Annotated in this window: 210 protein-coding genes, 3 tRNA genes and 1 pseudogene (1 of these 214 cut by a window edge); 112 read left to right on the top strand and 102 right to left on the bottom strand. The window is 59.8% G+C overall.

The window, feature by feature from the left end:
* Nucleotides 1-1,114 (bottom strand): acyl-CoA dehydrogenase family protein (locus tag HGHM_RS20795; protein WP_019140529.1); only part of this gene is annotated, 1,114 nt, incomplete at its 3' end.
* Nucleotides 1,115-1,219: 105 nt separating this feature from the next.
* Here HGHM_RS20795 and dnaX point away from each other — a divergent pair.
* The 7 genes from dnaX (at nt 1,220) to HGHM_RS05640 (ending at nt 7,902) form a co-directional block, all read left to right on the top strand.
* A complete protein-coding gene (gene dnaX / locus HGHM_RS05610; protein ID WP_026075727.1) occupies nt 1,220-3,118 on the top strand; it encodes a DNA polymerase III subunit gamma/tau in 1,899 nt (632 codons plus the stop codon).
* An 18-nt stretch (nt 3,119-3,136) separates the two neighbouring features.
* Complete coding sequence (locus tag HGHM_RS05615) at nt 3,137-3,463, top strand: YbaB/EbfC family nucleoid-associated protein (protein WP_019140532.1); 327 nt, start codon at nt 3,137-3,139, stop codon at nt 3,461-3,463.
* An 89-nt stretch (nt 3,464-3,552) separates the two neighbouring features.
* Nucleotides 3,553-4,149, top strand: coding sequence for a recombination mediator RecR (recR, locus tag HGHM_RS05620; protein WP_019140533.1), 597 nt, complete (start codon nt 3,553-3,555; stop codon nt 4,147-4,149).
* Between the two features lie 190 nt (nt 4,150-4,339).
* A complete protein-coding gene (locus HGHM_RS05625) occupies nt 4,340-5,380 on the top strand; it encodes an ABC transporter substrate-binding protein (protein WP_019140534.1) in 1,041 nt (346 codons plus the stop codon).
* 92 nt (nt 5,381-5,472) lie between these two features.
* Entirely contained in the window at nt 5,473-6,282 is an 810-nt protein-coding gene (locus tag HGHM_RS05630; protein ID WP_019140535.1) for an ABC transporter ATP-binding protein, read from the top strand.
* A gap of 78 nt (nt 6,283-6,360) precedes the next feature.
* Nucleotides 6,361-7,212 (top strand): ABC transporter permease, encoded by an 852-nt coding sequence (locus HGHM_RS05635; RefSeq protein ID WP_019140536.1) that lies wholly within the window; start codon nt 6,361-6,363, stop codon nt 7,210-7,212.
* Between the two features lie 51 nt (nt 7,213-7,263).
* Nucleotides 7,264-7,902 (top strand): FMN-binding negative transcriptional regulator, encoded by a 639-nt coding sequence (locus tag HGHM_RS05640; protein ID WP_019140537.1) that lies wholly within the window; start codon nt 7,264-7,266, stop codon nt 7,900-7,902.
* 142 nt (nt 7,903-8,044) lie between these two features.
* Here HGHM_RS05640 and tal read toward each other — a convergent pair whose 3' ends face one another.
* From tal to pgi, 4 genes are all read right to left on the bottom strand, one after another.
* Nucleotides 8,045-8,980, bottom strand: coding sequence for a transaldolase (gene tal, locus HGHM_RS05645; RefSeq protein ID WP_019140538.1), 936 nt, complete (start codon nt 8,978-8,980; stop codon nt 8,045-8,047).
* A gap of 137 nt (nt 8,981-9,117) precedes the next feature.
* Complete coding sequence (locus tag HGHM_RS05650) at nt 9,118-9,972, bottom strand: SIS domain-containing protein (RefSeq protein WP_019140539.1); 855 nt, start codon at nt 9,970-9,972, stop codon at nt 9,118-9,120.
* Between the two features lie 11 nt (nt 9,973-9,983).
* Nucleotides 9,984-11,456: a glucose-6-phosphate dehydrogenase gene (zwf, locus tag HGHM_RS05655; RefSeq protein ID WP_019140540.1), complete on the bottom strand. Its 1,473-nt coding sequence runs from the start codon at nt 11,454-11,456 to the stop codon at nt 9,984-9,986.
* Between the two features lie 135 nt (nt 11,457-11,591).
* A complete protein-coding gene (gene pgi, locus HGHM_RS05660) occupies nt 11,592-13,241 on the bottom strand; it encodes a glucose-6-phosphate isomerase (protein ID WP_019140541.1) in 1,650 nt (549 codons plus the stop codon).
* Nucleotides 13,242-13,514: 273 nt separating this feature from the next.
* Between pgi and edd the strand changes: the two genes are divergently transcribed.
* From edd to HGHM_RS05680, 4 genes are all read left to right on the top strand, one after another.
* Nucleotides 13,515-15,425, top strand: a complete 1,911-nt coding sequence (gene edd / locus HGHM_RS05665; RefSeq protein WP_019140542.1) for a phosphogluconate dehydratase — start codon at nt 13,515-13,517, stop codon at nt 15,423-15,425.
* A gap of 10 nt (nt 15,426-15,435) precedes the next feature.
* Complete coding sequence (locus tag HGHM_RS05670; RefSeq protein ID WP_019140543.1) at nt 15,436-16,059, top strand: bifunctional 4-hydroxy-2-oxoglutarate aldolase/2-dehydro-3-deoxy-phosphogluconate aldolase; 624 nt, start codon at nt 15,436-15,438, stop codon at nt 16,057-16,059.
* A 102-nt stretch (nt 16,060-16,161) separates the two neighbouring features.
* Nucleotides 16,162-16,833, top strand: a complete 672-nt coding sequence (gene rpiA, locus HGHM_RS05675; RefSeq protein ID WP_019140544.1) for a ribose-5-phosphate isomerase RpiA — start codon at nt 16,162-16,164, stop codon at nt 16,831-16,833.
* A 126-nt stretch (nt 16,834-16,959) separates the two neighbouring features.
* Nucleotides 16,960-17,517 (top strand): hypothetical protein, encoded by a 558-nt coding sequence (locus tag HGHM_RS05680; RefSeq protein WP_148415394.1) that lies wholly within the window; start codon nt 16,960-16,962, stop codon nt 17,515-17,517.
* A 168-nt stretch (nt 17,518-17,685) separates the two neighbouring features.
* Here HGHM_RS05680 and HGHM_RS05685 read toward each other — a convergent pair whose 3' ends face one another.
* Together HGHM_RS05685 and argA are read right to left on the bottom strand one after the other, a co-directional pair.
* Entirely contained in the window at nt 17,686-17,958 is a 273-nt protein-coding gene (locus tag HGHM_RS05685) for an oxidative damage protection protein (protein ID WP_019140546.1), read from the bottom strand.
* A 48-nt stretch (nt 17,959-18,006) separates the two neighbouring features.
* Nucleotides 18,007-19,317, bottom strand: coding sequence for an amino-acid N-acetyltransferase (gene argA, locus HGHM_RS05690; protein ID WP_026075729.1), 1,311 nt, complete (start codon nt 19,315-19,317; stop codon nt 18,007-18,009).
* Nucleotides 19,318-19,345: 28 nt separating this feature from the next.
* Here argA and hrpA point away from each other — a divergent pair, with 28 nt between their 5' ends.
* From hrpA to dcd, 3 genes are all read left to right on the top strand, one after another.
* Entirely contained in the window at nt 19,346-23,239 is a 3,894-nt protein-coding gene (gene hrpA / locus HGHM_RS05695) for an ATP-dependent RNA helicase HrpA (protein ID WP_026075730.1), read from the top strand.
* Nucleotides 23,240-23,463: 224 nt separating this feature from the next.
* Nucleotides 23,464-24,720, top strand: coding sequence for an NAD(P)/FAD-dependent oxidoreductase (locus tag HGHM_RS05700; protein WP_019140549.1), 1,257 nt, complete (start codon nt 23,464-23,466; stop codon nt 24,718-24,720).
* A gap of 297 nt (nt 24,721-25,017) precedes the next feature.
* Nucleotides 25,018-25,584, top strand: coding sequence for a dCTP deaminase (dcd, locus tag HGHM_RS05710; RefSeq protein ID WP_019140551.1), 567 nt, complete (start codon nt 25,018-25,020; stop codon nt 25,582-25,584).
* A 116-nt stretch (nt 25,585-25,700) separates the two neighbouring features.
* Here the strand turns inward: dcd and HGHM_RS05715 are convergent, their stop codons facing one another.
* Entirely contained in the window at nt 25,701-26,087 is a 387-nt protein-coding gene (locus HGHM_RS05715) for a DUF488 domain-containing protein (RefSeq protein ID WP_019140552.1), read from the bottom strand.
* Between the two features lie 220 nt (nt 26,088-26,307).
* Between HGHM_RS05715 and HGHM_RS05720 the strand changes: the two genes are divergently transcribed.
* On the top strand, nt 26,308-27,069 hold the full coding sequence (locus HGHM_RS05720) for a sulfite exporter TauE/SafE family protein (RefSeq protein ID WP_026075731.1): 762 nt from the start codon (nt 26,308-26,310) through the stop codon (nt 27,067-27,069).
* 43 nt (nt 27,070-27,112) lie between these two features.
* Here HGHM_RS05720 and HGHM_RS05725 read toward each other — a convergent pair whose 3' ends face one another.
* Together HGHM_RS05725 and HGHM_RS22600 are read right to left on the bottom strand one after the other, a co-directional pair.
* A complete protein-coding gene (locus tag HGHM_RS05725) occupies nt 27,113-27,460 on the bottom strand; it encodes a GFA family protein (RefSeq protein WP_019140554.1) in 348 nt (115 codons plus the stop codon).
* 98 nt (nt 27,461-27,558) lie between these two features.
* Entirely contained in the window at nt 27,559-27,939 is a 381-nt protein-coding gene (locus tag HGHM_RS22600; RefSeq protein ID WP_075111691.1) for a DMP19 family protein, read from the bottom strand.
* Between the two features lie 505 nt (nt 27,940-28,444).
* Here HGHM_RS22600 and HGHM_RS23085 point away from each other — a divergent pair.
* From HGHM_RS23085 to HGHM_RS05745, 3 genes are all read left to right on the top strand, one after another.
* The gene (locus HGHM_RS23085; protein WP_019140556.1) at nt 28,445-28,615 is read left to right on the top strand and encodes a hypothetical protein; all 171 of its coding nucleotides are present in this window, start codon (nt 28,445-28,447) and stop codon (nt 28,613-28,615) included.
* Nucleotides 28,616-28,744: 129 nt separating this feature from the next.
* Nucleotides 28,745-28,936, top strand: coding sequence for a hypothetical protein (locus HGHM_RS23090; RefSeq protein ID WP_148415396.1), 192 nt, complete (start codon nt 28,745-28,747; stop codon nt 28,934-28,936).
* A gap of 180 nt (nt 28,937-29,116) precedes the next feature.
* The gene (locus tag HGHM_RS05745) at nt 29,117-29,329 is read left to right on the top strand and encodes a hypothetical protein (RefSeq protein WP_019140558.1); all 213 of its coding nucleotides are present in this window, start codon (nt 29,117-29,119) and stop codon (nt 29,327-29,329) included.
* A 269-nt stretch (nt 29,330-29,598) separates the two neighbouring features.
* On the opposite strand, the gene HGHM_RS05750 is transcribed toward HGHM_RS05745, so the two are convergent.
* From HGHM_RS05750 to HGHM_RS05765, 4 genes are all read right to left on the bottom strand, one after another.
* Nucleotides 29,599-31,848, bottom strand: coding sequence for an arginine/lysine/ornithine decarboxylase (locus HGHM_RS05750; RefSeq protein ID WP_019140559.1), 2,250 nt, complete (start codon nt 31,846-31,848; stop codon nt 29,599-29,601).
* Nucleotides 31,849-32,167: 319 nt separating this feature from the next.
* The gene (locus HGHM_RS20800; RefSeq protein WP_019140560.1) at nt 32,168-33,346 is read right to left on the bottom strand and encodes an SRPBCC family protein; all 1,179 of its coding nucleotides are present in this window, start codon (nt 33,344-33,346) and stop codon (nt 32,168-32,170) included.
* A gap of 261 nt (nt 33,347-33,607) precedes the next feature.
* Nucleotides 33,608-34,177 (bottom strand): DUF4337 domain-containing protein, encoded by a 570-nt coding sequence (locus HGHM_RS05760; RefSeq protein ID WP_019140561.1) that lies wholly within the window; start codon nt 34,175-34,177, stop codon nt 33,608-33,610.
* A gap of 8 nt (nt 34,178-34,185) precedes the next feature.
* Nucleotides 34,186-34,671: a dihydrofolate reductase gene (locus HGHM_RS05765; RefSeq protein WP_019140562.1), complete on the bottom strand. Its 486-nt coding sequence runs from the start codon at nt 34,669-34,671 to the stop codon at nt 34,186-34,188.
* Between the two features lie 340 nt (nt 34,672-35,011).
* Here HGHM_RS05765 and HGHM_RS05770 point away from each other — a divergent pair, with 340 nt between their 5' ends.
* Nucleotides 35,012-35,527, top strand: a complete 516-nt coding sequence (locus tag HGHM_RS05770; RefSeq protein ID WP_148415398.1) for a hypothetical protein — start codon at nt 35,012-35,014, stop codon at nt 35,525-35,527.
* Between the two features lie 393 nt (nt 35,528-35,920).
* On the opposite strand, the gene HGHM_RS05775 is transcribed toward HGHM_RS05770, so the two are convergent.
* Together HGHM_RS05775 and soxR are read right to left on the bottom strand one after the other, a co-directional pair.
* Nucleotides 35,921-36,979 carry an IS1595 family transposase gene (locus tag HGHM_RS05775; protein ID WP_019140564.1) on the bottom strand — a complete coding sequence of 353 codons (1,059 nt, stop codon included), beginning with the start codon at nt 36,977-36,979 and terminating at the stop codon, nt 35,921-35,923.
* A 664-nt stretch (nt 36,980-37,643) separates the two neighbouring features.
* Entirely contained in the window at nt 37,644-38,102 is a 459-nt protein-coding gene (soxR, locus tag HGHM_RS05780; RefSeq protein WP_019140565.1) for a redox-sensitive transcriptional activator SoxR, read from the bottom strand.
* A gap of 288 nt (nt 38,103-38,390) precedes the next feature.
* Between soxR and HGHM_RS05785 the strand changes: the two genes are divergently transcribed.
* The 6 genes from HGHM_RS05785 to HGHM_RS23675 all read left to right on the top strand — a co-directional run bounded on the left by HGHM_RS05785 (nt 38,391) and on the right by HGHM_RS23675 (nt 46,463).
* Nucleotides 38,391-39,536: an efflux RND transporter periplasmic adaptor subunit gene (locus tag HGHM_RS05785; protein WP_019140566.1), complete on the top strand. Its 1,146-nt coding sequence runs from the start codon at nt 38,391-38,393 to the stop codon at nt 39,534-39,536.
* Complete coding sequence (locus tag HGHM_RS05790; protein ID WP_019140567.1) at nt 39,533-42,610, top strand: efflux RND transporter permease subunit; 3,078 nt, start codon at nt 39,533-39,535, stop codon at nt 42,608-42,610. Before HGHM_RS05785 ends, HGHM_RS05790 begins: the two co-directional genes overlap by 4 nt.
* Nucleotides 42,603-44,066, top strand: a complete 1,464-nt coding sequence (locus HGHM_RS05795) for an efflux transporter outer membrane subunit (RefSeq protein ID WP_019140568.1) — start codon at nt 42,603-42,605, stop codon at nt 44,064-44,066. The genes HGHM_RS05790 and HGHM_RS05795 overlap by 8 nt, the downstream gene beginning before the upstream one ends.
* Before the next feature lie 63 nt (nt 44,067-44,129).
* A complete protein-coding gene (locus tag HGHM_RS05800; RefSeq protein ID WP_026075732.1) occupies nt 44,130-45,212 on the top strand; it encodes an alkene reductase in 1,083 nt (360 codons plus the stop codon).
* Between the two features lie 95 nt (nt 45,213-45,307).
* Complete coding sequence (locus HGHM_RS20805) at nt 45,308-45,937, top strand: MBL fold metallo-hydrolase (RefSeq protein WP_019140570.1); 630 nt, start codon at nt 45,308-45,310, stop codon at nt 45,935-45,937.
* 4 nt (nt 45,938-45,941) lie between these two features.
* Nucleotides 45,942-46,463, top strand: a complete 522-nt coding sequence (locus HGHM_RS23675) for an NAD(P)/FAD-dependent oxidoreductase (RefSeq protein WP_019140571.1) — start codon at nt 45,942-45,944, stop codon at nt 46,461-46,463.
* Nucleotides 46,464-46,561: 98 nt separating this feature from the next.
* Here the strand turns inward: HGHM_RS23675 and HGHM_RS23680 are convergent, their stop codons facing one another.
* Nucleotides 46,562-46,783: a hypothetical protein gene (locus HGHM_RS23680; protein ID WP_245549162.1), complete on the bottom strand. Its 222-nt coding sequence runs from the start codon at nt 46,781-46,783 to the stop codon at nt 46,562-46,564.
* Between the two features lie 745 nt (nt 46,784-47,528).
* Here HGHM_RS23680 and HGHM_RS05815 point away from each other — a divergent pair.
* On the top strand, nt 47,529-48,530 hold the full coding sequence (locus HGHM_RS05815) for an SDR family oxidoreductase (protein WP_019140573.1): 1,002 nt from the start codon (nt 47,529-47,531) through the stop codon (nt 48,528-48,530).
* A gap of 47 nt (nt 48,531-48,577) precedes the next feature.
* Here HGHM_RS05815 and HGHM_RS05820 read toward each other — a convergent pair whose 3' ends face one another.
* The 4 genes from HGHM_RS05820 to HGHM_RS05835 are packed head-to-tail and all read right to left on the bottom strand — an operon-like array spanning nt 48,578 to nt 53,089.
* The gene (locus HGHM_RS05820; protein WP_019140574.1) at nt 48,578-49,177 is read right to left on the bottom strand and encodes a nucleotidyltransferase family protein; all 600 of its coding nucleotides are present in this window, start codon (nt 49,175-49,177) and stop codon (nt 48,578-48,580) included.
* Nucleotides 49,177-51,381 (bottom strand): xanthine dehydrogenase family protein molybdopterin-binding subunit, encoded by a 2,205-nt coding sequence (locus HGHM_RS05825; protein WP_019140575.1) that lies wholly within the window; start codon nt 51,379-51,381, stop codon nt 49,177-49,179. Before HGHM_RS05825 ends, HGHM_RS05820 begins: the two co-directional genes overlap by 1 nt.
* Nucleotides 51,378-52,364: an FAD binding domain-containing protein gene (locus tag HGHM_RS05830; RefSeq protein ID WP_019140576.1), complete on the bottom strand. Its 987-nt coding sequence runs from the start codon at nt 52,362-52,364 to the stop codon at nt 51,378-51,380. The genes HGHM_RS05825 and HGHM_RS05830 overlap by 4 nt, the downstream gene beginning before the upstream one ends.
* Nucleotides 52,361-53,089, bottom strand: a complete 729-nt coding sequence (locus HGHM_RS05835; protein WP_148415400.1) for a 2Fe-2S iron-sulfur cluster-binding protein — start codon at nt 53,087-53,089, stop codon at nt 52,361-52,363. Before HGHM_RS05835 ends, HGHM_RS05830 begins: the two co-directional genes overlap by 4 nt.
* Before the next feature lie 487 nt (nt 53,090-53,576).
* Here HGHM_RS05835 and HGHM_RS20815 point away from each other — a divergent pair, with 487 nt between their 5' ends.
* On the top strand, nt 53,577-54,185 hold the full coding sequence (locus tag HGHM_RS20815; RefSeq protein ID WP_019140578.1) for a type 1 glutamine amidotransferase domain-containing protein: 609 nt from the start codon (nt 53,577-53,579) through the stop codon (nt 54,183-54,185).
* A 108-nt stretch (nt 54,186-54,293) separates the two neighbouring features.
* Here HGHM_RS20815 and HGHM_RS05845 read toward each other — a convergent pair whose 3' ends face one another.
* The 7 genes from HGHM_RS05845 to HGHM_RS05875 form a co-directional block, all read right to left on the bottom strand.
* Entirely contained in the window at nt 54,294-55,088 is a 795-nt protein-coding gene (locus HGHM_RS05845; protein ID WP_019140579.1) for a thymidylate synthase, read from the bottom strand.
* A gap of 53 nt (nt 55,089-55,141) precedes the next feature.
* A complete protein-coding gene (locus HGHM_RS05850; RefSeq protein ID WP_019140580.1) occupies nt 55,142-55,666 on the bottom strand; it encodes a cytochrome b/b6 domain-containing protein in 525 nt (174 codons plus the stop codon).
* Between the two features lie 30 nt (nt 55,667-55,696).
* Nucleotides 55,697-55,963, bottom strand: coding sequence for a PepSY domain-containing protein (locus tag HGHM_RS05855; RefSeq protein WP_019140581.1), 267 nt, complete (start codon nt 55,961-55,963; stop codon nt 55,697-55,699).
* A 107-nt stretch (nt 55,964-56,070) separates the two neighbouring features.
* A complete protein-coding gene (locus HGHM_RS05860) occupies nt 56,071-57,855 on the bottom strand; it encodes an ABC transporter transmembrane domain-containing protein (RefSeq protein WP_019140582.1) in 1,785 nt (594 codons plus the stop codon).
* A 2-nt stretch (nt 57,856-57,857) separates the two neighbouring features.
* Nucleotides 57,858-58,910, bottom strand: coding sequence for a lipocalin-like domain-containing protein (locus HGHM_RS05865; RefSeq protein ID WP_034348804.1), 1,053 nt, complete (start codon nt 58,908-58,910; stop codon nt 57,858-57,860).
* Nucleotides 58,911-59,215: 305 nt separating this feature from the next.
* The gene (locus HGHM_RS05870) at nt 59,216-61,762 is read right to left on the bottom strand and encodes an FtsX-like permease family protein (protein ID WP_019140584.1); all 2,547 of its coding nucleotides are present in this window, start codon (nt 61,760-61,762) and stop codon (nt 59,216-59,218) included.
* Nucleotides 61,759-62,415: an ABC transporter ATP-binding protein gene (locus HGHM_RS05875; RefSeq protein WP_026075735.1), complete on the bottom strand. Its 657-nt coding sequence runs from the start codon at nt 62,413-62,415 to the stop codon at nt 61,759-61,761. The genes HGHM_RS05870 and HGHM_RS05875 overlap by 4 nt, the downstream gene beginning before the upstream one ends.
* A gap of 267 nt (nt 62,416-62,682) precedes the next feature.
* On the opposite strand from HGHM_RS05875, the gene egtD reads away from it, so the two are divergent.
* A complete protein-coding gene (gene egtD, locus HGHM_RS05880; protein ID WP_245549246.1) occupies nt 62,683-63,636 on the top strand; it encodes an L-histidine N(alpha)-methyltransferase in 954 nt (317 codons plus the stop codon).
* Nucleotides 63,637-63,657: 21 nt separating this feature from the next.
* Nucleotides 63,658-64,902, top strand: coding sequence for an ergothioneine biosynthesis protein EgtB (egtB, locus tag HGHM_RS05885; RefSeq protein WP_019140587.1), 1,245 nt, complete (start codon nt 63,658-63,660; stop codon nt 64,900-64,902).
* On the opposite strand, the gene HGHM_RS05890 is transcribed toward egtB, so the two are convergent.
* The 3 genes from HGHM_RS05890 to fabI all read right to left on the bottom strand — a co-directional run bounded on the left by HGHM_RS05890 (nt 64,897) and on the right by fabI (nt 68,022).
* Nucleotides 64,897-65,343 (bottom strand): GNAT family N-acetyltransferase, encoded by a 447-nt coding sequence (locus HGHM_RS05890; RefSeq protein WP_019140588.1) that lies wholly within the window; start codon nt 65,341-65,343, stop codon nt 64,897-64,899. The two genes, egtB and HGHM_RS05890, sit on opposite strands and share 6 nt — an antisense overlap.
* Before the next feature lie 136 nt (nt 65,344-65,479).
* Nucleotides 65,480-66,865: a DEAD/DEAH box helicase gene (locus HGHM_RS05895; protein WP_019140589.1), complete on the bottom strand. Its 1,386-nt coding sequence runs from the start codon at nt 66,863-66,865 to the stop codon at nt 65,480-65,482.
* A 368-nt stretch (nt 66,866-67,233) separates the two neighbouring features.
* On the bottom strand, nt 67,234-68,022 hold the full coding sequence (gene fabI / locus HGHM_RS05900) for an enoyl-ACP reductase FabI (RefSeq protein ID WP_019140590.1): 789 nt from the start codon (nt 68,020-68,022) through the stop codon (nt 67,234-67,236).
* A 400-nt stretch (nt 68,023-68,422) separates the two neighbouring features.
* On the opposite strand from fabI, the gene HGHM_RS05905 reads away from it, so the two are divergent.
* From HGHM_RS05905 to HGHM_RS05920, 4 genes are read left to right on the top strand one after another with little or no spacing between them, the layout of a single operon-like run.
* Entirely contained in the window at nt 68,423-70,234 is a 1,812-nt protein-coding gene (locus HGHM_RS05905; RefSeq protein ID WP_019140591.1) for an extracellular solute-binding protein, read from the top strand.
* Nucleotides 70,235-70,236: 2 nt separating this feature from the next.
* Entirely contained in the window at nt 70,237-71,295 is a 1,059-nt protein-coding gene (locus tag HGHM_RS05910; protein WP_019140592.1) for a microcin C ABC transporter permease YejB, read from the top strand.
* Nucleotides 71,292-72,335 (top strand): ABC transporter permease, encoded by a 1,044-nt coding sequence (locus HGHM_RS05915; RefSeq protein ID WP_019140593.1) that lies wholly within the window; start codon nt 71,292-71,294, stop codon nt 72,333-72,335. The genes HGHM_RS05910 and HGHM_RS05915 overlap by 4 nt, the downstream gene beginning before the upstream one ends.
* On the top strand, nt 72,332-73,918 hold the full coding sequence (locus tag HGHM_RS05920) for an ABC transporter ATP-binding protein (RefSeq protein WP_019140594.1): 1,587 nt from the start codon (nt 72,332-72,334) through the stop codon (nt 73,916-73,918). Before HGHM_RS05915 ends, HGHM_RS05920 begins: the two co-directional genes overlap by 4 nt.
* A gap of 75 nt (nt 73,919-73,993) precedes the next feature.
* On the opposite strand, the gene HGHM_RS05925 is transcribed toward HGHM_RS05920, so the two are convergent.
* Together HGHM_RS05925 and gloB are read right to left on the bottom strand one after the other, a co-directional pair.
* Entirely contained in the window at nt 73,994-75,505 is a 1,512-nt protein-coding gene (locus HGHM_RS05925) for a transglycosylase SLT domain-containing protein (RefSeq protein ID WP_051155284.1), read from the bottom strand.
* 143 nt (nt 75,506-75,648) lie between these two features.
* Nucleotides 75,649-76,422, bottom strand: a complete 774-nt coding sequence (gene gloB / locus HGHM_RS05930; RefSeq protein ID WP_019140597.1) for a hydroxyacylglutathione hydrolase — start codon at nt 76,420-76,422, stop codon at nt 75,649-75,651.
* 3 nt (nt 76,423-76,425) lie between these two features.
* Between gloB and HGHM_RS05935 the strand changes: the two genes are divergently transcribed.
* The 4 genes from HGHM_RS05935 (at nt 76,426) to HGHM_RS05950 (ending at nt 78,649) form a co-directional block, all read left to right on the top strand.
* Nucleotides 76,426-77,205, top strand: coding sequence for a class I SAM-dependent methyltransferase (locus HGHM_RS05935; protein WP_019140598.1), 780 nt, complete (start codon nt 76,426-76,428; stop codon nt 77,203-77,205).
* A gap of 5 nt (nt 77,206-77,210) precedes the next feature.
* Nucleotides 77,211-77,651, top strand: coding sequence for a ribonuclease HI (gene rnhA, locus HGHM_RS05940; protein WP_019140599.1), 441 nt, complete (start codon nt 77,211-77,213; stop codon nt 77,649-77,651).
* A 91-nt stretch (nt 77,652-77,742) separates the two neighbouring features.
* Complete coding sequence (gene dnaQ / locus HGHM_RS05945) at nt 77,743-78,450, top strand: DNA polymerase III subunit epsilon (protein WP_019140600.1); 708 nt, start codon at nt 77,743-77,745, stop codon at nt 78,448-78,450.
* 124 nt (nt 78,451-78,574) lie between these two features.
* A tRNA-Val gene (locus HGHM_RS05950) sits at nt 78,575-78,649 on the top strand.
* Between the two features lie 58 nt (nt 78,650-78,707).
* On the opposite strand, the gene HGHM_RS05955 is transcribed toward HGHM_RS05950, so the two are convergent.
* From HGHM_RS05955 to HGHM_RS05965, 3 genes are all read right to left on the bottom strand, one after another.
* The gene (locus tag HGHM_RS05955; protein ID WP_019140601.1) at nt 78,708-79,163 is read right to left on the bottom strand and encodes a DUF2244 domain-containing protein; all 456 of its coding nucleotides are present in this window, start codon (nt 79,161-79,163) and stop codon (nt 78,708-78,710) included.
* Nucleotides 79,164-79,221: 58 nt separating this feature from the next.
* Nucleotides 79,222-80,808: a cytochrome c oxidase subunit I gene (gene ctaD, locus HGHM_RS05960; RefSeq protein WP_019140602.1), complete on the bottom strand. Its 1,587-nt coding sequence runs from the start codon at nt 80,806-80,808 to the stop codon at nt 79,222-79,224.
* Nucleotides 80,809-80,895: 87 nt separating this feature from the next.
* Nucleotides 80,896-83,157, bottom strand: coding sequence for a family 1 glycosylhydrolase (locus HGHM_RS05965; protein WP_019140603.1), 2,262 nt, complete (start codon nt 83,155-83,157; stop codon nt 80,896-80,898).
* Between the two features lie 99 nt (nt 83,158-83,256).
* Here HGHM_RS05965 and HGHM_RS23095 point away from each other — a divergent pair, with 99 nt between their 5' ends.
* The gene (locus HGHM_RS23095) at nt 83,257-83,430 is read left to right on the top strand and encodes a hypothetical protein (protein ID WP_154652077.1); all 174 of its coding nucleotides are present in this window, start codon (nt 83,257-83,259) and stop codon (nt 83,428-83,430) included.
* Nucleotides 83,431-83,671: 241 nt separating this feature from the next.
* On the opposite strand, the gene HGHM_RS23475 is transcribed toward HGHM_RS23095, so the two are convergent.
* The gene (locus HGHM_RS23475) at nt 83,672-84,787 is read right to left on the bottom strand and encodes a GFA family protein (protein WP_148415402.1); all 1,116 of its coding nucleotides are present in this window, start codon (nt 84,785-84,787) and stop codon (nt 83,672-83,674) included.
* A gap of 105 nt (nt 84,788-84,892) precedes the next feature.
* Here HGHM_RS23475 and HGHM_RS05985 point away from each other — a divergent pair, with 105 nt between their 5' ends.
* Nucleotides 84,893-86,881: a S9 family peptidase gene (locus HGHM_RS05985; protein ID WP_019140607.1), complete on the top strand. Its 1,989-nt coding sequence runs from the start codon at nt 84,893-84,895 to the stop codon at nt 86,879-86,881.
* A 73-nt stretch (nt 86,882-86,954) separates the two neighbouring features.
* Complete coding sequence (locus tag HGHM_RS05990; RefSeq protein ID WP_019140608.1) at nt 86,955-87,515, top strand: ATP-dependent Clp protease proteolytic subunit; 561 nt, start codon at nt 86,955-86,957, stop codon at nt 87,513-87,515.
* Nucleotides 87,516-87,665: 150 nt separating this feature from the next.
* On the opposite strand, the gene HGHM_RS05995 is transcribed toward HGHM_RS05990, so the two are convergent.
* Entirely contained in the window at nt 87,666-87,917 is a 252-nt protein-coding gene (locus HGHM_RS05995) for a hypothetical protein (protein ID WP_019140609.1), read from the bottom strand.
* A 319-nt stretch (nt 87,918-88,236) separates the two neighbouring features.
* Between HGHM_RS05995 and HGHM_RS06000 the strand changes: the two genes are divergently transcribed.
* The gene (locus HGHM_RS06000) at nt 88,237-89,985 is read left to right on the top strand and encodes a cation:proton antiporter domain-containing protein (RefSeq protein WP_019140610.1); all 1,749 of its coding nucleotides are present in this window, start codon (nt 88,237-88,239) and stop codon (nt 89,983-89,985) included.
* A 240-nt stretch (nt 89,986-90,225) separates the two neighbouring features.
* Complete coding sequence (locus HGHM_RS06005; protein WP_026075739.1) at nt 90,226-92,541, top strand: NADP-dependent malic enzyme; 2,316 nt, start codon at nt 90,226-90,228, stop codon at nt 92,539-92,541.
* A gap of 72 nt (nt 92,542-92,613) precedes the next feature.
* Here HGHM_RS06005 and HGHM_RS20820 read toward each other — a convergent pair whose 3' ends face one another.
* Nucleotides 92,614-95,376 (bottom strand): bifunctional diguanylate cyclase/phosphodiesterase, encoded by a 2,763-nt coding sequence (locus tag HGHM_RS20820; RefSeq protein WP_051155285.1) that lies wholly within the window; start codon nt 95,374-95,376, stop codon nt 92,614-92,616.
* A 286-nt stretch (nt 95,377-95,662) separates the two neighbouring features.
* Here HGHM_RS20820 and HGHM_RS06015 point away from each other — a divergent pair, with 286 nt between their 5' ends.
* From HGHM_RS06015 to HGHM_RS06025, 3 genes are read left to right on the top strand one after another with little or no spacing between them, the layout of a single operon-like run.
* Nucleotides 95,663-95,956 (top strand): FeoA family protein, encoded by a 294-nt coding sequence (locus HGHM_RS06015; RefSeq protein WP_019140612.1) that lies wholly within the window; start codon nt 95,663-95,665, stop codon nt 95,954-95,956.
* Nucleotides 95,957-95,963: 7 nt separating this feature from the next.
* On the top strand, nt 95,964-97,844 hold the full coding sequence (gene feoB, locus HGHM_RS06020; RefSeq protein ID WP_026075740.1) for a ferrous iron transport protein B: 1,881 nt from the start codon (nt 95,964-95,966) through the stop codon (nt 97,842-97,844).
* Nucleotides 97,845-97,851: 7 nt separating this feature from the next.
* Entirely contained in the window at nt 97,852-98,142 is a 291-nt protein-coding gene (locus HGHM_RS06025) for a DUF6587 family protein (RefSeq protein ID WP_019140614.1), read from the top strand.
* A 517-nt stretch (nt 98,143-98,659) separates the two neighbouring features.
* On the opposite strand, the gene HGHM_RS06030 is transcribed toward HGHM_RS06025, so the two are convergent.
* From HGHM_RS06030 to HGHM_RS06095, 14 genes are all read right to left on the bottom strand, one after another.
* Nucleotides 98,660-99,355, bottom strand: a complete 696-nt coding sequence (locus HGHM_RS06030) for a PepSY-associated TM helix domain-containing protein (RefSeq protein ID WP_019140615.1) — start codon at nt 99,353-99,355, stop codon at nt 98,660-98,662.
* Nucleotides 99,356-99,380: 25 nt separating this feature from the next.
* Nucleotides 99,381-100,067: a Fe2+-dependent dioxygenase gene (locus tag HGHM_RS06035; RefSeq protein ID WP_019140616.1), complete on the bottom strand. Its 687-nt coding sequence runs from the start codon at nt 100,065-100,067 to the stop codon at nt 99,381-99,383.
* Between the two features lie 19 nt (nt 100,068-100,086).
* Complete coding sequence (locus tag HGHM_RS06040; protein WP_019140617.1) at nt 100,087-102,291, bottom strand: TonB-dependent receptor; 2,205 nt, start codon at nt 102,289-102,291, stop codon at nt 100,087-100,089.
* A 183-nt stretch (nt 102,292-102,474) separates the two neighbouring features.
* On the bottom strand, nt 102,475-102,891 hold the full coding sequence (locus tag HGHM_RS06045; protein ID WP_019140618.1) for an ExbD/TolR family protein: 417 nt from the start codon (nt 102,889-102,891) through the stop codon (nt 102,475-102,477).
* Nucleotides 102,891-103,613 carry a MotA/TolQ/ExbB proton channel family protein gene (locus tag HGHM_RS06050; protein ID WP_019140619.1) on the bottom strand — a complete coding sequence of 241 codons (723 nt, stop codon included), beginning with the start codon at nt 103,611-103,613 and terminating at the stop codon, nt 102,891-102,893. Before HGHM_RS06050 ends, HGHM_RS06045 begins: the two co-directional genes overlap by 1 nt.
* A 16-nt stretch (nt 103,614-103,629) precedes the next feature.
* On the bottom strand, nt 103,630-104,379 hold the full coding sequence (locus HGHM_RS06055; RefSeq protein ID WP_019140620.1) for an energy transducer TonB: 750 nt from the start codon (nt 104,377-104,379) through the stop codon (nt 103,630-103,632).
* 8 nt (nt 104,380-104,387) lie between these two features.
* The gene (locus tag HGHM_RS06060; protein WP_019140621.1) at nt 104,388-104,600 is read right to left on the bottom strand and encodes a (2Fe-2S)-binding protein; all 213 of its coding nucleotides are present in this window, start codon (nt 104,598-104,600) and stop codon (nt 104,388-104,390) included.
* A 43-nt stretch (nt 104,601-104,643) separates the two neighbouring features.
* A complete protein-coding gene (hemP, locus tag HGHM_RS20825; RefSeq protein WP_019140622.1) occupies nt 104,644-104,859 on the bottom strand; it encodes a hemin uptake protein HemP in 216 nt (71 codons plus the stop codon).
* 219 nt (nt 104,860-105,078) lie between these two features.
* A complete protein-coding gene (locus HGHM_RS06070) occupies nt 105,079-105,510 on the bottom strand; it encodes an EamA family transporter (protein ID WP_019140623.1) in 432 nt (143 codons plus the stop codon).
* 43 nt (nt 105,511-105,553) lie between these two features.
* On the bottom strand, nt 105,554-106,738 hold the full coding sequence (locus HGHM_RS06075; RefSeq protein WP_019140624.1) for a cation diffusion facilitator family transporter: 1,185 nt from the start codon (nt 106,736-106,738) through the stop codon (nt 105,554-105,556).
* A 255-nt stretch (nt 106,739-106,993) separates the two neighbouring features.
* Nucleotides 106,994-107,515: an Mpo1 family 2-hydroxy fatty acid dioxygenase gene (locus HGHM_RS06080; protein ID WP_026075741.1), complete on the bottom strand. Its 522-nt coding sequence runs from the start codon at nt 107,513-107,515 to the stop codon at nt 106,994-106,996.
* Nucleotides 107,516-107,642: 127 nt separating this feature from the next.
* On the bottom strand, nt 107,643-109,871 hold the full coding sequence (locus HGHM_RS06085) for a YgiQ family radical SAM protein (RefSeq protein ID WP_019140626.1): 2,229 nt from the start codon (nt 109,869-109,871) through the stop codon (nt 107,643-107,645).
* Nucleotides 109,872-110,082: 211 nt separating this feature from the next.
* Entirely contained in the window at nt 110,083-110,604 is a 522-nt protein-coding gene (locus HGHM_RS06090) for a glycine zipper family protein (protein ID WP_019140627.1), read from the bottom strand.
* 6 nt (nt 110,605-110,610) lie between these two features.
* A complete protein-coding gene (locus tag HGHM_RS06095; RefSeq protein ID WP_026075742.1) occupies nt 110,611-110,955 on the bottom strand; it encodes a hypothetical protein in 345 nt (114 codons plus the stop codon).
* A 310-nt stretch (nt 110,956-111,265) separates the two neighbouring features.
* Here HGHM_RS06095 and HGHM_RS06100 point away from each other — a divergent pair, with 310 nt between their 5' ends.
* On the top strand, nt 111,266-111,592 hold the full coding sequence (locus tag HGHM_RS06100; RefSeq protein ID WP_019140629.1) for a hypothetical protein: 327 nt from the start codon (nt 111,266-111,268) through the stop codon (nt 111,590-111,592).
* Between the two features lie 168 nt (nt 111,593-111,760).
* Here the strand turns inward: HGHM_RS06100 and minE are convergent, their stop codons facing one another.
* From minE to HGHM_RS06155, 11 genes are all read right to left on the bottom strand, one after another.
* Entirely contained in the window at nt 111,761-112,024 is a 264-nt protein-coding gene (minE, locus tag HGHM_RS06105; protein ID WP_019140630.1) for a cell division topological specificity factor MinE, read from the bottom strand.
* 2 nt (nt 112,025-112,026) lie between these two features.
* Complete coding sequence (gene minD / locus HGHM_RS06110) at nt 112,027-112,842, bottom strand: septum site-determining protein MinD (RefSeq protein ID WP_026075743.1); 816 nt, start codon at nt 112,840-112,842, stop codon at nt 112,027-112,029.
* Nucleotides 112,843-112,879: 37 nt separating this feature from the next.
* Nucleotides 112,880-113,617 (bottom strand): septum site-determining protein MinC, encoded by a 738-nt coding sequence (minC, locus tag HGHM_RS06115; RefSeq protein WP_019140632.1) that lies wholly within the window; start codon nt 113,615-113,617, stop codon nt 112,880-112,882.
* A 461-nt stretch (nt 113,618-114,078) separates the two neighbouring features.
* A complete protein-coding gene (locus HGHM_RS20830; protein WP_019140633.1) occupies nt 114,079-114,609 on the bottom strand; it encodes a hypothetical protein in 531 nt (176 codons plus the stop codon).
* A gap of 549 nt (nt 114,610-115,158) precedes the next feature.
* Complete coding sequence (locus HGHM_RS06125; protein WP_019140634.1) at nt 115,159-115,971, bottom strand: Crp/Fnr family transcriptional regulator; 813 nt, start codon at nt 115,969-115,971, stop codon at nt 115,159-115,161.
* Nucleotides 115,972-116,503: 532 nt separating this feature from the next.
* Nucleotides 116,504-117,148 (bottom strand): response regulator, encoded by a 645-nt coding sequence (locus HGHM_RS06130; RefSeq protein ID WP_019140635.1) that lies wholly within the window; start codon nt 117,146-117,148, stop codon nt 116,504-116,506.
* Complete coding sequence (locus tag HGHM_RS06135) at nt 117,145-118,290, bottom strand: PAS domain-containing sensor histidine kinase (RefSeq protein ID WP_019140636.1); 1,146 nt, start codon at nt 118,288-118,290, stop codon at nt 117,145-117,147. The genes HGHM_RS06130 and HGHM_RS06135 overlap by 4 nt, the downstream gene beginning before the upstream one ends.
* Before the next feature lie 625 nt (nt 118,291-118,915).
* Nucleotides 118,916-119,869 (bottom strand): peptidase U32 family protein, encoded by a 954-nt coding sequence (locus HGHM_RS06140; protein ID WP_019140637.1) that lies wholly within the window; start codon nt 119,867-119,869, stop codon nt 118,916-118,918.
* Nucleotides 119,870-120,823: 954 nt separating this feature from the next.
* On the bottom strand, nt 120,824-121,030 hold the full coding sequence (locus HGHM_RS23105) for a hypothetical protein (RefSeq protein ID WP_148415404.1): 207 nt from the start codon (nt 121,028-121,030) through the stop codon (nt 120,824-120,826).
* 309 nt (nt 121,031-121,339) lie between these two features.
* Nucleotides 121,340-121,415: transfer RNA gene (locus HGHM_RS06150), tRNA-Asn, on the bottom strand.
* Between the two features lie 81 nt (nt 121,416-121,496).
* Entirely contained in the window at nt 121,497-122,711 is a 1,215-nt protein-coding gene (locus HGHM_RS06155; protein WP_019140639.1) for an amino acid aminotransferase, read from the bottom strand.
* A 117-nt stretch (nt 122,712-122,828) separates the two neighbouring features.
* Here HGHM_RS06155 and uvrB point away from each other — a divergent pair, with 117 nt between their 5' ends.
* The 12 genes from uvrB (at nt 122,829) to iscX (ending at nt 133,934) form a co-directional block, all read left to right on the top strand.
* Nucleotides 122,829-124,922, top strand: coding sequence for an excinuclease ABC subunit UvrB (gene uvrB / locus HGHM_RS06160; protein ID WP_019140640.1), 2,094 nt, complete (start codon nt 122,829-122,831; stop codon nt 124,920-124,922).
* A gap of 109 nt (nt 124,923-125,031) precedes the next feature.
* Nucleotides 125,032-125,814 (top strand): uracil-DNA glycosylase family protein, encoded by a 783-nt coding sequence (locus HGHM_RS06165; protein WP_019140641.1) that lies wholly within the window; start codon nt 125,032-125,034, stop codon nt 125,812-125,814.
* A gap of 184 nt (nt 125,815-125,998) precedes the next feature.
* Nucleotides 125,999-126,487 carry a low molecular weight protein-tyrosine-phosphatase gene (locus tag HGHM_RS06170; protein WP_026075745.1) on the top strand — a complete coding sequence of 163 codons (489 nt, stop codon included), beginning with the start codon at nt 125,999-126,001 and terminating at the stop codon, nt 126,485-126,487.
* A gap of 215 nt (nt 126,488-126,702) precedes the next feature.
* Complete coding sequence (locus HGHM_RS06175; protein WP_148415406.1) at nt 126,703-127,722, top strand: hypothetical protein; 1,020 nt, start codon at nt 126,703-126,705, stop codon at nt 127,720-127,722.
* Between the two features lie 289 nt (nt 127,723-128,011).
* A complete protein-coding gene (gene iscR, locus HGHM_RS06180; protein ID WP_026075746.1) occupies nt 128,012-128,491 on the top strand; it encodes a Fe-S cluster assembly transcriptional regulator IscR in 480 nt (159 codons plus the stop codon).
* Between the two features lie 16 nt (nt 128,492-128,507).
* Entirely contained in the window at nt 128,508-129,761 is a 1,254-nt protein-coding gene (locus HGHM_RS06185) for an IscS subfamily cysteine desulfurase (RefSeq protein ID WP_019140645.1), read from the top strand.
* Between the two features lie 24 nt (nt 129,762-129,785).
* A complete protein-coding gene (iscU, locus tag HGHM_RS06190) occupies nt 129,786-130,187 on the top strand; it encodes a Fe-S cluster assembly scaffold IscU (RefSeq protein ID WP_026075748.1) in 402 nt (133 codons plus the stop codon).
* A 105-nt stretch (nt 130,188-130,292) separates the two neighbouring features.
* A complete protein-coding gene (iscA, locus tag HGHM_RS06195) occupies nt 130,293-130,616 on the top strand; it encodes an iron-sulfur cluster assembly protein IscA (protein WP_019140647.1) in 324 nt (107 codons plus the stop codon).
* A gap of 92 nt (nt 130,617-130,708) precedes the next feature.
* Nucleotides 130,709-131,224, top strand: coding sequence for a Fe-S protein assembly co-chaperone HscB (hscB, locus tag HGHM_RS06200; protein ID WP_026075749.1), 516 nt, complete (start codon nt 130,709-130,711; stop codon nt 131,222-131,224).
* A gap of 103 nt (nt 131,225-131,327) precedes the next feature.
* Complete coding sequence (gene hscA, locus HGHM_RS06205; protein WP_019140649.1) at nt 131,328-133,193, top strand: Fe-S protein assembly chaperone HscA; 1,866 nt, start codon at nt 131,328-131,330, stop codon at nt 133,191-133,193.
* Between the two features lie 106 nt (nt 133,194-133,299).
* On the top strand, nt 133,300-133,638 hold the full coding sequence (gene fdx / locus HGHM_RS06210; protein WP_019140650.1) for an ISC system 2Fe-2S type ferredoxin: 339 nt from the start codon (nt 133,300-133,302) through the stop codon (nt 133,636-133,638).
* A 101-nt stretch (nt 133,639-133,739) separates the two neighbouring features.
* On the top strand, nt 133,740-133,934 hold the full coding sequence (gene iscX / locus HGHM_RS06215) for a Fe-S cluster assembly protein IscX (RefSeq protein WP_019140651.1): 195 nt from the start codon (nt 133,740-133,742) through the stop codon (nt 133,932-133,934).
* A gap of 197 nt (nt 133,935-134,131) precedes the next feature.
* Here the strand turns inward: iscX and HGHM_RS22220 are convergent, their stop codons facing one another.
* From HGHM_RS22220 to HGHM_RS06245, 6 genes are all read right to left on the bottom strand, one after another.
* The gene (locus HGHM_RS22220; protein WP_019140652.1) at nt 134,132-135,739 is read right to left on the bottom strand and encodes a PAS domain-containing sensor histidine kinase; all 1,608 of its coding nucleotides are present in this window, start codon (nt 135,737-135,739) and stop codon (nt 134,132-134,134) included.
* Between the two features lie 329 nt (nt 135,740-136,068).
* Nucleotides 136,069-136,755 carry an outer membrane lipoprotein gene (locus tag HGHM_RS23810; RefSeq protein WP_019140653.1) on the bottom strand — a complete coding sequence of 229 codons (687 nt, stop codon included), beginning with the start codon at nt 136,753-136,755 and terminating at the stop codon, nt 136,069-136,071.
* A gap of 217 nt (nt 136,756-136,972) precedes the next feature.
* Nucleotides 136,973-138,499, bottom strand: coding sequence for a lysine--tRNA ligase (gene lysS / locus HGHM_RS06230; protein ID WP_019140654.1), 1,527 nt, complete (start codon nt 138,497-138,499; stop codon nt 136,973-136,975).
* A gap of 38 nt (nt 138,500-138,537) precedes the next feature.
* Nucleotides 138,538-139,642, bottom strand: a protein-coding gene (prfB, locus tag HGHM_RS06235) for a peptide chain release factor 2 (RefSeq protein WP_148415408.1) whose coding sequence is annotated in 2 segments (ribosomal slippage) — nt 138,538-139,560 and nt 139,562-139,642 — 1,104 coding nt in all. Because the reading frame shifts where the segments join, the coding sequence is not laid out codon by codon here.
* 109 nt (nt 139,643-139,751) lie between these two features.
* Nucleotides 139,752-141,452, bottom strand: a complete 1,701-nt coding sequence (gene recJ, locus HGHM_RS06240; RefSeq protein ID WP_019140656.1) for a single-stranded-DNA-specific exonuclease RecJ — start codon at nt 141,450-141,452, stop codon at nt 139,752-139,754.
* On the bottom strand, nt 141,443-142,507 hold the full coding sequence (locus HGHM_RS06245) for a hypothetical protein (RefSeq protein WP_019140657.1): 1,065 nt from the start codon (nt 142,505-142,507) through the stop codon (nt 141,443-141,445). The genes recJ and HGHM_RS06245 overlap by 10 nt, the downstream gene beginning before the upstream one ends.
* A 177-nt stretch (nt 142,508-142,684) precedes the next feature.
* Between HGHM_RS06245 and HGHM_RS06250 the strand changes: the two genes are divergently transcribed.
* The 11 genes from HGHM_RS06250 to ftsB all read left to right on the top strand — a co-directional run bounded on the left by HGHM_RS06250 (nt 142,685) and on the right by ftsB (nt 154,800).
* Nucleotides 142,685-143,950 (top strand): lipoprotein-releasing ABC transporter permease subunit, encoded by a 1,266-nt coding sequence (locus tag HGHM_RS06250; protein ID WP_026075751.1) that lies wholly within the window; start codon nt 142,685-142,687, stop codon nt 143,948-143,950.
* An 18-nt stretch (nt 143,951-143,968) separates the two neighbouring features.
* Nucleotides 143,969-144,577: a glutathione S-transferase family protein gene (locus HGHM_RS06255; protein WP_019140659.1), complete on the top strand. Its 609-nt coding sequence runs from the start codon at nt 143,969-143,971 to the stop codon at nt 144,575-144,577.
* Nucleotides 144,578-144,580: 3 nt separating this feature from the next.
* A complete protein-coding gene (lolD, locus tag HGHM_RS06260; protein WP_407635406.1) occupies nt 144,581-145,267 on the top strand; it encodes a lipoprotein-releasing ABC transporter ATP-binding protein LolD in 687 nt (228 codons plus the stop codon).
* Nucleotides 145,257-146,054 carry a TatD family hydrolase gene (locus HGHM_RS06265; protein WP_019140661.1) on the top strand — a complete coding sequence of 266 codons (798 nt, stop codon included), beginning with the start codon at nt 145,257-145,259 and terminating at the stop codon, nt 146,052-146,054. The genes lolD and HGHM_RS06265 overlap by 11 nt, the downstream gene beginning before the upstream one ends.
* A 4-nt stretch (nt 146,055-146,058) precedes the next feature.
* Nucleotides 146,059-148,479 carry a DNA internalization-related competence protein ComEC/Rec2 gene (locus HGHM_RS06270; RefSeq protein ID WP_019140662.1) on the top strand — a complete coding sequence of 807 codons (2,421 nt, stop codon included), beginning with the start codon at nt 146,059-146,061 and terminating at the stop codon, nt 148,477-148,479.
* Nucleotides 148,480-148,631: 152 nt separating this feature from the next.
* Complete coding sequence (locus tag HGHM_RS06275; protein WP_019140663.1) at nt 148,632-149,447, top strand: alpha/beta fold hydrolase; 816 nt, start codon at nt 148,632-148,634, stop codon at nt 149,445-149,447.
* A gap of 35 nt (nt 149,448-149,482) precedes the next feature.
* Nucleotides 149,483-150,397 carry a lipid A deacylase LpxR family protein gene (locus tag HGHM_RS06280; RefSeq protein WP_019140664.1) on the top strand — a complete coding sequence of 305 codons (915 nt, stop codon included), beginning with the start codon at nt 149,483-149,485 and terminating at the stop codon, nt 150,395-150,397.
* Nucleotides 150,398-150,516: 119 nt separating this feature from the next.
* Nucleotides 150,517-152,175, top strand: a complete 1,659-nt coding sequence (locus HGHM_RS06285) for a CTP synthase (RefSeq protein WP_019140665.1) — start codon at nt 150,517-150,519, stop codon at nt 152,173-152,175.
* Nucleotides 152,172-153,026 carry a 3-deoxy-8-phosphooctulonate synthase gene (gene kdsA, locus HGHM_RS06290; RefSeq protein ID WP_019140666.1) on the top strand — a complete coding sequence of 285 codons (855 nt, stop codon included), beginning with the start codon at nt 152,172-152,174 and terminating at the stop codon, nt 153,024-153,026. The genes HGHM_RS06285 and kdsA overlap by 4 nt, the downstream gene beginning before the upstream one ends.
* Nucleotides 153,027-153,132: 106 nt before the next feature.
* Nucleotides 153,133-154,416, top strand: coding sequence for a phosphopyruvate hydratase (gene eno, locus HGHM_RS06295; protein ID WP_019140667.1), 1,284 nt, complete (start codon nt 153,133-153,135; stop codon nt 154,414-154,416).
* Between the two features lie 63 nt (nt 154,417-154,479).
* Complete coding sequence (gene ftsB / locus HGHM_RS20840) at nt 154,480-154,800, top strand: cell division protein FtsB (protein WP_019140668.1); 321 nt, start codon at nt 154,480-154,482, stop codon at nt 154,798-154,800.
* 110 nt (nt 154,801-154,910) lie between these two features.
* Here the strand turns inward: ftsB and hslO are convergent, their stop codons facing one another.
* Together hslO and HGHM_RS06310 are read right to left on the bottom strand one after the other, a co-directional pair.
* Complete coding sequence (gene hslO / locus HGHM_RS06305) at nt 154,911-155,837, bottom strand: Hsp33 family molecular chaperone HslO (protein WP_019140669.1); 927 nt, start codon at nt 155,835-155,837, stop codon at nt 154,911-154,913.
* A complete protein-coding gene (locus HGHM_RS06310) occupies nt 155,837-156,361 on the bottom strand; it encodes a gamma carbonic anhydrase family protein (RefSeq protein WP_019140670.1) in 525 nt (174 codons plus the stop codon). Before HGHM_RS06310 ends, hslO begins: the two co-directional genes overlap by 1 nt.
* A 50-nt stretch (nt 156,362-156,411) precedes the next feature.
* Here HGHM_RS06310 and HGHM_RS06315 point away from each other — a divergent pair, with 50 nt between their 5' ends.
* A complete protein-coding gene (locus HGHM_RS06315; protein ID WP_026075753.1) occupies nt 156,412-157,242 on the top strand; it encodes a ferritin-like domain-containing protein in 831 nt (276 codons plus the stop codon).
* A gap of 31 nt (nt 157,243-157,273) precedes the next feature.
* Here HGHM_RS06315 and HGHM_RS06320 read toward each other — a convergent pair whose 3' ends face one another.
* Nucleotides 157,274-158,968 carry an acyl-CoA synthetase gene (locus HGHM_RS06320; protein WP_019140672.1) on the bottom strand — a complete coding sequence of 565 codons (1,695 nt, stop codon included), beginning with the start codon at nt 158,966-158,968 and terminating at the stop codon, nt 157,274-157,276.
* Nucleotides 158,969-159,094: 126 nt separating this feature from the next.
* On the opposite strand from HGHM_RS06320, the gene HGHM_RS06325 reads away from it, so the two are divergent.
* The 10 genes from HGHM_RS06325 to HGHM_RS06370 all read left to right on the top strand — a co-directional run bounded on the left by HGHM_RS06325 (nt 159,095) and on the right by HGHM_RS06370 (nt 168,157).
* A complete protein-coding gene (locus HGHM_RS06325) occupies nt 159,095-159,970 on the top strand; it encodes an alpha/beta fold hydrolase (RefSeq protein ID WP_026075754.1) in 876 nt (291 codons plus the stop codon).
* An 86-nt stretch (nt 159,971-160,056) separates the two neighbouring features.
* On the top strand, nt 160,057-160,893 hold the full coding sequence (locus HGHM_RS06330) for a 3',5'-nucleoside bisphosphate phosphatase (RefSeq protein WP_019140674.1): 837 nt from the start codon (nt 160,057-160,059) through the stop codon (nt 160,891-160,893).
* Nucleotides 160,894-161,029: 136 nt separating this feature from the next.
* Complete coding sequence (htpX, locus tag HGHM_RS06335; RefSeq protein ID WP_026075755.1) at nt 161,030-161,908, top strand: protease HtpX; 879 nt, start codon at nt 161,030-161,032, stop codon at nt 161,906-161,908.
* 51 nt (nt 161,909-161,959) lie between these two features.
* Nucleotides 161,960-162,583, top strand: a complete 624-nt coding sequence (locus HGHM_RS06340; RefSeq protein ID WP_019140676.1) for an L-threonylcarbamoyladenylate synthase — start codon at nt 161,960-161,962, stop codon at nt 162,581-162,583.
* Between the two features lie 147 nt (nt 162,584-162,730).
* A complete protein-coding gene (locus HGHM_RS06345) occupies nt 162,731-163,387 on the top strand; it encodes a site-2 protease family protein (protein ID WP_019140677.1) in 657 nt (218 codons plus the stop codon).
* 6 nt (nt 163,388-163,393) lie between these two features.
* Nucleotides 163,394-164,596, top strand: a complete 1,203-nt coding sequence (locus tag HGHM_RS06350) for a tryptophan--tRNA ligase (RefSeq protein ID WP_026075756.1) — start codon at nt 163,394-163,396, stop codon at nt 164,594-164,596.
* 20 nt (nt 164,597-164,616) lie between these two features.
* A complete protein-coding gene (locus HGHM_RS06355; RefSeq protein WP_019140679.1) occupies nt 164,617-165,210 on the top strand; it encodes a class I SAM-dependent methyltransferase in 594 nt (197 codons plus the stop codon).
* Between the two features lie 69 nt (nt 165,211-165,279).
* A complete protein-coding gene (gene dapA, locus HGHM_RS06360; RefSeq protein ID WP_019140680.1) occupies nt 165,280-166,158 on the top strand; it encodes a 4-hydroxy-tetrahydrodipicolinate synthase in 879 nt (292 codons plus the stop codon).
* A 55-nt stretch (nt 166,159-166,213) separates the two neighbouring features.
* On the top strand, nt 166,214-167,365 hold the full coding sequence (bamC, locus tag HGHM_RS06365) for an outer membrane protein assembly factor BamC (protein WP_019140681.1): 1,152 nt from the start codon (nt 166,214-166,216) through the stop codon (nt 167,363-167,365).
* 6 nt (nt 167,366-167,371) lie between these two features.
* The gene (locus HGHM_RS06370) at nt 167,372-168,157 is read left to right on the top strand and encodes an MBL fold metallo-hydrolase (protein ID WP_026075757.1); all 786 of its coding nucleotides are present in this window, start codon (nt 167,372-167,374) and stop codon (nt 168,155-168,157) included.
* Nucleotides 168,158-168,269: 112 nt separating this feature from the next.
* Here HGHM_RS06370 and HGHM_RS23875 read toward each other — a convergent pair whose 3' ends face one another.
* A complete protein-coding gene (locus tag HGHM_RS23875; protein WP_075111694.1) occupies nt 168,270-168,575 on the bottom strand; it encodes a hypothetical protein in 306 nt (101 codons plus the stop codon).
* A 243-nt stretch (nt 168,576-168,818) separates the two neighbouring features.
* Nucleotides 168,819-169,940, bottom strand: a complete 1,122-nt coding sequence (locus tag HGHM_RS06380) for a cupin domain-containing protein (RefSeq protein WP_019140685.1) — start codon at nt 169,938-169,940, stop codon at nt 168,819-168,821.
* A gap of 116 nt (nt 169,941-170,056) precedes the next feature.
* Between HGHM_RS06380 and HGHM_RS06385 the strand changes: the two genes are divergently transcribed.
* The gene (locus tag HGHM_RS06385; RefSeq protein ID WP_019140686.1) at nt 170,057-170,599 is read left to right on the top strand and encodes an FKBP-type peptidyl-prolyl cis-trans isomerase; all 543 of its coding nucleotides are present in this window, start codon (nt 170,057-170,059) and stop codon (nt 170,597-170,599) included.
* A gap of 39 nt (nt 170,600-170,638) precedes the next feature.
* On the opposite strand, the gene HGHM_RS06390 is transcribed toward HGHM_RS06385, so the two are convergent.
* The 4 genes from HGHM_RS06390 to HGHM_RS06405 form a co-directional block, all read right to left on the bottom strand.
* Nucleotides 170,639-171,292 (bottom strand): hypothetical protein, encoded by a 654-nt coding sequence (locus HGHM_RS06390; protein WP_175577158.1) that lies wholly within the window; start codon nt 171,290-171,292, stop codon nt 170,639-170,641.
* A 272-nt stretch (nt 171,293-171,564) separates the two neighbouring features.
* Entirely contained in the window at nt 171,565-174,171 is a 2,607-nt protein-coding gene (mutS, locus tag HGHM_RS06395; protein WP_026075758.1) for a DNA mismatch repair protein MutS, read from the bottom strand.
* A 276-nt stretch (nt 174,172-174,447) separates the two neighbouring features.
* Nucleotides 174,448-175,785 carry a DEAD/DEAH box helicase gene (locus tag HGHM_RS06400; RefSeq protein WP_019140689.1) on the bottom strand — a complete coding sequence of 446 codons (1,338 nt, stop codon included), beginning with the start codon at nt 175,783-175,785 and terminating at the stop codon, nt 174,448-174,450.
* 142 nt (nt 175,786-175,927) lie between these two features.
* Nucleotides 175,928-176,722, bottom strand: coding sequence for an inositol monophosphatase family protein (locus HGHM_RS06405; protein WP_034348428.1), 795 nt, complete (start codon nt 176,720-176,722; stop codon nt 175,928-175,930).
* A 117-nt stretch (nt 176,723-176,839) separates the two neighbouring features.
* On the opposite strand from HGHM_RS06405, the gene HGHM_RS06410 reads away from it, so the two are divergent.
* Nucleotides 176,840-177,601: an RNA methyltransferase gene (locus HGHM_RS06410; RefSeq protein ID WP_019140691.1), complete on the top strand. Its 762-nt coding sequence runs from the start codon at nt 176,840-176,842 to the stop codon at nt 177,599-177,601.
* 101 nt (nt 177,602-177,702) lie between these two features.
* On the opposite strand, the pseudogene lexA reads toward HGHM_RS06410, so the two are convergent.
* Nucleotides 177,703-178,367, bottom strand: a pseudogene (gene lexA / locus HGHM_RS20850) (transcriptional repressor LexA).
* A 239-nt stretch (nt 178,368-178,606) separates the two neighbouring features.
* On the opposite strand from lexA, the gene rpsF reads away from it, so the two are divergent.
* Genes rpsF through rplI form a run of 4 tightly spaced genes read left to right on the top strand, consistent with a single transcriptional unit; the run spans nt 178,607 to nt 180,075 of the window.
* A complete protein-coding gene (gene rpsF / locus HGHM_RS06420) occupies nt 178,607-178,975 on the top strand; it encodes a 30S ribosomal protein S6 (RefSeq protein ID WP_019140692.1) in 369 nt (122 codons plus the stop codon).
* An 18-nt stretch (nt 178,976-178,993) separates the two neighbouring features.
* A complete protein-coding gene (gene priB / locus HGHM_RS06425; protein WP_026075759.1) occupies nt 178,994-179,296 on the top strand; it encodes a primosomal replication protein N in 303 nt (100 codons plus the stop codon).
* A 15-nt stretch (nt 179,297-179,311) separates the two neighbouring features.
* Nucleotides 179,312-179,596 (top strand): 30S ribosomal protein S18, encoded by a 285-nt coding sequence (rpsR, locus tag HGHM_RS06430; protein ID WP_019140694.1) that lies wholly within the window; start codon nt 179,312-179,314, stop codon nt 179,594-179,596.
* 26 nt (nt 179,597-179,622) lie between these two features.
* Complete coding sequence (rplI, locus tag HGHM_RS06435) at nt 179,623-180,075, top strand: 50S ribosomal protein L9 (RefSeq protein ID WP_019140695.1); 453 nt, start codon at nt 179,623-179,625, stop codon at nt 180,073-180,075.
* A gap of 132 nt (nt 180,076-180,207) precedes the next feature.
* On the opposite strand, the gene HGHM_RS06440 is transcribed toward rplI, so the two are convergent.
* Genes HGHM_RS06440 through HGHM_RS06455 form a run of 4 tightly spaced genes read right to left on the bottom strand, consistent with a single transcriptional unit; the run spans nt 180,208 to nt 184,929 of the window.
* The gene (locus HGHM_RS06440) at nt 180,208-181,788 is read right to left on the bottom strand and encodes a DHA2 family efflux MFS transporter permease subunit (RefSeq protein WP_019140696.1); all 1,581 of its coding nucleotides are present in this window, start codon (nt 181,786-181,788) and stop codon (nt 180,208-180,210) included.
* A gap of 9 nt (nt 181,789-181,797) precedes the next feature.
* The gene (locus HGHM_RS06445; RefSeq protein ID WP_019140697.1) at nt 181,798-183,003 is read right to left on the bottom strand and encodes an HlyD family secretion protein; all 1,206 of its coding nucleotides are present in this window, start codon (nt 183,001-183,003) and stop codon (nt 181,798-181,800) included.
* Nucleotides 183,000-184,517 (bottom strand): efflux transporter outer membrane subunit, encoded by a 1,518-nt coding sequence (locus HGHM_RS06450; protein ID WP_019140698.1) that lies wholly within the window; start codon nt 184,515-184,517, stop codon nt 183,000-183,002. Before HGHM_RS06450 ends, HGHM_RS06445 begins: the two co-directional genes overlap by 4 nt.
* 58 nt (nt 184,518-184,575) lie before the next feature.
* Nucleotides 184,576-184,929, bottom strand: a complete 354-nt coding sequence (locus HGHM_RS06455) for a MarR family winged helix-turn-helix transcriptional regulator (protein WP_245549164.1) — start codon at nt 184,927-184,929, stop codon at nt 184,576-184,578.
* A gap of 270 nt (nt 184,930-185,199) precedes the next feature.
* On the opposite strand from HGHM_RS06455, the gene HGHM_RS06460 reads away from it, so the two are divergent.
* The 3 genes from HGHM_RS06460 (at nt 185,200) to HGHM_RS06475 (ending at nt 188,439) form a co-directional block, all read left to right on the top strand.
* The gene (locus tag HGHM_RS06460) at nt 185,200-186,585 is read left to right on the top strand and encodes a replicative DNA helicase (RefSeq protein ID WP_019140700.1); all 1,386 of its coding nucleotides are present in this window, start codon (nt 185,200-185,202) and stop codon (nt 186,583-186,585) included.
* An 88-nt stretch (nt 186,586-186,673) separates the two neighbouring features.
* Nucleotides 186,674-187,300 carry a DUF47 domain-containing protein gene (locus tag HGHM_RS06465; protein ID WP_019140701.1) on the top strand — a complete coding sequence of 209 codons (627 nt, stop codon included), beginning with the start codon at nt 186,674-186,676 and terminating at the stop codon, nt 187,298-187,300.
* Between the two features lie 131 nt (nt 187,301-187,431).
* Nucleotides 187,432-188,439 (top strand): inorganic phosphate transporter, encoded by a 1,008-nt coding sequence (locus HGHM_RS06475; RefSeq protein WP_026075761.1) that lies wholly within the window; start codon nt 187,432-187,434, stop codon nt 188,437-188,439.
* 50 nt (nt 188,440-188,489) lie between these two features.
* Here HGHM_RS06475 and HGHM_RS06480 read toward each other — a convergent pair whose 3' ends face one another.
* The 10 genes from HGHM_RS06480 to HGHM_RS06525 form a co-directional block, all read right to left on the bottom strand.
* Entirely contained in the window at nt 188,490-190,145 is a 1,656-nt protein-coding gene (locus tag HGHM_RS06480) for a PhoH family protein (protein ID WP_026075762.1), read from the bottom strand.
* 217 nt (nt 190,146-190,362) lie between these two features.
* A complete protein-coding gene (locus tag HGHM_RS06485) occupies nt 190,363-190,839 on the bottom strand; it encodes a peroxiredoxin (protein WP_026075763.1) in 477 nt (158 codons plus the stop codon).
* A gap of 95 nt (nt 190,840-190,934) precedes the next feature.
* On the bottom strand, nt 190,935-191,894 hold the full coding sequence (locus HGHM_RS06490) for a polysaccharide deacetylase family protein (protein ID WP_019140706.1): 960 nt from the start codon (nt 191,892-191,894) through the stop codon (nt 190,935-190,937).
* Nucleotides 191,894-192,949, bottom strand: a complete 1,056-nt coding sequence (locus tag HGHM_RS06495) for a bifunctional UDP-4-keto-pentose/UDP-xylose synthase (protein WP_019140707.1) — start codon at nt 192,947-192,949, stop codon at nt 191,894-191,896. The genes HGHM_RS06490 and HGHM_RS06495 overlap by 1 nt, the downstream gene beginning before the upstream one ends.
* Nucleotides 192,950-193,023: 74 nt before the next feature.
* On the bottom strand, nt 193,024-193,935 hold the full coding sequence (locus HGHM_RS06500) for a formyltransferase (RefSeq protein WP_019140708.1): 912 nt from the start codon (nt 193,933-193,935) through the stop codon (nt 193,024-193,026).
* A 4-nt stretch (nt 193,936-193,939) separates the two neighbouring features.
* Nucleotides 193,940-194,914 (bottom strand): glycosyltransferase, encoded by a 975-nt coding sequence (locus HGHM_RS06505; protein WP_019140709.1) that lies wholly within the window; start codon nt 194,912-194,914, stop codon nt 193,940-193,942.
* Nucleotides 194,915-194,929: 15 nt separating this feature from the next.
* Nucleotides 194,930-196,051, bottom strand: a complete 1,122-nt coding sequence (locus HGHM_RS06510) for a DegT/DnrJ/EryC1/StrS family aminotransferase (RefSeq protein WP_019140710.1) — start codon at nt 196,049-196,051, stop codon at nt 194,930-194,932.
* A 51-nt stretch (nt 196,052-196,102) separates the two neighbouring features.
* Nucleotides 196,103-196,474: an EamA family transporter gene (locus HGHM_RS06515; RefSeq protein ID WP_019140711.1), complete on the bottom strand. Its 372-nt coding sequence runs from the start codon at nt 196,472-196,474 to the stop codon at nt 196,103-196,105.
* Nucleotides 196,471-198,144: a glycosyltransferase family 39 protein gene (locus tag HGHM_RS06520; protein ID WP_019140712.1), complete on the bottom strand. Its 1,674-nt coding sequence runs from the start codon at nt 198,142-198,144 to the stop codon at nt 196,471-196,473. Before HGHM_RS06520 ends, HGHM_RS06515 begins: the two co-directional genes overlap by 4 nt.
* A 14-nt stretch (nt 198,145-198,158) precedes the next feature.
* Complete coding sequence (locus tag HGHM_RS06525; protein WP_026075764.1) at nt 198,159-198,539, bottom strand: Mth938-like domain-containing protein; 381 nt, start codon at nt 198,537-198,539, stop codon at nt 198,159-198,161.
* A gap of 359 nt (nt 198,540-198,898) precedes the next feature.
* On the opposite strand from HGHM_RS06525, the gene HGHM_RS06530 reads away from it, so the two are divergent.
* From HGHM_RS06530 to clpB, 8 genes are all read left to right on the top strand, one after another.
* Nucleotides 198,899-200,131 (top strand): pyridoxal phosphate-dependent aminotransferase, encoded by a 1,233-nt coding sequence (locus HGHM_RS06530; protein WP_019140714.1) that lies wholly within the window; start codon nt 198,899-198,901, stop codon nt 200,129-200,131.
* A gap of 66 nt (nt 200,132-200,197) precedes the next feature.
* The gene (locus HGHM_RS06535; protein ID WP_019140715.1) at nt 200,198-201,508 is read left to right on the top strand and encodes a homoserine dehydrogenase; all 1,311 of its coding nucleotides are present in this window, start codon (nt 200,198-200,200) and stop codon (nt 201,506-201,508) included.
* Between the two features lie 160 nt (nt 201,509-201,668).
* A complete protein-coding gene (thrC, locus tag HGHM_RS06540) occupies nt 201,669-203,129 on the top strand; it encodes a threonine synthase (RefSeq protein ID WP_019140716.1) in 1,461 nt (486 codons plus the stop codon).
* A gap of 34 nt (nt 203,130-203,163) precedes the next feature.
* Nucleotides 203,164-204,375, top strand: coding sequence for a molybdopterin molybdotransferase MoeA (locus tag HGHM_RS06545; protein ID WP_019140717.1), 1,212 nt, complete (start codon nt 203,164-203,166; stop codon nt 204,373-204,375).
* A gap of 49 nt (nt 204,376-204,424) precedes the next feature.
* Entirely contained in the window at nt 204,425-204,682 is a 258-nt protein-coding gene (gene moaD / locus HGHM_RS06550; RefSeq protein ID WP_019140718.1) for a molybdopterin converting factor subunit 1, read from the top strand.
* A gap of 31 nt (nt 204,683-204,713) precedes the next feature.
* On the top strand, nt 204,714-205,205 hold the full coding sequence (moaE, locus tag HGHM_RS06555; RefSeq protein WP_019140719.1) for a molybdopterin synthase catalytic subunit MoaE: 492 nt from the start codon (nt 204,714-204,716) through the stop codon (nt 205,203-205,205).
* Nucleotides 205,202-205,582, top strand: a complete 381-nt coding sequence (gene crcB / locus HGHM_RS06560; RefSeq protein WP_019140720.1) for a fluoride efflux transporter CrcB — start codon at nt 205,202-205,204, stop codon at nt 205,580-205,582. Before moaE ends, crcB begins: the two co-directional genes overlap by 4 nt.
* Nucleotides 205,583-205,822: 240 nt before the next feature.
* A complete protein-coding gene (gene clpB / locus HGHM_RS06565) occupies nt 205,823-208,411 on the top strand; it encodes an ATP-dependent chaperone ClpB (RefSeq protein ID WP_026075766.1) in 2,589 nt (862 codons plus the stop codon).
* A gap of 111 nt (nt 208,412-208,522) precedes the next feature.
* Here the strand turns inward: clpB and HGHM_RS06570 are convergent, their stop codons facing one another.
* On the bottom strand, nt 208,523-209,317 hold the full coding sequence (locus tag HGHM_RS06570) for an AraC family transcriptional regulator (RefSeq protein ID WP_019140722.1): 795 nt from the start codon (nt 209,315-209,317) through the stop codon (nt 208,523-208,525).
* 105 nt (nt 209,318-209,422) lie between these two features.
* Between HGHM_RS06570 and HGHM_RS06575 the strand changes: the two genes are divergently transcribed.
* From HGHM_RS06575 to aceA, 3 genes are all read left to right on the top strand, one after another.
* Nucleotides 209,423-210,661, top strand: coding sequence for an MFS transporter (locus HGHM_RS06575; protein WP_019140723.1), 1,239 nt, complete (start codon nt 209,423-209,425; stop codon nt 210,659-210,661).
* A gap of 104 nt (nt 210,662-210,765) precedes the next feature.
* The gene (rraA, locus tag HGHM_RS06580) at nt 210,766-211,260 is read left to right on the top strand and encodes a ribonuclease E activity regulator RraA (protein WP_019140724.1); all 495 of its coding nucleotides are present in this window, start codon (nt 210,766-210,768) and stop codon (nt 211,258-211,260) included.
* A gap of 667 nt (nt 211,261-211,927) precedes the next feature.
* Nucleotides 211,928-213,238: an isocitrate lyase gene (gene aceA, locus HGHM_RS06585; protein ID WP_019140725.1), complete on the top strand. Its 1,311-nt coding sequence runs from the start codon at nt 211,928-211,930 to the stop codon at nt 213,236-213,238.
* A 130-nt stretch (nt 213,239-213,368) separates the two neighbouring features.
* On the opposite strand, the gene HGHM_RS06590 is transcribed toward aceA, so the two are convergent.
* Complete coding sequence (locus tag HGHM_RS06590) at nt 213,369-214,292, bottom strand: LysR family transcriptional regulator (RefSeq protein ID WP_019140726.1); 924 nt, start codon at nt 214,290-214,292, stop codon at nt 213,369-213,371.
* A gap of 96 nt (nt 214,293-214,388) precedes the next feature.
* Here HGHM_RS06590 and HGHM_RS06595 point away from each other — a divergent pair, with 96 nt between their 5' ends.
* The 5 genes from HGHM_RS06595 (at nt 214,389) to greB (ending at nt 219,586) form a co-directional block, all read left to right on the top strand.
* Complete coding sequence (locus tag HGHM_RS06595) at nt 214,389-215,447, top strand: tartrate dehydrogenase (protein WP_019140727.1); 1,059 nt, start codon at nt 214,389-214,391, stop codon at nt 215,445-215,447.
* 61 nt (nt 215,448-215,508) lie between these two features.
* A complete protein-coding gene (locus tag HGHM_RS06600) occupies nt 215,509-216,462 on the top strand; it encodes a tripartite tricarboxylate transporter substrate binding protein (protein WP_019140728.1) in 954 nt (317 codons plus the stop codon).
* A 166-nt stretch (nt 216,463-216,628) separates the two neighbouring features.
* Nucleotides 216,629-217,549 carry a 23S rRNA (adenine(2030)-N(6))-methyltransferase RlmJ gene (locus HGHM_RS06605; RefSeq protein ID WP_019140729.1) on the top strand — a complete coding sequence of 307 codons (921 nt, stop codon included), beginning with the start codon at nt 216,629-216,631 and terminating at the stop codon, nt 217,547-217,549.
* A 121-nt stretch (nt 217,550-217,670) separates the two neighbouring features.
* On the top strand, nt 217,671-218,948 hold the full coding sequence (locus HGHM_RS06610; protein ID WP_019140730.1) for an EAL and HDOD domain-containing protein: 1,278 nt from the start codon (nt 217,671-217,673) through the stop codon (nt 218,946-218,948).
* A gap of 80 nt (nt 218,949-219,028) precedes the next feature.
* Nucleotides 219,029-219,586 carry a transcription elongation factor GreB gene (gene greB / locus HGHM_RS06615; protein WP_019140731.1) on the top strand — a complete coding sequence of 186 codons (558 nt, stop codon included), beginning with the start codon at nt 219,029-219,031 and terminating at the stop codon, nt 219,584-219,586.
* Between the two features lie 66 nt (nt 219,587-219,652).
* On the opposite strand, the gene HGHM_RS06620 is transcribed toward greB, so the two are convergent.
* From HGHM_RS06620 to HGHM_RS06635, 4 genes are read right to left on the bottom strand one after another with little or no spacing between them, the layout of a single operon-like run.
* Entirely contained in the window at nt 219,653-221,926 is a 2,274-nt protein-coding gene (locus tag HGHM_RS06620; protein WP_019140732.1) for a RelA/SpoT family protein, read from the bottom strand.
* A 36-nt stretch (nt 221,927-221,962) separates the two neighbouring features.
* Entirely contained in the window at nt 221,963-222,166 is a 204-nt protein-coding gene (gene rpoZ, locus HGHM_RS06625) for a DNA-directed RNA polymerase subunit omega (RefSeq protein ID WP_019140733.1), read from the bottom strand.
* Between the two features lie 22 nt (nt 222,167-222,188).
* Complete coding sequence (gene gmk, locus HGHM_RS06630; protein WP_019140734.1) at nt 222,189-222,833, bottom strand: guanylate kinase; 645 nt, start codon at nt 222,831-222,833, stop codon at nt 222,189-222,191.
* Nucleotides 222,834-222,884: 51 nt separating this feature from the next.
* Nucleotides 222,885-223,787 (bottom strand): YicC/YloC family endoribonuclease, encoded by a 903-nt coding sequence (locus tag HGHM_RS06635; RefSeq protein WP_019140735.1) that lies wholly within the window; start codon nt 223,785-223,787, stop codon nt 222,885-222,887.
* 90 nt (nt 223,788-223,877) lie between these two features.
* On the opposite strand from HGHM_RS06635, the gene HGHM_RS06640 reads away from it, so the two are divergent.
* The 6 genes from HGHM_RS06640 (at nt 223,878) to HGHM_RS06665 (ending at nt 228,744) form a co-directional block, all read left to right on the top strand.
* Nucleotides 223,878-224,882: a serine/threonine protein kinase gene (locus tag HGHM_RS06640; protein WP_019140736.1), complete on the top strand. Its 1,005-nt coding sequence runs from the start codon at nt 223,878-223,880 to the stop codon at nt 224,880-224,882.
* Between the two features lie 12 nt (nt 224,883-224,894).
* Nucleotides 224,895-225,827 (top strand): PP2C family protein-serine/threonine phosphatase, encoded by a 933-nt coding sequence (locus HGHM_RS06645; RefSeq protein WP_019140737.1) that lies wholly within the window; start codon nt 224,895-224,897, stop codon nt 225,825-225,827.
* 8 nt (nt 225,828-225,835) lie between these two features.
* Nucleotides 225,836-226,570 carry a ribonuclease PH gene (gene rph, locus HGHM_RS06650; protein WP_019140738.1) on the top strand — a complete coding sequence of 245 codons (735 nt, stop codon included), beginning with the start codon at nt 225,836-225,838 and terminating at the stop codon, nt 226,568-226,570.
* A gap of 93 nt (nt 226,571-226,663) precedes the next feature.
* Nucleotides 226,664-227,248, top strand: a complete 585-nt coding sequence (rdgB, locus tag HGHM_RS06655) for an RdgB/HAM1 family non-canonical purine NTP pyrophosphatase (protein ID WP_019140739.1) — start codon at nt 226,664-226,666, stop codon at nt 227,246-227,248.
* Complete coding sequence (gene hemW / locus HGHM_RS06660; RefSeq protein ID WP_019140740.1) at nt 227,245-228,492, top strand: radical SAM family heme chaperone HemW; 1,248 nt, start codon at nt 227,245-227,247, stop codon at nt 228,490-228,492. The genes rdgB and hemW overlap by 4 nt, the downstream gene beginning before the upstream one ends.
* A gap of 162 nt (nt 228,493-228,654) precedes the next feature.
* Nucleotides 228,655-228,744, top strand: a tRNA-Ser gene (locus HGHM_RS06665).
* 128 nt (nt 228,745-228,872) lie between these two features.
* Here the strand turns inward: HGHM_RS06665 and HGHM_RS06670 are convergent.
* Nucleotides 228,873-229,286: a nuclear transport factor 2 family protein gene (locus HGHM_RS06670; RefSeq protein ID WP_019140741.1), complete on the bottom strand. Its 414-nt coding sequence runs from the start codon at nt 229,284-229,286 to the stop codon at nt 228,873-228,875.
* Between the two features lie 247 nt (nt 229,287-229,533).
* Nucleotides 229,534-230,079, bottom strand: a complete 546-nt coding sequence (locus HGHM_RS06675) for an SRPBCC family protein (protein ID WP_148415412.1) — start codon at nt 230,077-230,079, stop codon at nt 229,534-229,536.
* 454 nt (nt 230,080-230,533) lie between these two features.
* On the opposite strand from HGHM_RS06675, the gene HGHM_RS20855 reads away from it, so the two are divergent.
* Nucleotides 230,534-230,686, top strand: partial view of a cytochrome ubiquinol oxidase subunit I gene (locus HGHM_RS20855; RefSeq protein ID WP_019140743.1) — the start only. The gene runs 1,278 nt beyond the window's last position; 153 of the gene's 1,431 nt are visible here — the first part of the coding sequence; its start codon is at nt 230,534-230,536; its stop codon lies off the right edge, out of view.

Genomic DNA, 230,686 nt, shown 5'->3' on the forward strand with positions numbered 1-230,686 from the left:
CCAGCGGGTCCTGCAGGCTTTCGAAAGCGCGCGCAAGGCGCAGCATCAACAGGGTCGCCGCTTCGCTTTCCAATGCCAGATCGGACAGCACATTGCGCATCAGCGGCTGTTCCGCAAGCAGCCGCCCGAAAGCGCTGCGGTGCCGCGCATGATGGGCGGCCTGCACGAAAGCCTGGCGCATCAGGCCGGCGCTGCCGATCACGCAGTCAAGCCGCGTGTGGTTCGCCATTTCGATAATCGTCGGAATCCCGCGGCCTTCCGGGCCGACCATGATGCCGTATGCATCCTGGAATTCGACTTCGCTGCTCGAATTCGAGCGGTTCCCCAGCTTGTCCTTGAGCCGCTGGACCAATACCGCATTCTTGCTGCCGTCAGGCCGCCAGCGCGGCACGAAAAAGCAGGACAGGCCGCCTTCGGTGCGCGCGAGGACCAGATGCGCATCGCACATCGGGGCGGAAAAGAACCATTTGTGTCCGGTCAACAGATACTCCGCACCACGCCCTTCGCCGCGCAGGGGACGCGCAACCGTTGTGTTGGTCCGCACGTCGGAGCCGCCTTGCTTCTCGGTCATGCCCATGCCGATCATCATGGATGTCTTCTGTTCCAGTGGCAGGTCGCGGGCATCGTGTTCACGCGAAAGCAGCTTGGACTGCAGCCTGGCAAACAATTCCGGTTCGTTCTGCAAGACCGGGATGGAAGCGAAAGTCATCGTAGTCGGGCACAGGGAACCGGATTCCACCTGCGACTGCATGAAATAGCCGGCGGCGCGCGCCACATGGGCACCCGGTTGCGGCTGCATCCAGGGCAGGGCATGCAATCCCTCGCGTCGCAGCAGGGCCAGCAGCTGATGCCAGCTCGGGTGGAATTCGACCGAATCGATGCGATTGCCAAAACGGTCATGCGTGTTCAGCTCCGGCAAATGGCGATTGGCCAGCTCCCCCAGTTGCAATACTTCCCTGCTGCCGAGTTCGGCGCCGAAACGGGTCAGGCTTTCCTCATGCCAGCCGGCGCCGCCCTGGCGCAAGCCATTCGCCAGCGCGACATCAGTCGAAAAGACGTTGTAGCCGACGAGTTCCGGTACCTGATTGGTGACTTCATGAGTAGGCCATTGCATGATGGATATCCTGTTTGGGTTTCTTCGAGGCTTGCGCTGCTGCCAGGTCAATAACTTACACCAGGTCGGGTAAAATGCGGTCTATACCAAAAACCCGGCTTTCCCATGTCTTACCAAGTCCTTGCCCGCAAATATCGCCCCAGAAGCTTTGATACGCTCGTCGGACAAGAACATGTCGTGCGCGCCCTGACCCATGCCCTGGAGCAGAAGCGCTTGCATCACGCCTATCTCTTCACCGGCACGCGCGGTGTTGGCAAAACGACATTATCGAGGATTTTAGCCAAATCTCTCAACTGTGAAACCGGGATTACCTCAAATCCCTGCGGCCGCTGCGAAGCCTGCTTGGCGATCGACACTGGCCGCTTCGTCGATTACATCGAAATGGATGCCGCCTCCAATCGCGGTGTCGATGAAATGGCGCAATTGCTGGAGCAGGCGATTTATGCGCCGTCCAATGCGCGCTTCAAGGTTTACATGATTGACGAAGTCCACATGCTGACCAACCATGCGTTCAACGCCATGCTGAAGACGCTGGAGGAACCGCCCGAGCATGTGAAATTCATCCTGGCGACCACCGATCCGCAAAAAATCCCGGTAACCGTGCTGTCACGCTGCCTGCAGTTCAACCTGAAGCAGATGCCGCCCGGACACATCATCGGCCATCTTGAAAATATCCTTGGCCAGGAAGGCATCGAATTCGATCCGCCCGCGTTACGCCTGCTGGCCCAGGGCGCCCACGGCTCGATGCGCGATGCCCTGTCCCTGACCGATCAGGCGATCGCTTATGCCGCCGGCAAGGTTACGCTGGAGGCGGTGCAGGGCATGCTGGGCGCGCTCGATCAATCCTATCTGGTGCGGGTGCTGGATGCCCTGGCTGCCGGGGATGGCGCGGGTCTGCTTGCGATCGCCGATGAAATGGCAGCGCGCAGCCTGTCCTACAACGCAGCCCTGCAAGACCTCGGGTCATTGCTGCACAGGATCGCGCTTGCCCAGAGCGTTCCGACGGCAGTGGCGGATGATGTACCGGAGCGCGAGGACATCATGCGCCTGGCAACGGTGTTCGATGCGGAAGAGGTGCAGCTGTATTACCAGATTGTCGTGCACGGGCGTAATGAACTCGGCCTAGCACCGGACGAGTACGCTGGATTTTCCATGACCCTGTTACGCATGCTGGCTTTCAGGCCGCAAGCAGGAAGCGAAGAAGCAAAGTCGGCCGGCCAGATTACCAGAGCTGCGGCGGCACCTGCGCCCGCAGTAAGCGCTGCGGCCCCGGCACGGCTTAGCGCTGCGCCGCAGACTGCCAGTGCCAGCGTACCGGTTGGCCGACCGGCAGGCGGCATGAGCCCGGCACGGGCGGCACTGGAGGCGGCACGCAATGGCGGCAAGGCTGCTTCGGCGGCTGCGCCCCAGCGCAAGGCGGCGGCCACGCCGCCTTGGGAGCAGGCGCCGCAGCTATCGGCCGACACCATAGATCAGGCGCAAAAAAAAACTGAGCCGGCCAGGCAAGCCGGTGATGCCGTAGCGCCGTCAGCGGCCGTATCCCGCGATTCCAGCGGCGCGTCCGCCGCGGCCGCCTCTGAAAAACCAAAACCGAATGTCATCCAGCCGGTACCGGCGCTGAACTGGGATGGCAATTGGCCGGCTCTGGCCGCCGCACTGCCAGTGCGCGGCGTGGCGCAGCAACTGGCACTCCAGAGTGAATTGATGCAGTGCGAACACAATGGCGAGGGCGCGCATTTCCTGCTGCGCATTCCGCTCGATACCTTGCGCTCGGCCGGCAGCGTCGACAAGCTTGCGGCGGCGCTGTCCGAGCATTTCGGCCAGGCAGTGCGGGTGACGACCGAGCTCGGGGAAGTCGAGCATACTGCGAGCGCTCAGGCCACTGCGGAGCGTGAAGAGAAGCAGCGCCAGGCGGAGGAGGCTATGCGCAGCGACCCCTTTGTACAAACCTTGATGCGGGAATTCGGCGCGACCATCGTGCCGGGTTCGATCAGACCAATTTGATAGAACAGGAGATTGACCATGATGAAGGGCCAATTGGCAGGGCTGATGAAGCAAGCCCAGGCGATGCAGGACAACATGAAGAAGATGCAGGAGCAGCTTGCCCAGATCGAAGTGGAAGGGCAGTCCGGCGCCGGCCTGGTAAAGGTCGTGATGACCTGCAAGAACGACGTCAAGCGCGTGTCGATCGACCCGTCGCTGCTGGGTGACGACAAGGACATGCTGGAAGACCTGGTTGCCGCAGCCTTCAATGATGCGGTACGCAAGGCCGAAGCCACATCCCAGGAAAAGATGGCCGGCATGACGGCAGGCCTGCCGCTGCCTCCGGGCTTCAAGCTGCCGTTCTAATTTTTTGATTCGCAAACAGGCAGGGCGGGCTGCATCCGGTGCGGCCAGTCCCTAATCCTGCCTTGTCCAAGCGGTAACAGATATATCCAGTGAAATCCCCTTCCAGCCTCGAATTTCTCGCTGAAGCTCTGCGCCGCCTCCCCGGCGTCGGGCCGAAATCGGCGCAGCGCATCGCCTATCACCTGATGCAGCATGACCGCGACGGCGCCGCCATGCTCGGACGGGCACTGACGCAAGCGGTCGAGCGCATCCGCCACTGTGCCCGGTGCAATACCTTCACTGAACATGAAGTGTGCGAAACCTGCATGGACACCGATCGCGACGAGAGCCTGCTGTGCGTGGTCGAGACCCCGGCCGATCAGCTGATGATCGAGCAGACAATGACCTACAAGGGCTTGTACTTCGTCCTGATGGGGCATTTGTCACCATTGGACGGCATAGGCCCCAAGGATATTCATCTCGAGAAGCTAATCGCGCGGGCTACTGATGGCATCGTGTCGGAAGTGGTGCTGGCCACGAATTTCACCAACGAAGGCGAGGCGACGGCGCACTACATCAGCGAGACACTGAAAGCCCGGGGCCTGAAAGTCAGCCGGCTGGCGCGCGGCGTGCCGGTCGGCGGCGAACTCGAATATGTGGACGCAGGCACCATCGCGCGGGCGATGCTGGATCGCCGTTCCACTTAGCCGCGTCCCCACCCAGCGCCGCGGTCCATGCTGATCTCAGTGCGGCGGCCGGAATCCGGACTGATCTCGTGAACCATTGCGGCGAGGCCAACTGCTTCTGTCGCAGGCTGTAGCATCTCGCTGTCTTGCTTGACCTGGAGTATGATGATGCGCGTATTGCATCTTCATAGAAAGCACCCCAGGAGACATCATGAACAAGAGCTTTTTCAAACAGCTTGCCATTGCACTGACCCTGTTCCTGCTTGGCTACTTCAGCTTCAACAGCAGCCTCTTTGCCCAGAACCTGGAAAAACCGAAGGTCTCGATCGCGGTGGGCGGGAAGAACCTGTTCTACTACTTGCCGCTGACCATCGCCGAACAGCTCGGCTATTTCAAGGATGAAGGCTTGCAGGTGGAAATCAGCGATTTCGCCGGCGGCGCCAAGGCCCTGCAGGCACTGGTCGGCGGCAGCGCCGACGTGGTCTCCGGCGCCTACGAGCACACGATCAACATGCAGGCGAAGGGGCAGATGATCCGTGCCTTCGTGTTGCAGGGCAGGGCCCCGCAGATCGTGCTTGGCGCTTCGACCAAGACCATGCCTAACTACAAGACGATCGCCGACCTGAAAGGGAAAAAGATCGGCGTTACCGCGCCGGGTTCGTCGACCAACATGATGGCTAATTTCGTGCTCGCCAAGGCCGGTCTGAAGCCGACGGATGTTTCCTTCATCGGCGTCGGCACGGCAGCAGGTGCGCTGTCCGCCATGCGTACCGGCCAGATCGATGCGATCGCCAACCTCGACCCGGTGATCACCATGCTGGAGCAGAGCAACGATATCAAGGTGATCGCCGACACCCGCACCATGAAGGATACGATCGACGTGTTCGGCGGCCCGATGCCTGCGGCAACGCTTTATACCTCCGAAGCCTTCATCAAGAAGAATCCGAATACCGTGCAAGCCCTGACCAATGCCATGGTGCGGGCACTGAAATGGCTGCAAAAGGCCGGACCGGCGGAAATCACCAAGGTGGTGCCGGAGAGCTATCAGCTGGGAGACCGCGCGCTGTACATCCAGGCTTTCCTGAAGGTGCGGGAAGCGTTGTCGCCGGATGGCATTTTCCCGGACAATGGTCCGCAGACTGCCCTGAAAGCCCTGAAGGCATTCGAGCCTGACCTAGCCAGCAAGGATATCGACCTGTCCAAGACCTTCACCAATGACTTTGCGAAGAAGGCCAACGCGAAATACAAATAAAGCAACCAGCCAAGGCGCGGGCTGGAATGCCGCGCCTTGCGTCCTTGCCATCCCACACGCCCGGCCCTGGTTGCCGGCGGAATGATTGACCAATGATTCCAGCACTCGCACTCGACAGCATTACCTGCACTTTCGTATCCAAGGACGACCGCTCTCAGCGCTACACGGCAGTCGCCAATACCAATCTTCATATCGCACCCGGTGAATTCGTCTCCGTCGTCGGTCCCACGGGCTGCGGTAAATCCACCCTGCTGAACGTCGGCGCCGGCCTGTTGCAGCCTTCGTCCGGCAGCGTGAAGGTGTTCGGCGAGGAACTGAAGGGCATCAACCGGCGCGCCGGCTACATGTTCCAGGCGGAGGCCCTGATGCCCTGGCGCAGCGCCCTGGAGAACGTGATCGCCGGCCTGCAATTCCGCGGCGTTGATGCGGAGCGGGCGAGAACGCAGGGCGAGGAATGGCTGGCGCGTGTCGGCCTGCGCGGATTCGGCGACCGCTATCCGCACCAGCTATCTGGCGGCATGCGAAAGCGGGTGGCGCTGGCACAGACGCTGGTACTCGACCCGGACATCATCCTCATGGATGAACCGTTTTCCGCGCTCGACATCCAGACGCGCCAGCTGATGGAAAACGAAGTGCTGGACTTGTGGAGCGCGAAGAAAAAGGCGGTGCTGTTCATCACCCATGACCTCGATGAAGCGATCGCCATGTCCGACCGGGTGGTGGTCCTGTCGGCCGGGCCGGCGACCCATCCGATCGGGGAATTCAGCATCGACCTGCCGCGTCCGCGCGATGTGGCGGAAGTGCGCACCCATCCGCGCTTCGTCGAACTGCACGCGCAGATCTGGGGCGTGCTGCGGGAGGAAGTATTGAAGGGCTACCAGCAGCAGAAGACGCGCGCATAGCGAAGCCCCGCTGCGCACACAATGTAATCGCCTTGAAGGCAGAAACAGCATAGAAATACCGGTATCGAACGACCCGCCATGTGGAATCTCATCAAACCCAATCATAAAAACCTGCGTATCTGGCAAGCTCTCGTGCTGGTCATCTTTTTCCTTATCTGGCATGTGGCTACGCTGGACCCGAAGACAGCCTTCTTTTTCGGTGAACCGCTCAAGGTGCTGGTCCGCATCTGGCAATGGTTCACCGTCGGCACCGGCACGCTGGAAGTCGGTTTCGGCGATTCGACCTGGTTCACGCTGAATTTTCCGGCCGAAATCTATCCGCACCTGCTGATCACCTTGACAGAAACTCTGCTTGCGTTCGGCATCGGTACCTTGCTCGGCTTGGGCTTCGGCTTGTGGCTGGCGCTGTCGCCGCTGACTTCCGCCATCCTTGATCCTTACATCAAGGCCGCGAATTCGATGCCGCGCGTGATCCTCGCGCCGATCTTTGCCATGTGGTTCGGCCTCGGCATCTGGTCGAAAGTTGCACTGGCCGTCACCCTGGTGTTCTTCATCGTGTTCTTCAACGTCTATCAGGGCGTGCGCGAAGTGAGTCCCGTGGTGCTGGCGAATGCGCGCATGCTCGGCGCAAACCAGCGCCAGCTGCTGCGCCAGGTGTATCTGCCCTCGGCAACGTCCTGGGTGTTTTCGAGCCTGCATACTTCGGTCGGTCTGGCTTTCGTCGGCGCCATCGTCGGTGAGTATCTCGGTTCGGCGCGCGGCGTGGGCTACCTGATCCTGCAGGCGGAAGGCACGTTCGACATCAATACCGTATTCGCGGGAATCGTGGTGCTGACCATATTTGCGCTGGTGCTCGATATCCTGGTCGGCGTGATCGAGCAGCGCCTGATGAAATGGCAACCGAAGTCGGGCGAGACGGAAAAGCTGTAAACGGCTGCGCTTGCGGGCGTTGACGGCGATCTTTATGGTGAGGAGCGCAGCATGTATTTGCCGGCACATTTCGAAGAGCAGCGCGCCGAAGTTCTTCATGAGCTGATGCGCCGTCACCCGCTAGGCATGCTGGTCACGGTCGGGCAGGAAGGGCTCAACGCAAATCACCTTCCTTTCGAGTTCGATCCTCAGCCGGCGCCGTTCGGCACGCTGCGCGCGCACGTAGCCCGCAGCAATCCGGTGTGGCGCGACTTTTCGGCAGACCTGGAGACGCTGGTGGTGTTCCAGGGCGCGCAGGCCTACATCTCGCCATCTTGGTATGCGACCAAGCGGGAACACGGGAAGGCGGTGCCGACCTATAACTACATGGTGGTCCATGCCTACGGGCGAATGCGGGCGGTCGACGACCCGGCGTGGCTTCGATCCTTGCTGGAACGGCTTACCGATCGCCATGAAGCGGGCCGGCCAGAGCCGTGGAAGCTGGCGGATGCGCCGCCGGATTTCATCGACAGGCAACTGGCTGCAATCGTGGGGATCGAGATCAGCCTGACAAGACTGATCGGCAAATGGAAGGTGAGCCAGAATCAGCCGCAGGCCAACCGCGAAGGTGTCGTGGAAGGCTTGCGCCATGCTGGCGACGAGAATGCACTGGCAATGGCGCGTGCGGTTTCACAATTGAAAAACCCTTAGAGCGAATTTCAATTTTCGCCACGGGAAACCAGGGTGCGCCGCGCGTAACATGCAATTCCGGTGCGCACCGCGCACCCTGCTTCCTTTCCCCTGCAGGCTTGTAGAAGCCGCTTTAGCAAGGGAGCAGGAGCCAAGCTGTCGGTCAGCGCAGTTCAGCCACCATCTTTTCCAGCTTCACCGCGTCGGCACAGAACAGGCGGATGCCTTCCGCCAGCTTTTCCGTACCCATCGCGTCGTCGTTCAGCATGAGCCGGAAGGCTTTCTCGTCCAGTGTGAGTTTCTGAAGGTCCGTCATCTGCGCCTGTTCCGGGCTGAGCTTGCGGCTGACCGGCGCATTGCTCTCGGCCAGCTTCTGCAGCAGTTCCGGGCTGATGGTCAGCAGGTCGCATCCCGCCAGTTCGACGATCTGGGAGGTATTGCGGAAGCTCGCGCCCATCACTTCAGTGCGATAGCCGAACTTGCGGTAATAGTTGTAGATCCGCTTGACCGACTGCACTCCCGGATCGTCGGCCCCGGCGTATTCCTGGCCGGTCGACTTCTTGTGCCAGTCGTAGATGCGGCCGACGAAGGGCGAGATCAGCTGCACGTTTGCATCGCCGCACGCAATGGCCTGCGGCAGCGAGAACAGCAGGGTCATGTTGCAACGGATGCCTTCCTTTTCCAACACTTCGGCTGCCCGTATGCCTTCCCAGGTCGATGCGATCTTGATCAGCACGCGCTCGCGCGCAATTCCTGCGGATTCATACAGCGCGATCAGCGCGCGTCCCTTCGCGATCGTGCCCTCGGTGTCGAAGGACAGGCGGGCGTCGGTTTCGGTCGATACCCGCCCCGGGATCAGGTTCAGGATTTCCACCCCGAAGGCCACCAGCAGGCGGTCGATGATGTCACCCGTGGATTTGCCGGCATGGTCGCGCACCGCCCGTTCGAGCAAGGGTTTGTATTCCGCCTTTTGCACCGCTTTCAGGATCAGCGACGGGTTGGTGGTCGCGTCATGCGGGGCAAAGGCTTTCATGGCCTGAAAGTCGCCGGTGTCGGCAACGATGGTAGTGTATTGCTTGAGCTGTTCGAGTTGGTTCATGGCATTATCCGGGCGGCATCTGCAGCGAAAAAAGTCCCATTGTACGCAATCGCAAAAACGAAGCAGAAGTAAGCCATGCCCTGCCGACCGGCATGTTGGCGCGGATCAAGAATCGCATGGACGGCTTTGCAAGGTGCTCAGCGGAAAAACGTATCGAATTGCATGTCGAATTTTTGCAATGCCTTTTGCGCATTGAGCATCTGGTTGCGGAATTTCGGACCGCGCTTCAGGGCGAGCCCGACGGCGAGGATGTCGATCACCACCAGATGCGCAAGGCGCGCCGAGATCGGCGTATAGGGATCGGTATTGAAGCTCAGGTCGATCGGCACCAGCACGGTGGCAAGCTCTGCAAGCGGAGTGCCGCTCGGGGTCAGGGCAATGACGTCTGCTTCCATCTTGCGCGCCAGCTGGACGCTGCGCAGCAGGGCACTGCTGTTGCCGCGCTGGGATATCGCCACTACCGTATCGCCCTTCCTGAGCAGGGACGCGGAAATGCTGTGGATGTGCGGATCGCTGTAGGCGACGGTGGGCATGCCCGAGCGGAAGAACTTGTGCTGCGCATCGATTGCGACGATGCCCGACGTGCCTTGTCCGTAAAACTCGATCTTGTTCGAGTGCACCAGCACATCCAGCGCGCGCTGGATCGCCTCTGGATCGAGACTGTTGCGCAGGTCGAGCAGGGTATTGATCGAGCGGCTGCAGATTTTACTCACGAGGTCGGAGGCGAGATCATCCTGCTTCGGCGACTCATCGGACCCCGGCGGCGCGACCGCCAGACTTTGCGCAAGCTTGAGCTTGAATTCCTGCCAGCCTTCAAAGCCGAGCGCACGACAGAAGCGCACCACGGTCGGCTCGGATACCTGTGCGCTTTTAGCGAGCGCGGCGATGTTTTCCGATACGGCGAGCTGCGGATGCTTCAATACCGTCAGCCCGACCTTGCGCTCGGACTTGGACAGGGAATCGAGTTGCGTGCGGATGGCGTCGAGCAGCATATGAGCTTGCCTCAGAGTTCCGGCAGCGCTTCTTCGCGCCATTGCAGGCCATCACGGCCGATGAGTGCGCTCGCTGCAGCCGGGCCCCAGCTGCCCGCAGCGTAAGGAATGGGATCGTCCTCTTCCTGTTCCCAGAATTTCAGGATCGGCTCCACCCATTCCCAGGCTGCTTCCAGTTCGTCGCTGCGCATGAACAGAGTCAGGTGGCCGCGCAGGACGTCGAGCAGCAGGCGCTCATACGCGTCCATGCGCGGCGTCTTGAAGGTCTCGCGGAAGTCGAGTTCCAGCTCCACCGGCTTCAGGCGCATGCCGTCGCCCGGCGTCTTCGCCATCAGGCTCAGCTGCAAGCCTTCATCCGGCTGCAGCCGGATGATCAGGCTGTTGTTGTGGTAGCCGCCGTGTGGCTGGGCAAAGATCGGATGCGGCACCGACTTGAAGCGCACCACCACTTCCGCCAGCTGATCGGCCATGCGCTTGCCGGTACGCAGGAAGAAAGGCACGCCAGCCCAGCGCCAGGTATCGATCTCGGCCTTGAGTGCAACGAAAGTCTCGGTGCGGGAAGCGGGATTGGCGCCGGGTTCCTTGCGGTAGCCGGGTACCGGCATGCCGTCGACGTGTCCCGAGCGGTACTGGCCGCGGATCACGTTCTGCGCCAATTCCTGCGGCGAGAGGCGCTTGAGCGAGCGCAGCACCTTCAGCTTTTCATCGCGCACCGCGTCGGCCGAAGCCGATACCGGAGGTTCCATGGCGACGATGCACAGCAATTGCAGCAGGTGATTCTGCAGCATGTCGCGCAAGGCGCCGGCGGTATCGTAGTAATTCATACGGTTGCCGACGCCGAGTTCCTCGGCGATCGTGATCTGCACGTCAGATATCCATTCCCGGCGCCACAGCGGTTCGAACAGCACATTCCCGAAGCGCAGGGCCAGCAGGTTCTGTACGGTTTCCTTGCCGAGGTAGTGATCGATGCGGAAGATCTGCGATTCCGAAAACACGCGGCCGACTTCTGCATTGATCTGCCGGGCGCTGGCAAGGTCGCGGCCGAGCGGCTTTTCCAGTACGACGCGCGAGTTGGAGGTGGCCAGTCCGCATGCAGCCAGGTTGTTGCAGATGGTCGCAAACAGGCTGGGCGGCGTGGCGAGATAGAACACTCGGGTGATCGCCGGATCGGGACGCATTTTCTGCACCAGCGCCTGGTAGCTGGACGGATCGCCGGCATCGAGCGCGACATAATCGATGCGCCCGCAAAAGCTGGTCCACAGCACCGACTCGAACATCGCGGAGGCGATGTTCGGCTTGGCATTTTCGTTGACCGCATCTACGAATTGCTCGCGGCTCCATTCATGGCGCCCGACGCAGATGATGCGCCCGCCCGGAGGCAGGTTTTGTGCGCGGTCGCGCAGGTAGAGGGCGGGCAGCAGTTTGCGCATCGCCAAATCGCCGCTGCCACCGAATAGAACCAGATCAAAATCAGAAAGAGCCATGATGTAACAATGAATGGGTGAAAAAGTATCCTGTGCTGCGCAGTTCGGGAGGGCGTTGAATCCTGTGCATCCCAAGGCTGGATCGGTGCGCGGGGTGGATCCCGCTGCCACGCCGCTTCACCTTCCTGGTATGCCTTATGAGATCAATCCTGTCCTTGCAAGGGCAATCAGGCCGTTGGTGGAGCTGTCATGGGCGTCCGGGCGCGGCGTTCCCGTCAGCTCCGGTTCGATGTTCTTGGCGAGCGCCTTGCCGAGTTCGACTCCCCACTGGTCGAAGCTGTTCACATCCCACAGGACGCCCTGGGTAAAGGTCTTGTGTTCATACAGGGCGATCAGGGCACCGAGCGCCGATGGCGTTAGCGCATCCATCAGAATGGTGTTGCTGGGACGGTTGCCCGGGAAAGTCCGGTGCGGTGCAAGGGTGTCGATGTCGTCTTCCGCCAGGCCCTGTGCCCGCATTTCGGCCCGCGCCTCGTCGGAAGTCTTGCCGCGCATCAGGGCTTCCGACTGGGCGAAGCAGTTCGCGAGCAAGACGGTGTGATGCCCCGGCAATGCGTGGCTGGGTTTGAGCGCCGCGATGAAATCCACCGGAATCACATCCGTGCCCTGGTGCAGCAGCTGAAAGTAGGCATGCTGGCCGTTGGTCCCCACATCGCCCCAGACCGCCGGGCAGCTTGCAATATTCAGCGCGTTGCCTTCCTTGCTCACGCGTTTGCCATTGCTTTCCATTTCCAGCTGCTGCAGATAGGCAGGGAAGCGTTCCAGGTCCTGGTGATAGGGCGCGATGGTCAGCGAGCTGAAGCCGAAGAAGTTGCGGTACCAGACGCCGATCAGCCCGAGGATCACCGGCATGTTGCTTTCCAGCGGAGCAGTGCGGAAATGCTGGTCCATCGCATGGGCGCCCGCAAGGAATTCCGCGAAGCGATCGTAGCCAATGGCCAGCGCAAGCGGCAACCCGATTGCCGACCAGATCGAATAGCGGCCGCCGACCCAGTCCCAGAACGGGAACATGTTGTTGGTATCGATGCCGAAGGCGGCCACCGCCTTGGTGTTGGTGGACACGGCCACGAAATGCTTCGGCAAGTCGGCCGCGCCGCGCTGGCGCAGGAACCAGGTTCGCGCCGATTGCGCATTCATCATGGTTTCCACCGTGGTGAATGTTTTCGAGGCAATGATGAACAGCGTGGTTTCGGGATTGACGTGCGACAAGACCGAATCGATATCATGCGCGTCGACATTCGAGACGAAATGCATGGAAAGGCGCGGATGAACGAAGGCGCGCAGGGCGCGGCAGGCCATTTCCGGTCCCAGGTCCGAGCCGCCGATGCCAATGTTGACCACGTCGGTAATGGACTTGCCGGTGCAGCCTGTCCACTGGCCGGAGCGCACGCGTTCGGCAAAGTCGCGGATGTGGTCCAGGACACGATGAACCTCCGGCATCACGTCCTGTCCATCTACCTGGATTGCGGCATTGCGAGGCGCACGGAGAGCCACATGCAGCACGGCGCGTTGTTCAGTCGTGTTGATCTTTTTTCCGCTGAACATTGCATCACGCTGCTGTTCCAGTCCGCGCTCGCGTGCCAGGGCCGCCAGCAGCCGCATGGTGGTGTCGTTCAGCCGGTTCTTCGAATAGTCGAGAAACAGCCCGGCCGCCTTGACCGAGAACCGGGAAAACCGGTCTGGCTCCTGGGAAAACAGCATACGCATATGCCAGTTCTTCGCCTCGGCAAAATGGGACTGGAGCGGATCATGGGCGGCGGCGGCGGTGAAGGCGGATTGGCTCATGGCGATGTCGGGCGCTGGTCGGTCGATAGACGATAGTTTAACTATACACACATTATGGTAATTTCACTACAAAATAAGTCATTTCGCTATGGCTCGTGTTGAGCTGCCTCATTGCGCGAGAACCATTTTCCCTCGAAAAATGCAGCAGGAAATTATGAAAACCGAGTGCGGGGCTGACGCTAGCACAACGATGCTTGAGCGGTGAACCGACCTTTTGTGTAGTAAAATTACATAAACGCCTTCCGCTCCGCAATCTTTCCGGACAATCCGACCATGCCCATCCATCCAGTCCTCCAGTCCGTCACGGCACGAATCATTGAACGCAGCCGCCCCTGGCGCTCGGCTTACCTCGCGCGTCTCGAGGTGGCCCGCGGCGAGGGGCCGCATCGCGGTGCCCTGAGCTGCACCAATCTCGCGCACGGCTTTGCCGCCTTTCCGGTCAACGACAAGCTGGTACTGAAGCAATTGCGGAATCCTTCGGTCGCCATCGTGTCGGCCTACAACGACATGCTGTCTGCGCACCAGCCGCTTGAACACTTCCCGCATATCATCAAGGAAGCGGCGCGTTCTGCCGGCGGCGTCGCACAGTTCGCCGGCGGCGTGCCGGCCATGTGCGACGGTGTCACCCAGGGCCAGCCCGGGATGGAGCTGTCGCTGTTTTCGCGCGATACCATCGCCATGGCGACCGCGGTCGCGCTTTCCCACAACATGTTCGATGCGGCAGTCTATCTCGGCGTATGCGACAAGATCGTGCCCGGCCTCCTGATCGGCGCGCTGCATTTTGGGCACCTGCCCGCAGTCTTCATACCGGCCGGCCCGATGACCACCGGCATATCCAACTCAGACAAGGCCAGGACACGCCAGCTCTACGCCCAGGGCAAGATCGGCCGCGACGAATTGCTGGAGGCGGAGGCGAAGTCCTATCATGGTCCCGGTACCTGCACCTTTTACGGCACCGCCAACAGCAACCAGTTCCTGATGGAAGTGATGGGCCTGCACCTGCCGGGCACCGCCTTCGTCACGCCCAACACCCCGTTGCGCGATGCGCTGACGGCGGCGGCCGCGCGCCAGGCGGTGCAGATCAGCGCGCTCGGCAACGCATACCGCCCGGTCGGGCATGTGGTCGACGAAAAGTCCATCGTCAATGCGATCGTCGCCCTGCTGGCGACCGGGGGATCGACCAATCACACGCTGCATCTGGTGGCGATTGCCAGGGCCGCGGGCATCGTGATCGACTGGAACGACTTCAATGCCTTGTCGGACGTGGTGCCGCTGCTGACCCGGATCTATCCGAATGGCGATGCCGACGTCAATCACTTCCATGCGGCGGGCGGAACCGGTTTCGTGATCCGCGAACTGCTCGACGCCGGGTTGCTGCACGAAGATGTGACGACGATCCTGGGGCAGGGGCTGCGTGCGCACTGCAGCGAACCCTTCCTGGAGGATGGCAAGCTGGTCTGGAAGCCGGCGCCGCCGCAGAGCGCGGATGAGAGCGTGCTGCGTGGCGTTGCCAACCCGTTTGCTCCCAACGGCGGATTGAAGCTGTTGAACGGCAACCTCGGCCGCTCGGTGATCAAGATTTCCGCAGTCAAGCCGCAGCACCGCAAGGTGGAAGCGCCGGCCATCGTTTTCGAGTCGCAGGAAGCCTTCATGCACGCTTACCAGGCGGGCGAACTGGACCGTGATTTCGTGGCCGTGGTGCGCTACCAGGGGCCGCGCGCGAATGGCATGCCGGAACTGCATGCGCTGACGCCGGCGCTCGCCAACCTGCAGGATGCCGGACGGCATGTGGCACTGGTCACCGATGGCCGCATGTCCGGTGCTTCCGGCAAGGTGCCGGCCGCCATTCATGTTTCACCCGAAGTGCTGGCCGGCGGCCCGCTCGGCAAGGTGCGCAACGGCGACCTGATCCGTCTCGACGCGGAAAACGGCGTGCTGCAGGCGCTGGTGCCGGAAGCGGAATGGAATGCGCGCGGCATTGAAGCGGCGGATCTGTCCGCCAATCATGTCGGCATGGGGCGCGAGCTGTTCGCCGTATTCCGCGCATCGGTGAGCGAAGCGGAGCAGGGCGCGGCCACCTTCGGTTTGCCGCCGCCTTTGCACCTGCCGGAAGAAGCCGACAATCCGCTCGCGGTTCCCGAACAACAATCGTTTTCCGACGAAGACCACCTGATCCGCCGATAGGACACTCACCATGACTCTGCTCGACATCATGCGCACCTCGCCGGTGATCCCGGTTATCGCGATCGACGAACCCGAACATGCCGTGCCCCTTGCCAGGGCTTTGGTGGCTGGCGGCATCCGGGTGCTGGAGGTCACCCTGCGCACCGAGCACGGCCTGCCTGCCATCCGCGCCATTGCGCAACAGGTGCCGGATGCGATTGTCGGCGTCGGTACCCTGACCCGGCCCGAGGAACTGGCCGCCGCGCGCAATGCCGGCGCCGTGTTCGGCGTGTCGCCAGGGCTGACACCGGCGCTGGTCGTGGCGGCCGAGACGAGCGGACTGTCCCTGCTGCCGGGCGTGATGACGCCGTCGGAAGTGATGACGGCGCGCGAAGCCGGTTTCCGCCAGCTGAAGCTGTTCCCGGCCGTGCCGGCCGGCGGCGTCGGCATGCTCAATGCCATTGCCGGACCCTTGCCGGATGTAACGTTCTGCCCGACCGGCGGGATCACGCAAGACAATGCGCCGCAGTTTCTCGCCTGTAAGAATGTGGCCTGCGTGGGCGGCTCCTGGCTCACGCCGAAAGAAGCAATGCGGGCCGGAGACTGGGCGAAGATCACGGCTCTGGCGAAGGCAGCCAGCGGATTGCGCGCATAGCAGCGCTGGTCGATGCCGGTTTTCTGATCGGCGGTCCCGCAAATTCCGCCCGTCGGTCCTTGGTCCGTTTACAATACGGGGATTCTTTTCCCAGTACGCATCATGACCCAGGACGAACTCAAGCAAGCCGTTGCCCGCGCCGCGATCGATTATGTGGTGGAGGGTGAAATCATTGGTGTCGGCACCGGTTCCACCGCAAATTTCTTCATCGACGAACTCGCCAAGATCAAGGACCGGATCAAGGGCGCCGTCGCCTCTTCGGAAGCCACTGCCAACCGGCTCAAGCTGCACGGCATCGACGTACTCGACCTGAACCAGGTGGATTACATGCCGGTGTATATCGACGGCGCGGATGAAATCACGCCGCACGGCGCCATGATCAAGGGCGGCGGCGGTGCGCTGACGCGCGAAAAGATCGTGGCGTCCGTTGCCATGCAGTTCGTGTGCATTGCAGACGGGTCGAAGCTCGTCAATGTGCTCGGCAACTTTCCGCTGCCGGTGGAAGTGATTCCGATGGCGCAGGCGGCAGTGGCGCGCAAATTGTCCGCGCTCGGCGGCGAGCCGCGCCTGCGCATGAAGGACGGCAAACCTGTGATCACCGACAATGGCTGCATCATTCTCGACGTGGTCGGGATGCGAATCCTGCACCCGACCGAACTGGAATCTCAGATCAACAATATCCCGGGCGTGGTGACGGTTGGCCTGTTCGCGCAGCGCGGCGCCGATATTGCGCTCCTGGGAACGGCGAACGGGATCCAGAAATACACCTTCTAGCAGGGCAGGGCGCCGCAAGGCATGCGATGCACCTCGTCCGCGGGTGTTCCGGGACGCAGCAACAAAGTGGCGGTAGATTGACTTGTCACAAAAATTTCTGGCGCGGCAGGACAAACAATTGAAACTATGAAAACACCTATCCTTTTCCGGTTTCTCTTCATGACGGCTGCTGCCGTTTCGGCGTCGACCGTGGTCGCGCAGGACAAGCCGTCCGATTCATCCGGCGCGGAGTCAACCAAGATCTACCGCGAGATCACTCCCGACGGACGTGTCGTCTATACGGACAAGGCACGCAAGGGCGCACGGATCGACCACACGATCACCGTAGAGCCGGCGATCAAGGGCAACCTCTGGACGACAGAAGCCGGTGCGCGGCCGGTCGTTCCCCCGCGGGCCGAACGTACGCCGGTGCAGCGGGTGGCGTCGATTCCTGTCCCGGGCAAGCGCAAGACCTATGATGAAGCGACATCGGATGTGATCCGTGCCGAAATGCTGCTGGAAGATGCGAGAAAGCGCCAGCAGGCAGGCGTCGAGCCCCTGCCGGGCGAGCGTACCGGAAACGTGAATGGCACTTCCCGGCTGAACGAGGCTTACTTCAGGCGGCAGCAGGCGCTGGCGGAAGATGTGGCGGCTGCGGAGGAGGCGCTGAAGAAAGCGGCTGCAGAGCGGAACGCGCTGCGCTGAATGGGTGCCTGACGCTAATCGAGCGTTCGCTTCGCGTTCCCGTCCTTGCCGTCTTGTAGGCCGACCGGCCTGCAGAATCAGATCAATTCAGGCCAATTTAAGCTAGTCAGCGTCCTTTGAGTACATCGGGACGATTGTCGTAGCGCGATCGTCCCATGCAGTTGCCGCTTATTCGCTCGGTGGCACGTAACCGGACGCGGTATCCGCACCTTCCCCGAAGAAGTGACGCTCCATCTGGGCTGCCAGGTACTTGCGGGCACGCTGGTCCGCCAGGTTCAGCCGGTTTTCATTGACCAGCATGGTCTGGTGCTTGAGCCAGGCGGCCCAGGCTTCCTTCGATACATTTTCGTAGATCCTCTTGCCGAGTTCGCCGGGATAGGGCGGGAAATCCAGTCCTTCGGCTTCCCTGTTGAGCTTGATGCAGTGGACCATACGGGCCATGTTGAACTCCTTGTCGTGAACTTCCCCATGAAAAGCGGGAAGGAATAATCATAGGTGCTTGATCAATACCTGCGACTTGCGTTGCCAGTTGTACATGCGCTGCCGGTCCTTCGGCAGGTCATCCACGGTGGCATGCACGAAGCCGCGCTTGAGGAACCAATGGGCGGTGCGTGTTGTCAGTACGAACAATTTGGTAAAGCCTGCCGCCCGGGCACGGTTTTCTATATGCTTCAGGATCCGTTCACCGTCTCCCTGGCTCTGCGCGTCCGGGCTGACCGTCAGGCAGGCCATCTCGGCCATCTTTTCCGAAGGAAACGGATATAGCGCCGCGCAGCCGAAAATCACGCCGTCATGCTCGATCACCGAGAAATAGTCGATTTCGCGTTCGATCAGTTCCCGGCCGCGCTTGACCAGCGTGCCATCGGCTTCCAGGGGTTCGATCAATTTGAGGATGCCGCCAACATCTTCAATGGTGGCTTCGCGCAGGCTTTCCAGGTTCTCGTAGGTGACCATGGTGCCGATTCCGTCATGGGTGAACAGCTCGAGCAGGGCCGAGCCGTCGGTCGCGAACGGCACGATATGCGCGCGTCCCACGCCATTGTCGCAAGCCTTGACGGCATGTTGCAGGTAGAACGCGGCATCGGCCGGCAGGAACCCGGCCTTTAGGACGGCGGCGGCCTGATGCGCGGACAATTCGCGGATGTCGGCGCCCCCAGCATCGACCATCATCGGGGTTTCCGTGATGAAGATCAGCTTGTCGGCGCGCAGTGCGATTGCAGCCGATGCCGCCACATCTTCCATGCTCAGGTTGAATGCCTCGCCGGTGGGAGAGAAGCCCAGGGGGGAAAGCAGCACCAGCCCGCCTGCATTCAGAATCGGATGAATGGTTTCAAAGGCAATCTTGCGCACCAGGCCGGTCATCTCCAGGTCCACGCCTTCGATGACGCCGATCGGCCGGGCGGTCACGAAGTTGCCGGAGATGATGCGGATCGCCGCATGCGCCATCGGCGTGTTCGGCAAGCCCTGGCTGAATGCAGCCTCGATGTCCAGGCGCAGTTCGCCGGCCGCTTCCTTCGCGCATTCCATCGCGGCGGCGTCGGTGATGCGCAAGCCCTTGTGGTAGCGCGGCTGGACATTGCGCAGCGCAAGCTGTTCCTCGACCTGTGGCCGCGAGCCGTGCACGATCACTACCTTGATGCCGAGCGCATGCAACAAGGACAAGTCCTGCGCCAGCTCCGGCAGCGCACCGGCCCTGACCAATTCGCCCGGAAAGGCGACGACAAAGGTTTTGCCGCGGAAAGCGTGGATGTACGGCGCGACCGAGCGCAGCCACTGGACGAATTGGTTCGGGTTTTCCATGATGATGCGCATTATAATTCGCCCCGCTATGTCTGCACCTCACTCCCCTGAAAAATTGCCGCCGAAGCAGCGCCATCCCCAGCCGAGAACCGCCGCGCCCGCCGAACGCAATCCGCTGCCGCCGATCAGCTTTCCGGCAGAGTTGCCGGTCTCCGCAAGGCGTGAGGAAATCGCCGCCGCGCTGAATGCTAATCAGGTGATCATCGTCTCGGGCGAGACCGGTTCGGGCAAGACGACCCAGCTGCCCAAGATCTGCCTCGCGGTCGGACGCGGACAGGCCGGCCTGATCGGCCATACCCAGCCGCGCCGCATCGCCGCATCGTCCACCGCCAAGCGCATCGCACAGGAAATCGGCTCGCCGCTCGGGGAACACGTCGGCTTCAAGGTGCGCTTTACCGATACCCTGTCGAAAGGCGCCTCGGTCAAGCTCATGACCGATGGCATCCTGCTGGCGGAGACGCAGACCGACCCGCTGCTCAAGCAGTACGACACCATCATCATTGACGAGGCACACGAGCGCAGCCTGAACATCGATTTCCTGCTCGGCTATCTGAAGCAGTTGCTGCCGAAGCGGCCCGACCTGAAAATCATCATCACTTCGGCCACCATCGATGCCGACCGCTTTGCGCGGCATTTCGGCACGCCGGAAAAACCTGCGCCGGTGATCGAGGTCTCCGGCCGACTGTATCCGGTCGAGGTGCGCTACCGGCCGGTGGAAACGGAAGAAAGAAACGAGGGAAAGCCGTCCGCTGCCCAGGCACAGAAGGAACAGCGCGACCTGATGGATGCCGTCGTCGATGCAGTCGATGAACTGGCGCGCATCGGCCCCGGAGATGTCCTCGTCTTCCTGCCGGGCGAGCGCGAAATCCGTGATGCCGCCGAAGCGCTGCGCAAGCACCATCCGCCGCATGTCGAAATCCTGCCCCTGTTCGCCCGCCTGTCGGCGCAGGAGCAGGAGCGGGTGTTCAAGACTTCGAATGCGCGCCGCATCGTGCTCGCCACCAACGTGGCCGAGACTTCGCTGACCGTGCCGGGCATCCGCTACGTGGTCGACACCGGGCTGGCGCGCGTCAAGCGCTACAGCTACCGCAACAAGGTGGAACAGCTGCAGATAGAGCCGATCGCGCAATCCGCGGCCAACCAGCGTGCCGGCCGTTGCGGCCGCGTCGCGGCGGGCGTCTGCATCCGGCTGTATGACGAGCAGGATTACCTGCAGCGGCCGAAATTCACGGATCCGGAAATCCTGCGTTCCTCGCTTGCCTCCGTCATCCTGCGCATGAAGTCCCTGCGCCTGGCCGATGTCGAAACCTTTCCCTTCATCGAGCCGCCGAGCGGCCGCGCGATTGCCGATGGCTACCAGCTGCTGCAGGAACTCGGTGCCGTTGACGACGATAACCGTTTGACGGCAATCGGCAGGCAGCTCGGCAAGCTGCCTCTCGACCCGCGCGTGGGCCGCATGATTCTGGCGGCGCGCGACAATGCCTGCCTGACCGAGGTCCTGATCATCGCTTCCGCCTTGTCGGTGCAGGACCCGCGCGACCGGCCGCTGGATGCGCAGAACGCTGCCGACAATGCGCACCGGAAGTTCGCGGACGAGAAATCGGAATTCCTCTCTTACCTGAAGATCTGGAAATGGTTCGAGGAAGCGATCGAGCACAAGAAATCGAACCGGCAGCTGGCGGACAACTGCCGCGCCAATTTCCTGTCGCAGCTGCGCCTGCGCGAATGGCGTGACGTGCATTCGCAGCTCCTGACCCTGGTGCGCGAACAGGGCTGGCGCCTGAATGAAGCGCCGGCCACCTATGAGCAATTGCATTGCGCGCTGCTCACCGGGCTGCTCGGCAATGTCGGCTTCAAGTCGGAGGACGACGGCATCTACCTCGGCGCGCGCGGGATCAAGTTCCATATCTGGCCCGGCTCCAGCCTGGCAAAGAAGGCGGGACGCTGGATCATGGCGGCGGAACTGGTCGAAACCACGCGCCTGTTTGCCCGCTGTGTCGCGCAGATCCAGCCGGAATGGCTGGAGCGCGTCGGCGGGCATCTGCTGAAGAAATCCTGGGGCGAGCCGCGCTGGGAAAAGCGGGCGGGACAGGTGGTCGCCTCCGAGCGCGCGACGCTGTACGGCCTGGTGGTGTACAGCCAGCGCCGGATCAACTATGCGCCGATCAATCCCGAGGAAGCACGCGATATTTTCATTCGCGAAGCGCTGGTGGAGGGAGAATTCGATACCCGGGCGCCTTTCCTTGCGCACAACCAGAAGCTGATCCGCGAAATCGAAAACCTGGAGCACAAGTCGCGCCGGCTCGACGTGCTGGTGGATGAAGAACTGATCGCCGCCTTTTACGACAAGCTGATCCCGGCGCAGGTGCATGACGCCGCCAGCTTCGACAAATGGCACAGGGAAGCGACTGCGAAGAATCCGAAGCTCCTGTACCTGAACCGCGACGACCTGATGCGGCACGAGGCGGCAGGTATCACTACCGACCTGTTCCCGAAGACGATGACGGTGGCCGGCGTGCCGATGGCCTTGACCTATCATTTCGAGCCCGGCAGTCCGCGCGACGGCGTGACGCTGACGGTGCCGCTGTATGCGCTGAACCAGGTGTCGGCCGAGCGCAGCGAATGGCTGGTGCCCGGCATGCTGAAGGAAAAGGTGCACCTGCTGCTGAAATCGCTGCCGCAGAAGCTGCGCCGTCATTGCGTGCCGCTGCCCGAGTATGCCGCCGGCTTTGCCGAGCGGGCGGAGTTCGGCCGGGGCAATCTGATCGATGCGCTGATCGCCGATGTCCGCGAGCAGAAGACCATCGCGGTCAAGACCACCGACTTCAAGCTCGAGACCCTGCCCGCGCATCACTTCATGAATTTCAAGATCATAGACGAGCATGGCCGTCAGCTTGAGATGGGGCGCAACCTGGCTGCATTGCAGTCGGAATTCGGGGGCAAGGCGCGCGAAAGCTTCCAGCGTCTTGCCGAGACGGCGGTCGTCGCGCCAGCCGAAGCTGCTGCCGCTGAAACCAGGCAGCCGCAGGCGGGCGGAACGGTGGCGCCGCAGCAGGCTACGCTTGCCGAACACCAGAACCTCACCACCTGGTCCTTCGGCGAGCTGCCGGAACTGCTCGAAATCCAGAAGGGCAAGCAGACGCTGATCGGCTTTCCGGCACTGGTGGACAAGGGCGCGCACTGCGACATCGAAGTGTTCGACGATCCGGCCGAAGCGGCACGTGTCCATCATGCAGGATTGCGCCGCCTGTTCGCGCTGCAGCTGAAGGAACAGCTGAAATTCCTGGAGAAGAACATTCCCGGCCTGCAGCAGATGGGCATGCAATTCATGACGCTCGGCACGCAGGAAGAGCTGCGCGACCAGATCATCCAGGCCGGCCTGGAGCGCGCCGCCTTGCAGGAGCCTTTGCCGAAGAACGCGGAAGAATTCAACAAGCGCAAGGATGAAGCCAAGTCGCGCCTCGGCCTGCTGGTCAATGAAATCGCCCGGCTCGCGGCACAGGTCCTGGCCGAATACTATTCGCTGCCGAAGAAGCTGCAGGGCCTGAAGGCGCATGCGCAAAGCGTGGGCGACATCCAGTCCCAGCTGCAGGCGCTGGTCACGAAACGCTTCATTGCCGACAACGACTATGCGCAGCTGGCGCATTTCCCGCGCTATCTCAAGGCGATCCATGTACGCCTCGACAAGCTGCGTGCCGACCCTGCCCGGGATGCGCGCCTGATGGCGGAATGGACGCAGGCAGGCATGCCCTGGCAGCGCGCCCAGCGCGAGCGGCAGGGCAGGGGCAACGACCCGAAAATGACCGAATTCCGCTGGCTGCTGGAAGAGCTGCGTGTGTCCCTGTTCGCGCAGGAGTTGCGCACGCCGATGCCGGTGTCGACTAAGCGCCTGCAAAAGGTCTGGGAATCGATGCAGCGCTAAAGAGTGTTATGGACCAGGCAGGCGCGCGCGACTCCCCGTCTGGTTCACAACACTCTCCAGGTCCGAACTACTTCAAAAGCTCGGTTGACTTTCTTCAATCGGAATGCAGGCCTTCCCCGATATAGTGGTTCCAGTTCAAGGAATCCAGAGAGGGCAGGCGTGCAGGACTATCCGGCTGTTCAGATCACCAGGCAGGCAATCGGCCTTCATCCAGGGGCATCCGGATGAAGCACGTCATCATCGGCTGCGGCCACGCCGGCGTGATCGCGGCGGAAACCATCCGCAAGCATGCAAGCCTGGACGACATCCTGATGATCGGGGAGGATGACGGGCCGCCGTATTCGCGCATGGCGCTGCCCCATTTCCTGAGCGGCGCCATCCGCGAAGCGGATACCTGGCTGCGCAAGGAAGAAAAGCACTTTTCCGCGCAGCGCATCGAGCGCAGGCAAGGGCGCGTCATGCGCATCGACAGTGAATTCCGCATGCTGACTCTGGCCGATGGCTCGACCGTCGGCTTCGACCAGCTGCTGATTGCCACCGGCGCACGGCCCATGCTGCCGGTGATCCCGGGCATCCACAGCCCCGGCGTCCATCCCTGCTGGACGATCGAGGATGCGCGTCAGATCATGCAACTTGCCCGGCCCGGCGCGCGCGCAATCCTGATCGGCGCCGGCTTTGTCGGCAGCATCCTGATGGAATCCCTGGTCGCGCGTGGCGTGGCGCTGACCGTGGTCGAGAAAAAGGACCGCATGCTGCCCGGCATGATGGGCAAGGCTGCCGGGAAAATGGTCCAGCAATGGTGCGAAAGAAAGAACATTCGTGTCTGCACTTCCGCTACGGTGAGCCGGATCATTCCGGCTGCGGAGCAGAAGGGCGATGCCGGCCAGGCGCCACTGCTTGCCAGGTTGTCGAACGGCATACAGCTGCCGGCCGACCTGATCGTCGTCGCCACCGGGTCCCGTCCCCATGTGCGATTCCTGCGCGAGAGCGGCATCAAGTGCCGTTATGGCGTGCTGGTGGATGCCTCGATGCAGACCAATGTTCCGGGCATCTATGCGGCGGGCGACTGCGCGGAGGCCTATGATGTGGCCAGCGGCCAGCATGTGATTTCGGCAGTGGCCCCGAACGCTGCCGACCAGGCATACTGCGCGGCGCTGAACATGATCGGCAAGCGAGCCTTCCAGCGCAGCGTGCGCCGCATCGATGTGCTCGATACCCTGGGCCTGGTGTCGGCCTCGTTTGGCCAGTGGCGCGGTGTGCATGGCGGGCAGTGGGTGGAGGTGGCCGACGAACGCAATTTTCGCTACCTGCGACTGGAATTCAGCCGGGATGTCCTGGTCGGCTCCAGTTTCATCGGGTTGTCCGAGCATGCGGGCATCCTGCGCGAGCTGATCCGGCGCCATGTCGGCCTCGGCGAATGGAAGGACCGGCTGCTGGCCAATCCGGCGCTGCTCAGGGAAGCCTACAGCGCCTGCGTCTAGGTTTCGTTTTGTCACGGGGAAGTAGGGTGCGCCGCGCGCACCGCGCAATTTCGGTGCGCACGGCGCACCCTACGTCCTTTCCCTTTCCGCTTATGGACTCTTCTCCAAGGTTCCGCTGCACGCCTGTACATCCTGACATTCCACGGCTGTCACAAAAACCGCTCCGCCCCCCAAATCTGCTGGCCGGCCCCGGGTTTTCGCGTAAAATTGCTGCCCATCAAATGCAGGACTAGACGACCGGCCCCGCAAGACCCGTCAACCTCCTTCAGCCCGATCGACTCCAACCCCGCGAAAACGATGAGCATCAAATCCGACAAGTGGATCCGCCGCATGGCCGAGGAACACGGCATGATCGAACCCTTCGAGCCCGGCCAGGTCCGCCATGCCAACGGCCACAAGATCGTCAGCTACGGCACCTCGTCCTACGGCTACGATATCCGCTGCGCCGACGAATTCAAGATCTTCACCAACATCAACAGCACCATCGTCGACCCGAAGAATTTCGATGAAAAATCCTTTGTCGACTTCAAGGGCGATGTCTGCATCATCCCGCCGAATTCCTTCGCACTGGCGCGCACCATGGAATATTTCCGGATCCCGCGCACTGTGCTGACCATCTGCCTCGGCAAGTCGACGTACGCCCGCTGCGGCATCATCGTCAACGTCACACCCTTCGAGCCGGAATGGGAAGGTTACGTGACGCTGGAATTCTCCAATACCACGCCGCTGCCCGCGAAGATCTATGCCGGCGAAGGCTGCGCCCAGGTGCTGTTCTTCGAGAGCGATGAGGTCTGCGAGACGTCATACAAGGACCGCGGCGGCAAGTACCAGGGCCAGCGCGGCGTCACCCTGCCGAAGACCTGACAGTCTGAAAGCAATTGCGCTACATTGAGAGAGCCGATTTCCGCTAAGCGGGAATCGGCTCTGTCTTTATAAGGACAAGCAATGCAGCAGATCATTGCCGGCCGACACCAGCCTTCCTACCTGACTTCTGCACCTCTCTTCATCAACAGCTCGCGCAGTATCGAACGGTGGCAGCGCGCTTCGTCCACGCAATAACAACCGATCGAAAGACTGGTGTGATGTGACAGCGCAGCAAGCAGGTCGAGCTCATGGCTGGCTTCCGGCGACTTCATCTCCGCAAGGAAATGCCTTTTGAAGGTGCGCCACGATTTTTCATCTTCCGCAACCTGGGCTTCCTTCAACAGCGCGTCCGAAGGCGACAGGTTGGGAAACCAGACATCATAGAAATTCCGCGTTGCGTATTCATCCTTGCGCACGCCGCGCGGCGGACGCCGCACAGTCCCGACGCGCAATCCTTCGCCTTCTTCCCTCGGGCTTCCCAGCCTGACGATTCTGATAGCCATCGCTTTCCTCCGCTAAAAAATCCTGGCACCTGTCCATGAAAAGATCATGCAAGCATTTTATGCGTGAAGGCAGATTTCGCGTCTGTGCCAGGCGACAGCCGGTCACCGGAAAGTTGAGCGGCTGCAGCCAACCCGGTCAATCCGCCTTCGGCCATGGGCCCATGTTTAAAGTATCCTTGCTGCTCAGCCTTCATTCTCATCGATTCGCGATCTCACCATGATGTCCACCTTGCCGCTGGCGCCGCACCTGATCCTCTTCATCGCCGGCGCCGGATTCTTCGCCGGCGCCCAGAATGCCCTCGCCGGGGGAGGATCCTTCATCACCTTTCCGGCACTGATGCTGGCCGGCCTGAACCCGCTGGCTGCCAACATGACATCGACGATCGCCCTGTTTCCCAGCCAGATCACTTCCTCGCTCACGACCCGCAGGCTGGTGGAAGATGTGGGACGTCTCAGTTTCGGCAAGATGTTTGCCATCAGCATAGGCGGCGGCATCCTCGGAGCAATCCTTCTGCTGATTACCCCGGCCAGCTTCTTTGCCAAGCTGGTGCCTTGGCTCGTGCTGTTCGCCACCACCATGTTTGCCTGGGGCAGTTTCAGGAAGAAGCCGCTGCATGCAGGCAAAGGCTTGCCGGCTCCGGCCATCGCGGCAATGCAGTTCGCCATCTCGATCTACGGCGGTTATTTCGGTGGCGGCATCGGTTTTTTGATGCTGGCGGCGCTGACCCTGGCCGGGCAGCAGGTGCGCGCTGCCGCCGCGACCAAGAATGCGATGGCGATGGCCATGAATGCTTCCGCCGTTGCGATTTTCGCGTTCTCAAGTCAGGTGAGCTGGTTTGCCGCCCTGACGCTCGCCGTCGGCGGCATCGCGGGCGGCTATACCGGCGCCATGCTGATTCGCCGGCTGCCGGAAAAGCTGTTGCGCGGCTTCGTGGTGCTGGTCGGTGCAGTCCTGACCGTCTGGATGTTCATGCGCGCATGATTACCGGGTTCAGCATCAGGTGCGAAAGCAGCCTTCGCCGCATTTACATTGAGCGCCCGTCGAAATGCTGGACCGGAACCGAGCCGAGGTCGATGCCTTCGAGGCAGCGGATATTGACGGCCGCCATGCGATTCCCTTTCGGATCAGTGCCTTCGCCAAAGGGATGGATGCCGCAGGTCTTGCAGAAGCGGTGCTTGATGAGGTGCTTGTTGAAAGTATAGGTGCCGAGGTCTTCTTCCGGCGTCAGGAGTTGCATTGCATCGCGCGGGACGAACCACATGAGGGCACCCTTGCGGGAACAGATCGAGCAATTGCATTCCATCGCTCCATTCAGTTCTCCCTCGACCTGGAATGCGACCTTGCCGCAATGGCAGCTGCCTTTGTACATCATGGGTGGTCTCCTTGGAATAAAATTATTTGCGGCCTTGGTCTAGCACTGAGCTAACTGGCATGCATTCGGCTTGCCTGACGTCCATGTTGAGCGAAAAGTTAAGTTCCAATGACAGCCTCAATCACACGACGCTTTTCTACAAGCCATGTCAAACGAGGCCCATCACTAAAAAAGATCTCTTCTCCATACAACGGTTTGGAGCCATATCCCCGATAAGTGAACTCAGCAAAGTTCTTGTTGAAGCTTTCTTCATCAATGCATTTCTGCATGTACTTCGCACAATCATTTTCGTGCTCGCCAAAAACCTTACTCAGCTTGGCTATGGTAGACGCTCTGTGGTCGTCACCAAAATAAGCATATCCTTCTCGGGCAATCTCTAATAATTCACGCCAATTGGGGTAGGTGTTCCAAAGTAATTGTGCCCATCCGCCATTTGTGATTTCTTCTTCAACGCTATCAAAAGCGACTATATATCGCACAGTACTGGCACATCACGAAAACAATGAAAGCCTTCTTCATCCCACTGTGGACCTTCCGGGTGCTTGACTCCATACCATTGGTATATTCGTTCCAGTATGTCTTCACCAGCCATTTTTATTTATCCTCTCTCGGAGCTTAATTTCTAATTAGCTGGAAAAATTTTTAAATAACTTGCCTGATCCGCCGTATAACCAAGCTATCCGTTTCCCCTTGGCTTCTCTCCAACCAGAGCCAAGTCATTGATTTCAGAGGATGCCAGCTGCCGATTGTATAAAAATAATCACAATAACAGGCCGTGAAAATACATCCGCATTCAGGTCACCTTGGTTTGGCACTACACGAGGAGGATTAGAGCAACTGCGTTGACACTGCCGCTCCCCCGTAGCTCACAAACAAACAGGACTCCCCCAGTCCCCGTCCATCACAAACCGCTTCTCGCGTATCGCTTGCTTCAGGCAATCCACAAAATACTCGCGCCTGCTTCGCATCCTTTGTCGTGAAATCATGCACACCGGCATCGAATCCCTTTCCTTGCGCATCTATAAGCGCAGCGGTGAATATGCGATGAAGGCGTTTCACTTTACTCCCAAAGGCGCTGGCCACAGGCACCTGTGGCTGGGACAAGCCACGACAGCAGCAAAACCAGAAAATCCGCAGCCACATTCGCTCATGTGACCAAGCAACTCCGGCTATTCCCATCGTCAAGGACGATCCGGAACTAACACACAGCGGCCGCACCAAACCCAATCCGGTGTACAGATGCATCGGGAGCCAGTCGGCCAGTATTTACGCAAGGAGTCCATCATGAGTGGGAAACGAAAGGCACAGGCTCAGGCAGACAGCATGCAGCATCCGGGCATGCAAGCTGCGCCGGACAGCCGGGAAACCTGGGAAGGCGGAGGGCGCGAGCCGGTCCATCCGGACGACATCGGCGACGACGGTGAGTATCTCGGCCAGCACAAGGCACATCAGCGGCTGCGTTCCGATGACAATTGAGTCCTGGAAGATATTGCAGCTTGTCAATATGGGTCGCTATGCTGCCTCCGCCTGATCTGTATCATTTAAGAGCGGAAAGCTTGATACTGCGCAAGCTATTGAGCTAAATCAATTCTGGTCGGCCTTGCCGTTGCAGAATTGCAGAAGTTTCTTCTTCCAAACAGAACCAGGTGGGAAACGATGACGCGACCGGAAAATCTTTTTGAGGCTGCAAGCTACGATCTGATCAAGTTCCGGGAGCGGCGGATGGCAGAACGCCGCGCCCAAGCCCGCGATACCCCTGACCGCCGGGTCAGGCAGGACCCGAACTGGTTCATGCATCTTCCCGAAGAAGGCAATGGGGCGGAACAGGCCAAGGATGCCGGCTCCGCTCCTGCCGACGCCGAAAGCTGAGTGCGCCGCGCTGCGGGAGGCAAGCAGTCCCGCGCAGCGCCCCGGTCAAGTCAACGCTTATTTCGTTTAGCCCGCGCGGGAACTGTGCCTGCTGTTCGCAGCCGTCGTCACGGTTCGAGGCCTTCCTGCGGGCCGGCCGCCGGGCTGCGGGCTCACCCGCGCACGGCAATGCAGAATTCGGGCGGCATCCCCGATCCTCGCAGTCCATAAAAAAACAGGGACCCGTCTCCGGGTCCCTGTCCATTCGCAAACCGCTTCTCGTGTATCGCTTACTTCACGCAATCCACGAAATACCCGCGCCTGCCGTTCGCGTCCTGCGTTACAAGACCATGCACGTCGGTCTCGAAGCCCGGGAACTTTTCGTTGAAATCCCGTGCGAATTTCAGGTAGTCGACAATGGTCTTGTTGAAGCGTTCGCCCGGAATCAGGAGCGGGATGCCCGGCGGGTAGGGCGTCAGCAGGATGGCGGTGACGCGGCCTTCGAGTTCGTCGATGGAGACACGCTCGATCTCGCGGTGCGCCATCTTGGCGAAGGCGTCGGAAGGCTTCATCGCCGGCTGCATGTCGGACAAATACATCTCCGTCGTCAGGCGCGCCACGTCGTAGGCCTTGTACATGTCGTGGATCTGGAGGCACAGGTCGCGCAGGCCGATACGCTCGTAGCGCGGGTTGGCGGCGGCGAACTCGGGCAGGATGCGCCAGATCGGCTGGTTCTTGTCGTAGTCGTCCTTGAACTGCTGCAGTGCGGTCAGCAGGGTGTTCCAGCGGCCCTTGGTGATGCCGATGGTGAACATGATGAAGAACGAGTACAGGCCGGCCTTTTCCACGATCACGCCGTGCTCGGCGAGGTAGCGGGTGACGATCGAGGCCGGGATGCCGGTGTCGCCGAACTTGCCGTCTAGTGACAGGCCCGGAGTGACGATGGTGGCCTTGATCGGGTCGAGCATGTTGAAGCCGGGCGCCAGCTTGCCGAAGCCGTGCCAGTCGTCCTCGGCGCGGATCATCCAGTCTTCGCGCGAGCCGATACCGTTCTCGGCAAACTTGTCCGGTCCCCAGACCTGGAACCACCAGTCCTGGCCGTATTCCTCATCCACCTTCTTCATCGCGCGCCGGAAATCGAGCGCTTCGAGGATGCTTTCCTCGACCAGCGCGGTGCCGCCCGGCGGCTCCATCATGGCCGCGGCGACGTCGCAGGAAGCGATGATCGCGTACTGCGGCGAGGTGGAGGTGTGCATCAGGTAGGCTTCGTTGAACATGTCCTGGTCGAGCTTCACCTTCTCCGAATCGCGCACCAGGATCTGCGAAGCCTGCGACAGGCCGGCCAGCAGCTTGTGGGTCGACTGGGTCGAGAAGATCAGCGATTCCTTGGCGCGCGGACGGTCCTTGCCGATCGCGTGCATGTTCTTGTAGAAGTCATGGAAGGTCGCATGCGGCAGCCAGGCTTCGTCGAAGTGCAGGGTGTCGATCTGGCCGTCCAGCATCTGCTTGATGGTTTCGACGTTGTACACCACGCCGTCATAAGTGGACTGCGTGATGGTCAGGATGCGCGGCTTCTTGTTCTTCGCTTCCCGGGCGAAAGGGTTGGCCTCAATCTTCTTCATGATGTTTTCGATCTTGAACTCTTCCAGCGGGATCGGGCCGATGATGCCGAGGTGGTTACGGGTCGGCATCAGGAACACCGGGATCGCGCCGGTCATGATGATCGAGTGCAGGATCGACTTGTGGCAGTTGCGGTCGACGACGACGATGTCGCCGGGACCGACGGTCGAGTGCCACACCATCTTGTTGGAGGTGGAGGTGCCGTTGGTGACGAAGTAGCAGTGGTCGGCGTTGAAGATGCGCGCCGCATTGCGTTCGGATGCGGCTACCGGGCCGGTATGGTCGAGCAGCTGCCCGAGTTCTTCCACCGCGTTGCAGACGTCTGCGCGCAGCATGTTCTCGCCGAAGAACTGGTGGAACATCTGGCCCACCGGTGACTTCAGAAAGGCGACGCCGCCAGAGTGGCCGGGGCAGTGCCAGGAGTAGGAACCGTCCTTCGCGTAATGCACCAGCGCGCGGAAGAAGGGCGGGGCCAGGCCGTCGAGATAGGCCTTCGCCTCGCGGATGATGTGGCGCGCGACGAACTCCGGCGTGTCCTCGAACATGTGGATGAATCCGTGCAGCTCGCGCAGGATGTCGTTCGGGATGTGGCGCGAGGTGCGGGTTTCGCCGTACAGATAGATCGGGATGTCGGCGTTCTTGTGACGGATCTCGTTGACGAAGGCGCGCAGCGACTTGAGCGCGACATCGGTTTCCTCGGATGAGCCGCCGCCGAACTCCTCGTCGTCGATCGACAGGATGAAGGCGGAAGCGCGCGACTGCTGCTGCGCGAACTGGGAGAGGTCGCCGTAGCTGGTCACACCGAGGACTTCCATGCCTTCGCTTTCCAGCGCTTCGGCCAGCGCGCGAATGCCCAGGCCCGAGGTGTTTTCGGAGCGGAAGTCTTCGTCAATGATGACGATCGGGAAGCGGAATTTCATCGAGGTCTCCAATGAAAGCAGAGTAGGGAGACGCTTGGGCAAGTCGTTGCGACAACCGCTTGCGCGCCGAAAAAAATAAAAGACGAATTTTCGCAGATATGACGAAAGCGTGCGCAAAAACTGCAGGCAGATTCCGGGCGGGCAGGCCGGCCAGCCCGAGTCCGGCAGGGGGAACCTTCCCCCGAGGCCGGGCTACGGAACTGTGGCAAAGGATTGTCGTTTTGCCATGCCAGGGGCAGCTTGTGCCACCCCGGCATGGCCTGGCGGCACAAGCTGCCGGAAAAGGGCCGCTTTCGCCAAGCAGCCCGGAGTGCAAGACTCAGTGGATGGCGGTCGGTTGCGTCGGCTGCGCAGCACCGCGCGGCTGGGCGCCGCTTTCGATGAAGCTCTTCATGCGCATCAGATCTTCATCCATCTGGCGCTTCGGATTGCCGTTGAACAGCGATGCGATCGCATGCCCGACCACGCCGGCCGGCGGGCTGTAGATCATCTGCACATGGACGCGAGTGCCGCCGTTTTCCTGCTCGAAGCGGATCGTGCCCTCATTCTCGACCGTCGCGTTCGGTTCGCTCTTCCAGGCCAGCATCTCGGGGCGGCGCGATTCGGTCATCATCGCATCCCACTCGACCTGCGACCCGGCCGGGCCGCTGACGATCCAGTGCGAGCGTCCGCCGCCGAGGTCGCGCACCTCCTGCACATTCGACATGAAGTGCGGGAAATTCTCGTAATTACTCCAGAGGTCGAACACGGATGCCGGCGGTGCGGCGATATAAATCGATTTCTGCAGGTGCACCGGTTGCATGCCCGCTTGCATGCCGGTCATGCGCCGCATTCCGGCGTTGCCCATGCCGCGCGCCATCAATCCGATCCCGAGGGCGGCCAGCATGATGCTGCCGGGCGAACGGCGTATCAGGCCGTAGGCGCCGAGCGCACCGCCTCCTATCGTCGCAACCGCGCGCAGTGCCGGCGGCCAGTTCTCGCGCATGATGGTGGAGCGCTGCTGCCTCGGCCTGCCCTGGCCCTGAAGGCTGGGGGTGTCGGCCCGCTCATGCACTTCCATGTGGTCTTCGATCGTCATGACGCCCGGGACCGCGCGCACCATGGCCAGTGTCTGTTCCAGTTCGCTTGCAAGAATCGCCCCGCTCAGCGTCACGCATCCCTGTTCGGCTCTGACCTTGATGGAATGGGGATGGGAGACGGTACGGCCGATTTTCGAGCGTACCCGCTCGACCAGCACCGCATCGCTCACTAGCTTGTTACGCTGCGACATGCGCTTGCTGGCTTCGGCGCGCAGCCCGCGCATGCGGTTGCTCATGTCGCGCGATGCAACATCGAGGCTATCGCTGGCCTGGATCATCATGCTGCGCATCTTGTCTTTCGCGAGCGCACGCCGGCGCTTCCCCCGATCCGGGTCCGACAGGTACATTGCAAGAGCGCCAAGCGCGGCGCCGCTGATCCAGCCCGTGAAGGCCCGGCTTCCTCTTTCTTCCCGATTCATGGTTATCTCCTTTTCAAGGATTGCTTACGGCATGACCGCATGAATGTGCAATGCGCGAAGGCAAAAGCGACTTCAAGCGAATGGCATTGCATCCATGTGCACAGGTGCATCGAACCTGCTTATCAAAAAGGCAAAGCTGTTTGACAGGAGCGCGGCGCAAATGTTGCGGCTGGCGGAGGATTGGCGCGGAGAAGCCGGGAAGTGGAGGGTGAGGCCGTGCACGCAACCGGAGCGGTCCGGTTGCGTACCGGATTCAGAAAGTCAGAAGTGCAGCCAGGCCAGAACGCCGAGGGCGATGCCGACGCCGGCAACGCCATACGATGCATATTCGAGCCACTTCTTGCGGGTCAGCAAGGTGATTGCCGCGAGCGAAATGGCAATCTGTTCCGCCGTCATCGCCTGCGCCCAGCGATGATGCTGGTGCATCTGCTCTTCCGATTTCTGGTCCCATTCATGGGAAGCAGCTTCCAGCATTTCCGCATCGCCCTTGATATCGTTTTTCTCTTTCTTGTAGCGCTCGACTTCGGTTTTGTAACGTTCGCGGTCGACGCCGGGCAGGGTCATGGCCAGTTCCGCAAGATTCTGCTTGTTGGACTTGGCCTGGTAATAGTTCCACTGGTTGGACGCTTCGGTTTTCTTGATCGCGGCATTGTTCTTGTACAGCGCCGCATTGTTTTGCGTGTCGCCCGCCATGTAACCGAACAATGCGCCGACGGTGGCGAGGACGGCGGTCATGACCGCGATCTTGCTGGAAAAATCGTCACCGCCATGGGCGGCATGTTCGACTTCATGGTCGTGCGGGCCGTGCACATGGAAACCGTGACCGGACATAGGTGCTCCTAAATTCTTTCGTAAGTGACGAATGCGTAATCGAACCGGTTGGGTTCGGAGTAATGGCTTTCCCGCTTCACTTCCTTCCACTGCCGCGCATCGATTGCGGGGAAAAACGCATCGCATTCGAAGGTCTTGCCGATTTCGGTAACGACCAGTCGCTTGGTCAGTGGCAGCGCCTCCGCATAGATCTGGGCGCCGCCGACGATGAAAGCTTCTGCAGCGCCCACCAGTTCCAGCGCAGCCCTGAGGGACGTGACGGCTTCGACGCCTTCATGCCGCCATGCCGGATTGCGAGTCACGACGATATTGCGCCGGTTCGGCAGCGGACGCCCGATCGAGTCGAAGGTCTTGCGGCCCATGATGACCGGATGGCCGGAAGTGGTGCGCTTGAAATGCGTCAGGTCTTCCGGCAGGCGCCAGGGCAGGGTGTTGTTGATGCCGATGCCGCCTTTGGCATCCGTCGCGACGACGATGGTGAGCTGTGCTTGCATGCGTTGGCATTCCTGCATGTGGTTGTCTTCCCGGCAGGGGAAGCGAGGACAGGCGTGATTTGGCGGGGAATGGTGTCTTGCCCGCCAGATAAAGTCAAGCCTTGCGCTGCTGACCGTGCTCCTGAATCGACCGGAAGATTCATTCCTGTCAATGCAGGCATGAAGATTTGCACGCATCTCGGCATGGATCAAGCACAGGCTGAATTGTCCGGCATTATGTAGCAGTTGTACATACCTCCTGGAAATTTTCGCCTTTTTTAGCGATCTTGTCTGCATGGCAATCTTTTAGACTAGATGAGGGCGGATGGGTCGCCTGCCGATCGCGTCTGGAGGATTTGCCATGGCACACAGCATGGGAGTACAAGGGCTTCGGTACAAATGGGCTCGGTTAGCGGGCGAAGCTAAACAGATCACAAAGGCGAATCAACGCCTCGCAGCAAAGGTGGCCAGCTTGAACGAGCATATCCAGGCCAACGAATCGAGGATCGCCGAAATTACTGCTCAAATCACCTTGCTTGCCGAAGCAGCACGGGACGGCTTTGGTGTTGCGATGCAAGCGCCCGACCCAAGACAGACAATCCCAAAACATCACTTCACGGCATGGGGCGGGTTACAACGTGCGATCCTTGATGAGCTCAGACGTGCGAACGGGATTCCCCGAACAACGCGTCAGCTCGCTGATGCGATCGATGCATCTCACGGTATGCGACTTACGTGCGACCAGATGACACAGCTCAGTACTTCGATTCGTTATCGTATGCGCCACCTGCGTGCGAAAGACCTCGTTGCACGCGTCGAATCTCAACATGGGATAGGGAACGCTTCGTCATGGGTTCTAAAGGTTTTTGTCGAGTAAGGCCTGTTCATATCGCTTCGCTGCAGAAACGATACATGAAGATTTTGGGAGAGGTGCAGTATCATGAACGTCGCCGAGTCGGCGATGCCCCGCCTTTGGCATCGCTACATCGCTCGCTCGCGAGCCTCGCTCAAGCCTTGCGTATTCTCGCGCCGGATGTCGAACTTGATCACCTGCGGGCCATCCCATTTCTTCCCCCGCAACCCTTACCGGGCACTGAGTTAAAGCGCGCCGTTCTTGCTACATTGCGGACAGCCGAGCACGCATTGTCGCTCGCGGCGCTCTCGCAAATGGTCGCTGCGCGACAAGGCATTAAGTTTGAAACGAATAGCGAGTGGCATAGGTTTGTGATTCGGGTACGGCGTACGACCGCTACCTTATCGCGACGCGGCATCATCCAGCAGCTGGGCTCGCTAATGTCCGTGCCGGGATGTTCATAACCGAGTCATGCCTTCGCTTATTGCCTTGCCAGTATTTCGCCCAATCGCGCGATCGCGCGCATTGAAGGCATTTCTGCAGCGCGTCCATGACGAACGTCCGGTTGGATTTACGTCGCCAGTCCTCCCTGAACGCAATTTCGTTAGCGTACACATCCAGGTGCTTTCGAACGTACTGATGAATCTGCCCCATGAGCATACGACGTAACCGTGCAAAATACGACTCAGCCTGGTTCTGATTCGCACCGCTATCCGATTGATATTCGGCTTCGTGACAGACGACCTCGTGCGGGTAGAGCGCGCCGAGGCTGGCATATCCTGATGCCTCATCGGTGAAGATTCGAGAACCCCGCTTAACGTTCGCCTCTACCACCGCGCGAATGTCGTTCTCGTTCTCCGACTTCAGCACAAAGATCCGCGTTCGCATGGCCCCCTCTTCGCCATCATCCTGCGCGGGACATCGCTGGCGAATCACCAAGACAATACATTTCATCTTGTTCTGATTTTCTTCCAGGCGACGGTCAACCCGATCAGCCTTCTTGTTCTTGGGCCGCATATAGCGGTGTACATGGGCCGCGTCAATTTCGACGTCACCTTCAAAAGGAGTCGTATTCTGGGTCTTCCATAACGACTCGCGAATCTTGTGGAGCAGGACGAACGCGGTCTTGTACTGGACGTCGAGTTCGCGGCTGAGTTGGAGGGCAGATAAGCCCTTCACAGCATTCGCGTATATCAGGATGCCGGCAATGATGGTCTGTAGCGGTAGCTTATGGCCGTGGAAAACTGAGCCCGACGTGACAGAGAATGGCTGGTAGCACTCCTTGCATCGCCACCGTTTCTGCAATTTGACATAGCGGTGGGCCCTGATGACGCCGCAATGAGGGCAGGTTTGAACGAGCTTATCCCCCCAGCGCAACTCCGCGAACGTCTCGCGAGCGACGTCATCGGACATGGCGAACACCTGTTTCAGTGACAGGCCACGCGCGCCACTGGATAGAAGAAAATGTTGCGGCATCGTTCAGACGCGCAGTGTACCTTGATCGCTCAACGACCTCATATCCGCCCCATCAGTCCGTACACGCATATAGACCTCACATTCGTTAGTTGTTAACGCGCATTCTATTGGATCAGCATTGCGGGCCATCACTATTTCCGGCAAGCGATGTAACTGCCAAGCGTGGCGATCCGAATACTGTATGCTTATACAGTATTCGCGTTAGCGAATTGCGCCTCGTCAAAGAGTCATAGTGCCCACCCGGATCGACTCGATGCGCATGGCGACCCGACTCAATGTCTACAACAAAGATGTCCGGTTCGCCGATAGCGATGTAGTCAAAGTCGTGTCGGCTGCCGAGATCGAGGCTATGTTGGCTTGCGGAGAAGCTGTGGTCCGCACGCCGGACAGGGCCGGACGTGAAATGCCGCGAGCGCGAATCTCATCTTGTCCGATCTCATAAATGAAGTGGCTTCGCACGGGCTGTGTGTCTGACGGCTTCTCAATGAGGAGCATTCCTCAATGTCAGATGCCACATGGCTCGGGCGGCTCAATGAAGCGAAACCGTGACTATCCGACGGCTGGGCCTGCGACCGCAGCCGGTGTGGACTGTCTTCAACCCCTTCCCTGTGTCATGACTGCTGGTCCACGACTGCCAACCTTGACCTTTTGAAGTCAAGTTCCTTCACGGCCGTTCCAGTATCCTCGCGCCGGGGCCTTCCTGTCCTAATACATCCTCCGGGTTGCGTAACGGGCAGTCTTTCAACGACAGACAACCGCATCCTATACAACTCGTCATCTCGTCGCGCAGCCGCTGTAACCTCGTGATGCGTGCGTCAAGATTGGCGCGCCATTTCGATGCCACGACTTTCCATTGCGCAGCCGTCAGTCTTTGCCCAGGTTCGTAAGGGCCGAGCGCTTCCTGAATCTCGTCGAGCGGAATACCGGCGCGTTGCGCCACTTTGATGACGGCGATATAGCGTAGGACGTCGGGCGTGTAGCGGCGCTGGTTACCACTATTGCGCTCGCTGCTGATCAATCCCTTGGTCTCGTAGAAATGCACGGTGGAGACCGCAACGCCACTGCGCTGCGCCACTTCGCCGACACTCAGGCGGCGGATGGATTCCGGAATAGGTTTAGACATAGCGCTTGACCTCAACATAACTTGAGGAATTATACTGCAAAACCGTTCGCAAGCGGGCGCTTTATCCTTTCGACTAACGAGGACATCTATGTCATTGCCTCCCCGACTTTGTAATCTTCCCTCAACACCATGTGCTGGTAACGCGCTCAAGCTTCATCAACGCACGCGTGCGATTAGCCGAAGCTCGCGTACTTCCCATCCCGCCGACCGCTAGGCTCGCCAATGACAAGCTTGCGTGACGATCAGCTGAATGCAGCTTTGGCGCATCTATTAACAGAGACCTGAATAATGAATACTCTCCCCGTCGGCGGCCAGTCCGCCGCAAGACATAAGCCATTCAAGACCGTCGCCATCACGTCGGTGGCTATGGCATTGCTCATTGCCGCCCTGGTGGGCTGGCGTGCCAGCAGGCCTGCCCCCCCAGGATGGGCTAGCGGCCCCATCGACGTCGTTGCGACAACCCTCAAGGTGGATTCAGCTTCCGTTCGCCTGGAAGCTTTGGGCGAACTGCGCGCGGCGCGCCAAGTGACCCTCCCTGCCGAAGTCCCGGGGCGGGTTGCCTCGATTGCTTTCGAGTCGGGTCGCCGTGTCGAGGCGGGCACTGTATTGGTCCAACTCGACGACGCCATCGAACAGGCAGACCTGTCCGCGGCCAAGGCCAACGCCGCATTCGCGCGCCAGCAACTGGCCAGGGCAACAGAATTGGTCAAGACCGGTGCCATGTCGCAGGAAATTCTTCAACAGCGCCAGGCCGAACACGACCAGGCCAAGGCGCAGGTGGAGCAACTCGAAGTCCGCATCCGACAGAAGCGCATCGGCGCGCCTTTTAGTGGCGAACTTGGTCTACGGCACGTCGACCCCGGCCAATACTTGAATGCGGGCGAGAGTATCGTGACGCTGACCGACCTGGACAAGCTGTATGTCAATTTTGATGTCCCCCAGAAACAGTTGGGCCGGGTCCGTGTCGGGCAGCGAGTGGACGTCAATGTGGGCGAGGACATCGGCACGGTGCGCGCGACTGTCAATGCAATCGAGCCGCAGGTCGGCCGCGATACGCGCAATGCCACCATCCAGGCAGAGCTACCGAACGGCGACCGCAGGCTGAGGCCCGGCATGTACGCGACGGTGGCGGTAGAAATGCCCGATGAATCGAATGCACTCCTGCTGCCGGCGACGGCGATCATGACCTCGCCGTCGGGCGATGCCGTCGTGCTGGTGCGTGGCTTGTCCGCTGAGAAAAACGGCAAGGCGGAATTCGCCCCGGTCACCGTGGGCCGTCGCATCGGCGACCGCGTCATCATCACCAAAGGTCTGAAGGCCGGCGACGTCGTCGTGACCGAAGGCCAAGTACGGGTCCAGCCGGGCAGCGTGCTGCATGTGGTGGAAAAGCCGGCTGTGGCCAAACCTGCCTCGATAGACGGAGGCAAAACGTGAAGTTCACCGACCTTTTCATTCAGCGTCCAATCCTGTCGATGACGCTGAATATTATGATTCTGTTGGCCGGCCTGGCTGCCTTGTTCTCGCTGCCGATTCGCCAGTATCCGAAGATGGAAAGCGCGACGATCGTCGTGACGACCAACTTCCCCGGGGCCTCACAGGAAGTGATGCAGGGTTTCGTCACCACCCCGATCGCGCAGGCAATCGCCAGCGCCAGCGGCATCGAATACCTGAACTCGACGTCGACGATGGGCCGCAGCGAAATTAAGGCCAAGCTCGTCCTGAACGCCGACGCCGACCGCGCGATGACCGAGGTGCTGGCCAAGGTGCAGCAAGTGAAATACCGGCTGCCGCAGGGCGTGTATGATCCGGAGATTAAAAAGATCACCGATGGTGTCTCCGCCGTCCAGTACCTGACGTTCCAGAGCGACCGTCAGAGCATTCCCGAAATTACCGACTACGTGTCGCGCGTGGCCCAGCCGCTCATCACGTCCGTGCCTGGCGTTGCTTCCGTCGACATCAACGGTGGCCAGACGCTGGCGATGCGGTTATGGATCGATCCGGAAAAGCTGGCCGCGCGCGGCCTCACGGCGAGCGATCTCTCTGCCGCGCTTCGTGCCAACAACGTACAGGCCGCACCCGGTGCACTGCGTGGCGCCAACACCTTGATTCCGATTACCGCTGAGACCGACGTGCGTAGTGTGCAGGGCTTCCGCGACATGGTAATAAAGCGCGCGGACAACAGCGTCGTTCGACTGCAAGACGTCGCAACGGTCGAACTTGGCGGCCAGAACTACAACAGTAGCTTCCTCGCCGGCGGGCGCCGTGCCGTCTCGCTGGCGATTTCGCCCACCCCGGACGGCAATCCTCTGGAGATCGTCAAGGGTGTTAATGCATTGCTGCCCGACCTGCAGCGCACCGCACCGCCGGGCATGAAGGTGGCGAACGTGTTCGACATGGCTCGTTTTGTGAACGCGTCCATTGATGAAGTGATGCACACGCTGCTGGAAGCCGTCGTTATCGTAGTAGTGGTGATCTTCCTGTTCCTCGGCTCGTTCCGGTCAGTGATCATTCCAATCGTGACCATTCCGCTGTCGTTGGTCGGCACCGCGGCACTGATGATGGCCTGCGGTTTCTCGATTAACCTGCTGACACTGCTTGCCATGGTGTTGGCGATCGGCCTGGTGGTCGACGATGCGATCGTCGTGGTCGAAAACATCCATCGTCACATCGAGGACGGATTGTCACCACTTGATGCGGCCATTCTCGGCGCACGAGAAATCGTCTGGCCGGTGATCGGGATGACTATCACGCTTGCGGCTGTGTACGCACCAATCGGCATGATGGGCGGCCTCACCGGCGCGCTGTTCAAGGAATTCGCCTTCACGCTTGCCTGTTCCGTCATCGTGTCCGGCGTGGTAGCACTGACTCTGTCGCCGATGATGAGCCGCTTGCTGTTGAATAAGCATCTGTCCGAAGGCCGGCTCGCGCAGCGTGTCGAGTTTGCGATGCATACCATGTCCTCGTGGTACGGGCGAGTCTTGGGTCACGTGTTGCACGCACGCACGGCGGTCATGGTGGTCTGCGCCGTGGTCCTGGTAGGTATCGGCTTCCTGTTCATGGGCGTGCAACACGAACTGGCCCCAGGCGAGGACCAGGGCTACGTTTTTGTCGCATCCAAGGCGCCGCAATACGCAAGCGTCGACTATACCGAGCGCAGCGTGCACGACGTGCAGAAAATCTTCCGCCAACTTCCGGATTACCAGGATAGCTTCCTCAGTAGCGGTACCAACGGCCAGAATAATGGCTTTGGTGGCGTGGTGTTGAAACCATGGGAATCACGCAAGATGAGCTCGAATCAGGTCGAAGGCGTGATCAATGGCCAGAGCGCCAAGGTCACAGGTTCCTTCATCACCGCATTCCAGGCGGCGCCCTTGCCGGCCGGCAGCGATGGCCTGCCCGTGCAGATGGTATTGCGCGCATCCAGCGGCTTCCCCGAACTTTACCAGACGCTCGAGACGATCAAGGCGGCGGCCTGGCGAAGTGGCCTGTTCGCCTACGTCGACAGCGATTTGGCCTTCGACAGCCCACAGGCAAACATGACCATCAACGCCGCTAAAGCTGGAGAGATGGGCGTAACCATGAGCGTTGTCGCTGACACGTTGGCGACGATGGTGGGCGAGAACTACGTCAACCGCTTCAACTGGTTCGACCGGTCCTACGACGTTATTGCTCAGGTACCGCAAGAAAAGCGCCGCGCGCCGGACGACCTGTCGAGCTACTACGTACGTGCCCAGTCAGGCAAGCTCGTTCCCTTGTCGACGCTCGTCGACGTCCAGGTAAAGCCGCAGGCCAACCGTCTGCCGCAGTTCAACCAGATGAATGCGGTGACGCTGTCCGCCGTCCTCATGCCCGGCGTGACGATGGGGCGCGCCGTCGATTTCCTGAAAGCCCAGCCGCTGCCGGCAGGGACGAAGATCGACTGGCTGTCCGACAGCCGCCAGTTCGTCAAGGAGGGAAACCGCCTGGTGATCTCATTCGGATTCGCGCTGATCGTGATCTTTCTGGTGCTGGCCGCGCAATACGAAAGCCTGCGCGACCCTCTGGTCATCCTGGTGACCGTCCCGCTGGCGATCTGTGGCGCGCTGCTGCCGCTGTGGCTCGGTTACGCGACCATGAACATCTATACGCAGATTGGTCTCGTTACGCTGATAGGCCTCATCTCCAAGCACGGCATCCTGATGGTCTCGTTCGCCAACGACATCCAGCGACAGGAGGGGGTAGGACCGATGCAAGCGATGCACAAGGCGGCAGTTATCCGCATGCGTCCTGTCTTAATGACGACTGCTGCGATGGTCGCGGGCCTAGTGCCGCTGTTGTTCGCTGGCGGTGCCGGCGCCGCCAGCCGTTTTTCGATTGGCATCGTGGTCGTGACCGGCATGCTTGTCGGCACCATGTTTACGCTGTTCGTGCTGCCGACCATTTATTCGCTGGTGGCGCGCGATCATCGTAAGCGTGCCTTGTCGCCAGCTGCCATGGAGTTCGGCCAGGAGGAGGTGCGCCATGTTTAATCACAGCTACCTCAATCGCGCCGCCGCATGCTTGGCAGTTCTGTTCGTGACGGGCTGTTCGCTGGCGCCTACTTATAAGCAACCTGCAGCGCCGATCCCCGCGGCCTGGCCGCAGGCGCCCGAGACGCCACAACCGTCCAGCGCACCTTCACTCGACCTTGATACTTTTGTCGTCGATGCGAGGCTGCGTAGCCTGATCGGCACGGCGCTTGCGAACAACCGCGACCTTCGTCAGGCGTTGCTGAATGTCCAGGCGGCCCGTGCAATGTACGGCGTGCAGCGTGCTGACCGCCTGCCAACCGTACAGGCGGAGGCGGGAGGCACACGCCAACGCCTGCCAGACGGGGTTCGTGCGCCTGGTACACCGCCCCTGCAGAGCGATTACCGAGCCGGCGTCGGATTGGCATCGTTTGAATTGGACCTGTTCGGCCGGGTGCGTAGCTTGTCGGACGCGGCCATGGAAATTTATCTTGCCACAGAGGAGACATCGCGTAGTGCAACGATCAGCCTGATTGGTGAAGTAATCCGCGCCTACCTCGAGCGCAACGGCGCTCAGGAGCGGTACTTGATCGCCAGCCGGACGCTTAACGCCCGCTTGGCGTCGTTGAAGCTCATCGAGCAGCGCCGCAGCTTGGGGGCGGCGGCGGAGCTCGACGTACAGGAGGCGCTAGGTCTGGTCCAGCAGGTGACAGTGGAACGCGAACGGATCGAGCGCGAATTGCGCCAGAGCGGCAACGCGCTGGCACTGCTGGTGGGTGTTGGTGATATCCGGACGCTGTTGCCGGACGCGCCGAGCACCGCATCGGTGCTTGTTCAGGACCTGTCCCCAGGCATGCCGTCGGATCTCCTTTTCTACCGCCCGGATATCCGCGCCGCCGAGCACCAGCTCAAGGCGCGCAACGCAAATATCGGTGCTGCACGGGCTGCCTTCTTTCCGCGTATCTCACTGACCGGCATGTTCGGCAGTTCGAGCGTGGAACTGTCGGACCTGTTCGCATCGGGCCAGCGCGCCTGGTCGTTCACGCCGCAACTCACGCTGCCGATCTTCGATGTCGGGCGCAACCGCGCCAATCTCGATCTTGCACAAGTCCGTAAGAACATCGCGGTCGCAGTCTACGAGCGGGCCATTCAGTCGGCCTTCCGCGATGTGTCGGACGCGCTGGCAGCAACCGATACGCTCAAGCGCGAGGAAGCGGCGCAGGCAGTTTTGTCGCGCTCCAGCTCTGAGACGCTGCGGCTGTCCGAGCTGCGCTACAAGTCCGGAACGGACGATTACCTGCGCTACCTGGACGCGCAGCGCAATGATCTCGCAAACCAGATGGCGATGATCCAGGTTCGAACGGAGCGGCAAGTTGCCCTTGCGGGCCTGTACCGTGCCCTCGGCGGCGGATGGTCGACGCGCGTGCAGGACGGACGTGGCGCACCGGAAGGCGAACCCGCATTGGGTATGCGGTAAACGTTCCCCCGGTGGTGGTCGTACCGCCGGGGCTTTTTTACTCAATTATTCATCACTTTCATCATGAACAAATTGTTCGACCCAATCAGTATGGGTTCCTTGTTGCTTCAAAATCGTCTGGTCATGGCACCGATGACGCGCGGACGTGCCCAGTACGATGGTACCCCCGGGGCGTTGGCGGTTGACTATTATGCTCAGCGCGCCAGTGTCGGCCTGATCGTGTCGGAAGGCACGCAACCGTCGGACGAAGGCCAGGGCTACCCCGGAACCCCAGGAATTTATACACCTGCCCACGTCGCCGGCTGGGCCAGGATCGCCGACGCGGTGAAAGCCGGGGGCAGCCATTTCTTCATACAACTCATGCACGCTGGACGCATTGCGCATCCACTGAATACCTTGCATCGTGGTCCGGGCGTAGCTCCTTCAGCGATAGCGCCTGGAACGGCGATCTTCACACCGAATGGCATGCAAGACGTTCCGGTGCCGCGTGTCCTGTCCAGCTCTGAAGTGCGCCAGACCGTAAAGGACTTCCGTTTCGCTGCCCGGCGCGCCGTGGACGCGGGTGCCGCCGGCGTCGAAATCCATGGCGCGTATGGCTTTCTCGTGCAGCAGTTCTTCGCGCCAAGCGCCAACGTACGTACCGATAGGTATGGCGGGTCAGTTGAGAATCGTGCGCGCTTCGCGATTGAAGTCGCCGTTGCCATTGCCGATGAGATCGGCGCGTCCCGAACTGCGATCCGGCTATCGCCCAGCTCCACGATGCTTGGCATCGATGAAGGGCAAGAGGGACCGGACCTGTATCGCTACCTGGTCGGGGAGCTCGACAGGCTGGAACTGGTCTATCTGCACGTCATGCATCCAGGTGACGATGGCCTGATGGCTGACCTGCGTAGATTGTGGCGGGGAACGTTGATCCTGAATCGTCCAGGCAGGCCATTTGCTGAAATCGGTGCGGATGTTTCTTCGCGCCTGGCCGATCTTGAATCGTACGGCCAGGCCATACTTGCGAACCCGGACTTTGTCGCACGATTGAAAGCGAATTCATCCATGAACGAATCGCGTCGCCAATCATTCTTTGGTGGCGACCACCACGGCTATATCGATTATCCGACTCTGCAACAAGACGAATGTCCAACTACCATTTGAACTATATATTGCGCACATAAATCGGAAACCCATACATGCAACAAATCCCCAATCGCATTAAATGAGAGCGAAGACGAACACGCAGAGGTGCAATCATGAAACAGATTTTTCCAGATTTGTGGCAAACGAAAAACGAGCATCCATTTCCGGGGGTACAGTCAAATGCGTACCTGCTCACCAGGGATGGAGGGAATATTTTATTTTACGGTACTGGCGCAAAAGATGAGATTCCTCATATCCAGCAGTTAGGAGGAGTAAGTTGGCATTATTTGAGCCATCGTCATGAGGCTGGACCGTCTTTGGCGACGATTAAGGAAGCTTTTGGGTCCAAGCTTTGTTGTGACAAAGCTGAGCTACAGGCAATCAGTAAATTTTGCCCAGTAGATTTGGTTTTCAATATCGACACTCCTCGATTGGACGGCCTTCAAATTATTCCAACTCCTGGCCATACCAGTGGCAGTACCTGTTTCGTGTATCAATCACCCCATGGGGAAAAATATCTCTTCACCGGCGACACGCTCTATCCCAAGGAGGACTCATGGGGAACGCTGGTATTTCCCTCGGATGGGGGGAGTAAAGCCGCACTGAAGAGCACTTTGGAAATGTTGGGCGAATTGGAGCCAGACGTTGTGATTGCAAGTGCTCATCAGAGCAGTTCGGCTTTTACTCTAATCACTGGAACAGAATGGCGCGCTATAGCTCAACAAGCGGCAGCTAAACTTTAACGTGATGTGCAAGCTAATCAAGCTCGCTTCTGGAAAGATCAGGCAGTTCAGTGAAGATACCGGGCAACCACTGGACTGGGTGCATTCGGGCAGTCTCAAGGTCGCACGCCGTCTACAGGACGCCGAAGTGATCGAGAACGATATTGCACGAGGCCATCAGCTCGGACTCCACGTGCAGCGCATATCGCCGCAAGAGGCGCACCGTTTGAACCCGTTCCTTGAGCCCGAGGGCATAACGGTAGTGATGTGGGTTGGCGATGATATGTATTTTGACCCCGCACAGGTTGCTATCGGTTTCACGCGCGGGGCGGAAGCGCACGGCGCCACGCTGCTGCCTCATACTGCAGTTACACGGGTTCTGATCAACAATGGCCAAGTCAACGGCGTCAATACCGATCGCGGCAGAATTCGGGCGCCGGTCGTCGTCGATGCAGCAGGCGCGTGGACACGGCAAGTCGCCGAGGCGAGCGGGATTCACATTCCACTTGTTCCGACCATGCAGCAATTGTTTGTCACTGAGCACTGAGCACTGAGCACTGAGCCAGTGTCGGGGATGCGTGCCTACTTACCGATGGTGCGCATCATGGATCAGCAGTGCATATGCGCGCTTGCAACGGCGGTTTTTTATGGGGCGTCTATGAAGAACATCCGCGCTTCTTCGACATGGACGCGCTCGGCGCGCAATTCCAGATCAAGGATATGCCACTCGATGCGGGCGTCCTCTGGCGCTATGCCGAAGACGTAAAGCCGCAGTTGCCGATCCTGCTGAAGGCAAATTGTCGGCCCGGTGCCCGCGGTCCACGGGTTCTTCTTCGCGAGCGGCTGCAATGTAGCAGGGCTTTCCATTTCGCCTGCGCTAGGGGAAATGCTCGCTGCGTGGATTGTGGAGGGATCTCCACCGATCGATCTAACCCCGTTGACGCTTGATCGATTCGGTACCAGCCCGTGGTCGGAGGAACAGTTGAGGCAGCAGGCCGCATTGCAATACCGGCATTTCTACGGCGCGGTCTGAGGACGTGGGATGACGTTGATACCAAACTGCCCAGTGCGGCGGATTCACTGCATGCGGAACGTGGATACGCAGAAGCATTGAATGTCCGCTTCCTGGAAAATGCGGCCGGCAAATTTGGGTCGGCTGTCGTCCGTTACCAGAATCGATGAAATGACCGCTCTCAAGCCTGAAGCGGTCCTTGCTCTCTGGTGTACGACGGGCAGCTTCTGACCAAAACCACTCACACGCTTTTACCGGGCAGGAGGCGCTACCGACGGATCGACTCGCAGTTGGCATGCAGTGTTGACAGGAACACCGAAGACCGCAGGAAGCGCGCCAAGAGGTCTTGAAGGGGCGAAAGAGCGTTAGAGTACTAGCGGGGCGAGGCTCGACATCGCTTAGGCAAAACGTTTTAAAGTCTCATTTTTCAACCAATAAAGCAAGCCTCTCCCCGGTGGGAAGCGACGCTAGTGCGTTGATTTTTAAGGCTTTGATCAACAGCTACATAATGCCGGAATTGTCGACCAGGTCCGGCGTCAAGGCTGCTGGTTCCTTGTCTAAGGCATGCGTTCCCCTGTCCTTTTCCCGAGAGGTAATGATATGGATCGAGACAATCCCGACAAGTCCCGGCGCAGGTTGATCGGCGGTATGGCCGGCGGCCTTCTGGCATCCGCCGTCACCCCGGCCTCGGCGCAATCCGGCGCCAACCCGCAGCAGGCCTCGCCGTCGCCCAATCCGGCCAGCGACTATCCGCACCCGCCGTTTCCGCCGCAAAAGCAGCCTTGGCCCGGGCTGGCAAGCCGCATGAGCCCGCGGCCGGACCATGGCGAGACCAGTTACCGGGGATCCGGCAAGCTGCAGGGGCGCAAGGCGCTGATTACCGGGGGAGATTCCGGCATCGGCCGGGCAGCCGCGATCGCCTATGCGCGCGAAGGCGCCGACGTGGCGATCAATTACCTGCCGGCGGAAGAGCAGGATGCGCGCGAGGTGGCGCAGCTCATCCGTGCGGCCGGACGAAAGGCGGTGACGATCCCCGGCGACATCAAGGACGAGGCATTCTGCGGGCAGTTGGTAGAGCGGGCGGCGCGTGAACTGGGCGGGCTGGACATACTGGTCAACAATGCGGCCCGCCAGCTTGCGCAGGACTCGATCCTCGACATTTCGACCGCGCAGTTCGACGAGACCTTCAAGACGAATGTCTATGCGATGTTCTGGATTACGAAGGCGGCCATTCCCCTTCTCAAGTCGGGCTCCGCCATCATCAACACCGCTTCCGTCAACGCCTACGACCCGGGCGAGAACATCATCGATTACGCGGCCACCAAGGGCGCGATCATGATCTTCACCAAGGGCCTGGCGAAACAGCTCGCGAAGAAGGGCATACGCGTCAATGCGGTCGCGCCCGGGCCGTTCTGGACGCCGCTGCAGGTGACCGGCGGACAGGAGCCGGACAAGATTCCCTCCTTCGGCAAGGACACGCCGATGGGGCGCCCCGGCCAGCCGGTGGAGCTGGCCGCAGTGTACGTGCTGCTGGCGTCACCGGAATCGAGTTTTGCAACCGGGCAGGTATATGGTGCCTCGGGAGGGCGCGGAGATCCCTGATGGCGCGCGCTCCGTCCCGGCTGCGGATACATCGGCTCAGGTATCCGTCAGCCGAATCGACGCAAATCCTCGAGGGTGTCGATATCCTGGTGAATGCCGGGATCATTCACCATGACCTCGGAAACCGGGCACTCCCTCAGCAAGGCGCGCGCGCCCTGGTCTTCATTGAGCTGCAGCAGTCGCGGCAGATGGATGGCGCCGAAGGCCACCGGATTGCCGCGGCGGCCTTCGTGCACCGGTACGGCAATGCCGGCCCCATGCGCGACGGTTTCCGCCAGCGCCTCTACCGTATCGGCGCGGACAACCGGCATGTCGCCCAGGGCGATGACCCAGCCGGCCGCATCCCGCGCATGGGACACCGCATACGCAAGTGACACACCCATGCCTGCACCCGCCTGCTCGCATTGCACGACCTTGCATCCGGCTTGCCGAAGTGCGTCGGCCAGGCTGTCTGTCCCGGGGCGCACGACGACCACGACTTCGCGCAGGGTCGACAGCAGTGTCTTGGCTGCCCTGACGGCCACCATGTCGCCGCCGGGCAGTACCTGGGCAAGCTTGTTACTGACGCCGGCCGGGTCGAAGCGGCTGCCCTTGCCGGCCGCAAGCAAGATCCCTGTGATCCCGTCGGAATATCGGATGGCCGGCATTACAACAGCTTGTCCAGGGTAATGGGCAATTCGCGGATGCGTCGCCCCGTGGCGTGGTACACGGCATTGGCGATGGCACCGGCAACCCCGGTCATGCCGACTTCGCCGAGTCCCTTGGCCCCCAGCCCATTGACCTGGGAATCCTGCTCCGGAACGAACAGGATGTCGATGTCGCCGATGTCGGCATTGGTCGGCACGTGGTATTCGGACAGGTTGGCGTTGACAAAGCGCCCGTAGCGCTGATCGAGCACGGATTCCTCCAGCAAGGCTTGGCTGATTCCCCACACGATACCACCCATGAGCTGGCTGTGCGCCGTCTTTTCATTCATCACCTTGCCGACGCCATAGGCCCCGACGGTGCGCGGCACGCGGATGATGCCGAGTTCAGGGTCGATGTGCACTTCCACGAAGACGGCGCCGAAGGAGTGCATGGAATAGCGCTTGGTTTCGTCGCCGGCTTCGCTGTCTCCCTGCATCTCGATCATCCGCTCCGGCGCACGGGCGATGACCGCTGCGACCTGCTCCCGCCGTGTTCCATCGCGATGACGCAGCCATCCATCCTCGACGATTACATCCTCCAGGCTTGCGCCGGAGAGCGGCGACAGCGGGTCATCGCATGCCAGCTGGATGACGCGCCGGCGCGCCTTGTCGCAGGCTGCATGAACCGCCGAGCCTACGCTTTCCACGGTCATGGAACCCGCCGCGATCGGCGCTTCGGGAAACCGCGTATCGCCGAGTTCGAAGCGCACGCGAGAGGGCGCATAGCCCAGCGCATCGGCCGCAATCTGGGTCATTACCGTATAGGTGCCGGTCCCGAGATCCTCGGTGCTGGACTGGACGATGGCCTGCCCATCCGGCATGAGCCGCACGCGAGCCGCTGCGGGGCTGCGCTTGGCGGGGCGCGTCGCCGTTCCCATGCCCATGCCGACCAGCCACCGGCCCTGCTGCATGGAGCGCGGACGTGGATTGCGGCGCGACCATCCGAAGCGTTCGGCCCCGACGCGGTAGCATTCGCGCAAGGCCTTGCTCGAATAGGGCAGGCCGTTCTGCAGATCCTTCTCCGCATAATTGACAAGTCTCATTTGCAGCGGATCGATGCCGGCTTCATAGGAGAGCTCGTCAATTGCCGACTCCAGCGCGAAGCTGCCCGTGGCTTCGCCGGGAGCGCGCTGGAAGGTCGGCGTGCCGACATTGAGCTGGACCAGGCGATGGGTAGTCGTGACATTCGCGCAATCGTAGAGCATGCGCGTCACAACTGCCGAGGACTCGGTCCAGTCCTCGACGGTCGAGGTATTGCTGGTGGCATGGTGTTCGACGGCGAGCAGCTTCCCGCCGCGATCGCACCCGAGTGCGAGCGTCTGCTCGGTTTGCGGCCGCCCGCCCACCGGCCCGAACAGCTGCGGGCGGTCCAGGACCAGTCGCACAGGACGCCCTGTCTGGCGTGAGGCCATGGCGGCAAGCAGCACATGCGACCAGGCGGACCCTTTGCCGCCGAATCCGCCGCCAACGAACTGGTTGATCACGCGCACGTCGTCGGTGGGGATGCCAAAAGTCTTGGCGACGGTCTTCTGCACGCCGGCCACATACTGGGTCGAGTCGTACAAGGTCAGCTTCTTACCATCCCATGCCGCGAGCGTGGCATGCGGCTCCATGGGATTGTGATGCTCCATCGGCGTCGTGTATGTCAGGTTCATGCGGCAAGGCGCATTCGACAAGGCCTTCAGGGAATCGCCGCGGCGCGTGTCGGCCTCGGCATCCACGACTTTTTCCGGCGAATAGGCGCGCGGCTTGGCCTCTTCGAACGACAGCGCAGCCGGCGCCGGATCATAGTCAATGCGCAGCGCCGCGGCGGCGGCCCTGGCCTGCTCCATCGATTCGGCAACGACGACTGCGACCGGCTGGCCGTTGTAATGCACCCGGTCATCCTGCAGCAGCGACAGCACGCGGCCATGTGGCGGCTCCACCGCCGCCTTGCCGCCCTTGGGCAGCTTCATCGCATTCCTGTGGGTCAACACCGCGATAACGCCCGGCATACGTTCCGACTTGTTGGCATCGATCCTCAGGATGCGGCCGCTGGCCACGGTGCTTTGCACCATCAACGCATGCGCCATCTTGGGCAGCGTGAATTCGGCTGTATAGCGGGCCGTCCCGCAGACTTTCTGCGGCCCGTCCACGCGGTCCATGGGCGCTCCGACATGCTTCATGTCACGCCTCCTGCCACGCTGAGCGCGCGCACGATGGAACGCTGCGCGAGCGGAATCTTGAACTGGTTGTACTTGTACGCCTGCGCGCCCTGCAAGACGGCGTCGGCCGCCGCCCGCATGGACTGGTTGTCGAGTGGGCGGCCGACGAGCATGGCTTCTGCCTGGGGAACCCGCCACGGCTTGTGGGCAACGCCTCCCAGCGCGAGGCCGGCGTCTCGCACGATGCCGCCCCGGATATCCAGCGCGGCTGCCACCGACACCAGCGCGAATGCATAACTCGCGCGGTCCCGCACCTTCAGGTAGCAGGCATGCTGCGCGAAGGCGGTGCGGGGCAAGTCGATGGCGGTGATCAGTTCGCCCGGGTTCAGAATGGCGTCGTGCTCCGGCGTGCTGCCAGGCAGGCGATGGAAGTCCTGCATTGCAATGGTCCGCTCGCCGGCCGGTCCCTTCACGCGCACGGTCGCGCGCAAGGCGGCCAGGGCCACGGCCATGTCCGACGGGTGCGTGGCGATGCACGCATTGCTCGCGCCGAGGATCGCATGGATGCGGTTGAACCCGTCCATGGCGGCGCAGCCGGATCCCGGCATCCGCTTGTTGCAGCGGTCGAAGCCGGTATCGTAGAAGTAGTAGCAGCGCGTGCGCTGCAGCAGGTTGCCGCCGGCCGTGGCCTTGTTGCGCAGCTGCGGTGAAGCGCCTGCGAGCAGCGCCTGAGTCAGCAGGGGATAGCGCTGGCGGATCAGGGGATGGTTGGCGGTGTCGGAATTGAGCGCCATGGCGCCGATGCGCACGCCGCCGTCGGGCAGCTCGGTGATGTCGGCAAGCGGCAGGCGGCTGACGTCGATCAGGGTTGCCGGCGTCATGACGCCGCCCTTCATCAGGTCGAGCAGGTTGGTGCCGCCGCCGATGAAGGCGGCATTCGGCTCGCGCGCCATGCCGATGGCTTCGTCGACCGTGCTTGCACGCCGGTAGCGGAATTCATTCATCCTCGCTCTCCCGTGCCATTCTTCGCGACGGATTCGATCGCCTTCACGATGTTCGGATACGCGCCGCAGCGGCAGAGGTTGCCGCTCATGCGCTCGCGGATTTCATCCGCGTTCAGGATGACGCGGGTGCTGCGGACGTCCGGGGTCGCGGCGCTGACGTCGCCGCGCTGCGCTTCCTGCAGCATCGCGATCGCCGAACATACCTGCCCCGGCGTGCAATAACCGCACTGGAAGCCGTCATGCCGGACGAATGCCGCCTGCATCGGGTGCAGGTGTTCCGGCTGGCCGATTCCCTCGATGGTGACGATGTCGTCGCGCTCGTGCATGACGGCGAGCGACAGGCAGGAATTGATGCGCCGGCCATTCACGAGCACCGTGCAGGCGCCGCACTGGCCGCGGTCGCATCCCTTCTTCGTGCCCATCAGGCCGAGATGTTCCCGCAGTGCATCGAGAAGGGTGACGCGCGGCTCGAGCGTCAGCGTGTGCTCCGTGCCATTGATGCGCAGACGCACCGGAACGGCAGCGGCCTCGCTGGTGGGATGCGGTGTAAGGGCACTTGCTGCCTTTGCGCCGGCAGGCGAGCCGGGAAGAAGCGATGCGCCGGCCATGGCCCCGGCCGACTGCAGGAATTTCCTTCTGTTAAGCCGCGGGCCAACTCCGCCGGTATCCGGTCCAGGCACTGCGCGCTCATGGCCTTGTTCCTCACCGGGTTTCTCGGTCGTCATCACAACTCCTTTCGGCATGGTGCGCCGGCGCATCGTATTTCCTTGCATCGCGGCGCATGGGCTGCATTCGATAGCGCCAAGCGAAGCAACGGATATGCCGGGGGCGTCCAGGCTGGAAGCCTTCACCATGACGCCGCATGCCGATGTTGAACGCCTCGCCCGCATATCCTGTCTCTTACGATAATGCCTGGCGCAGGATCTGCTTCGGGATTTCGCTTTCGCGCATCGGCCGGCGATGGAGATGCGGAGCGAAGGGTGCGATGCAGTGCTTGCCTGCAGGAAGAGCTTTATTCGGATGGGAGTAATGTCGTGCGGAGAGGGGATTTGAAAAACCCGCTTTGCCCCGGTCAAAATTACTTCACCAACCCCTCGCGTTCGAAGCCATTCCTGCATGACAAGCCCGTGCCCGGCGCAGTTGCCCGGTACGGGAATACGTAAAGCCAGACAGCCCTTCAATGTTGATTTTCAGGTTTTCAAGGAGTGTGCAATGGATGCAAATCAAAATGATTTGAGCAAGATGCGGGTCGCGATTCTGGTGACGGAGGGTTTCGAGCAGGTGGAACTTACCGGACCAAAGGATGCGCTCGATCAACAAGGCGTCACCACGACAATCATTTCCACGCAGGCGGGCAAGGTCCAGGGATTCAACCATCACGACAAGGCTGACCAGTTCGATGTCGATATGACTTTCGCGCAAGCCAAGCCCGAGGATTTCGATGCCGTCCTGCTGCCGGGCGGAGTGATCAATGGCGACCAGATGCGGATGATTTCCGAAGCGCAGCGCTTCGTGCAGCAGATGGATGAAGCCGGCAAGCCGGTTTTCGTCATCTGCCACGGCGGCTGGGTGCTGGTCTCGGCAGGATTGGTGGATGGCCGGACCATGACCAGCTGGCCGACCTTGCAGGACGACATCCGCAATGCCGGCGGCAACTGGGTGGACAAGGAAGTGGTCGTCGACGGCAACTGGGTCAGCAGCCGCAAGCCCAGCGACATCCCGGCTTTCAACCAGAAGATGATCGACATCCTGCACCAGCAGAGTGCCGGGCAGCTGCAGCCAGGCAGCCGCGATCAGCGAGGGATCGGTTTGCCGGGCTGATTAAAAGCAGTGAAAGGAAGTAGGGTGCGCCGTGCGCACCGAAATTGCATGGCGCGCGCGTCGCACCCTACTTCTTCCGGCAAATGAGATCCGCTCCAGGTGCGGCAGTCAGACTGCCACCGGCGCCTTGATGTGCGGATGCGACTGGTAGCCGGTGATCTCGAAATCCTCGAATTGGTAATCGAAGATCGAATCGGGCTTGCGCTTGATGATTAGTTGCGGCAGGGGATAGGGCGTGCGCGACAACTGTTCCCGCACCTGCTCCATGTGGTTCGAATACAGGTGGCAGTCGCCGCCGGTCCAGATGAATTCGCCTACCTGCAATCCGGTCTGCTGCGCCATCATGTGCGTCAGCAGGGCATAGGACGCGATATTGAAAGGCACACCCAGGAAGATGTCGGCGCTGCGCTGGTAGAGCTGGCAGGACAGCTTGCCGTCGGCGACATAGAACTGGAAGAAGGCGTGGCAGGGCGGCAGCTTCATCTGCGGGATATCGGCCACGTTCCATGCGGAGACGATCAGGCGGCGCGAATCCGGATTGTTTTTGATCTGGTCCATGACCTGCGCGATCTGGTCGATGTGGCGGCCGTCCGGCGCCGGCCAGGAACGCCACTGGTAGCCGTAGATCGGCCCCAGGTTGCCGTCGGCGTCGGCCCACTCGTCCCAGATCGAGACGCCGTTGTCTTTCAGGTATTTGGTATTGGTCGAGCCGGCCAGGAACCAGATCAGTTCATGGATGATCGACTTCAGGTGCAGCTTCTTGGTCGTCACCAGCGGAAAGCCTTCCTGCAGGTCGAAGCGCATCTGGTAGCCGAATACCGAGCGGGTGCCGGTGCCGGTGCGGTCGGTTTTTTCGGTTCCATGTTCATAGACATGGCGCATGAAGTCGAGGTATTGGCGCATAGGTCGTTCTCAATGGGACGCGCTATTTTACCGGGTAATAAGGAGAACGCGCCTTAATCCGCATGCGCCTGTGACGCGCGCTTTTTCCCGGTCAGCATCGCCTTCGGCAGGTTTTCCCGGTGCCGGATGCTCATGGCGACCACTGCCGCGACATGGATGCCGGCGCAACCCAGCACGACATAGGCCAGCGTCTCGTGCAGGTTTTCCAGCCATTCCTCGCCCCAGAAGGGATCGAGTCCCATCATCCAGCCGGTGAGGCCGAGCGCGGCAATCAGCAGCCACAGCAGGACAGCCATTGCCGCACCGGCCGGGTTGATGCCGAGATGGCGCGGCACTTTACCCGTACTCGTCGCACGCAGGTAGGCCAAGATGCCCCTGATCCCGGGCCACCATCTGGAAAAACGGGCATGGCCGGTGGAGAGGAATCCCCAGCACAGGCGCAGCGCCACCAGGGCCACCGCCAGATAGCCGGCGTAGCGGTGCCAGGTCTCGCCCGATTCGTTGAAAAAATTGCCAAGGACCAGCGCGGCCACGCTCCAGTGGACGAAGCGGACGAGCCGGTCCCAGACTTCGATCATGGCACGTGGTCCCCGGATGGTTTTCTGCTGTTACTTCTCGACCTTGGACTTCACGGCATCCAGCGTCTTGGTGTCGAAGTAGATCTCGACCTTCTTGCCTTCCTTGTTGTGGCCGTAGATTTCGTAGCAGTTACCGTCGACCTTGAATTTCCGGATCTTGTAGCCTTCCGCTTCCAGCTTTGCCTTGGCATCGGATTCCTTCATCCATTCTTCCTTCGGATGCTTGGCGCAGTTTGCAGCGGCAAATGCGCTGCCGGAGAACGCGAGCAGGAGGGCGGGAACGACGAGATTGCGCATGGAGTTTTCCTTGTTGAAATGAAACGCGAAGGGTGCCGACCGAAGATATCGTGAGCAGTTTCACAACATCTGCAGCGGATTGTAGCACGCGCAAACGAGAATCATTATCAACTTTGATGGGAAAACTGCAATGCCGCCAGGCTGGCGTAGAGACCGCCCTGGGCACTGAGCGAGGCATGGGTGCCGCTTTCGATGATGCGGCCATGTTCCATCACGATGATGCGGTCGGCATGCTGGACAGTCGCCAGCCTGTGTGCGATCACCAGTGTCGTGCGCCCGGCCATCGCGGCTTCCAGCGCGCCCTGCACCAGCCGTTCGGACTCGGCATCGAGCGCGCTGGTGGCTTCATCGAGCAGGAGCAGCGGAGGATTTTTGAGCAGGGCGCGGGCAATTGCGATGCGCTGCCTTTGCCCGCCCGACAGGCGCACGCCGCGCTCGCCGAGGAAGGATTGGTAGCCCTGCGGCAGGCGCTCGATGAATTCATGCGCCGCCGCCATTTTTGCCGCGGCGACCACTTCCTCGTCGCTCGCGTCGAGCCGCCCGTAGCGGATGTTGTCCATCGCGTTCGCGGAAAAGATCACGGTGTCCTGCGGCACGATGCCGATGGCGCCGCGCAGCGCATGCAGATCCAGTTCGCGGATGTCGATGCCGTCGAGCCGGATGCTTCCCTGCTGCGGGTCGTAGAAACGCAGCAGCAGCTGGAACAGGGTGGTCTTGCCGGCGCCGGACGGGCCGACCACCGCCACCGTTTCGCCCGGCGCAATATTTAGCGACAGGTCGGCGAGCGACGGCGCCTGCGGGCGGGACGGGTAGTGGAAGGTGACATGTTCAAGCCTCAATGCCGCACCGTTCGCGGTCCGTGGCGGCAGGGGACGTACTTGGGCGGGAGGCTGGATAGGCGAGCGCAGCGCCAGCAGGTCCAGCAGACGTTCGGCTGCGCCGGCGGCGCGTTGCGCTTCGCCCAGCACTTCCGACAGCGCACCGATGGCGCCGGCCACGACAGCCGCGTAGAGAACGAACTGGCCCAGGTCACCCGCGCTCATGTCGCCGCGCACCACCGCATGTGCGCCGAGCCAGAGCACGAAGACGATGGCGCCGAACACCAGCAGGATGGCGATCACCGTCAGCAGCGAGCGGGCGCGGATGCGTGCCAGCGCGGTGCGGAAGGCCTGCTCGACCGCGGAACGAAAGCGGCCGGCCTCCTGCTGCTCCCGGGTATAGGCCTGGACGATGGGCATGGCATTCAGGATTTCCCCGGCCAGGGCGGAGGCATCGGCGACCCGGTCCTGCGACTCGCGCGACAGCTTGCGCACGCGCCGCCCGAAGATCACGATGGGCAGGACGACAGCAGCCAGCAGCACCAGGATGATCGAGGACAGCTTTGCGCTGGTCACGAACAGCATCGCCAGTCCGCCGACGAACAGCAGCGCATTACGCAGCGCCATCGAAATGCTGGTGCCGACCAGGGACTGGATCAGGGTGGTATCGGTGGTCAGGCGCGACAGTACTTCGCCGGTCTGGGTGGTCTCGAAGAACTGCGGGCTCTGCATCACGACATGCTGGTACACGGCACTGCGCAGATCGGCAGTCACCCGCTCGCCCAGCCAGGACACCATGTAAAAGCGCGCCGCGGTCGCCAGCGCCAGCACGCAGGCGACGGCGAACAGGGCGAGGAAATACAGGTCGATGTGGCTTGTATCCCCGGCACGCACCGCGCCGAATCCGGCATCGATCATCTGCTTGAAGGCATAGGGAATGGCGAGCGTGGCGCCGGCGGCTACCACCAGGGCTATGCCGGCAAGGATGAATTGCTTCCTGTAAGGCACGAGAAAGGGACGCAAGCCGCGCAGCATGGCAAGCCTGCCCTTGGTCGGTTCGAGGGATTTGTTCATTGTTATAGCTTCAGGGGTTTCACGTAGCCGGTCATCTCGAGGTAGCCGCGCCCGGCCGGTTGGCCGTCACCCTCGACCGTCACCGCGCCCTCCCAGTACACCGCGCCGGTGGACTGGCGCGAGTCGAGTTCCTGGTCGTCCTGCAAGGGCGTCAGTTTCCATGTCGTGCCGCCGGTTTCGATCACGGTCTCGACCGGGTAGGTCGCATTGGTGCGCGGCGAGTGCCAGTTGCGCTGCGGCCGGAAATTCACCTGTTCCGGCGCGAAGCTGGTGACGCGGCCAGATGCATCGCGCACCGCCGCATGCGCCCATAGCTTGCCGCCATCCTTGCCGCGTATCCGGAATGCCATCAGCGCCGACCCGTCATCGAGGTTGATGCCGACCCAGTCCCAGCCGGCGGCATTTGCATCGAGCACGCTGGTCGACCATTCATGGTCCAGCCAGGCAGTTCCAGTGACCGCAATCGGCTTGCCTTCGCGGGTGACGGTGCCCGCCACTTTCAGCTGCGGCTCGCTGTAGTAATAGCTGGCCTGTTCCGGCTTCGTGCCCTTGCGGGAAAAGCCATTCTCGCCCTGCAGCATGGTCGGCTGCGTCGGCGAGAGCGACAGCTCGAAACTGAAGTCACGCGCCGCGATGCGTGCACGGTAACGGCCATCCGCGCCGCGCACGAACTGCCAGTCCTGCAGCTTCACATCGGTATCGCCTTCCTTCGCATAAGCCAACCCGAAACCTTCGCGCGCCGCCCTCTGGTCATGCAGGAGCTTCCCCGCGGCAGGATCGGACAAGGCCGCGTGCGCAATGATCAACTGCTTCGGCGCAAAACGGCTTGGATTGGCTACATCATGCTCGGTCGCGGAGCGAAAGAACGTCACCTGAAACCCGAGCGGCTTTCCCTCCGGCGTATTCAGCCAGCCGGTCGCATACCACCACTCGGTGCGAAAGTCCGGGTGTGCGCCGAAGTCGCGGGGGAAGGCAAGTGCTTTGCCGGGAGTGACAGGGGAGAACTGCGGGGGAGCGGCCAATGAAGGTGACAACAAACAGGACAACAGCAGCATAAAGAGCAGGCTTGTTTTTGACTTTTCCCCGCTTCTGACGCTGCCGAAAATGCAGGCGGCAAATCGGATAAAGAAGCGAACGTTGTCTGAGCGAAGCGAGTTTCGTTCGCTTCCCGATTTGTTGCCTGCATTTTCGGGCACCCCGAAGGGGCAGCGGCTGCGCGGTCGCCTTTCTTTGCTTACTTTCTTTGGCGAAGCAAAGAAAGTGAGTGGCCGCCGGGCCATACCCGGCAGGCTTCCACGAACAGCCTGAAATAGATACAGGCGAAGGCATTCCAGCAAAAGCAACAAACGACCGAACCCCATCACCAATCCTCCCTAACCGCTCTCACCGCCTCCCCCGACACCGCAACTCTCCCCGCCCCCAGCGCCGTCACCACCGCCGACACGAGCAGAACGCCTCCAACCGCAAACAGCAAAGCCCAAGGCACATGCAGCTGCATGGTCCAGTGGAACGACTGCGGATTCACGATGAATACCAGGATCAGGCTGATTGCCGCGCCCAGAGCGAAGCCGATCACAATGCCGAGCAGGGTCAGCAAGCCGCCTTCCAGGCCCAGCATCGCCAGGATCTGGCGCCGGGTCACGCCGATATGCCGCAGCATGCCGAACTCCCGCACACGCGCAAGGGTCTGGGCTGAGAAAGTGGCTGCCACGCCGAACAGGCCGATCAGGATGGCGACGCCTTCCAGCAGATAGGTCACGGCGAAGCTGCGATCGAAAATCCGCAGGCTGGCCGCGCGTATCTGTCCCGGTTCCTCGAATTGAAGCGTCGCGCCGAAGGGCAGGCGGCGCAGCGCTGCAATGACCTGATCGGCCGTGCTGCCCGGTTCAAGCCACAGGCCGACATCGTTGGCTGCCATGTCGCCGCTCAGGGCCCGGTAATCTGCCAGCCGCATCTGGATGGCGCCGGACTGCCGCGCATAATCGCGCCAGATGCCGGCGACGATGCAGCGGCGCGCCGCGCCGCCGACCGGCAATTCGATTTCCTGGCCGAGCCGGTATCCATACAAATCGACCATCGCTTCCGATACCCAGACCGGCAGCACGCCCTCGGGAATCCGGTCCGGCCTGAGTGTGGGCCCGGCGATTGGCACTCTCTTGCCCGGATCGGCTGCATCGATCGGACGCGCGATCAGGGCGACTGCAGGACGCGTCGGATCGAGCGCCAGGGGGATGAAGCGCAGGAATTCCGCGCGGGCGATGCCGGGCGCGGCGGCAATCGCCTGCTGTTCTTGCGGACCGAGGCTACCGGTATCGCCACTCCGCGCGGAGCGCACGTAGAGGTCGGCCGCCAGCACCTGCGACAGCCAGTCGTCGACCGAGACCCGGAAGCTCGCGACCATGATTGCCATCGCCACCATCAGGCTGAAGCTGGACAGCACGCCGCCCAGCGCGATCGACGCCTGGTTGGGCGCATTCGTCAGCCGCGCCAGCGCAACGGTCGTGATCGCATTCGACTCGCGCTTGCCGGTCGCTCCGTACAAGGCGGAAAACACCAGCGCCGCAACCCGCGGCATCAGGGCGATGCCGCCGACCAGCAGCAGGGCGACTGCGATATAGCCGAACAGGGGCAGGCCGGAAACCGGCGGCAGCCGGGTGAAGAGGATGCCGAGGCCGAGGCAGGCCAGCGCCGGCCAGGGAGAGGACAGGCGCGCCAGCGCCACGTCTTCGCTGCCAGCCTTGAGCGCCTGCGCCGGTTTCGAGCGCGCCGCCTCCCAGGCCGGCGCGGCGCAACCCAGCAGGGCAACACCGGTGCCGGTGAGGAAGAAAACAATTGCTGCGAGCGGCGCAAATTGCACGCTGGGCTTCACGCCGGGAAAGTAACCGCCGCCGAGATCGCCACCGAAAAAATGCAGGGCAGCGGCGGCCATCGCATAACCAAGCGCCAATCCCGCAAGCGAACCGAGAATGCCGAGAACTGCGCCTTCGAGCAGGATGTGCATGAGCAGCTGGCGCCGGGTGATGCCGACCACGCGCAGCAGCGCAAGCTGGCTGCGGCGGCGGATCACCGACAGCGCCTGTGTCGAGAACACCAGGAATGCGCCGGTGAACAGCGCCACCAGCGCCAGCACGTTCAGGTTGACGCGGTAGGCGCGCGACATGTTGGCGGTGCGCGCTTCCTGGTCGCCGGTTTCGGTGACGAGGTACTGCCCGCCGAGTTCCTTGCCCAGCGCCGCCTTGAACGCTTCGCGGTTCACCCCTTGCGTCAGCTTCAGTTCGATGCGCGACAACTGCCCGAGGTGATGAAAGCGCCATTGCGCCGCACCCAGGTCCATTACTGCGATGCGCTGTCCCGCCCGCGCACGCGTCAATCCTCCCGCCACCCGCAGGCTGATGGTCTGCATGCCGGCGCGCAATCGCAGCAGATCGCCTTGCTGCACCTTCAGCCATTCCCTCGCCGCCGGCGAGAGAAAGATGGCATCGTCGGCCAGCATGTCGAAGGGCTTGTCCTCAGCCGGTGTGCCGATCAGGTCGGGTGCGATCGCGGCTGCGCGGAACACATCGATGCCGAGGATTTTCAGTGAGCTGTCCTGGCCGGACACGACAGCGTCGACTTCGAGGACCGGGCTGGCAAGCGCCACGCCGGCATGCTGGGACAGTCGGGGATAAAGGCTTTCATCGAAAAACGGTTGCGCCGCGCGCACCTGCAGGTCGGACTGGCCGGAGAGGCTCTTGATCGCCGCGGAGAATTCATTGAAGGCGGCGGCGTTGATCAGGTGGATTGCAAAGCCGAGTGCCACGCCCAGTGCGATTGCCGCGACCGCGACCAGGGCGCGCAGCGGATGGGCCCGCCATTCGCCGCCCATCAGCCAGCGGCTGGCCTGCCAGCGCGGAAGGGCGGATGTCATTGTGCTGCGGCCGGCTGCAGGCCTTGCTTGGTCAATACCAGCACCCGGTCGGCAGTGGCAGCGGCGGCATGCGAATGGGTAACGATCAGGGCTGTCGCGTGATTGGCCTTGATCTCATTGCGCAACAGCATCAGTACTTCATGCGCCGTATCGGGATCGAGGTTGCCGGTCGGCTCATCCGCGAGGATCAGGGCAGGACGATGCACCAGCGCGCGCGCAATCGCCACCCGCTGCAGTTCGCCGCCCGAGAGCTGGCGCGGGAAATCGTCGCCGCGGCCCCGCAGGCCGACAGCGTTCAGCATTTGTTCCGCTCTCTGCGGAGCTTCGCCGTTCAGGATCAGGGGCAGCGCCACATTCTGTCTCAAGGTGAGGTGCGGCAGCACATGGAAGGCCTGGAAGATGAAGCCGAATCGCTTGCGTCGCAGCAGCGTCGCTTCCTCATCGCTCAGCACGGAAACCGGCTTGCCGTCGATGACGATCTCGCCGCTGTCCGGCGTGTCGAGGCCGGCGATCAGGTTCAGCAGCGTGGACTTGCCGACGCCGGATTCACCCATGATGGCCACGTACTCGCCCGGCTGCAGGGAATAGGACAGTTCGTCGAACACCTTTCGGCCATTGGCATAGGACTTGCTGACGTGGCGCAATTCCAGCATGGCTACAGCGGGAACCAGATGTTGCTCACGGTTTGGGGAAGTGGCGACAGACAGGGGAGCGGATGGCATCGGTGAAAAAAATTTGCTCTCGGGAATGTGCTGCATGAGCGCTTCTGCAGGCTTTGATGCAGCCATGCTTGTGTCGGCTCAAGGAGGCGGAAAATTGTTTGCCTATGATAGCCAAAAAACTGCGCATCATAGGGCGGCGCCGTTTTTGACCGAGGGCAATCTCCCTTGCACCTGCCGTCCCAGACCACCTTGGATACTTTGCACAACGGATTCATCCAGCTCCATCGGCCAGACGCCGACGCCATCCGTGCCGAGCTAAGCGCAGGCCTGCTGTCGCCGCAAGCCTGTACCTCTCCGAAGTTCCTGTATGACGCGCTCGGCTCGAAGCTGTTTGAAGCCATCTGCGAATTGCCGGAGTACTATCCGACACGCACCGAGGCGGCGATCATCGAAGAATACTTGCCGGCCATCGGCCGTTCCGTGGGGCGCGGCTGCACTTTGATCGATCTTGGGGCAGGAAACTGCGCCAAGGCGGCGCGCCTGTTTTCCACCTTGCAGCCGGTGCAATATGTCCCCGTCGATATCTCGGTCGACTTCCTGCGTGATGCCGTCGGCTGCCTGCAGCAGCGTTTTCCGCATGTAAAGATGACTGGCATCGGCATGGACTTTTCCGGCTCGCTGGAACTTCCGGCGGCAGTGCGGCGGGAAAAGCGCCTGTTCTTCTATCCCGGTTCCTCCATCGGCAACTTCATGCCACAGCAGGCGATTGAATTCCTGGCGAGCATGCGCGATGCCTGCGGAACGGATGGCGGCCTCCTGATCGGGATCGACCTGATCAAGGACAAGGCGATCCTCGATGCCGCCTATGACGATGCGCTCGGCGTGACGGCGTCCTTCAATCTGAACCTTCTGCAGCACCTGAACCGTCTGATCGGCACCGACTTCAACCTGCGTGACTGGCGTCACCGCGGGCATTTCAATCCGGACCTCGGGCGCGTGGAAATGCATCTCGAAGCACGGCGCGACCTGACAGTGCGCTGGGACGATGTCGAGCGCCGCTTCAGCGAAGGCGAACGCATTCATACCGAAAGCAGCTACAAGTACACCCGCGAAGCGTTCCTGAGCATGCTGGAGCGCGCCGGTTTCATGCCGGCCGGCACATGGACCGATCCGCACTCCTGGTTCATGGTGTGCCATGCGCGAGCCGCATGAGGCCGGGCGAAAGGGAGTGTCATGATGAGTGAAGCGCTTGTCGAGCATTACAGGTCGGTGCGCAGGCACACGCTGGCCCTGGCCGAGCCGTTGTCCGACGAGGATTGCTGCGCGCAGTCCATGCCGGATGCCAGCCCGGTCAAATGGCATATGGCGCATACCACCTGGTTTTTCGAGACCTTCCTCCTCGAACGCTACGAGCCGGCATTCCAGCCCTTCGATGCCGCATTCCGGGTGCTGTTTAATTCCTACTACAACGGCGTGGGCGACAAATATCCGCGGCCCTGGCGCGGCCTGCTGACGCGGCCATCGCTGGGCGACGTGCGCGCCTACCGGCGCAATGTGGATGAGCGTCTCGTGCAGCTGATGGCACGACACGATGTTCCTGCAGAACTCACCGGCCTGGTCGAACTCGGCTTGCAGCATGAACAGCAGCATCAGGAATTGATGCTCACCGACGTCAAGCATTTGCTGTCGATGAATCCGACTCATCCCGCTTATTCGCAGGCGCCGCTTGCGCCAGCGTCATGGCTGGCGCCGGCGACATGGCATGCGTTCGAGGCTGGCATCGTCAGAGTCGGCCATGAAGGCGACGGCTTCTGCTTTGACAATGAAACGCCGCGCCACCGGCAGTTCGTCGAAGCCTTTGAGCTCGCCTCGCGGCTGGTGAGCAATGGCGAATATCTTGCCTTCATCGAGGCGGGCGGCTATCGCGATCCGGCGCTGTGGCTGTCGGAAGGCTGGGACTGGATCAATGCGAACCGGATTTCGCACCCGCTGTACTGGCGGCAGATGCAGGATGGCTGGCGCGAGTTCACGCTGCATGGTCTGCAGACGCTCGACCTGCACCGGCCCGTGACGCATGTCTCGTATTTCGAAGCCGATGCCTATGCCCGCTGGGCCGGTGCCCGCCTGCCCAGCGAAGCCGAGTGGGAAAGAGCAGCGAGGGATGCGAAGGACTTCGGCCATGCAAGCCTGCATCCGCCGGCAGCCAGCGGCGGCGCGCGGCCGGATGGATTGATGCAGCTGTTCGGCGCCTGCTGGCAGTGGACGTCGAGCAGCTACGCACCGTACCCCGGCTACCGGGCAGCGGAAGGCGCGATCGGCGAATACAACGGGAAATTCATGGTCAACCAGTATGTGCTGCGCGGGTCGTCCTGCGCGACGCCGCCCGGCCATGCGCGCATCAGCTATCGCAACTTCTTTCCTGCCGGCACATGCTGGCAGTTCAGCGGAATACGCCTCGCGAGATCAAGCCTGTCATAACGCCAGGCTGTAGTGGCAGAAGGCGGTGTCCCGTTCATACCCGAGCGATTCGTAGAGCGACCGCGCCGGATTGTCATGCGCGGTGGACAATTCTAGTCTTATCGCTCCCGTGGCAATTGCATGCCTCCGTGCCGCTTCCAGCAAGGCGCGGCCCACGCCCTTGGCGCGTGCATGCGGTGCCACGAACAAGTCGTTCAGGATCCAGATGCATCGCGCTCTGACCGAAGAGAATGAAGGATAGAGCTGGGTGAACCCGAGCGCATTGTGCCTGTCGTCTTCGGCGAGCAGGATCACCGATTCCATCAATGCCAGGCGCTCGTGGAGGAAGGCGCGTGCCAGTTCCAGATCCGGCGCCTGTCCGTAGAACTGGCGATAGCCGTCGAACAGCGGCGCGAGTGCATCGAGGTCGTTCAGAACTGCCTGGCGGGTGTGGATGGTCATGGATATCTCTTGATGAATGTGCGCGATATGTTTCTTCCCCTTTGCAAGGGCGAGAGGACTTTTATATCCCCCCAAAAAAAACGGCCGCCCGGATTTTACCGGACGGCCGTTTCAGGGGTGATGCAGCTACTGTCGATCAGCGATCGCCATAGGAACGACGTGCACCGTCGCCCTGGCGTGCGCCCTTGCCGAAGCCGCCTTCCTTGCGGGGCGCGCCTGGCTTGCTGAAGCTGCGCTGGCCGGGCTTGCCGCCACGGTTGTCGCCCGGCTTCCAGCCACCTGGCTTGCGGTTCGAGCGTGGTGCTGCTGCGGTTTTCTTCGGCTCGAAACCTTCGATCACGTCAATCGGAATCATTTGCTTGGTGAAGCGCTCAATCCGCTTGATGTTCATGTTTTCCGCATGATTGACCAGCGAAATCGCCTGACCATTGCGACCGGCACGGCCGGTGCGGCCAATGCGGTGCACGTAATCTTCCGGAAATTTCGGCAAGTCGTAGTTGACCACGTGGGTGATGCCCGGCACGTCGATGCCACGGGCAGCGACGTCGGTTGCCACCAGCACGCGTACCTGGCCGTTGCGCAATGCATTGAGCGTGCGGTTGCGCGCGCCCTGGTGCATGTCGCCATGCAGGGCAGCAGCGGCGAAGCCGGCAATGTTCAGGCGATCCGCGATGGTGTCGGCATCACGCTTGGTCGCGGTAAATACCACGGCCTGGTCCATCGATGCATCACGCAGCAGGTGATCGAGCAGACGGTTCTTGTGCGACAGGTCATCGACGAAATGCACGCGCTGCTGGATGTTTTCATGCTTGGTGGCCGATCCGGCAATCTGGATCACCATAGGATCCCTGGTGATCTTGCGTGCCATGTTGCCGACCACGCCATCGAGGGTTGCCGAGAACAACATCGTCTGGCGCGTATCCGGCGTCGCTGCCACGATCTTTTCGATGTCATCGATGAAACCCATGTCGAGCATGCGGTCGGCTTCATCCAGCACCAGCACCTGCAATTGCGAGAAGTTGATCTTGCCCGACTCCATATGATCGATCAGGCGTCCCGGTGTCGCGACCAGGATCTCGGGATTGCGCGACAGGAGTTGCATCTGCTTCGGATACGGCATGCCGCCGAGGATGGACACGGCTTTCACTCGGCGCATGTACATGCCGTACTTGTCGGTGGCGGTCGTGACCTGCAAGGCGAGTTCGCGGGTCGGGGTCAGCACCAGCATCTTCGGTTGCGCCGGCTGGAAGCGCGGACGTTCGCCGCGCGAGCGCGCAGCCTGACGTTCCTGGTTCGGGGTTTTGCCGGCAACAGCTTGTTGCGGGGCGCTTGCAAACTTGTGCAGTGCGGGCAGCATGAACGCTGCAGTCTTGCCGGAGCCGGTCTGTGAAGACACCAGCAGGTCGCGGCCAGCGATGGCAGCGGGGATGGCCTGTTCCTGCACCGGCGTCGGCTTGGCATAGCCGGCATCGGTCAGGGCCTTGAGGATGGACGCGTGAAGACCTAATACTTCAAATGACATTGTTTTCTTTCGTAAAAGCGGCGCCACGCCAGGCCCAGGAGAAGGGCAGGCGAAAACGCGGAAAATGCAACGCCAACCGTCGAAACGACTGAGAAAGATTCTGAGAGATTTCGGCACAAAGCTTTGCGCCGGGACGGTGTTCAAACGTCAACACCAAAGGGCGGGAGGCTTTATTGTTACTGCTAGGGGGTTCGCGATGCAGCGGATATAAGCTGCGTTCTGCAACTCACAGGCGCTCATTATACAGGGAAGCGGCAGTCCTGTCTCGGCGGATGTGAGATGGGATGTGAAAGGCACTGCAAAGGCGTGGGTCATCATGCCGGCAAAGGCAGGGCCAGCCTGCCTTTGCTTATACGGCATTGATGCAATTACTCCTGTTCGCCCATGCCGGCGACCACGTGCGAAAAGCCCGCATCGACATAGGTGATTTCGCCGGTGATGCCGCCAGCCAGGTTCGACAGCAGGAAGGCTGCGGTATTGCCGACGTCTTCGATCGTGACGTTGCGGCGCAGCGGCGCATTGGCCTTGACGAAATTCAGGATCTTGCCGAAGTCCTTGATGCCGCTTGCGGCCAGGGTCTTGATGGGGCCGGCCGAAATGCCGTTGACGCGAATGCCCTTTGGTCCCAGCGACTCGGCGAGATAGCGCACGCTGGCCTCGAGCGAAGCTTTCGCCAGACCCATCGTGTTGTAGTTGGGCAGGGCGCGCACCGCTCCGAGATAGGAGAGCGTCAGCAGCGCCGCATCCGGGCTGAGCAGGGGCAGAGCGGCTTTCGCCATCGCCGGAAAACTGTAGGCGGAAATGTCATGCGCGATCCGGAAATTCTCGCGCGTCATGCCGTCGAGGAAATCGCCTGCAATCGCTTCGCGCGGCGCAAAGCCAATGGCGTGCACGAAGCCGTCGAGCTGCTGCCAGGATTTGCCGAGGTCGGCAAACAGGGCATTGATCTGTTCATCGCTGCCGACGTCACAATCGAACACCAGGTCGCTTCCGAACTCTTTCGCGAATTCGGTGATGCGGTCCTTGAAGCGCTCGCCGACATAGGTGAATGCCAGTTCGGCGCCTTCGCGCTTGCATGCCTGGGCAATGCCATAGGCGATCGAGCGGTTGGACAACAGGCCGGTGATCAGGATTTTCTTGCCTTGCAGGAATGCCATAAGTAACTCCAGGTTGATCCGCTATCTGATGGAGCTGACTGGCTGGAAATCATCCGGGGCTTGCATCAGGCGGAGGGGAAAATAGTTGAATTATTCTGCGCTGCCGCGTTTTGTTTTTTGAACAGCGCACGATTGTAGGGGCTGGCCGGTCGAACGGCAACTTCTGGCAGGGGAGCCTGTTGCCCTTTCGATGCCAGGCGGGATGAAAGCTTTCATAAATAACATCAGTCATCGCGCGGAATGTGGAAAGAGTTCTAGTAGAATAGGCCGAATTTCGCTGCGGTACGCATGTTTTCCTCATATGCCGGCAGCAACGCCAGTTCCGATTCCATACAGCAATAACAAGAGGCCGGCGAATCCATCATCTGTCGTCAGGGTCCCGATAAGGCAACGCAGACGAATGCTTAGACTATTCCTTTCCTTCCTGCTTTTCGGCTTCCTCCAGTACGGCGGCAATGCCTGTGCCGCGCACGCATTTTCCCTGTACGACAAACCGAAATATCCGCCCGGATTCACGCATTTCGATTACGTCAACCCGGATGCGCCCAGGGGAGGCGAACTGTTTCTTGCCAACCCGGACCGCCGCACCAGTTTCGACAAGTTCAATCCGTTTTCCCTGAAAGGCGTTTCCGCGGCGGGCGTGTCCCTGCTGATGTTCGAAACCCTGGCGGCCAGTTCTTCCGACGAAGTGGCCACCATGTATGGTCTGCTGGCGGAAGACATGGAACTTGCGCCGGACCGCATGTCGATGACATTCCGCCTGAATCCCAAGGCGCACTTCAACAATGGCGATCCGGTCACCGCTGACGATGTCAAATATTCCTTCGACACGCTGATTGCCAAGGGCGCGCCCCAGTACAAGATCGTCTTTGCCGATGTCAAGCAGTGCGTGGCTGTCGACAAGCGCACGGTGCGCTTCGACTTCAAGACGCTCAACCATGAATTGCCCCTGATCGTCGGCAGCGTGCCGGTCTTCTCGAAGAAATGGGGCGCGAATACTTCCTTCGACAAGATCCAGCTGGAGCCGCCGATTGCGAGCGGCCCCTACCTGATCGACCAGTACAACGTCGGGCGCTCGATCAGCTTCAAGCGCGATCCGAATTACTGGGGTGACGGCATTCCCGCTCGGCGCGGCATGTTCAACTTCGGGAAGATCCACTACCGCTTCTACAAGGATGACGTCGCGCGGCTGGAGGCATTCAAGGCGGGCGAGTTCGACCTGATCGTGGAGTACAGCTCGAAGAACTGGGCGCGCAGCTATACCGGACCGAAATTCAACAACGGCGAAATCATCAAGTGCGAACTCAAGCATTCCAACGGCGCCGGCATGCAGGGCTTCGTCATGAACCTGCGTCGCTCGCAGTTCGCCGATGTCCGCGTGCGCAGGGCGCTGGGGCTGGCCCTCGATTTCGAATGGATGAACCGGCAGCTGTTCTACGGCCAGTACAAGCGCATCTATTCCTACTTCAACAACAGCGATTTTGCCGCGACCGGCATGCCTGGCGCGGACGAGCTGAAACTGCTGGAGCCGTTGCGCAGCAAGCTCGATCCCGCGGTGTTCGGGCCGGCACCGGTACCGCCTTCCACCGAGCCGCCGGGCTCGCTGCGCGCCAACCTGCTGAAGGCGCGCGCCCTGCTCAAGGAGGCCGGCTGGGAATACCGCGACGGAGCGCTACGCAATGCCAAGGGCGAGCCGCTCGAGATCGAAGTCATCGATGACCAGGGGGCGATGTCGCGGGTGATCAGCGTCTATGTGCGCAACCTGCAAAAGCTCGGCATCCAGGTGAACCAGCGCACCGCGGACTTTGCCCTGATCCAGAAGAGGATGGAAGAATTCGATTTCGACATGACGAGCCTGAATTTCGGCGCATTCACCAGCCCGGGCAACGAACTGTTCGACCGCTTCGCTTCCAAGGCCGCCGACGAAAAAGGATCGAGCAATGTGTGGGGATTGAAAGATCCGGCCGTGGACAAGCTGATCGACGCAGTGGTCGCAGCCAACACATGGAAGGATCTGGTGTCGGCAACGCGCGCGCTGGATCGCGTGCTGCTGCACAAGTATCTCGTCGTCCCGCACTGGTATTCGGAAACGCATCGCGTTGCCTACCGTAACCGGCTCGGCGTCCCGGGCACGCTGCCGCTGTACTATCAGGCCGATCCTTACGCGATCTCGACCTGGTGGCAAAAACAGCCGCGTTCGAAAGGGGACTGACCATGAACATCTGGACATACATCGGAAAGCGGCTGCTCCTGATGCTGCCGACACTGATAGGCGTCATTGCGATCACTTTTGCAGTGATCCAGTTCGTGCCCGGCGGCCCGGTGGAACAGATGCTGGCGGAGCTGAAGGGCCAGGTCGGGGCGGGCGAGGTATCCAGCCGGGGACCTGCCGATTACCGCGGGCGGCAGGGCATCGATGCCGATCGGGTTAAGGAAATCCAGGCTCTGTACGGCTTCGACAAACCGCCGGCCGAGCGATTCTGGCAGATGCTGAAAGGCTTTGCCACCTTCGACCTCGGCCAGAGCTTTTACCATCACAAGGATGTATGGGAGCTGGTGAAGTCGAAGCTCCCGGTATCGATCAGCATCGGCCTGTGGACCTTCTTCCTGACTTACCTGATATCGCTGCCGCTGGGCATCGCCAAGGCGGTGCGCGAAGGCAGCCGCTTCGATGTGGTCAGCAGCATCGTGGTACTGGTCGGCTATTCGATTCCCGGCTTCGTGCTGGGCGTGTTCCTGCTGGTGATGTTCGCCGGCGGCAGCTTCTTCCACTGGTTCCCGCTGCGCGGCCTGACTTCCGACGACTGGGACACCTTGTCCTGGTTCGGCAAGATCAAGGATTACCTGTGGCACATCACGCTGCCGATCGCCGCCTCGGTCGCCGGTTCCTTCGCGGTGATGACGATGCTCACCAAGAACACCTTTCTCGAAGAGATCCGCAAGCAGTATGTGCTGACGGCCCGTGCCAAAGGGCTGAGCGAAAGGACGGTGCTGTACAAGCATGTGTTCCGCAATGCCCTGATTCCGCTTGTGACCGGATTCCCGGCCGCCTTCATCGGCGCCTTCTTCGCCGGCAGCCTCCTGATCGAAACCCTGTTTTCCCTCGACGGGCTGGGCCTGCTGTCGTATGAATCGGTGATCCGGCGCGATTATCCGGTGGTGATGGGAACGCTGTATCTGTTCACCTTGATCGGACTGGTGGTCAAACTGATAGGGGACTTGTGCTACGTATGGACCGACCCGCGCGTGCAATTCGAGAGCTTGAGCCGATGATGCCGATCCAGGCAGAGCCTTCCCTGTCCCCCGGCAGGCGGATCTGGCTGCGCTTCAGGAGCAACCGGCGCGGCTACTGGAGCCTGATCATTTTCGTCGTGCTGTTTGCGCTCAGCCTGATGGGCGAAGTGATCTCCAATGACAAGCCGCTGGTGGTGCGCTACAACGGCCAGATCATGTTCCCGATCGCGCACACCTATTCCGAGCAGGCCTTCGGCGGCGATTTCGCCTCGCCGGCGGATTATCTCGATCCCTTCATCCAGGACCAGTTCAAAAAGCCCGGCAACTGGGCGATCTATCCGGTCAATCATTACTACTACGACACGCTGAACTATTTCGCGAAATCGCCCAATCCGGCGCCGCCTTCGGCCGACAACTGGCTGGGTACGGATGACCGCGGCCGCGACGTGTTCGCACGCCTGCTCTACGGCTTCCGGGTGTCGGTGCTGTTCGGCTTCGCGCTGACCCTGACCGGCGTGATCCTGGGCATCATCACCGGCGCGGTCCAGGGCTATTTCGCCGGCAAGACCGACTTGCTGTTCCAGCGCTTCATGGAAATCTGGGGTTCAATGCCGGAGTTGTACCTGCTGATCATCTTCGCTTCCATCTTCGAGCCCAGCATCGGATTGCTGCTGGTCCTGCTGTCGCTGTACGGCTGGATGGGTCTGTCCGACTATGTGCGGGCCGACTTCCTGCGCAACCGCAACCTGGAATACGTGCAGGCGGCGCGTGCGCTGGGCCTGTCGAACTGGCAGATCATCTGGCGCCATGTGCTCCCCAACAGCCTCACGCCGGTCGTGACTTTCCTGCCGTTCCGCATGAGTGCCGCTATCCTCGCGCTGACCAGCCTCGATTTCCTCGGGCTCGGCGTGCCGCCCCCGATGCCCAGCCTCGGCGAATTGCTGGCGCAGGGAAAGAACAATCTCGATGCATGGTGGATTGCCGTATCGACCTTCGTGGTGCTGACGGTGACGCTGCTGCTGCTGACCAATATCGGCGATGCCCTGCGCAATGCCCTGGATGTGCGGAGGAAGGCATGAAAAACCTGCTCGACATCCGTAACCTGCGGGTGCGCTTTGGTGCGACTGACGTCGTCGACGACGTCAGCTTTTCGATCGAGCCGGGCGAGAAGTTCGCTCTGGTCGGCGAATCCGGATCGGGAAAGACCGTCACCTCGCTTTCCATCCTGCGGCTCAATCCCGATGCGCAGTACCACGGAAGCATCCTGTTCGAAGGGCAGGACCTGCTGCAGAAGCCGGAAGCGGCCATGCGCGCGGTGCGCGGCAAGGATGTAGCAATGATCTTCCAGGAGCCGATGACCGCGCTCAACCCGCTGTTCACCATCGGCAACCAGATCGCCGAAGTCCTGATGCTGCATGAAGGCATCAGCGCCAAGGCTGCGGCGCAGCGTGCGGTCGAGCTGCTAGCCAAGACCGGCATCCCGGAACCGGCGCGGCGCGCGCTCGCCTTCCCGCACCAGTTGTCCGGCGGCCAGCGCCAGCGAGCAATGATCGCCATGGCGCTCGCGTGCAGGCCGAAGCTGCTGATCGCCGACGAGCCGACCACCGCGCTGGACGTGACGATACAGGTGCAGATCATCGAGCTGCTGAACCATTTGCAGCGCGAGGAAAACATGGCGGTGCTGCTGATCACCCACGACCTGAACCTGGTGCGCCATTTCGCGGACCGGGTGGCCGTCATGGAAAGAGGGCGCCTGGTCGAGACGGCGCCGACGGCGGCACTGTTCGCCCATCCGCGCGAGGAATATACCCGCAAGCTGCTTGCCAGCCGCCCGCAGCGCGTGGTGGAAACGATCGACGAGGGCACTCGGCCGCTGCTGACAGGCGAGCGCGTGCGCTGCACTTTCCCCATCAAGCAGGGCTGGTTCAAGAGCACGCCCTTCGTCGCGGTGGACGATGTCGACGTGCAGCTGCGGCCACGCGAGACGCTGGGCATCGTCGGCGAATCCGGATCGGGCAAGTCGACGCTGGGCATGGCGCTGCTGCGGCTGTCGTCCGCGACCGTGGATGGCAGGATCAGCTTCAAGGGGCAGGCGGTGAGCGAGATGTCGAGGAATGCCTTGCGGCCCTTGCGGGCGAAGATGCAGGTGGTATTCCAGGATCCGTTCGCCTCGCTCTCGCCGCGCCGCACCATCGAGCAGATCGTCGGCGAAGGACTGGCATTGCACCAGCCGCAGCTTGGGCGCGATGCCTTGCGCGACGCGGTGGCAAACGGCTTGCGCGAAGTGGGGCTCAAGCCGGAAATGATGTCACGCTACCCGCACGAGTTTTCGGGCGGGCAGCGCCAGCGCATCGCGATTGCACGTGCGCTGGTGCTGAAGCCGGAACTGATCCTGCTCGACGAGCCGACGTCCTCGCTCGATGTCTCGGTGCAGAAGCAGGTGCTGGGCCTGCTGGCGGAACTCCAGCGCAAGCACGGCATTGCCTACATCTTCATCAGCCACGACCTTGCGGTCATTCGCGCCATGGCACACCGGGTCATGGTCATGAAGGATGGCAAGGTGGTCGAGAGCGGCAGCGCGGAGCAGGTGCTGTCCCATCCGACCCAGGCCTATACCCGGCGCCTGCTGGAAGCATCCACGTACTCCATCGGCGCGGCATAGCCGGCTTACAGCGTCCTGCCAGAGTGATAAAAAACGCCGGCATGTGCCGGCGTTTTTTGTTGGAAAGGCGGTCGCTCAGCTGCGCTTTTTTTTCTGTTTCTTGTCCGCGACTGCGGCCGGCTTGGTCCGGCCAGTCTTGGCTGCACTGGCCTTGCGTCGGGTTCCCGTGTTCTTCTTCGCGATCTGCCTGCCGCCTTTTTTGGCCGCGCTCTTGACCGGCACGTTCAGGTACAGCGTCTGGCCGCCGGCTACCTTGTCCTGGCGCAGCTTGTTCCAGTCCTTGATCTGCGCCTCGCTGACCTTGTAGCGCTTCGCAATGGAGGCAAGCGTGTCATGCTTGCCGACCTTGACGGCGATGCGTCTGGTCGGGATTTCCGGTTCAACGACCAGCCTGGCATTGTCGACGACTTCGGGCGCGATATCCTTTTCGCTCGACTGATCGATCTTCGGTACCAGGATGGTGGAGCCGGCCTTCAGGACCGTGCGCGGCGGGATGTGATTGACCTCGCGGATGACTTCCGGCGTGGTATGGAACTTGGCGGCGATGGTTTCGATGCGCTCGCGGGCGCTGGTCACCTTATGCGCCGTCCAGGAAGACAGGGCATGGCCCCATTTCGCAAGATTGGCCTTGAATTTTTCGGCATTGCTTTGCGGCAGAAGGATCTGGGTTTCAGCGCTGCCGGCAATGACGGGACGGTTGAATTGCGGATTCAGGGCCTTGAATTCTTCGACCGACAATTCGGCCAGCTGCGCCGCCACCTTGATGTCGATGTCGCGCGTCTTGCCGATCGTGACGAAATACGGCTGATTTTCCACCCTCGGAAGGATGATGCCGTACTGGGCGGGTGAGGCGATGAGGTTCTTGACCGCCTGCAGCTTCGGCACGTAATTCCGGGTCTCCGCCGGCATCAGCGGCGCCAGGCTGTTGAAATCGGTGGGCCGGCCGAGTGCACGGTTCTTGTTGATTGCGCGCTGCACCGAGCCTTCGCCCCAGTTGTAGGCGGCCAGCGCAAGCTGCCAGTCGCCGAACATGCCGTACAGCTTTTGCAAATACGTCAGCGCCGCATCGGTGGAAGCGAGAACATCGCGCCGCTCATCCTTGAATGCGCTCTGCGTCAGCTTGAAGTCGCGGCCGGTGGAAGGAATGAACTGCCACATGCCGGCAGCCTTGGCGCTCGAGTAGGCTTGCGGGTTGAATGCCGATTCGATGAAGGGCAGCAGCGCCAGCTCGGTCGGCATGTTGCGCTTTTCGAGTTCCTGCACCACGTGGTAGAGATAGCGCGAGGCGCGGGTGGTGGTGCGTTCGATGTAATCGGGGCGCGAGGTGTACCACTTGATGTGATTTTCCACCAGGGGATTGTCGAGGTCCGGAATGGCGAAACCCTTGCGGATGCGCCCCCAGACATCGACTTCTTCCATGCCCAGCACTTGCGCGACCGGATCGTTCGCCGAGAACGTCGTTTCACTCGAGGAAATCTGGGACCAGTTGTAGTAGGGGAGGGAAAGGTCGCTGGCCTGGGCTGTTGCCGCCGTGCCGAAAGCCAATACGACTGCACATGACAGTTTTTCTATTTTTGACGGATGCATGGAACCTCGGGACTACAGACTGGGGCGCCGACACATCGTCAGGCGGTCATGTTTTCGAGAAAGTGTACGTAATGGGCTTTTCCTACGTCAAGATTTATTACGGGACATAACGCATGCCAAAGGGCAACAATGAACCATCCTGCTTAACGGTAGGAATTTTTCCATTGCCGTAAGGCAGCGAAACTCGAAATTGGTTCCCTCTGAGAAAGTTTTCCCAGCGATGTCAGTCGATCCATAATTCCCGGCTCGCGGTAGCGCAGGAAAGGATTGGTCATTTTTTCCAGTCCGATGGATGAGGGCACCGTCGGCTCGCCGCGCGCGCGCTTGGCTTTTTCCGTCTCGATGCGCTGGCTGAGCGCGGTGTTGCCGGGCTCGACTTCATGCGCGAAACGCAGATTCGACAGGGTATATTCATGCGCGCAATAGACTTGCGTCGCATCTGGCAGATTCGCCAACTTTTCAAGCGAGCCCACCATCTGCTCGGGCGTGCCTTCGAACAGGCGCCCGCAACCGCCCGCAAACAGAGTGTCGCCGCAAAACAGCCAGCCCTGCTCGCGCGCAAAGTAGGCAATATGTCCGCGCGTATGGCCGGGTACATTGATCACCGACAAACTCAGTCCGGGTTCGGATAGGCTGAGCGTGTCGCCTTCAGTTAGTTTTTCGGTAACTGCAGGAATCGGCTCGTCGCGCGGGCCATACACCGGGACATTAAACCGCTTCAGCAAAGCGGGAACGCCGCCGACATGGTCAGCATGATGATGTGTCAGTAGAATAGCGGTCAGGGAGAGCTTGTGCGCATCGAGCGCGGCCAGGATCGGGTCCGCGTCTCCTGGGTCGACTGCGGCGGCATGGCGCCCGTCGTGAATGAGCCAGAGATAATTGTCCTCGAATGCGGGAACAGCCAGTACGTTCAACATAAGATGGAAGCGTCGCTTGCAGAAAAATCCATTATAGCGCTCGGCTCCTGGCTGGAAACGCCGACCGGCAGCTATGTACGCGCCTGGCAGCAGGCACGCCTCGACATGCTGACCGCGGACATTTTCGGATTCAATGCCTTGCAGATTGGCCTGCCGCAGATCAATGCGCTGCAGGCCAACCGCATGCCGCACAAATGGCTGACGGATACCCATCTGCCGAGCGTCGCCACCGATGGCACGCGCATGCCGGTCGTCGTGGTGCATGATTTCGCGGAACTGCCGTTCGCTTCGCAAAGCCTAGACCTGGTCGTACTGCCGCATGTGCTGGAGTTCACCGATGAGCCGCACCAGGTATTGCGCGAAGTCGAGCGGGTGCTGATCCCGGAAGGGCAGCTCATCATCTGCGGCTTCAACCCGGCGAGCCTGTGGGGCTTGCGCCAGGTGACGGCGCGCTTGTCTGGAGCGCACTTCCTGCCGCAGAACGGCGAATTCATCAGCCTGCCGCGCCTGAAGGACTGGCTCAAGCTGCTCAACATGGAAGTCAACCGAGGGCATTTCGGATGCTACGCACCACCCTGCATGACCGAGAAGTGGCTGCGCCGCTTCATGTTCATGGAAACGGCGGGCGACCGCTGGTGGCCTTACCTCGGCGCGGTTTACATCGTGCAGGCGATCAAGCGCATCAGGGGCATGCGCCTGATCGGCCCGGCCTGGACCACGCGCAGGGCGAAGGCGCGCCAGGGCGTACCTGCCACCAACAAGATCCATAAACACAAAGATTAATTCGCATGGAAACAGTAGAGATATTTACCGACGGGGCCTGCAAGGGCAATCCTGGTCCCGGCGGCTGGGGCGCATTGCTGATCGCGGGAGAGCACAAGAAGGAATTGTTTGGCGGCGAGCCGAACACCACCAACAACCGGATGGAACTGAAGGCCGTGATCGAAGCGCTGGGCGTGCTGAAACGCCCCTGCGAGGTGATCGTGCATACCGACAGCCAGTATGTGCACAAGGGGATCAGCGAATGGATCCATTCCTGGAAGGCGCGCGGCTGGAAGACGGCGGCCAAGGAACCGGTCAAGAATGTCGACCTGTGGCAGGCGCTCGATGCCGCCCAGGCCCAACACCGCATCCAGTGGCGCTGGGTGAAGGGTCATGCGGGGCATGAAGGCAACGAGCGCGCCGATGCGCTGGCCAATCTCGGCGTGGCCTCGGTGTCTGCTTCATGAGCAGGCATGGCTGTGCTAGAGTCGGGCCTTCCCTGTCCCGGCAAGCCATGAAGCGCACGCGGACATTCCAACCAATTTCATTTTCAGGCTCATGCGACAAATCGTTCTCGATACCGAAACCACGGGATTGAATCCCCGCTCTGGCGACCGCATCATCGAAATCGGCTGCGTGGAACTGGTGAACCGCAGGCTCACCGGCAACAACCTGCATTACTACGTGAATCCGGAACGGGATTCGGAAGAGGGCGCGCTGGCGGTGCACGGCCTGACCACTGAATTTCTGAGCGACAAGCCGAAGTTCGCCGAGATCGCTGACGAGTTGCGCGACTACGTGAAGGGCGCGGAAATCATCATCCATAACGCCCCCTTCGACCTGGCCTTTCTGGATGCGGAATTCGACCGCCTCGGGCTGCCATGCTTTGCCGACCATGTCCTGAAAATCACCGATACCCTGGTGCAGGCCAAGGAAATGCATCCGGGCAAGCGCAATTCGCTGGATGCGCTGTGCGACCGCTATGGCATCTCGAATGCGCATCGCGCCCTGCACGGGGCATTGCTGGATGCCGAGCTGCTGGCCGAGGTCTACCTTGCGATGACCCGCGGCCAGAACAGCCTGACGATAGACCTCGCGGTTCCCGAGTCCGGCCAGGATGGTGGATCGGCCAACGCCATGCCGCTGGCCGACATCATCCTCCTGCAGGCCACGGCGGAGGAACTGGCCGAACACGAAGCCTTGCTCGACCGGCTGGACAAGGAAGTCAAGGGCAGCTGCGTCTGGCGCGCCGCCGCGGAAAATTGATACGGCCCGCAGTTTGTGAGATAATGCGGGCCTTTCCGGGACGGTTGCCGCAAGGGCAGCCAGCCTCCCCCGAGAAGCCTTGGCTTCAGGGCAAGATCCCTGGAGTCTGTTGCAGTCACAATCCGGTCGGTTAACTCAGCGGTAGAGTGCCACCTTCACACGGTGGAAGCCACTGGTTCGATCCCAGTACCGACCACCACCTCCCCATACGTTCCCCCACCGTTGCCCGACTTGCAGCGTGGTTCCTGCCGGCTCGGTCATGAAGATGCCAGGCCGCCCTGCAGCATTTGCCGCAGTTCCAGGCCAACCTGCCACCGTTTTGCAGCCGGCACAAACCGTCCCACCTCGACTTTTACGCCACGCGATTCCAGGCAGATCAGATCCTGGGAACGCGAAGGCAGGGTAATCCGCAGCCAGCAGGGCTCGAGCCGGGTCTGCTTCGTGTGCCCGGCTTCCACCCGCTCGATCAGCAGGCAGCCATCCAGCAAGGCAATGTGCTCGTGATCGGTTGCATGCCGCGCATATTGCAGGAACGCCAGCGCAACCCCCGCCATCTCCAGGATGGCGAAGGCGAGGACCTGCCAAACGCCGCTGGTCAGCAGACAGGCTGCCGCAACGATGAAGGACATGAGGCAAAGGATGGCGTAGGCGCCGGCCAGCTGTCTTGGCGACAGAGAGCAATTGCGCTTCAGCGTCCATTCATTCTTGTCCATTACAGTGCTCACAGCAAGCATGTCATTGCCGACCTGCCGGTTCCATCAGACGCAGCCGCTACTTGACCAATGGCGGCGTTTCGAACGTATGGAAGGGCGCCGGACTCGGCACCGTCCACTCCAGCCCATCCGCGCCTTCCCAGGGTTTGGCCGCCGCCTTCTGGCCGCCCCGGATCTGCGGCAAGACCACGGCAAACAGGAAATAGACCTGGGACAGCCCGAACAGGAATGCGCCGATCGTCGTCAGTTCATTGAAGTCGGTGAACTGCGCCGGATAGTCGGCATAGCGGCGCGGCATGCCGGCCAGCCCGAGGAAGTGCATGGGGAAGAACGTGACGTTCACCCATATGATGGAATTCCAGAAATGGATCTTGCCGCGGGTTTCGTTGTACATGAACCCGGTCCATTTCGGCGACCAGTAGTAATAACCGGAAAACAGTGCGAACAGCGAACCGGCCACCAGCACATAGTGGAAGTGGCCCACGACGTAGTAGGTATCCTGCACCTGCACGTCGATTGGCGCGACGGCCAGGATCAGGCCGGTAAAGCCGCCGATGGTGAACACGAAGATGAAGCCGATCGCAAACAGCATCGGGGTTTCAAAGGTCAGCGAGCCTTTCCACATCGTTGCCGTCCAGTTGAAGATCTTCACGCCGGTCGGCACCGCAATCAGCATGGTGGCATACATGAAGAACAGCTGGGCCGTGATGGGCATGCCGGTCGTGAACATGTGGTGTGCCCAGACGATGAAGGACAGGATCGCGATCGAGGCGGTCGCATACACCATCGAGGCATAGCCGAACAGGGGCTTGCGGGAAAACGCCGGCACGACCTGCGAAATGATGCCGAACGCCGGCAGGATCATGATGTAGACCTCGGGGTGGCCGAAGAACCAGAAGATATGCTGGTACATCACCGGGTCGCCGCCGCCGGCCGCATTGAAGAAGGTGGTGCCGAAATGGCGGTCGGTGAGCATCATCGTTACCGCACCGGCGAGCACGGGCATGACGGCGATCAGCAGGTAGGCGGTGATCAGCCAGGTCCAGCAGAACATCGGCATCTTCATCAGGGTCATGCCTGGCGCGCGCATGTTCAGGACCGTGGTGATGATGTTGATCGCTCCCATGATCGACGAGATGCCCATGACGTGCACCGCAAAGATGGTCATGTCCATGCCGACTCCCATCTGCAGCGACAGCGGCGGGTACATGGTCCAGCCGGAAGCGGTAGCCCCGCCGGCAGAGAAGAAGGAGCCGGTCAGCAGCAATCCTCCGACCGGCAGCAGCCAGAACGAGAAATTGTTCATCCGGGCAAAAGCCATGTCGGATGCGCCGACCTGCAAGGGAATCATCCAGTTGGCGAAGCCGACGAAGGCGGGCATGATCGCGCCGAATATCATGACCAGGCCATGCATGGTGGTCAGCTGGTTGAAAAATTCCGGACGAAACAGCTGCAGGCCCGGCTGGAACAGCTCGGCGCGGATCAGCAAGGCCAGTACGCCGCCGGACAGGAACATGACGAAGGAGAACCACAGGTACAGAGTGCCGATGTCCTTGTGGTTGGTCGCGAACAACCATCGTTCCCAGCCGTGCGGATGGTCGTGTGCATGGTCAATGGGATGGTCGGCAGTGGTCGTCGTGCTCATTGCACTCTCCTTGAAATGTCCGGTACAGGCTCTGATCGAATTCCGTGTTTCCTCCGGACTGCAAGACGCCAGATGCCTGCTGCTGAATCAGGCCTGGCTGCGCGCAGTGCCGGTCTTGCGTGTCAATTGCTCCTTGGCTGCCTCTTCCTTGCGCATCAGCAAATAGCGTTGCAGCGCATCGTCCAGAGCGGGCAGGAGGGTGCCCCGTCCGCTGTTCAATGCGCTGTATGCCGGGCGTGCCGCGACATAGCCGAGGCGATCGCCCGGGCATGGCTCCAGCCTGCTGGCGTCGGCGCCGGCCAGTTCGGCAGCCTGCAGGGCGAGGCCCGACCAGGTCACCGGGTTGCCGTTGGTCAGATGCCAGATGCCGGTTTCCCCATCGATCAGCAGGTCCAGGCATGCATGGACGAGATCGGGCACGAAGGTTGGCGAAACCGTGATGTCGCTTGCTGCCGCACATGGCATGCCGCGTTCCAGATTGTTCAGGACGTGCTCAAGGAAATTGTGCTTGTCCCACGGGCCGAAGAAGGCGCTCGTGCGCACCACCAGCGAGCGGGAGTGGGTGTCCAGCATCCTGAGCTCGGCGTCCGCCTTGCTCCTGCCATAGACATTGATCGGCGCAACCGGATCGGTTTCGACATAGGGCGATTGCTGCCTGCCGTCGAAGACCAGGTCGCTCGAAAAGCTCAAGAGATGGATGTCATGCCTTGCGCAGGCGGCTGCAAGCACTGCGGGTCCCTGCGTGTTTTCGCGGAAGCAGCGCTCGGCATCGGTCTCGGCATCATCCACCCGCACATAGCCGCATGCATTCACGATGGCCCAGGGCCGGTAGCGCGCAATTGCCTGTGCAACCGATTCCGGATCGGCGATATCCATCTCGCGGCGGTCCACCAGGCGATAGACGAGGTTGCGCTGGTCGCAGATCCGGGCGAATGCCCTGCCCAGGGTGCCGGTAGCGCCGGTGATCAGGATCGGGGAAACCATGCTATCCACCATGCTGTGGCCATCGGCCGAAATCGAAGCAAGTACGGAATGGGTGGCGACCGGCGGGCAAAGGAATCTTCCCGGCCTGCGCCACCACCCATGCCCCGTCAGGACAGGATGCAACAGCGGCTGGCCGCTGGCGAGCGCCCGCATCATGCCGGCGACTGCGGTCGGACGCGGCAAGGGCGATCGCACGTCGAACGGGCCGGGTTCGTAATAACCTTTGCATTCGGTAACCAGACAGTTCCAGTCGTACGAACCAAGCAAGGCCCATACCGTGACCGCACGGATATCGACGTCGTTGGCTTGCGCCTCTCTGGCGGCTTCCCAGATTTCCAGCAGCCAGCGCATCTGGTCTTCGCGCGTGGCGTCGAGATGCGCCTCGGTCACGGCGAGAGGCAGGCGGTACCGGTCCCAGGCTTCCTGCAGCAAGGGCCCGATGCCGGGCGTAGGCGTTGCAAGCGCGCGCGCGGTTTCGATATCGGCAAAGGCATGGCCGGCATACTGGCCGATGTACTGGGGCGGATAGTTTTCCGCGCGATGATCCAGCCAGCGCTCGCTGGTGATGTAATAGTTGATCCCGATAATGTCGGGCGGGCAAGGATTGTCCCGGAACCAGAGAAACTCTGCGGGATCGATGCCGGTCCCGACCAGATAATCCCAGAGTGCGTGCTCCGGGCCGACCTTCCCGCACAACAAGTCCCACGATAGCCACCGTCGCTCATTGTAAAAGTTCGCCAGACCGGACATTTCGGGCGTGCCGTACGTTTTCCCGAGATCATCCGTCTGCACCAGCCGGGCATGCGGATTGATCTTGCGGATCGCCCGCATCGAGAGCACCACGCCGCGGCACTGGTTCACGAGCGCCCGGATGAAGGTTTTTTCATCGCGCCCGTGCGGATACCAGACGCCATACAGTCCGCTGAAGCGCGCAGTCGTCAGCGGCTCGTTGACCGGCGTGTAGTATTCCAGCCAGGGATAGCGCTGCGCTACCGCGCCTGCAAACTCCGCCAGCTGCGGCGCAAATTCGGGGTCGATCAGGCTGGTGTGGCGTGGACCGCTGCCGTGATGCACCAGCCCGGCGATCGGCGTGATCCCGGCTTGCCGCAGCGCAGACAGGCGCTCGTCGGGCCATGACCAGTCTGCCTGTTCGATGCCATCGGGCGCCGTCCGTTCCCATAGTATCGGGTAGCGGATGGCACGTATGCCGAGCGATGCAAAACGATGGATGTCGTCTGCGCGATCGGCGTGGCCGTTTCGTTCCATCTGGCTGAAATAATTGTCGGACACCCGGTTGACGGTGCATTCGAGGCCGCCCCAGAGTTCCAGTTGCTTGTCCGGCTGGGGAAGATATCGTTCATTCATGAAAGATCACTTTCTTGGTTGTTGTTTGCAAGGCAGGGCAAAGCGTCCCGGGTTGGCGGAACGCGGTTTGATAGAGAAGAAGGCCGTCCAGGGACGAGAATGGATGCTCACCAGCATATTTCCCTGTTGAGCCCGGCCGATACGGAGCGCATGCTGATGCTTTTGAAAAACGCATGCCATGGCGGCGGTGCGATGAAACCCATGCCGCCATCTGTGGTGCTCCATACAGGAACCACGACACCATCGAGTCCTGCATTCGATGCCACGGTCTGAAGCTGTGTAATGACTTTCTGTTTTTCTGTCGGAGACAACTGACCGAACGAACTGCCGATCGGAACGATGATCAGTTCAACGCCATTGCGGCAAAGATGCGCAACTCTGAAACACTGCATATTTCCTCTTGAGGTGTCGACTCGACGGAAAGCCCGGCTCCAGCAAAGTTCGGGCCGGGTTGGTTCCAACTGCAAACTTTGTACCCACTCGTTGCATGTGGGATCTGCACAGATGCCCCGCGCTACATGCTGACCACGTCGGTCTGCAGCAGCAATGGAGGCGCCTTGTAGACTTTGGGTATGTGGGTATCGCATGTGGTCCATGGCAGTGCACTTGCAGTCCAGATATCGGCGATTGCATGGAACCAACTTGGATCGTCCAGAGAAAGGGCCTTGATGATGAGAACGTCGGCATTGGCGTCGCTTGTCGCAAACAGCGGCGTTCCGCATGATTGGCAGAACGCGGAGTGCGGATGGTCGGTGCCGCCTGCAGTGGACGCTGTATAGCGCGCCGGGGAACCGGAGATACTCACTGCGCTGGCAGGCAGAATCAATAACGACGAGTACGGTGCACCGCTCGCCCGCTGGCAGGCGCGGCAATGGCAGTGATACATGCCCAAGGGAGCAGTGCTGCATTCATAGCGGACAGCGCCACATGCGCAGCGACCGGAAAACGTGGTTGGCATAACGCCTCCTTTCGGCTGAACAGCCAGTATTCCCGCTTTTCCCGCCGCCTTATCGACTGGCAACAGGAAGAAGCCGGCATTTCGTTCAGGCAGGCTTGCAATCAGGCGCGGTAGGACAATGTTCCTCATGCAAGACGCGGAGACCAGTGCTAATGCAAAACTTGTGCCGCCAGAAGCGAGAGGCGGGCCTCGATGTTGTCCCGCAGATGTAAATCTGACTTGCACCGTGTAGGCCATACATTTTTTACACTGCGTAAGATGGTCGCGTTGAAAGGTGTTCGCGCAGGCTTGAGCCGGTTCAGGGTGAGGAAACACTGGCAGACGCGCATATTCAGGAGCGTTCGGAGAATCTGAAAGACGCGCCACGTCCCAACTTGCCGGCGCTGAGCCGCCCAAATAGGCAAATGCATGGTATCGATACCTGGCACGGCTGATGCGTAAGTCACCGTTCCGGCGCTTGCCGGCTTTCTTAACGCAATGGAGTTCATCATGACGAATCAGCAAAACCAGAATCAGCAGAACCAGAACAACCAGAACAACCAGAACAATCAGAACCAGAACAATCAGAACCAGAACAATCAGAACCAGAACAACCAGAACGAGCAGAACAGAAACAATCAGAACGAACAGAACCGGAACCAGGAGAACCGGGACAATCGCTAGTTCATACAACGCCGGGCCAAGCAATTGGCCCGGCCTCTGCAACGGGCCCGGCCTTCATTCGTCGTCCATAAACTGAATGCCGCTTTACCCGAACATCGCTGCGTAAGAGCGCACATGCCAACCCCATTTCAACCGGATGATCTTTTTCTCTACAAAACGATCACCGAACTTGACTGTGTTCCCGCAATCGAGCTTGCTGCATGCGAAGTGCAGACGATCAGCCGGGAGCAGGATTCAACGAGCACGACGATCTGGCTGGTGCCGCTCGACGGCAGCCCGCCACGGCAATTCACCAGCGGTTCCGCCGACGACATGCCGCGCTGGTCGCCGGACGGATCGCAGCTCGCGTTCCTTTCTTCCCGCGGCAGCGGCCGGCAGATCCATCTGATTCCGCGCGATGGCGGCGAGGCGAAACAGCTCAGCCATCTTGCTTCCGGCGCCATGTCGATCGAGTGGGCGCCTGACGGGCAGCGCCTTTTGGCGTGCTGCACTCTGTCCATCGATCCTGAAACCCATGGAGACCGCGGCAAAAAGGGAAACACGAACCGGCCGGCCGATGCGCCGAAGCCTGTCTGGCGCCTGCCATACAAGCTGGATGGCATCGGCTACATTCTCGACAGCGAGATACATTTGTTCACGGTGGATGCGCATACCGGCGATCATGTACAGATGACGGATGGACCGTATGAAGTCAGGAGCGCGCACTGGTCGCCGGACAGCCGGCGGATTGCCTATACCCGCACGCGCGAAGGGCGGTTCGCACACCGCAGCGATGTCTGGCTGATGGATGCGGATGGCAGGAACCAGCGCCAGGTCTCGCACGAGGTCGCATCGGTGCAGTATCCGAAATGGTCGCCCGACGGCCGCTTCATCGTATTCACGGGCAGCGCCGAAGAAGGCGATTCGCAGATGCGCCTGTGGCTGTATGAAGTGGCAGCCGACAGGGTACGACCGCTCGGCGACGAATCCATCGAAGTGGTATCGGGGAAGACCGTGTACTGGTCGCAGGATTCATCGAAGGTGGTGCTGGTCCTGGCGCGCAAGGGCAGGCACGAAGTCGTGTCGGTATCGGTGCCGGAGGGCCAGCTTTCGCGCCTGGTCACGGGCGATCGTCAGATAGCCCGCGTGGCCTGCAGTGGGCAGCGACTGGTCTTCGTCACCGAGGACGTTCGCACGCCGAACGAGGTCTGCTGCACCGACTGGCAAGGCAGGAACGAAATTCGCCTCACTGATTTCAACCCCTGGTGGCGGGAGCGCATCCTGCCGGAAGTGGAGGTGAGGCGTTTCGACGTGCCGGATGGAGAAGGCGGGCGCGAACAGGTCGACGGCTGGCTGTTGCGGCCGCCCGGTGCCAAGGGACCAATGCCGCTGCTGGTCGATGCGCATGGCGGACCTGCCAGCTACACGCTGCTGCAGTACAACTCGCATGTCTACTGGCCGGTCCTGGTGTCGCGCGGGTGGGCAGTGCTGGCGCTCAACCCGGTCGGTTCGAGCAGCTATGGCCGGGACTTCAGCGCACGGCTGCGCGGCCATTGGGGCAAGCGTGACTTGCCCCAGCACCTGGCGGCGGTCGACGCGCTGCAGCGCGAAGGCCTTGCCGACACACGCCTGGCCATCACTGGCAAATCATATGGCGGGTATCTGACTGCATGGGCGATCGGGAACAGTCGATTGTTCCGTGCGGCAGTCGTGTCGGCGCCGGTCGCCGACCTGGAAAGCCATGCCGCCATTTCCGACAGCGGCTTTTATTCGGATGCCTATTCCATGTATGGCGAACTGAAGATCCAGCGCGACAAGATGCGCGAGCTTTCCCCGATGGGCTATATCGAAAGGGCGCGTGCGGCCACGCTGATCCTGCAGGGCGAACAGGACCAGCGCTGCCCGGTCAGCCAGTCGGAGGAATTGTTCACTGCGCTTCTGAGCGGCACGGATACCCTGGTCGAAATGGTCATCTACCCCGGCGGCAGCCACCACTTCTTCGAGAGCGGAAAGCCGTCGCATCGCCTGGACATGGTGGCGCGCCTGGTCGGCTGGATGGAGCGGTGGATCAACGTCGAAGTGGCAGGTGCACAGAAAGAGGGACCGGACTCCTCGAAGAAATAAGGCCGCTGGCAATTCTTCAGCGAAGGGGAGGGCATTCCGGAGTGACGCAAGTCGCGGATCATGCGAAGGGTGGATGATGGAGGGCGAACCCAGCAACAAGACGGAGATCTATGCCACGCTTGCCGGCAGGGTGGATGACGCCATGGTGCAGCGGCTGTTCAATCAGATCGCCGGCGCCGTGTCGAACGGCGTGCAAACCTTGCACCTGATGATCCAGTCAACCGGCGGCATCATTGGCGACGGAATCGCATTGCACAACTACCTGAAGAATCTGCCGATCGACATCATTGCCTACAATACCGGGATGGTGCAGTCGATCGCAGTGGTCATGTTCCTTGCGGCCAGGAAGAGGAAGGCGAGCAGGACCGCAACCTTCATGATTCACAAGGCGACCTTCTATGGCGGCAGTGCCGCCACGTCGGCCCAGCTCAGCGCAGTTACCCAATCCCTGGTGGTGGATGATGCCAGGATTGAAAGTATCCTCAAGGAGCACATCAGGATGCCGGAGGAAAAATGGAGCGTGCATCGGTTTGCCGATCTGTTCATTACGGCGCACGAGGCACTTGAATTCGGCCTGGTCAATGAAATTGCCGACTTTGCACCACCGCCCGGTGCCACGCTGATCAATATCTGAAGCCGTCCACGCGAAGCCGAAGGCCTCCCGGAGTGCATGTTGCCTGTCTAACAGCAAAGCAAAAGGCCTGCACCGTTGCCGGTTGCAGGCCTTTGCGTGAAGGGAATTGCGGAAGCTCCTGTGCAGGAGCGTTCCGGGATCTCCCGGAAGTCAGCCTTCGACCAGGGCTGCCCGCAGCCTGGCTGCCACTTTCGGGCTGACGGAATCGTACCCGACGGTCAGGCGGTACAGTTCCCAGATGCTCATGTCCTTGACGCGTTTGCTGGTAACGGCCTTTGCGGGCTCGGTTGCCGGAACCGCGAACAGTGCGGCAAGAAGATTCAACGTAGCGCGGCCGACATTCGGCAGATAGCTGCCATTCGCCGCTTGCTGAGGATAAGTAACGAGGCTCGTTGTCGACATTTCTTGTTCCTTTCATTCGATAGTCGTGGCGCATTGCGCCTTGCTTCTCATTATGGGAACGTACCGGTATAAATCCACTTTCGATTTCACATATCCGACATTCGACGGGTGAATGTCTGTGCGGGCAATTCCCATGCTTGCCGTTTCAATAGCAGAGAGTGTGATTCACCCGATTCCGATGAAGTGCGATGCAGTCAGGAAAACCGGTTATTCCGGAAGCCTTGGCCGCCGGGCCTTGGGATAAAATGGCTTGCAACTTTCGCATTGCAATTTCGAAACGCATTTCTCCTCCATTCCCCCAGCACACCGGCCTCTGACGATGCAAGAGCAACATGCCTTCCCTTTTCTGCGAGAGCTCCTGCTGTTCCTCTCGCTGGCCGGCATCCTGATTCCGCTTCTGCAGCGCCTGCGCATCAACCAGGTCCTCGGCTTTCTTGCCGCCGGCGTGCTGGTCGGGCCATTCGGGCTCGGCCTGTGGGCAGGAGAAATCCCGTTGCTGACCTATTTCACCTTCATGCACGTCGACGACATCGCGCCGCTTGCCGAGATGGGCGTGCTGTTCCTCATGTTCATGATCGGCCTGGAACTGTCCACCGAGCGCTTGTGGGCTTTGAGGCGCTGGGTGTTCGGCGCCGGCACTGCGCAGATCGTCTTGAGTACCCTCGTCATCGGCGGGCTGGCCTACTGGTTTGGGAACCGGGTGGAAGCCGCCATCGTGCTGGGCCTGGTCCTGTCGCTGTCATCGACTGCGGTCGTGATGCAGCTGCTGAACGAGCAGCGCGCGCTGGCAGTGCCGCTCGGCCAGGCGGCGTTCTCCATCCTGATGCTGCAGGACCTGGCGGTGGTACCGATCTTCATCCTGTTTGACGTGCTGGCGGAGGGGAAGGGCGGCAGCGCGCTGCCGCTGGCGGGATGGGCGATCCTGAAGGCGGCCGGTGCGATCGCGCTGATCTACCTGCTGGGGCGTCGCGTGATCCGCCCGGCATTCCATTCCTTTGCACAGCAGCGGCAGCCGGACGTGTTCATGGCACTCACCTTGCTGAGCAGCCTTGGCATTGCCGGCCTGACGGCGGCTGCCGGGCTGTCGATGGCCCTGGGCGCCTTCCTCGCCGGTCTGCTGCTGGCGGAGACCGAATTCCGGCATGAAGTCGAAATCACCATCGAGCCATTCAAGGGCTTGCTGATGGGCCTGTTTTTCATGTCGGTCGGCATGCAGATCGATGTGCGCGAAGTGATCCGCTCTCCGGTCTGGCTTCCGCTTTCGGTGCTTGGCCTGTTCCTGATCAAGGGAGTCGTGCTGACCGTCTTGTTCCGCATCGGCGGTTTTCACTGGGGGCGCGCAGTGGAAGGCGGCTTGCTGCTGGGGCAGGGAGGCGAGTTCGCCTTCATCGTCGTGGCCTATGCAGTTGCGAGCCGGTTGCTTGAGCCTGCAGTGGGCCAGTTCATGATGCTGGTGGTCGGGCTCAGCCTGTTTGTGACGCCACTGGCGGCTCGCGCGGGGCGCCTGTTCGGCGACTGGTGGCAGGAACGGCAGCGCGAGCCGGCGGGGACGATGGACGAGGCGACCGCGATGCCGGCGCAGGGACATGTGCTGATCGCCGGTTTCGGTCGCGTCGGCCAGGTCCTGGCGCAGGTCCTCGAGGCGCAGGGCATACCCTACGTCGCACTCGAGAATGATGCACGCCTGCTGGCGGAACTGCATCCGCCGGCCGGCACCGTTTTTTTCGGGAATGCGGTGCGGGCGGAGCTCTTGCGCAAGGCGCATGCGGATACGGCTTCCGCCATCGTGCTCACCATGGATCATCCGGCCTCGGTGCTGCAGGCTGTCCGGGCGATCCGGCACGATTACCCGTACACACCGGTGCTGGCACGCTCGCGCGATGAAAGGCATGCGCTGGCATTGCGGCAGGCAGGCGCGACCCTGGTCATTCCGGAAACGCTGGAGTCGAGCCTGCAGTTGTCGTCGCAGGTGCTGCAGATGCTGGGCATCGATGAAGCCGCCGCGGCACACCTGGTGCAGCGCGAGCGCGAACGACGCATCGCCATGCTGGAAGCGGGCAAGGAGTGATTTGGACTCCGGGTCGCGCGAGCCCGGTGCATGTTGAAAGGTCATACATCTCTTGTCTGGCTGCAAGCAATGCAGGCAAGCCCCTGCTGTTCCTCCGGGCTTCCACTCCGGAAAAGACCTCCATCAAAGAGTAGTCGCGGCGGGCCGCGATGCTGATAAATGTCATACGACCTGCTCGCCGGTAATGGTATTTGTTAAAGCTTTCCCGCAAATTTTCTGCGCATTGCTTGAGGACATGCCATGAGTATCGAGATGACGAACACGGACAAGACCAGGGACGAACAGTTGCGCAGTGCGGCGCTTGAATACCATCGCAGTCCGACCCGCGGCAAGATCGAAGTCGTTGCCACCAAGGCGCTGTCGAACCAGCGCGACCTGTCGCTTGCCTATTCGCCCGGCGTTGCCTACGCCTGTGAGGAAATCGCCAGGGATCCGACCACTGCCGCCGAATACACCTCGCGCGCCAACCTGGTCGGCGTGGTTACCAACGGCACCGCGGTGCTCGGCCTCGGCAATATCGGGCCACTTGCGGGCAAGCCGGTCATGGAAGGCAAGGGTTGCCTGTTCAAGAAATTCGCCGGCATCGATGTGTTCGACATCGAGCTGGCGGAACACGACCCGGACAAGCTGGTGGATGCGATCGCCATGCTGGAGCCGACGGTGGGCGGCATCAACCTGGAAGACATCAAGGCTCCCGAATGCTTTTACATCGAAAAGCAGTTGCGCGAGCGCATGAACATCCCGGTGTTCCATGACGACCAGCATGGCACGGCAATCATTTCCGCCGCGGCGCTGCTCAACGGCCTGAAAGTGGTCGGCAAGGAGATCGGCAATGTGAAGGTAGCGGTATCCGGCGCCGGCGCCGCCGCCATTGCCTGCCTCGATACGTTCGTCAGCCTCGGCATCCGCCGCGAAAACATCTTCGTCACCGACTCGCGGGGCGTGATCTATGCGGGCCGCGAGGCGAACATGGAGGCCAACAAGGCGCGTTATGCGCAGCAGACGGCGGCACGAACGCTCGCCGACATCGTCAAGGAAGCCGACGTCTTTCTCGGCTGTTCCACCTCCGGCGTGCTGACGGCCGAGATGGTGAAGACGATGGCCGACAAGCCGATCATCCTGGCGCTGGCCAATCCCGAGCCGGAAATCCGGCCGGAGGTGGCAAAGGCGGCGCGCCCGGACTGCATCATCGCGACCGGCCGATCGGATTACCCGAACCAGGTCAACAATGTGCTGTGCTTTCCCTACATCTTTCGCGGCGCTCTCGATTGCGGCGCGACCAAGATCACGGAAGAGATGAAGCTCGCCTGCGTGAAGGCGATCGCGGAACTGGCGGAAGTGGAAACCAGCGATGCGGTCGCTGTGGCCTATGCGGGACAGACGCTGAGCTTCGGGCCGGATTACATCATTCCCAAACCCTTCGATCAGCGCCTGATCGAAAAGATTGCGCCGGCGGTGGCGAAGGCAGCGCAGGAATCCGGCGTCGCCACGCGGCCGATCGAGAATCTCGAAGCCTACCGCCAGCAATTGAGCCAGCTGGTCTACCACACCGGCCTGATGATGCGGCCGGTGTTTTCAGCCGCCAAGGCGACACGCCAGCGCGTCGCTTATGCGGAAGGGGAAGAAGAGCGGGTCCTTCGCGCGGTGCAGACGGTGGTGGACGAAGGCCTTGCCAAGCCCATCCTGATCGGCCGCCCGCACGTGATCGACATGCGCATCCGGAGAGCCGGCCTGCGGCTGAAGGCCGGCACGGATTTCGAAGTGGTGAACCCCGAGGAAGATCCGCGCTACCGCGCCTATCACGAGGCCTACCATGAATTGCGCGGCCGCCATGGCGTCACGCCCGATGTTGCCAAGGCGATGCTGCGCCGTTCGAACACCCTGATCGGCACGATGCTGGTCCACATGGGTGATGCCGATGCCCTGCTGTGCGGCACGGTGGGCCGCTTCGAGGGCCATCTCGAGCATGTGCGCGACGTGATCGGCCTGGCGCCCGGCGCCCAGGTGTTCGCGGCGATGAATGCGCTGATGCTGGAAAAGTACACGCTCTTCATTACCGACACCTATGTCAATGATGATCCGACCGCAGAGGAACTGGCGGCCATCACCCGGCTAGCCGCGGAGGAAATCATGCGCTTCGGGCTGCAGCCGAAAGTGGCTCTGCTGTCTCATTCGATGTTCGGTTCGTCCGACCGCCCGTCGGCGCGCAAGATGCGCGCGGTGCGCGACATCCTGATGAAGACGGTGCCGCAACTCGAAGTGGAAGGGGAGATGCAGGGCGACGCCGCCCTCGTGGAAGACGTGCGCCGCCATTTCCTGCCGGGCACCACGCTGGCCGGCAGTGCCAATCTGCTGGTGATGCCTTCGCTCGATGCCGCCAACATCGCCTTCAACCTGCTCAAGATCACAGGCGGACAGGGCGTGACGGTCGGGCCGATGCTGCTTGGCGCGGCCAGGCCAGTGCACATCCTGAATCCGGCTGCCACCTCGCGCCGCATCGTCAACATGACGGCGGTGGCGGTGGCCGATGCCGCGGCCATGCAGGAACGGCAATGAGGGGATGGAAGCGAGTGCGATCAAGCCGCGACCGGCGCGCGGAACCTCTTCCTTAATTGAGCGACAGGCTAACTAAGAGGCGGCGCTGCGCAGCAAGTCGGCAAGCTCGTCCGCCGGCATCGGGCGGCCGAAGTGATAACCCTGCGCCTCGCAGCAATGATGTTCGCGCAGGAAGCTGGCCTGCTCCGGGTGTTCCACGCCTTCCGCAACCACGTTCAGCTTCAGCGCCCGGCCCATTGCGATGATGGCGCCTGCGATTGCCGCGTCTTCGCTGCTCGTGCTCAAGTCCTGGATGAAGGAGCGGTCGACCTTGAGCGTGTTGATCGGGAAGCGCTTGAGCTGGCTGAGCGAGGAATAGCCGGTGCCGAAGTCGTCGATCGCGATCGACACGCCCATCGCCTGCACGCCGGACAGGATCCGGGCCGCATCGTCCGGATCGGCCATCACCATGCTTTCGGTGATTTCGAGTTGCAGCAACTCGGGAGGCAGTCCGCTGCTTTCAAGGGCCCGGGCGAGATCCTCCGTCAGACTGCCATCATTGAACTGGCGGGCCGACAGGTTGACTGCGACGCACAGCTTCGGCAAGCCCTGGTCCTGCCACGCCTTGTTCTGCGCGCAGGCGGTATCGATCACCCAGCGGCCGATGGGAACGATCAGGCCGGTTTCCTCCGCAATCGGAATGAATTGTGTCGGCGGCACCATGCCGAGATCCGGATGCATCCAGCGCAGCAGGGCTTCGGCCCCGGTGATGCGGCCGCTGGCGAGGTCGACCTTCGGCTGGTAATGCAGCAGAAGCTCGCCGCGCGCCAGAGCATGGCGCAGGCTTGACTCGAGTGCCAGCCGCTGGGAGGAATGCAGGTTGATCCGCGCGGAGTAGAACTGGTAATTGTTCTTGCCCTGGGCCTTGGCTAGGTACATCGCGATGTCGGCATGTTTCATCAGTGTTTGCGCATCCTTGCCGTCGTCCGGAAACAGACTGATGCCGACGCTTGCGCTTACGTGGTACTCGCGGTGCATGAGCCGCAAGGGTGCCAGCGCTGATTCGATGATCTTGCGCGCCACGGCGGCGGCATCCCGGGGATCGTCGATGTCTTCCAGCAGGACGACGAATTCGTCTCCACCAAGGCGGGCGACGGTATCGCTGGCCCGCACGCAGGACGTGAAACGCCTGGCCGTCTCCTGCAGCAGATGGTCGCCGGCGTCATGCCCGAGGGTGTCATTGATGTTCTTGAAGCGGTCCATGTCGATGAACAGCACTGCGAGACGGGCGCCGGTGCGCTGCGCGGAGCTCAGGCCGTGCTGCAGGCGCTGGTTGAACAGGATGCGGTTGGGCAGGCCGGTGAGGCTGTCGTAATAGGCGAGATAGTGGACTCTTTCCTCGGCCTCCTTGCGTCGGCAGAACTCGCCGATCTGGATGCCGATCGAGGATGCCGTGTCGATCAGGATGTCGTCGGGCTGACGGATATTGCGGCTGAAGAATTCGATCGCACCGATGACTTCCTGCCCGGCCAGGATGGGAAAGGCGAACACCGAGTGCAAGCCGTGGCGCCGCGCCTGCTGGACGCGGGTACAGGCGGAAACGTCGGGCTTGCCGATGTCGTCCACCCACACCGGTTTGCGGCTGGTCCAGAGCCGGGTGAGATGCCCATCCCGCTGCGGGTGCATGTGCTGTACGAAGATCACCTTCTCCCGGGTGCGCTGCAGGAATTCCTCGGCATCCAGATGCGCAGCCTTCCAGATGGCACGGCAGCGCACCGATTGCGTCCGACTGTCGAGGCTCCAGTAGCCGCCGTAGTCCCAGCCGAGCGTCTTGCAGATGGTCCGAATGAGTTCCGGCATGGTCTGTTCGGGCGCGGCGGAATCGGCCAGCAGGCGTGTCACGCTGTGCTGCATGGCCTGCCGCGTTTCCAGTTGCTTGCGTTCGCAGAACAGGCCGATCTGGCTGCCGATGGCGCGCAGGCTCTGGAGCAGGGCGGGGTCCGGGTGGCAGAATTCGCGGCTGTAGAACTCCATCACCCCGAGCACATTCTCATCCAGCAGGATGGGAAAGGCGAATGCGGTGCGTAGTCCGGCGCGCGCAGCCGCCGAGGCCCGGATGTAACTCACGTCACGCGTGACATCCGCCATCCACAGCGGCTCGCGCGCCAGCCACGCACGCCGGATCACGCCCCCGCCTTCGACTGACATCATGTTTTCATGCGCGGGCTCGCAACGCAGCGAGGCTTCGATGAAATCCTTCACATCGATACCTGGCACATGCCAGGTATGCGTTTGCTGCAGGCGCACGCTCTGCTTGTCCACCCCCCAGTGCGCGCCATAATCCCAGTCGAGCGCGCGGCAGATGGTTTCGAGGATTTTCGGCATCGCTTCCTCGACGGTGCGCGATTCGGCCAGGAGGCGCGTGACAGCATGTTCCATCGCTTCCCGCTGCTGGGCCAGGCGGCGCTCGGTGATGTCAGTGCCGATGCCGCGATAGCCCTTGAACTCGCCGCGCGCATCGTACATTGGTGCGCCGCTGATGCTGGTGACGCAGAGGCGGCCTTCGCTGTCCCGGCGCTTGAGCACCAGATTCCGGAACGGCTGGCGGGCGCGCAGCTGGGCCCGATGCTTTTCCCACTGTTCCTCGGTCACGCCGACATAGGGCAATTCCCAGCGCGTCTTGCCCAGGCTCTCCTCGGGCGGAAAACGCGACTTCTGGGGGGCGTTGCATGCGACCAGGGTGAAACGGAAATCGACGTCCTGCTCCCAATACCAGTCGGAAGAGAATTCGAACAGGAAATTGAGCCGCTCCTCGGCCTGGCTGAGTTTCTCTTCCAGCTGTCTGTCGACGGTCATGCAACGTCTCCCCATCTCTTTGTGCAAGGCCTCGTTTTTCTTGGTTCTGAAACATGGGCGCTCTTTTGCTTATATATAAACATTTCCGTACGGCAATTCAAAGCCTATTAACACATTGTTGCTTCTTCACGTAACTCTCGGTCGGAAAAGCACAAGCGGAATGGACAGGACGCTTTTTTTGTTGTAGCAAAGTGAACAATATTAAGAATCATTATCATTTAAGTGCTATACTTTTCTTTGGGATAAAACCGAAACGCATGTGCTTAACCCGACTGAAAGGCGAACGATGGGAGTGAAATCGACTGGAGCAAACATCCCGGACTCGATTCGGCATCTCGCTCTGCTGAAGAAAGGCGAATGCGCCACCGTGATCGGCCTTGCTGCGACGGAGGGCCAGGAGCAGGCAGCGATGAAGACCCGTCTGCTGGAGCTCGGTTTCGCGCCGGGGGAAAAAATTCGGGTGGTGGCAGAAGCCTTCCCGCGCCGCGACCCGATCGCGGTACGCCTGGGGAACACCACTTTCGCCTTGCGCCGCCATGAAGCGGCCTTGGTCCAGGTCGCCGACGACCTTGCCGCTTGAACCGTCCATGAACACATCCAGACCCTTGCGTCTCGCGCTGGTTGGCAATCCCAACTGCGGCAAGACTGCCTTGTTCAACCGCCTCACCGGCGCCCGTCAAAAAGTTGCCAACTATGCCGGCGTGACCGTCGAGCGCAAGGAAGGCCAGTTCGTATCGACGTCCGGCCGCGCTTACCAGATTCTCGATCTGCCGGGTGCCTACAGCCTGAATGCGATGACGCCGGACGAGGCGATCACCCGCGATGTGCTGATCGGCAGCCGGCGCGATGAAATGCCGCCGGACGTGATCGTGCTGGTTGCCGATGCGACCAACCTGCGCCTGAATCTTCGTCTGGTGCTGGAAATCCTGCGCCTCAATCGTCCTACGGTGCTGGCTCTCAACATGATGGATGTCGCCCGCAAGCGTGGCCTCATCATCGATACCGCCCGCCTGCAGGCCGAGCTCGGTATCCCGGTCATCGAAACCGTCGCCATCAAGTCCGGTGGCGGAGCCGCGCTGGTCGCGCAGCTCGACGCGATGGAGATGGCTGGTCAGGGGAACGCAACGGCACGGGGTGCGGCAGATTTCAATGAAACCAACGCCACGTCGCTGGAAGCAACCCAGCGCGAGGTGCGCCGCATTCTGGACGCGGTCATCACGCAGGAAGGCAAGGGGCAGGAGCTCGAAGACAAGGTCGATGCCGTCGTGCTGCACCCGGTATTCGGCTACGTGATCCTCGCCGCGCTGCTGTTCCTGATCTTCCAGGCGGTTTTCAGCTGGTCGGAAGTCCCGATGGGACTGATCGAGAACGCCGTGAAATGGCTCGGCAACACGGTGCAGAGTGTCATGCCTGATGGCGTGCTGCGCAGCCTCCTGGTCGACGGCATCATCGCCGGCGCGGGCAGCGTGCTGGTATTCCTGCCGCAGATCCTGATCCTGTTCCTGTTCATCCTGGCGCTCGAGGAATCGGGCTACCTGCCGCGTGCGGCCTTCCTGCTCGATCGCCTGATGGGCAGTGTCGGACTCTCGGGCCGCGCATTCATTCCGCTGCTGTCGAGCTTCGCCTGCGCCGTCCCCGGCATCATGGCCACCCGCACCATTCAGAATCCGCGTGACCGGCTGGCGACCATCATGATCGCGCCGCTCATGACCTGCTCCGCGCGGCTGCCGGTGTATGCCCTGATCATCGGGGCCTTCATCCCGGAGCGCTCGGTCGGCATCTTCAACCTGCAGGGGCTGGTGCTGTTTACTCTGTATGTTGCCGGCATCGTGTCCGCCATGCTGGTGGCCTATGTCTTCAAGCGTACCTTGGCCAAGGGTCAGTACCAGCCGCTGATGCTTGAATTGCCGAACTACCACTGGCCGAGTCCACGCAACCTTGCCCTCGGACTGTGGGAGCGTGCAAAAGTCTTCATTACCCGGGTCGGCACGATCATTCTCGCAATGATGATCCTGCTCTGGTTCCTGTCGACCTTCCCGTCGCCTCCGCCAGGCGCCACGGGCCCGGCCATCGAGTACAGCTTCGCGGGTCATCTCGGACGGATGTTGCAAACCGTGTTCGCGCCGATCGGCTTCAACTGGCAAATCTCGATCGCCCTGGTTCCCGGCCTGGCTGCTCGTGAAGTGGCGGTAGGTGCACTCGGCACGGTGTACGCGCTCTCGGCCGCGACCGAGGATCAGCTTGCGACCACTTTGACGCCCATGATCGCCGCGACCTGGAGCCTGCCGACCGCCTTGTCGCTGCTCGCCTGGTACGTGTTCGCGCCGCAGTGCATTTCGACGCTTTCCATCGTCAGGCGGGAGACCAATTCCTGGAAGCCGGTACTGGCAATGGTGGTGTATATGTTCACGCTGGCGTACCTGGCTTCACTGGCAACCTACCAGATCAGCCGGCTGCTGCTTGGCTAGGAGGAGCATGATGCAGGAAGTAATCGTTGGAATCATCGTCGCCTTTGCCGCCTTTGCGGTGGCAAGGCGCTATGCCCCGGCTCCCGTCAGGCAGGCTCTGAACGGCTGGACAGCTCGCAGCGCGCGGCGCATTGGTCTTGGCCGCCTCGCCGAGAAAATCGAGGCGAAGGCTGGCGGCAGTGCGGGATGTGGCGACGGCTGCGGCACATGCGGTGGTTGCGGTACTGCCAATTCTGCTTCGTCTGCCAGGCAGTTCAGCATCTCCCCGGAAGCCCTGAAGCGGACTGCACGGCGCTAGGCTCTGCCTGCAACGCTGCTGTGCGGCGTCACTTTCGACTTGCGGTGCTTGGCGTCTCCCCAAGTTGTCCAGTACGCGTATTCTCCTTGGCCACCATCAAGGCCATTCGCTGCGCTTGTCAAACAGAGTCTTCCCATCGCATCCGGCCTGACTCGCAGAATTGCAACCGTACGGAAGCGGGACCGGACCTGGAAACAGGTGGCACGCCCGTTCATGGCCAGAGCGAATGTCAATTTGCAATGGGGAAGTAGGGTGCGCCGTGCGCACCAAGCAATCCCGGTGCGCACGGCGCACCCTACTTTCTTTCCCTTTCCAGCTCGTGGAACTCGCTATAGCGGCAGGAACACGCTTGCGGGAAGTGTCAGTGGATCGTGAGCTTGCCGAAGGTGTCGGCATCGCCGCATGGCAGACCAGGCCGGAAGCATGAGTTCTTCACGACCGCTGGCGCGCGACATAGTTGATTGTTCGCGCGCCAGCCAGGTCCGGTGACTTTATTCGATGCGATGCCGACGCCGCGTCACATCGCTTGCATGGCCAGGATAACCGTCGCCGCAAGCCCTGCGAAACCGATACCGGCACCCAGCATCCGGCGCCGGTTCATCATTGCCCACAGCAGCACGCCGGTAATCGACAGCAGGATGATGCTGCCGGCCAGGGTATCGACCAGAAGAATCCAGGCAATGCTTCCGCCCACACCCTTGTGAAGATTGTTCAGCGTCGCGAACACATTGTTGTCGCTGCGCTTGACGCTGACAAAATTGTTGCCGACCCAGTATTCCACCTGTGCGTTCATCCGCGCCGAACTGAACATTGCGGACCAGCGCGCCGGCTGCTTCAGCGACTTGTCGCCCCAGGCAACCGGACGGGCAGGTTCGCTGCGCACGCGTGAAGCCGGGCGATCGAAGCCAAGTTCGCGCTGCAGCCATTCGACCATTTCGGTTGCATCGGCGGGCGTCGGATCCGGCAGAGGCAGCTGCAGAGTCGATTCCTGGGCATGCGCGGCCGGAATCTTCATGACGGCGCGGTGATTGAGCAGGACGCCCGTGCTGCCGAACAGCAGACCCAGCACGGCGCCCCAGAGGCCGATCCAGCCGTGCATCTTGCGCAACCATTTCAAAAAAATGGCGCGGCGGGAACGCTTGTTGTCGGCCGCACGTTCGGCCGGCATTGTTTCGCGTTCAGGGTAAAGTGCATCGCGTTGGGTAAGGTTCATATTGTTTGGATTTTCTGGAAATTGATCATGGCTTGCTCCACATTCGCAGCAGGTTGTGATAGCAGCCGGTCAAATGAACGCGCGCCGCTTCGTCTGCATTGCTTGCGGTAAGGCGCTGAATCGCGGTGTCGAGTTCGAACAGCAGCGTGCGCTGGGCATCGTCGGCCACCAGGCTCTGCACCCAGAAGAAGCTCGCAAGGCGGGTGCCGCGCGTGACCGGTGCTACCCGGTGCAGACTGGTCGCGGGATAGACCACCATGTCGCCGGCGGCGAGCTTTACCGAATGCGCGCCGTAGGTGTCTTCGACCAGCAGTTCGCCGCCGTCGTATTCTTCCGGCGCAGCCAGAAACAGGGTTGCCGACACATCGGTGCGGATTTTTTCTCCCGTGCCCGGAATGAGCCGCACGGCGCCATCGACATGACTGCCGAAATGCATGCCGCCTTCGTAACGATTGAACATCGGCGGATATACGCGGTTCGGTAGCGTGGCGCTGATGAACAGGGGGTTGCGCTCGAGCGCAGCCAGGATCATGTCACCGAGTTCCCGCGCAAGCGGGCTGTTCTCGGCGATCTGCATGTTGCGCTTGACGCTCGCCCCCTGGTGGCCTGCGGTCATGCGGCCGTCAACCCATGCCTCGCCGGCGGTATCGAGCTTGCGGCGCATGAATTGCACCTGTTCGGGATTCAATACCTGTGGAATGTGCAAGAGCATGGGATGCGACCTTTCAGTTTCAGAACCGGTAGGAGACCGTCAGCAGCGCGGTGCGCCCAATGCCCGGCACTGCGCGCCCGCCATCGGACGGGACGAGGGAATCGAAGTATTCCTTGTCCGTCAGATTGAGCAGATTCAGGCGCACGTCGTACTTCGGCTGGTGGTAGGCGATCGTCGCATCCCAGCGGGTAAAGCCACCCGCGGACACGAGATTCGTGTTGTTGGCAAAGCGCTCCGACAGGTAAGTGAAGCCGCCGCCTGCCTCCCATTCCGGCGTGACGTTGTAGGTGGACCAGAGCGATGCGGAATTGCGCGGCGTGTTGGCCGGCACCTTGCCTTTGGTGGCGTCACGCGCCGATGCCTCGACGATCTCGGCATTCAGGCGCGTGTAGCCGCCGAACACTTGCCAGCGGGGCGTGATGCGGCCTGCAAGGCCCACCTCGAAGCCCCTGACCCGCACTTCGCCATCCAGTTCGTAGACACCGGCGTCGACCTGCGTGCGGGCGTTGGTCTTGTTGATTTCGAACAGGGCGGATGTGAGCGACAGATTCCCGCCGAGCAGATCCCACTTGCCGCCGACTTCGTAGGAGCGGTTCTTTTCCGGATCGAGGTTCTGCTGCCCGGCAGTGACGGTGAGCTGCTCCAGTGACGGATTGAACGAGGTGCCGTACGACGCATAATAGGATTGCGTCTCGGTCGGCTGGTAAATCACGCCGCCGCGCACGCTGGTGAAGTGCACGGTCTGCTCGGCGGAGTACAGCGGCGGCGTCGCGGTGCTGACCGTGTTGCTCAGTTCCGCATCGAAGCGATCCCAGCGCAATCCGCCCACCAGTTTCCAGTGCTTGTTCAGTTCCAGCGTGTCATTGCCGTAGACGGCAACAGTCGTCGCGTTCGACTTGGCAAGGTTGCCGTTGCTGGTTACGGAGTTTGCCGGCGTGGAGACATATGCCGGGTCGACCACGGACAGAATCGGCAGGTTGTTGCGGCTCGTGGTCTGGTTTTCGTAGATGTCCCTTCCGACTTCAATGCCTGCGATCGCCGTATGCTTGATGCCGCCTGTCTCGAATTTGCCAATGACATCGGTCTGGTTGTACACCGACTTGTCGGTAATCTTGCGGTCGTGGCTGGCAAGCCGGAGATACAAGTCGCTCAGCGGCAGGCTGGTGGCATTGCCGGTGGCTGCCAACAACGGCGTGAATGTGCTGCCGCTCAGAGTTCCGACGGCATTCGGATAGGTTTCTCGCACGTCCGTGGTGTAACGGCTGACCTGCGTCTGATTGCGCAAGGTGAGGTTCGGGCTGACCTTGTGCTCGATGCGTCCGCTCACGGTGGCGACATCCTGGATCGTGCGGTCGTCTGTCAGTCCGTAGAATTTGCTCCTGGATACGTTCAGCGGCCGGCCGTTCACGGCCAGGAATCCGTAATCGGGCATGTCGCGGTTATGGGCTACCAGGGCCGACAGGGTGATTTCGGTCGGCGTGCCGATGCCCAGTCGCAGGGAAGGGGCGAGGGCATAGTCTTCATTGTTGAGGACGTCGCGCGTCGACTGCACGTCCTGTCCGGCCAGGTTCAGGCGGAAGGCGGAAGTATCCGACAGCGGCTTGTTGAAGTCGGCAGTCGCGCGGTAGTAGTCATGGGTACCGACCGTGGCACTGATTTCGTTTTGTTCCCGGAGTGTCGGCGCCTTGCTGACCTGGTTGACCACGCCGCCGGTGGAGCCGCGGCCGAACAGCATCGACGACGGGCCCTTGAGCACCTCGACCGACTCCAGGAAAAACGTGTCGCGGTAATACTGGCCGCGGTCGCGCATGCCATCGAGGAAAATGTCGGTGCGCGCGGTGAAGCCGCGCAGGTTGATGTTGTTCCCGATCTGGCCGCCTTCAGCGCCGCCGATGGTGATGCCGGGTACGGTGCGCAAGGCATCCGACAGCGAAGCAGCGCCCTGCGCATCCATGACCGCTCGGTTGACGATGGTGATCGATTGCGGGATGTCCTGGATGGCCGTGGGCGTTTTTGCGCCGACGCTCGAACGTATCGTGGCGTAATCGTTGCGAGCCTTCTCGCCGCTTACCTCGACTTCGGGCAGCTGTTCCGCGGCGGTCTGGCTGGCCGCGGGTTCGCTGGTTTCGGATTGTGTCGAAGCGGTTTGCGCGAAGGCGGAATGGGATAATTGCTGGACGGCCAGCGCTGTCAGCAAGGCCAGCCGGGTTTTCTTGATTGCCATAAGGCTCCTTTCAAAATGAAGAGTCGATGGCTGGCTGGGAACGCATGCTCCATGGCTGGCTGTCGCTTGGTACTGGTTTGGTGAAACTGGTTTTCAATCTGCTGGATGCGTCCGGTCAACGCGCAGAGGCTGCTTCATCTCTGGCCTTGATGGCTGGGCGATCGGGCCACATCGTGCAAAAGCTCAATTGCCTTTCGGGTCGGTGACGAAGCCGATCTTGCCCAGGCCGCCGGACTGCGCGGCAGCCATGACTTGCGCCACTTTTTCATATTGCGTGGTGCGTTCTGCCCGCAGATGCAATTCCGGCTGCGGATTTTTCTTTGCCGCCTCGGCAATGCGCTCATGCAGTTGTTCGAGGCCGACCAATTCCTTGTTCCAGTACATCTGGCCCTGGGCATCGATCGAAAGATTGATGTTTTCCGGCTTGTTCAGCTCCGGCTGGCTGCTGGCGCGCGGCAGATCGATATTGACGCTGTGATTCATCACGGGAATCGTGATGATGAAAATGATCAGCAGCACCAGCATCACGTCGACCAGCGGCGTGGTGTTGATCTCCGGGTTGAAATCGTCCTCGGAATCGGACAGGGATCCCATCGCCATCACGCACCCCGGATCGAAACGAGTTTTGCCGTGCCCTCATGGCCGACCGATTCCGCCCGCGCGCCGGTCACGAACAATGCATGCAGATCGAATCCGAACTTGTTCAGCTTGGCGATGGTCGCCTTGTTCCCGCGCACCAGCGCGTTGTAGCCGAAGGTGGCGGGAATCGCGACCGCCAGCCCGAGCGCCGTCATGATCAGGGCTTCGCCCACCGGGCCGGCAACCCGGTCGATGCTGGCCTGGCCCGTGGTGCCGATCGAAACCAGCGCATGGTAGATGCCCCAGACGGTGCCGAACAGGCCGACGAAGGGCGCGCTGGAACCGACCGAAGCCAGTACCGCCATGCCGGTCTGCAGCTTGCCGGAAGCTTCGTCGATGGCCTGGCGCAGCGACAGCGTGACCCAGTCGCTTACCGAGAGCTGGTCGTGAAGATGGCCCTTGTGCGCGTTATGGTGCAGCATCGCGCTCACGCCTGCCTGTGCGATATCGGCAAAGGGATTGTCCTTGCCCAGTGTCGACAGGCCTTCGGTGACGCTGGTGGTATCCCAGAATTCGCGTCCGGCTGCCTTCCCGGCGCGACCGAAACGCCACAATTGCGCCGCCTTGGTGACGATCACATACCAGGACGCGATCGACATCGTGACCAGCAGCAGTGCGACAGCCTTGGTGACCAGGTCGCCCTGGGTCCAGAGGCTTTCCAATCCGTAGGGGCTAGCTTCCATGATGAGTCCTTGAACATTAATTATTGAGTTTGAATCTGATCGGCACGATGGCGTAGGCTGCAATTGGCCTGCCGTTTTCGATGAAGGGCTTGAACAGGGCGCGCATCGCTGCCTGGCGGGCGGCCTCGTCGAGACGGGCCGAGCCGGAAGACTGCTGGACCTCCACCTGTTCCGGGCGGCCCTTCTCGTTGACGAGCACGCGCAGCACGGCCCTGCCTTCTTCGCCCATGCGCCGGGCCATCGGCGGATAGTCGGGCTGCGGCGGCTGGATGTATTCGATGCCGGATGAGAAGACTCGGGGCTGTGCCGGGACTGCGGGAGCCGCGGACGCAGGAGCCGGCGCGGCGGAGGCGGCCGGAGCGACCGGCTCGGCAGGTGCGGGTGCAGTAGTCGGTGGTGTGCTGACGGATTTCGGTACGGGCGCCTTGTCGGCAGGTAGCGGGGCGGGACGTTCGACCGGCTTGGGGGCCGCTTTCTCGGCTGGCTTCTTCGGAGCCGGCGCCGGTTTGGGCGGGGCGGGCTGCGGCTTGGGTGGAGCCGCTTGCGGTTTCCGCGCTTCGGCTGCCGGTTCGGGCGTAATGAAGGTGGCAAAGACTTCGCGCGGAACGGCGGTTCGGCTGGCCGGTGCGGAATGGCGCAGCAGGCTCTGTTGCAAGGCATAGAAGATGCCGGCATGCAGCAGCACGATGGTGGCGAGCGGCCAGACGCGCTTGAGCGGCTGCGAGCTCAGCCGGGGGAGGAGGGCAGAGGAAGTCCTTGTCCGCATCGCGGTTTTCAGGCGGCGACTGCGCCCCGGAGTTGCAGGAGTTCGTTGCCGCTTGCTTCCTCCAGGCATTCGCGCAGGACTTGCTTCGCGCAGGCATTGCATTTGCCACAGCAGGTGCCGACGCCGAGCTTGTTGCGCAGCTCGGACATCGAGGTCAGGCCGGCGTCCACCTCCTGGCGGATCTTGCGGTCGGATACGTTGTAGCAAACGCAGACAATCATGCACTTACCCTGTGATTTTCATAAGTTAACAAAGCCATTCAGTTCAGGCGGTCAGGATGAGCTTGTTCAGCTGGGTCAGGCGCAGGCGGTAAATCCGTCCTTCATGCGCGATCTGCACTTCCCGGCTACCCCGGAACAAGTCCTTGCTTTCGATCCGTACCACGTCGCCGTACGCGGAAGCTTCCGGCCGGGCGGAAGGGGCATCGCTGCCTTTCAAGGCTGAAAGTACGCTGTCGATGTCAGCCCCGCCGCTTTTCACAGAACACTCCTGAATGAATGAGAACAATTCGCATTTCCATTATTCTCTAATTATTATGGGATTGCAAGGCTTTTCAGCGGAAGGGGTTGCCGGGCGCCGCTACCGGCGTATGTCGGGTGTTAAAACAACACTAGCGGGGGAAGTGGCTGGAACAGGTGCCAGCAGACGCGGGCGCGAGGAAAGGGCAGGCAGCCGGCTTGCGGAACGCGCGGCTGGGGATCAGGCGAAAATGATGACGATGGAGCCGGCGACGATCAGCAGACCGCCCAGGGCAAGTTTCCAGCTCAGGGCCTCGCCGGCGAATGCGACGCCGAGGATGATGGCGAGCGCCACGCTCAGCTTGTCGACCGGCGCGACCTTGGAAACCGGGCCGAGCTGCAGCGCGCGGTAATAGCACAGCCAGGACAGGCCGGTTGCCATCCCGGACAGCACCAGGAAGACCCAGCTGGAAGCGCTCACCGCCTGCGGCTTCTCCCATTCGCCACGCGCGGAGACAAGGGCGGCAGTCACGCACAGGATCACTAGGGTACGGATGAAGGTCGCATAGTTCGAATTGAGCTGGGCCACGCCGAATTTGCCGAACAGCGCCGTCAGCGCCGCAAAAAATGCGGATCCGAGGGCATATGCTGCCCATGCCGGTAGAGAATTCATATTTGATTCCTTTGCACTGGCGCTGCCCGGTGCGTGAATATCGCTACGATGCCGGCCGCGGCATTCCACGTTCCCGCAGCGCCAGCGGGGACAGTGAAACCTGCTGGCCGAAGCGAGCCTGTACCGCCTGCTGCATATGCATCCAGGCAGCGCCGGAAAGCGGCTTGTCCGACGCGATTTCTATCTCCAGCCGGTTGTTCAGATAATGCAGGAACATGCTCCACTGCAGACCTGCTTCCTTTTGCAGGATCGGGTCGAGGACGGCGGACAGTTCGTCGCGCAAGGGCAGGCGTATTTCGGCGTCGGTCGTTGACTGTTCCAGCGGATCGATATGAATCTGCGCATCCAGGACCTGATGCTGTTGCATCACGCGGCTGCGTGCGAGGTGCGCGATGTAGTGGCCTTCGCTGACGCTGATGTGCGGATCCACCGACAAATGGGCATCGACCAGCGCGTGGTCGCCCATCAGCCGCGTACGCAGCTCATGCACGCCCAGCACGCCCGGGGTTTCGGCCAGAGTGAGGCGTATGCTTTCCACCTGTTCCGGTGGCAAGGCATGGTCCATCAAATCGTTCAATGCCTTCCAGCCCACGCTCCATCCCATGCGCACAATGAGGATGCCGACCGCCATTGCGGCAATCGGATCGAGCACCGGATAACCCATTCGGGTGCCGAGGATGCCGAACAACACGATCAGCGAGGAAGCCGCATCCGAGCGCGCATGCCAGGCGTTGGCAATCAGCATGCTTGAACCAGTTTGTTTCGCCGCTTTCAGCAGATAGCGAAACAGGCCTTCCTTGGCAGCAACAATGACCACGGCCGCCCATAACGCGGTCCGCCCGACTGGCGGGATTGCATTCGGGTTCTGCAACTTGTTCATTGCGCTCCAGAGTACGCCGGCGCCGACGACGCCAAGGATCATGCCGAGAGCGAGCGAAGCAGCGTTTTCATAGCGGGCATGCCCGTAGTTGTGGTCCTCGTCGGGCTGCTTGTGGCTGCCGTGATTGGCCAGCAGGATGACTGCATCACCTACCAGGTCGGACAGGGAATGGATGCCGTCGGCGACCAGCGCCTGCGAGGAGGCAAGCAGGCCGACCAGGATCTGAATGGCGGAGATGAGGGTATTGACGAGCGCACTGAGAATGGTGCTGCGGGCAGTGATTTTCCGGCGTTTGTGAAGCAATGCATCAGCAGTTGCAATCGCGGAGCTTTGCTCTGAAGTCTTCATTCTGAATGGAAAGAGGCGGCATGTTGCCGTGCCGTTTTTAGCATTGTTGGTCTGGCTGCAAAAGGCGCCCACTCAGCCTTGTTGCATGTGTATCGACGCCTTGCATGGGGTAAATGTTTGTAACCCGGATGGATGCAGGAGTGGGGCATTGCTATATTGGTCATGCTTCATTCCCTATCTCCACCAACTCCTCCTAAGTTGGATTTGCCTGCCGCCGCAAGGCGAGCAGGCTTTTTTCTTTGAGAGGCGATTGCGTCACTGTGTCCGAAGCTGAGCACTACGCGTCGGGCCGGCACGCTCTTCGATTTGGCGGCAAAGGTCGGCACGCATACCCAGGGCAAATCCGGCTTCCGCCACGACGAACAGGGGGCCGATGATCAGGCCGACGAGGTCGTCGACGAATGCCGGTTTTCTGCCTTCGTAGTAGTGGCCGACAAACTGGAAGATCCAGCCGATCACGAACAGCCCGATACCAGCCGAGAGCCATACTATCGTGGATTGTGCTGCAATCGCTTGGCCGCCCCACACTGCCAATCCCATCAGCAGTGCCATGACCACGCCATAACGAAGATCCAGGACCAGGTAGTAAAGCACCGAGGCGAGGGTCACCAGCAGCGCAGGAGTCACCTGCATTCCCATGTAGTCGAAGCCAGGGCGGCTAAGCAGTGTCGCGATGCCGAACACGATCATGGGAATCCCGATGAAGTGGGTAAGGATATTGCGGCGATCGCGATGGTATTCCGCGTATTGGCTCAGCTGGTCGGCAAGAGTTCTCATTTTGCTGTCTCCGGAAGGGCAGGTCATGCACCATGCATGGTCCGCACTCGTCATTCTGGCAGCTAGCCGCCAGAATTGCAAAATGACTCATGGGCGTTCCGACTGGAACATGCGATTTTTCCGCCTCTTATTTTCTGCCCGGCTTTTGCCTGCCTGATCGCGTCGTTGTCTTGACTGGATACGGCTTGCGCTCCACTGCGGCGCCGGGTCGAGGCCTGTTCTGCCCGAATTTTTTGGCCAGCTGTTCCGGGCTCGGCGTTTCGCGACGCCGTTCAGACGCTGCCAGCCCCGGAGGCGGGGAGTAGCGCGGCACCAGGTGGCCAGGACCGTTGCCGATCAGGTCCGAGCGGCCCATGCGGTGGAGCGCTTCGCGGATGATGTCCCAGTTCTCCGGATCGTGATAGCGCAGTAATGCCTTGTGCAGGCGGCGGATTTTTCCGGTGCGCGGCGTATCCACCGTCTCCGAGTCCGCCGTCACCTTGTGCAAGGGATTCTTGCGGCCATGGTACATCGCAGTGGCCAGCGCCATCGGCGTAGGCAGGAAGGTTTGCACCTGGTCCAGGCGGAAATTGTTTTGCTTCAGCCAGAGCGCCAGATTCAGCATGTCTTCATCGGTGGTGCCGGGGTGGGCGGCGATGAAGTAGGGAATCAGGTATTGCTCCTTGCCCGCTTCCTTCGAATACTTCTCGAACAATTCCTTGAACTTGTAATACGCGCCCATGCCGGGCTTCATCATTTTCGAAAGCGGGCCATCTTCCGAATGCTCGGGCGCAATCTTGAGCAGGCCGCCCACATGATGCGTCACCAGTTCCTTCACATACTCGGGTGAACGTACCGCGAGGTCATAGCGCAAGCCGGAACTGACCAGGATCTTCTTGATGCCGGGAATGGCGCGCGCCTTGCGATAAAGCTGGATCAGCTTGCTGTGATCGGTGTTCAGGTTGGAGCAGATGGTCGGATAGACGCAGGACAGGCGTCGGCAGCTTTCTTCGATCTTCTTGTCCTTGCATGCCAGCCGGTACATGTTGGCAGTCGGTCCGCCCAGGTCCGAAATGGTGCCGGTGAAACCCTTGGTCTTGTCGCGGATGAGTTCGATCTCACGCAGGATCGAGGGCTCGGAACGACTCTGGATGATGCGGCCTTCGTGTTCGGTGATCGAGCAGAAGGTGCAGCCGCCGAAGCAGCCGCGCATGATATTCACCGAGAAGCGGATCATCTCCCACGCGGGAATGCGCGCCTTGCCATAGCTCGGGTGCGGCGCACGCGCATAGGACGCGTCGTAGACCCCATCCATTTCCTCCATCGCCAACGGCAGGGGCGGCGGATTGAGCCAGACATCACGGTCGCCATGCGCCTGCACCAGCGCCCGTGCGTTTCCGGGATTCGATTCCAGATGGAAGACGCGGGATGCGTGGGCATACATGACCGGGTCGTCCTTGACCTCGTCGTATGAGGGCAGACGCACCACGGTCTTGTTGCGCTGCTCCTTCAGTGCCGCCTGGCGTTCTTCCCGGCTCATGATGCGCACCGGTTGCTCGATCGGCTTGCCGGCCGCCTGATTGTCCGAGCCGCAGCTTGCCGGCTCCTTCGACTTCATTTCGTACGGATCGGGATGCGGCTCGACCCGCCCCGGGGTATCGATGCGGGTGGAATTTGCTTCGGCCCAGCCCTCCGCCGGCTTCCAATCGGCCGGCACAACAAATGCCGTGCCGCGCAGATCGCGGATGGTCTTGATCGATTCGCCAGCCGCTATACGCTGCGTAAGTTCCACCAGCGCACGCTCTGCATTCCCGAACAACAAAATGTCGGCTTTGGAGTCGAGTAGCACGGAACGGCGCACCTTGTCCGACCAGTAATCGTAATGGGCGATGCGGCGCAGACTCGCTTCGATGCTGCCGATAACGATATTGACGCCGGGGTAGGCTTCCCGGGCGCGCTGAGCATAGACGGTAAGGGCGCGATCCGGGCGCTTGTTGGGTTCGCCGTTTGGGGTATACGCGTCTTCCGACCGGATCTTGCGGTCGGAGGTGTAACGATTGATCATCGAATCCATGTTGCCGGCCGTGATGCCAAAGTAGAGATTTGGCTTGCCCAGAGCACGAAACGGTTCGGCTGATTGCCAGTCAGGCTGGCTGATGATCCCGACGCGGAATCCCTGTCTTTCCAGCAAGCGGCCTATCAGGGCCATGCCGAAACTCGGATGGTCGATATAGGCGTCCCCGGTGACCAAAATGACATCACACGAATCCCAGCCCAGCTTGTCCATTTCCGCGCGCGACATGGGCAGAAACGGTGCCGGGGCTTGGTAATCAGGCCGATAACGGGGATAGGAAAACAGGTTTTTGGGAGCGGTCATATGCGGGCGGATTGTACCGGAAACGCCTTCCGGCGATGTTCCACTGCGGTGTGGAGAACAGGGGGACAGACTTATGTGGGCGCAGCTTCAGGTGTGCTATGACTACAGCGACGGCATGTAGTTGCACCGCTGGTTGATGCAGGCAGCCGGTAGAAAGGTCAACCAGTCAGGGCTGCGGCCCTGCATCGAGGCTGGAAGGCGCCGATATTAGCTAGCGCAGGACCGGTCCTGGCGGAGGCGGGGGCGGCGGATACGCTGACCGTTCGCGCTGGCTGTTCAGGAATTCGTTGCGGAAGCTGCCAGTCATGGGGACCCGATGGCCTTTCGCATACATGCATTGCTGATAGCCAAAGTCGTAACGCTGCTGCAGACGCGATGACGAGGTTTCCCCTGCGCCCGCGCCGGCAAGTCCACCGAACGCCAGGCCGGTCCCGGCCCCAACGGATGCGCCACGGCCTCCGTTGATTGCAGCTCCGGCCGCTGCGCCCAGCAGCGTGCCAACGGCAGCGCTGCGCACGCCGCTATCGACGGCAACATTGTTCGGCGAGTTGCCACCGACCTGTTCAAAGGCAAATTGCTTGCAAACCTCGTTGTCTGCACGGAACTGCTCGAAGCTTTTGCCGGTTCCTGGAAGGACCAGCACGCTCGGCTCGTTCGGCGGCGCCGTCGTGCATGCACAAAGGACGAGAGCAAACGCTAGTGCGGACAGTGTGTAGAGCTTGTCAGTTTTCATGTTTATTCAACGCGCGTCCGGCGGTGCAGGCACAACTTTCTGCCATCCACGAGGGCATTCTTTGACATAGGGATAATAGCCCTTGGCATCCTGGCAGTAATACCACCAGTTGCCGGGCTCTGGTTCGTTTGCTTGCGGGCCCGGGCTTTGCTCGACATACACGGGCGGCGTCGATTGTACGGTGACTGCCGGCGGATAAACGTAATAGGCTGGCGGAGGATAAGCCCAGTATCCTGTCGGTACGCCGACATAAAAGCCCACGTGACTATGCACGCGATGCGCCCATGCTGAACTGCTTGCAAGCAGGCCAAGGGACAAGAAGACGAGGAATGCCAAACCGGTCTTTTTCATGCTGACCTCCTGGCTCCTGACGACTTGGAACATGACGACTCCAATGACAAAAAATTAGACTGCGGCAGCTTGGCGAAGTTTCGGGCCGCGGACACTGGTGCTGCTGCTTGTCGAAACGGCCAAGATATTAATGAATTATACGAAAGAGAGCCCGGAGCAGCACTTCCTTTCGGCAAGCCTGCTGCAGGACGCTACTATTGCTTGATGCTGCCGATTTCTTTTATCAATCGGCCCTGGTCGTGGTCGCCGGAACTCGATTGCCGCATCTTTCATCAAACAGGTCCCGTAAAAACTTGACAAGGAGTTCACCATGCTATCGCCAAACGAAGTCCAACAGCGATTTTCCCATGTTGAGAACACCATTCATCAGGCTGCCCAGGCCTGCCAGTCGGCGAGCGGCGTGCCGATGGATCTGAAGGACTGCATTCAGCAGCTGGATCAGAAAACCACGCAGGCGAAGAGCATGATGCAGTCGCAGGATGAAAACCAGATCCGGCAATGCGTGGACGATCTGGAACAGTTGGGTGATCGCGCCAAGGATGCATGCGAGAGGGCCGGGAATGTGCAGAACGACCTGAAAACCGCCGTCATGCAAGCGCATCGCGAATTGTCGGACTTGAAGCACCAGCTGCATTAAGGCCTGGAACGAAGCCCTGATCCGGAAAGATCCGCCGCCTAATCTTTTTTGCAGGGAGCTTTCTGCTTGCACGATCTCGGCAGGGCTTCCTGTCTCTCATCTCCGTTCCGGCATTCCGTCACGGTTTAACTGGCGACAGGAATGCCGCCTGCTCAAAATCCCATAATTCTACTTTGCCGACACCGCGTCCGGCAGTACGACGTTCACATCGAGTATTTCCAGATTGCCCTGGCGATCAAGGGAAATCTTGATGTCCGACGCATCCACCTTCGCGTACTTTGAAATGACCGCAATCAGTTCCTTGTGCAGCGCCGGCAGGAAATCCGGCCCGCCGCGGCCGTTACGCTCGCGCGCAATGATGACCTGAAGGCGCTCCTTGGCAGCGCTCGCGCTCTTCGGCTTGTTATTGAAGAGGAATGAAAGTAGCGCCATGTTTACCTACCCTTAAAGATACGCTGGAGCAGCCCGGGCTTTTCGTAGGTTGTAAAACGCAACGGCGTTTCCTGGCCGAGGAATCGTGCGACTACGTCCTGATACGCTTCGGAGACATCGGTGCCCGTCATATGGATGGCTGGCGTGCCTTGGTTGGAGGCATGCAGCACCGATTCCGATTCCGGAATGATGCCGATGAGCGGAATGCGCAGGATTTCATGCACGTCGGTATAGGAAAGCATTTCTCCGGCTTCGACGCGTTTAGGCATGTAGCGGGTGATCAGCAGATGCTCCTTCACTGGCTCGCCGCCATTCTGCGCACGGCGCGACTTGGCCTGGATGATGCCGAGAATGCGGTCCGAGTCGCGTACCGAGGATATTTCCGGATTGGTGACGACAATTGCCTCATCCGCGAAAGTCAGGGCCATGACCGCACCGTGCTCGATGCCAGCCGGGGAGTCGCAGACGATATATTCGAAACCCATCTTGACCAGTTCGTTCAGCACGCGCTCGACGCCTGCCTCGGTCAGCGCATCCTTGTCGCGCGTCTGAGAAGCCGGGAGCACGAACAGGTTTTCGCAATGCTTGTCCTTGATAAGCGCCTGGTTCAGCGTGGCTTCATTGTTGATGACATTGATCAGGTCATATACCACGCGACGCTCGCAGCCCATGATCAGGTCGAGATTGCGCAGTCCGACGTCAAAGTCGATCACTGCAGTCTTGTGCCCGCGCAGGGCCAGGCCGGTCGCAAAGCTGGCGCTCGAAGTGGTTTTTCCCACGCCTCCTTTACCGGACGTCACAACAATGATTTTTGCCACAAACAGGCTCCTTATAGAAAATACGAGTAACTAATTGTCAATTGTCTATTGATAACACGTCTATCCGGTCACCGGCAAGCCGAACCTGCGCTGGTTTTTTTGCCACCCCGGCCGGCAAGGCATTGTCGAACGTGCGGTAGATGCCGGCGATCGATACCAGCTCGGCTTCCATGCTCATGGTGAAAATGCGGGCTCCGGCATTTCCGCTGGCGCCGGCCAGCGCGCGTCCGCGCAAAGGCGCATAGACATGAATGCTGCCGTCCGCAATCAGCTCGGCGCCACTATTGACGATTGCGGTTACGACCAGGTCGCCGCCGCGCGCGTAGATGCGCTGGCCGGCCCGGACTGGAGTGTCGATGATCAGGGCATTCGCTGCTGCCGCAAGCTGCGCAGGAGCCGCTTCGATGCGGGCTGGAGCTGGTGTTTCTTCCCGCGGAGGCTCATGGCGAGGCGCGGCTACCGTGTCCAGGCTCAAGCCGCGCGCAAGAATGTCGGGCTCCATTTCAGGCGAGGCATTGCGTACTGCCACGGGATTCAGGCGATAGGTCCGGAGCAGCTCGAGGATCACGGCCCAGTCCAGGGCAGGCGCCTGGGCATCGAGCGCGCCGACGTCGATCACCGCAAACTCGTTTTCAAAATAATCCGGCACTCCGCCGGTGATCTGCTTCATCGCCGCATCCAGTAGTGCAGAGTCGGATTCGCGCAGGATGACAGCTACAGCCACTACGGTGGAAATCTTGATTTCAATCGGCTTGCTGGACGAGTGTCGGGGCATAAATCTGTCGGTATGTGCGTCGGGCTTGGCTGGTATCAGTGCGCTATGCGCCCTTGTCGAAGCCTGTCGGCACGCGGTCGAATTGTAGTTGAAAAGTAAAGGCGCCTTCGGGAAACGAAAACGGGCCGCATGAAAGGCGGCCCGATAGTGCGGGGGCTTGCGTCAGTCGCATAAGCCCCTACGCAATTGCTCGTCACTTGCTGCTGGCGGGCGAAATATTATAACCGCTGGTAGCGGTCAAACCGCTGCCTGGAACGATAAATTGGGCAGCGTAATACAGGGATTCCAGGGGAAGGAGAGAAGCACCGTGCTTGCCAATTCTGCCAATATCGTTGACGCAGGTCTGGCGGTTTCAATTCGGCCGCTGAAAGAGTGCGGCGAACCCGGCGCCTGATGCGCGCCTGGAAGACAAAGTAGCGTCCGCATTGCGGATATGCGGTAATCGGGACGACGTGAGCCTGCTATCGTACCGGCAGCTTGTCGCTGAGCCGCCAATACTTTCTCAGCAGCTCCACGACATTCGAATTCATGCCCGGCGTGGCATAAATCCACGAGGAGTGGTTCTTGTCCAGACGAGGAAGCCGCTTTGCCTTGATGCCTACCGCGTGCACTGGCAAGCCTTGCGATTCATACGTAGCCAATTCAGGGTCAACCCCGGGATCGTTCTTGAAAAACAGCCATTCTTCAACGAACATCGATTGCATCCGTTCCAGCTCATGGCCTATCGATTCCGGGACTGGGCACCGAATCTCATTTTTCATCGGCGGGTAATCTATGGCCCAAGGGCCATAGACATCGTCTTCGATGCTTCGATACAGGCGTGAGGGGTGATTGGCGTAGAAATGGTCGATCATGAAGAAGGCGGCCGAAAAATAATGGCTTCTTGCCTCAACGTGCCAGCCGTAGACGTCGTTCCCTTTCTCGAAATAAAAGACTGCAAATACCGATCCCGGCTTTACAGGAGAGTAGGAAATGTAGGTCTTGAACTGCATGATCCATCGCGTAATTTGAAAGACCGCCGAGCATCCTTCTGGGAAATGAGTTGCTTACTGACCGACCCGAGTCCTCCTGCGCGATCCCAGCATCGCCATGCTTCCTTGCATGGAAGACGAGGCCCTTGGTACTACCGACTGCATACCTGTTTCGATGGCTTGCTTGCGCGAGACGGTATGACATTACCAGTACGAGGACGTCTCTATTTCCCTCACGTATCGTCCTCCTGATTCTATAGACACCGATGCCACCGACGGGTTCGCAATCCGTTTCGCCCGGTCTCCTGCATTTAACTTGCATTCCAGGATGCAATCCATATGCGCTCAGCAGGAATTAACGCTTTCCATCTTGTGAAGCGGGATGTTCCGGTTCGCTCCAGAATTCATCCCACTTGTGCGCGCAGCTTGCGCCTGAACTGTGATTCCCAAGCATTGTCCATACTAGATATCTGTTATGGTCGGCGCATAAAAAAATGCCCGAGCAGAGTTGATGTGGACTCTGTTCGGGCAGCTTCCTGAAAGTCGTGCTCTCGCGTGGAGAGCACGCATTTAGGCTGTTGCCAATTGTCCCCAATCCGAGGCGGGACGATCCGAAGAAGGTGTGGTTGCCTGCTTGGATGCCTTACCAACCTGTTTGGCACGAGAACTTGAGGGAGGCAAACGACGGAGGGTTCTCAGTGCTTCCAGATCCTTGATGCCGATGGAGCGCTGGTCCACCGTGATCAGCCCGATTTCATTGAATGCCGACAGGGTGCGGCTGACTGTTTCCAGTGTCAGTCCGAGGTAGCTGCCGATTTCATGACGGGTCATCCGCAAGTTGAACAGCTTGCTGGAATACCCCATTTCGGCATAGCGCTCCGACAGGTTCACCAGGAAGCGCGCCACTCGAGCTTCGGCGCTGAGCGCTCCCAGCATGCTTACCATTGCCTGCTCGCGAACCAGCTCGCGGCTCATCACGCTATAAATCGCGTGCTCAAACTCGACATGCGAGCGGCCTAGAGCGGTCAGTTTCTTGAAGGGGAGCAGAATCAGGTCGCAATTCGAGAGGGCAACCGCTTCAGAGGCATAACGCTTGGTATGGATGCCGTCAACGCCAAACAAATCGCCTTTCATCGGGAAACTGAGAACCTGCTCATTGCCGAATTCGTCGATCAATACCGTTTTCAGAAAACCGGAGTGGACGACGTACAGGGTGTCGAAAGGTTGTCCGATGGTGTGGATACGCTGGCCGGTCTTGAACTGCACATGCTGAAACAGCAGCTCATCGTCAGTATGGGCCGGAGAAAAAGGAATCCGCAGTACGTCGCACAGTTCTTTCAGATTCGACCAAAGTTTTCCCTGGCGCTGCCACCCGGCTTCCACGTTAGAAGAATGCAAAGCCGATGAAGAAATCTCCGAGCGGATTTCAGACGTTTGCGTAGACAACATGGCCATCTCCAATCGATTAATCCATAAATTCAAAAATGACCGCACTGGATGCAGCCATCATCGTTTTTGCGTCTTGTTTTGATTATTGGAAATCTTTACAAGGACTGTAATGATTAGAACCGGGGCATGTTGCCTTCCTGTCATTCCTCAATACAGGTGATCAGTATGGCAATGAAGTTGTGTGATTGCTATCGGGGGGCGCTGATTAGCCTTGTAGGCAAAGGCTGGAACATGTAGGAATATTCCTACAATCGAAATTACCGTTTCCTTATATCCAGACGGGACAATGCGGTATTTTTCGCATGCTTTTGCACCATCCGGTCAAAGACGACCGCTTGGTCTATACATGCATTAAGGCAACTGCACGCTGGTGGAGACTGAAGAGGTTATGTCCTGAATGCCTGGCTGGACGAGCTGGCGTTCGGACAGAGCAGGCGACACTGTTCGTCCGCTCATCGGCACCGACTTAATTCTTGAATGAGGCAATCAACCGGTTTTGCACGGCGTACTGGACCATTTCAGCTAGGGAGTTCATTCCCATCTTTTGAAGCACGCGCGTCTTGTGGGTGCTGACTGTCTTGGCGCTCAAGTGCAGAAGATCTGCGATCTCGGTAATCGACTTGCCACCCACCAGCAGCGTAAACACTTCGAATTCGCGGTTCGACAGCTGCTTGTGCGGCAGCTCTTCATGGGCAGGCATGACTTCCATCGCCAGCTGTTCAGCTACTTCCTGGCTGATATAGGGGCGTCCGGACGCCACCTTGCGGATTGCGCTCACCAGTTGCGTACCCGCGCTTTCTTTCGTGAGGTAGCCACGGGCGCCGGCACGAATGGCGCGCACTGCATATTGCTCTTCATCGTGCATGGTCAGCACAAGAATAGGAAGCTTGGGTACTTCATCCTTGATCTGGCGTATCAGTTCAACACCGCTACGACCGGGCATCGACAGGTCCAGCATCAGCAGATCAAATCCGCCTTTCCGAACATGGGCCAAGGCTTCAAAGCCGTCGACTGCTTCACCGACGACTGCGATATCCTCGGCTCCATCGAGAATCCGCTTCAATCCTTCGCGCATGATGGTGTGGTCGTCGGCGATGACAATACGAATCATAAAACCTGATTGCTGAATGTAATTGGGTCGATCGGGATGGAGGTGTGGACTGCAAGGCCACGGGGCTCCGTATTTTGGATCGTAATTGTACCTCCCAAAATGAAAATCCGTTCCTGCATTGCAAGCAATCCACGACACCCTGGTTTGCTGAGACTACCATGCGCCATGCCGACGCCATCATCCTCGATCAGCAGCTCCAGGCACTGCATATTTTGACCAAAAGTAATTCGGACATTGTTCGCTTTCGCATGTCTTTCGATATTGATCAAGCTTTCCTGGATTACCCGGAATACGGCAGATTCGATTGGCTCCGCAAGGCGGTCGGGCATGCCATGGTCAATGATCCTGCATGACACTGATGTTCGTTTCTGGAAGTCGTCGGCCATCCATCTGACTGCAGGCATCAGGCCAAAATCATCCAGTAGGGGCGGACGCAGAGCGGAGGCCAGGTTTCTCGTCAACATGATCACTTTGTCGAGCAACTCCTGCATCTGTGCGACCCGCGTGGGCAAGTCTTCGGTGGGTTCCGCGAGGCTGCTCTCAAGCCAGTCCAGATCCAGCTTGAGAACACTCAGTCGCTGTCCAATATCATCATAGAGTTCTTTTGAAAATCGCCTTTTCTCGGCTTCGTTTGTTTGCTGTGAAGATACGGCGAGCTTGCGCAGTTCAGAGGATCTCAAGGAGCGCGGCTGCCTGTCGAAGGCCATGGGCCCCGATGGGTGACGCAGCATCATCACTAGAAACATTTCTCCTTTCGTGGTTACCCGCGAAAAGTCTGCGTCGACCGAAAATTCTTCGCCGCTTGCATGTAGGGCTCTTAGCCCGAACCTGGCTCTTTTTCCGCTTTTTCTGGTATTGGCGATCCGTTCCAGTCGCCGTCTCTGCTCTGCACTCATGCGCGGCGACAATAATGCATCGATCGATTTCTCCAGCAACTGCTTCGCAGGATAGCCGAACATGCTTTCGGCTTTCTGGTTAACCAGGACGATGCGCCGTCTTACATCCGCAATGATGACCCCATCCAGCGCAGACTGTATTACCGCGGTCAAGGAAGCGCCTACCTTGTCGACGGCAAACCGGGAAAGTGCGGTGACGGCTTCCGCGGAATCTGCAAGGGGGGAGGCCAGTTGGGTGGGCATCATGATTCTCGACAAGGTAACGATTCAGGGATTCTGAAGGGTTCTGGTCTTTTTCCCTGTTAGTGGCGAAAGAAAAGCGGCCGGGCGATCAGGTTTGAGCATGAGCCGTTTGATCTGGGGCGAAGCAGAGTGGCTGGCGCGTTTTCCAATAAACCGTGCTGGTATTCATGATCCGTCTCCCGGCATTTCAAGATATGTGTAGCTGCATTCCCGGCAACTCTGATTATGCAAGGACTGTATATGGAACGTCTGATCAAGTCAGGTTGCGACACACGTTCATGCCGTGTCCGCTTTGACTGGTCCAATGCCGCCTCTAACGCACGCCCCATGTTGCATGGTTAGGGCTTCTACGCCTGCCTTGTCAAGGTCACCTGTCCTGCCGCCCGTCTTGATTGGGACAGTTTTCGATGCGCTGGCCTTCGGCTTGCAATGTTCAGTTTCGCCGAAGCTGGGTGGCAGACATGTGCCGATGAGTCAGAATCAAAAGGGGCACGGTTCCTCGATCCCGGTATCTGTTTGAGTTTGGTCAACTGAAGTGCTGGCCACGATGCAGTGCCGATCCGGCGCCACCGTATCAGGGCGGGGGACGCGTGCCCATGGCCAAAGCCACAGGACAGGAATCCGGAAGTCAGCTCGCGCGGCGGACCTTGTATGGCTTGCCGAGATCGGCAATCCACGCGGGTTTCAAGGAGAAGTCTTCGGATCCGGCGAGGCATTCATCGAGCGCTTCGCGCCACACTTTGGTGACCTGTGCTGCATAGTAGGAATCACGACCGTAACCTTCGATCCGGATTGCATGAATCCCGGTTTGCACGAGTTGGGGCAACAGCCTCAAGGCATTAAGGTCCCGTGCTCCATCTGCGGAATAGTAGTGATCATTGGCCGCTTCTTGCCCTTGGCTGCAGCGACCGTCCATAAATAGTTCCGCAGGTGCCACTGCTTTGGCATTGAGGAGAAGGTTCTGGTTGCTCCGGAAATGATAGGAATGTGCAGTCCGGCCGCTTACAAACATGCACATGCTGCCGAATCCAAAAATCTCCAATTCCACTCCGGTATTTCTGGTGATTTCCTGGAGTTTTGGCATGGACAGCACACGAGGTAAAACAATTCTCCTGATGCCGAAATGCTTGGCGTAAAAATCAACTGCATCGGGGCTCAGCATCGCATCGGCCAAGGATAGATGGATATCCAGGGCCGGGTATTTGGACGACGCATATAGCATCAATGCCGGGTCGCAAAGAACCAGTGCGTCGGCACCTGACTCGACAGCCTGGTCAACGAGTTTGCGACATTGCATCCAATTGGCCGCGCCGGAGCCTGATTCCAGGGCCAGTACCGCTCTGCAAGCGTGATTGTGGGCGTGACGAATAGCCTTGCTGATATTACCAATCGTGAAGTTGAGGTCCGGATGGCTATTGTTGCCTTCGCTGGCCAAACAATTTAACTGTATGCAATCGGCCCCGCTGTCAATCGCTGCGCGCATGGATGTCAGGCTCGTTGCTGCGTAGACAAGTTCTATGGCAGGCGAGGCGCAAGTATTCGTCACCTTGGCAGCAAAGGTTTTTACCTGAGCTTTTGTCATGGCTATCTCCCTGTTAGCCCCGCAATAGTCTGTTTGAATTAAACGGTTTGACCTGGCCCGCAACTTAGAATCTCTAATATGGAAGCTCGGTTGACCGCTCCATGTTCTAAATGCTGGAGTCGGGTATCTTTCTTCCCTAGTTTCCCAGTGGAAACAAGTTCACTCTATCAAGTGCCGGCGGCTATCTATTGATTTTCATCAACTAAATTTGCCGCCGGCAATATTACGAATAGGTGTTTGCTTGGCAATATTGCACTACGAGCCTGGTATCGCCTGACCGACTGCGGCCCAAAAAAGAAGTGTGGCTAGCAATGCCGGGGTACGTAACCTTCTCCTCGGTTTTGCAGGCTTCCAAGCGCCACTCATATCGTAATAAGGCTTCTTTCCTTTCCATGCATACTCAAAAATCAAAAGAAGATGGGCGACCAATTTATTAACATGCGTGCTTTGAGAGGCGCGGAAGGCTGCAGGAAGAGAGGCGAGGGGGAACCGGTGGCCAATTTTGCTGCCCCTTGAGCATAGCGGTCAATGATTTACGCTTTCCAGTGATGCCAGCGCATTTTTGATGCGGACCACTTGGAGTTGCTGGCACCTATCCAATCCAACTGAAATACTCAATGCAGTGCCAACACTGGAAATCGAAACAAATACTGCAACGGCGTACGAATATGCTTGTCCCGGACGGCTCCCAATCAGTTTGCCCCTACAAAGTCTTGCAAGCTTTTCCTGCTACGTAAGCTATTGAAACCAGACCATTGCACGCCTTGTTTCAAACTTTCGGTTAAAAAAATCGGTTCGCTCACAGTGACAAGAAACAGCGCTACATGCACTGTTTAGAATATTAATGGCAAGGAATAGGTGCTTATTGTTATATCTCAACTATTGAATTTGCTGAGAAGTATTTAGAGGATATGCCAAGACCAGAATGCATTCCTCTAAGAAAAATGATGCACGTCAATACTCTTCTTCTTGCCAATGATGTAATGAGTCCACCTGGAAAACTGACAAAGGGGACAACATGGTATCGGCAATTATTCTGCTGCTTGGCGTGATTACAAGCGCATTTATTGCAGGAGTGTTTATCTGCGCTTTGATGGAAATTGAAGACGCCTGAGATGAAAGAAATCCAAGGGCTATGCTGTGGCCCAGATCTTCATTCATAAAGGTGTCAACACAGCTCGGAGCATAACAACTCTACGTTCGCTTATTCGCCCTGAATACAAACGGATGCACTAAGCCAAACCACACTCGCCTCACCTGCCTGACAAGAACAAGCTCGTCCAAGTATTGGAACGCTTGTCCCGCCTAGCATTCGGGGCAAGGGGATACAAAGAGTCGATTATCAATTGGCTGCTTGATTCTGATGATTAGGAATTGGGCTGCCAGAATCAAGCCAAAATCTACTACAGTTTCTGTACTGCAGAAGTCGGAAAATAAAAAGCCCAGCTCAAGGCTGGGCTAAATATTCTTTGGCTCCCCGACCTGGACTCGAACCAGGGACCTGCGGATTAACAGTCCGTCGCTCTACCGACTGAGCTATCAGGGAACAGAGGCATTATTATAGGATGAGTTTCTTGCCTTTGTCAAAACCTTGGTGCAATTTTTTGCTGTTTTTTTGTTCCGGAAATCAGAGCACCTTCGCAATCGCATCGACAGTATTGTCAATGTTGTGCGAATTCAAAGCGGCGATGCAAATCCGACCGGTATCCACTGCATAAATCGAAAAGCCTTCCCGCAAGCGCTGCACTTGTTCCTTGGTCAAGCCTGAATAGGAAAACATCCCGCGCTGCTTGATGACAAAGTCAAAATTGTGGCTCGGTGCCTTTTCCTTGAGCTTGTTGACGAAGGCTTCACGCATTGCGCGAATGCGCAAGCGCATTGCGGCCAATTCGTCTTCCCACAGCTTGCGCAATTCCGGGCTGGACAACACGGTGGCGACCACCTGCCCGCCATGAGTCGGAGGATTGGAGTAATTGGTGCGCACGACGCGTTTCAGTTGTGACAATACGCGGGCCGCTTCCTCCTGGCTGACTGCGACAATGCTCAGTGCGCCGACGCGCTCGCCGTACAGCGAGAACGATTTCGAAAAAGAATTCGACACGAACAGCGGCCCGCCTGCTTCCGCAAAGCGGCGCACGACCTTGCCGTCGGCTTCGATGCCGTCTCCGAAACCCTGGTATGCCATGTCCAGGAAGGGGATCAGGCCGCGCTCGGCGATGACTTCGATGACCTGCGTCCACTGATCTTCGCTCAGGTCGGCGCCGGTGGGATTGTGGCAGCAAGCATGCAGCAGCACGATGGAGCCAGCTGGCATTTCCTGCAAGGCTTTCAGCATGCTCGCGAAATTGACGCCCCGTGTTGACGGATCATAGTAGGGGTAATTATTGACGCTGAAGCCAGCGGATTCAAACAGCGCACGATGGTTTTCCCAGCTCGGATCGCTGATCCATACTTGCGACTGCGGCGAGAAGCGCTTCAGGAAATCGGCCCCCAATTTCAGTGCGCCGGTACCGCCAAGCGCCTGCACCGTCACCGCTCTTTTTTCTTGAATAACTGCACTGTCGGCTCCAAATACCAGTTCCTGGACCGCCTTGTCATATGCAGCCAGGCCTTCGATCGGGAGGTAGGTGCGCGGTGACGATTTTTCCATCAATTGCGCTTCAGCCTTGCGCACGCATTCGAGCAGCGGCACCTTGCCATTGTCGTCATAGTAGACGCCGACACCGAGGTTGATCTTGTTCGGATTCTTGTCGGCATTGAATGCTTCGGTAATGCCGAGAATCGGATCGCGTGGCGCCATTTCAATGGCGGAAAACAGTGAGGCGGAGGGGGATTGGCTCATCGTGATAACATGAAAAATTCGCTGCAAAAGCATGTTTGCAGCCGGGTTGTATCAGGCGCCGAGCCATAAGCCGGGCGCCAATGTGCAACTAATTATTCTACCAAAGGTCGAATACCCATGGCAGATTTATCCCAAGTTACCAGTCAAATCGACGAATCCAAAATCGTCACTTTCCCCGGCTCTCCCTATCGACTTTATCAACCCTTTCCGCCAGCTGGCGACCAGCCGGCGGCGATCGACAAGCTCGTGGAAGGAATCGAGGACGGCCTCTCATTTCAGACACTGCTCGGAGTGACCGGTTCCGGCAAGACCTACACGATGGCAAACGTGATTGCACGCGTCGGCCGGCCTGCGATCGTGTTTGCGCCGAACAAGACGCTTGCCGCCCAACTGTACAGCGAGTTCCGCGAGTTCTTTCCGCAAAACGCGGTCGAATATTTCGTCAGCTACTACGACTACTATCAGCCGGAAGCTTATGTTCCGCAGCGGGACTTGTTCATCGAGAAGGATTCCTCGATCAACGAGCACATCGAGCAGATGCGTCTGTCCTGCACCAAGTCGCTCATGGAGCGTCGCGATGTGGTCATCGTCGCCACCGTTTCCGCAATTTACGGTATCGGTAATCCGAATGAATACCACCAGATGATCCTGACCCTGCGCGCAAAGGACAAGGTCAGCCAGCGCGACGTGATCGCGCGCCTGATCCAGATGCAGTACACGCGCAATGAGGTCGATTTCAGCCGCGGCACCTTCCGCGTCCGGGGCGATACCATCGACGTGTTCCCGGCCGAACATGCTGAATTGGCATTGCGCATCGAAACGTTCGACGATGAAATCGAAAGCCTGCAGTTGTTCGATCCGCTGACCGGACGCGTCCGGCAGAAGATTCCTCGGTTCACCATTTATCCCGGTTCGCATTACGTGACGCCGCGTTCGACGGTGTTGCGGGCAATAGAGAGCATCAAGGAAGAATTGCGCGATCGGCTCGAATGGTTCCGCAAGGAGGGCAAGCTGGTCGAGGAGCAGCGGCTGGAACAGCGCACCCGCTTCGATATCGAGATGATGGCGGAAATCGGCTTCACCAAGGGGATCGAAAACTATTCGCGCCATCTGAGCGGCGCGAAGCCCGGAGAGCCGCCGCCGACTCTGGTGGATTATTTGCCCCAGGATGCGCTGATGTTCCTCGACGAATCGCATGTGTTGCTGGGTCAGTTCAACGGGATGTACAACGGCGACCGCGCACGCAAGACCAATCTCGTCGATTACGGTTTTCGCCTGCCGTCGGCATTGGACAACCGTCCGCTGAAGTTCGAGGAATTCGAGTCCAAGATGCGGCAGACCATCTTCGTGTCCGCCACGCCTGCCGACTATGAAAACGCGCATACCGGCCAGGTGGTCGAGCAGGTGGTACGTCCCACTGGTCTTGTCGACCCGGCGATTATCGTGCGTCCGGCCAGCACCCAGGTCGATGATCTAATGTCGGAGATCACCGACCGGGTGAAAAAGAACCAGCGGGTGCTGGTGACAACGCTCACCAAGCGCATGGCCGAGCAGTTGACCGAATTCTTGAGTGACAACGGCATCAAGGTGCGTTACCTGCACAGCGACATCGATACCGTGGAGCGAGTGGAGATCATTCGTGACCTGCGTATCGGCACTTTCGATGTGCTTGTTGGCATCAACCTGCTGCGCGAAGGCCTGGATATTCCTGAAGTGTCGCTGGTGGCGATCCTCGATGCGGACAAGGAAGGCTTTCTGCGCTCCGAGCGCAGCCTGATTCAGACCATCGGTCGCGCTGCCCGCAACCTGCATGGCACGGCGATTCTCTATGCCGACAAGGTGACGGATTCAATGCGGCGCGCCATCGACGAGACAGAGCGCCGTCGGGCCAAGCAGATTGCCTTTAACAAGGCCAACAACATCACGCCGCGAGGTGTCAAGAAGGAAATCAAGGAGCTCATCGATGGCGTCTACGATCCGCAGGAAGTGCGCGAAGAGCTTCAGGCCGCCCAGGAGCAGGCCAAGTACGAGGCGATGAGCGAGAAGCAGGTGAGCAAGGAAATCAAGCGACTGGAAAAGCTGATGGTCGAGCATGCGAAGAACCTCGAGTTCGAGAAAGCTGCTCAAGTGCGCGATCAGCTGCATGTACTGAAAGAGCAGTTGTTTGGTGCTCCCGGTGCGGATAATGTGGTGTCGCTGCTGGGAAAATAAGCCAGCCATAAGACACGGCGCGCCGGCATAGGCAAAGTTTGTCTTTGGTCGGCGCGCCTGTTGGCATGGCGGCATTAAAATCGGGCTTTCCCCTGCTATATTGCCCGCCATGGCCACTCACATTCCCACTGTATTCCTGGATCTTCTTTCATCCGTCCATCCGTCCTGGCGCAACATCATTTCGACCGGGTTGGAGGCAATCGCGGATGCCGACCCCGCATATTTGCCCGCATTGGCCAAGGACGATTTCCTGCCGACCCGGGGCAGGATATTCGCCGCTTTTTCGCTGCCCGTGGAATCGGTGCGCTATGTGTTGATGGGAGAGGGGCCTTATCCAAGGGAAGAGAGCGCAACCGGCGTTTGCTTCATGGACGGCGCCGTTGAGGCGCTATGGTCGGAAAAGGGGCTGTCAAAGCAAGTCAATCGCGCGACTTCGCTACGGAATTTCATGAAGATGCTACTGGTGGCAGATGGCTATCTGACGGTCGAGAACACTTCCGGCGAATCGATGGCAGAGGTGTCGGCCAAAGCGCGCGCGATTGGGTCCCCCTTCATCCAGACATTGACCGAGCTGCAGGCGAATCTCACCCGCCATGGCTTTCTCTTGCTGAATGCAACGCTGGTATATCGCCCGCATGTGCCTCCAATCAAAGATGCACGGGCTTGGCGCCCCTTCATGCGCACCGTGCTGGCGGCCCTGGCAACCCGATCTGACGACCGGCATGGTCCTCCGACACTCGTGTTGTGGGGGAAAATCGCAGAACAGCTTGACGCCTTGCCCGAAACTCACAGCTTGCCGAAGCTGGCATCCGAGCATCCCTACAATCTCTCCTTCATTGGCAATCAGACGATGCAGCAACTCTTCGGGCCCATGCATCTGCTAAAAAAATAGCTGTCCTTGCAAAGACCGGGATTGGTCTGTTGAGAAGTATTCTCGGTGGCACCCGCAGATCTGGTCACGCAATGGGCGGAGATTGCATGTCGCTTGTGCAAGATCATACCGGTCACAATGAAGTGACATAAAGATAGTCTTCCTATGCCGATTCGGAATCTTTGGCACAGTGCGAAGACAAGCAATGACTCCATCCAGAATTCTCTTTGTTTGCACGGGAAACATATGCCGCTCGCCGACGGCGGTTGCTGTCATGCGTGTGTTTCTCAAAAGGGCGGGGTTGGAAGGTCAGGTGACGGTCGATTCTGCCGGGACGCATGATTTCCACGCAGGGAAGCTTCCCGATCCGCGTGCGATAGCGGCAGCCCAAAAGCGCGGTTACGACTTGACGGCGATGCGAGCGCGCCAGATTTCAAAGCGCGATTATGATGAGTTCGACCTTTTGCTCGCCATGGATTTGGACAATCTCGAGCATTTGCAAAGCAACTGTGCGCTCACCCACCTGCCGAAAATTCGTCTGCTGATGAACTATGCTAAGAAATACAAGGTGCCCTTCGTGCCTGATCCATATTGCCGCAGCGATGCTGACTTTGAAGCAGTCCTGGATTACATCGAGGACGCATGCAGCGGATTGATCAGCCTGCTCTCCCAAAGCAGGGAAGTGGCGCGCTGAACGCCGGGTCCGCCTGCCTTTTGTATCGTCTCCCTTTTCGTCCCTGTGCAGCTAAGCGGGATAAGGTTCTGCTTTTCCTCAAAATCCGCTTGGCCAGCAGTGAAATACTTTGAGCAGATATTTGCCGGCAGGAGCAGTCTGCCGGAAAGTTCTGTTATGAGGCCTTTTCGACGAAGCGCATGGATGCAATGCGGTACTTGGGGCGCCTGGGAAGAATGGCGAAAGCAGTGCTGGCGGGATACGGCGTGTGGCTGGGGGTGTTACCGACAGCTGCACAAGGGCTTGTGTCGCCGAATCCTATGCAGGCCTCGCCAATGTCCATCCATGCCGGCCAAGCTTCCACTTTCCTGGAGGAAGACTCGGAGGAAAGTATCGAGTTTTCTGGCATGTCGCGCCTGGTACGGCACCCATTGACGGCGGGCTGGATGACTAACGCCGAGCATTTGGCGAAGGGCAGTATTTCTTACACACGGCTTGGCGCAACGAAGGCAAGCGGCACGTGGTTCGCTTATGCGGGAGAGCCGGATGGCACGGGGTACGGCTGGCGTGCTTTTCCCGCTTATGCGCTATTCGATTCGGGCAGTGCCCGATTAAATGCCCGTGACTGGCTGAAGGCGGCAGACGGCATGGGGCCCATGCTTGCCTTCGGCTACGTCTGGCATGATTTCAGGCTCGAAGGGAGCACGGCCACCATACGAATGGCAGAAAAGAATCCATTGGATGCCGAATCCCCGAAACTGCGCGTCTCATCCGAGACACTTTCCTACAGGCCGTCCAGCAACTGGACAGTGCAACTCGCTCGTCGCTACCTGAGCAGTCTGGATCAATTTGAGGCTGGCGAAAAGGTCCGCCGTACGGCCTTGGCGGCAACCTACAGTATCGAGGCATGGCGGACCACGTTGGCATGGGGGCGCACTGCCCGGAGTTATCACGAACCGACTCTCGGCTATCTGATGGAATCGATTTTCCAAGTCAATTCCGCACACACATTTTTTGGGCGCGTGGAGCAGGTAGGGAGCGATATGCTGATGCGGGAGAGCGGTCCGATCCAGAAGCAGATTTCCAAGGTGAGTAAGTTCACCTTGGGTTACTTTTATAATGCGGGCGGCAGTTCCGGATCTGGACTTGATATTGGTGCCCTGGCCGCCAAGTATCGTGTGCCCTCGGCAATGGGCTCTTCGTATCGCGCCGATCCTGTCTTTTACCTGGTATTTGTGCGCTTAAAAATGCAGTAGCAAGCTGCCGCTGGAATGTCCATCAAGGCCTGAGCAAAGTATGTCGCGAGTGTGTAAAATATTGCATCTTTGCAATGGACGACATGGCCAGCGCCAAATCTTTTTCGCAGTGCCCAAGCTGACAGCTTCAACCAGCCTTCGCATGATCCCGCGGTTTGTCTCGATTGATCCTTCCGCGCCCGCCGACAATACCTGACAAAAACACTCAACTTTGTTATACTTGACGAAAACGCTCGGGATTAAGGAATTTCCTTGATTGAATGAGGTTTCGCGTCGGAGTGAAAGTTTTATGCGTTTGACTACAAAAGGTCGATTTGCGGTTACGGCAATGATTGATCTGGCGCTGCGCGAGGACAAAGGCCCCGTCACGCTTTCCGCAATCAGCCAACGGCAGGAGATTTCGCTCTCCTACCTTGAGCAATTGTTTGGCAAGCTGCGTCGGCACGAGATTGTCGAGTCGGTACGCGGCCCGGGAGGCGGATATGTTCTGGCGCGCCGCGCCGAAGATGTGACCGTGGCCGACATCATTATCGCCGTGGACGAGCCTCTCGATGCGACTCAGTGTGGCGGCAAGGAAAATTGCCATAGCGGCGATCACGAGCATGGCACGCGCTGCATGACCCATGATTTATGGGCAACGCTGAACGCAAAGATGGTCGAATATCTGGATTCCGTGTCGCTGCAAGACCTCGTCGACCAGCAGAAACAGAAGCAGAAGAGCGCCGAACAGAATGTGGTCGTGATGCACCGGCCCCCAGTGACAGTTTGATTGGAGTGACATACGAATGAACGCCCCCCTGAAACAAAGCCTGATTGATACGATCAAGGCGCCGCATTTCCCGATTTACATGGATTACTCGGCAACCACGCCGGTTGATCCGCGTGTCGCCGACAAAATGATTCCCTATCTGCGCGAGCAGTTCGGCAATCCCGCCTCGCGCAGCCATATGTATGGATGGAGCGCCGAGAAGGCGGTGGAAGAAGCCCGTGCCAATGTGGCGGCACTGGTCAATGCCGATCCGCGCGAAATCATCTGGACGTCCGGCGCAACGGAAAGCAACAACCTGGCGCTGAAAGGCGCCGCACAGTTTTACAAGACTAAGGGCAAGCACATCATCACCGTCAAGACCGAGCACAAGGCAGTGCTCGACACGGTGCGCGAGTTGGAACGGCAAGGTTTCGAGGCGACTTACCTGCAGCCGCAGGACAACGGCCTGATCACGCTCGAGCAGCTGCAGGAAGCGATTCGTCCGGACACGATTCTGGTATCGGTCATGCTGGTCAATAACGAAATCGGCGTGATTCAGCCGATTCCGGAAATCGGCGAACTATGCCGCTCGAAAGGCATTATTTTCCATTGCGACGCCGCGCAGGCAACCGGCAAGGTGCATATCGACCTGGAAAAGTGGAAGGTTGACCTGATGTCGTTCTCGGCGCACAAAACATATGGGCCGAAAGGCATCGGTGCGCTGTATGTGCGCCGCAAGCCGCGCGTGCGGATCGAGGCGCAGATGCATGGCGGCGGTCACGAGCGCGGTTTGCGCTCCGGCACCTTGGCGACGCACCAGATCGTCGGCATGGGGGAAGCCTTCCGTATCGCCAAGGAAGAGATGGATAGCGAATTGGCGCGTATCAAGGCGCTGCGCGACCGCCTCGCCAAAGGCTTGCTGGAAATCGAAGAAGTCTATATCAACGGCGACATGGAGCATCGCGTTCCGCACAACCTGAACGTGAGCTTCAATTACGTCGAAGGCGAATCGCTGATCATGGCGATCAAGGATATCGCGGTGTCATCCGGCTCGGCTTGCACCTCGGCCAGCCTCGAACCATCTTATGTGCTGCGCGCACTGGGCCGCAGCGATGAGTTGGCACATAGCTCGATCCGATTCACGATCGGCCGCTTTACCACAGAAGAGGATATCGATTTCACGGTGAATCTCATCAAGGAGAAGGTCGCCAAATTGCGCGAACTCTCTCCGCTGTGGGAGATGCACAAGGATGGAATCGACCTGAGCACCATCGAGTGGGCTGCACACTGACCTGTCAAGTTAAAGGAGCATCAAATGTCTTATTCAGCAAAAGTTTTGGATCACTACGAGAACCCCCGCAATGTTGGTTCTTTCGAAAAGGGTGATGAATCGGTTGGAACCGGCATGGTCGGCGCGCCGGCTTGCGGCGACGTGATGAAGCTGCAGATCAAGGTTGGTGCCAACGGCGTGATCGAGGACGCGAAATTCAAGACTTACGGTTGCGGTTCTGCGATTGCTTCGTCGTCGCTGGTAACCGAGTGGGTAAAGGGCAAGACCCTCGATCAGGCCATGTCGATCAAGAATACGCAGATCGCGGAAGAGCTGGCTTTGCCCCCGGTGAAGATCCACTGCTCGATCCTGGCCGAAGATGCGATCAAGGCTGCAGTGAGCGATTACAAGGCCAAGCACGGCGTGGCTTCGAAGGAAGCAGCCTGATTGGTCAATCCTGCCAGGCCGGAACCGGTTGCGCTGCCTGAGTGAGATGCAGCGCCCGAACTCCGGACCTGTCGGAGTGAGATGAAGAGTATAGGTAAAGGTGTTATGGCAATCACATTGACTGAAAAAGCGGCAAAGCACGTCAATCGCTATTTGGAGAGGCGCGGCAAGGGCATCGGCCTGCGCTTTGGCGTACGAACGACCGGATGTTCCGGCCTGGCGTACAAGCTTGAATATGTGGATGAGAGCGTTCCGGAAGACCAGGTATTCGAATCTCACGGCGTCAAGGTTTTCGTCGACCCGAAAAGCCTCCCTTATATCGATGGTACCGAGCTCGACTTCGCGCGGGAAGGACTGAACGAAGGCTTCAAGTTCAACAATCCCAATGTCAAGGACGAATGCGGCTGCGGCGAAAGCTTTCGCATTTGAAAGGCGTGAATTTCGCGTTCTATTATCTCATCTGCGCACTTCGCCTTCCTCGAGCCTGTTGAAGTTCGGACAGGCTTTTGTTTTAAATGACCATGCAAAACCACTTCGAACTGTTCCATTTGCCGCAGCGCTTCGCGCTCGATGTGAATGCCCTTGACAGGGCATACCGCGAAGTGCAGAACCGCGTGCATCCCGACAAGTTCGCAAACGCAACCGATGCGGAAAAACGGGTTGCAATGCAGTGGGCTACGCGCGCCAACGAGGCTTACCAGACGCTCAGGAATCCGTTCAGGCGTGCTGCTTACCTGTGCCAATTGAATGGCATAGACCTGCAAACCGAATCCAATACGGCGATGCCAAAGGAATTCCTGATGCAGCAAATGGAGTGGCGCGAAATGCTCGAGGATGCGAAGGCGGCAAAGGATGTGGCTGCTCTGCAGAGACTGGAGCAGGAGTTGAATGCAGCCAGGAAGGCGGAAGTGGCGCGGATCGGCGAGCTCCTGGACGCGCAGGATTTTCCCGCGGCCGCACAGTATGTACGCCAGCTGATGTTCCTGGAAAAGCTGGACGAAGAAGTGGCACTTGTCTTTGAAAGGCTGGAAGGATGAGGCCGTTGTGCGCCGAGGCTTTCATGTCGCGTCTTGCCATCGCAGGAATCTCAAAAGCCCATGAATTTGGCTGCAGCGTTTGGCTCTAATCTGAAAAATCACCATGGCTCTTCTGCAAATCTCCGAACCCGGCATGTCTACTGCGCCGCACCAGCGGCGGCTGGCAGTCGGCATCGACCTGGGTACGACCAATTCACTGGTTGCGACCGTTCGCAACAGCATCCCGGAAGTACTGCACGATGAAGAGGGCAGGGCGCTATTGCCGTCCATCGTGCGCTACCTTCCAAATGGCCATGCCCAAATCGGATACAAGGCGCAGGCGGTGCAAACGGTCGATCCCAAGAACACCGTCGTTTCCGTCAAGCGCTTCATGGGCCGTGGGCTGAAGGACATTGCTCATGCAGAGAACCTCCCCTACGATTTCGTCGATGCGCCGGGCATGGTGCAGCTGAAAACCGTAGCAGGCATCAAAAGCCCGGTGGAAGTGTCGGCCGAGATTCTCGCAACGCTGCGGCAGCGGGCCGAGGATGCGCTGGGCGACGAGCTTGTTGGCGCCGTGATCACGGTCCCGGCCTATTTCGACGATGCGCAGAGACAGGCGACCAAGGATGCCGCGCAGCTGGCGGGACTGAATGTGCTGCGCCTGCTGAACGAACCCACGGCAGCGGCGATTGCCTACGGCCTGGACAATGGCTCCGAAGGCATTTATGCCGTCTACGATCTCGGCGGCGGCACCTTCGATATTTCCATCCTCAAGCTGACACGTGGCGTGTTCGAAGTGCTTTCTACCGGAGGCGATTCTGCCCTCGGCGGCGACGATTTCGATCATCGGCTCGTGTGCTGGATCATTGAGCAGGCCCGGCTTGCGCCCTTGTCAGACAAGGACTTCCGCCTGTTGATGGTCAAGGCACGCGAGGCCAAGGAATTGCTGTCGTCGCAAGCAGCCACGCGGATCGATGCAGTGCTTGCTTCGGGCGAGGAGGTGCATCTCGAAATTACGGCAGGAATCTTCGCCGAGATTACCCAGCATCTGGTCGCCAAGACGCTTGTGCCGACCAGGAAAGCATTGCGCGACGCAGGCCTGACGGCGGAAGACGTCGACGGCGTGGTGCTTGTCGGCGGCGCAACCCGCATGCCGCATGTGCGCAAGGCGGTCGGCGAATTCCTGCAGACGACACCGCTGGCAAACATCGATCCGGACAAGGTGGTTGCGCTCGGCGCCGCTATCCAGGCCAATCTGCTTGCCGGCAATCGTGCTCCCGGCGATGACTGGCTGCTGCTCGATGTGATCCCGCTGTCGCTTGGCATCGAAACCATGGGCGGCCTGGTGGAAAAGGTCATCCCTCGCAATTCGACGATTCCTTGCGCGCGCGCGCAGGAATTCACCACCTTCAAGGATGGACAGACCGCGATGGCCATCCATGTCGTACAGGGCGAGCGCGAACTGGTCAGTGATTGCCGCTCGCTCGCGCGGTTCGAATTGCGCGGCATCCCGCCGATGGCAGCCGGCGCTGCCCGGATCCGCGTGACATACCAGGTCGATGCTGATGGTTTGCTGTCGGTGTCCGCGCGCGAATTGCGCTCCGGCGTGCAGGCTTCGATCAACGTGAAGCCTTCCTACGGCCTTGGCGACGAGCAGATTGCGCAGATGCTGCAGGATTCCTTTGCGTCGGCTGACACCGACATGAAGCTGCGCGCTCTGCGCGAGCAGCAGGTCGAGGCGGAACGCATTCTGATAGCGACCCAGTCGGCACTGGACGCGGATGGAGCGCTGCTGTCCGAGGAAGAGCGGGCCAATGTGCTGGCCTTGATGGATGCGCTGGGGCAAACGGCGAAAGGCGACGACCATGACGCAATCAAGGCCGCGGTGGAGGCGCTTGCGCATGGCACGGAAGAGTTCGCCGCGCGGCGCATGGACCGCAGCGTGCATGATGCCCTGGCCGGCAAGAGGCTCGACGAAGTCGCCTGAACAATTTTCATAACGGCATTCCGGACCGGCCCGCTTCGCCAACAACAGGCGTGCAATACCAAGACGGCGGGCATCACCGGGATGCGATATTATCGAGGTAATCCAAGTGCCGCAAATCGTTGTACTTCCCCACGCTTCCCTGTGTCCCGAAGGCGCCGTGATCGAGGCGCCCGCAGGCAAGTCCATATGTGACGCATTGCTCGAGAACGACATCGAGATCGAGCATGCCTGCGAAAAATCCTGCGCCTGTACCACTTGCCACGTAGTGGTCAGGGAAGGCTTCGATTCGCTCAATGAAGCGGAGGAAAAGGAAGAGGATTTGCTGGACAAGGCCTGGGGACTTGAAGCGACTTCGCGACTTTCCTGCCAGGCGGTCGTCGGCGAGGAAGACCTGGTCGTCGAGATTCCGAAATACACGATCAACCAGGTGAGCGAGAATCATTAAACGAAAGTTGCTCAGGCAGTTCAGTCACATGGATTGCCTGGCTCGCCTGCCAGCGCAGTCGTTACCTGCATCCTGCTTCGCACCTAACGGGGAGTTGAATCATGAAATGGACAGATACCATTCGTATCGCTGAAGAGCTGAACGAGAAATTTCCGGATATTGATCCCTTGACGATCCGCTTTACGGATTTGCACAAGTGGGTCTGCGAGCTGGATGGTTTCGATGATGATCCTCATCGCTCGAGCGAAAAGATTCTGGAAGCGATCCAGATGGCCTGGATCGAGGAAGCCCGCTGAGCGTCCGCACTTCCAATGTGAGGGGAGCCCGCGACCGGAACTGATGCTATCTCGGGGCGGTGGATGCAGTTTTTATCGCCAGGATTTTGATGCTGGCCGGCGGTATGGCGGCGCTTTCACAAGCCGGTGCATATCGTGAGCAGGTGCGCTGCCACCGGCACTACGGCGGCGCATCCGAAAGTCAGTCGGCGCTAAAGTCAGTGCGCCTTGTCCGCCGGGATTGATATCGATACCGTCAGCGTGGTGCCTTTGTCCGGATCGCTGGCAATGGCCAGGTGTCCTCCAAGCGCGTTGACGCGTTCCTCGATGCCGATTAACCCGAAAGCGTTCGCCTTCCTGCGGCAGCCGGGATAGATGCCGACACCGTTATCCGCTACCTGCATGCAGACCTTGTCGCCATCCCGGCGCACTTCGATGTCTACATGGGTCGCCTGAGCGTGGCGCACGACATTGTTGAGGGATTCCTGAAGGATGCGGAACAGGGCGGTGGCGCGGTCGTCATCCAGGCAAAAGTCCTTGCCGTCCACCTGCAGGCCGCAGCTGATGCCGCTGCGGCGCTGGAATTCCCTGACTTGCCATTCGATCGCGGCATTCAGACCAAGATCAAGTACCGTCGGGCGGAGGTTGTTGATGGCTGCCCGGACCGCCTTCATGGTGGCATCGATATGGCCAAGCGCCACTTTCACCTTTTCATTCAGACGTGGATGCGTCCTTGCGGTGCGGCTATCGAGCATGGCCACATCGATTCGGAGCGCCAGCAGATTTTGCCCCAGGTCGTCGTGGATTTCCCGGGCAATCCGCTTGCGTTCATCTTCCCTGACGCGCTCCTGGTAGGACACTAGATGGCGCAGCATGCGATGGGATTGCTCGAGCGATTCTTCAATGCTTTTTTGTTCCGAAATATCCGTGCAGCTTCCAATGAAACCGAGGAACTGACCCGAAGGCGAAAATCGAGGGCACGCTTTTGCCAGCACATGGCTGTATTTGCCGTCCTGGTTCCGCAACCTGTATTCCAGGCTGAACGCCTCGCGTACGCGGGACGCCGCTGCCTGCACGTCAAGGCATGCCGGCAAGTCATCCGGATGGATATCCCGCATCCAGCCCGTGCCAAGCGCTGCCTCCAGTGTACGTCCGGTGAAGTCCAGCCAGCCCTTGTTGACCCAAGAACAGGAGTTGTCATGGTCAGACATCCACATCAGAACCGGCAGCGTGTCGATCATGTTCCGCAACTGCCGCTCGTTCTCCGCCAAGGCCAGTTCTTCTTTCCTGCGCTCACTAATATCGATCGCGCTGATTCTGCAGGTCTGCTGCCGCTGGTCAGTCACAGCCTCAAGGTGGACGTGAAATATCTGCCTGCTTCCATTCACCAATGCCACTTCGGTGGCGCGCTTGCTGCGCTCGTTGAAGACTTTGTCCAGAAAAGCTTGAAAGCATAGCCGCGACTCCGGCACCACGAAATCGTTGAGTCTGCCGCCCAGCAGATCCCGGCGTGCCAGTCCCAGCAGGCCGGCTGCCGCAGGATTGGCGCTAGTGATGGTGCCCTGACGGGTCAGGGTGAAATAGGCGAACGGAGCCGATTCATAAAGGTCGGTATAGAAAGCAAGGCGTGCTTCAAGTTCTGCGCGCGAATGCGGCATGGACGAGCCGTATGCCTCCAATCTCGTCTCGTGCAGCGAGTACTCGGAAAAACTTGTATGCAGGCTGGAGGAAAGCGGGTCAAGCTGGACCGTGCGGGACTTGGCTTTTTCCTTTTCAGCAGTACGCTGGTGCAGTTCATTCATGCTGGTAAATTTATTTCCGGCCATGGTCACTGCTATCCCTTTCTGAAAAGAAAAGTTTCACAAACCCAACTGCATGAAGTCAACGCCAATTCCTCCGGAGAGCACGCGCATCATTGCTATCAATGCGCGCTCCCTGTGCGGTCAATGATGCCATCGATCAGGGAATTGGAACCAGCTTTCGACAATGACAAATCATAGAATATTTTTTGCTCGTGTCCGGGTTACGTCAAGCTTGCATTTTTTTACTGTGGCGCCGGCGATCAATTTGACGGCATCTCTGTCATCGTCCTGTTCTCGAAATCAAAAAAGGCGGCATGAAAGCCGCCTCATTACCATGCCTCTTCGCGCAATGCTTATGCATTCGAAGTCAGATGTCCATCGACGATGCGCACCCGGTCGCCCACGCCCCACGCAGGCTGCTTTGCATAGGTAAAGGTGCGGACATGGCCATTGTCCAGGCGCACGCGTACCTGATACGACGTGGTGGCACGTGCACGCTTTTCAACTTCATTACCGGCAAAGCCGCCGCCGACCGCGCCAGCCACTGTCGCTAGCTTGCGACCATTGCCGCCGCCAACCTGATTGCCCAGAACGCCGCCGACCAATGCGCCGGCAGCGATGCCGATACCGCTGCCCTGGCCCTGCTGCTGTATAGCCTGCACCGCCTCAACCCTGCCGCAGCTGTTGCAGACGCTGGGTGCTTGCGCAGTGCTGGAATACGCCGGACGCGCATGCGAAGAAGTACTCGAGGTTGCGGATGTGGACGGATTGCGGTATTTGGAGGCGGCCTTGTCTTGTGTCTTGCCGGCGCCGCCAGCGGAATCATCCGCGGACGGCGCAGTGGCCGATTCGGATGGGGATGCTGCCGACGCGAGTTGCGCCTGCGATGCCGTGCTCGCAGTGGCCGGCGGATTGGAACTGTGGGAGTTCGGAAGCAATCCGGTCATTGCTGCAACTCCTGTCAAGCTGACCAGCATGACAGCAATCGCTGCACCAGCCATCAAGGGATGAATGCGGGTCGGTGTCTTATCGGCGTCCATGATTTACCTCCTTTGAATCGGACTTGCATGTGCAACTGTACGCATTGATTATCAATGCTTCGCCGCAGCAATGGAACGAGCTGAATGTGTAAGCTGTAAGGCCATGTAACAGGCGTTTTTGAAATTGCAATTGCCTGGATTTTTATCAAATGCAGAAATGAAAACGGGACCGTCTTCGGTCCCGTTTTCGTGCTTCGCAATGTCAGATGGAATGCGCTCAGTCCTCGCGCCGCAGGTGCGGAAACAGGATCACGTCGCGGATATTCGGAGAATCGGTGATCAGCATCATCAAGCGGTCGATGCCGATGCCGCATCCACCGGTGGGCGGCAGGCCGTATTCGAGCGCGCGGATATAGTCAGCGTCGAAGTACATCGCTTCCTCGTCGCCTGCATCCTTGGCTTCGACCTGCGCCTGGAAGCGCGCCGCCTGGTCCTCGGGATCGTTCAGCTCGGAAAAGCCGTTGGCGATTTCGCGGCCTGTAATGAACAGCTCGAAGCGCTCGGTAATGCCAGGAACGGTATCGGAAGCGCGCGCCAGCGGCGAGACTTCGACCGGATAATCGACGATGTAGGTCGGTTCCCAAAGCTGTGCTTCGGCAGTTTCTTCGAAGAGAGCGAGCTGCAGCGCGCCGAGTCCTGCAGTAGCAAGCGGCTCGACGCCGAACTTCTTCAGCTCGGCTTTCAGGAAGGCTGCGTCATGCAGCTGTTCGTTGGTGTAATGCGGTGCGTATTTGTTGATGGCGCCGACAATGGTCAGCCGCTGGAAGGGTTTGCCCAGATCGAGTTCGCGGCCCTGATAGGTAAGGCGTGCCGTACCATGGGCATCGATTGCCGCCTGGCGGATCACTGCTTCGGTGAAATCCATCAGCCATTTGTAATCGACATAGGCCGCATAGAATTCCATCATCGTGAATTCCGGGTTGTGCCGCGGCGACACGCCCTCGTTGCGGAAGTTGCGGTTGATTTCGAAGACCCGTTCGAAACCGCCGACCACCAGGCGCTTCAGATACAGTTCGGGCGCGATGCGCAGGAACATTTCCATGTCGAGCGCATTGTGGTGGGTGACGAAAGGCTTGGCCGCCGCTCCGCCGGGAATTGGGTGCAGCATCGGCGTTTCCACTTCCATGAAGCCGTGCTCGGCCATGAAGCGCCGGATCGATGAAATCGCGGCAGTACGCGCCTTGAAGGTGCGGCGTGTTTCCTCGCTCGTGATCAGGTCGACATAGCGCTGGCGATATTTCACTTCCTGGTCCGCCAGACCGTGGAACTTGTCGGGCAGGGGGCGCAGCGACTTGGTCAGCAGGCGCAGTGCAGTGACCTTGATCGACAGTTCCCCGGTCTTGGTCTTGAACAAGGTACCTTCCGCGCCGAGGATGTCGCCGAGATCGTAATGCTTGAAGGCGGCGTGGGTTTCCTCGCCTGCCATGTCGTTGGTGATGTAGAGCTGGATGCGGCCGTCGGCTTTCAGGCCGGACGCGTCCTGGATGGTGGCGAAGGAAGCCTTGCCCATTACGCGCTTGAGCATCATGCGGCCGGCGACCGAGACCTTGACCGGCTGCGCTTCGAGTTCTTCATTGCTCGACCCGTCGTAGCGGGCATGCAGGTCGGCTGCCTTGTCCTGTGGACGGAAATCGTTCGGGAAAGCCACGCCTTGTTCCCGGATCGCGGCCAGCTTGGTGCGGCGCTCGGCGATGATGGAATTCTCATCCTGAACCGGCGTTGCGTTTTCGTTGTGATTGCTCATGGAGATAAAACGTTTTTATAAGGAATGGCGTTGCGTGCTTATACGCCCTGCTTGAGCGAGGCGGCGATGAAGTCGTCCAGGTCGCCGTCCAGCACGGCCTTGGTGTTGCCAACTTCGTAATTGGTGCGCAAGTCCTTGATGCGCGACTGGTCAAGCACATAGGAGCGAATCTGGTGGCCCCAGCCGATATCGGTCTTGGCATCTTCCATCTTCTGCTGTTCGGCCATACGCTTGCGCAACTCAAGTTCGTACAGGCGTGACTTGAGCATTGCCCATGCCTCGGCCCGGTTGCGGTGCTGGCTGCGGTCATTCTGGCATTGCACGACGATGCCCGAAGGGACGTGCGTCAGGCGCACCGCCGAGTCGGTCTTGTTGATGTGCTGTCCGCCGGCGCCGGATGCACGGAAGGTATCGGTGCGGACATCAGCCGGGTTGATCTCGATCTCGATCGACTCGTCCACTTCCGGGTAGACGAAGACGCTGGAGAACGAGGTATGGCGGCCGTTGGCGGAGTCGAACGGCGATTTGCGCACGAGGCGATGCACTCCGGATTCGGTGCGCAGGAAGCCGTAGGCATATTCGCCCTCGACCTTGACCGTCGCAGTCTTGATGCCGGCAACTTCACCTTCCGAGATTTCCAGGATCTCGGCCTTGAAGCCCTTGCGCTCGCAGTAGCGCAGATACTGGCGCAGCAGCATCGAAGCCCAGTCCTGGGCTTCGGTACCGCCGGCGCCAGCCTGGATATCGATGAAGCAATTGTTCGGGTCCATCGGATTGGCAAACATCCGGCGGAATTCCATGCCTTCGACCAGCTTCTTGAGTTCCTCTGCGTCGCCCTCGATCGCATGCAGGGTGTCTTCATCCTGCTCTTCGCGCGCCATGTCGAACAAGTCCCTGGCATCGCGCAGGTCGGTATCGATCCTGGTGAGGGTGTGGACGATCGCTTCCAGCGATTTCTTTTCCTTGCCCAGGTCTTGGGCGCGCTTCGGGTCGTTCCAGACGTTGGGATCTTCCAGCTCGGCGTTGACCTGTTCCAGTTTCTCCGACTTCACATCGAAGTCAAAGATACCTCCGTAGTTCGGACTCGCGGGTGCTCAGGTCGTCGAGCAGGGCGGAGAGGGCATTGAGACGTTCTGCTTCCATGGTGAATTCTGTCCAAAATCAAACCTTACATTATACCCGACGGACGGCCCGCTATCCCTGCAGTTCCAAAGCCTTGCTTGTCCGGCTTTCAATGTTCCGGTGCGATGACTTACGCCGGCTGGACATGTTCAACCAGCAACTGCACGCGCGTCACGCCGTTGAATTCATTGGCATCCAGGCGGTAGGCGACGAGAGCCCGCTCGGGCAGGTTGTCCACGTGGCCGAACCAGATGGCGTCGTAGCGGCGGCCATCCTTTTCCAGCAAAAGTTTCAGATGCCGCTCTTTCAAGATACGCTGGTTCAGCACCCGGAATTCGTCGCAGAACACCGGCGGCGGAAAACCCTGGCCCCAGACTTGCGCATCCATCAATTCAATGAATTGCGGTGTGAAATAGGCATCTTCCAGCGCGCCGTCGGTTTCGATCACCCGTTCCAGCTGGCTTTGCGTCAGCCAGGTCTTGCCGACCACTTCGAATGCCGCTTCGAAGGCCTCGAAGGCGTCCGCCCGGATCGTCAGCCCGGCTGCCATCGCATGGCCGCCGAATTTCTCGATCAACGCAGGTGCTTGCTTGGACACCAGATCCAGGGCATCGCGCAGGTGGAAGCCCGCGATCGAGCGTCCGGACCCCTTGATCAGGCCGTCGCCTGCCGGTGCAAAGGTGATGGTCGGCCGGTAGAACTTTTCCTTCAGGCGCGAAGCCACAATGCCGATCACGCCCTGGTGCCAGCTTTCGTCAAAGACGCTGATGGTCGCCTTGTCCTGCGGGCTGAAGCGGTCGAGCAGGGCGAGGGCAGTGTCCTGCATTCCGGCCTCGATGTCGCGCCGCTCGCGGTTGATGGCATCGAGCTGCTGCGCAATGACCCAGGCCCGGCCTTCGTCATCGGTGGTCAGGCATTCGATGCCAAGTGACATGTCGGCCAGCCGGCCGGCGGCATTCAGGCGCGGGCCAAGAGCAAAGCCGAGATCGAAGGGCGTCGCACGCCGCGCTTCCCGCCCGGCGGCACGGAACAGGGCAGCAATGCCCGCATGCATGCGCCCGGCTCGCATGCGCTTCAATCCCTGGGCCACCAGGATGCGGTTGTTGGCGTCGAGCTTGACCACGTCCGCGACGGTGCCGAGCGCCACCAGATCGAGCAGGACATCGAGCTTGGGCTGGGTCTGCGCATCGAACACGCCGCGCCTGCGCATTTCGGCGCGCAGCGCCAGCAGCACATAGAACATCACGCCGACACCGGCCAGATTCTTGCTCGGGAAGCCGCAGGCCGGCTGGTTGGGGTTGACGATGACCCGTGCCGCGGGCAGGGTGTCCGCCGGCAGGTGGTGATCGGTGACCACGACTTCGATGCCGCGCCGGTTTGCTTCCGCCACGCCGTCGATGCTGGCGATGCCATTGTCGACGGTAACGATGATGTCCGGTGATTTTTCCCGAGCAGTGAGGTCGACGATTTCAGGCGTCAGGCCGTAGCCGTACTCGAAGCGGTTGGGCACGATGAAATCGACTTGTGCGCCCAGGGCCCGCAGGCCGCGCAGAGCGACTGCACAGGCGGTAGCACCGTCGGCGTCGTAATCGGCGACCACCACCATTTTCTTTCCGGCGGAAATGGCGTCGGCAAGAAAGGAAGCGGCAGCATCGACATGCAACAGCCCGGAAGGTGCGGCAAGCGCATTCAGCTCGCTGGCAAGGTCCTGCGCATCGGCCAGACCGCGCGCGGCGTACAGGCGCGCCAGTACCGGGTGCACCCCTTGCTGGCGCAGCATTTCGGCAGCGCGGAAAGAATAGGAGCGAGTGGTAATGCGGGTTACGGACATAAGCGGGCGAGAGATGGCTTGATCCAGAATTTTCGCAGGGAGAGCCTGGATGCGGTGAAAGTGGACAAGCGGGAATTATGCGTGAGGATCAGTGACACGCGGTCGATTTTCCCCGACTGCAGCGCTTCCAGCTGCGGCACGAACCAGTCCTTTTCCAGCTGCTGAAAAGTACCCAGCCATCGCGACCAGTCGTTTGCCAATGCCGGTTCGATCAGCTCGTCCAGCAAGACCAGTCCGCGCTCCGGCCTGGCAGCAATAACTTCGCCTGCGCTGGCATGCGCAGCAGTCTTGCTCGCATGCTGGGCGAGCGCGCTCGCCCAGCCGCTTAGTCCAAATACGGCGGAATAAGCGCTGCGCGCATGGCCAGTAGCCGGCGATGCGCCGCCCCAGATCCATATCGAGTTCACCGGCTTTTGGCCTTTCGCCTCGCGCTCCGCGTTGACCGGATGCGTGAACCAGTGCATTTGCACTTCGTTCTGGATCTTGCGCCAGCTGCGCTCGCCTTCGCCCTTGGGCATCCAGATATCGATGTTATGGCCGCAGGCGGCATCCGGCGTACTGGTACGCAACTGGCTCCAGCTGTCGGCATGCACGAACCAGGTGCCGGCATTACCAAAGAGCAAAGTCTTGTCATCCTCTTCGAACAGCATCCTTGCCACCTCGAACAGGGCGCGCGATTCATCCTCAGCCAATTCCAGCTGCCTCGGGTCAGTCAGGACCAGGTGGTCACGGGCGATGAAAAAATGCACCGGTTGCAGCACGAACCAGTTGCCGGTTTCCCGCGCCAGCCCAAGCGACAGCATGAAATCCGGTGCGATCGGCGGGCTGTTTTCGGCCGCGAGGCTAGTGCCGAAGCCGAACTGATGCGCAAGCCAGGCTTCATGAGGAAGGGCGGGGGCGAACGGGTCCAGGCGTTCGCCTGCAGAGGGATTGCGGCCCGGGGTTGCCCGCGCAAGAAGGCCTGCAAGGGCGGGCGCTTTCAATTCCCTCAACAGATCGGCCGACATTTCCTCCGGGGGGAGGCTGAAGGGGACAAGGATATCAAGCTGACTCATGGCGCGATTGTATGGCATATGGCAAACTGCGGGCTTCATTTGCATGTTGCCATTGAATCTATCAGGCATCCGCGTCGCCTGTCGCCCTGCCAAGCCAGCATCCCGGCGCTACGAGGCCTCTTGCATGATTGTGCATGCGGGATCGAGATTGCAGGCAACGCTTTCAGGAGTTTCCCCTTGAGCATGATCAAGAATTTGCCGTTTGAATGGCTGGTCGGCATGCGCTATACGCGCGCCGGACGCCGCAACGGCCGCAACAGTTTCATTTCCTTCATTTCGCTCATTTCCATGGCCGGCATCGCCCTGGGGGTGGCGGCACTGATCGTCGTGCTGTCCGTGATGAACGGGTTTCAGAAGGAGGTGCGGGACCGCATGCTGTCGGTGCTGGCGCACATCGAAATCTACGATGCCACCGGCGCCTTGCCCGACTGGCAGGAAACCGCTCGCGAGGCCTTGCAAAACAAGGAAGTGATCGGCGCGGCGCCTTACGTTGCAGGGCAGGCGATGATGACGCGCGACGACACGGTGCATGGCGTGATCGTGCGCGGCGTGCTGCCGCAGGAAGAACCGAAGGTTTCCGATGTCGCGTCGCAGGTGCGCGCGGGCAGCTTCAGCGAGCTCCGGCCCGGCGAATTCAATATCGTGCTGGGCAGTGAGCTGGCCGCCGATCTGCACGCCGATGTCGGCGACAAAGTCACGATGATCGCACCCCAGGGCCAGATCACCCCGGCGGGTGTGATACCGCGCCTGAAGCAGTTCACCGTGGTCGCCATCTTTGAAGCGGGGCACCACGAATACGATTCCAGCCTGGCTTTCATCCACATCGACGATGCAATGAAAATGTTCAGGCTGAGTGCGCCTTCCGGCCTGCGCCTGCGCATCCAGGACATGCAGCGCGCGCCGGAAGTGGCGCGCGACTTGTCCCATATGTTGTCCGGTAACCTGCTGATCCTCGACTGGTCAAAACAAAACCGCACCTGGTTTGCCGCGGTACAGACAGAGAAGCGGATGATGTTCATCATCCTGACCCTGATCATCGCGGTCGCTGCATTCAACCTGGTTTCCACCCTGGTGATGACCGTCACCGACAAGCAGGCCGATATCGCCATCCTGCGCACGCTCGGCGCATCGCCGGGATCGATCCTGAAAATCTTCATGATCCAGGGCGCCCTGGTCGGCTTGCTCGGCACCGCCATCGGCGTAGCACTGGGAGTGCTGGTGGCGCTGAACATCGACGTGATCGTGCCCTTCATCGAGCACCTGTTCGGCGTGCAATTCCTGTCCAAGGATATTTACCTGATCACGGCCCTGCCATCCGACCTGCGCTGGCCGGATGTGTGGACCATCGGCGGCGTGGCAGTGATTCTTGCCTTCCTGGCGACCCTGTATCCAAGCTGGCGCGCGGCAGGCGTGCGGCCGGCGGAAGCCTTGCGTTATGAATGAAAAAGAAAAGAGGCAACCATGAAACTGATCGGCTTGTTTGACTCCCCCTACGTGCGGCGCGTGGCCATTTCGATGCGGCTGCAGGGCTTCAGCTTCGAACACGTCGCGCTCTCAGTATTCCGCACCCAGGAAGAGATGCGCAAGATCAATCCGCTCGTCAAGGTGCCGATGCTAGTGCTGGACAACGGCGACAAGTTGGTCGACAGCAGTTTCATCCTCGACTACCTCGACGGCGAGACGCCAGCGGAAAAGCGCCTGATCCCGGCTTCCGGCCCTGAACGCATGCGGATCCAGCAGCAATGCGCCGTTGCCCTGGTGGCGTCCGAGAAGGCGGTACAGATTGTCTATGACACACGGCAGCGACCGGCAGAATATTCCTATGCGCCGTGGGTGGAGCGCTGCACCGGGCAAATGCATGCCGCCTTTTCCATGCTGGAAGCCTTGCCGGAACCGGCCCTGCTGTCCGGCGGGCCGATCACTCAGGCGGAAGTCACTACCGCAGTAGTGCTGCGCTTTGCGCAGTACATGCTCGCCGCCGAATTCCCGGCGGGGCGTTACCCGAAGTTGGAGAAGCTGTCCGCCTATTGCGAAGCATTGCCTGCCTTCGTTCAGACACCCTTGGAATAAATGATGGATCAAACAGTTTTGTCCTGCCGCGGCCTGAAGAAAACCTTCACCCAGGGCAAGTATGCGGTCAATGTCCTGAACGGCATCGACTTCAGCGTATCCCGCGGGGAGCGGGTTGCCATCGTCGGCGCATCCGGTTCCGGCAAGTCGACCTTGCTGCACCTCCTTGGAGGGCTGGACACGCCGACGGCGGGCAGCATCAGCCTGAACGGCAAGGATTTCGCCAGCCTGAGCGACAAGGCGCGCGGCGAACTGCGGAATTCCTCGCTGGGTTTCGTCTACCAGTTCCATCATTTGCTGCCGGAATTTTCCGCACTGGATAATGTCGCGATGCCCCTCATGATCCGCAGGATCAGCCGGGCCGAAGCGCAGCAGGCCGCTCAGAAAGTGCTGTCCCGCGTCGGACTGGCAAACCGGGTTTCACATGTGCCGGGAGAGCTCTCGGGCGGTGAGCGGCAGCGCGTGGCACTCGCGCGCGCGCTCGTGACACAACCAGCCTGCGTGCTCGCCGATGAACCCACCGGGAATCTCGACCGCGTCACGGCGCACAAGACCTTCGACCTGATGCTCGAGCTGTCGCGCACGCTGGGTACGGCTTTCGTGATCGTCACCCATGACATCGAGCTGGCAAGGCACTGCGACCGAGTCCTGCGCCTGTCGGAGGACGGATTGCATCCGTATGTGGATTGATACCCATTGCCACCTCGATGCCTGCGAATTCGCAGGCGAAGCGGAAGCGGTTGCCGCACGTGCCGCCGAGCAGCGTGTTTCGTGGATCGTCATTCCCGCCATCGAGCGAGCCAACTTCTCGACCGTGGCGACGCTTGCGGCCGGACTCGACAATTGCGTCTACGCGCTGGGCATCCATCCGATTTTCGTGCCCCAGGCAAAGGAGGAAGATCTCGCCGTTCTGAGAACCGCCGTGCAGGCGGCGATGGACGATCCGCGCTTCGTCGCGATCGGGGAAATCGGCCTGGATTTCTTCGTGCCCTCGCTGCGCGACGAGGCACTGCGCGAGAAGCAGGAGCATTTCTACAGCGAGCAATTGAAGATCGCCCGCGATTTCGATCTACCGGTGCTGCTGCATGTACGCCGTTCCCAGGACATCATCCTCAAGTACCTGCGGCGCATCAATGTGCGCAAGGGTATTGCCCATGCCTTCAACGGCAGCTTCCAGCAGGCGGAGGAATTCCTGACTCGCAGCTTCAAGCTTGGCTTCGGCGGAGCGATGACCTTTACCCGGGCGCTGCAAATCCGCCGGCTGGCAGCGGAACTGCCGGCGGAAGGACTGGTGCTGGAAACCGACGCGCCCGACATTGCGCCGGCCTGGCGTCATCCGCAGCGCAATGCCCCGGAGGAACTGCCGAGCATCGGGCAGGTGCTTGCCGACCTGCGTGGCATTTCCGTCGATGACGCAGCCCGGCTTACTTCCGGCAATGCATATTCTGCCTTGCCCCGGCTTGCTAGTCTGAGCTGAGTTCATGCGCAGCGCGGTCATCGGTTTCGTGGTCGGCGCTGCGCTGCTGCAGACCCTGGCGGCATTGCCGGCCTCGTACCTGTTGTGGCTGCTGCTTGCGCTTGCGATCCTTCTTCTCGCTTGCTTGACAGTCGCCCGAAATCCGATTGTTCACCTTTCCCTCCTGCTTGCAGTGGGCTCCATGGCCGGGTTCGCATGGGCAGGACTGTTTGCGGCGCATTACCTCGCGAAGGAATTGCCGAGGGATTGGGAAGGGCGTGACATCACGTTGATCGGCACGGTCGATAGCCTGCCCTTCCGCTTCGAGCAAGGCGTGCGCTTCAATTTTGCGGTGGAGCGCGTTCTGACGAAGGACGCCGAAGCAGCCGTGCCGCCGAAGCTGGCATTGTCCTGGTATTCGGGCTTTCGCGATGAGGAAGTGCAGCAGGTCGGTGACGTCCGTCCGGGGGAACGCTGGCAACTGACGGTGCGCCTGCGCCGGCCGCATGGCAATGCCAATCCAAACGGCTTCGACTACGAAGTGTGGCTGCTCGAGCAGAACCTGCGGGCGACCGGTTATGTCAGGCCTGCTGATGGACTGAGCGGGCAAAACCGGCGCCTGGATGCATTCGTTTTCAGCTTCGGGAATCTGGTGGAACGCTGGCGTGGCACACTGCGCGACCGCATATTCGAAGCCCTGCCGGACAAGCCCTATGTCGGTGTGATCGCCGCGCTGGTGATCGGCGACCAGAAGTCGGTCAGCCAATCCGATTGGGAGGTGTTCGCTCGCACCGGGGTAGGACATCTGGTCTCGATCTCGGGCTTGCACATCACGATGGTGGCAGGGCTGTTCGCTGCGCTGATTTATGCGCTGTGGCGCCGGTCATTTTTTCTGCGCGCGGATCTCCCGCTGCTGCTGCCGGCGCAGAAGGCGGCAGCGCTGGCCGGGGTTCTGACCGCAACGGTCTATGTGCTGCTGGCCGGGTTCGGGGTGCCGGCGCAACGCACGCTCTACATGCTGGCCGTCGTTGCAGTTGCACTATGGTGCGGGCGGCTCACCAGCGTTTCGCATGTGCTGTGCATCGCGCTGGGGCTGGTCGTGCTGCTCGATCCCTGGGCGGTGCTGTGGCCCGGATTCTGGTTATCGTTCGGTGCGGTCGGGATCATCCTCTATGCGACGGTCGGGCGTGCACACCTGCAGTCGCTGGACGACGCACCAAGGAGCGAGCGCTGGAAACGCGCCTTCACGGCCGGCGCCCATACCCAGTACGTCGTTACCCTCGGGCTGGTGCCGCTGACGATGCTCCTGTTCGGGCAGATTTCCCTGGTCAGCCCGGTCGCCAATGCCTTCGCCATTCCCCTGGTCAGTTTCCTGGCCACCCCGCTGGCCCTGATGGGAAGCATTGCACCGCCCCCCCTGTCTGCCTGGTTGCTCGGACTGGCCCATGCGCTGATTGAATGGCTGGCTTACGGATTGGAACTGCTGAGCGGATTGCGGGCAGCCGTGTGGTCGGCGCCGGTTCCGTCGTGGTGGATGTTCCTGCTGGCGCTCGTCGGCACGCTGTGGTTGCTTGCGCCAAGGGGGTGGCCGGTACGGTGGCTGGGGCTGGCCGGCTTTCTGCCTCTGATGCTGAATGCTCCGCAGCATCCCGCATCGGGCGAAATGTGGATCACCGCGTTCGATGTCGGGCAAGGCATGGCGCTCCTCATTGAAACGCCCCAGCATCGCCTGCTTTACGATACCGGGCCGGCATATTCGCCGGAGGCGGACGGCGGCAACCGTGTCATTCTTCCCTACCTGAAGTCGCGTGGAATCAACACCCTGGACGGCCTCATCGTTTCGCACAGCGACACCGACCACTCAGGCGGGGCTGCCTCGATACTCAGGGAAATCGCGGTCCGGTGGGTTTCCTCTTCGCTGCCGAGCGAACACTCCATTGTGAAAGCGGCCCCGGATCATCGCCGCTGCGAAGCAGGGCAGAGCTGGGAATGGGAGGCGGTACGTTTTGAGATGCTGCATCCTGCCGGGACAAGCTACGACAACGCCAAATGGAAACCGAATGCCCGAAGCTGCACCCTCAGGATCACCCTGGGGGCACAGTCGATACTTTTGCCCGGCGATATCGAAGCGGCGCAGGAAAACGAACTCGCCAGCCGCGAGCCGGCCAAGTTGCGCGCGTCGGTGCTGCTTGCGCCGCATCATGGCAGCGGCACCTCCTCGACGCCGGCCTTCCTGACCAGGGTACGGCCCGAGGTCGCCTTGTTCCAGGTGGGTTACCGGAACCGCTACCGCCATCCCAAGCCGGAAGTGTTCGAACGCTACAAGGACCTCGGCATCCGGCGCCTGCGTAGCGACGAATCGGGCGCCATCACCCTGCGCTTCAATTCATCCATGGAGATTGAGGAATACCGGGCGGAGCATTTGCGCTACTGGTACGGCCGCTGACCCTTTCCTCCCTCCTGCCGCCCGCGGCGCGGCATTTCTGAGGAAGATCAGGGAAATATAGAGCAAGTTGTCGAAACGGTCGTTTTGCGAATCCCGGAACGCCTCGCTCCCATTACAATTCCGGTCGTTCCAAATGAGACTGCTCGCCGCACATGCCGCCGCAAAATGCCATCCCCCTGCCGACGCTTCACTTTGTCCATGCCAATAGTTTCCCGGCAGAGACTTATCGGGTGTTTTTCAACCATCTGCGCCGCCATTACGATGTGCAGGCGCTGCCAATGCATGGCCATAATCCCGCCTATCCGGTTACCGACGGCTGGGCTCATCTTCAGCGGGAATTGATCGATGAATTGAGGGTCCGCTACAGCAAGCCGGTCATCCTTGTCGGCCATTCGATGGGCGGCATGCTGAGCCTGATGGTGGCTAGGGCACACCCGGAACTGGTACGCTGTGTCTTGCTGCTCGATGCACCGGTGGTCGCGGGGTGGCGGGCTCTGCTGCTGAGAGCTGCGAAGCGGGTGGGCGTGGACAGGAAATTTTCGCCAGCACGATTTTCCGCAAAGCGCAGGAACCTTTGGCCGAACCATGAATCTGCCTTTCAGCATTACGTTTCGAAACCGTTGTTTGCGAGCTGGCCCGCAGAAGTCTTGCGAGATTACGTCGACCACGGACTTGTCCCGCATCCGGAAGGGGTGACCCTGCGATTTACACGGGAAACGGAAACGGCGATCTACCTCGGCTTGCCGCATCATATCGGCGCGCTGATTAGGCGACCCTTCCCGGTGCCGGTCGGTTTTGTCGGCGGCAGGGATTCGGCGGAGTGCCGCCAGGCTGGATTGGGGGCAACCAGGCGCCTGGTGGGCCGGCATTTCCGCCAGATGGAAGGTGGCCACCTGTTCCCGATGGAGTTTCCGGGGAAGGCCGCGGATGCGGTCCATGAGATGATTCAGACTTTGCTTCGTTCATGAAAGAGCCGATGCGTTTTGCCTGTATCCGATACCTGATGAGTTTCGTGCTTGTGGCGGCTAGCTGCAATGCTGCAGCCGGTCCCCTGGCCGACCTCTATTCCGATTACCAAAGGGTTGCGTCGGAAGGCAGGAAAACCCATATCGCCGATATCGACAACGACAGCCTGACTCTCAAGAACGAAGACAGCTTGTATACCAGCGGTTTTCGCTACACCAGGAAATACACGCTGGAGGATTCCGGTGGCGCGACCGCTTTTAGCTGGCGCGTGGGCCAGGAACTCTACACCCCGTCGGATATCAAGCTGCCGCCCGAGGATGTGGGCCCGCCCGATCATCCGTATGCCGGATGGTTGTACCTCGGATTCTTCAAGGAGCGCTTCGGGGCCGACGGCAGCCATACGAAGGTCGGGGTCGACCTCGGATGTCTCGGACCATGTGCTGGCGGGAAGTGGACGCAGACCAATCTCCACAGACTGATCAATCAGAATCTGCCGCGGGGATGGAGCAAGCAAGTGAAAAACGAGGTGGGTGTCATTCTGCATGCGGAGATGACTCCCGTGCGCTGGATGCCGACATCCTGGCTGGATATCGCGCCACGGATCGAGGGGCGTTTTGGGAATATCCATACCGATGTCACGGGCGGATTGACGCTGCGCGCCGGACAGTTGAATGTACTGCCGGAGCGACCCGGCTGGTTCGGATTTGTTCGCGCGGACATGCGCGCCGTGGCCTATGACGCGACCCTGCAGGGCGGCTATTTTTCAAGCAATAACCCGCATGTCGTGGACCCCCGGAGGTGGGTGGGAGAAGCGGAAGCCGGCATGGCATGGAGCAGCGGAAAATATGGCGCCAGGGTGTCGCTTGTCCGGCGCGGAAACGAAATTCGCGGCCTGTCGGATTCGATAGGTGTGCAGAATTTTCTGCGCCTGCAGTTTTCCTATACTCCTTGATGAAGTTTGATGTGTGCCCGATGTCAAACAGGTAAAATCCGCGCAAGTCGCGAATCGCAAAAAAAGCGGTTTGGGGTATAATTTGAATTTCCCGCACGTGCCGTCCGGCACATTCAGCAATGACCAAGTTTGTATTCGTCACTGGCGGCGTCGTGTCTTCCCTGGGCAAGGGAATCGCAGCCGCCTCCCTCGCTGCGATCCTCGAATCGCGCGGCCTCAAAGTCACCCTGATCAAGCTCGACCCGTACATCAACGTAGACCCGGGAACGATGAGCCCTTTCCAGCATGGCGAGGTATTCGTTACCGATGACGGGGCGGAGACCGACCTCGACCTCGGCCATTACGAGCGCTTCATCAGCGCCAAGATGCGGAAGGTTAACAATTTCACCACCGGCCAGATTTACGAATCCGTCATCCGCAAGGAAAGACGGGGTGAATATCTCGGCAAGACGGTGCAGGTGATCCCGCACATCACCAATGAAATCCAGGATTTCATCAAGCGCGGCGCGGATGGTTTCGACGTCGCGCTGGTGGAAATCGGCGGCACTGTCGGCGATATCGAATCGCTGCCTTTCCTCGAGGCGGCACGCCAGTTGAGCCTGCGCTCCGGGCGTAACGAGACCGCCTTCGTGCACCTGACGCTGGTGCCTTATATTGCTTCGGCCGGCGAACTGAAAACCAAGCCGACCCAGCATAGCGTGCAGAAGCTGCGCGAGATCGGCATCTCCCCGGACGCGCTGCTGTGCCGCGCCGACCGCCGCATTCCGGACGACGAGCGGGCCAAGATCTCGCTGTTCTCGAATGTGCAGGAAGACGCCGTCATCTCGGTCTGGGATGCCGACACCATCTACAAGATCCCGCAAATGCTGCATGACCAGGGTCTGGATGCCATCGTCTGCGAAAAGCTTGGCCTGTCGCCAAAGCCCGCCGACCTGTCGGTCTGGACGAAGCTGGTGTACGCACTCGAGAATCCGAAGCATGAAGTTACGATCGGCATGGTCGGCAAGTACGTCGACCTGACCGAATCCTACAAGTCCCTGACCGAAGCACTGCGCCACGCCGGCATCCATACGGGAAGCCGGGTCAATATCGAATATCTCGATTCGGAAGAAATTGAGGAAAAAGGGACGGCCAACCTCGCGAAGTACGATGCGATCCTCGTGCCCGGCGGTTTCGGCAAGCGCGGCGTGGAAGGCAAGATCGCCGCTGCGCGATTCGCCCGCGAGCACAAGCTGCCTTACCTTGGCATCTGCCTCGGTATGCAGGTGGCGCTGATCGAATATGCGCGCAACAAGGCCGGGCTCGCCAAGGCGAACTCCACCGAATTCGATCCTGATACCGAGCATCCGGTGGTGGCCTTGATCACCGAATGGCAGAACCATGACGGCAAGGTCGAGAAGCGCGATGCCAATTCCGACCTGGGTGGAACCATGCGCCTGGGTGCGCAGACCTGCGCGGTGAAGCCCGGCACGATCGCAGCCGAGATCTATGGCTCCGAAGTCACCGAACGCCATCGCCATCGCTACGAAGCCAACAATCATTACCTCGGCCGCGTGGAAGAGGCGGGGCTGGTCGTTTCCGCCCGCACACCGACCGAAGGATTGTGCGAAATCATGGAACTGCCGCGTAACGGCCAGGATGCCCATCCTTGGTTCGTCGGCGTGCAATATCATCCGGAATTCAAGTCGACTCCGCGCGAAGGTCACCCATTATTCATTTCATTCATCAAGGCGGCGCTTGAGCACAAGCGTGCCTCTTCAAAAAGGAATGCAGCATGAAGCTGTGCGGTTTCGAAGTCGGACTGAATCGACCCTTTTTCCTGATCGCCGGACCTTGCGTGATCGAATCGCGTCAGATGGCGCTCGACACGGCAGGTGCTCTGAAAGAGCTGACCGGCGAACTCGGTATCCCCTTCATCTACAAATCCTCTTTTGACAAGGCGAACCGTTCGTCGGGAACCTCTTTCCGCGGTCTTGGCATGGAGAAGGGCCTGGAGATCCTCGCAGAGGTCAAGAAGCAGATCGGCGTGCCGGTGCTGACCGATATCCATGAAATCGACGAGGTCAAGCCGGTTGCCGCCGTGGTCGACGTATTGCAAACGCCAGCCTTCCTGTGCCGCCAGACCGATTTCATCCGCGCCTGCGCCCAGTCCGGCAAGCCGGTCAATATCAAGAAGGGCCAGTTCCTCGCGCCGCACGACATGAAGAATGTCATCGACAAGGCACGTGCCGCCGCGAAGGAAGCCGGCCTCGAGCAGGACAATTTCATGGCCTGCGAGCGTGGCGCCTCCTTTGGTTACAACAACCTGGTATCGGACATGCGCTCGCTCGCTATCATGCGCGAGACCGGCTGCCCGGTGGTGTTTGATGCCACCCATTCCGTTCAGCTTCCGGGCGGGCAGGGCTCGTCCTCCGGCGGGCAGCGCGAGTTCGTTCCTGTCCTGGCACGCGCTGCAGTAGCGGTAGGCGTAGCCGGACTGTTCATGGAAACCCATCCGAATCCGGCGCAAGCCATGTCGGACGGCCCGAATGCCGTGCCCCTGGCGCGCATGAAAAACCTGCTCGCGACCCTGATGGAGCTCGACCGTGTCGTGAAGAAGGCAGGCTTTGCCGAAAACGACTTTTCGTAAGCGGGAATGATGTTCCGGCTCGCCGGGCGCCTTCGCGCTCTGAGTGATGATGCCGAATTCATGCGCCTGCGCACCCTAATGAATTTGTTTTATTTAGGAGAATGGAATGAGTGCGATTGTTGACATCATCGGGCGCGAAGTAATCGATTCGCGCGGCAATCCTACGGTCGAATGCGATGTGCTGCTGGAGTCCGGTGTCATGGGCCGGGCTGCAGTGCCTTCGGGCGCCTCGACCGGTTCGCGCGAGGCGATCGAGCTGCGCGACGGGGACAAAAGCCGTTATCTCGGCAAGGGCGTGCTGAAGGCATGCGAACACATCAATACCGAAATTTCCGAAGCGATCATGGGGCTGGATGCGAATGAGCAAGCCTTCCTCGACCGCACCCTGATCGATCTAGACGGCACCGAAAACAAGAGCCGCCTTGGCGCGAATGCAACGCTGGCTGTCTCCATGGCTGTGGCGAAAGCAGCTGCCGAGGAATCCGGCCTGCCGCTGTACCGCTATTTCGGCGGCTCCGGCGCAATGCAGATGCCGGTGCCGATGATGAACGTCATCAACGGCGGCGCGCACGCAGACAATAACCTGGACTTGCAAGAGTTCATGATCATTCCGGTCGGCGCACCGAGCTTCCGCGAAGCCGTGCGCTATGGTGCCGAAGTGTTCCATACCCTGAAAAAGATCCTGCACGACAAGCGCCTGACGACTGCCGTTGGCGATGAAGGCGGCTTTGCGCCTTCCGTCGAAAACCATGAAGCCGCGATCAAGCTGATCCTGCAGGCAATCGAGCAGGCCGGCTATGAACCGGGCCGCCAGATTGCGCTGGGCCTGGACTGCGCAGCATCCGAGTTCTACAAGGACGGCAAATACCACCTGGAAGGCGAAGGCCTGACGTTGACCTCGGCCGACTTCACCAATGTGCTGGCAACCTGGTGCGACAAGTATCCGATCATCTCGATCGAGGACGGCATGGCGGAAAATGACTGGGAAGGCTGGGCGACCCTGACCAATGCGCTGGGCAAGAAAGTACAGCTGGTCGGCGACGACCTGTTCGTGACCAACACCCGCATCCTGCGTGAAGGCATTCAGAAGAACATTGCCAATTCGATCCTGATCAAGATCAACCAGATCGGCACTCTGACCGAAACCTTTGCTGCAATCGAGATGGCCAAGCGTGCCGGCTACACGGCAGTGATTTCGCACCGTTCCGGAGAAACCGAAGATGCGACGATTGCCGATATCGCAGTCGGCACCAATGCCCTGCAGATCAAGACCGGCTCCATGTCGCGCTCGGACCGCATCGCGAAGTACAATCAATTGCTGCGTATCGAGGAAGATCTCGGTGATATCGCCAGCTATCCCGGCCGCGGCGCTTTCTATAACCTGAAGTAAGGGCCTCGGCTCCAGCCTGAAGGCATTCCCGCTTCAGGCTGGAGTCCATGAAAAGAGTGTTCCATGCGCCTGATCACCCTCAGTCTCGCAGCCTTGCTGCTCCTGATCCAGTATCCGTTATGGCTGGGGAAGGGCGGCTGGCTGCGCGTCTGGGACCTCGACAACCAGGTCGTCGCCGCCCAGCAGAAAAACGAGGAACTCAAGGCGCGCAATGCCAAGCTCAATTCCGAAGTGCAGGACTTGAAGGAAGGCACGGAGGCCGTCGAGGAACGCGCCCGCTTCGAGCTGGGGATGATCAAGGCCGACGAGATTTTCGTCCAGGTACTGGACGGGAATGGCAAACCGCCCATGACGGCGGACGCACAGCCTGCCGCCCGCAACTAATCCATCAGCCCATTCTCTTGCGTCGGCCAGTAAAGCCCGCAACTCCTGAGCTATCCTGAGGAGCCGGGAGAGGCGCTGCCTCGGTCCTGGACAGCGCTCCCTGCCATGCATCAATGCCGGACATGGCTTGCCGGCTGTACGCCTTCACTTGAAGTATCGGTTGCAAACAGTTGCGCGCAATCGACCGCATCGAAGTCGTAGTGGCGGCCGCAGAAATCGCAGTCAATGTTCAGCTTTCCCAGTTCCGCAAGAGCTGCCTCAACTTCCTGCCGGCCCAGGATCTTAAGCATGTTCGCTACTTTCTCGCGTGAGCAGCTGCAACGGAAAGACGGATGCTTCGCATCGAGAACCCTGATTGTTTCTTCCCAGAAGAGGCGGCGCATAAGAGTATCTACGTTGGTCGTCAGCAGTTCCTCCCTGCGCAGGGTGTTGCCGAGCATGACAGTGCGGTTCCAGGTTTCGAGGTCGTCGCTGACCGATGTCCCAGTGCCGCCTTCCTTCGGCAGCTTCTGCAGCAGCAGGCCGCGCGCCACGGTCGGGTCCGCGGCGAGCCACAAGCGGGTGTCGAGCTGTTCCGAGCGCAGCATGTAATTTTCAATGACCGTCGCTACCGAGTCGCCGTCCAGTGGCACGATGCCCTGATAAGGCTGCTGGCCCGGCAGCTTGTCCTTGGGATCGAGCGTGATGACGAAGCGGCCTTGGCCATGGGCGTGGACGAGCGAGGTCAGGGAGTCCTCGTCCCCGATCACTGCGTCGGACGCCAGCTTTGCGGTTGCGCGCAGATGCAGTTCCGAATCGCATTCCACCACCAGCAGTCGCACCGGGCCATCGCCATGGATTTGCATGACGATGGAACCATTGAATTTCAGATTGGCTGAAAGCAATGCCGCTGCCGCCAGCATTTCTCCAAGCAGGGTTTTTACGGCTTTCGGATACGTGTGGTGCGACTGGATTTCGCGCCAGGTGTCGGGCAACTCGACCAGTTCGCCGCGCACTGCCGCGTTTTCAAAGATGAATTTTTGCAGAGTATCCATCATTAACCAATCTTCTTCAGGTCCTGCTTGAACAACTGGCCGCGCTTGACATAGTTGCCGGTGTTGCCATGCATGCGGGCGATATCTTCCTCGCTCAGGGTGCGAACGGCTTTTGCAGGGCTGCCGATGATGAGGGAATTGTCGGGAAATTCCTTGCCTTCGGTGACCAGCGCGCCGGCGCCGACCAGGCAGTTTTTACCAATCTTCGCGCCATTCAGGATGATGGCCTGAATGCCGATCAGCGAACCCTCGCCGATGGTGCATCCATGCAGCATCGCCTGATGGCCTACCGTCACGTTCCTGCTCACGGTGAGTGGAAAGCCCGGATCGGTATGCAGCACGCAGCCCTCCTGAATGTTGCTGTTTTCGCCAATGCTGATCAGTTCATTGTCGCCGCGGATGGTCACATTGAACCAGATGCTGGCATTCGCTTCGATCTTCACCTTGCCGATCACGTTTGCCGCATCGGTAACATAGGCGGAAGAATGAATGTCTGGAGAGTGCTCGCCCAATTGGTAGATAGCCATGGATGTCCGTAAAATTGATTGTTTTAAACCCGCATTTTACCGCCGCTCGAATGAATCCATTGCCAACTGCAGATTTCGTTTCCTCCCTGACAGAATTGCGTGCCGCAGCCTTGACCTGCCTTGTGACAAGCGAGGTGGAGCATAAGATGCGCGGGGTGGAAGGCTTGGCCTCGGCATGGTTGCGGGGCCAGATTGCGTTGCAGGAGCAAGCGGAGCTGGAAGCGTCGCAACCCGTTCCGGGGCGGCCCGCCAGACCGGAGCTGGTGCCGCCCTTGGAGGTGAAGCATCGTTCGATGCGCACTGTCGAAGGTCGGGCCGCCCTGATTCATGCATTGGCCCACATCGAATTCAATGCGATCAACCTGGCGCTGGACGCCATCTGGCGCTTTCCCGGCATGCCGCGGGAATACTATGGCGACTGGCTGCAGGTGGCGGCGGAAGAGGCGCTGCATTTTTCACTGCTGTCATCCCATCTCGAAGTGCTGGGATTTGCCTATGGTGATTTTCCGGCCCATAACAGCCTGTGGGACATGGCGGAAAAAACGCAGCATGACATTCTCGCCCGCATCGCACTCGTGCCGCGCACCCTGGAAGCGCGGGGCCTTGATGCCTCTCCGCCTATGCGGGCCAAGCTTGCGCAGGCGGGCGATATGGCGGCTGCACAGATTCTCGACATCATCCTGCGCGATGAGATCGGGCATGTCGCGATCGGCAACCGCTGGTATGCCTGGCTGTGCCGGGAGCGCGGACTGGATCCGATCACAACCTACGCAACCCTTGCGGTGAAGTACAAGGCGCCGGTGCCGCGCGGGCCATTCAATCTGGAGGCAAGAAGAGCCGCCGGCTTCAACGAGGAGGAGCTGGCGGCCCTGGCTTCTTGACTGGTGCAATGTCCGAAACGGGACGCACGTCTTATGCGGGCTGCCCGTTCGTGCCGGCGGCGCGCTCCTGTTCCCGCAACCTCAACATGCGGCGCTGCACCTTGCCGGTCGTCGTCATCGGCAACTGGTCGATGAATTCAATTTCCTTCGGATATTCATACGGCGCGAGCTTGCCGCGCACGTGGGCCTGCAGTTCAGCGACCAGCCTGGCATCGGCTTCCTCGCCGCGTTCGACTCCCGGTGTCAGCACGATATACGCCTTGACGATATTGCCGCGCTCCGGGTCCGGCTTCGGTACGACCGCCGCATTGATCACTGCCGGATGCTTGACCAGGCAATTCTCGATTTCCGACGGCCCGATGCGGTAGCCGGCTGCCTTGAACATGTCATCCGCCCGGCCTTGGTACCAGAGATAACCGTCCTCGTCCACCAGCGCCAGGTCGCCGGTGCGGCACCACTCGCCGGAATACTTGTTGCGCGTGGCTTCCGGGTTCTTCCAGTAGCCGAGGAAGAAAACCGGATCGGGTGTGCCGTGGGTATCGGTTCGGCGCATCGCCACTTCACCGATTTCGCCCGGCTTGACCGGATTGCCGTCGTCGTCGATCACACCGACCAGGTGGCCGGGATAGGGGCGGCCCATGCTTCCAGGTTTTGCCGGCCAGAGCTGGGCGCTGTTGCCGACGATGTAGTTCATTTCGGTCTGGCCGAACATTTCATTCGGCGTGATGCCGAGCGCATCCTGGCACCAGTTGAACACCGCATCGCCGACAGCTTCCCCGGCGCTCATGATGGCACGCAGCTTGAGCGAAAACCTGCTGCGCGGCGCAGGATACGCTTTCATCATCATCTTCAGCGCAGTCGGGAACAGGAAAGTATTGGTGACGCCGTATTTTTCGAGCAGGTAGAACGCGGTATCCGCCGAAAAGCGCCCGCGGTAGCCGACGATCGGCTTGCCGAAATAAAGCGTGGGCAGCAGCGCATCCATCAGGCCGCCGGTCCAGGCCCAGTCGGCAGGCGACCAGAACACGTCGCCGTCCTGCGGAAACCAGTTCTGGGATGCGACGAAGCCGGTCAGGTTGCCGATGATGGCCGAATGAGGAATCAAGGCGCCCTTGGGCGCGCCGGTCGTCCCGCTGGTATAGATCAGGATGGCCGGATCGCTGGCCTTGGTCGCAGCAGGTTCAAATTCGGGATCGGCCTTGGCCAGTTCTGCATGCCAGTCGAGCGTGTCGGCGGGGTCGCAATGAATCGCAATGACGTGGCGCAGGGCAGGGCAATTGGCACGGATCGCCTGCAGGCTGTCATGCGCCGCGCTGTCGACGATTGCCACCACCGCTTCGCTGTTTTGCAGCCGGTACTCAAGTGCATCCGGCCCGAACAGGATGGAGAGCGGCATCGCGATTGCACCGGATTGATAGCAGGCCATGTGGGCAACCGCCGTCTCACCCTGCTGCGGCAGGATGATCGCCACCCGGTCGCCGCGTGTGACGCCCAGCCTGGCCAGGACGTTGGAAAGGCGATTCGCCTGCTCCTGCAGGGAGGCATAGGTGAGGGTGGCGGTATGCCCGGCCTCGTCCTCGAAGTGGATCGCAATGCGCGACCTGTCTTTCGCCCAGCGCGCACAGCAGACTTCGGCAATGTTGAACCATTCGGGAACATGCCAGCGAAATTCGCGGTACAGCGTGTCGTAGCGGTCCTGTTGCGGGAGGCGGTCATCCGGTGCCATTGTTTCCCCCTTATAATTAATGAACGGTCGTTCTATTATTTCGGGCCTGCAGGTGCAAGGCCGGCCGAAAGGGCTCCGTTGGCCGGCATTCCATTCATCAGTCCCAGTCAGGATATACAGCAAAACATGAAACGCTCCAGGTCAGAATTTATCACGGTCCGCGGCCTTCGATACCACGTGCGTCAATGGGGCGAGCCAGGCGCGCCGAAGCTGTTTATGGTGCATGGGTGGATGGATGTGTCCGCATCCTTTCAGTTCGTCGTTGATTGCCTGCAAAAGGATTGGCATGTGCTCGCGCCGGACTGGCGCGGCTTCGGACTGACTGACAAGACGCGCGCAGATTGCTACTGGTTCCCGGATTACATGGGCGATCTCGATGCCATCCTGCAGCACTACTCGCCCGACGCACCGGTCAACCTGCTGGGACACAGCATGGGCGGAAATATTTCCTGCACATATGCCGGCGTGCGGCCCGACAGGATCGCCCGGCTGATCAATCTCGAAGGGTTCGGCCTGGCGCCGACGCGCCCGGAACAGGCGCCGGCACGATTTGCAAAATGGTTGGATGAACTGCGGAACCCGCCCACCATGGGCCGCTATCCGTCGCGGGCTGCGGTGGCTGCGCGTCTGCAAAAGACGAATCCGCGGCTGCATCCGGAACGCGCGGCATTTCTTTCAGCCCATTGGGCAGCCGAAAATGATCAGGGCGAATGGGCAATCCTTGGCGACCCGGCACACAAGATGGTCAACCCCTACCTGTACCAGGTGGAAGAAATCATGGCTTGCTGGCGTGCGATCAGCGCTCCTGTGCTCTGGGTGGAAGCGGACGATACCGATGCCTGGCGCTGGCTTGGGCCGCAGGAACAGGCGCGGGCCGAGGTGGACCGCCGCATTGGCGTAATTCAGCATGTCACGACGGCGCTGGTCAGGGACGCCGGCCATATGCTGCACCATGATCAACCGCTGGCACTGGCAAGGCTGATCGAAGACTTTCTCGACTGAACACAGGTCCGGCGTGAGATGCCTCCGGAGGCAGTCAGTCGGCGTACAATGAAAGCGATCCTTACAGTATCTCTTGGCATACGACTATGTTGAACGCAGACCTTCATTGCCATTCCAGCATTTCCGACGGCGTCCTTGCACCGGGTGAAGTGGCGGCACGGGCGAAAGCCAACGGCGTCGAGGTCTGGGCACTGACCGACCATGACGAGGTGGGCGGCATTCCGGAAGCCCGTGCGGCAGCAGCGGATCTTGGATTGATCTATGTGCCGGGCGTGGAAATTTCCATTACCTGGGCGGGGGAGACGATCCATATTGTCGGGTTGCAGATCGATGAAACCAACGAAACGCTGGTGCAGGGGCTTGCAATGACCCGTTCCGGCCGCGAGCGACGTGCCCGTGAAATCGCCGAACAACTTGCGGCGGCAGGCATTCCCGATGCATTCGAAGGGGCGCTTAGATATGTCGGAAATCCGGACCTGATTTCACGCACGCATTTCGCACGTTACATTATTGAACTCGGCGTCTGCCGGGACGTCAGCGAAGTCTTTCAGCGCTTTCTGACCGAAGGCAAGCCGGGCTTTGTTCCGCATCGGTGGGCCACGCTGAAAGAGGCGGTGACATGGATACGCGGCGCGGGAGGCGTCGCGGTCCTCGCGCATCCGGGGCGTTACAAGCTGAGCGAAGTCGGGCTGGACGCGCTGCTGCAGGAATTCAAGCAATATGGCGGCGTCGGGATCGAAGTCGTTACCGGCAGCCATACGCCGGACGAGTATGAAACCTTTGCCAAGATTGCTTCGCAATACGGTTTCCTCGCTTCCCGCGGGTCGGATTTCCATGCTCCGGAAGAATCGCGCGTGGACCTGGGGGCACTGCCGGCGCTGCCGCCCTCACTCGTGCCGGTCTGGCACGATTGGCTCATATAAAACTGCCTTAAACTGGCTGAAGCCTTTCCTTTTTTACGCATGATGCGCGAGAATTGCTCCCGTGACATCTTGCATGTCTTGAATTTCTTATCGAAGCCCTTATTTAGGTAAGGCTTTCAATACAGGAGGCTTCTGAATGAAACGAATTTTGCTTTTCCTTGCCACCAACCTGGCCGTCATGCTCGTCATGTCGGTGGTTCTTTCCCTCTTGGGAGTGAACCGCTACCTGATGGCAAACGGCTTGAACATGAGCACACTGATGGTGTATTCGCTGGTGGTCGGCTTTACCGGCGCAATCATTTCGCTGTTGATGAGCAAGACTATGGCGAAGTGGTCAACCGGAGCGCGCGTGATCGATGCGCCTTCATCTTCCAGCGAACTCTGGTTGCTCGATACAGTGAAGAAGCTGGCAGACCGTGCCGGCATCGCCATGCCGGAAGTGGCGATCTACGAGGGCGAGCCGAATGCGTTTGCGACAGGGGCCTTCAAGAACTCAGCCCTGGTCGCCGTTTCGACAGGTTTGTTGGAAAGCATGACGAAGGAAGAGGTCGAAGCGGTCCTCGGTCATGAAATCGCCCACGTCGCGAACGGTGACATGGTGACCCTGACCTTGATCCAGGGCGTGGTGAACACCTTCGTGGTGTTCCTGGCGCGGGTGGTCGGTTATGCCGTAGACAAGGCAGTATTCCGCAACAACGATGACCGCGGGCCTGGCGTCGGCTACATGATCACTGTATTCGTGTGCGAGATTCTGTTCGGTATCGTCGCTTCCATGATCGTCGCCTGGTTCTCGCGCTACCGCGAATTCCGTGCGGACTCCGGATCTGCAAAACTATTGGGCAATTCGCAGCCCATGATCAGGGCACTGGCGCGTCTGGGCGGCTTGGAGCCGCCGGAAAGCATGCCGCAGGCTTTCAAATCGCTTGGCATCAACGGCGGGCAAAGTGGATTCGCTGCATTGTTTGCAACCCACCCGCCGATCGAAGAGCGCATCGCTGCGCTGCGCGGCGCCTAATAACCATTACCGACAGGGCGGCGGAACATCAACCGCCGCCCTTTGCATTTCATGGGCCAATTTTTCCAGATTCATCCCGATAATCCGCAGCTGCGCCTGATCAAGCAGGCAGCGCAGATTCTGCATGATGGAGGCATCGTCGCGCTTCCCACCGATTCCTGTTATGCCCTGGTTTGCCATCTGGATGACAAGGCAGCGGTGGAACGGCTGCGGCACATTCGCGGCATCGATGACAAGCATCATCTGACTTTGCTGTGCCGGGACCTGAGTGAAATCGCCACCTACGCGCATGTCGACAACCGGCAATATCGCGTGCTGCGTGCGGCAACGCCCGGACCGTACACCGTCATCCTGGAGGCCACCAAGGAAGTGCCGCGCCGTCTGAGCCACCCTTCGCGCAAGACGATCGGCCTGCGCGTGCCTGAGAACCGCATTGCCTGCGCCTTGCTGGAAGAACTGGGTCAGCCTTTGCTGGGGACGACGCTGATTTTGCCCGGCGACAGCGACCCGCTCACCGATCCCGACGAGATACGCGAACGGCTTGGACGGCAGATCGAATTGGTCATTGACGGCGGCGCCTGCAGCCTCGAGCCGACAACTGTGATCGATCTGACGGCCAAGGAGCCTGAGCTGGTGCGCCGCGGGCGCGGGGATCCGGAGATCTTCGGCCTCTGAAATCCGTTTGGCAAGAAAATCCCTTCTTGATCTTTTGCCACGAACGCCTGCACTCTTGCTTTGCCATGGCCCGCTGACAAGCCGGGCAGGGTATTTGCCTGGCTTACGGGCGCGGGCAGCGCGCCCCCTCTGATAAAATCTAGCCCCATGGATCAACTCATTCAAACAATCGCAGTGTATGCACTGCCGGTGCTTTTTGCGATTACCCTGCACGAAGCCGCTCACGCCTACGCAGCCAAATACTTTGGCGACTCGACCGCCTACATGCAGGGACGGATGAGTCTCAATCCGATCAAGCACATCGATCCTTTCGGGACCATCATCATTCCCGTCCTCCTGTATGCCGTGGGCTCGCCATTCCTGTTTGGCTATGCAAAGCCGGTCCCCATCGAGTACGGCAATTTGCGCAAACCCAAGCGCGACATGGCATGGGTGGCACTGGCGGGCCCGGGGGCGAATTTCTTGATGGCGCTGCTGTGGATGATATTCGCCATCATGCTGGGCACGTTCGGTCTCGAAGAAGAGTTTTTCATGCGTATGGCACAGGCCGGCATCCTGATGAATCTGGTGATGTTCGCCTTCAACCTGTTCCCCATTCCGCCCCTCGATGGCGGTCGGGTACTGACCAGCATGCTGCCGCACCGCTACGCATACAAGTTTGCGCAAATCGAGCCTTATGGCTTCTTCATCGTCATGGGACTGGTGATGCTGAAGCTTTTGTATTTCTGGATGGCTCCCGTCATGATGGTGGCCCATGCCGCCCTCCAACTGATTACTTTCCCCCTCAATATTTTTCTAAGCTGAACAATGATGTTTCCCGACCGCGTAGTCTCCGGCATGCGCCCGACCGGCACCCTGCATCTTGGCCATTATCACGGCGCTCTGAAAAACTGGGTCAAGATGCAGTCAGAACTGCCTTGCCTGTTCTTCGTCGCAGACTGGCATGCGCTGACGACCCACTATGATGATCCTTCGATCATTGAAAAAAGCACCTGGGACATGCTCATCGATTGGCTGGCCGCCGGCGTCGATCCGGCCAAGGCGACGCTTTTTATTCAGTCGAAGGTGCCGGAACATGCGGAGCTCCATCTGCTGCTGTCGATGGCAACGCCGCTGGGATGGCTGGAGCGGGTGCCGACCTACAAGGACCAGCAGGAAAAGCTTGCGGACCGCGACCTGGCAACCTATGGCTTCCTCGGCTATCCGCTGCTGCAGGCGGCCGACGTGCTGATTTATCGCGCAAGCCTGGTCCCGGTCGGCGAAGACCAGATTCCGCACATCGAGATGATGCGGGAGATCGCCCGTCGCTTCAATCACATCTACGGCAAAGAAAAGGGCTTCGAAGAAAAGGCCCAGGAAGCGGTCAACAAACTTGGCGGCAAGCGCGCCAAGACCTACGAGGAATTGCGCACTGCTTACCAGGAGCGCGGCGACGAGGCAGCTCTGGAACAGGCGAAGGCCCTGCTGGAAGAAGCGCAGAGCCTGTCGACGGAAGACCGGGAGCGCCTGCTTGGCTATCTCGTCGGGAGCCGCAAGCAGATCCTGACCGAACCTCAGGCTCGCCTGACCGAGGCTTCCCGTCTGCCGGGACTCGACGGCCAGAAGATGTCGAAGAGCTATGGCAACGCCATCGGATTGCGCGAAGACCGGGAATCGGTCGTGAAAAAAATGCGCACCATGCCGACCGACCCTGCGCGCGTGCGCCGCACCGATCCAGGCAATCCGGATAAATGCCCGGTGTGGCAGCTGCACAAGGTGTATTCCGATGAACAGACCAAGGATTGGGTAGTCAAGGGATGCACGTCGGCAGGCATCGGCTGCCTGGAATGCAAGCAGCCGGTGATTGATGCGGTCCTGAAAGAGCAGGAGCCGATGCGCGAACGCGCCCAGAAATATCTCGACGACCCGAGCTTGATGCGCGCGATCGTTGCGGACGGGTGCGATAAGGCACGCAAGCTGGCGCAGGAAACGATGCGCGACGTGCGCGAGGTCATGGGGCTGAGCTACAAGTGATGGTTCGACAGGTGCATTGATTGGACAAGATCCCGCATTCACATGCCAGCCTTGACCGTCCGTCTGCATGGGTGGCGCGCTTTGCCTCGCTCGTGCCGCCAGGCGAGGTGCTGGATCTGGCATGCGGCAGCGGCCGGCATGCGCGGCTGTTCGCCTCACTGGGGCATCCCGTGCTGGCGGTCGACCGCGACGCTGATGCCCTGGAGCGCGCAGCCGGGCCGCAGGTCACCACCCTTCAGTACGACCTCGAACGTGCTACAGACGGCAAGGCGCAATGGCCATTCGAAGCGAGCCGTTTTTCCGGCATCGTGGTGACGAATTATCTGTACCGCCCGTTGCTCGCGCATCTCGCTGCCGGCCTTGCGCCGGGCGGCGTGCTGATTTACGAGACTTTTGCGGCAGGGAATGCTAGCTTTGGCAAGCCGTCGAATCCCGATTTTCTTTTGCTGCCCGGCGAATTGCTCGCGATGGCGCGGGCTGAAAGGGCGCATCCGCTTCGCGTGATCGCCTACGAGGATGGCTATGTCGACCTGCCGAAGACCGCGATGGTACAGCGCATTTGCGCCATCCGGGACTCCGGGAATTTGCGCCCCGAATGCCTGCGGCTGTCTTAAGGAAGAACTTCGCACCGAGGCGGCCATCCGCTACAATCAAACTTTCTTTCTCTCCACATTCACATCATCATGATTCAGGGCAGCATAGTTGCAATCGTCACCCCCATGCATGCGGACGGCTCGCTTGACTTGCCGGGACTGCGCAAGCTGATCGACTGGCATATTGCGGAAGGCACCGACGGAATTGTCATTGTGGGTACGACCGGCGAATCGCCGACGGTATCGGTGGAAGAGCATTGTGAATTGATCAAGGTGGCGGTCGAGCACACAGCGAAGCGCATTCCTGTCATTGCCGGTACCGGCGGCAATTCCACCGCCGAAGCGATAGAGCTGACACAGTATGCAAAGGATGTCGGCGCGGACGCATCCCTCCTGGTGGTGCCCTACTATAACCGCCCGACTCAGGAAGGCATGTACCAGCATTTCAGGAAGATCGCGGAGTCGGTCGATCTTCCCGCAATCCTGTACAACGTCCCGGGACGCACGGTAGCCGACATGTCGAATGAAACGGTGCTGCGCCTGGCGCAGATTCCGGGGATTGTCGGAGTCAAGGATGCGACCGGCAATATCGCCCGGGGAAGCGATCTGATCCGCCTGGCACCGAAGTCCTTTGCAGTGTATTCGGGGGACGACGCCACGGCGATGGCATTGATGTTCTGCGGGGCCCAGGGAAATATTTCGGTGACTGCAAACGTTGCGCCCCGCAGCATGCACCTCCTGTGTGCTGCCGCGATGGCCGGGCGGGTGGCTGAGGCGGTCGAGATCAACAACAAGCTCTTGCCCCTGCATAACAAGCTTTTTGTGGAGCCGAATCCCGTGCCGGTGAAGTGGGCAATGGCCGAGCTGGGCCTGATCCCGAACGGCATCCGCCTGCCGCTGGTGCCGCTGGGCGCCGATTTTCACGATACCGTTCGCGCCGCTTTGCGCGAATCCGGTGTATTACAATAGCCGCCGCCAAAAGCCGGACCGGCCGTTATATCGATATATCTCTTTCAGAACCTACATGACTATTCGCAAGAATTCGCAGATGGCGCAACGCGGGCTGGTATCCGCCCTGATGCTGGCTGCTGTGGCGGGATGCAGTTCGGTCGATTCGCTGATGGAATCCGACCGGATTGACTATAAAAGCGCCAGCAAGGCACCTACGAAGTCGCTGGAAGTACCGCCGGACCTGACTCAGCTGCAGCGCGAGAACCGTTATGCGATTCCAGAAGCGAACAATGGAACGGTGACTGCTTCCGGATATTCCTTGCAGCAGGGGATGCGTCCGGCTGTCGCATCGGCAACGGTAGCGCCGAATGCCACAGCCGATATGCGGATCGAGCGCGACGGCAATCAGCGCTGGCTGGTCGTCAAGCAGGCGCCTGAGCAGCTTTGGCCGCAAATCAAGGATTTCTGGCAGGACTCCGGTTTCCTCATCAATGTCGAATCTCCGCAGACCGGTGTGATGGAAACCGACTGGGCGGAAAACCGTGCCAAGATTCCGCAGGATTTCATCCGCAATACGCTCGGCAAGGTGCTTGATCCGCTGTATTCCACTGGTGAGCGTGACAAGTTCCGCACTCGCCTGGAGCGAGGGCCGGATGGAACCACTGAGATTTATATCAGCCATCGCGCCGCTCAGGAAGTGCTGGTCGGACAGGAGAAGGATTCGACAGTCTGGACGCCTCGTCCGGCCGATCCCGGGCTGGAAGCTGAGTTCCTGTCGCGCCTGATGGCGCGACTCGGTGCCGAGGATACCCGCGCCAAGGCAGTTGTTGCCAATGCTCCGCCACAGCAGACGCGCGCCAAGCTGGTCAACGGAGGCGAAAGTCATTATGTCGAGGTGGATGAAAGCTTCGAACGTGCGTGGCGCCGCGTGGGCCTGGCCCTGGACCGGGTCGGATTTACGGTGGAAGACCGCGACCGTTCGCAAGGTTTGTATTTCGTGCGTTATGTCGATCAGGGGCTGGATGCGAACAAGTCGGAACAGGGTTTCTTTTCCAGGCTGTTCTCCGGCTCTGATGACAAGGCCAAGGCAGCCCAGCGCTACCGCGTCTCGGTAAAGGGCGCAGGCATGGTAAGTCAGGTAGTAGTGCTGAACAATGAAGGGCGTCCGGAAAATTCGCGAACGGCTGACAAGATCCTGTCTCTTCTGAACGATCAACTGAAATAGAAGCTATTGAGATTTGCAAGTTTAGGGAGCGGTAGCGAAGGCAACGCGCTACTGATCTCCAGTGCATCCGGCACGGCGACCACGACGGTCATGCTGGATTGCGGATTCGGAATTCGGGAAACCGAGCGGCGCCTGGCCAAGGTCGGAGTGACGCCAGGAGACCTAGCCGGAATTCTTGTCACGCACGAGCACAAGGACCATGTCGGCGGCGTTTTCAAGTTCGCGCGGCGTTATCGCATTCCAGTCTGGCTGAGCTTCGGTACGTATCAGGCCGTGCAGGGTGAGTGCGATAGCGTTGCCTGCCACATATGTCGCGATGGCGAAAGCATCAGGATAGGAAATCTTCAGCTCACTCCCTACACGGTGCCGCATGATGCCCGGGAGCCCGTTCAATATGTCGCTACCGATGGTCATATGAGGCTGGGAGTGTTGACCGATGCGGGCCAATCTACGCCCCATCTGGTTGCAGCGCTCGGTGGGTGCGATGCATTGGTGCTCGAATGCAATCACGACCGGCAAATGCTGGCAAACTCCACTTATCCTCCCTCGCTGCGCCAACGCATTGGCGGCGCTTATGGTCATCTGTCCAATGATACGAGTGCGGAAATCCTCGCCAACGTGGACAAGTCACGTCTGAAAATCGTCATCGGTGCTCATCTGAGCCAGCAGAACAACACTCCCGAACTGGCACTTGCCGCCTTGACAGACGCGCTGGACACCAGTCAGGTGCGAGTAATGGTGGCTTGTCAGGAAGAAGGTTTTGGATGGATTGATCTGGCCACTGGCGAGTGAAGTGCTCCATAGCGTTCAATGACGCTTCGCCTCATCGCGCGGACTTCGCTTTCATAGCTTGAGGCAACAAAAAAGCCGACCCGAGGGTCGGCTTGCAGCGAATGATCGCTAATTACTTAGCTGCGCTTGCTTCGGAAGCGGAAGCAGCCGGAGCGGAAGCAGCCGGAGCAGCAGCGGTTGCGTCAGCAGCCGGAGCGGAAGCAGCCGGAGCGGAAGCAGCCGGAGCAGCAGCGGTTGCGTCAGCAGCCGGAGCGGAAGCAGCCGGAGCAGCAGCGGTTGCGTCAGCAGCCGGAGCGGAAGCAGCAGGAGCGGAAGCAGCCGGTGCCGGTTCAGCGGCAGGAGCAGCAGCTTCTTCTTTCTTGCCGCAAGCAGCAAGTGCAACAGCCAACAAAGATGCGATCAACAGTGCTTTTTTCATGGATATTCCCTTAAGGTTTTTTTCAAAGGTTGCAGCTAAAAACTGGATGCGATGAGCTATTACCGATAACTATCGCTTCGTAGGTACTTTCGTATGCGTGTGACATGTTTGTGCAATGCCGCACGACGAAAACTTCCTAACCAGCAATTATAGCGGTTTTTTTTACAATATGTCACCGCATTTCACGGCCGGACAAAGCTTTTGAGTAAGCAATTGTTAGCGGGTAACAGCGCCGGAGCTGGGTCATGGCAGGTAAATCCAACCGTCCCGGTACCAAGCATGCAAAGATTCCAAAACATCCCGGGAAGCAGCCTGGATTGCCGCGCCATCAAGCCGGCGCGCGTTCGCCAAATCATGCAATGGCCGTCTTTCATTCTTTCCAGCGATGAATGACTCGCCATTGATGAAGACATGTACGCCCCGATAAAGCATGCGCGTCCTTGGGGAGAGAGCTATGCCGCGCCGGGCGGCGCTGCGTGAAAATCGCTCGATATTCAGGGGTCTCTGGGGAGGCTCGAAGAATACATTTGGCTTCGGTTCAGATAAATACTCGCCCAGGAAAATCGTGATGTCCTCGCGGGTGAAGCGAATCTTCGACAACTCCTCCGCAATCCGTGTCAGCATGCCACTGCCGATTTCTGCCGGATTTCTTGTGGGAGAGAGGTCCGGATCTGCATACCTGCCTGGCAGTTCAACCGCTTCTGCCATGAACTGCAGGAAGGCTTCGCCCAGCTCCTGATACGCTGGCGCGCGAAAGCCGATCGAGTAGGTCATGCATTCGCCAATCGCGATGCCGTCATGCGCATATTGGGGCGGCAGGTAGAGCATGTCCCCGGGTTCGAGGACAAACTCTTCTTCCGGCTTGAAATTCTGAAGAATCTTCAGGGGCAGGCCGGCAATCAGGGACAAATCTTTTTGCTTGCTGATGCGCCAGCGCCGTTGGCCGTGGGCCTGCAACAGGAACACGTCGTACGAGTCGAAATGGGGGCCAACGCCACCGGCGTCGGTCGCGTAGCTGATCATCAAGTCATCAAGCCGCGCATCGGGAATGAAGCGAAACTGCTGCAGCAATGTATCCGCCGCTTCGTTGTGCAGATTGGCGCCTTGCACCAGCAGAGTCCATGCCTTGCGACTGGCGCCAGGCAGCGCGTCAAAGGGACCGTGCTGCATGTCCCAACGTTGTTTAAATCGGGAAACAAGGCGTGATTCGACATCGTTCCGTGCTGCAAGTTGAAACAGTGCATCGCGTGTTAGCAGCGGGTGAAATCCGGGAATGGCTTGGCGGATCAGCAGGGGTTTCTTTTGCCAGTAATCCTTCAGGAACTGGGCAGGCGACAGGCCGCCTAGGAGGGAAAGTTTTTGCATCGTTCCATTATAACGGTGGATATTATTGCCAAGCCGTGGGTCATAGCTTGACTTGTTCGAGGGCTTCATACCCGCAAGGTATAATCCCGCCGGATTTCAGATGAAAGGATAGTGTCATGAAGATTGCCAAGAATACGGTCGTCACCTTGCATTACGAACTGTCAGATGCACAAGGCAATCTGATCGAAGAAAGCCGTGAGCCAATGACGTACTTGCATGGAGGATATGGGAATACCTTGCCGAAAATCGAGGAAGCCCTTGACGGCAAGGATCCGGGCTATGCCACAAGCATTCAGGTGGAGCCAGAAGATGCCTTTGGCGAATATGATGCGAACCTGGTCAAGATCGAGCCGCGCAGCCGGCTGCCGGAGCCCTTGGAAGTCGGCATGCAATTTGAAGGGACGCCGGAAGATCCCCACGGCAGTGAAGAACCGTTGATCTTCACAGTCACAGATATCGCCGATGGCCAGGTTGTGCTCGACGGAAATCACCCACTGGCCGGCATGGCCTTGCGCTTCACCCTGAATGTGGCAGATGTTCGTCCTGCGACTGAGGAAGAGATTGCACATGGCCATGTGCATGCGGGAGGCGATCATCATCACCATGGGGACGACGATGATGAGGAAGGCGATCAATTCCGCACCATTCCGCTGCAGTGAGCGACGTGCAGCTGGTAGGGCCGGATGGTTGTTGGCCCTCTAGGAGTGCGGATCCTTTCCGGCAGCGGTTCCCTGTTCAACAGTGATTGAGGCGGCCAGCGAAGGATCGACGGTCAGTATCATCCAGCCCGACGTCACCTTCAATTCACCGAGGTTGTCGCGCCATCTGATGCGCGGCGCGCCTTCGGATTGGACGGCCCCGGGATTGTGAATCAGCAGTACTTTTCCGGGAAACCGCGCCGCCCATGCCGTGATCTGCTGCCGTATTTCCAGAAACCCGTCGCGCTGCGCATCGCGCGGCCTTGCAAAGGGGTTGCCATCGCAAAAGAGGATCACGGCGCTGAATTTCTTGCGAATGGCCTGAATGAACACTCTTTGCAGCCAATGCCGGTTTGCCACTTGTCGATCCTCGAATTCGCTGTTGCGCCCGGCAGCCATCACATAATGGTTGTTGTCCTGGGGCAGATTGATGGTAGCGAACATGGTTCTGCGGACTTCCCAGCGCGCATTCTCGGTGTAGCTGCGAAATTTCGGTGTGGTGGATTGTCGCGTTACCGGAATCCGGCTGTTGCCGAGTGAGAATTCGTCGGCAAAGAAGAGATCACGCAATAGCATTAGCCGTCCTGCCGCATCCAGCTTTCCACTTGAGTCCGTGCATTCGGCCCAATCGCTTGCCGCCAGCGAGACGATCAAGCCGTTTTGCGCGCTGTCCAGCAGTTTCTTGCGCTCGCTATACAAGTCATCGCTGCAGGGCTCCGTTTCTGCCTTGATGCCACCGACCACGACAAAAGCGAGGTTGGCCTCGTCCGTCTGCTTGACCGCTTCACGCAGTGAAGCATCACCAGGCTCCTGGAAAGGAGAGGGGATGACGGCGAAACTGAATGCATTCGTCCCTGCCGATGCGAGCGGCAGTTGTGCCAGGGCGGCGCAGGCAAGCAGGCAATGCAACCAGTGCGTCTTCATCGTTACCCGGCCAGATTTTTCAGGCGGTAGAGGGCATCCAGCGCCTCGCGTGGCGAAAGGGAGTCCGGATCGATGGCGGCAAGTTCCTCTTCCAGGGCCGAGACTACAGGGACCGGTTCATTCATGGCGGCGTCTGCATCTTCTCGTGTCTGCGCCGCGGAAAACAGATCAAATTGCGGTGAGGCCTGTACCGAATGGGATTCCAGCACCGCCAGATGCTTGCGCGCCGCGCGGATGACTGCCTGCGGCACGCCGGCCAGCTGGGCGACCTGCAAGCCATAGCTCTGTGATGCCGGCCCCGGCTGCACCGCATGGAGGAACACGATGCTGTCCTTGTGTTCGACCGCAGACAGGTGCACGTTCGCCGCCGCAGGATGGGTCTGCGGCAATTGGGTCAGTTCGAAATAATGAGTCGCAAACAAGGTAAAGCTTTTCGTGGTCTCGATCAGATGGCGGGCAATTGCCCAGGCCAGCGCCAGCCCATCGAAAGTCGATGTGCCGCGGCCGACTTCGTCCATCAGCACCAGCGATTGCTCGGTGGCGCCGTTGAGGATCGCCGCTGATTCCGTCATTTCCACCATGAACGTGGAACGCCCGCCGGCCAGGTCATCCGCAGCGCCGATGCGGGTGAAGATGCGGTCGATTGGGCCGATCACGGCATTGGTCGCCGGCACGAAACTGCCGACGTAAGCGAGCAGCGTGATCAGGGCAACCTGGCGCATATAGGTCGATTTGCCGCCCATGTTCGGGCCCGTGATCAAAAGCAGCTTGCGTTCGCTGTTCAGTTCGCAGTCATTGGCTATGAATTTCTCGATCTGGTTCTCGACGACCGGATGACGGCCTTGCTCGATCGAGATGACCGGCTCGGCGACAAGGCGCGGCGCGCACCAGTTGTTGCGCAGCGCATGGTCGGCCAGCGCGACCAGCACATCCAGTTCCGCAATGGCACGGGCAATCGACTGGAGCTTGCCGATGTACGGCGCCAGATCATTCAGCAGCTGTTCGTACAGGTATTTCTCGCGGCCCAGGGCGCGCTCCTGCGCCGACAGGGCCTTGTCCTCGAAGGCTTTCAGTTCCGGCGTGATGTAGCGCTCGGCATTCTTCAGGGTCTGGCGCCGCCGGTAATCGTCCGGCACCTTGGCAGACTGGCCGTGCGTCACCTCGATGTAAAAGCCGTGCACCTTGTTGTATTCCACGCGCAGGTTGCCGATGCCGGTACGTGCACGTTCACGGGTTTCCAGGTCGACCAGGAACTGACCGGCGTTTTCCGACAGCGAGCGCAATTCATCCAGTTCAGCATCGAAGCCGCGGGCAATCACGCCGCCGTCGCGTACCATCGCTGCCGGATCCGGCGCAATGGCACGTTCGAGCAAGTCCAGGCATTCGGCCGGCGTGGCAAGGAAGTCGTGAATGGATTGCAGCAAGGGCGCATCGGCATCCCGGTTGCACATCGCCACATAGGAGCGCAGTGAGGGCAATTGCTGCAAGCCGCTGCGCAAACCGGCCAAGTCGCGCGGACGGGCAGAGAGCAGGGCGATCCGGGTCGTGATGCGCTCGATATCCGGCACATCCGCCAGCGTTGCGGAAAGCCCGGAGGCGGCGTCGGCGCGCATCAAGGCATTGATCGCCGCATGCCGGGCCATTGCCACGTTCTGATCGCGCCTCGCGTGATGCAGCCAGTGCCGCAGCAGGCGCGAGCCCATGGAAGTACGGCAATGGTCGAGCTGCGAGAACAGGGTGGGTGCGGAAGCGGAGCCTTCCTGGCCACGAATGGTCTCGGTCAGTTCCAGGTTGCGGCGCGTCGAGGCATCCAGGCCGATGAATTCGTTTTCCGATTCGACGGCCAGCGTGCGTACATGCTGCAGCCCCTTTCCCTGGGTCGCTTGCGCATAGCGCAGCAGCGCGCCGGCAGCGCCGATGGCGGCACTCAAGCCTTCCGCGCCGAATCCGGCGAGGGTGGATGTGCCCAGCTGTTCGAGCAATGCCTTTTGGCCGCTGGCGCTGTCGAAATGCCAGTCGGGGGCGGTGGTGAGCTTGCCGTTCGCCGTCTGTGTCAGTTTCACGTCGGCTCCATCCGCCACCAGTATCTCGGCCGGCGCGATGCGCTCCAGCTCCTGCTTGAGCCGCGCATCGAAGGTTTGCGCATCGCTGCTGAACTCCATCAGCTTCAGGCTGCCGCTTGCCATCGACAGCCAGGCCATGCCTATCGTCGCCGATCTGCGCTGAGTCTGGATGGACATGGCGAGCAGGGGACGCTCGGACTTCTCGGGCAGCAGGTCGGAATCAGTCAGGGTACCCGGCGTGACGAGCCGCACCACCTTGCGTTCTACCGGCCCCTTGCTGGTAGCCGGATCGCCGATCTGTTCGCAGATGGCGACCGACTCGCCCAGCTTGATCAGCTTGGCGAGGTATTGCTCGGCCGAGTGAAAAGGCACGCCGGCCATTTTGATCGGCATGCCGTTGGAAGTGCCGCGCTGGGTCAGCGTAATGCCGAGCAGACGTACTGCCTTTTCCGCATCCTCGAAGAACAGTTCGTAAAAATCGCCCATCCGGTAAAACACCAGGATGTCCGGATGCTCCGCTTTGATGCGCAGATATTGCTGCATCATCGGGGTGTGTTTGTCGAGCTGTTCGACGGCTTGCTGAGCAGCGGCCTTGCTCGTGCTCTTGCGCGTAACGCTGTTCGCGTCCTTGGTCGAATCCGGTACAGATGTGAGTGGCATTCCGGGCTTTATGACTGATTGCGGTAATCCGTCATTTTAATGCCTGCCGGGAAGTGCTCAAACAGTAACGATGCCGACTTATCCACGCGGATGTTGAGCCAGTCGGTTGTTGCCTGCCGCAGCCGCCGGCACGGCGACTTCGGCAGCGGGATGCTGTTTTGGCTACCTGCCTCTGTTTCCAGCGCGATGGAGCAGCGACGCTTTCGTGGCCGGCTGGTTTTTCGCGGGAGGCTTTGGCGCTCCACCGGACTTAGTTGATGCGCCAGACGCCGCACTTGCTGCAGGCTTTTTGGGCTGCGGCTGTCTGCGCCCGCCACCATTGCCGCTGCGAAGCTGAATTGGCTGAGGAGTGGCATTCGGATCGGGCTCGAAGCCGGCGATGACTTCCCGCGGAAGCGTGCGCTTGATCAGTTTTTCGATGTTCTTGAGCAGGTCGTGTTCATCGACACAGACCAGGGATACCGCCTCTCCCACGGCGCCGGCGCGGCCGGTGCGGCCGATCCTGTGTACATAGTCTTCCGGTACGTTGGGAAGGTCGTAGTTCACCACATGCGGAAGCTGGTCGATGTCGATGCCTCGTGCGGCGATGTCTGTCGCAACCAGGACCTGCAGCTTGCCATCCTTGAATTCCGACAGCGCCTTCGTGCGCGCACCCTGGCTCTTGTTGCCGTGGATCGCCAGCGCACTGATGCCATCCTTGCCCAATTGTTCGACCAGCCGGTTGGCGCCATGTTTGGTCCGGGTAAAGACCAGCACCTGGAACCAGTTCCGGGTCTTGATCAAATGACTGAGCAGGGGATGCTTGCGATTGCGGTCGACCGGATGCACCTTCTGTTCGATCGTATCCACCGTCGAGTTGCGGCGCGCCACTTCGATCGTGGCCGGGGTATTGAGCAATCCATCCGCAAGCGCCTTGATTTCATCCGAGAAGGTCGCCGAAAAAAGCAGGTTCTGCCGGTTCGCGGGAAGTGCCGCGAGAACCCGGCGGATGTCGCGAATGAAGCCCATGTCGAGCATGCGGTCTGCCTCATCCAGTACGAGGATTTCGATGCGCGACAGGTCGATGGTGCGCTGCTGCATATGGTCGAGCAGGCGCCCCGGGGTCGCCACCAGGATGTCCACGCCGCGTTTGAGCAGTTCGATCTGCGGATTGATGCTGACACCGCCAAAGATCACGGCAGAGCGGAGGTTCAGGTATTTTCCGTAGACACGTACGCTTTCTTCAACCTGTGCCGCCAGCTCGCGGGTCGGTGCGAGGATCAGGGCGCGCACCGGCCTGGATTTTGATGGCGTGGATTTCGGGCCATCTTTCAGCAGCTGCAGGATCGGAAGAGTAAAGCCTGCCGTCTTGCCGGTGCCGGTTTGGGCGCCGGCCAGCAGATCGCCGCCTGCAAGCACGGCAGGAATGGCTTGAGTCTGAATCGGAGTGGGTGTGGTGTAGCCTTGTTCGCGCACTGCACGAACGATTTCATCGGATAGGCCGAGCTGGGTAAAGGGCATGAGAACTCAATAAGAAAGCTGCCGGCAGCCGCCGAGGGGCGGCTGGACTGGGCAAGGTGGTGCAAAAGAAAGGCAAGAGGAAAGTCGCGGGCTGCAACTGGTCTTGGGCGTGCGGCCCGCCTCTGCGACTGCAGGCGTGGCGTTATTTGGCAAACGGGGACAGCAGCATGACCATCTGGGCAAAGATCTTCGGCGTGCCGGCGATCACATCCTTCTTGTACAGGTAGTCCGATTCGCCGGCAAAATTGCCGACGATGCCGCCTGCTTCAGTGATCAGGAGCGAGCCGGCAGCCATGTCCCAGGGTTGCAGGCCTTTCTCGAAAAAACCGTCGAGGCGGCCGGCTGCGACATAAGCCAGGTCAAGTGCTGCGGCGCCCGGGCGACGCAATCCGGCGCATCTCTCCGTCATTACCCGGAACATCTGCATGTATTCGTCCAGTCCTCCCATGTCGCGGAATGGAAAGCCTGTGCCGATCAAGGCTTCGGCCATTTTGTCCCGCCGGCTGACGCGGATGCGCTTTTCATTCAGATAGGCGCCGGCGCCCTTAGATGCCGTGAAAAGATCGTTGCGGTTCGGATCGTAGACGACTGCCTGCGTGATCTGACCCCGCTGCTGGAGCGCGATCGATATGCAGTATTGCGGGAAACCGTGGATGAAATTGGTGGTGCCGTCGAGCGGATCGATGATCCAGACGTTTTCATTTTCGTCATGCAGGTTGGCGGAGGCGCCGGACTCTTCCGCCAGGATGGCGTGGTCGGGATAGGCGCTCTGCAAGACATCGATGATGGCTTGTTCGGCGGCGCGGTCGATTTCAGTAACGAAATCGTTCTGGCCTTTTTCACTGACTTTCACGCGTTCGACATCGAAGGAGGCGCGATTGATGATCGAAGCGGCGCGGCGAGCAGCCTTGACCGCCGTGTTGAGCATGGGGTGCATAAAGGTTCCGTTAAAATTGCGGTACCGTCGCCTACCGCGTGCGGAACCACATAAAATGACAATGAGCGATGCGGCCAGTCGGTTAGTCGATTGTGCCGCGCAATGCCGCTATTTTAAATGAAGCCGCCTGAAACAAGTACCTCTGTTTTCGACCGTGTCCGGTTCGTCCTCGTCGAAACAAGCCATCCCGGGAACATCGGCGCAGCCGCGCGCGCGATGAAGACCATGGGTTTTTCGCGATTAATTCTTGTTAATCCTCGCTTTCACGACGCTCTCGAGCACGAAGAGGCGCTGGCATTTGCGAGCGGAGCGCAGGATATTCTGAGCCGGACAAAAGTTGTTGGTTCAATCGAGGAAGCTCTGGACGGCTGCAATTTCGCGGCGGCGCTCAGTGCGCGCCTGCGCGAATTTTCCCCGCCGGTATGGACGCCGCGTACACTGGCGGCGCACATAAACATGGAGCCCGACGTGCAGGCTGCCTTGGTATTCGGCAATGAGCGTTACGGCTTGCCGAACGGGGTAGTGGAAAAATGCAATGTCCTGATCAATATTCCAGCCAATCCGGAGTACTCCTCCCTGAATCTGGCTCAGGCCGTCCAGGTGCTCTCCTACGAGTGCAGGCTCGCTGTAATGGAGGAAGCCCAAGCCCCGGCAACATCCATCGGATTTCAGGGCGAAGCTGCGAGCTTTGCCCAGATCGAAGGCATGTATGCGCATCTGGAGGAGGCCTTGACTGCTATTGGCTTCCTCAAGCCGGATAATCCTAAGAAACTGATGCCCCGGCTTAAAAGGTTGTTTTCGCGTACTCAGCTCGAAACCGAAGAGGTCAACATCCTGCGCGGCATTGCCAAAAAAATCTTGCAGAATAGGAATTCTTGACGATGTCGCAATGTGACGGGTGCAGGCTCCGGAACCGTGTTAAATGTACATTGCAACTCAATCGAACCGACAAGTGCCTGCGCCTCGAGCCTGGTGCCGGTTCAACCCCAGGCGCGCAGCAAGCCGACCGCCAGGCCTTCTAGTGCGAAATCGTCACTGTTCGGATTAACACGAATCGGTTCGAAATCGGGATTTTCCGGCAACAGTTCGACGACAGATCCGGTTTTCTTGTAGCGCTTGACCGTTACGTCGTCGCCTAGTCGGGCAACGATAATCTGGCCATTCTTGGCGGCGTCGGTTTTTTTACTGCTAGCAGATCGCCATCGAGGATTCCCGCATCCCGCATCGACAGCCCGCGCACTTTCAGCAGGTAATCCGGCTTGGCGGAAAACAGGGACTGGTCGACATTGTAGGTCGCTTCAATATGCTCCTGGGCCAGGATCGGCGAGCCGGCAGCCACGCGGCCGACCAGGGGCAGGCTCAACTGCATCAGCGAAGGATGTGGCAGCGCCATTTGCCTCGCGCCGGCAAGCCTCGGCCTTTCATTCTGGCCGGTGTCGCACAGGCGGATGCCGCGCGATGTGCCAGGGGAAATCTCGATAGCGCCCTTGCGCGCAAGCGCCTGCAAATGCTCTTCGGCAGCGTTGGCAGAACGAAAACCGAGTTCCGCTGCGATTTCGGCGCGGGTCGGGGGGAAGCCGGTATTTTCGATCGCTTCCCGAATCAGGTTCAGGATTTGTTCTTGGCGGGCAGTCAGTTTGATCATGGTAGGGCCTATCCGGATGTGCTGGTGCTGTGCATAACGACAGGCTGTATTTTTATACAGTAAATGTGTAAGTGCAAGGAGTTTTTCGAAAACCTGCTCGCAGGCATGCGGAAGGCCGGATAACGGCTTGAAAGGATTGAGTTTTTCTTGAATTGACGCTATTATTACGGGCTTTTCTTCCCACACCCGTCCTGACGCCGGGGTGGGCGATTTTGTCAATCCGTCCATAAGGAGATTACATGCGTCACTATGAAATCGTATTTATCGTGCACCCGGATCAGAGCGAGCAAGTGCCCGCCATGATCGAGCGCTACAAGGGCATCGTTACCGGTCGTGGCGGCAAGGTGCATCGCGTTGAAGACTGGGGCCGTCGCCAGCTGGCTTACATGATTGAAAAACTTGCTAAGGCACACTATGTCTGCCTGAACATCGAATGCGACAACGAAACCCTGGCAGAGCTCGAAACCGGCTTCAAATTCAATGATGCCGTGCTGCGTCACCTGACCGTGAAAATGAAGAAGGCTGAAACTGCTCCTTCGCCGATGATGAAGGCGGTGCAAAAGGAAGATTCCGCCAAGGGCCAGCGTGCCGAGGCATCCGCAGCCTGATTGCGCTAGCCCGGGAGCGTGAACCAGCTTCAGTTGGTAGCTAGTATCGCCGAGCGTGACGCAGTGCGTTATACCCCGGCAGGCATTCCGATCGTGTCGGCAAGACTGCTGCACAGGTCGGAACAGACTGAGGCAAGCATTGCCCGCCTGGTCGAGTTCGAAATTGCCGCGCTTGCTGCAGGCGAGATTTCCGGACGATTCAGCCAGGCCGAATTGGGCAAGAACTTTCGGTTCACGGGATTCCTGGCACGCAGGAACCGTAACAGCAAAAGTCTCGTCTTCCATATCACTGATTTCGAGACATGTTCACAAGATCATTAGACACAGGAGCCAAACATGGCATTCGGTAAAAAATTCGATAAGAGCAAACTCAAGCAAAGGCGTCAGCAGCAAAACCCGCTGTTCAAGCGCAAGAAATTCTGCCGCTTCACTGCTGCCGGCGTCGAGCAGATCGATTACAAGGATATCGACACGCTGAAGGACTTCGTCCAGGAAAACGGCAAGATCATGCCAGCCCGTCTGACTGGCACCAAGGCGCATTACCAGCGTCAGCTCGACACCGCAATCAAGCGTGCGCGCTTCCTCGCGCTGTTGCCGTACACCGATCTGCACAACGCGTGATTGACGACTTAGGATAGGAGAAAAACATGCAAGTCATTCTGTTGGAAAAAGTCGTTAATCTCGGCAACCTGGGTGATGTCGTGAAGGTCAAGGACGGGTATGCCCGTAACTTCCTGATTCCGCAACGCAAGGCGCGCCGCGCGACGGAATCTGCCGTGGCTGAATTCGAAACCAAGCGTGCAGAGTTGGAAAAGGCAGCGGCAGAAAAGCTCGCAGCTGCCCAGGCACAAGGCGAGAAGCTGAGCGGCATGACTGTTCAGGTTTCGCAGAAAGCAGGCGTTGATGGCCGCCTGTTCGGTTCCGTCACCAATGCGGATATCGCCGAAGCACTCGGCAAGCAGGGCTTCCCGGTTGAGAAATCCCAGATCCGCATGCCGCAAGGCCCGTTGAAGACGGTTGGCGAATATCCGATCTCGATCGCGTTGCATACCGACGTCGTATCGGAAATCACCGTTGCGGTGCGCGGCGAGCAAGCATAAGCGCGTTTCTCGCGAACGTAAAAATGGGCCGGTTTATCCGGCCCATTTTATTTTTACTGCTGATTTTCTCTCTAGAGTCTGCGACACCGGGGCGTCGGCTTTGACGCCAGCGCTTTCCGGATATGGATAGCCTCAGTGATCCATCGCCACGCCGCTGACTTTCGCCGGTCTCGTCAGCCACACCAGCCCAGTCAGCAGGAAGAATGCGACCGCCGAATACAGGAAGAACTGGTTGGTCGCCAGCATATAGCTCTGCGAATCGATCATGCGCTCGACCACGGCATAGGTTTGACTGAGCGACAGGCCACTGGTTTGCAGTGCTCCGAGGTAATCGTTGCTGGCCGCGGAAAAATGGGAAACATTTTCGGTCAGTCGAGAATGGTGGGCGCTGGCCATGTGCTCCCACATGGTCACGCTGATTGCGGTACCCATCGCGGCGCCCAGCGTGCGCAGAAAATTCGACAGGCCCGACGCGGCAGCCATGTGGTCGGGCGTGATGTTCGAGAGCATGAGCGTTTGCACCGGCATGAAGAAACAGGCCAGGCCGATTCCCTGCACGAGCCGCGGATTGACGATATTCCAGAATCCCGCCTCGAGCGACATCGTGGTATTCCACAAAGAGACCAAGCCCATCAGGATGAAGGCAAAGGTCGCCAGCAGGCGCAGATTGAGCTTGGCGATGTTCTTGCCGATGATGGGGGACAGGATCAGCATGAAGAAGCCGATCGGCGCCATTGCCATTCCCGCCTGGGCCGAGGTATAACCCATTACCCCCTGGAGCCAGAGCGGGAACACGACGACCGAGCCGAAGTAGGTCATGAAGCCGACCGACAGCAGGATCACGCCGTAGCGGAAATTGATGTCCCGGAACAGCTGCAGGTCCACGATGGGCTGGCTTGAGGTCAGCACCCATGCAATGAAAAACGTGATCGAGACTACGGCGGTCACGCCAAGCGCTACGATGAACGACGATGCAAACCAGTCGTAATCCTTGCCGATTTCCAGCATCAGTTGCAGGCTGCCGATGCCGACTACCATCAGCACCAGTCCAGGCACGTCCAGCGGCATTTTCACCGTGGGGGAGTCGCGATCGCGCATCAGGAACCAGATCGCGGTGCCGCCGAACAGACCGATGGGAATATTGATCAGGAAGATCCACGACCAGTGGAAGTTGTCGCTGATGTAACCGCCCAAGAGCGGTCCGCAGATCGGCGCCAGAATGATGGTCATGGCCCATAAGCCCATGGCCGCTCCACGTTTCTCCGGCGGGAAATTGCGGACGAGCAGGGTCTGCGACAGGGGCACCATGGGACCGGATACGAGGCCTTGCAGCAGCCGGAATCCGACCAGCATCGGCAGGTTCACTGCGAACGCAGCCAGTGCCGACATCAGGGTGAATGCTAGTACCGACATGACGAACAGCTTGGCCTCGCCGACACGGCGCGCCATCCAGCCGGTCAGGGGCACCGCAATGGCTGCCGCGACCGAATAGGCGCTGATGATCCAGGTGCCCTGGCTGGTGGACACGCCAAGCGCGCCGGCGATGTTGGGAATCGAGACGTTGGCAATGGTGATGTCAAGGATTTCCATGAACGTCGACAACGCTGCCGCAATGGTGAGCAGGGCGAGCGCCGGGCCTTTCAGCGGCGCTTGCGTGGGAGCCGCCGCGAGGTTGACGGACTGCTTGCCTTTGCTGGCTGCCTGGGCTTGCATGCGGGCCTCTTATTTCAGATTGGCAGCAATGATCGTATCGATCAGCTTCTTGCCTTTTTCTTCCACATCATTGCCCGTGGCAGCAGGCACGGCCGCGAGCGGTTGAGTGCTGCTCGCAGTCTCGCCGACAAGAGGGCCGTCCTGATTGTGCAAGTCCACTACTGCATGCATCGACAGTCCGATACGCAGGGGATGCTTGGCCAGTTGCTTGGGATCGAGTGCGATCCGCACCGGCACGCGCTGCACCACCTTGATCCAGTTGCCGGTGGCATTTTGCGCCGGCAGCAGGGCGAAGGCGGAACCGGTGCCGGCCCCCATGCCGACCACCTTGCCGTCATACCTGACGCTGCTGCCATACAGATCTGCAGTCAGGGTGACAGGCTGGCCAACACGCATTTCGCGCAACTGCGGTTCCTTGAAGTTCGCATCCACCCAGACCTGGTCAAGCGGAACGATGGCCATCAGCGGCGTACCCGGATTGATGCGCTGTCCGATCTGGACGTTGCGCTTGGCGACTTCGCCGCTCACCGGTGCATACAGCGTGGCGCGCGACTGTGCCAGCAGCGCTTCCTGAACGCGGGCCGCGGCGCGCTTGACGTTCGGATGGTTGGCGACGGTGGTGCCTTCGGTCAAAGCACGACCGGAAGCAAGCTGCTCCCTGGCTGCGTTGAGCGCAGCTTGTGCCGCATTGACGGCGGCTTCCGCGTGGCGGATTTCTTCGGAAGAAACCGCACCCGAACCGGCCAGGGATTTGCGACGGTTGAGGTCGTCCTTGGTTCGCTCCAGTTCTGCTTCACGCTGGGCAACAGTGGCACTTGCCTGTGCCTGCGAAGCATACAGCGTGCGCACTTCGCGCACGGTTTGGGCAAGCTGCGCTTCGGCCTGGGCGAGGGCGACGTCGGCATCGGCGGTGTCGAGGCTTACCAGCGGCTGGCCGGCCTTGACCATGTTGGTATCTTCAACATAGATCTTGGCAACCGTGCCTGCAATCTGTGGCGTGACCTGGACTACGTTGCCCTGGACATAAGCATTGTCCGTGTCTTCGTAAAAGCGCAGCACGAATGCCCAGTACAAGCCATACAGAACGGCGACGGCGGCGAATACTGCGCCGATCAGCAGCATGGTCTTCTTGCGCTTGGGCGAACCCGGTGCCGGATTTGTCGCAGCTTGCGCGCCTGCCTGCGCATTGGTTGATGGATTGACTGGTGCGTTCATGACTTCTCCTGGGATACGGTTTTATTCGAATCGGTTGCCGGGGCGGCCGCAGCCCGTGCCTGCTCATCCACGAAGCCGCCACCCAGGGCGCGCAGCAAGGCGATTTGCAGATCTTCGCGTTTCGCCCTGAGATTCGCGGAAGCGCGGCGCTGCGCAAGCAGCTGGGTTTCCACTGTCAGCACCGTGAGATAAGGGGTCAGGCCTGAACGGTAGCGCAGCATCGCCAGGCGGTGCGCTTCCTCGGCAGCAGCCAGTGCCTCATCGGTCGCTGCCTGCTCGCGCGACAAGTCCGCGACGCGCGTCAGTTGCTCCGCCACATCCTGCGCGGCATTCAAGACCGACTGGTTGTACTGGCTGATTGCCGTATCGATGTCCGCGGTCCTTACCGCATAGTTGGCACGCAGCCGGCCACCATCGAAAATCGGCAGGCGAATTGCGGCGCCAATACTGTTGGTCATGCTGCCTGGGTCCAGCAGCTTGTCCAGGCCGATTGCCTGATAGCCGATCAGGGCCGAGAGATTAATGTTCGGATAGAACTGGGCCTTGGCCGCGTCGGCCTCGCCAATCGCTGCCTCGATGCGGGCCCTTTGCGCCGCAAGTTCGGGGCGGCGGCCAAGCAGATCCAGCGGCAGATTCTGCGGAATCCGGGTGACGACATTTGACAGGGCTGGTCGGCCAATCGCATCGGCATCGGCCGGCATGCCGCCGACGAGGCTGGCCAACTGCAGGCGGGAAATCTTCATTGCCGTCGCCAGTTGCTCGAGTTCGATCCGAAGCACGGCTTCGCTGGTTTCTGCCTGCTTGAGCTCCACCCGCGTGTCGAGTCCGTTTGCGACGCGCTGGCTCGTCAGCTTGCGGATGTCCTCGCGCTGCTGCTGCGTGGCGAGCAGGACTTCCTGCAAGTCGTATTGGGCTGCGAGTTGCACATAGGCGCGGGCAATCGAAGTCGTCAATGCGAGCCGCGCGGCGGCATGATCATATTCCGCTGCCTTCAGTTGCGCTTCCGCGGCACGGATCAACGCGGAATTTTTCCCCCACAAGTCGAGTTCATAACCGAAGTTGACGCCCGCCTGCCCTTGGCTGGCGTATTCGCCGCCGGGTCCCAGGGGCGGTTTCGGGAAGAGATAGTTCTCCGATTGCAAGCCATAGCTGGCATCAGCGCCTAGGCCGACCTGAGGTCGATGGTTCGCGTGACTCAGGTCAGCCGCTGCCTGGGCACGCGCAATCCGCGCTTGTGCAGTGGCGAGATTCGGGCTGTCGGCAAGTGCGCGCTGCATCAGGCGATCGAGCTGCGGGTCGCCATAGCCGAGCCACCAGCGATCTTGCGGCCAGTCACTCGCGGTTTCAACGGTGTCGGCCGGTTGTGCAAGCGTCACGCTGTCTATCTGCTTTGCGGAAGGCGCAATCCCCTGGTAGCTGGCGCACGCACCGAGCAGCAGGGGAAGGGCAAGAATGAGCGGGTCGCGCAGTCGGAGCCGACGGCGAGCCCGATACGGACGATGATGGGAGGTCATGGATGGATCCCGGTGTGTTGTTGTTTGGGTCAGGAAAGGTTGAATTCGGAAATTCGAATCAGCTGTTGGCGATCATGCGTCGCAGAAAATCCTTGAACTGGGTGACTTCCGATTCGGTGAAGCCGCGCAAATGGTGGTTCAGCGAATTGACAACGACTTGGATCATTTCGTCGGCCAGCCTTTCGCCCTTGGACGTCAATGCCACTTCGACCACGCGGCGATCGGCATTGCTGCGGGTACGCTGGATGAATCCTTTTTCTTCAAGACGATCCAGCATGCGCGTCATGGCACCCGTATCGGTCATCAATTCCCGCGCAAGGTCTGCGGCAGTGTTGGCATCGCCATGCAGCAACTTCAGGAAAATGCCGAGTTGCGCATGCGTCATGTCGAAAGGCGCAAGGTTGCGATCCACGGTTCCGCCCAATTGCTGGCCGGCCCGCTTAAGCAGATAACCAATACTTTCCTCGCGGCTGAAGGTTTTAAGGCTGTAAGGCCGGAACATAGTGATTTGATTGCATTGGCGTAAGTGACCAAAACTATAATTGCCTAGGCAGTAGATGTCAAGGCAGAGACTGCGCATGCAGCAACTTGGCAAATCGGACTTGATTGCTCAATTGGCAAGGAGTGAATATTCCGGAATCGCGAACGCTTTTGAAGAAGGGGAGCAGGTATAATTCGCGCCATGAATAGCCGTACCGACCCTCAAGTCGATTCCCTGCGTATCCCGCCTCATTCAATTGAAGCGGAGCAGTCCGTGCTAGGCGGACTGCTGTTGGACAATGCCGCATGGGATCGCATTGCGGACTTCGTCAGTGAAGACGATTTTTACCGCTATGACCATCGCATCATCTTTCAGCATGTTGTCAAACTGATCAACGGTGGCAAGCCGGCGGACGTCATTACTGTATTCGAGGCATTGAGCACGAGCGGCAAGGCAGAGGAAGTCGGTGGTCTTGCCTACCTGAATGCGCTTGCACAGAACACGCCTTCCGCCGCCAACATCCGTCGCTACGCGGAAATCGTGCGTGAGCGCGGCGTGTTGCGGAAACTGATCACGGTATCCGATGAAATCGCGGGACAGGCCTTCAACCCTCAGGGCAAGGAAGTCAAACAGCTGCTCGATGAAGCAGAATCGAAAATCTTCGCCATCGCCGAAGAAGGCGCACGCGGTGCGCAGGGCTTCCAGGAAATCCAGCCCCTGCTGACCCAGGTGGTAGAGCGGATCGACGAACTCTACAACCGCGACAACCAGAACGACATCACGGGCGTGCCGACCGGCTTCGTGGATCTCGATCGCATGACGTCCGGCCTGCAGCCCGGCGACCTCATTATCGTTGCGGGCCGTCCCTCCATGGGTAAAACCGCATTCTCGATCAACATTGGCGAAAACGTGGCGATCGAAAGCGGTTTGCCTGTCGCCGTGTTTTCAATGGAGATGGGCGGCACCCAGCTCGCCATGCGTATGCTCGGCTCGGTCGGCCGCCTCGACCAGCATCGCCTGCGTACCGGCCGCCTCAACGACGAAGACTGGCCCCGGCTAACGCATGCGATCCAGAAGATGAACGATGCGCAGCTGTACATCGATGAAACGCCGGCGCTGAGTTCGATCGAATTGCGGGCGCGCTCGCGCCGCCTTTCGCGACAGTGCGGGAAGCTTGGCCTGATCATCATCGACTATCTGCAGCTGATGTCCGCCAACTCCGCAGGCGAAAACCGCGCGACCGAGATTTCGGAAATTTCGCGCAACCTCAAGGGTTTGGCGAAAGAACTGAATTGCCCCGTCATTGCACTGTCGCAGCTCAACCGTTCGCTGGAGCAGCGTCCCAACAAGCGGCCGGTGATGTCCGATCTGCGTGAATCCGGCGCGATTGAACAGGATGCTGACGTCATCCTGTTCATCTACCGCGACGAGGTGTACAACCCGGATTCGCAGGACAAGGGCACTGCCGAGATTATCATCGGCAAACAGCGTAACGGGCCAATCGGCACTGTACGTCTGACCTTCCTGGGACAGTACACCAAGTTTGACAATTACACCGGCGGACAGGCGATCTACGGCGGAGAATGACGCGGCACCGCCTATGCCTGATCCCTGCCGAAGGAAATCGCGACGGCAGGGCGCGAAAGCTTTAAAACACATATCTTGAGAGAGAATCATGTTCGGACGATTGATGCCTAACGAGGGAAAGTTCTTTGAACTCTTCATTCAGCATGGTGAATTGTGTGTCAAAGGCGCACGTGAAATGGTTGGCCTGATGACCAATTTCGATGACCTTGAGCACCGCGTTCATGCGATCGAAAGCATCGAGAAGCAAGCCGACAAGGTGACGTACCACACGCTCGACCTCCTGCACAAAACATTCATCACGCCGCTCGATCGTGACGATATTCATCAACTGATCACGCGCATGGATGACATCCTCGATCTGCTGGAGGATGCGGCCCAGACCATTTCCCTGTACGACATCAAGGCCATCACTCCGGAAGCCAAGCGGCTGGCGGAGCTGTGCCTCGCCTGCACTGAAAAAGTGAAGGCGGCAGTCGGCTTGCTCGAAAACATGGACAACTCGAAACAGATTCTCACCGTCTGCGAAGAGATCGACCGGCTCGAATCCGATGCGGACCATGTGATGCGGGCGGCAATGTCGAAACTGTTCCGCGACGAGCCGGACGTGCGGACTCTCATCAAGCTCAAGGCGATCTATGAGCTGCTGGAAACGGTGACCGACCGCTGCGAGGATGTCGCCAATATCATCGAAGGCATCATCGTCGAAAATGCCTGAGCGGCATGCCGGCTTGTTGCGCTGGCTGCGACGCCGTATGCACGAACGGCAGGCGGCCGCCCGGGCCGGATTGCCGTTCTTCAAATTGAGCCTGACGCGGTACCCGGCCCGGGCAAAAACCAAGAAGAATTATGCACACCCTTGAAATAAGCATTTACGTACTCGGTTTTCTGGTGGCACTGGCCTTGCTGTTCGACTTCATGAACGGCTTTCATGACGCGGCAAACGCGATCGCCACAGTCGTATCGACCGGCGTGCTCAAGCCGCAAACGGCTGTTGCGATGGCCGCGGTCTTCAATGTCATCGCCGTCTTCTTCTTCCATCTGAAGGTGGCAGCGACGGTTGGCAAAGGCACTGTCGACCCTTCGGTAGTGGATCATTATGTCGTGTTCGGTGCACTGATCGGCGCCATCGTCTGGAATATTCTGACCTGGTATTACGGCATTCCGTCATCGTCATCGCACGCATTGATTGGTGGACTGGTTGGTGCTGCAGTTGCCAAGGCCGGCACGGGCTCGCTGATTGGCACAGGATTGATGAAGACCATCGCCTTCATCGTGCTGTCCCCTTTGCTCGGGTTCATATTTGGCTCGCTGATGATGGTGCTGGTGTCGTGGCTTTTCGTCCGGTCCACGCCACGTCGCGTCGACAAGTGGTTCCGCCGCATGCAATTGCTGTCCGCATCCATGTACAGCCTGGGGCACGGGGGCAACGATGCGCAAAAGACGATGGGTATCATCTGGATGCTGCTTATTGCGGCGGGATACAGCAAAGCCGAAGAGGCTTTGCCGTGGTGGGTCATCATTTCCTGTTATACCGCCATCGGCCTCGGCACGCTGTTCGGTGGCTGGCGCATCGTCAAGACCATGGGCCAGAAAATCACCAAGCTGAAGCCAGTTGGCGGATTTTGCGCGGAGACGGGCGGTGCAATCACACTGTTTACCGCATCCGCGCTCGGCATCCCGGTATCCACCACCCATACCATCACCGGCGCAATCGTCGGTGTGGGTTCAGCAAGAACAATGTCCGCGGTCCGCTGGGGAGTTGCCGGCAATATCGTGTGGGCATGGATTCTCACCATCCCGGCTTCCGCGTTCATGGCGGCGATCGCCTGGTGGATAGGCACGAAGATTCTGTAAGCAACAAAAAAGCCTGCGCTAAGCAGGCTTTTTTGCAAGCTTTCAGATCGCTACAGCACTTCGCTTGCATGATCGGCCAGGCGCGAGCGTTCGCCGCGCGCCAGCGTTACATGACCGCTATGCGTCCATCCCTTGAACCTGTCGACTACGTAAGTCAGGCCGCTTGATCCTTCAGTAAGATAGGGCGTATCAATTTGCGCAATATTGCCGAGGCAGACGATTTTCGTTCCCGGACCTGCACGAGTAACCAGCGTCTTGATCTGCTTCGGCGTCAGATTCTGGGCTTCATCGATGATCAGGTACTTGTTGACGAAGGTGCGGCCGCGCATGAAGTTGAGCGACTTGATCTTGATCCGGGAGCGAATCAGGTCCTGGGTAGCGGCGCGGCCCCATTCGCCGCCTTCGGTATCGGACTTGTTGAGCACTTCGAGATTGTCGTCGAATGCGCCCATCCACGGTGACATCTTCTCTTCCTCGGTGCCCGGCAAGAAGCCGATGTCTTCCCCGACCGGGACTGTCACACGGGTGACGATGATTTCGTTATAGAGCTTGGTCTCCAGCACCTGCGCCAGCCCGGCAGCGAGCGCGAGCAAGGTCTTGCCGGTGCCGGCCTGTCCGAGCAGGGTGACGAAATCGCATTCGGGATTCATCAGCAGATTGAGTGCGAAATTCTGCTCCCGGTTGCGCGCGGTTACTCCCCAGACATTATTTTTTCCATGGCTGTAGTCCCGCAGCGTCTGCAAGACGGCCGTCTTGCCATTGATCTGCCTCACCTGTCCATAGAACGGTGCTTCGCCGTTTTTCGGCTCAAGGTAGACGAACTGGTTGATCAGGAAGGATGGCACCAGAGGGCCGGTCAGCCGGTAAAAGGTGTAGCCGGTCCCATGCTTGTTCTCTTGCCAGGATTCGATGCCCTTACCGTGCTTGGTCCAGAAATCGTCAGGCAACTGCATGATTCCGGAATACAGCAGGTCCGTGTCTTCCAGCACATGGTCGTTGAAATACTCTTCCGCGGGCAGGCCCATGGCACGCGCCTTGATGCGCATGTTGATGTCTTTCGACACCAGCACGATGGGACGTCCGGGATACTGGGATTCAAGCGCGCGGACGACGCCCAGAATCTGGTTGTCGGCCTTGCCGCTCGGTAGACCTTCCGGCAGCGTCACGTTTTCCAGCCGGGTCTGGAAAAACAATCGGCCCTTGGCATCCTTGTTGCCGAGTTTGGACAGGGGAATCCCCGCCTCAATCTCGCCTTCCTCGACCCCGGCCACCATCGCGTCCAGGGAACGGGAAACCTGGCGGGCATTGCGTGCCACTTCGGACATACCCTTCTTGTGGTTGTCCAGCTCTTCCAGGGTCATCATCGGAAGATAGACATCGTGTTCTTCGAAGCGGAACAGTGAAGTCGGGTCGTGCATGAGCACGTTGGTATCCAGGACAAACATCTTGGTCACGCCCAGCTTGTCGGCAGCGCGACTGGCGCTCGACTTGATCGAGATGTCGACGGCCTTGGGTTTCGTGGTTCGTTTGCTTGCCGGAAGGGATTCGGTTGATTTTGCCCGTGCTTGCGGCGCTTCTTCCGTAACTTGAGAGCTGGATTCAACCAGCGTCATCACAGGTTTGACGGGCTTGCCTTTTTCTGCCTTCGGATAATCGCTTGGTGATAACAGGGTAGCGGGTTTGGTCGGTAATTTGGGCAGTGGCATCAGGACCTCGATCTAGAAATGTGTGGGATTTACGGCTCACGCAAGAAAAACCAGCCAGGGCGAGCGACAAGTGTCGGGCAGGCCTGGAAAGAACTGGGGCAGGGAAGGGAAGGCCGGAAAGTAAAAAAAGCCGTTTTGGAAGGCAGGGTGCCTGTTCCAGAAACGGCTTTCTTCAGAGTAAGAACTTTTAGGTTCAATGGGTTGAGGGTTGAGCTGGTTAAGCAAGAGCCTTCACGAACTCCAGTATCTCGTCAACATGACCAGGCACTTTCACTCCACGCCATTCTTTCACCAATTTGCCGCTTGCGTCAATCACAAAAGTACTGCGTTCGATGCCGCGCACCTGCTTGCCATACATGTTCTTGGTTTTCATCACATTGAACATTTCGCAAACAGTTTCTTCTGGGTCGGAAATCAATTCGAACGGCAATTCCAGTTTTGCCTTGAACCCTTCATGGGAACGAAGGCTGTCACGGCTGATGCCGAAAATTTCGGCATTGGCAGCCTTGAATTGGGGATGCAGGTCGCGAAAATGCAAACCTTCAGTCGTGCATCCGGGGGTGTTGTCCTTGGGATAAAAATAGACGACCAGGTTCTTGCCCCTGTAGGCAGAAAGCCGAAATGTCTGGTTGCCTGTCATTGGCGCGGAAAATTCGGGTACGCTGTTGTTCAATGTGGGTACACTGCTTGCCACGTTGGTCTCCTGGTCCGTAGGTGGTTGATCGCTTGTGACGACTTTTCCATGTATGGTGCTGGCATGCCGCACCGGGCGGGGGTTTTGCTGACAGGTCAGCCCGCAATTGATGCTTGAGTATCCTGGACGATTAATTCCCCGGAACGTCCAGGCAACTCACCCCAATCGAGCGAATGAACGGGCAACTGACGATCCTTGACTTTCCGGTACTGGTCGGCCATTGACACCAATTCATAGCCTTGGGCTTGCCATCCTGTCAGCAACTGATCGAAGATGGGGACAAGTTTTTGTCCTTCAAGTTCTGCATGCAGGGTGAACACATGGTCGCGTGGAATTTTTGTCAATTCGAGCAGGACCGAGGCAATATTTGATGTCTCAACAGCAACGCCATTAATGGTTCGGCCAAGGAGTTCATCCAGGGTCGGCAAGGTGGTCGGCATCTGTATGCACGACAGAGTTTTCCCGGAAACCTGCAGGCGGTAAGGACCGGCCTCGGGATTGGCCAAGTAGCCATCTTCGCTCAAGGCAGCACGCCCGTCCGACGCATAGCGCATCCCGAACGCATCGAGCTGTGCAAACGCGTGTTCATTCATCTGCCAGCCTGCTGCACCATGCGTCTGCGGCGCCTCGCCAAATATCTCGACATAGCGCTCGAAGGCTTTCCGCATCTGGGCCGTGGTCCAGACTGCGTCGCGCCGGCGCACATTGTCCTGCCAAAGCACATGGTCCCAGGTATGGATGCCGCACTCAAACCCGGCAGCTGCAACTGCGCGCATTTCGGCTGCACAGGTCTTTCCGATGTCGGGGGCAGGCAGGAGCACCCCGTACATCAGGGTTTTCAGACCGTAATGCTCGACGACCGAAGTGCGCGACACCTTCTGGAAGAAGCCGGGTCGAAACACCCGACGCAAGGCCCAGCCGGTATGGTCCGGGCCCAGCGAAAACAGGAAGGTGGCGTTGGCCTCGCGCCGTTGCAGCAGCCGAACCAGGTTGGGTACGCCTTCGCGCGTGCCGCGATAGGTATCGACGTCTATCTTTAAGATAAGCTGCGGCATCAGTCCATCAATGCCTTGGCCTCGGCAACCTGGCTGCGATAGGCATCGAAAATCTTGCGCAGCGTGTCTTCCATCGTCGTACGCGGCTTCCAGCTCAGATCGTCGCAGGTATTGGTGATTTTCGGCACCCGGTTCTGCACGTCCTGATATCCCTTGCCGTAGTAGGCAGCGGCTGTTGTCTCCACCAGCTGCACCTTCCTGGCGGAGCTGGCGTATTCCGGATATTCGGCTGCAAGCTTGAGCATCATGCCGGCCAGGTCGCGGATCGAATAGTTATTGCTTGGATTGCCGATGTTGTAGATCTTGCCGCTGGCAATGCCATTTTCATTGGCAATGATTTTCATCAGCGCGTCGATGCCGTCATCAATATAGGTGAAGGCGCGCTTCTGATGGCCACCATCCACCAGCGAAATGTTTTCGCCGCGGACGATGTGGCCGAAGAACTGGGTGACCACGCGCGAGCTGCCTTCCTTCGGCGTATGAATGGAGTCGAGTCCGGCGCCAATCCAGTTGAACGGGCGGAACAGGGTGAAGTTCAAGCCTTCTTCCATGCCGTAGCCCCAGATCACGCGGTCCATCAGCTGCTTGGCGCAGGAGTAGATCCAGCGCGGCTTGTTGATCGGACCGCAGATCAGCTCGGAGTTATCGGGATCGAATTCCTCGTCGTGGCACATGCCATACACTTCGGAGGTCGAAGGGAAGACCAGATGCTTCTTGTACTTCGCGGCCGAACGCACGATGGGAAGATTGGCTTCGAAGTCGAGTTCGAATACGCGCAACGGCTGCTTCACATAAGTCGACGGCGTGGCAATCGCCACCAGCGGCAGGATGACATCGCATTTCTTGACGTGATACTCGACCCATTCCTTGTTGATGGTGATATCGCCTTCAAAGAAATGCATGCGCGGCTTGTACGCCTCATTCTCCAGCAGGTCGGTGATGCGATCGGTCATCATGTCCATGCCGTAGACATGCCAGTCCGTCGTTTCCAGAATGCGCTTGGAAAGATGGTGACCGATGAAGCCGTTGACGCCGAGAATAAGGACCTTTTTCATGTTTGCAATTCTTTCTGAGGTTGTGATTCGTAAGGCCGCTCCGGACATCCGTTCCCCGGGGCGCGGCCTGTCTCCTACACACGAGAGGCTTGTGACAGGATTTCCTGCAGTTCCAGCGGCGTAACGGGTTTGCCATCCGCCAGCAGTTCATGGATCGACAGGGCTCGACCGTCGCCGCATACGCCGAACGCGCAATTATCCACTACTGCCAAGCCCAAGGGCAAATCCGGATTGCGCATCTCGGACAGGCGGGCCTTGCCAATGATGAAAGTCTTGCCCGCAACGGTCGTCCATGCCCCGGGATAAGGAGGCGCTACGGCGCGATGCAGGTTATACACGGCCTGCGCCGGGAGCGACCAGTCGATGCGGCCGTCCTCGGGCTTGCGCCCGCCGAAATAGCTTCCCTTGGACAAATCGTTCGTCAGGCGCGGCGTCTTCCCGGCCAGCATGGAGGGCAGCACATTCCATAATGTCTGCTCTGCCGCCACCGTGACCTTGCCGAATACTTCGAAGGCGGTGTCGTCCGGCAGGATCGGCACGGCAGTCTGGGCAACGATCGCCCCCGCATCGGGCTTGGCGGCCATTTCATGCAGTGTTGCGCCGGTCTCCGATTCTCCGTGGAGCACGGCCCAGTTGACCGGTACCCGCCCGCGGTACTTCGGGAGCAGGGAACCATGCATGTTGTAGGCGCCATGCTTTGCCAATGCCAGCAGTTCCACGGGCAGCATATGGCGATAGTAGAAGCTGAAGATGAAATCCGGCCGCTCTGCCTGCACTGCGCGATGCAAGTCCGGCGACTTCGGATCCTCCGGGGTAATGAAGGGAATGCCATGTTCCCGGCACAGCGCTGCGACGGATTCGAACCAGATGGTCTCGGCGGAATTGTCCTGGTGCGTCACAACCAGGGGAATCGCCACGCCGCGCGCCAGCAGCACCTTCAGGCAACGGACGCCCACGTTATGGTAGGCAAATACAACCGCACGCATCGGTCTAACCTCTCCGCGCCGCACGGATGGCCTGCGTGGTTTGCTCGCCGCTCTGTTCGAGCACGGCCTGCACGACATAACGGGGCCGGCCGCGCACCTGCTGGTAGATCCGCCCGACGTATTCGCCTACCAGTCCGATGCCGAACAGGATCACACCCATCAGGAAGAAGGCAATGGCAAACAGGGTGAACACGCCTTCGACTTCTGCGCCGAACATGAAGCGCCTTATCAGCAGCAGGACGAAGAGCGCCGCCGAAACGAAGGACAATGCCACTCCGAGCATGGAGAAGGCCTGCAGCGGTATCAGCGAAAAGCCGGTAATCAGGTCGAAATTCAGGCGGATCAGGCTGTAGAGCGAATACTTCGATTCTCCGGCCGCGCGCTCCTCGTGTTCGACCATGATCTCGGTCGGTTTTCGGGCAAAGGTGTAAGCCAGGGCCGGGATGAAGGTGTTCACCTCGTTGCACTGATTGATGAGATCGATCACATTCCGGCCATAGGCTCGCAGCATGTTGCCCTGGTCGGTCATGGTGATCTTCGTGATTTTTTCACGCAGGTGGTTCATCGCACGCGACGAATAGGTGCGCCACGCGGAATCCTGGCGCACGCGCCGGATGGATCCGACGTAGTCGTAGCCTTCCTGCATCTTGGCGATCAGGTTGCCGATTTCCTCCGGCGGGTTTTGCAGGTCGGCGTCCAGCGTGACGACGATGTCGCCGCGCGTTTCCCTGAAGCCGGCGAGGATCGCCATGTGCTGCCCGTAATTGCCGTTGAAGAGCACGACACGCGTCACGTCCGGGCGCTCGCGAAACTGGTCGGCAAGGATCTCGGCAGAATGGTCGCGGCTGCCGTCGTTCACGAACACGATTTCGTAAGCCATTCCAAGCTTGTCGAGCGCTGGATACAGGCGCGCGAACAGCTTGGCCAGGCCGGCTTCTTCGTTATATACGGGGATGACAACGGAGAGTTCTGGTTTCATCAAGCGTCAGACTGGTTATTGGAGAACGGATTTTACAGCGGCGACCGCGCGTTCCACGTCGCTTTCAGTCATGGCGGCAAACATCGGAAGCGTCACGATCTGACGGCCAACGCGCTCGGCAATCGGGAACATGCCTTCCCGGAAGCCGCGTTCGCGGTACAGCTTGAACAGGTGGATGGGCGGGTAGTGGTAGCCAATGCCGATGCTCTTGTCCATCATGCGCGCCATGAATTCGGCGCGCGGCATGCGCTCGGGCAGCACCAGCTGAAACATGTGCCAGTTGGAGTTTTCGAAATCGGCGACTGGCAGCTGGGCACCATAGCGCGCTTCGAAATCCGGCCCGAAGCTGGCGAAATATTGGCGAGCAAGCATGCGGCGCTTTGCCGTGATTTCCTCGATATGCGCAAACTGGCCGAGGCCGATCGTCGCCGCGATATCAGTCATGTTGAACTTCCCGCCGAGCACGTCGACCTCGATGCCGTCAAAGCCACTGCGGGTGACGCCCTGCAGCCGGTATTTCTCCGCCAGGCGGGCCTCGTCGGCATTGTTCAGCACCAGGCATCCGCCTTCCGAGGTGGTGATGTTCTTGTTCGCCTGAAAGCTGAAGGACACGAAGTCGCCGAAGGCGCCGATGCGCCGGCCCTTCCAGGACGATCCGAGCGCCTGGGCGGCATCTTCGATGACACGCAGGTTGTGTTTCTGCGCAATGGCGTACAGGCGATCCATATCCACCGGCAGGCCGGCCAGATAGATGGGAATGATGGCCTTGGTGCGCGGAGTAATCGCGGCTTCCACCTTGTCCAGATCGATGTTGCGGGTGACGGGATCGATATCGGCAAATATCGGCGTGGCCCCGACTTCAAGAATGACATTCGAGGTGGCGACCCAAGAAATCGGCGTGGTGATCACTTCATCGCCCGGGCCGATGCCAGCAATGCGCAAGGCGATCTCCATGGTGCAGGTGCCGGAGTTGAAGGTGCGTACCAGCCTTCCGCCAAAGTACTCGGAAAGTTGCGCTTCGAATGCCTGTACCTTGGGCCCGCTGGTGATCCAGCCGGAACGCAGAACATCGGCGACCGCGACGATGGTGGCTTCATCGATGGTGGGGCGGGAAAAGGGCAGAAAAGGTACGCTCATAAGATTGGTATGAATTGGATGGTGGAAGGCATGGAATGTGTCTTCGATACTTCAGCTGCGCGCCAGCAGGCCCACTCCGACAACGATGATGCCGATGGCGGCCAGGCGCTGAACGGACATGGATTCGCCGAGAAAATACCATGCGCCGATTGCGTTGAGAATGTAGCCGATCGACAGCATCGGATAGGCGATGGTGACATCGACACGTGACAGGCCAATGATCCAGACCATTACCGAAATGACATAACAGCTGAGTCCGCCTATGATCGGCCACTGGGTCGCCAGTTTCAATCCGATCGAGAGCCAGTTTTCGGCAGTCAGGTGGATTGCTCCTACCGCATTTGTTCCTGCTTTAAGTAGTAGTTGTGCAACAGCATTCAGAGAGATTCCGGTGAGGATGAATCCAAAGGTGGTCAGGTTCATTGCGGAGCGTAATTCTTCAAGTCATTCGTTACTGCAACACGTCGCGGGTCCTGGGCGATAACACGCATCGGAACGCCTTTGGCTTTCAAGTCTGCAAAATTTTCGGGACGCATGATGGCGATCGCCTTTTTGCCCTTGGCCTGGTCTGCAATCCATATCTCGATAAAGGTTTCCTCCTTGGGAATCCATAAATGCGGCTCGTGAGCCAGGCCGAACGTCAGCTCACTCGTGTGCTGGACCAGGGTCATGGTGTGTTCCAGGTAAAAGGGCAGTACCTGTTCATAACGGCCAAGCGCATAGATCGGGATTTGCGGCCCCATTTCCGCCTTGATGGCGGGCACCAGGTCGACGCCGGCTGCATAGCGTCCAAGCGGCTCATACCCAAGCGTCAGGAGCTGGCCGGTCAGGAAGGCCGCTCCACCGAGGCTCACAATCGACCATTGCCTTTGGTGGCGTAGAAGCCAGATCGCCAGGGTGCTTCCCAGGATTCCTACAATCGCGCCGGCGGCAATCCAGGGCTGGTAAGCCTGGTACAAGGGTAATTTGTATGGAATATCTGCCAAGCTGGTCAGCTTTGGCACGAAAGCCAGGATGCCGACATTGCAGATTCCGAAGAGCGCGGCGCTAATCGTAACGGCCTTGGCAGGGGCTTCGTCCAGGTAGCAGGCGATCAGCAGCGCCAGTGCAGGGAAGATCGGCAGGATGTAGGAGGACAGCTTGGAATTGGAAATGCTGAAAAAGAAAAAGATGAAAACTGCCCAGATCAGCAGCATCTTCCGGGGCTGAAAGCCGGCGGAAGCATCGCGTCGACCGTTCCACAAGCTTTGCGCCAGCACGCCCAGCCAGGGCATGATGCCCAGCACGAGAATCGGGATGAAGTAATGCCAGGGGCCGGTGCGCTTGTGGATCTTGGTAGTAAAGCGCTGCAAATGCTCATGGATGAAGAAAAACTGCGCGAATTCCTGATTCTTCAGCGATACCAGCACGAACCACGGAGCGGTGATTGCAAAGAACACCAGCAGGCCCGGTCCGAAGTGCATTCGCTTCCAGATCGCCCAGTCGCGCGAGGCCAGCGTGTACAGGACCAGCACTGCGCCCGGCAGGACCAGGCCGACGAGGCCCTTGGACAGGACTGCCAGGGCCATGCCCGCCCAGCACGCCAGCATCCATCCGCGCTGCTCGCCGGGATTCGCATCGTTGCGTTGGGCGATCAGCAGGGAGCACAAGGCCACTGCCATCATGGCGGACAAGCCCATATCCAGCGTGTTGAGGTGGCCCAGTGCCGCCCAGTACAGGCTGGAGGCGAGCACGATGGCAGCTGTAAAGCCGATGCGCGGACTGAAGACGCGTCGCCCAGCGTAGCCGACGAGGAAAATCCCGAGCAGGCCGCACAATCCGGTCCACAGCCGTGCCTGCCATTCACCAAGGCCGAAGACTTTGAATGCCAGTGCAGTCATCCAGATCTGAAGCGGCGGCTTCTCGAAATACTTGATGCCGTTCAGGCGCGTGGTAATCCAGTCGCCGCTGGCCAGCATTTCGCGCGCCATTTCCGCATAGCGGCCCTCGTCCGTCGGTATCAGCGTGCGCGCCCCCAAGGCGTAGAACCAGATGATGCAAAACAGGAAAATCAGAGTCCAGGTGACAGGCTTAGACTTGTAAATATTCGTCATTACGAATAAGAAATTTAATTGTTCTTCTGAAATATGAGAGCCAGCGCCACCTTGCGGTCTTCTCCCATGAGAATATTGTAGGTACGGCAAGCCGCCTGGTTGTCCATGCATTCGACCCCCACATGCCGAGCCGACAGGGAAGCGACCAGTTTCGGGTGCACGAAGCGCTGTCGATCGCCGGTCCCAAGGATGACAACATCCGGTTTTGCTCCATCGATTTGCGCGAAATTGTCGGCTGACAGCGTGTCGAATGAAGTCACGGGCCAGGGTACGGGCGGCATTTCGGGCATGACGATCAGGCTGTAGTCATACTTCACTGCATTGATCTCGACGCCGTCCTTATCATAGGCGGTAACGGTTTGATAATGCTGGGTGGGAGTGGAATGGAGCTTCATGGCTGCGGGCGCGAAGATGACTTGAATTTCCGCGATCAGGAAGGAAAGAAGCAGCATTGTAGCCGTTTCGCGGAGAAATCCAACTCCTGGAATGGATTCCTCTCGGATACGCGGGCTGTGCGAGGGCAGGGGCGGATGAGCGCAGGGCGTACTACCGCCAGATCCGCTGCCGCGGCAAGCCTGTGGCGACGAGTTTGCGGCGCACCCGGCACTCGCGCCGCACCTTGAAACCGAGCCGCGCAGCCGGAGAATCCTAGGGAAATCCGCTCTATTGGATTGATTAAACGAGTTGCTTTCGGCAAAATGAAACTTTTGGCGGTGCAGCATAGCGCCGCATTGCATTCTTTAAAGGACTGTTCGTGCGACCGATACAGAAATCGAAAAAGCTGGCAGACGTGTGCTATGACATCCGTGGCCCGGTCTTGGAAAAGGCCAAGCAGATGGAAGAGGACGGCCACAAGATCATCAAGCTGAACATCGGGAACCTCGCCGTGTTCGGTTTCGATGCGCCGGACGAGATCGTGCAGGACATGATCCTCAACATGCAGAATGCATCCGGCTACACCGATTCCAAGGGCCTGTTCGCGCCGCGCAAGGCGATCATGCATTACACCCAGGAAAAGCGCATCTCCGGTGTCAAGATCGACGATATCTATATCGGCAATGGCGCGTCCGAGCTTATCGTGATGGGCATGAATGCGCTGCTCAATACCGGCGACGAAGTGCTGGTGCCGGCGCCCGATTATCCGTTGTGGACCGCGGCCGTCAGCCTGTCCGGCGGCAAGCCCGTGCATTACATTTGCGATGAGGCGTCCGACTGGCTGCCGGACATCGAAGATATCAAGAAGAAGATCACGCCGAACACCAAGGCGATCGTCGTCATCAATCCGAACAATCCGACCGGCGCGCTGTATCCGGTGGAGTTGCTGGAACAGATCGTCGAAGTGGCGCGCCAGCACCAGCTGATCGTGTTCGCCGACGAGATCTACGACAAGACCCTGTATGACGGGAATACCCATACCTCGATCGCTTCACTGGCGGACGACGTGCTGTTCCTGACGCTGAATGGCCTGTCGAAGAACTACCGGTCGTGCGGCTACCGGGCCGGCTGGATGGTGGTGTCGGGCGAGAAAAAGCATGCCAAGGATTACATCGAAGGCTTGAACATGCTGGCTTCGATGCGCCTTTGCGCCAATGTGCCGGGCCAGTACGCGATCCAGACCGCACTTGGCGGCTACCAGAGCATCGACGACCTGGTCGGACCGGGCGGGCGACTGCTGAAGCAGCGCGACCTTGCGCACAAGCTGTTGACCGATATCCCGGGTGTGACCTGCGTGAAGCCGAAGGCCGCCCTGTACATGTTTCCGCGCCTTGACCCGAGGATGTATCCGATCCGGGACGATCAGGAATTCGCCTATGAACTGCTGGCGGAGGAAAAGGTGCTGATCGTGCAGGGGACTGGTTTCAACTGGCTGGAGCCGGACCATTTCCGGGTGGTGTTCCTTCCGAATTCGGACGATTTGACGGAAGCGATCGGACGCATCGCGCGCTTCCTCGACAGCTACCGTCGCCGCCACGCAAAAGCAGCCTAGCTGGCGTACGCTTGCCGGAATGGCCGGCGCAGAGTGACATCCCGCAGTATTTATCTTTCTTAATTTATGAAACCCATCAAAGTAGGCCTGTTAGGCATCGGCACCGTCGGCTCCGGCACCTTCAACGTTCTGAAGCGCAATCAGGAAGAAATCATGCGGCGCGCGGGTCGCGCCATCCAGATCGCAATGGTTGCCGACCTGAATACCGAGCGTGCGCGGGAATTGACCAAGGGCGAGTGCGAAGTCGTTGCCGACGCCAACCTGGTGGTGAGCCATCCGGACATCGATATCGTCATTGAACTGATCGGTGGCTACGGGATCGCGAAAGACCTGGTGATGAAAGCGATTGCGAACGGCAAGCATGTGGTCACCGCCAACAAGGCGCTGCTGGCCACCCACGGCACCGAGATTTTCCAGGCGGCCCAGGCGAAGGGCGTGATGGTCGCATTCGAAGCGTCGGTCGCCGGCGGCGTGCCGATCATCAAGGCCTTGCGCGAAGGTCTGACGGCGAACCGGATCGAATGGATTGCCGGCATCATCAACGGCACCACCAATTTCATACTGTCCGAGATGCGCGACAAGGGCCTGGATTTCGACGTGGTACTGAAGGAAGCCCAGCGTCTCGGCTATGCCGAAGCCGATCCGACCTTCGACATTGAAGGCATCGATGCCGCGCACAAGGCGACCATCATGTCGGCTATCGCTTTCGGCATTCCGGTGCAGTTCGACAAGGCCTATGTGGAAGGCATCACCAAGCTGCAGGCTTCCGACATCCGCTATGCCGAGCAACTCGGCTACCGCATCAAGCTGCTCGGCATTTCCAAGCGCACACCCAAGGGCATCGAATTGCGCGTGCATCCGACGCTCATTCCCGCCAAGCGCCTAATTGCGAATGTTGAAGGCGCGATGAATGCGGTGGTGGTGCAGGGGGATGCAGTGGGCCCCACGCTCTATTACGGCAAGGGTGCCGGCTCCGAGCCGACCGCATCGGCGGTGATCGCGGATCTGGTCGACATTACCCGCCTGGCGACCGCCGATCCGGAGCATCGGGTGCCGCATCTGGCTTTTCAGCCGGATGCCATGACCGATATCCCGATCCTGCCAATGTCGGAGGTCACGACCAGCTACTACCTGCGCATGCGGGTGGCAGACCAGCCCGGCGTACTGGCGGATGTGACACGCATCCTCGCGGATTCCACGATCTCCATCGATGCAATGCTGCAGAAGGAGCCGAGCGAAGGCGAACAGCAGACCGACATCATCATCCTGACCCACCAGACTCAGGAAAAGAATGTCATCGCGGCAATCGGGAAAATCGAAGCCCTGTCGACCGTGGCCGGGCAAGTCACGAAGATCCGCCTGGAACACCTGAACTGATTCCATTCTTGCACGCATCCGGGCGTTGGGGCCGGATGCGCCACGATCCTGGCTTCGGCATGAGCGGGTGCGAGCGGTAATGAGTATTTCACCCGAAAGCCATCGCCGCATGGCTGCTGCTTTATAATGGCAGCCAACTCCTTGTAATTCATCCAATTCCATGCAATACCTGTCTACACGCGGCCAGTCCGCGCCACAGTCGTTTTCCCATATCCTGCTTGGCGGCCTCGCTCCCGACGGCGGGCTCTACCTGCCGGCCGAATATCCGCGCGTCAGCGGCGCTGAACTCGACGCCTGGCGCAAGCTGTCCTACGCCGACCTGGCGCTGGAAATCCTGAAGAAATTCGCCACCGACATCCCCTCTGTCGACCTGAAGCAGCTGACGCACAAGACCTATACCGCCGAGGTCTATCGCAATGCGCGGGCCGGCGAGGATGCAGCGCAGATCACGCCGCTGCGGGTGCTGGAAAACAAGGATGGCAGGAAACTGGTATTGCAGGCGCTCTCGAACGGCCCGACGCTGGCCTTCAAGGACATGGCGATGCAATTGCTCGGCAACCTGTTCGAGTATGAACTCGCGAAGGAACATTCGGAGCTGAATATCTTCGGCGCGACTTCCGGCGACACCGGCAGCGCCGCCGAATATGCGATGCGCGGCAAGAAGGGCATCCGCGTCTTCATGCTGTCGCCGCACAGGAAGATGAGCGCGTTCCAGACCGCGCAAATGTTCAGCCTGCAGGATCCGAACATTTTCAATATCGCGATCCAGGGCGTGTTCGACGATTGCCAGGACATGGTCAAGGCGGTGTCGAACGACCTGGAGTTCAAGGCCCGCTACAAGATCGGCACGGTGAATTCGATCAACTGGGCGCGCGTCGTGGCGCAAGTGGTGTACTACTTCCGCGGCTACCTGAGCGCGACCACGGCCAACGACCAGAAAGTGTCGTTCACCGTCCCATCCGGGAATTTCGGCAATATCTGCGCCGGTCATATCGCCCGCATGATGGGTTTGCCGATCGACAAACTGGTCGTCGCCACTAACGAGAACGATGTGCTGGATGAATTCTTTCGTACCGGCGTGTACCGGGTGCGCAAGTCGTCCGAGACCTATCACACCACCAGCCCCAGCATGGACATCAGCAAGGCCTCCAACTTCGAGCGCTTCGTTCATGATTTGCTGGACCGCGATACTGACCGGGTGCGGGCATTGTTCAGGAAAGTGGAAACCGATGGCGGCTTCGACCTGTCCGGCAAGCCGGGCAGCGATGGCGACGAATTCCGCAAGGTCGCGCAATACGGTTTCGTCTCCGGCAAGTCCACGCACCAGGATCGCATCAATACCATTCGCGATGCGCATGCCCGGTACGGCGTAACCATCGATACCCATACCGCGGATGGCGTCAAAGTCGCGCGCGAATACATGACGCCCGGTGTGCCGATGATCGTGCTGGAAACCGCCTTGCCGGCGAAATTCAATGAAACCATCCGTGAAGCGCTCGGGCGCGATGCGGAACGCCCTGCGGGTTTCGAGAATATCGAGGCATTGCCGCAGCGCTTCGAAGTCATGGCACCGGACGTGCAGCAGGTGAAGGCATTCATCGCCAGGCACACCGGACTCTAATTCCAGGGAGGCGAGCGTGAGCGAGAAGAGACCCATGCTGAGCACGGCGGAAGCCCTCGATTTTCTCCTGTCCGCAGTGCGGCCGATCACGGAAACCGAAAGCATTCCGACGCTTGCCGCCAATGGCCGGATTCTGGCTGCCGCCCAGACTTCCCAGCTCAACGTCCCGCCGATGGACAATACTCAGATGGATGGGTATGCGGTGCGGGCGGCGGATTGCGCCAGCGGCCAGGCAAGGCTGACAGTCGTCCAACGCATTCCTGCCGGCCAGGTCGGCCAGCCGCTCGCAGCCGGCACTGCTGCGCGCATCTTTACCGGCGCCATGATCCCGGAAGGGGCGGATGCGGTGGTGATGCAGGAAATGTGCGTGACTGACGGCGAATCCGTCACCATCAATCACAAGCCGCAAGCGGGCGAATGGATACGCCGCACCGGTGAAGACATTGCAGCCGGCAGCATCATCCTTCCGGCCGGGACGCGTTTGCGCGCACAGGAACTCGGCCTGGCGGCCTCGGTCGGGCTGGCCAGCCTGCCGGTATTGCGCCGCACGCGCGTGGCCGTATTCTTCACGGGCGATGAACTAGCGATGCCGGGCGAGCCGCTCAAGCCCGGCGCCATCTACAATTCCAACCGGTTCACCCTGTGCGGCCTGCTCGAAAATCTGGGCTGCACGATCACCGACTTCGGCATCGTCCCGGACACGCTGGAGGCTACCCGTGAAACCCTGCGCAAGGCGGCGGAAGACCATGACTTGATCATCACGTCCGGCGGCGTCTCGGTCGGCGAGGAAGACCATATCCGGCCGGCAGTCGAGGCCGAAGGGCATCTGAACATGTGGCAGATCGCGGTCAAGCCGGGCAAGCCGCTGGCTTTCGGCGAGGTGCGCCGGGCTGCGACTCCGGCAACAGCCTTTTTCCTCGGCCTGCCGGGCAATCCGGTATCCAGCTTCGTCACCTTCCTGCTGTTCGTGCGGCCCTTCATCCTGCGGTTGCAGGGGGTGGAGGAAGTCGCGCCCAACGCCTTCAGCGTGCGTGCCGATTTCGACTGGCCCAAGCCGGACAAGCGCAATGAATTCCTGCGCGCGAGGATGAATGCCGATGGCGGGCTCGATCTGTTCCCGAACCAGAGCTCGGCCGTGCTGACTTCGACTGTATGGGGCGATGGCTTGATCGATAATCCGCCGGGGCGGACAATCGCGAAGGGCGATCTGGTACGTTTCATCCCATTCAATGTACTGATGTATTGACAGTACGGCCGCCGCGGGCTCGAGCATCGACCGGGAGAGTAGAACAGCAATGAATATCCAACTCCGCTTTTTCGCCAGCGTGCGCGAGGCAGTCGGCACCGCCCAGGAAGCGGTCGTGCTGCCCCCGGCCGTACGGACCGTAGGAGAGCTGCGCGCCTTCCTGCGCGAGCGCGGCGGCACCTGGGCTGACGCGCTGGCGGAAGGGCGGGCATTGCGCATGGCATACAACCAGCAAATGGCCGGCCCGGACACCCGCATCGCAGAAGGCGGGGAAGTGGCCTTCTTCCCGCCCGTGACGGGCGGCTGAGACCGCTGCGCATTCTTTCCGGAGCCCGAACATGCCCATCCGCGTACAGACTGAAGACTTCGACCTGAGCACCGAGGTTGCCCGGCTGCGCGCCGGCAACCCGGCCATCGGCGCGGTCGCCAGCTTCATTGGCACCGTCCGCGATGTCAATGACGGCGCCGGCGTGACGGGGATGGAACTCGAGCACTATCCCGGCATGACGGAAAAGGCGCTGGAGGCCATCGTGGAGCAGGCGCGCCAGCGCTGGCGCGTAATCGACGCCCTGGTGATCCATCGCGTCGGACCATTGAAACCGCTGGACCAGATCGTACTGGTTGCCGTCGCCTCCGCCCACCGCGGAGACGCCTTTGCCGCCTGCGAATTCATCATGGATTTTCTCAAGACGCAGGCCCCATTCTGGAAAAAGGAACAGACGGCGCAGGGCGCGCGCTGGGTCGATGCCCGGGTGGCGGATGACAAGGCGCTGGCACGATGGGGCGAGAATTCGAGTAATGCATCGGGTAATGCCGGAGACGCGGCTTGAGCTGGCTTGCGGTCGGTATCGGTGCGGCTTGCGGAGCCTGGTTGCGCTGGGGGCTGGGCTTATGGCTCAACAACCTGCATGGCCAGCTTCCAATCGGCACACTGGCGGCGAATCTGATCGGCGGCTACCTGGTCGGGATCGCAGTGGGATTTTTCGCCGGCAATCCTGCCGTGCCTTCCGAGTGGCGCCTGTTCGCCGTGACCGGTTTTCTCGGCGGGCTGACCACCTTTTCCACCTTTTCCGCCGAAGCGATGCTGCTCCTGCAGCGCGGGGACTATCTCTGGGCGCTCGGACATTCCTCCGTCCACCTGTTCGGCTCGATTGCCTGCTGCATCGGCGGCTTTGCGACTTACCGCGCCCTTGCAGGAAGCGCCTGAGCCAAACTGCGAAACTTTCGTTTCTCGTTGCCAGTCTTCTGCTTGTGTCCGATCCATTCGTGACGCCGCTGAGCGTCCGCAATCATTTCCGGATGTCTTTGACCTGAAGTGCGTGCCGGCAAGCCCATCGAGTCGACTTCCCGCATCCCGCCTTCTGGCTTGGCCAGTCTGAAAATCCTTTCTTGAAATGCGCCTGCTCGGCCTTATGTTGATGGCAATGAACATTCTCGGAGAGCAGTCATGCGCTTAGACAAGCTAACAACAAAATTGCAGGAAGCCCTTGCCGACGCTCAGAGTCTGGCAGTGGGCAATGACAACCAGTACATTGAACCGGTACACATACTCAGCGCCCTGATCAATCAGGAAGAAGGCGGGGCGCGCTCGCTGCTGCAGCGCGCGGACGTGAACGTAGGCGGCCTGTCGGCCGGCCTGAAGCAGGCGCTGGAGCGCCTGCCCAAGGTGTCCGGCACTGGCGGCGAAGTGCAAATCAGCCGTGATTCCATGGCATTGCTGAACCTCGCGGATAAGGAAGCGCAGAAGCGTGGCGACCAGTTCATCGCGAGCGAGATGGTGCTGCTCGCACTGACGGAAGACAAGTCCGATGCCGGCAAGCTCGCTCGCGAAAACGGCCTCTCGCGCAAGGCCCTGGAAGCGGCGGTCAACGCAGTGCGTGGCGGCGCGAACGTCAATTCGCAGGAAGCCGAGGGCCAGCGCGAAGCGCTGAAGAAATACACGCTGGACCTGACCGAACGTGCGCGCAACGGCAAGCTCGATCCTGTGATCGGGCGCGATGATGAAATCCGCCGCGCGATCCAGGTCTTGCAGCGGCGCAGCAAGAACAACCCGGTTCTGATCGGCGAACCCGGCGTGGGCAAGACCGCCATCGTCGAAGGCCTCGCTCAGCGCATCGTCAACGGCGAAGTGCCGGACAGCCTGAAATCCAAGCGCGTCCTGTCGCTCGACATGGCAGCATTGCTTGCAGGCGCGAAATACCGCGGCGAATTCGAGGAAAGGTTGAAGGCGGTACTGAAGGAAATCGCACAGGATGAGGGCCAGACCATCGTCTTCATCGACGAACTTCATACCATGGTGGGCGCCGGCAAGGCAGAAGGCGCGATTGACGCCGGCAACATGCTGAAGCCGGCGCTGGCGCGCGGCGAGCTGCATTGCATCGGCGCCACCACGCTGGACGAATACCGCAAGTACATCGAAAAGGATGCGGCCCTGGAGCGGCGCTTCCAGAAGATCCTGGTGGACGAGCCGAGCGTGGAAGCGACCATCGCGATCCTGCGCGGCCTGCAGGAGAAATATGAAGTCCACCACGGCGTTGAAATCACCGACCCGGCCATCGTCGCGGCGGCTGAACTATCGCATCGCTACATCACAGACCGCTTTCTGCCGGACAAGGCGATTGACCTGATCGACGAAGCGGCCGCGAAGATCAAGATCGAGATCGATTCCAAGCCCGAGGTCATGGACCGGCTTGATCGCCGCTTGATTCAGTTGAAGATCGAGCGGGAAGCGGTGAGGAAGGAAACCGACGAGGCATCGCAGAAGCGCCTCGGCCTGATCGAGGACGAAATCGCACGCCTGGAACGCGAATACGCCGATCTGGAAGAAGTGTGGAAGTCGGAAAAGGCTTCGGTGCAGGGCACGCAGTACATCAAGGAAGAAATCGAAAAGGTGCGCCAGCAGATGGAAGAAGCGCGGCGCAAGGGCGACTGGCAGAAGATGTCGGAGCTGCAGTATGGCAAGCTGCCTTCGCTCGAAGCGCAGCTCAAGCAGGCCGACAAGGATGAAAAGCAGATCGAGGCAGACCGGCCTCAACTGGTGCGCACCCAGGTCGGCGCCGAAGAGATCGCCGAAGTCGTTTCGCGCGCAACCGGCATTCCCGTATCGAAGATGATGCAGGGCGAACGCGACAAGCTGCTGCGCATGGAAGAGGTATTGCACCAGCGCGTCGTCGGGCAGGATGAGGCCATCGTCGCGGTATCGGATGCGATCCGCCGTTCGCGCGCCGGCCTCGCTGATCCGAATCGTCCCTACGGCTCCTTCATGTTCCTCGGCCCGACGGGCGTGGGCAAGACCGAGCTGTGCAAGGCGCTGGCCAGCTTCCTGTTCGATACCGAGGAGTCGCTGATCCGCATCGATATGAGCGAATTCATGGAAAAGCACTCGGTCGCTCGGTTGATCGGCGCGCCGCCCGGTTATGTCGGCTATGAAGAAGGCGGCTACCTGACCGAGGCAGTGCGCCGCAAGCCCTACAGCGTGATCCTGCTCGACGAGATCGAGAAGGCGCATCCGGACGTATTCAACGTCCTGCTGCAGGTGCTGGACGATGGCCGCATGACCGATGGACAGGGCCGGACCGTGGACTTCAAGAACACGGTGATCGTCATGACCTCCAACCTCGGTTCGCAAAAGATCCAGGCGATGGAGGACAGCGATCCGGCGGTCGTGAAGCTGGCGGTGATGGCCGAAGTGAAGAACCATTTCCGTCCGGAGTTCATCAACCGGATCGACGAAATCGTGGTGTTCCATGCGCTGGATGAAAAGAACATTGGCGCGATTGCCCGGATCCAGTTGCAGATACTGGAGAAACGGCTGGCGAAGATGGACATCAAGCTCGACGTCACGGATGGCGCGTTGCAAAAGATCGCGGAAGCAGGCTTCGATCCGGTCTATGGAGCGCGTCCGCTGAAGCGCGCAATCCAGCAGGAAATCGAGAATCCGCTGTCGAAGGCCATCCTTGAAGGCCGCTTCGGTCCTAAGGATACGGTGGTGGTAAATGCCTTCAATGGCGGGCTGAAGTTCGAGAAAGCAGCCTGATTCCGGAACGACTGATTGGCGGCGCGGGGTAATGCCCGCGCCGTTTTTTTTTGCACATTTTGATCGTACGGGCCGCTGCGGCGCGGAATGATGCTGTCGGTAGGTCGTGCTTCAGCGCTTGTCTTTCCGGGCGAAGAATGCGGACGGAGACTGTCCGAAGGTACGCTTGAACATCGCGGAAAAAGCAGACTGGCTGGCATAGCCGAGCTTGGATGCCACTTGCGAAAGCGGCACGCCGCGCGCGATCAGCGGCGCGGCGTGCGCCAGCCGAGCCTGTTGCCGCCACTGGCCGAAGCTCATGTTCAATTCCTGCTCGAAGAGGCGTGCGAGCGTGCGTTCGGTTGCGCCCACCTGCTGCGCCCATTCAGCCAGGGTTAGCGATTGCGCGGGGTCCCTGAGCAGGGCTTCGCACAGGCTCTTGAGGCGCTTGTCGGCGGGCAGGGCGATGCGGATCGGCAGCGTGGCCAGTCGGCCGAGCTCGTCGAGGATCAGCGCGGAAAGCATGCTCTCGCGCGCATCTCCGGCATCTGCCAGCGACAGCGCGACAATCAGCTCGCGCAGCAAGGGCGAGACATCCAGGACCTGGCACTCGGCATGCGGAAACGGTGCAGCGCTCGCATGCAGGTACAGCACGCGCAGCCGGGTCTTTTCCAGCGTCGCAACCTCATGCACCGCCTGCGCAGGAATCCAGATTGCCCGAAGCGGCGGGACGATCCAGGTACTGTTTCCGACGGTGACCCGCACCACGCCGTCTAGTGCATAGGTGACCTGGCTCCAGTCGTGACTATGTGCGGCGAGCAGCTCGGATGCATTCAGATCCCGCGCCACCAGCCGAACCGGGCGCGCTGCGCTGGGAGCGGTGTCGGGCAGGTTGGTCCTGGTATGGAGTACAGGCTGGACTGGCATGAATGGCCTTGGCGGGAACGCGATAAAAGTTGTCTTTTTATCTTAAAACAGACGCGCAGTCTTTGCTTACACTTTTGGCATTGCCTTTCACAAAGGGGTGCCCCGATGACAACTGCTTCAGCCCCGGTTTTCCGGCAGGATGCCCAGGTGATCGGCCTGGTAGGAGTCGCTCATGCCGTTTCCCATTTCTTCCACCTCATTCTCGCGCCCCTGTTCCCCTGGCTGAGGGCGGAGTTCAGCCTGTCATACGCGGAACTGGGCTTGCTGATGACAGTGTTTTTCGTGATCTCGGGCGTCGGCCAGGCACTGGCCGGCTTCGTGGTCGACCGCGTCGGTGCACGCGCCGTGCTGTTTGCCGGCATCTCCTTCCTCGGCCTGTCGGCATTGGTGCTGTCCCAGGCGCAGACGTATCCCATGCTGCTGGCAGGATCGATGCTCGCAGGTCTCGGCAACAGCGTGTTTCATCCGGCCGATTACACCCTGCTCAACAAGCGCGTGTCGGCGCCGCGCCTCGGCCATGCATTTTCGGTGCACGGCATTTCCGGCAACCTCGGATGGGCGGCGGCTCCGGTATTCCTGACCACGATTGCGGGCTTGGCCAACTGGCGCATGGCCTTGCTTGCCGCGGCCGTCATTCCTCTGGCGGTCCTGGTTTTGCTGGTGGTGAATCGGGGCATCCTGCGCACCGAGGAAGTGCATGCAGCCGTGGTCTCGTCAAAGAAAGCCGGGGAGTCGGAGGGCGGCCAGCTGGGTTTCCTGCGCTTGCCTGCAGTGTGGATGTGCTTCGCCTTCTTTTTCATTACCGCAATGGCGCTGGGTGGTATCCAGAGCTTCTCGTCAACCAGCCTGCGCAGCCTGTACGGCATGCCGTTGGCCTGGGCGACCGTCGGATATACCGCCTACATGCTTGCATCCGCCGGAGGCATGATCTGGGGCGGCTTCCTCGCTGCGAAAACCTCCCGGCATGAGCGTACGATCGCGATGGCATTTACCGCCGCCGGCCTGTTTGCGCTGGTGATTGCGACCGGGATGATTCCGCCGCTGCTGGCGGTTGTGATGATGGGCTTGGTCGGTTTCGGCTCCGGCATTGCCGGCCCGTCGCGCGACTTGCTGATCCGTGCGGCGGCGCCGAAGAATGCCACCGGCCGGGTGTATGGCGTGGTGTATTCCGGGCTGGACATCGGCCTTGCCACCGCGCCCCTGCTGTTCGGTGCGCTGATGGACGCGAGGCACCCGTCGCTGGTATTCGTCGGCATAGGCGTGTTCCAGGCGCTCGCCATCTTTACCGCCATGACGGTGGGCGTCAACACGGCAAAAGGCGCTGCCAAACCCCAGGCCGCCTGACAAAACCAGGATCCATGGCAAGCCGCCGGATGCCAAGGCGGCTTGTTTTTCGGACAACTCGCTTACAATCTCGCTTTCTCGACCCTTACCCATCGGAGGAATGGATGACGTTTGCGACCTGTGACATTTGTGACGCCAATGAAGACAAGATTGTCGAAGGCACGCTGGCGGTGCTGCCGCCGGTGTTCCAGAAGTTTGGCAAGCGAGCCAGCTTTTCCGGTCCGGCAGCCACGCTGAAGGTGTTCGAGGACAATGTTCTGGTGCGTTCGACACTGGAGACGCCGGGCAACGGCCGCGTGCTGGTCGTGGATGGCGGCGGCAGCCTGCGCTGCGCGCTGGTGGGCGGCAATCTCGGCATGCTGGCGGAGAAGAACGGCTGGTCGGGAATCGTCGTGAATGGATGCGTGCGCGATTCGGATGAACTGAATGCCTGCGATATCGGCATTCGCGCCTTGGCAACGCATCCGCAGCGCAGCATCCGCAAAGGCATTGGCGACAGCAACCTCAAGGTGACAATTGCCGGAGTGGCGGTGGCCCCGGGGGACTGGATCTATGCCGATGCGGATGGCGTGCTGGTCTCCCGCGCAAAACTCGACTGAGAGGCCGAAAGGGAAGACTGTCGCGGCGGGAAGATCCGCTTGACGCAGCCTTCTCCCGGCAAAACCGCCGCCTTTTCCAATCCCGGGCCTTCTTCCTCCCATATCAGGAGCGCCGCTCCAATCCTTCAGGCCCTAGCATTTCTCCGAACGGGCTCCTAGAGCGGATTTCGATTTGCCATGGGAAGTAGGGCGCGCTGTGCGCACCATGCAATTCCAGTGCGCACGGCGCACTCTACTTCCTTCCCCTTTCCGGCTTATGGAAGCTGCCTTAACTGATCCGCTCGCGTTCACCGGATCTGGCTGGGCCTGTCTTCCGTTTCGCTCACTTGCTTTGCGCTCCCGGCGGGAATGCCGTGCACGATTAGCCCGCAGATTTGGTTGGCTGCGTTCACAACCGGCTGATTCAGGTGCCTGAGTAGGCTCTTTTCATCATCCTGAATTCCGATTTCGTATTGCGGAAACCTCACCGCGGAGCGCTCTGACTACATTTTCGTAATCAGGAATTTTGTGCCGCATCATGAAAAGTAGGTTTTAAGTCTTTGAAATTTAACGTTTTAAAATTAGTTATATGTCTTATATAAGACCTTGTTGCCTCGCAGGAGACCAAATATGATCTTTCCAACGGATACGAATTTTTCTTTCACTCTCGTCATTACAGGAGATCGACATGACATCCCGCGAACAGCAAGTTCAAGCACTGGCCAAAGACTGGGCCGAGAACCCGCGCTGGAAAGGCATCAAGCGCAACTACACTGCAGAAGACGTGGTCCGTCTGCGCGGTTCCCTGCAAATCGAGCACACGCTGGCCAAGCGCGGCGCCGAAAAGCTCTGGAATCTGATCAACGGCGGCGCGAAGAAGGGCTACGTGAATGCCTTCGGCGCGATCACTGCTGGTCAGGCCATGCAGCAGGCCAAGGCTGGCCTGGAAGCCGTGTACCTGTCGGGTTGGCAGGTCGCTGCCGACGGCAACACCTCCGAAACCATGTATCCCGACCAGTCGCTGTACGCCTACGACTCGGTGCCGACCATGGTCCGCCGCATCAACAATACGTTCAAGCGTGCCGACGAAATCCAGTGGTCGCGCGGCGTAGGCCCGGGCGATGAAGGTTTCATCGACTACTTCCTGCCTATCGTGGCTGATGCGGAAGCCGGTTTCGGCGGCGTACTGAACGCCTTCGAGCTGATGAAGAACATGATCGCCGCTGGTGCTGCCGGCGTGCACTTCGAAGACCAGCTGGCTGCCGTGAAGAAGTGCGGCCACATGGGCGGCAAGGTACTGGTCCCGACCCAGGAAGCGATCGAGAAGCTGGTTTCCGCTCGCTTTGCGGCCGACGTCATGGGCGTGCCGACCATCGTGCTGGCCCGTACCGACGCTGAAGCTGCGAACTTGATCACTTCCGATCACGACGCCAACGACAAGCCCTTCCTGACCGGCGAGCGCACCCAGGAAGGTTTCTACCGCGTCAAGAACGGCCTGGAGCAAGCCATCAGCCGCGGCGTTGCCTACGCTCCGTACGCCGACCTGGTCTGGTGCGAAACCGGTACGCCGGACCTGGGCTTCGCCCGCGAATTTGCGCAGGCAGTGCACGAGAAGTGCCCGGGCAAGCTGCTGTCCTACAACTGCTCGCCGTCGTTCAACTGGAAGAAGAACCTGGACGACAAGACCATCGCCCAGTTCCAGGACAAGCTGTCCGAGATGGGCTACAAGTACCAGTTCATCACGCTGGCCGGCATCCACGTCAACTGGTACAACACATTCCAGTTCGCCCACGCCTATGCCCGCGGCGAAGGCATGAAGCACTATGTGAACATGGTGCAGGAGCCGGAATTCGCAGCCCGCGAAAAGGGTTACACCTTCGTGTCGCACCAGCAGGAAGTCGGCGCCGGCTACTTCGATGAAGTAACGACCGTCATCCAGGGTGGATCGTCTTCCGTGAAAGCCCTGACCGGCTCGACCGAGGAAGAGCAGTTCCACTAATCAGCATCAGCAGTATCCCCACTGGCCTTGAAACCGCACCTTCGGGTGCGGTTTTTTATTTCTTCGGGAAACTGGTCCGATCGCACGAATTCCCGCCATCGCTGCGATGTGGCGGGACGAGCCCGGCGAGCTACCAGACGCTCGACTTCTGGCTCGCGCCAGCATTTTTCTGATTGAAGCTGGAGCTCAGGAATTCGGTGAAGGCCCGAACCTTGGGTGACATCTGCTGCCGCTCCGGATACACCGCATAGATGTCCGCGGGAGGCGCTGCATAATCCTCCAGCACCAGCACCAGCCTGCCGCTGCGCAGATATTTCGCGGTATCCCATTCCGCACGCAGCGTAATGCCATGTCCGTCCAGTGCCCAGTTCAGCGTCACCTCGCCGTCGTTGCTGCTCAAGGCACCGCGCACTTTCACACTCTCCGTATGGCGGCCGCGGCTGAAATGCCATGTTCCGTATGCGACATCGTTTTGCCTCAGCACGATGCAGTTATGCCGGGTCAGGTCATGCGGCACCTTCGGGATGCCGTGTTTCTTCAGGTAGGAGGGGGCGGCGCACAGCAGCCTGCGGTTTGGCGCAACTTTGTGCGCAATCAGCCTTGCATCCGGCAAGGCGCCGAAACGAATTCCGAGGTCAAAGGCTTCGTCGACCAGGTTCAGCGGATGGTCGGTCAGCTGCAGCTGGACTTCGACGTCCGGGTAGTTCTTGATGAACTTCGATACCAGCGGCGTGATGTAGGTCCTTCCGAAGCCGAGCGGGGCGTTCACCCGCAGCAGTCCCTTCGGTGCCGAGCGGTTGCCGGAGACAAGCCGTTCCATCTCTTCCAGCTCCGCCAGCAAACGCATCGCGCTGGCACGATACAGCTCGCCTTCATTGGTCAGACTCAGTCGCCGCGTGGTCCGGTTGAACAGCTGCACGTCAAGCCGCTGCTCCATTTGCGCCAGGCGCTTGCTGACCGACGGCGGCGTCAAGCCAAGTTCCCGGGCTGCGGCCGAGAGGCTGCCCGCCTTGACGATCGCGGAAAAGAACACCAGTTCGGAGGTGTGGATCATTATTAACTCCAGCGACAAGCCAGCATGAATTTTCACGCATTCGTGTGATTTCCGGCCATATTAAATTGAAAAACCGTTTTCACATAAGGACAGGTAATGCGTGTACATAGGATTGCCGCCATCGGGGCGGATGGAATCGGGCCGGAAGTCATTTCAGCGGGCCTGGAAGTGCTGGAAGCGCTGGCTGCCAGGGATGGCGGCTTCAGGCTGGAAGTCGAGCATTTTCCGTGGAGCTCGGAGTACTACCTCAGGCACGGCCACTACATTCCCGAGGGCGGGCTGGAAAAACTCAAGACCTTCGACGCGATTTTCTTCGGCGCGGTCGGCAGCCAGCAGGTTCCCGACCATGTTTCCCTCTGGGGGCTCAGGCTGCCCATCGTGCAGGGATTCGACCAGTATGCCAACGTGCGCCCCGCGCGAGTGCTGCCAGGCGTGAAGAGCCCGCTGCAGAACGGCGACAAGATCGACTGGGTCATCATCCGCGAAAATTCGGAAGGCGAATATGCCGGCAACGGCGGCCGTGCGCATCGCGGATTGCCGATCGAAGTGGGTACGGAAACCGCGGTCTTCACCCGGGTTGGAGTGGAAAGAATCCACCGCTTCGCCTTCGAACTGGCGCGCAAGCGCCCCCGCAAGCATTTGACGCTGGTGACGAAGTCCAATGCCCAGCGTTACGGCATGGTGATGTGGGATGAGATTTTTTACGAAGTCGCGAAGGATTATCCGGACGTGAAGACCGATCGCGAGCTGGTCGATGCGGTGACGACGCGCATGGTATTGAAACCGCAGACGCTCGACGTGGTGGTGGCAACCAATCTGCATGCCGACATCCTGTCCGACCTGGCTGCGGCCCTGTCCGGCAGCCTCGGCATCGCGCCGACCGCCAACCTCAATCCGGAACGCCGCTTCCCCTCGATGTTCGAACCCATCCACGGTTCGGCCTTCGACATCACCGGCAAGGGAATCGCCAACCCGGTCGCCACATTCTGGACCGCGGCCATGATGCTGGAACACCTTGGCGAGGGCGCGGCGGCGCATCGCCTCATGGAAGCGGTCGAGGCGGTGACGGCCAGCGGGCTGCAGACACCCGACCTTGGCGGGAAGGCCACCACCGCAGAGGTGACGCGGGAGGTCTGCAGGAGAATCGCCGGATAAGCCTTCCGGAAGTTCGTAGCAAGCTTTTTTGTCCACTACACCTATAACGAAGGAGACTGACATGAAGTTGCACGCTTTCTTACGCTCACTCACGCTTGGCGTGGCTGCGCTGCTTTCCCTCGGCAGCGCGCATGCCTATCCGGACAAGCCGATCCAGTACATCATCCCGTTCACTCCGGGAGGCGAATCCGACTACGTCGCCCGCCTGCAGGCAGAAGTCTTCAAGAACAAGTACAAGCAGTCGATGATCGTTCTGAACAAGCCGGGAGCGGGCGGGGCGCTGGTCTGGTCGCAGCTGAATTCCATGCCGGCGGACGGCTATACCATTGCCGGCGTCAACCTTCCCCACATCGTCCTGCAGCCGCTGGAAGGATCGGCCCACTACAAGACCGAGGACATCACGCCGGTCTATTTCTATCATTTCACGCCGGATGCGATCGTGGTTCCGGCGGACGGCCCGTTCAAGACGTTCCAGGACTTGATCAAGGCCGCGAAGGAAAGGCCGGGCTCGCTCAATTTCGCCGGTTCCGGAAGTTTTTCCGCCAACCATATGGCGCACGAACGGTTGAACAAGATCGCAGGCATCAAGTCGACCTATGTGCCGTTCAAGGGCACCGGCGACCTCATTTCCTCCATGCTGGGCAAGCATGTGGATGCGGCAATGACTTACCTGCCTTTCGCCATCCAGCAGAAGGGCAAGATGCGCTTGCTGGCGGTTGCATCGGAAAAGCGCCACCCCGCCTTTCCGGATGTTCCGACCTTCAAGGAACTCGGGTTGGACTGGGTAGACGGCGCCTACCGCGGAATTGCGGTGCCGAAATCCACACCCAAGGAAATCCAGAAGCAGGTTTCCGACATGATGGGCGTCCTCAACCAGGATCCGGAGATGCGCAAGAAGCTGGCTGATGGCGGCTACGACGTCATTGACGTTCCGCTGGAGAAAATGGCGGACTTCGTTGCCGAACGCAGGAAGGTTTATGTGCAGGATGCCAAGGATGCGGGCTTGATCAAATAAGCGATCCGGCCGTAGTCCGACAAGTTCGTACGCAGAGGGGAAAAAGCCGCGCCGCATGGGGGCGGCTTTTTTTTGCTTGAACATGGCCGGGCATGCAGTTTGAGGCCCTGATTCCGGAATGAACTGTACAATAATGCACTGACCCCTCTGCTTCCCACACTTTCCTATGTTGAGTTATCGCCACGCCTTCCACGCGGGCAATCATGCTGACGTCCTGAAGCATCTCGTGCTCATTCAGCTATTGCGCTACCTGGGCCAGAAAGATGTTCCGTATATGTACATCGATACCCATGCCGGAGCGGGCGTGTATGAACTCGACAGCAAATTTGCGGCGAAGAATGCGGAATATGAAACCGGCATCGGGCGCTTGTGGGACCGCAGGGATTTGCCGGAACCGGCAGCCGATTATGTCCAGCTGGTCAAGTCGCTGAACCCGAAGGGCAAAATGCGCTACTACCCCGGCTCCCCGTATTGCGCCGAGAATATTTTGCGAGAGCAGGATCGCATGCGGCTGTTCGAATTGCATCCAAGCGACAGCAAGCTGCTCGAGGCGAATTTCCGCCAGCTTGAAGCGCAGGCAACCGCCGAGGGTCGCCGCACAGGGGCTCGCGGCAAGCGCGTGATGATCCAGAAGGCAGATGGATTCACGGGCTTGAAGGCATTGCTGCCGCCGCCGTCGCGTCGCGGTCTGGTGCTCATTGACCCGCCGTATGAAGTCAAGGATGATTACCGGCGCGTCTCCGACACCCTGAGCGATGCTCTCACGCGTTTTGCCACCGGCACCTATGCAGTGTGGTATCCGGTGCTGCAAAGGATGGAGTCGCGCCAGCTTCCGGAGAAGCTGAAGCGGCTGCCTTCCAATGGCTGGCTCAACGTCACCTTGTCCATCAGCGCTCCACTGCCGGATGGCTTCGGTCTGCGCAGCAGCGGGATGTTCATACTCAACCCGCCATGGACACTGGAGCCGATGCTGCGCAGCTTGATGCCGTATCTGGTCGATGTCCTGAGACTCGACGATGGTGCCGGCTTCACGCTCGAGACGGGAGATGCGTTGCCCGCATCCCGGAACTTGAGGCGGGCGCTTTAAGGGAGTGGGGACAAAGTGCCTGCGCGGCCGGTGGCCGGCACTTCCCGGGCGCACCGCTGTCCTGAAGGTTACCGGCGCGCGGTCTCCAATCGTAAGAACCAAAAAAAGATGAAGCTTTTTCATGTCTGACCTGGCTTTTAATCGCTACACGCAATCACACAAGGCACGGGATTTTTTCCTGGCACGGCAACCAATCCTGGATCGCGACCAGCAACTGATCGCGTATGAATTGCTGTTTCGCAGCGCAGCTGCGGGACCGGCGAATGTTACCGACGACTTGCTGGCGACTGCGTCCGTCATCGCCCATGCATCCGAACTCGGCATGGAAAATGTCGTCGGCGATTCGCTGGGCTTCGTGAACGTGGATGCGACAGTACTGCTGAGCGACTTTGTGGAGTTTCTGCCGACAGGCAAAGTCGTGCTGGAGATCCTGGAAACCGTCAAGGTGAACGACCAGATCATTGAACGGGTCAGCGCACTTGCGAACAAAGGCTATCGATTCGCATTGGATGACGTGGTCGCGGAGTCGCCGGACGTGCAGCAGCTCCTGCCCTTGGTCGAGATCATCAAGGTCGATATCACCGACATGAAGCAGGCCCAGCTGTTCCAGCTCAGCAGTCGGTTCAAAAGGGCAGGCAAGCGACTGCTCGCCGAAAAAGTCGAAACCATTGAGCAGTTCCAGCGCTGCCTTGAGCTCGGATTCGATTACTTCCAGGGCTATTACTTCGCCAAGCCGCATGTCCTGACGGGGAAAAAGCTGTCACCCTCGCAGCTCATCATCATGCAGCTGATTTCTCAGCTGGCTGCGGATGCCGATACTGCCGAGATCGAGCGCAGCATCAAGCAGGATGCCTCGCTGGTACTGACCCTGCTGCGCATGGTCAATACGCCGGCCGCGGGCGTAATGCAGCGCATCGATTCGCTGGGCCAGGCACTGATTGTCCTCGGGCGGCGTCAGCTGCAACGCTGGCTGCAAGTGCTGCTTTACGCCGACCCGCGGAAAACCGGCCGCGCCGCCCCGCCGTTGCTCGTGCTGGCCACCACGCGCGGCAGACTGCTGGAACTGATGGCGCAGCATGCCAGACCGGACCAGCGCGCTGTTGCCGACATCGCGTTCACAGTCGGCATAATGTCCCTCATGGATGCCCTGTTCGGCTTGCCAATGGAAAATATCCTCGAAAAGATTTCCGTTGCAGACGAAGTCCGGCAAGCGTTGTTGCATCGAAGCGGCATCTATGGCGACATGCTCAAGCTTGCCGAGCACATCGAAAACATCAATGAAGCCGGACCGATGGTGCTGCCGTTGCTGGCTAAACTCAATATTTCGGGTGAGCAATTCAACAAGCTGCAGATCGCCGCATTCGAGTGGAGCGAAAGCATTTCACGCAATGCAGCGTGATTCCTGATGGTAAGGCCAATGTGCTCACGAGTTGCTTCGGCGACTCGCATGGCGCCGGAACCTCGCTAAAATACTCTGTTATGAGCAAGGCATTTGTCAAAGAATCGGACGACGGGGACGACCTCGAGGCAGCGCTGCCTGCCATTCCTGCCGGATCGAAGAATTACATTACCCCACAAGGACATCAGCGCCTGAAGGATGAATTGCTGCGCCTGATCGATGTCGAGCGGCCTGAGGTGGTGCGCATCGTTTCCTGGGCTGCGTCCAATGGCGATCGTTCGGAGAATGGCGACTATATCTACGGCAAGCGCCGCCTGCGCGAAATTGACCGCCGCATCCGTTTCCTTACCAAGCGGCTGGATATTGCCGAGGTGGTCGATCCAAGCGTTCACCATGGCAGCGACCGCGTTTTCTTCGGTGCTACCGTCACCTACGAAAACCAGGCTGGCGAGGAGCATACGGTGACGATTGTCGGCATCGACGAACTCGACCCCTTGAATGGAAAGATCAGCTGGGTATCGCCGGTAGCAAGGGCGCTGACCAAGGCGCAGGAAGGCGATACGGTGGTACTGAAGACACCGTCGGGCATGGAAGAGCTGACTATCCTGGAAGTCAGCTATCCGGCAAAACAAGGGTAAGCGCGCGGATTGCGGAGCAAGGATGATGGCATCCGCACTCGCGAAAGGCGAAGATGCGGAACACCATTAGCCGCGTTCGCGCAGGATGCGGGCCACGTTGGGAACGCGCCGGAGGTTGCGCATCAGGCGCGCGAGATGGATGCGGTCCTCCACCTGGACCGTGAAATGCAGCTGCTTCATCACCGGGTCGCGATCATCGTCCATGCCGACGTACACGATGTTCGCATCGGATTCGCCAATTTCCGCAGTGACGCGCGCCAGGGTGCCTCTCTGGTTGTGTACCAGCACCTTGATGCGGCAATCGAAGCGCCGATTGATGTCCGTTCCCCAGGCAAGGTCGATCCAACGGTCAGGCTCCTTGGAGCGCTGTCGCCGTGCGAGATCGCAATCCGTGGCATGCACCGCGATGCCCTGATCGCGCTTGAGCTGGCCCATGATGCGGTCGCCCGGGATTGGATGGCAGCAGGTGGCAAGCAGTACCGACGCTCCTTCATTGCCATTGATCGTGACGGGCGCGATCTCGTCCGTATCAATGTCGGTGTCGATGTCCGTCACAGTGCCTGGCGGCAATTCATCATTTGCCAGCTTGCGAATATGGCGGGCTACCAGTGTTGCCATCCGCTTTCCGACGCCGATATCGGCATACAGCTCGTCCAGCGACTTCGCACTCGATTCGTTCAGCAGCTTTTCTACCAGCGGTTCCGGCAGGGGGGGCGTGATGTTCAGTGCGGCCAGAGCCTGGACCAGCAGGCGCTTGCCCAGCTCGGTGGACTCGGAAAGATTGATGGTGCGCAGGTGGTGACGGATCGCCGAGCGAGCCTTTCCGGTGCGGACGAAAGTCAGCCAGTTGGGACTCGGGCGCGAGGTCGGCGACGTGACGATTTCAACGATGTCGCCGTTGCGCAATTCGGTGCGTAGCGCTGCCGGCTCGTGGTTCACCTTGGACGCAATCGCCTGGTCGCCGATGTCGGTATGAATGGTATAGGCAAAGTCCAGTACCGTCGCTCCGCGCGGCAGGGCGATGATGCGGGACTTCGGCGTGAATACATAGACCGAATCGGGGAACAGGTCGACCTTGACGTGTTCGAGGAACTCGGCGGAATCGCCGGTCTGCTTCTGGATGTCGAGCAGCGACTGCAGCCAGGCATGGGTGCGCTGCTGCAGGTCGGTCAGGCTCGCATCCTCGTCCTTGTACAGCCAGTGCGCCGCGACCCCGGCCTCCGCCACATGGTTCATTTCCTGGGTCCGGATCTGGAATTCCACGGGCGTGCCATAAGGGCCGATCAGCGTGGTATGCAGGGATTGGTAGCCGTTCAGCTTCGGGATCGCGATGTAGTCCTTGAACTTGCCGGGCATGGGTTTGTAAAGCCCGTGCAGGGCACCCAGCGCGACATAGCAGTTGGACAGGCTGTCCACCACAATGCGAAAGCCGTAGACGTCCAGCACTTGCGAAAACGACAGATGCTTGTTGCGCATCTTGCGGTAGATGCCGAACAGCGTCTTTTCCCGCCCATACACCTGGGCCGGAATCCCGTTTGCTGCCAGCGTATGGGTGACTGCATCAAGGATCTTGCTGACCACTTCGCGCCGGTTACCGCGCGCGGCCTTGACCGCCTTGGACAGAGTCCGATAGCGCACTGGATAAAGATGGGCGAAAGCCAGGTCCTGCAATTCGCGGTAGATGTTGTTCAGGCCCAGCCGGTTTGCTATGGGCACATAGACTTCCATCGTTTCGCGGGCGATCCGGCGCTTCTTTTCCGGCGACATGAAGCCCAGAGTACGCATGTTGTGCAGGCGGTCGGCGAGCTTGACGAGGATTACCCGCACATCGCGCGCCATGGCCAGCAGCATCTTGCGGAAATTTTCCGCCTGGATTTCGATCTGGCTCTGGAATTCGATCTTGTCGAGTTTGGAAAGGCCGTCCACCAGGGTGGCAACCGGGGCGCCGAAGCGCTCGATCAATTCTTCCTTCTTGACATCCTGGTCCTCCATCACGTCGTGCAGCAATGCAGCCATGATGGCTTGCGCGTCCAGTTTCCAGTCGGCGCAGATTTCCGCCACCGCGATCGGATGGGAGATATAGGGCTCGCCCGACTTGCGCATCTGCCCGAGGTGCATCTCGTCTGAAAAACGGTAGGCCTCCCGGACCTTCTTCAGTTCGGACGGCGTCAGGTATTCGGAGAGCTTGGAAGCGAGCAGGGCAACGGAAGCGACGCCCGAGCCGAGGGTATTCGGATCAGGCTTGGAGAGGCTGTCGGTATCCTTGGTGGCCGAGCGATCGGATGTCGCTCGGCTGTTTTGAGCAACTGATACTGTTGAATCTGCTGGTGTCAGGTTCATGCTTTCGGTATATCAGCCGCATGGCATTGGTACATCTTAGCTGGGGACCTTCTTGAGCATCTCAAGGCCCACCTTGCCGGACGCGATCTCACGCAGCGCAATCACGGTGGGTTTGTCCTTGGCTTCCACCTTGGGCGTGTGACCCTGCAGCAGCTGGCGGGCACGATAGGTAGCGGCCAGGGTGAGCTGGAAGCGGTTCGGAATCTGTTTGAGGCAATCTTCGATGGTAATGCGGGCCATTCTTACTCCTAAAAAAACGGTGTCAGCTTAAGGCGGCGTGAATACCCAGTTGGGTAAATAGGGAGGCGTTGCGTGCAGCTTGTTGCGTGAAACGGCAGCGAGCCGCTTTGACAATTGCACTCAACTCTGACAAAGCAGTCGCAAAGTCTTGATTAATAATAACATATTCGAACTCGGGCGCGTGCGCGATTTCACCTCCCGCTGCTAGTATCCGGCGCGTGATGACGTGCGGTTCATCCTGTCCACGCTTTTTCAGGCGCTCCTCCAGCGCCGCAATCGACGGCGGCAGGATGAAAATGCCGATCGCATGAGGGAATTGCTTTTTTACCTGCTGCGCGCCTTGCCAGTCGATCTCCAGCAAAACGTCCGTGCCTGCCTTCATCTGCTCGGAAATCAGCAGCCGCGAGGTACCGTAGTAATTACCGTGGACTTCGGCTGATTCCAAAAATTCCCCGGATTCCCGCCTTGCCAGGAAATCCTTGACCGAGGTGAAGTAATACTCCCGTCCATGCTGTTCGCCGGGACGGGGAGGCCTGGTGGTGTAGGAAATCGACAACTTGATGGCCGGTTCCTGCTCGAGCAGGGCATTGACGAGAGTGGATTTGCCGGCGCCGGAAGGCGCGACGACCATGAACAGGCTACCGGAATGGGCTTTGGCGTCGGACATAGGGTTTGTGGGGGAACTGGGAAAGATTTCAGCCGGGCAGCGTACTGCGCTTCATTCGAGATTCTGGACTTGTTCGCGCATCTGCTCAATCAAAAGCTTCAAGGCCATCGAGGCATCCGACAGCTCCTTCACTGCAGCCTTGGAGCCGATGGTGTTGGCTTCGCGATTAAGCTCCTGCATCATGAAATCGAGGCGCTTGCCGACCTGCCCGCCCTTGCTGAGGATCTGCCGGGTTTCGGCGAGATGGGCCGACAGTCGCGACAACTCTTCGGCGACGTCCACGCGGATGCCATACAGCGTCACTTCCTGGCGAATGCGGTCCATGGCTTCCTCGTGCGAGAGCAGGGGAGACGCTGCCGCGGCCCCATTCTGCATTGCCAGGCCGAGCGCTTCCTTCATGCGCTCGATGGCTTTCTGCTGGAACTGCGCAATCGCCTGCGGAATCAGCGGCGTGATGCGCTGGACGATCGCTTCCATGTCGTCAACGCGCGACAGCAGCATCGCCTGCATCGCCGCGCCTTCGCGCGCCCGGGCCTGGACGAAGGCATCCAATGCGGCCGCCATGAGCGCCTGGACATCCGCCTGCAGCGTGTCCTGAGCGATATCGGCTTCCTCGATCACGCCAGGCCAGCGCAGCAACTCGTTGACGGACATGTGCGGCGCATCCGGAAAGCGTTGGCGAATTTCGCCTTGCATTCTTTCCAAGGACTCGAGGAGTGTTGCATTCAGCGCATGGCTGTCGCCCGCATTCGAGGCACGGCCGAAGCTCAGACGGCATTCGACCTTGCCGCGGCTGATGCGCGCCATGATCGCTTCGCGCAGGATGGGCTCCAGCGAACGCAACTCGTCGTTGATCCGGAACTGCAGGTCGAGGAAGCGGGAATTGACGCTTTTTAACTCTGCCGTAAGCGTTCCCGCCGAGGTGTCGCGAGTAAGGACCGCGTATCCGGTCATGCTGTAAATAGTCACGGCTTGCTTCCCGGTTTCTTCTTTACAAAAAAGTCATTTATCAACACAATCGCAAGTAAATTGCTGAGGGACGCTATGGCTGTACAAAATAATGCCCCGTTGCCAGACGGACTTGAAATTGCCGGATATCGCATTGTAAAGAAGATTGCGTCCGGCGGGTTCAGTATCGTCTATCTCGCTTACGATGAAGACGGCAATGCCGTGGCAATCAAGGAATACCTGCCCAGTTCGCTGGCACTGCGTCAACCGGGTGAACTGGCACCTGCCATCTCGCCGGAGAACCTTCCGGTATTTCGCATCGGCCTGAAATGCTTCTTCGAGGAAGGCAGGGCGCTCGCGCGGATTTCCCATCCGAACGTCGTCAGCGTCCTCAATTTTTTCCGGGCCAACGATACCGTCTATATGGTGATGGCATACGAATCCGGGCGCTCCCTGCAGGACCATATCCTCCGGCGGCGCGAGAAGGGAGAACGGCCTCTGGTGTCGGAACGATTCATCCGCAAAATGTTCAACCAGGTGATGAACGGATTGCGCGAAGTCCACACCAACAAGCTTCTGCATCTCGACCTCAAGCCCGCGAATATCTACCTGCGCATGGATGGCACGCCGATCCTGCTGGACTTCGGCGCCGCCCGGCAGACGCTGAAGGGCGACATGCAAAAGCTGTATCCGATGTACACGCCGGGCTTCGCGCCGCCCGAGTTGTATGAGAAAAATGGCAATCTCGGTCCCTGGACCGATATCTACAGCATCGGCGCGTCGATATTCGCCTGCATGGTAGGCGCACCTCCGCAACCGGCGGACCAGCGCAAGACCAACGACAAAATGGAAACCTATTTCCGCAAGCTGGAAGGCCTGTATTCGACCGAGTTGATCGACGTCATCCGCTGGAGCCTGCAGGTCGATCCGCTGCAGCGGCCGCAAAGCGTGTTTGCGCTGCAGAAGGCTCTGAGGGAACAACAGCCCGAAGTGAAGGAAGAAGCCTTGCTGGATAAATTGTCCGGCAAGCTGCGCGGCTTGTTTGCCGGCATTGGCAGGAGTACGGCCGCCGCCACGACCATTCAGGAAAACTCACGATAACGTTCAATCTCCATGCGATTTTCTGTCTATCAAGAAAGCCATATCGGCGGACGCAAGAATAACCAGGACCGCATGGGATATAGCTTTACGCGCGATGCATTGCTGCTGCTTCTGGCGGACGGCATGGGCGGGCATATCCAGGGCGATATGGCGGCGACGATCGCCTTGCAGACGATCGGTGCGATGTTCCAGCAGCATGCCAATCCCTATATCAAGAAGCCGGAACGCTTTCTGGAAGACAGTTTTTTGGCGGCCCACCGCGAGATCCACCGCTACCGGGCTGTCAATAACCTGCCGGAAACGCCGCGTACCACGATTGTCGGCTGCCTGATCCAGCACAACAGCGCCTTCTGGGCGCATTGCGGGGATTCGCGCCTGTACTGGATGCGGCGCGGTCAAATTCTGGCGCGCACCCGCGATCATTCCCGCATCGAAACTCTGATCGCGCAGGGCAAGGTGGATCCGGCCGAGCGCGACACCCATCCGGATCGGAACAAGCTGTTCAACTGCCTCGGCGCGCCCACCATGCCGATCATCGAACTGTCGCGCCGGGCCAGTCTGCAGGCCGGGGACATAATCCTGCTGTGCTCTGATGGGTTATGGTCGGTGCTCCCGGATCATGTGCTGGCCGAGAAGTTGCACAACAATACCGTGGTGCGGGCCGTGCCGGAATTGCTGACTACCGCAACCGGTATCGCTGGAAAGAGCAGCGACAACGTGACCGCTCTTGCAGTGATGTGGGAAAGTGAAAATCCGCTGCAGGACGCCAACACGACGATCACCACCCACAGCTTGCCGATCGGTAGCATGACTACTACCATTCAGGCGCCGCGCCATGCAGATCTGGAAGGCGCCGATGCATTCAACGAATCCGAGATCGAAAAGGCGATCGAGGAAATCCGCAGCGCCATCGAAAAATCCTCGCGTATCAGTTCCAAGAGTTAGAGTTCACCATGTCGTCAGTCAATCGCCCCAGCGGACGCGCCGCCAATGCGTTGCGTCCAGTCCGTATCACCCGCCATTACACCAAGCATGCCGAAGGTTCGGTGCTGGTCGAGTTCGGTGATACCCGCGTCATCTGCACCGCGAGCATCGAGGAAAAAGTGCCCCCATTCCTGAAGGGGAAGGGCCAGGGATGGATGACCGCGGAATATGGCATGCTGCCGCGGTCCACCCATACCCGCATGGACCGCGAAGCCGCAAAGGGCAAGCAGTCCGGCCGCACCCAGGAGATCCAGCGCCTGATCGGACGCTCGCTGCGCGCTGCCTTCGACCTGTCAGCTCTCGGTGAGCGCACTCTGCACCTGGATTGCGATGTCATCCAGGCTGACGGCGGTACCCGCACTGCCGCCATCACCGGCGCCATGGTCGCTGCGTACGATGCCGTGTCGAAGCTGGTCGAGGGCAATCTGATTCCAGCCTTGCCATTGAAACATTTTGTCGCAGCGATCTCGGTGGGTGTCTACCGCGGCACGCCGGTGCTTGACCTCGACTATCTTGAAGATTCCGACTGCGATACCGATATGAATGTCGTCATGACCGATGTCGGCCATTTTGTCGAAGTGCAGGGCACGGCGGAAGGTGAGGCATTCGACCGGGCGGCAATGAACCAGTTGCTCGACCTTGCGCAGCAAGGCATAGCCGAATTAATCGTCTTGCAAAAGAAGTCGCTCGGCTTGGCCGGCTGACACTGTCCCCGCTGCCTGCCTCGATCCAGGCATGCATCTTGTACAACCGAATTTTCGTCCTGGCTGGCGCTTTTCCGCCAGCCATTATCTTTTATGAACCGAACCCTTATTCTCGCCTCAAACAATGCAGGCAAGCTCAAGGAATTCAGCGAGATGCTGGCACCGATCGGTTTCGACGTGCGGCCGCAAGGCGAATTCCAGGTGCCGGAAGCGGACGAGCCACATCCGACTTTCGTAGAAAACGCGCTGGCCAAGGCGCGTCACGCCGCCCGCCTCACGGGATTGCCGGCATTGGCGGACGACTCCGGCGTCTGCGTCAATGCGCTCGGCGGTGCGCCCGGCGTGTACTCGGCGCGTTATGCCGGGGAGCCGAAATCCGATGCACGCAACAATCAAAAGCTGGTGGCCGACCTCGCCATCCATGCGGACAAGTCGGGCTACTACTACTGCGTGCTGGTATTCGTGCGCCATGCCGACGATCCGCAGCCGGTGATTGCCGAAGGGCGCTGGGACGGCGAGATCATTGCAGAGCCGCGCGGGCAGGGCGGATTCGGTTACGATCCGCATTTCCTGTTGCCTGCCTTGGGCAAGACTGCCGCCGAGCTGTCGCCCGCCGAAAAAAACCGCCTGTCCCATCGCGGGCAGGCACTACGCCTTCTGGTTGAAAAGTTACGATGATTCCGATCAAGCCCGCGTCTGCGGGCACTGCGTCCGGTTCGCCGGCGAGCAACGCGGCACAAGCAGCCGCGTCATTCCTGAAGCCGGGCATGCTTCACTTGCCGGCCTTGCCGCCACTGTCGCTCTATGTGCATTTCCCGTGGTGCGTGCGGAAATGCCCTTACTGCGATTTCAATTCGCACGAAGTCAAGGGCGGCAGTTTTCCGGAAAAGGAATACCTGGACGCCCTCAGGCTGGACCTGGAAAATGCGCTGCCCATGATCTGGGGCCGCAAGATATACACCATCTTCATCGGTGGCGGGACGCCCAGCCTGATGTCGGCCGCAGGGCTGGATCGCCTGCTGTCGGACATCCGCGCGCTGCTGCCGCTCGATGGCGCGGCCGAGATCACGATGGAAGCCAATCCCGGCACTTTCGAAACAGAAAAATTCAAGTCCTATCGGGCAAGCGGCATCAACCGGCTGTCCGTCGGCATACAGAGTTTCAATCCGCGCCACCTGCAGGCGCTCGGCCGGATCCACGACGGAGCCGAAGCGCGCCGCGCAATCGAGATCGCGCAAGCCAATTTCGACAACTTCAATCTCGATCTGATGTATGCGCTGCCGTCCCAGACGCTGGACGAAGCGCGGGAAGATGTCATGACTGCGCTCAGCTTTGCGCCGCCGCATCTGTCGCTCTACCACCTTACGCTGGAACCGAACACCTATTTCGCAAAATATCCGCCATCAGTCCCCGACGACGATACCAGCGCCGACATGCAGGACATGATCCTGGACCTGACGCATGCTGCCCACTACCATCACTATGAAGTGTCGGCCTATGCGCAGCCCGGCAGGGAAGCGCGCCACAACCTGAACTACTGGCAGTTCGGCGATTATCTCGGCATCGGTGCCGGCGCGCATTCCAAGATATCGTTCCCGCATCGGGTCATTCGCCAGATGCGTTACAAGCAGCCGAAGGCGTATCTCGACCATGCCATGGCAGGCAATCCGATCCAGGAAGAAGCCGAGATCGGCAGGGATGAACTGGGATTCGAATTCATGCTCAACGCCTTGCGCCTGAACGACGGGTTCGAAGCGAACCTGTTCGGTGAGCGAACCGGGATGACGCTCAATGCCATCGACGGCGCACTGAATGCGGCGGAAGCGAAGGGCTTGCTCTATCGCGACCATAAGATCATCCGTCCGACCGAGCTTGGTAGGCGCTTCCTGAATGATCTGCAACAAATGTTTTTGAAGGAGTGACGGAGCCGCGTACCGGTTTAGCTGTTTTGACATCCGACCGGACGGTAATTTGCTGGCGATCATGCAGCAATGCGGTACGACTTAGGTATAATGCCGGCTACGGAAGTTCGGCAGCACATGCGGCGAGATTGCATCCGCCGGTTTCCGTATCCAATCGCAATTGGAGGTGTGGCCGAGTGGTTTAAGGCACTGGTCTTGAAAACCAGCGAAGGTTTACGCCTTCCGTGAGTTCGAATCTCACCGCCTCCGCCAAAACCCGCAGCAAGCGCTTTCAGCGCTGCACTCATGCCCGGGACTAGAACAGTCCCAACTTGCATATCTCTCCCACAGCAAAATTCGCAAGCGAACGCTTGTGAAGTGTTGCTGTACGACGGACCGGATCAATGCGCGCTTTTCAACGTCATCTGACGGGTATCGAAGAAACCCTGGAAGCGAGCGATTTTTCCAGCGTCGTCGAAAACCAGCAGGCTCACGCCTTCATAGTTGAGCGGCTGCCCCGCTGCGCTGGTTCCGCTTGATCGCCAGAACAGGCCGGCCGAGTGGTCGCTCGCCATGATGTCGAAGAAATCCGAGTGAATGCTGCCGAACGAGGAGGCATATTCACGCCAGAACGCGGCAATCTGCTCCTGGCCGTGGCGACTTCCGTCAGTACGTTCGATGACTGGGTTGACCAGTTCGGCATCGGGAGCGAACAACTGTGCAAGACGGTCTGCGCCGGCAGCATCCCCGTCTTCCAGGTGATGCAATTCCTCAATGAAGCGATCGGCAGTTTCTTTCGCTTGCTGTTGGTTCATGACTACTCCTGAGAGCGCAGGTTGATGTGTTCAAAGCGCGATTCCCATGACATCCGGCCGCCCTCCGGATCGTGCTCGATGTGCTCAAAGCCTTTTCCCCTGGGCGGAACAGAGGGCACCCGCGAAGCCGCCTGGCGGCAATGGATGCCTGCAGTCCTGCGGGAGAAATACCGCGGACAATGCAGACATCACAGCGCACGCGTTCCGCAATGCCTGTTCATGGGATCATCGTGGTTGCAGGCGATGTCTAGTGCTGCGGAATCGTGCCGCGCCACGCGCCCGTTTCGGTGCCGCGTTGCTCGACCAGATTCTTGAACCGCCTCAGGTTCGACTTCGTCTGCATTTTCACAAAACCGAGCGCATCGCCGATCTTCTCGTCGATGGTCGACGGATCGTAATCCATCTGCAGCATGATGCGGGTCCTGGAATCCGAGATCCTGTGGAAGGTAACTACACCGGCATTATGCACGCCGCCGGTGCTGCGCCAGGCGATCCGATCATCGGGAATCTGCTCCGTGATCTCGACATCCCATTCCTTCTCCTTGCCGGCCACGCTTGCGCGCCAATGCAAGTGCTTGTCGTCCAGTTGGCGCACTTCATGAACGCTGTCCATGAATTGCGGGAAATCTTCGAACTGGGTCCATTGGTTATAGGCCTTGCTTACCGGTACATTCACCTCGATGGATTCTTCGACAGTGGAATGCATATCCGAACCGCGCGATTTCATCAATTGCCTGGCAAGAATATATCCGCCGGCGGCAAGGGCAACAGTGGTCACTACACGATTAACCATGGCATGTCCTTTCTATGTATGGAGATGGACTGAATGGAACTAGTGGAAGTCATACTTGGGTCAAGAACTCGGAAAAAGGTTCGCCAGATTTCCCTTGGCGCCCGCTGTTGCTAGTGCAGGGGTAGCGAGTTCCTGCATGCGAGGCAACAGCAGAGGCATCAGCTTTGATCACGGGCACGAACACGGCGGCCCATTCATGCAGAGATTCGCCCTCACCACTTAAGGCCGAACATGCATGAAGGAATGTTTCGTACTTCGTGGAAGCAGTGAGAGGGTCTTGTGGCACTCCATTTGCATAGCTGCATGCAGGAATGCTTCCAAATGAAATGAACAACTGCCTGTGCAATACAGTCTTACGATTCGCATTGCAACATTGCCGAGCTTTATGGTGGCATGGCAAATCAACGGCATGCCTGAACCGGCGGATAGCCGCCGCTGACCGAAGGGAATTACCATGGACGCCTTGCTGCTGTCTCGATTGCAGTTCGCCTGGGTGATCGCCTTTCATATTCTTCTGCCGGCATTCACAGTCGGGCTGGCCTGTTATGTCGCGACACTGGAAGTGCGATGGTGGATCACGAAGAATGACACGGTGCGCCGCCTGTCT

Origin of the sequence: Noviherbaspirillum massiliense JC206, from assembly GCF_000312045.1 — a bacterium.
Lineage (GTDB): Bacteria > Pseudomonadota > Gammaproteobacteria > Burkholderiales > Burkholderiaceae_D > Noviherbaspirillum > Noviherbaspirillum massiliense.

Coding starts and splice junctions, on each gene's coding strand:
- dnaX (WP_026075727.1), top strand. CDS start 1,220: ATGTCTTACCAAGTCCTTGCCCGCAAATATCGCCCCAGAAGCTTTGAT.
- HGHM_RS05615 (WP_019140532.1), top strand. CDS start 3,137: ATGATGAAGGGCCAATTGGCAGGGCTGATGAAGCAAGCCCAGGCGATG.
- HGHM_RS05625 (WP_019140534.1), top strand. CDS start 4,340: ATGAACAAGAGCTTTTTCAAACAGCTTGCCATTGCACTGACCCTGTTC.
- HGHM_RS05630 (WP_019140535.1), top strand. CDS start 5,473: ATGATTCCAGCACTCGCACTCGACAGCATTACCTGCACTTTCGTATCC.
- HGHM_RS05635 (WP_019140536.1), top strand. CDS start 6,361: ATGTGGAATCTCATCAAACCCAATCATAAAAACCTGCGTATCTGGCAA.
- HGHM_RS05640 (WP_019140537.1), top strand. CDS start 7,264: ATGTATTTGCCGGCACATTTCGAAGAGCAGCGCGCCGAAGTTCTTCAT.
- tal (WP_019140538.1), bottom strand. CDS start 8,980: ATGAACCAACTCGAACAGCTCAAGCAATACACTACCATCGTTGCCGAC.
- HGHM_RS05650 (WP_019140539.1), bottom strand. CDS start 9,972: ATGCTGCTCGACGCCATCCGCACGCAACTCGATTCCCTGTCCAAGTCC.
- zwf (WP_019140540.1), bottom strand. CDS start 11,456: ATGGCTCTTTCTGATTTTGATCTGGTTCTATTCGGTGGCAGCGGCGAT.
- pgi (WP_019140541.1), bottom strand. CDS start 13,241: ATGAGCCAATCCGCCTTCACCGCCGCCGCCGCCCATGATCCGCTCCAG.
- edd (WP_019140542.1), top strand. CDS start 13,515: ATGCCCATCCATCCAGTCCTCCAGTCCGTCACGGCACGAATCATTGAA.
- HGHM_RS05670 (WP_019140543.1), top strand. CDS start 15,436: ATGACTCTGCTCGACATCATGCGCACCTCGCCGGTGATCCCGGTTATC.
- rpiA (WP_019140544.1), top strand. CDS start 16,162: ATGACCCAGGACGAACTCAAGCAAGCCGTTGCCCGCGCCGCGATCGAT.
- HGHM_RS05680 (WP_148415394.1), top strand. CDS start 16,960: ATGAAAACACCTATCCTTTTCCGGTTTCTCTTCATGACGGCTGCTGCC.
- HGHM_RS05685 (WP_019140546.1), bottom strand. CDS start 17,958: ATGGCCCGTATGGTCCACTGCATCAAGCTCAACAGGGAAGCCGAAGGA.
- argA (WP_026075729.1), bottom strand. CDS start 19,317: ATGGAAAACCCGAACCAATTCGTCCAGTGGCTGCGCTCGGTCGCGCCG.
- hrpA (WP_026075730.1), top strand. CDS start 19,346: ATGTCTGCACCTCACTCCCCTGAAAAATTGCCGCCGAAGCAGCGCCAT.
- HGHM_RS05700 (WP_019140549.1), top strand. CDS start 23,464: ATGAAGCACGTCATCATCGGCTGCGGCCACGCCGGCGTGATCGCGGCG.
- dcd (WP_019140551.1), top strand. CDS start 25,018: ATGAGCATCAAATCCGACAAGTGGATCCGCCGCATGGCCGAGGAACAC.
- HGHM_RS05715 (WP_019140552.1), bottom strand. CDS start 26,087: ATGGCTATCAGAATCGTCAGGCTGGGAAGCCCGAGGGAAGAAGGCGAA.
- HGHM_RS05720 (WP_026075731.1), top strand. CDS start 26,308: ATGTCCACCTTGCCGCTGGCGCCGCACCTGATCCTCTTCATCGCCGGC.
- HGHM_RS05725 (WP_019140554.1), bottom strand. CDS start 27,460: ATGATGTACAAAGGCAGCTGCCATTGCGGCAAGGTCGCATTCCAGGTC.
- HGHM_RS23085 (WP_019140556.1), top strand. CDS start 28,445: ATGCACACCGGCATCGAATCCCTTTCCTTGCGCATCTATAAGCGCAGC.
- HGHM_RS23090 (WP_148415396.1), top strand. CDS start 28,745: ATGAGTGGGAAACGAAAGGCACAGGCTCAGGCAGACAGCATGCAGCAT.
- HGHM_RS05745 (WP_019140558.1), top strand. CDS start 29,117: ATGACGCGACCGGAAAATCTTTTTGAGGCTGCAAGCTACGATCTGATC.
- HGHM_RS05750 (WP_019140559.1), bottom strand. CDS start 31,848: ATGAAATTCCGCTTCCCGATCGTCATCATTGACGAAGACTTCCGCTCC.
- HGHM_RS20800 (WP_019140560.1), bottom strand. CDS start 33,346: ATGAATCGGGAAGAAAGAGGAAGCCGGGCCTTCACGGGCTGGATCAGC.
- HGHM_RS05760 (WP_019140561.1), bottom strand. CDS start 34,177: ATGTCCGGTCACGGTTTCCATGTGCACGGCCCGCACGACCATGAAGTC.
- HGHM_RS05765 (WP_019140562.1), bottom strand. CDS start 34,671: ATGCAAGCACAGCTCACCATCGTCGTCGCGACGGATGCCAAAGGCGGC.
- HGHM_RS05770 (WP_148415398.1), top strand. CDS start 35,012: ATGGCACACAGCATGGGAGTACAAGGGCTTCGGTACAAATGGGCTCGG.
- HGHM_RS05775 (WP_019140564.1), bottom strand. CDS start 36,979: ATGCCGCAACATTTTCTTCTATCCAGTGGCGCGCGTGGCCTGTCACTG.
- soxR (WP_019140565.1), bottom strand. CDS start 38,102: ATGTCTAAACCTATTCCGGAATCCATCCGCCGCCTGAGTGTCGGCGAA.
- HGHM_RS05785 (WP_019140566.1), top strand. CDS start 38,391: ATGAATACTCTCCCCGTCGGCGGCCAGTCCGCCGCAAGACATAAGCCA.
- HGHM_RS05795 (WP_019140568.1), top strand. CDS start 42,603: ATGTTTAATCACAGCTACCTCAATCGCGCCGCCGCATGCTTGGCAGTT.
- HGHM_RS05800 (WP_026075732.1), top strand. CDS start 44,130: ATGAACAAATTGTTCGACCCAATCAGTATGGGTTCCTTGTTGCTTCAA.
- HGHM_RS20805 (WP_019140570.1), top strand. CDS start 45,308: ATGAAACAGATTTTTCCAGATTTGTGGCAAACGAAAAACGAGCATCCA.
- HGHM_RS23675 (WP_019140571.1), top strand. CDS start 45,942: ATGTGCAAGCTAATCAAGCTCGCTTCTGGAAAGATCAGGCAGTTCAGT.
- HGHM_RS23680 (WP_245549162.1), bottom strand. CDS start 46,783: ATGGAAAGCCCTGCTACATTGCAGCCGCTCGCGAAGAAGAACCCGTGG.
- HGHM_RS05815 (WP_019140573.1), top strand. CDS start 47,529: ATGGATCGAGACAATCCCGACAAGTCCCGGCGCAGGTTGATCGGCGGT.
- HGHM_RS05820 (WP_019140574.1), bottom strand. CDS start 49,177: ATGCCGGCCATCCGATATTCCGACGGGATCACAGGGATCTTGCTTGCG.
- HGHM_RS05825 (WP_019140575.1), bottom strand. CDS start 51,381: ATGAAGCATGTCGGAGCGCCCATGGACCGCGTGGACGGGCCGCAGAAA.
- HGHM_RS05830 (WP_019140576.1), bottom strand. CDS start 52,364: ATGAATGAATTCCGCTACCGGCGTGCAAGCACGGTCGACGAAGCCATC.
- HGHM_RS05835 (WP_148415400.1), bottom strand. CDS start 53,089: ATGACGACCGAGAAACCCGGTGAGGAACAAGGCCATGAGCGCGCAGTG.
- HGHM_RS20815 (WP_019140578.1), top strand. CDS start 53,577: ATGGATGCAAATCAAAATGATTTGAGCAAGATGCGGGTCGCGATTCTG.
- HGHM_RS05845 (WP_019140579.1), bottom strand. CDS start 55,088: ATGCGCCAATACCTCGACTTCATGCGCCATGTCTATGAACATGGAACC.
- HGHM_RS05850 (WP_019140580.1), bottom strand. CDS start 55,666: ATGATCGAAGTCTGGGACCGGCTCGTCCGCTTCGTCCACTGGAGCGTG.
- HGHM_RS05855 (WP_019140581.1), bottom strand. CDS start 55,963: ATGCGCAATCTCGTCGTTCCCGCCCTCCTGCTCGCGTTCTCCGGCAGC.
- HGHM_RS05860 (WP_019140582.1), bottom strand. CDS start 57,855: ATGAACAAATCCCTCGAACCGACCAAGGGCAGGCTTGCCATGCTGCGC.
- HGHM_RS05865 (WP_034348804.1), bottom strand. CDS start 58,910: ATGCTGCTGTTGTCCTGTTTGTTGTCACCTTCATTGGCCGCTCCCCCG.
- HGHM_RS05870 (WP_019140584.1), bottom strand. CDS start 61,762: ATGACATCCGCCCTTCCGCGCTGGCAGGCCAGCCGCTGGCTGATGGGC.
- HGHM_RS05875 (WP_026075735.1), bottom strand. CDS start 62,415: ATGCTGGAATTGCGCCACGTCAGCAAGTCCTATGCCAATGGCCGAAAG.
- egtB (WP_019140587.1), top strand. CDS start 63,658: ATGATGAGTGAAGCGCTTGTCGAGCATTACAGGTCGGTGCGCAGGCAC.
- HGHM_RS05890 (WP_019140588.1), bottom strand. CDS start 65,343: ATGACCATCCACACCCGCCAGGCAGTTCTGAACGACCTCGATGCACTC.
- HGHM_RS05895 (WP_019140589.1), bottom strand. CDS start 66,865: ATGTCATTTGAAGTATTAGGTCTTCACGCGTCCATCCTCAAGGCCCTG.
- fabI (WP_019140590.1), bottom strand. CDS start 68,022: ATGGCATTCCTGCAAGGCAAGAAAATCCTGATCACCGGCCTGTTGTCC.
- HGHM_RS05905 (WP_019140591.1), top strand. CDS start 68,423: ATGCTTAGACTATTCCTTTCCTTCCTGCTTTTCGGCTTCCTCCAGTAC.
- HGHM_RS05910 (WP_019140592.1), top strand. CDS start 70,237: ATGAACATCTGGACATACATCGGAAAGCGGCTGCTCCTGATGCTGCCG.
- HGHM_RS05915 (WP_019140593.1), top strand. CDS start 71,292: ATGATGCCGATCCAGGCAGAGCCTTCCCTGTCCCCCGGCAGGCGGATC.
- HGHM_RS05920 (WP_019140594.1), top strand. CDS start 72,332: ATGAAAAACCTGCTCGACATCCGTAACCTGCGGGTGCGCTTTGGTGCG.
- HGHM_RS05925 (WP_051155284.1), bottom strand. CDS start 75,505: ATGCATCCGTCAAAAATAGAAAAACTGTCATGTGCAGTCGTATTGGCT.
- gloB (WP_019140597.1), bottom strand. CDS start 76,422: ATGTTGAACGTACTGGCTGTTCCCGCATTCGAGGACAATTATCTCTGG.
- HGHM_RS05935 (WP_019140598.1), top strand. CDS start 76,426: ATGGAAGCGTCGCTTGCAGAAAAATCCATTATAGCGCTCGGCTCCTGG.
- rnhA (WP_019140599.1), top strand. CDS start 77,211: ATGGAAACAGTAGAGATATTTACCGACGGGGCCTGCAAGGGCAATCCT.
- dnaQ (WP_019140600.1), top strand. CDS start 77,743: ATGCGACAAATCGTTCTCGATACCGAAACCACGGGATTGAATCCCCGC.
- HGHM_RS05955 (WP_019140601.1), bottom strand. CDS start 79,163: ATGGACAAGAATGAATGGACGCTGAAGCGCAATTGCTCTCTGTCGCCA.
- ctaD (WP_019140602.1), bottom strand. CDS start 80,808: ATGAGCACGACGACCACTGCCGACCATCCCATTGACCATGCACACGAC.
- HGHM_RS05965 (WP_019140603.1), bottom strand. CDS start 83,157: ATGAATGAACGATATCTTCCCCAGCCGGACAAGCAACTGGAACTCTGG.
- HGHM_RS23095 (WP_154652077.1), top strand. CDS start 83,257: ATGGATGCTCACCAGCATATTTCCCTGTTGAGCCCGGCCGATACGGAG.
- HGHM_RS05985 (WP_019140607.1), top strand. CDS start 84,893: ATGCCAACCCCATTTCAACCGGATGATCTTTTTCTCTACAAAACGATC.
- HGHM_RS05990 (WP_019140608.1), top strand. CDS start 86,955: ATGATGGAGGGCGAACCCAGCAACAAGACGGAGATCTATGCCACGCTT.
- HGHM_RS05995 (WP_019140609.1), bottom strand. CDS start 87,917: ATGTCGACAACGAGCCTCGTTACTTATCCTCAGCAAGCGGCGAATGGC.
- HGHM_RS06000 (WP_019140610.1), top strand. CDS start 88,237: ATGCAAGAGCAACATGCCTTCCCTTTTCTGCGAGAGCTCCTGCTGTTC.
- HGHM_RS06005 (WP_026075739.1), top strand. CDS start 90,226: ATGAGTATCGAGATGACGAACACGGACAAGACCAGGGACGAACAGTTG.
- HGHM_RS20820 (WP_051155285.1), bottom strand. CDS start 95,376: ATGACCGTCGACAGACAGCTGGAAGAGAAACTCAGCCAGGCCGAGGAG.
- HGHM_RS06015 (WP_019140612.1), top strand. CDS start 95,663: ATGGGAGTGAAATCGACTGGAGCAAACATCCCGGACTCGATTCGGCAT.
- feoB (WP_026075740.1), top strand. CDS start 95,964: ATGAACACATCCAGACCCTTGCGTCTCGCGCTGGTTGGCAATCCCAAC.
- HGHM_RS06025 (WP_019140614.1), top strand. CDS start 97,852: ATGATGCAGGAAGTAATCGTTGGAATCATCGTCGCCTTTGCCGCCTTT.
- HGHM_RS06030 (WP_019140615.1), bottom strand. CDS start 99,355: ATGAACCTTACCCAACGCGATGCACTTTACCCTGAACGCGAAACAATG.
- HGHM_RS06035 (WP_019140616.1), bottom strand. CDS start 100,067: ATGCTCTTGCACATTCCACAGGTATTGAATCCCGAACAGGTGCAATTC.
- HGHM_RS06040 (WP_019140617.1), bottom strand. CDS start 102,291: ATGGCAATCAAGAAAACCCGGCTGGCCTTGCTGACAGCGCTGGCCGTC.
- HGHM_RS06045 (WP_019140618.1), bottom strand. CDS start 102,891: ATGGCGATGGGATCCCTGTCCGATTCCGAGGACGATTTCAACCCGGAG.
- HGHM_RS06050 (WP_019140619.1), bottom strand. CDS start 103,613: ATGGAAGCTAGCCCCTACGGATTGGAAAGCCTCTGGACCCAGGGCGAC.
- HGHM_RS06055 (WP_019140620.1), bottom strand. CDS start 104,379: ATGCGGACAAGGACTTCCTCTGCCCTCCTCCCCCGGCTGAGCTCGCAG.
- HGHM_RS06060 (WP_019140621.1), bottom strand. CDS start 104,600: ATGATTGTCTGCGTTTGCTACAACGTATCCGACCGCAAGATCCGCCAG.
- HGHM_RS06070 (WP_019140623.1), bottom strand. CDS start 105,510: ATGAATTCTCTACCGGCATGGGCAGCATATGCCCTCGGATCCGCATTT.
- HGHM_RS06075 (WP_019140624.1), bottom strand. CDS start 106,738: ATGAAGACTTCAGAGCAAAGCTCCGCGATTGCAACTGCTGATGCATTG.
- HGHM_RS06080 (WP_026075741.1), bottom strand. CDS start 107,515: ATGAGAACTCTTGCCGACCAGCTGAGCCAATACGCGGAATACCATCGC.
- HGHM_RS06085 (WP_019140626.1), bottom strand. CDS start 109,871: ATGACCGCTCCCAAAAACCTGTTTTCCTATCCCCGTTATCGGCCTGAT.
- HGHM_RS06090 (WP_019140627.1), bottom strand. CDS start 110,604: ATGAAAACTGACAAGCTCTACACACTGTCCGCACTAGCGTTTGCTCTC.
- HGHM_RS06095 (WP_026075742.1), bottom strand. CDS start 110,955: ATGAAAAAGACCGGTTTGGCATTCCTCGTCTTCTTGTCCCTTGGCCTG.
- HGHM_RS06100 (WP_019140629.1), top strand. CDS start 111,266: ATGCTATCGCCAAACGAAGTCCAACAGCGATTTTCCCATGTTGAGAAC.
- minE (WP_019140630.1), bottom strand. CDS start 112,024: ATGGCGCTACTTTCATTCCTCTTCAATAACAAGCCGAAGAGCGCGAGC.
- minC (WP_019140632.1), bottom strand. CDS start 113,617: ATGCCCCGACACTCGTCCAGCAAGCCGATTGAAATCAAGATTTCCACC.
- HGHM_RS20830 (WP_019140633.1), bottom strand. CDS start 114,609: ATGCAGTTCAAGACCTACATTTCCTACTCTCCTGTAAAGCCGGGATCG.
- HGHM_RS06130 (WP_019140635.1), bottom strand. CDS start 117,148: ATGATTCGTATTGTCATCGCCGACGACCACACCATCATGCGCGAAGGA.
- HGHM_RS06135 (WP_019140636.1), bottom strand. CDS start 118,290: ATGATGCCCACCCAACTGGCCTCCCCCCTTGCAGATTCCGCGGAAGCC.
- HGHM_RS06140 (WP_019140637.1), bottom strand. CDS start 119,869: ATGACAAAAGCTCAGGTAAAAACCTTTGCTGCCAAGGTGACGAATACT.
- HGHM_RS23105 (WP_148415404.1), bottom strand. CDS start 121,030: ATGAATGAAGATCTGGGCCACAGCATAGCCCTTGGATTTCTTTCATCT.
- HGHM_RS06155 (WP_019140639.1), bottom strand. CDS start 122,711: ATGAGCCAATCCCCCTCCGCCTCACTGTTTTCCGCCATTGAAATGGCG.
- uvrB (WP_019140640.1), top strand. CDS start 122,829: ATGGCAGATTTATCCCAAGTTACCAGTCAAATCGACGAATCCAAAATC.
- HGHM_RS06165 (WP_019140641.1), top strand. CDS start 125,032: ATGGCCACTCACATTCCCACTGTATTCCTGGATCTTCTTTCATCCGTC.
- HGHM_RS06170 (WP_026075745.1), top strand. CDS start 125,999: ATGACTCCATCCAGAATTCTCTTTGTTTGCACGGGAAACATATGCCGC.
- HGHM_RS06175 (WP_148415406.1), top strand. CDS start 126,703: ATGGCGAAAGCAGTGCTGGCGGGATACGGCGTGTGGCTGGGGGTGTTA.
- iscR (WP_026075746.1), top strand. CDS start 128,012: ATGCGTTTGACTACAAAAGGTCGATTTGCGGTTACGGCAATGATTGAT.
- HGHM_RS06185 (WP_019140645.1), top strand. CDS start 128,508: ATGAACGCCCCCCTGAAACAAAGCCTGATTGATACGATCAAGGCGCCG.
- iscU (WP_026075748.1), top strand. CDS start 129,786: ATGTCTTATTCAGCAAAAGTTTTGGATCACTACGAGAACCCCCGCAAT.
- iscA (WP_019140647.1), top strand. CDS start 130,293: ATGGCAATCACATTGACTGAAAAAGCGGCAAAGCACGTCAATCGCTAT.
- hscB (WP_026075749.1), top strand. CDS start 130,709: ATGCAAAACCACTTCGAACTGTTCCATTTGCCGCAGCGCTTCGCGCTC.
- hscA (WP_019140649.1), top strand. CDS start 131,328: ATGGCTCTTCTGCAAATCTCCGAACCCGGCATGTCTACTGCGCCGCAC.
- iscX (WP_019140651.1), top strand. CDS start 133,740: ATGAAATGGACAGATACCATTCGTATCGCTGAAGAGCTGAACGAGAAA.
- HGHM_RS22220 (WP_019140652.1), bottom strand. CDS start 135,739: ATGGCCGGAAATAAATTTACCAGCATGAATGAACTGCACCAGCGTACT.
- HGHM_RS23810 (WP_019140653.1), bottom strand. CDS start 136,755: ATGGACGCCGATAAGACACCGACCCGCATTCATCCCTTGATGGCTGGT.
- lysS (WP_019140654.1), bottom strand. CDS start 138,499: ATGAGCAATCACAACGAAAACGCAACGCCGGTTCAGGATGAGAATTCC.
- recJ (WP_019140656.1), bottom strand. CDS start 141,452: ATGTCCGTAACCCGCATTACCACTCGCTCCTATTCTTTCCGCGCTGCC.
- HGHM_RS06245 (WP_019140657.1), bottom strand. CDS start 142,507: ATGAGTCAGCTTGATATCCTTGTCCCCTTCAGCCTCCCCCCGGAGGAA.
- HGHM_RS06255 (WP_019140659.1), top strand. CDS start 143,969: ATGAAACTGATCGGCTTGTTTGACTCCCCCTACGTGCGGCGCGTGGCC.
- lolD (WP_407635406.1), top strand. CDS start 144,581: ATGGATCAAACAGTTTTGTCCTGCCGCGGCCTGAAGAAAACCTTCACC.
- HGHM_RS06265 (WP_019140661.1), top strand. CDS start 145,257: ATGTGGATTGATACCCATTGCCACCTCGATGCCTGCGAATTCGCAGGC.
- HGHM_RS06270 (WP_019140662.1), top strand. CDS start 146,059: ATGCGCAGCGCGGTCATCGGTTTCGTGGTCGGCGCTGCGCTGCTGCAG.
- HGHM_RS06275 (WP_019140663.1), top strand. CDS start 148,632: ATGCCGCCGCAAAATGCCATCCCCCTGCCGACGCTTCACTTTGTCCAT.
- HGHM_RS06280 (WP_019140664.1), top strand. CDS start 149,483: ATGAGTTTCGTGCTTGTGGCGGCTAGCTGCAATGCTGCAGCCGGTCCC.
- HGHM_RS06285 (WP_019140665.1), top strand. CDS start 150,517: ATGACCAAGTTTGTATTCGTCACTGGCGGCGTCGTGTCTTCCCTGGGC.
- kdsA (WP_019140666.1), top strand. CDS start 152,172: ATGAAGCTGTGCGGTTTCGAAGTCGGACTGAATCGACCCTTTTTCCTG.
- eno (WP_019140667.1), top strand. CDS start 153,133: ATGAGTGCGATTGTTGACATCATCGGGCGCGAAGTAATCGATTCGCGC.
- ftsB (WP_019140668.1), top strand. CDS start 154,480: ATGCGCCTGATCACCCTCAGTCTCGCAGCCTTGCTGCTCCTGATCCAG.
- hslO (WP_019140669.1), bottom strand. CDS start 155,837: ATGATGGATACTCTGCAAAAATTCATCTTTGAAAACGCGGCAGTGCGC.
- HGHM_RS06310 (WP_019140670.1), bottom strand. CDS start 156,361: ATGGCTATCTACCAATTGGGCGAGCACTCTCCAGACATTCATTCTTCC.
- HGHM_RS06315 (WP_026075753.1), top strand. CDS start 156,412: ATGAATCCATTGCCAACTGCAGATTTCGTTTCCTCCCTGACAGAATTG.
- HGHM_RS06320 (WP_019140672.1), bottom strand. CDS start 158,968: ATGGCACCGGATGACCGCCTCCCGCAACAGGACCGCTACGACACGCTG.
- HGHM_RS06325 (WP_026075754.1), top strand. CDS start 159,095: ATGAAACGCTCCAGGTCAGAATTTATCACGGTCCGCGGCCTTCGATAC.
- HGHM_RS06330 (WP_019140674.1), top strand. CDS start 160,057: ATGTTGAACGCAGACCTTCATTGCCATTCCAGCATTTCCGACGGCGTC.
- htpX (WP_026075755.1), top strand. CDS start 161,030: ATGAAACGAATTTTGCTTTTCCTTGCCACCAACCTGGCCGTCATGCTC.
- HGHM_RS06340 (WP_019140676.1), top strand. CDS start 161,960: ATGGGCCAATTTTTCCAGATTCATCCCGATAATCCGCAGCTGCGCCTG.
- HGHM_RS06345 (WP_019140677.1), top strand. CDS start 162,731: ATGGATCAACTCATTCAAACAATCGCAGTGTATGCACTGCCGGTGCTT.
- HGHM_RS06350 (WP_026075756.1), top strand. CDS start 163,394: ATGTTTCCCGACCGCGTAGTCTCCGGCATGCGCCCGACCGGCACCCTG.
- dapA (WP_019140680.1), top strand. CDS start 165,280: ATGATTCAGGGCAGCATAGTTGCAATCGTCACCCCCATGCATGCGGAC.
- bamC (WP_019140681.1), top strand. CDS start 166,214: ATGACTATTCGCAAGAATTCGCAGATGGCGCAACGCGGGCTGGTATCC.
- HGHM_RS23875 (WP_075111694.1), bottom strand. CDS start 168,575: ATGAAAAAAGCACTGTTGATCGCATCTTTGTTGGCTGTTGCACTTGCT.
- HGHM_RS06380 (WP_019140685.1), bottom strand. CDS start 169,940: ATGCAAAAACTTTCCCTCCTAGGCGGCCTGTCGCCTGCCCAGTTCCTG.
- HGHM_RS06385 (WP_019140686.1), top strand. CDS start 170,057: ATGAAGATTGCCAAGAATACGGTCGTCACCTTGCATTACGAACTGTCA.
- mutS (WP_026075758.1), bottom strand. CDS start 174,171: ATGATGCAGCAATATCTGCGCATCAAAGCGGAGCATCCGGACATCCTG.
- HGHM_RS06400 (WP_019140689.1), bottom strand. CDS start 175,785: ATGCCCTTTACCCAGCTCGGCCTATCCGATGAAATCGTTCGTGCAGTG.
- HGHM_RS06405 (WP_034348428.1), bottom strand. CDS start 176,722: ATGCACCCCATGCTCAACACGGCGGTCAAGGCTGCTCGCCGCGCCGCT.
- HGHM_RS06410 (WP_019140691.1), top strand. CDS start 176,840: ATGAAGCCGCCTGAAACAAGTACCTCTGTTTTCGACCGTGTCCGGTTC.
- rpsF (WP_019140692.1), top strand. CDS start 178,607: ATGCGTCACTATGAAATCGTATTTATCGTGCACCCGGATCAGAGCGAG.
- rpsR (WP_019140694.1), top strand. CDS start 179,312: ATGGCATTCGGTAAAAAATTCGATAAGAGCAAACTCAAGCAAAGGCGT.
- rplI (WP_019140695.1), top strand. CDS start 179,623: ATGCAAGTCATTCTGTTGGAAAAAGTCGTTAATCTCGGCAACCTGGGT.
- HGHM_RS06440 (WP_019140696.1), bottom strand. CDS start 181,788: ATGCAAGCCCAGGCAGCCAGCAAAGGCAAGCAGTCCGTCAACCTCGCG.
- HGHM_RS06445 (WP_019140697.1), bottom strand. CDS start 183,003: ATGAACGCACCAGTCAATCCATCAACCAATGCGCAGGCAGGCGCGCAA.
- HGHM_RS06450 (WP_019140698.1), bottom strand. CDS start 184,517: ATGACCTCCCATCATCGTCCGTATCGGGCTCGCCGTCGGCTCCGACTG.
- HGHM_RS06460 (WP_019140700.1), top strand. CDS start 185,200: ATGAATAGCCGTACCGACCCTCAAGTCGATTCCCTGCGTATCCCGCCT.
- HGHM_RS06465 (WP_019140701.1), top strand. CDS start 186,674: ATGTTCGGACGATTGATGCCTAACGAGGGAAAGTTCTTTGAACTCTTC.
- HGHM_RS06475 (WP_026075761.1), top strand. CDS start 187,432: ATGCACACCCTTGAAATAAGCATTTACGTACTCGGTTTTCTGGTGGCA.
- HGHM_RS06480 (WP_026075762.1), bottom strand. CDS start 190,145: ATGCCACTGCCCAAATTACCGACCAAACCCGCTACCCTGTTATCACCA.
- HGHM_RS06490 (WP_019140706.1), bottom strand. CDS start 191,894: ATGCCGCAGCTTATCTTAAAGATAGACGTCGATACCTATCGCGGCACG.
- HGHM_RS06495 (WP_019140707.1), bottom strand. CDS start 192,949: ATGAAAAAGGTCCTTATTCTCGGCGTCAACGGCTTCATCGGTCACCAT.
- HGHM_RS06500 (WP_019140708.1), bottom strand. CDS start 193,935: ATGCGTGCGGTTGTATTTGCCTACCATAACGTGGGCGTCCGTTGCCTG.
- HGHM_RS06505 (WP_019140709.1), bottom strand. CDS start 194,914: ATGAAACCAGAACTCTCCGTTGTCATCCCCGTATATAACGAAGAAGCC.
- HGHM_RS06510 (WP_019140710.1), bottom strand. CDS start 196,051: ATGAGCGTACCTTTTCTGCCCTTTTCCCGCCCCACCATCGATGAAGCC.
- HGHM_RS06515 (WP_019140711.1), bottom strand. CDS start 196,474: ATGAACCTGACCACCTTTGGATTCATCCTCACCGGAATCTCTCTGAAT.
- HGHM_RS06520 (WP_019140712.1), bottom strand. CDS start 198,144: ATGACGAATATTTACAAGTCTAAGCCTGTCACCTGGACTCTGATTTTC.
- HGHM_RS06525 (WP_026075764.1), bottom strand. CDS start 198,539: ATGAAGCTCCATTCCACTCCCACCCAGCATTATCAAACCGTTACCGCC.
- HGHM_RS06535 (WP_019140715.1), top strand. CDS start 200,198: ATGAAACCCATCAAAGTAGGCCTGTTAGGCATCGGCACCGTCGGCTCC.
- thrC (WP_019140716.1), top strand. CDS start 201,669: ATGCAATACCTGTCTACACGCGGCCAGTCCGCGCCACAGTCGTTTTCC.
- HGHM_RS06545 (WP_019140717.1), top strand. CDS start 203,164: ATGCTGAGCACGGCGGAAGCCCTCGATTTTCTCCTGTCCGCAGTGCGG.
- moaD (WP_019140718.1), top strand. CDS start 204,425: ATGAATATCCAACTCCGCTTTTTCGCCAGCGTGCGCGAGGCAGTCGGC.
- moaE (WP_019140719.1), top strand. CDS start 204,714: ATGCCCATCCGCGTACAGACTGAAGACTTCGACCTGAGCACCGAGGTT.
- clpB (WP_026075766.1), top strand. CDS start 205,823: ATGCGCTTAGACAAGCTAACAACAAAATTGCAGGAAGCCCTTGCCGAC.
- HGHM_RS06570 (WP_019140722.1), bottom strand. CDS start 209,317: ATGCCAGTCCAGCCTGTACTCCATACCAGGACCAACCTGCCCGACACC.
- HGHM_RS06575 (WP_019140723.1), top strand. CDS start 209,423: ATGACAACTGCTTCAGCCCCGGTTTTCCGGCAGGATGCCCAGGTGATC.
- rraA (WP_019140724.1), top strand. CDS start 210,766: ATGACGTTTGCGACCTGTGACATTTGTGACGCCAATGAAGACAAGATT.
- aceA (WP_019140725.1), top strand. CDS start 211,928: ATGACATCCCGCGAACAGCAAGTTCAAGCACTGGCCAAAGACTGGGCC.
- HGHM_RS06590 (WP_019140726.1), bottom strand. CDS start 214,292: ATGATCCACACCTCCGAACTGGTGTTCTTTTCCGCGATCGTCAAGGCG.
- HGHM_RS06595 (WP_019140727.1), top strand. CDS start 214,389: ATGCGTGTACATAGGATTGCCGCCATCGGGGCGGATGGAATCGGGCCG.
- HGHM_RS06600 (WP_019140728.1), top strand. CDS start 215,509: ATGAAGTTGCACGCTTTCTTACGCTCACTCACGCTTGGCGTGGCTGCG.
- HGHM_RS06605 (WP_019140729.1), top strand. CDS start 216,629: ATGTTGAGTTATCGCCACGCCTTCCACGCGGGCAATCATGCTGACGTC.
- HGHM_RS06610 (WP_019140730.1), top strand. CDS start 217,671: ATGTCTGACCTGGCTTTTAATCGCTACACGCAATCACACAAGGCACGG.
- greB (WP_019140731.1), top strand. CDS start 219,029: ATGAGCAAGGCATTTGTCAAAGAATCGGACGACGGGGACGACCTCGAG.
- HGHM_RS06620 (WP_019140732.1), bottom strand. CDS start 221,926: ATGAACCTGACACCAGCAGATTCAACAGTATCAGTTGCTCAAAACAGC.
- rpoZ (WP_019140733.1), bottom strand. CDS start 222,166: ATGGCCCGCATTACCATCGAAGATTGCCTCAAACAGATTCCGAACCGC.
- gmk (WP_019140734.1), bottom strand. CDS start 222,833: ATGTCCGACGCCAAAGCCCATTCCGGTAGCCTGTTCATGGTCGTCGCG.
- HGHM_RS06635 (WP_019140735.1), bottom strand. CDS start 223,787: ATGACCGGATACGCGGTCCTTACTCGCGACACCTCGGCGGGAACGCTT.
- HGHM_RS06640 (WP_019140736.1), top strand. CDS start 223,878: ATGGCTGTACAAAATAATGCCCCGTTGCCAGACGGACTTGAAATTGCC.
- HGHM_RS06645 (WP_019140737.1), top strand. CDS start 224,895: ATGCGATTTTCTGTCTATCAAGAAAGCCATATCGGCGGACGCAAGAAT.
- rph (WP_019140738.1), top strand. CDS start 225,836: ATGTCGTCAGTCAATCGCCCCAGCGGACGCGCCGCCAATGCGTTGCGT.
- rdgB (WP_019140739.1), top strand. CDS start 226,664: ATGAACCGAACCCTTATTCTCGCCTCAAACAATGCAGGCAAGCTCAAG.
- hemW (WP_019140740.1), top strand. CDS start 227,245: ATGATTCCGATCAAGCCCGCGTCTGCGGGCACTGCGTCCGGTTCGCCG.
- HGHM_RS06670 (WP_019140741.1), bottom strand. CDS start 229,286: ATGAACCAACAGCAAGCGAAAGAAACTGCCGATCGCTTCATTGAGGAA.
- HGHM_RS06675 (WP_148415412.1), bottom strand. CDS start 230,079: ATGGTTAATCGTGTAGTGACCACTGTTGCCCTTGCCGCCGGCGGATAT.